Raw genomic sequence first — 221,184 nt, 5'->3', positions numbered from 1 at the left:
GCCTGCTCTCGGGTCGGCGGGCGACGACCACCTGGTGGCTGGCGCCGGTGTTCCGCCGGCTGCACCCGGATGTGGATCTGGTCGCCGACCAGATCGTGGTGGCCGACTGGCCGATCGCCACGGCGGGCGCGGCCATGGCGCAGATGGACCTGATGCTGGCGGTGATCGCCAAGTTCGCCAGTCCCGGCCTGTCGGAGGCCTGCGCGCGATACCTGCTGCTGGACCAGCGCCGCTCCCAGGCGCCGTACATGGCGGTGACCTTCCTGGCCGGGCAGGACCCGCAGATCGCCCGCGCCGAGGCCTGGGCCCGCGCGCACATCGCCCGCGACTTCAGCATGGACGAACTGGCCTCCGCGGCGGGCCTGGCGCCGCGCACCTTCGCCCGCCGCCTGGCCTCGGTCTGCGGCCTGTCGCCGGTGAAGTTCGCTCAGCGCATCCGGATGGAGGCCGCCGAGCGCCTGCTGGAGACCACCCGGCTGTCGGTGGACGAGGTGGCCCGGCGGGTCGGCTACGCCGAACCCTCGACCCTGCGCCGCCTGATCCGGCGCGAGGCGCGACGGTCACCGGCGGAACTGCGCCGGGCGGTTTAGGCCTCGCTGTCCTGGCCATACCAGCGGTAGCCGACGCCGGGCTCGGTGACGATCTGGGTGGGGCTGGCGGGATCGGTTTCGATCTTGGCGCGAAGCTGGGCGATGAAGACGCGCAGGTACTGGACGTCGGCCTCGTGGGCCGGGCCCCAGACGGCGGTGAGCAGCTGGCGATGGGTGATCACCTTGCCCCCGCCCTCCACCAGCTGGGCGAAGAGGTCATACTCCTTGGGCGACAGGCGGATGGCGACGCCGGCCCGGGTGACCATGCGCTTGATCAGGTCGATGGTCAGGTCGCCGGCCACGATGATGGGCTCGGCGCCCTTCTGGTGCAGGCGATGGCGCAGGGCGACCCGCAGACGGGCCAGCAACTCCCCGACCCCGAAGGGCTTTTCCACATAGTCATCGGCGCCCAGGTCCAGGGCGTCGATCTTCTCGGTCTCCTTGTCGCGGGCCGAGAGGATGATGATCGGGCCGTCGTAGAAGGCGCGCGCCTTGGCGAGCGCCTCCTTGCCGTCCATGTCGGGCAGGCCGAGGTCCAGGACCACGGCGTCCGGTGGCTTGCGGGCGATCTCGCGCAGGCCATCGGTGGCGGTGTCGGCGCGCACCGCCTCATAGCCCGCGGCCTCAAGGGCCGGCTGCAGGAATCGGTGAATCTGCGGCTCGTCGTCGATCACCAGGACGCGGGGGCGGGAGGCCGTCAAAGGAGATGCTCCGGCATCTTGTTGGCCTTGGGCAGGCTGATGAGGATGCGGGTGCCGCGGCCGTCGTGGATGGGGCTGGCCGCCGCGATGCGCCCGCCCATGGCCTCCACGAAGCCCTTGGAGATCGCCAGGCCCAGGCCCGCGCCCTTGCCGCGGTCGGTAGACTCCTCCATGCGGCGGAAGCGCTCGAAGACCCGCTCCAGCTCGCTGGTGGGGATGCCGCGGCCCTCGTCCTCGATGCTGATCACCACGTTGCTGCGGTCCTCATAGGCGGCCAGTTCGATGGAGGAGCCGTCGGGACTGTAGCTGATGGCGTTTTCCAGGATATTGACCAGGGCCTGTTCCAGCAGGGAGGGATCGGCCTTGACCATGGACAGCTCTGGCGGGAATTCGCGGACCAGCTTGCGGCCCTGCGCCCGGCGCTTCACCCGGTCGGCGGCGGCGCGCAGGACGTCGCGGATATCCACCCATTCCCGGCGCGTGACCAGGGCCCCACCCTCCAGTCGCGTCATGTCCAGCAGGTCGCCGACATAGCGGTTCAGGCGCTCGGCCTCCTCGCGGATGCTGATCAGAAGGTCGCGCTGCACCTTGGCGGTGAGCGACTTGCCGTAGTCCAGCAGGGTGGTGACCGAGCCCAGCACCGTCGACAGCGGCGTGCGCAGGTCGTGGCTGACGGAATTCAGCAGGGCGCCTCGCAGGCGGTCGGTGCGGCGCAGGGCTTCGGCGTCCACGGCCAGGGCCGCCAGTTCCGCCCGCTCCAGGGCCACGGCGCCCTGGTCCAGCATGGCGGTGACGAAGCGCTCGTCCTCCTCGACGCTCACCGTTCCCCCCTCGACGCCGGCCACGCCCGCGCGGGCCTTCACGCCCTGAAGAGGCCGGAAGGTCCAAGCCGCGTTGGGCAGGGTGCCGGTGCCGGCCCCGGCGGGTTCGCCCTTTTCCCAGGCCCAGCGGGCGGCGGCCATGTCGCCGGGCGCGAGGATCTCCAGGGGCGGGCAGGCCGCGGTGATGGCGATGTCGTCGGCCTTGGGGGTCAGGACCACGGCCCCGCCGCCGGTGGCCGCGGCCAGCTGTTCGGCCAGGGCCTGGGCGGCGTCCTCGAACCGTGCGGCCGACGACAGGCGTCGGCTGGCGGCCAGCAGGGTGGCGATGGCCGAGGCGCGGCGGGAGACGGCCCGGCTCTGGTCGCGGATACGCCCGGTCAGCCAGCCGGTGGTCATGGCCACCAGGAAGAACACCGCGAAGGTCAGGGTATCTGACGCCTGCCCGATCAGGATGGTCAGGCGGGGCTCCAGGAAGAAGAAGTTGTAGGCCAGGGCCGCGACGCCCGCCGCCGTCACCGCCGGCCAGAGACCGAAGGCGAGCCCCGAACCCAGGACGCTGAGCATGAAGATCATGGCCAGGTCCGCGCCGTCCGAGAACCGGTCGGTGACGGCGGCGACCCCGCCTGCAAGGGCCACCATCAGTAGGGCGCCGGCATGCCCGCGCCAGGCAGGAGCCTCCACGCCGCGCCGGGGTCGCGGCGGCGGCGGCGCGAGGGGCTGGCCGGACGCCTCAGTGATAACGTGCAGGGCCGCGCCGGCGGCCTCGTCCAGGAGGGCCGGGATCAGGGCGCGGTGGAAGGGATTGCGCGGACGGCGCGCGGGCTTGCCCACCACGATCTGGGTGACGTTGTTGCGCCGGGCATAGTCCAGGACGCTGGCCACCAGGTCATCGCCGGTCAGCACCACGGTGGCGCCGCCCAGCTGCTCGGCGAGCTTCAGGACCTCGTTGAGGCGGGCGGTCCCCATGACAGCTGGCGGCGGCGCGTTGGGGCGCTCGACGTGGGCCACGGTCCAGGGGGCGTCCATCATCATGTCCGACAGCCGCCGCCCGGCGCGGACCAGGGAGCTGGCGGCGGGGTCGGGCCCCACCAGCACCAGGATGCGTTCGCCAGCGGCCCAGGGTCCCTCGACCCCGGCCCGCTTCATCTCCCCCAGCAGCTGGTCGTCCACCGTCTGGGCGGCCCGGCGCAGGGTGAGTTCGCGCAGGGCGGTCAGGTTCTCGGCCTTGAAGAACCGGTCGCCGGCCAAGCGGGCGGTCTCGGGCAGGTAGATCTTCCCCTCGGCCATGCGGGCGCGCAGCTCGCTGGGGGTGATGTCGATGACCTCGATCTCGTCGGCGCCCGACAGGGTGGAGTCTGGCACCGTCTCCTGCTGGCGTACCCCGGTGATCTTCCAGACCACATCCACCAGGCTCTCCAGGTGCTGGACGTTCAGTGTCGTCCAGATGTCGATGCCGGCGGCCAGCAACTCCTCGACGTCCTGCCAGCGCTTGGGGTGGCGCGAGCCCGGAGCGTTGGAGTGGGCGTATTCGTCGATCAGCAGCAGCTCGGGCTTGCGGGCCAGCGCCGCATCGATATCGAACTCCAGCAGGGTGTGGTCGCGATAGGCGATGGGCTGGCGGGCCATGACGTCCAGGCCGCGCAGCAGAGCCTGGGTCTCGCGGCGGCCGTGGGTTTCGACGACGCCCACCACCACATCGCCGCCCTCGGCCTTTCGACGGCGGGCGGCGCGCAGCATCTCGTAGGTCTTGCCCACCCCCGGGGCCATGCCGAGGAACACCTTCAGCCGCCCCCGCCCGGGTTTGGCGGTGGCGGCCAGCAGGGCGTCCGGATCGGGACGGCGCGGTTCGTCGGGGCTCATGGGACGCGAGGGTGACGGACCGGATAGCGCGCGTCGAGGGCGAGGTTGGTCATCAGCACATTGACCCGCGGCTGGCCCAGGAAGCCCAGGGTCCGGCCGGCGGTGTGGGTGGTGATCAGGGCCTCCACCTCTGCGACGGTGGCGCCTCGGGCGGCGGCGATACGGGCGGCCTGGCGATGGGCGGTCTCCGGCGAGATGTCGGGATCGAGGCCCGAGGCCGACGTCGTCACCGCGTCGGCGGGGATTGGGCCGGGGGCTTCCTTGCGCAGGGCGTCGGCGTCGGTGGCGATGCGCTTGGCGAGGTCTTCGTTCATCGGGCCGAGGTTGGAGCCGGAGGAGGCCGAGGCGTCGTAGCCCGTGCCGGCCGCCGAAGGGCGGGGATGCAGGTACTCCGGCTTGGCGAAGCCTTGGCCGATCAGGGCCGAGCCGATCACCTGGCCCTTGGCGTCGTGGACCAGGCTGCCATTGGCGGCGGCGGGCAGGGCCACCTGGGCGATCCCGGTGATCGCCATCGGATAGACCAGGCCCAGCAGCACGGTGAAGAAGCCCGTGGAGACCAGGGCGGGGCGAAGTTGAGCGAGCATGGAAATCCTCACGCGAGACGCAGGCCTGAGACGACCAGGTCGATGACCTTGATGCCGACGAAGGGGGCGATCAGGCCGCCCAGGCCGTAGACCAGCAGGTTGCGGGACAGGAGCTTGGCCGCCCCGATCGCCCGGTACTTCACGCCGCGCAGGGCCAGCGGGATCAGCATGACGATGATGACGGCGTTGAAGATCACCGCCGACAGAATCGCGCTCTGCGGGCTGCCCAGGTGCATGATGTTAAGCGCGCCCAGCGCCGGCAGGGAGCCTGCGAACATCGCCGGGATGATGGCGAAGTACTTGGCCACATCGTTGGCGATGGAGAAGGTGGTGAGCGCGCCCCGGGTGATCAGCATCTGCTTGCCGACCTCGACGATCTCCAGGACCTTGGTGGGGTCGCTGTCGAGGTCGACCATGTTGCCGGCCTCGCGGGCGGCCTGGGCGCCGGTCTGCATGGCGACGCCGACATCGGCTTGGGCGAGGGCGGGCGCGTCGTTGGCGCCGTCGCCGCACATGGCCACCAGCCGGCCCTTGGCCTGCTCCTCGCGGATCATCCGCAGCTTGTCCTCCGGCGTGGCCTCGGCGAGGAAGTCGTCGACGCCCGCCTCGCTGGCGATGGCCGCGGCGGTCACCGGGTTGTCGCCGGTGATCATCACCGTGCGCAGGCCCATGCGGCGCAGGTCGGCGAAGCGCTCCTTCACGCCGGGCTTCACGACGTCCTTCAGGTGGATGACACCGACGAGCGCGCCGTTCTCGCTCACCGCCAGCGGCGTGCCGCCCGAGCGGGCGATGCGGTCGACGGCGGCGCTGAACTCCGGCGGGATCTGGTCGGGGGTGAGGTCGAGGCTGCGGATCACCGCGTCCACCGCGCCCTTGCGCCAGGCGTGGCCGTCGGCGTCCAGGCCCGACTGACGGGTGGTGGCCGAGAAGGCGATCAGGGTCGCGCCCTTGGGGACTTCGGCCGTGAGGCCCTGGTTGCGGGCCAGTTCGACGATGGAACGGCCCTCCGGGGTCTCGTCGCCCAGGGAGGCCATCAGGGTGGCGCGCAGGACGACCTCGGGGCGGACGCCGGGGGCGGGGATCACCTCGGTGGCCATGCGGTTGCCGAAGGTGATGGTGCCGGTCTTGTCCAGCAGCAGGGTGTCGACGTCGCCGGCGGCCTCCACGGCCCGGCCGGAGGTGGCGAGCACATTGACCTTCAGCAGCCGGTCCATGCCGGCGATGCCGACGGCCGAGAGCAGGCCGCCGATGGTGGTGGGGATCAGGGTGATGAACAGGGCGCCCAGGATCATCGGGGGAAGGGTGATCCCCGAATAGGCGCCCAGGCCCACCAGGCTGACCACGGCGATCAGGAAGATCAGGGTCAGTCCGGCCAGCAGCACGGCCAGGGCCAGCTCGTTGGGGGTCTTGCGGCGGTCGGCGCCCTCGACCATGGCGATCATGCGGTCGAGGAAGGTGTTGCCCGCCTCCGAGGTGATGCGGATCTTGAGCCAGTCGGAGACCACGGTGGTGCCGCCGGTGACGGCGGACCGGTCGCCGCCGGACTCGCGGATGACGGGGGCGCTCTCGCCGGTGATGGCGGCTTCGTTGACCGAGGCGACGCCCTCAATGATCTCGCCGTCGGCGGGGATCACGTCGCCGGCCTCCACCAGGACGATCTCTCCGACCCCCAGCAGGTGGGCCGGGGTGGGGACGATGGTCCCGGTCTTGGAGTCGACGATCAGCTTGGCTTTCGTCGTGACGCGGGTGGCGCGCAGGTTGTCGGCGGCGGCCTTGCCCCGGCCCTCGGCGATGCTCTCGGCGAAGTTGGCGAACAGCACGGTGGCCCAGAGCCAGGCGGCCATCTGGATCGCGAAGCCCGCGCCCGCGCCCTGGGCGATGGCAAGGCCCGCCGAGAGGGTGGCCAGGATGGCGACGATCTCGGTGGTGAGGATGACCGGATTGCCGGCCAGTTTGCGGGGATCGAGCTTGACGAAGGCCTGGCGCAGGGCGCGGCCCATCTGGGCGGCGGAGACCCCGCCGCCGAGCTTGGGGGCGCGGCGGGTCGGCTCGCCGGGGACGTAGGAGGTGGTCATGTCAGGACGCCTTGAACGCAGGGGTCAGAGGCGCGCCATCGTCTGCAGCACCTGGAAGTGCTCGACGATGGGGCCAAGGGCGAGAGCCGGGAAGAATTGCAGGCCGCCGAGGATCAGGATCACGCCCACCAGCAGGCCGACGAACTGGCCGGTGTCGGTGGGCATGGCGCCGGCGGTGGGGGCGAGCTTGGGCTTGGCGGCCATGGAGCCGGCGATGGCCAGGATGGCGATGGCCGGGGGGAAGCGGCCCAGCAGCATGGCGATGCCGAGGGTGGTGTTCCACCAGGGGCTGTTGGCGGTCAGCCCCGCGAAGGCCGAGCCGTTGTTGGCCGTGGCCGAGGCGTAGGCGTAGAGGATCTCCGACAGGCCGTGCGGGCCGTGGTTCAGCAGGCCTTTCAGCGCCACCGGCAGGACGGCGGCCACGGCGGCGAAGCCCAGCATGGAAAGCGGGATCACCAGCACGGCCAGCATGGCGAGCTTGATCTCCCGGGCCTCCACCTTCTTGCCCATGTACTCGGGCGTGCGGCCGACCATCAGGCCCGCCACGAACACCGCCAGCAGGGCCATGACCACCATGACGGCGAGGCCCGAGCCGATGCCGCCGGGCAGGATCTCGCCCAGCATCATCAGGAACATGGCCACCATCCCGCCCACCGGCATGAAGCTGGCGTGCATGGCGTTGACCGAGCCGTTGGAGGCGCCGGTGGTGGACGCAGCCCAGACGGCGGAGGACGGCGCGCCGAAGCGGACCTCCTTGCCCTCCATGTTCTGGGACGCCTCCACATGGGCGGCGACCAGGGAGGGGGCGGCTTGCGTCTCCGACCAGTAGATGGCGCTGGCGCCGGCCGACAGCAGGATGGCGGCGGCGGCCACCAGGGCGCGGATGTCCTTGCGCGCCAGGGCCGAGCGGCCGAAGGCGAAGAAGGCGCCCCAGCCCAGCACGTTGATCGAGACCGCGGTCAGGAAGTTGGTGATCGGGCTGGGGTTCTCAAAGGGGTGAGCCGAGTTGACGTTGAACACCCCGCCGCCGTTGATCCCCAGCATCTTGATGGACAGCTGGCTGGCGGTGGCGAACAGCGAGATCTGCTGCTCGCCACCGTCGAGGGTGTGGGCGGTGACCGAGGCGGCCAGGGTCTGCGGCACGCCCAGCGCCACCAGGACCAGGGCGAAGACGATGGCCAGCGGCAGCAGGACGTAGAGCGTTGTGCGCGTCAGGTCGGCCCAGAAGTTGCCGACGCCCTCGCCGCGATGGCTGATGAAGGCCCGCGCCAGGGCCGCGGCGATGGTGGCCCCGGTGGCGGCCGACAGGAAGTTCTGGGTGGTCAGTCCGATCATCTGGCTGAGCGCGCTCATGGTGGTCTCGCCACCGTAGGACTGCCAGTTGGTGTTGGTGACGAAGCTGACCGCGGTGTTGAATGCGAGGTCCGGCGAGAGGCCCGCAAAGCCTTGCGGATTAAGGGGTAGCACCCCCTGCAGGCGCAGGATGGCGTAGAGGATGACGAAGCCCGCGGCGTTGAAGGCCAGCAGGGCGGCAGCGTAGCCGAGCCAGGTCTGGCTCTTGGCCGGATCGACGCCGCAACCGGCATAGACCAGCCGCTCGACGGGCTTGAGCACGGGGTCGAGCCAGGTGCGCTCGCCGTTCCAGACGCGGGACATGTAGACCCCCAGGGGCCAGCCCAGGCCGATGGCGGCGGAGAGGGTGAGGGCGATTTCGGCCCAGCCTTGCCAGTTCATGGCGGGCGCTCCCTAGAAGCGGTCGGGGCGCAGCAGGGCCGCGACCATGTAGACGCCGATGACGACGGCGCCGGCGGCCCAGATCAGGGTCTCGGCCATGGCTAGAGGCGCCTCAGCGCGATGGCGAAGGCGGCGAACAGGGCGAAGGCCCCGAGGCCGGTGGCGAGGAAGAGAAGGTCCAACATGTCGGCGTCCTGGATGGAACAGGACGCGGTTGTGGACCCGGGGACCGTCAGGCTTCGAGACGGAAGGCCGAACCGGGGCGTAAGGGCGGAATAAGGGTCAGGGGCGCACCACGCAGCGGAAGCCGACATGGGAGGTGGAGCTGTCGAGGCTCTGCGCGTGGCGCGCGGCCGGCCGATAGCGCTGACAGTAGGAGGGCGCGCAGAGGTGGGAGCCGCCCTTCAAAACCTTGCGGGGTATGGTGGGAGCGTCGGGATCAAAGCTGTCGGCCGGGTCGGCGCAACAGGCCGACATTGGCCGACAAGTGACCGTCCAGGTGTCACGCGTCCATTCCCAGACATTGCCGATCATGTCGGCCAGGCCGTAGCCGTTGGCGGGGAAGCTGCCGACCTTAGAGGTCCGGAAGCGGGGTTTCAGGCTGTGGTGCGGGAACTGGCCCTGCCAGGTGTTGGCCATCAGCTTGCCGTTCGGCGACAGCTCGTCGCCCCAGGCGAACTCGGTGTCGGCGAGACCGCCGCGGGCCGCGAACTCCCACTCGGCCTCGGTGGGCAGATCAGCCTTGGCCCAGGCGGCATAGGCCTCGACGTCGGTCCAGGCGACGTGGACGACGGGGTGCTCCCACAGGCCGGCGAGACCGCTGTCGGGCCCGAGGGGATGGCGCCAGTCGGCGCCGGCCACGTAGCGCCACCAGCCGCCGGGATTGTCCAGGGGCACGGGGCCGGGGGGCGGGGTGAAGACCAGGGAGCCGGCCACCAGGGCATCCGGCGGCGCGCCGGGATAGTCGGCAGGATCGGGCGTCCGCTCGGCGAAGCTGGTCCAGCCGGTCTCGCGGACGAAGCGGGCGAACTGGCGGTTGGTGACGGGGGCGGTGTCGATCCAGAAGCCGGCCACGGCCGCCTCGCGGGCCGGCGCCTCCTCGGCATAGTGATGGTCCGATCCCATGCGGAATGCGCCGCCAGCAATCCAGGTCATGCCGGGGCGGCGCGCGCCCGGCGCGATGGAGATTTCGGGTTTGGTCTGTCGCATCACGCCTCCCTGTCGCGCATTGTCACCACCGGCGCCAAACCGTATCGCTCAAGGCGCGGGTCATGGCGACTCGGGGAGTTAGGCATGGCTGATCACGAGGCGTGGTTCGCGGCCGGCGGCGGCATGGAGAGCGTGGCGGGCTTCATCTCGCCCCGCTCGGCGCGCACCTTCTCGACCCTGCTGTCCTGGCAGCTGCAGGCGGGCCTGCGGGGCTCGCTGGCCGAGATCGGCACCTATTACGGCAAGACCTTCGTGGGCATGGCCCTGGCGGCCGGCGAGGACAAGCTGATCGGCGTCGATGTCTTCGAGGGCGACATCGCCGAGGTGCTGGTGGATCACCTGAACCGCGTGGTCAGCCCCGAGACGGTGGCCAATGTGCGGTTCGCCAAGGCCGACTCCCGCACCATCGATCCGGCCGGCTGGGCGGGGCTGCTGGAGGCGCCCGCGCGCTTCGTCCACATCGACGGCGACCACGCCTATGAAGCGGTGTTCAACGACATCCAGCTGGCCGCGAGCTTCCTGGTGGAGGGCGGCATTGTGGTGATCGACGACTATCTGCACGACTGGTTCCCGGACGTGACCGAGGGGATCATCGACGGCCTGCGCGCCGCGCCGAACCTGCACCCCGTGGCGGTGATCCCGCGTTCGGGCCCGCTGATGGGGGGCGGCACCAAGCTGGTCTGCACCACGCAACATGCCGTGGAGCCGTGTTTCCAGCTGATCCAGGCGACCCTGCCGGAGCTGACCTTCCGCGCCGCGCGGATCGCCGACCGGCAGGCGCGCGCCTTCATGAACTACGACTAGCGCCGTGTCTGAGCACTTCGATTACATCATCGTCGGCGGCGGCTCGGCCGGGTGCGTCCTGGCCAACCGGCTGTCGGCCGACCCTGCGACGCGGGTCCTGGTGCTGGAGGCCGGCGGCAAGGACGACTGGATCTGGTTCCACATCCCGGTGGGCTACCTGTTTTCCATCGGCAATCCGCGCGCCGACTGGATGTTCGAGACCCAGGCCATTCCGGGGCTGGCGGGGCGCAAGCTGGCCTATCCGCGTGGCAAGGTGATCGGCGGATCGTCGGCCATCAACGCGATGATCTACATGCGCGGCCAGGCGGCCGACTATGACGGCTGGCGGCAGATGGGACTGGCGGGCTGGGGCTGGGACGACGTCCTGCCGCTGTTCCTGGCCCAGGAGGACCACATCGCGCCACCGTCCGAACACCATCGCAGCGGCGGCGAGTGGCGGGTGGAGCATCCGCGCATGCGCTGGGATGTTCTCGACGCTTTCTCCGAAGCCGCCGAGATGGCGGGCATCCCGGCGGTCGGCGATTTCAACAGCGGCGACAATGCCGGCGTCGGCTATTTCCAGGTGAACCAGAAGGCCGGGCGGCGCTGGAGCGCGGCGCGGGGGTTCCTGAAGCCGGTGCTGACGCGGCCCAACCTGAAGCTGGTGACGGGCGCCCAGGTGAGCCGGGTGATTATCGAGGACGGGCGCGCCGTGGGCGTGGCCTGGACGCAAGGCGCCGAGGCCTTCGAGGCGTGGGCTGACGGCGAAGTGGTGCTGGCGGCGGGCGCGGTGGGCACGCCGCAGATCCTGGAGCTGTCGGGGATCGGCGACGGCGAACGGCTGTCGGCCCTGGGGATCGCGACCACGCGGCATCTGCCGGGCGTCGGCGAGAACCTACAGGATCACCTGCAGATCCGGCCCTATTACGGGGTCACCGGCGTGCCGACCATGAACGAGCTCTATGCCTCCTGGTGGCGCCGGCCGCTGATGGCGGCCGAGTACGCCCTGTTCCGGAAGGGGCCGATGTCGATGGCGCCGTCGCAGTTGGGGGCCTTCGCCAAGTCCTCGCCCGAGCAGGCGACGCCGAACCTGCAGTTCCACGTCCAGCCGCTGTCGCTGGACCGGTTCGGCGAGGCGCTGCACGTGGCGCCGGCGATCACGGTCAGCGTCTGCAATCTTCGCCCTGCCAGCCGGGGTTCGATCCACGCGGCCAGCGCCGATCCCCGCGACGCGCCGCTGATTCAGCCCAACTATCTTTCGGCCCGCGAGGACGAGCGGGTGGCGGTGGACGCCATGCGGCTGGTCCGGCAGATCGTCGCCCAACCGCCGCTGGCCAGGTTCTCGCCGGTGGAGCGCAGGCCGGGCGCGCAGGCCCAGAGCGACGACGATCTGCTAGCGGCGGCGCGCACGCTCGGCACCACGATCTTCCATCCGGTGGGGACGGCGAAGATGGCACCGCAGAGTGACCCCGGCGCGGTGGTGGACGCCCGGCTGCGGGTGCATGGCGTCTCCGGCCTGCGCATCGCCGACGCCTCGGTGATGCCCACCATCACCTCGGGCAACACCAACTCGCCGACCATGATGATCGCCGAGAAGGCCGCGCGGATGATGATCGAGGACGCCCGGGCATGAGGGACGTCCTGCGTCTGGCCGACATCGCGCGGATCGACGCCGAGCATGACACCGCGGCAGGCCCCGGGCATCCGGCCAGCGCGCTGAAACTGAACTCGACCTCGCCGGGCGGGGTCGCGGTGGCGGGGATCGAGGGCTACCTGTTCATCGGCGACGGGACCAACCGCTGGGAGCGGCAGTATCTGGGCGAGCTGACGGTGGTCGACGCCTGGAAGGACGCCTGGCGCGGCCTGCTGGACGCGCGCCAGGTCCAGGCCCGCGCGCACGGGGTCGCGCTGTGGAATTTCCTGGCGCCGGAAAAGCAGGTGGTCCTGCCGCACAAGCGCTGGCCCGGAGGCGAGACCCGCGGCGAAGGCCGGCCGCTGCGGCTGCTGCAGGCGATGCTGACTCCGGAGGCGCGGCTGCTCTATCCGGAGGAGGCTCTGCGCGCCGCCCAGGGACCCACCTATTTCCGGCATAACTCCCACTGGACGGCGACCGGCTGCTGCGTCGCCACCCAGGTGATCCTGGACGCCCTGGCGCCAGGGGTCCGGCTGGCGGACCTGGACCTGGCGGCCGAGCGCCAGCGCACCAACCACGACCTCACCGCCCACTTCTTCGATCCGCCGCCGGTGGAAGACCTGCTGCTGCTGGCGCCGCCGGGGGAGGTGACCTCTGACAACCGCCAGCTGGAACTGACCGGCAAGCATGTCGGCAGCCGGTATGTGCTGGAGAACCCCCATGCGCCCGACCGGCGGCGGTTGATGCTGTTTGGCGACAGCTACGCCTATGACGCGGGCCTGGCCTATGCGCTGTCGGCGGTGTTCGGCTATGTCGCCTTCGTCTGGTCGAAGGACGTGGTTTGGGCTGAGGTGACCCAGCATCGCGCCGACCTGGTGCTGTGCGAGAGCGCCGAGCGCTACATCGCCGTGCTGCCGAACGCCTGAGACGCAAGCTTGAGAATTTGCAGGTCGGGCTCGCAACAGGACCCTGCGCCCCTTAAGTGATGACGACACGCGCTCCAGGCGCCAAAAAGACCACAACACGGGATTGGAAACGCAGATGAGCAACGAAACTCAAGGCCTGGAGCTGCGCTCCCTCGTGAAGTCCAGCGGCGAGCTGGAACTGTCCCTGGCCACCGTCTCGCACCCCGAGCCCGGTCCTGACGAGATCCTGGTCCGCGTCCAGGCCTCGCCGATCAATCCCTCCGACCTCGGCCTGCTGCTGGGCCCCATCGACGTGGCGCAGGCCAAGATGTCGGGTCCGGCCGACCGTCCCGTGACCACCGCTCCCATCCAGCCGGCCTTCATGCGCGCCATGGCGGCGCGCGCCGATGAGTCCATGCCGGTGGGCAACGAGGGCGCGGGCGAGGTCATCAAGGCCGGCGCCAATGCGCAACACCTGCTGGGCAAGACCGTCGCCATGCTGGGCGGGGCCATGTACGCCCAGTACCGCCTGCTGAAGGCCGCCGACGTCCTGGTCCTGCCGGCCGGCGCCACCGCCGCCGACGGCGCCTCGTGCTTCGTCAATCCGCTGACCGCGCTTGGCATGGTGGAGACCATGAAGATGGAGGGCCACAAGGCCCTGGTGCACACCGCCGCAGCCTCCAACCTGGGGCAGATGCTCAACAAGGTCTGCATCAAGGACGGCGTGGACCTGGTGAACATCGTCCGCAGCCCCGAGCAGGCCAAGATCCTGACCGATATCGGCGCCAAGTACGTGGTGGACTCCACCGCGCCTGATTTCATGGAAGCGCTGATCAAGGCGCTCGCCGCCACCGGCGCGACGCTGGCCTTCGACGCCATCGGCGGCGGCAAGCTGGCCGGCCAGATCCTCAGCGGGATGGAGGTCGCCGCCAACATGACGGCCAAGACCTACAGCCGCTACGGCTCCACCACCTACAAGCAGGTCTATATCTATGGCGGCCTGAACACCGGCCCGACGGAGCTGAACCGCGCCTTCGGCATGTCCTGGGGCCTGGGGGGCTGGCTGCTGACGCCGTTCCTGATGAAGGTCGGCGCCGAGGCGGCCGGCAAGCTGCGCCAGCGGGTGCTGGACGAGCTGAAGACCACCTTCGCCAGCCACTATTCCCATGAAATCTCGCTGGCCGAGACCCTGAACCCGGAGATCATGGCCGGCTACAACCGCCGCGCCACCGGCGAGAAGTACCTGATCAATCCCAGCAAGGGCCTGTCCTAGCCATGGACGACGGACTGACCCGGCGCGGCGCGGCCGGCGCGCTTAGCGGCGCCCTGCTGCTGGGCGGGGGGCTGGCGCACGCCCAGACCCCGCCAGCGCCGGCGCCGGACATCAGCCCCGATGATGAGGCCACCGTCGAACCCACCCAGGTGGACAGTGGCAGGGATGCGTTTTCCCGCATTACGGTGCCGGTGACCATCAATGGCCAAGGGCCCTTCGACTTCATGGTCGACACCGGCGCCAACCGATCCTGCATCTCCACCCAGCTGGCCGCCAAGCTTGGTCTGCCGGCCGGGGGCAAGGTGGTGGTGAACACCATCACCGGCGGCCGAACCCGCCAGAGCGTGGTGGTCGATCGCCTGCAGGTCGGCACGCGGGCTCAACGGCGGGTACGGGTCCCGGTCCTGCCCTTCGTGGGCACCACGATCGAGGGCTTGCTGGCGGTGGACTGGCTGCGCGGTCAGCGCCTGGTCCTGGACATGGCCAACAAGCAGGTGTCGATCACCGCATCGCGGCGCGACGTCACCGCCGTCGGCAGCGTGGTTGTGGCGGCCCGCAAACGGGTGGGCCAGCTGACCATCGTCGACGCCGCCATGGGAGACAAGCCGATCAGCTGCATGATCGATTCCGGCGCGCAGATCTCCATCGGCAACCCGATCCTGCGGTCGCTGCTGCCACCGCAGGCGAGCAAGAAGCTGGAACAGGTCACCATGGTTTCGGTGACGGGGGAAACCTTCGTCGGCGACATGCTGTATGTGCCGTTCCTACGGCTGGGGGGCGTGCAGCTCGGCAACGTGCCCGTCGTGTTCGCCGACCTGCCGGTGTTCGCGCTCTGGGGGTTGGGGGATGATCCGGCCCTGGTCCTGGGCATGGACCTGCTGGCCGAGTTCACGAAGGTGTCCCTGGATTTCGGACGCTCCGCGGTGACCTTCGACTTCGTGTAGGGGGCAACCTCATCCCGGCGCAGGCCGGGACCCAGGTGAAGCCCATCCCTCTGTCAGGTGAATCCCAGCGCTACAGGAAGATCGCCTGCGGCCGCCGTGGATGAATCTGGGTCCCGGCCTGCGCCGGGATGAGCGGATATTGGTGGCCCTACAGCGCCTTCTCCAGCACCACGAAGGCCAGGTCGTCGCGCAGGGGATCGCCGAAGCGGTTGTCGCCATAGGGGAAGGGCCGGGTTTCGCCGGTGGAGTCGTAGCCGCGGCGGCCGTACCAGGCGATCAGGGTGTCGCGGATATTGACCACGGTCATGCGGATGCGGCGCGCCCCCTTGGCCTGCGCCACCGCCTCGGCGGCGTGCAGCAGGGTGCGGCCCAGGCGCCGCGCCTGCAGGTCGGGGCGGACGGTGAGCATGCCCAGATACCAGACGCCGGCTTCTGCAGGCTCCAGCCAGACGGTCCCCAGCAGGGGCGTGTCGGGATCGTCGCGCCACATGAACAGCGCGGCGCCCGGCGTCTCGGCGAGGTCGCGGGCCAGGGTGGCCAGGTCGGTGCGCTGGCCCTCCAGATAGTCGGCCTCGGTGGTCCAGCCCTGACGGGAGGTCTCGCCGCGATAGGCGGAATTCACCAGGTCGACGATGGCGGGCAGGTCGGCGGCGGTGGCGCGATAGAGCGGCATGGGTCCCTAAAGTCACGGGTCGAGCTTTGCCGCAAGACACTCCGGAGCGTGTGCTCGCAAACTGAAGTCCGGCGATGCAGCGGGCGCGGCGGCGACGGCCGATGAGCTGACCCTGGGAACGTCAGAGATGGGTGGGGTTCCGACGTTCCTGTCAGCGAAGCTTCAACCGCATGACGTGTCGGCGCGTACCAGCCACGGCGACATGATCAAAACCCGACGCTTCAAAGGTGGGCAAGTAACCCATGAAGCGGTAGCTCGGGGACCCTGGTTCGACCGGATAGGCTTCCACGACGCTCGCGCCTTTGGCGCGCGCGTGCGCGACTGCGGCGTCTATCAACTGCGAGGTGACCCCTTGTCCACGAAGCTTGCGGTGCGCGAAAAAGCACGCCAGCGACCAAACGCTGTCCGGCTTCTCACCGGCGATTTCCTGCCCTCCAAGGCGACGGTATGTCGGCCGAGGCGCGATGGAGCACCAAGCGACAGGTTCATCGTCCAAATAGCCTAGAATCCCGATCGGAGTTTTATTGCGAACCCTGGCTTCTATGGCGGCCTTGCGCTCCGCACCTTTTGTTTGCTTGGTCTCGAGACCGGTCGCTCGCCAGACCATGCACCAGCAGGATTTTGGGCCCCCGCGGCTCGCAAACAGGCGCTCGAAGTCGTCCCAACGGGTTTCGTCCACTTCGTGAAAAGTCAAATTCAGCATACGCGAGCTTGTAACGCCGCTCTCGCCTACTTCAATGTCCGATAAAGGTCGAAAGCCGGCATTGGCTTCGGCGCCGAAGGCGGACCCTAAGCCGCCGGGGGAAGCAGGTGAGGTGCGGCTCTCCGCCGACCTGCACAGCATCGCCGACCAGGTCCAGCCGTCCTCCAAGGCCCTGGCCGCCCACGTTCTCCGATAGCCGGAGTCGACCACCCGACATTTTTCGGTCGCCATAAACCCGATCTCAACGCTGACCGATCATGTTCGCCAAGGTTTGGGGATTTTCGGGGCCGATGAGCTCGCAACGACTGCTGCCAAGTTCGAACCTGACGCCCGACGATCTTTCGGGTCTTAAGATCCTCGTGGTCGACGACCATTCCAACACCCTGCGCCTGATCACCGACGTGCTGCGGGCCGGCGGGGTGGGGGAGGTCTATACGGCGGTCGACGGCCAGAGGGCGCGCGAGCTGCTGCGCCATCGCTGCCCGCACATCATTTTCACCGACAGCGCCATGCCGGTGATGGACGGCCTGGAACTGGTCCGCTCCATCCGTCGGGCCGCCATCTATCCCGACCCCCTGGTGCCCAACCCCGAGGTCCCGGTGGTGATGGTCACCGGCCAGCGCAGCGAGCGCGACGTGCAGATCGCCCGCCTGGCCGGGGTCAATGAGTTCGTGATCAAGCCCTTCACGCCCGCCGCCCTGCTGTCGAGGATTCAGCTGGTGCTGAGGAAGCCCCGGCACTTCATCATCAGCGAGGCCTATGTCGGCCCCGACCGCCGCCGAAAGGTGGAGCTGAACTATTCCGGCCCCCTGCGCCGCACCTGCGATCCCGAAGAGGTGGCCGACGAGGTCGAACGCGAAGTGGCCCGCGAAACCATCAGCGTCGAGCTGGAGGCCATGCGTCGCCTGATCGCCGCCCGCGGCGGGATGGATCGCGCCACCCTGCAGATGACCTACCGGGTCATGCAGCACACCACCTTCCGCGCCCGCCAGGTGCGCGACAAGACCGTGGAGCGGGCGTCGCAGTCGCTGATCGCCTATGTGGACGCCATGGGCGGGCCCGACGCCTGCGACCCGGCGGTGATCGAGATCCACTTCGACGCCATCCGCAATCTGCTGGGCCAGATCGAGATGGACCCGGTGGAGGCCGACCGCATCGCGCGCAACCTTGAAGCGGTGGTGACCCGCAAGAGCGCGCGGCGTCTGGTGGCGATCGGCTAGAAGACTGTATACGGCTCCCATGGCCGAAGCTTTCAACGACCTGACCCTGCCCGACGACAAGGCCGCCCGCTATGCGACGGTGGCGCAGGAGATCGCGTCTGTGCTCGACGGCGAGCCCAACCGCACGGCGCGGATGGCCACCATCGCCTCCATGCTGGCCGCCAGTTTCGAGCACTATTTCTGGACCGGCTTCTACGTGGTCGATCCCGACAGGGACCGGGAGCTCGTGGTGGGGCCGTATCAGGGGACGCTGGGCTGCCTGCGGATCGCCTATGGGCGCGGGGTCTGCGGCGCGGCGGCGGCGACCGGACAGACCCAGCTGGTGCCCGATGTGCACGCCTTCCCCGGCCACATCGCCTGCGACGGCCGGTCGGCCAGCGAGGTGGTGGTCCCGGTGTTCGATGCGGCGGGCGAGCTGATCGCGGTGTTCGACGTCGACGCCACGGAGCCCGCGGCCTTCGACGAGGTCGACGCCCGGTGGCTTGAGACGATTTTGAAGGCTGCTTTCAGCTAGCGCAGCCTGGCTCCAGATTTCTCGGGTGTTGGGTTTTCTGCGCCCTTCTCCCCTTGCGGGATCGCGGTCCGCTCCCAAAACAACAACACCCGTCATCCCGGGCGACCCGCAGGGGAGACCCGGGACCCAGGGGATTGATTGCGGCCCCTGGGTCCCGGCTCTCCGCTTCGCTCCGGCCGGGATGACGCAGGGGGTTGAGCTTGTCGACCCCGCAAGGGGAGCCAGGTCCCCGTCCACTCGCGCCTGACGCGAAACGGGACACGTCTCAAGGCATGTGGATTGCAGCGCTCTGATCCACCTTTCCCTAACCGGGACAAGCTAGGGTTTGAGACCATGCTGAGCGCCGAGACCTTTCATCCGAGCGATCTTTCGCAGGCCGACATCTCCACCTGGCGCAGGCTGTGCGCCAGCCGGCCGGAATTCGCCAATCCGCTGATGGGCCCCGACTTCGCTCAGGCGGTGGGGAAGGTGCGCGCCGACGCGCGGGTCACGGTCTGGCGCTGGCCGGGCCGGACGGCGGGGTTCCTGGCCTATCACCGGCGTCCGGGCAGCTATGCCCGGCCGATCGGCGCGCCGCTGTCGGACTATCATGGCCTGGTGGCCGAGCCGGGCCTGGACTCCGATGAGGCGCTGGCCGCCGCCGGCCTGTCGGTCTACCGCTTCACCGGCCTGACCGATCCGAACATGGCCTTCGCGGGCTTCGGCGCCGTGGAGCGCGAGAGCTTCGTCATCGCGCTGGAGACCACCGCCGAGGCCTATCTGGAGGCCCTGCGCGCCGCCAGCCCCAAGCGCTTCAAGAACTATCGCCGCCTGGACCACAAGCTGGACCGCGAGGTCGGCGCGCTGTCGATCCGCGCCGAGTTCGACCAGACCGCTTTCGACACCCTGCTACGCTGGAAGCGCGAGCAGCTGGCCCGCACCGGCGCCCACGGCTTCCTGAACGCCGACTGGACGCAAGGTCTGCTGCAGGACCTGTTCGAGCGCCAAGCGGGCGACTTCCAGGGCCTGATGGTCAACCTCTATGCCGGCGAGCGGCTGGTGGCGGGGCACTTCGGCATCCGCCAGGGCGGAATCTATCACCCGTGGATCGCCTCGACCGATCCGGAGCTGGGCGCCTGGTCGCCGGGTCAGGTGTTCCTGGGCCGCGCCATCGCCGCCATGCCCCAGATGGGCCTGACCACCTATGACCTCGGCCCCGGCCACGAGCACTACAAGCGGCCCTATGCCCTGACCACGCGGAGGATTGGCGAGGGCGTGGCCACCGCCGCCAACCTCGGCGGCCGCGCGGCCCAGATGTCAGAGCAGGCCTGGACTCTCGCCGGCGCGCACGGCCAGGGCGCGGTGGGCAAGCTACGCCGCCGCCTGGACATCATCGCCAGTTCCGAACTGTCCTTCACCGGCCGCGCCCTGGGCCTGGCCCAGGCCATCGGCGCCCGCGTGCGCCGGGCGCCCGCCGAGCTCGAGGCCGTCTGACCCCATGACCACGCCGCGCGTCAGCCTGATCATTCCCACCCAGCGGCGTCTGGACGGACTGGCCACGGCTGCGCGCTCCACCTTCCTCCAGACGGGCGTGGATCCCGCGACCCTGGAGCTGGTGGTGGTGGACAACGACCAGGTTCCGTCCGCGGAAGCGCTGACCAGGACCCTGGCCGCCGAGGCGCCGTTCCCGGTGGTCTATGTGCATGAGGCGCGGCCCGGCGTCGCCAATGCGCGCAACGCCGCGATGGCCAAGGCGCGGGGCGACTTCATCGCCTTCCTGGACGACGACGAGGAGGCGCCGGCCGGCTGGCTGGCGGCTTTGCTGGCTGTCCAGGCCAGGTACGACGCCGACGTGGTGTTCGGACCCGTGCGGGGCCGGGCGCCGGCCGGGGTGGTCAAGCACCGCGCCTATCTGGAATGGTTCTTCTCCCGGGTCGGCGATGGGCCGGCCGAGGGGCTGATCGATCACTATTACGGTTGCGGCGACAGCCTGCTGCGCCGCGCCAGCCTGCCCGACGCCAAGGCCCCGTTCTCGGCGATCCGCAACCACATCGGCGGCGAGGACGACCTGTTGTTCGGCGGGATGCAGGCGGCCGGCGCAAGGTTCGCCTGGGCGCCGGCCGCCTGGGTCTGGGAAGATCCCGTACCGAACCGCCTGACCCTGGACTACACGATCGCGCGCGCCTTCGCCTATGGCCAGGGCCCCACCAGCCACTGCGCCGCCCAGACGCCGCCCGACCGCGTGGGCATGGCGCGCTGGATGGTGATCGGCGTGCTGCAGGCCGGCGTGTTTGGCCTGCTGGCGGGCCTGCAAGGGCTGGTCAGCAGCCCGCGCTTCGCCTTCACCCTGGACCGCGCCGCGCGCGGCCTGGGCAAGACCCTGTGGTGGGGTCCCTTCAAGATTCACTTCTACGGTTTGAGGGCTCCGACATGAGCATCATCAAGGATTGGACGCCCGAGAAGGGCTGCGCCTTCACCAAGCAGAACCTGACCTTCCAGCACGGCCTGCACGAACGGCCGCTGTTCGGCGACGCGGGGCTGGAGGAGCTGCTGGACCGCTATCCGCGCGAGAAGCTGGGGGTCTTCACCATGGGCGAGGACCCGGAGGCCTGGACCACCTGGCGCCGGGGATCGGCCGGGACGCTCTCGGGCTCCAAGCTGCTGGAGGCCGCCCAGTCAGGGCGCATCTGGCTGAACCTGCGCGAGACCAACCTGCACCTGCCGGAATACGCCGCCCTGGGCGACGAGATCTTCGCCGAGAAGCAGGCCCACGCGCCGGGTCTGCGCACCTTCAAGCGCGACCTGGGGATGCTGATTTCCTCGGCCAACGCCCAGGTCTTCTACCATCTGGACGTGCCGCTGGTGTCGCTGTGGCAGCTGCGCGGGCAGAAGCGGGTCTGGGTCTATCCGGTGGCCGATCCCTATGTGGGCGACGAGGCCCTGGAGAAGATCGTCCTGAAGGAGACCGCCGAGCAGTTCGCCTTCAATCCGGCCTGGGACAAGGGCGCGGCGGTTTACGACCTGACGCCTGGCAAGATGGTCACCTGGGCCCAGAACGCGCCGCACCGGATCGAGAACGGGCCGATGCTGAACGTCTCGCTGTCCATCGAATTCATGACGCCCCAGGCCCTGATGCGCGCCAATGTGATCTATGCCAACGGCGTCCTGCGCCGCCGGCTGGGCGCGCAGCGGCCGCGCATCCAGAACGGGTTTTCGCCGGGCGCGCTCGGCAAGCTGGCGGTGGCGCGCGGCGCCAAGGCGCTGAAACTGCAGAAGCCGAACCCGCGGGTGCTGCCGACGAGCTTCAAGCTGGACACTGAGCGGCTGGGAAGCCTTCTGCCGGTCTAGTCCGCCACGAACAGGTAGTCCTCGACGCCGGCATAGCCGTCCACCGCCACGAAGTCGGGCGCCCGGAGCGCCCGGTAGCCGAGGGGGCGCAGGAGGTCCCAGATGTCGATGGGCTTGGCGCCGGCGCGGGCCAGCGAGGCGTCGGAGATTTCCAGGAAGAGGGCGGGCTTGTGCTTGGCCAGGGTCTTGAGGCCGCCCTTCAGGACATTGACCTCCCAGCCCTCCACGTCGGCCTTCAGGAAATCGAGGCGGGTGAGACCCTGCTGTTCCGCGAAGGCGTCCAGGGTGGTGAGCGGGACCACCTGGTCCATGGTGTCGCGGGTGTCCTGGCCATCCTCGCCGAAGTGGGCGATGCCGAAGCCAAGGCCGCCGCGGGCCTTGATCGGGGTGTGCAGGATCAGCTCGCCGGGGGCGTCGGAGAGGCCCATGGGGACCACCTGGACGTGGCTCAGCCGGTTGAAGGCCAGGGACCTGATGAGGATCGAGCGGGCATAGGCCGAGGGCTCGAAGGCGTAGACCCGGCCCTGGCTGGCCATGCGGGCGAAGAGCTTGGAGAACTGCCCGGCGTGGGCGCCGACATCGATCACCACGCCTTCGCGCGGGACATGCGGCGCGAACACCGGGATCAGTTCGCGGTGATGCTGCTGGGTCGCCGCCTTCAGCAGGTGAGCGAGGAAGTCGACGCGGCGCTTGAGGGTCATTCGTCGGGTTCCACGGCTTGGCCAGGATGCTTGTGGCCCAATTCGCCGCCGCTGTAATCTGGCGCCGTGCCGGGCCCCGTTGGCTTACCTGACGGCGCCCGCCTAGAGTGAATTTCGACGCGCGACAGACGCGCATTTCCAAAGGGAGCGGAACCATGGGCGAAGCCTATATCGTCGCGGCCTCACGCACGGCCGGCGGCCGCAAGGGTGGCAAACTGAAGGATTGGCATCCGGTCGATCTGGCCGCCAATGTCCTCAATGACCTCATCGACCGCACCAAGGCCGACCCGGCCCTGGTGGAGGACGTGATCATGGGCTGCGTCGGCCAGGTGGGCGAGCAGGGGATCAATGTCGGGCGCAACGCCGTGCTGGCCTCGCGCCTGCCCGAGAGCGTCCCCGGAACCAGCGTCGACCGCCAGTGCGGCTCCTCGCAGCAGGCCCTGCAGTTCGCGGCCCAGGCCGTGATGAGCGGCACCATGGACATCGTCATCGCCGCCGGTGTCGAGAGCATGACCCGCGTGCCGATGGGCCTGTCGGCCGCCCTGCCGGCTCAGAACGGCTTTGGCACCTATATGAGCCCCGGCATCCAGGAACAGTATCCCAACATCCAGTTCAGCCAGTTCGTCGGCGCCGAGATGGTCGCCAAGAAATACGGCCTGAACCGCGACCAGCTGGACGAGTACAGCTTCCAGTCCCACCAGCGCGCCATCGCCGCCACCCAGGCCGGCGCCTTCAAGAACGAGATCGTCGGCATCGAGGTGACCGACGCTGAGGGCAACAAGACCCTGCACACCGTCGATGAAGGGATCCGCTTCGAGGCCAGCCTCGAGGGCATCAAGGGCGTGAAGCTGCTGCGCGAGGACGGCAGCCTGACGGCGGCCTCTTCCAGCCAGATTTGCGACGGCGCCTCGGGCGTGATGATCGTCTCGGAAAAGGGCCTGAAGGAACTGGGCGTCAAGCCGCTGGCCCGCATCCATCACATGAGCCTGCTGGGCCATGACCCGGTGATCATGCTGGAAGCCCCGCTGCCGGCCACCGAACGCGCCCTGAAGCGCGCCGGCATGACCGTCGACGACATCGACCTGTTCGAGGTCAATGAGGCCTTCGCCTCCGTGCCCGTGGCCTTCATGCACTCGCTGGGCGTCTCGCGGGACAAGATCAACGTCAACGGCGGCGCCATCGCGCTGGGCCACCCGCTGGGCGCCTCGGGCACCAAGCTGATGGCCACCCTGCTGAACGCCCTGGAAGCCAGCGGCGGCAAGTACGGTCTGCAGACCATGTGCGAAGGCGGCGGCATGGCCAACGTGACCATCGTCGAACGCCTCTAATCTCCTATCGGCTTGGCTTCCTTCGCCCCGTGCGGGAGAAGGAAGCCTCGCTGACATGGGGTCTGACTTGAGCCAGCCACGCATCGTCGCCGTCACCGGCGCATTCGGCATCCTCGGCGCCGCCGTCGCCCGCGCCGCGGCCGGGCAGGGGGCCAAGGTCGCCCTCATCGACTTTTCCAAGACCGCGCCCGAGGGGCTGGTGGAGGCCTGTGGGCCGGACGCCGTGGCGCTGCCCGGCGTCGACCTCACCGATCCCGACACGGCCAAGGCGGCTGTCGATGAGGCCGCCGCGCGGTTGGGCGGACTGGATGTCCTGATCAATGTGGCCGGGGGCTTCGCCTGGCAGACCCACGCCGACGGCGACCCGGCGGTCTGGGACAGGCTCTACGCCATGAACGTCAAGACGACGGCCAATGCGAGCCGCGCGGCCATTCCGCACCTGAAGGCCAGCGCGGCGGGCCGGATCATCAACATCGGGGCCAATGGCGCGGTGAAGTCCGGCGCCGGCATGGGCGCCTACGCCGCCTCCAAGGCGGGCGTCCACCGCCTGACCGAAAGCCTGGCCGAGGAGCTGAAAGGGCAGGTGACGGTCAACGCCGTCCTGCCCTCGATCATCGACACCCCCACCAACCGCGCCGACATGCCCGACGCCGATTTCGCAAGCTGGGTGACGCCCGACGAGCTGGCCGCGGTGATCCTGTTCCTGGCGTCGCCCGCCGCCAGCGCGGTCACCGGCGCCCTGATCCCGGTCACCGGGCGGGTCTGAACCGCCGACCTTGTTACGCCAAAGCCGCACGGCGGGGCGAATCGTCCCATCGAGGTGAAGCTGGGTGGCGAGAGCTTACGAAGTAAGCCAGAACCGTCCCGGTTCCCGGGGAGGGCGCGTGATGGGTATGCTGATGATCGCGGCGGCAGTGGCCGCTCTAGCCGCGGCCGAGCCGTCGGCCGACGTGACGCCCGCGAAGGCCGCCACCTCCGAAACCGGCGTCATCGCCTATCCCGCCAGCTTCTTCGCCGAGGCCTCGCCCTCGACCGCCTATGACATGGTCATCCGGGTGCCGGGCTTCTCCTTCGACAAGGGGACGGTGGTCCGCGGCCTGGCCGGATCGGGCGGCAACGTCCTGATCGACGGTGAGCCGGCGGTGGCCAAGAACGACGCCCTGGACGAGATCCTCAAGCGCATCCCGGCCGGCGCCGTGGCTCATGTCGACCTGATCCGCGGCGGCGCGCCCGGCATCGACATGCAGGGCCGCACGGTGGTGGTCAACCTGGTGCGCAAGTCGACCGCGGGCTTCCGGGGGGCGACCACGACGGGCGCCTACTTCGTCTATGACGGCCGCACCCTGGGCAGTTTCCGCGCGGAGGGCCAGTGGCGCTGGGCCGGAGGCCGCGCGGCTGAGGCCTCGATCATCCTGGGCTACGGGCCCGACGACCAGCTGGGCGATGGGCGACGTATCCGCACGGCGGCGAACGGCTCGACCCTGATCCTCTCCGATGTCGACGCTGACGGGAAAGGCCTGAAGCAATGGACCACCGGCGCCTATGAGACCCCGCTGGCGGGCGGCAAGCTGCGTCTGAACGCTGCCTATATGATGACCCCCTATTCGGCGGAGGTCACCGATCGCCTGCGCTTCCCGGGCGGCAAGGAATACCAGTACGACACCATGGACCGGCTGCAGGCCGAGGTGGGGGGGCGATACACCCGCCACTTGACGCCGCGCCTGGACCTGGAGGCCGTGGCGTTCCAGCAGTGGAACAACAACGACACCAAGTCCCGCTTCGAAGGCGCAAACCTGATCCGTCAGTTCGAGGGCGATCGGAAGACCACCGAGAGCGTCGGGCGCGGCCATGTACGCTTCGCCCAATCGCCGACCCTGACCTGGGAGTTCGGGGCGGAGGGGGCCTACAACAAGCTCGACAACACGACGACCCTTTTCCAGAACGGAGCCAAGGTGCGCGTGCCGGCGGCCAGCGTCCTGGTGACCGAGAAGCGCGGCGAGGTCTTCGGGACAGCCACCTGGCGGCCAAGCGAGGCCATCACCGTCGAGGCCGGCCTGCGCCAGGAGCGCTCCACCATCTCCTCGGAGGGGGACGTGCTGCTGGAGAAGCAGCTGCAGTTCACCAAGCCCCGGGTGGCGGTGACCTGGTCGGCGACGCCGACGACCCAGGTGCGCCTGCGGGTCGAGCGTGAGGTCGGGCAGCTCAACTTCGACGACTTCGTGGCCCCGTCCTCGGTGGCCAGCACCGGCACGGTGATCGCGGGCAATCCCGACCTGTCGCCGCAGCAGGCCTGGGTGGTGGAGGCCGCCGTCGAGCAGCGGTTCTGGAAAAGCGGGGCGGCGATCCTGACCTTGCGCCACTACGAGCTCACCGACGTCATCGACCGCGCGCCGATCTTCGGAGCCGGTGGCAGCGTCGCCGACGCCCCGGGCAATATCGGGGAGGGGACCAAGGATGAGGTCCAGGCCAGCCTCAGCCTGCCGCTGGACCGCTTCCATATCCCGGCCGCCCAACTGAAGGCCCAGGCGGTGTGGCGGCGTTCGGAGGTGACTGATCCGCTGACCCTGCAGGCCCGCGAGATCTCCGGCCTGCGCCACATGGAGTGGGACCTGCACTTCACCCAGGACCTGGCCCGGTGGAAATCAAACTGGGGGATCGACGTCAACAAGGGCGGGTCCAACGCTAACGACTTCTATGGCTGGCGCGATAGGGCCTATCGGCTGTCGGAGATCGAGACCCGCAAGCTGGACACCTGGGTCACCCTGTTCGGCGAATACAAGCCCAAGCCTGACCTCAGCGTGCGCCTGGAGCTGCTGAATGTCACCGAGCGCAGCGCCGAACGTATCCGCGAGGTCTATGCGGGGCCGCGCGACCGCAGCGCCCTGCTCTATACTGACGTCCGCGACCTGCGCTGGGGCAGGGTCTGGAATCTCCGGATCCGCAAGAGCTTCTAGGGTTTCGACGGCGCGGCGACGGGCGCGGGCGGCGGGGTGGCGTTGGCCACGCGCCAGACGATGTCACCGCTGTCATCAGCCACCAGCAGGGCGCCGGTGTTATCCACCGCCACGCCGACCGGACGGCCCTGGGCCTGCTGTTTGGCGTTGAGGAAGCCTGATAGGAAGACCTGCGGCGGGCCGGCGGGCTTGCCGCCCGCGAAGGGCACGAAGACCACGCGATAGCCGTTCAGCGGCTTGCGGTTCCAGGAGCCGTGCTGGCCGATGAACACCCCGCCCTTGTAGGCGGCCGGGAAGGCGTCGGCCCGGTAGAAGGTCAGGCCCAGCGAGGCCGTGTGGGGACCCAGCGCGTAGTCGGGGACCAGGGCCTTGGCCACCAGGTCGGGCTGCTGCGGGCTGACGCGGATGTCGACGTGCTGGCCGTAGTAGCTATAGGGCCAGCCGTAGAAGCCGCCCGGGGTGACGCTGGTCATGTAGTCGGGGACCAGGTCGTCGCCGAGCTCGTCGCGTTCGTTGACCGCGGTCCACAGCTTGCCGGTGACAGGCTCCCAATCCATGCCGTTGGGATTGCGCAGGCCGGTCGCATAGGTGCGGCTGGGGCCTTCAGGCAGGGTGAACTCGACGATCTGGGCGCGGCCCGCCTCGGCCGGCAGGCCGTTCTCGCCGACGTTGGAGTTGGAGCCGACCGTGGCGTACAGCTTCTGGCCGTCGGGGCTGGCGACGATGTTCTTGGTCCAGTGGTGGTTGATCGGGCCGCCCGGCAGGTCGAAGACCTTGGTCCCGGTTCCCTGCACCTGGGTCTGGCCTTCCGCATAGGGGAAGGCGACGATGGAGTCGTCGTTGGCCACGTAGAGGGTGTCGCCCACCAGGGCCATGCCGAAGGGACGCTTCAGGCCCTGGGCGAAGACCGCCTTGGTGTCGGCCACGCCGTCGCCGTCGGAGTCCCGCAGCAGCATGATCTTGTTGGGGCTGACCTGCAGGGCGCCGGCGCGCTTCTGGATCAGCTGGGCGATGAAGTCCTTGAAACCCTGGGGCTTGCCGGCCTCGGATGAGGACTCGGCGGCCAGCACGTCGCCATTGGGGAGGACCAGCAGCCAGCGGGGGTGGTCCAGGCCGTCGGCGAACCGCGTCACAACGAATCCGGGCGGGGCCTTGGGCGCGCCATCCTTGGGCCAGCCCACGAACTTGGCGACGTTCACCGTCGGCAGGGCGCTCTTGGTGGGGGTCGGCAGGGCGGGCTTGGGGCCGAACCCCGCGAACGGATCGGAGACGCCCTGGCTACAGGCTGACAGACCGAGCGCCACCACGGACGCCGCCAACAAAACCGAACGCATGGACGTCTCCTGATACCCGACTTCGCTTCAATGCGCGGGGACGGGTCAGGTTCAGACTAGCATAGCGAAGCTAGGCGGCGACCTCGCGCAATGGCGCGGTGCGCTGTAGATCGCCGGGACGCAGCTCCACCAGGGAGGCCTGGGCCGCCAGGGCGCGGACCGCCAGGATCTCGCGGGCCCGCAGACAGGACAGCACCGGATAGACGCCGGCCATCAGGGCGATCAGGAAACCGAGTTCGCCCTCGCGATAGCCCTTGCGGGAGACGAAGCACTTGTAGAACCGGCGGAAGCCGCGGAACACGTTGTCGCCGACCCCACCCGGCTGGCCGATGTCGGCCAGGTCCTGGGCGCGCAGGGCGGTGTAGCGGTTCAAGCGATCGACCATGTCGCCGATGTCGTCGTCCACCGTGTGCTTGATCGGGGTGGTGAGCGAGCCCGCCAGGACGCCGGTGAAGGTCACGCCGGGATGCACGCGCTGGCTTTTCCAGTGCTTGACCCCGTTGCGATAGAGCCTCGCCACCGACGAGGTGCCGAAGGAGCCGCCCCAGCCCTGGCGCACCAGGCGGTGTCCGACATAGTTGTCCACGGGGATCTGGAAGTAGTCGCCCTGCGAGATGTTCTCCACCGTCCGGCGGATTTCCTGGGCGAGCTGGACGCTGACCCACTCATCGGCGTCGATCTCGATGACCCATTGGCCGGAGCAGGCGGCGATCCCGGCCTCCTTGCGGGGGCCTTCGAGAGGAAAGCTGCCGCTGACGACGCGCGCGCCGTATTCCAGGGCGATGGATTCAGACCGGTCGGTGCAGCGGTCGGCGACCACAACGATCTCGTCGCAGAAGGCCAGACGCGCGAGGCAGTCGGCAAGCCGCGCTTCTTCGTTGTGGACACACACCAACGCGGACAACCTGGTCATCACGAACCTTCCCTCGCCCCCCGGCGAACGATATGCGACGGTTTATTGACCGTCCTAGGCATGACGACGCCATGATCCTTACCCCTCAGGGGGTCGCGTCAAAATGTGCGCGAAAGGAGCAGGCTGAGGGTTCGGGGACGCTGCGGGGTGACCTGGCGGACCTGGCCGAAACTGAAGGGATTGCCGTAGGCGAAGGTGTCGCCCTGGGTGTTGTTCGGGTTGCTGACAAAGGCGGCGACCCGCCAGTCGGGGCCTTTCAGCTGCACCGACAGCTTGCTGGCGATGTAGCCGCCCATCTCCGGCGACAGGGCTGGATCGAAGGTCAGGCGGGACCGGCCGACATAGCCGCTTTCGGCGGTGAGGATCAGGGACAGGTTATCCCGCAAGGGTCGCTCATAGGTGGCCAGGGCGCCGACGGACGCGTCAGGCACGCCGGGCAGGCGGTCCTGGACGCGGGTGGCGAAGATCGGATTGACCTTCGTCACCTTGGAGGAATTCAGCAGGGCGTTGGCCTGGACGGTCAGAGTCGTGGTCGGCCGCCAGGTGGCTTCGATCTCCAGCCCGATATTGCGTCCGTCGCCGACATTGGCGGTGTAGGGCAGGCCGGACGGCAGGTACTGGTCGGTCTGGATGTTGTTCCACAGGTCGTAGAAGACCGCCGACTGGACGCTCAGCCGGCGGTCGAAGAGGCGCAATTTAGTCCCCACCTCGAAGTTGCGCAGGCGGTCGGGCTGAAAGGTCTTGCGCGACGGGGCCGGGGCCGAAATGCCACCCGAATTGAACCCGCCCGGTCGGCCGCCCTCGGAAGCGAGCAGGTAGAGCATGGCGCCGCTCTGGAAGTCGTGTTGCAGGGTGAGTTGAGGCGACCATCCCTTGAACTGGGCCTTGCGGGTGAAGGCGCGCGTCGCGCCGGTCAGGGGGGCCTGGACGGCGGAACTGGTGCGCAGGTCTGTCTCGAACACCCGGGCGCCCGCCGCCAGGGTCCAGCCGCGGGCCAGACGGTAGGAGGCCTGGCCGTAGACCGCTGAGGTGATCAGCCGGTCGCTGCGGTCGTCGACATAGACCGGTACGGGCGGCCCGGCGGTGGCGCGCACCCGCAGGACCGACGGGCTCTTCTCCAGGGTCCAGGCGCCGTAGAGCCCGGCGAGCCATTGCAGCCGGCTGTCGCCGGGGGAGGTCAGCACCGCGTCCTCCACCACCATGTCCACCTTGGTGTACTCCTCGAAGACTCCCAGATCCGCCGTGCTGGATCCGTAGAGGTTGAGGGCGGCCGAGGCGTCGTAGAGGCTGGAATAGGCGTGGCGAACATAGGCCGTGGAGGATTCCAGCCGTCCCCAGTCGCCAGATCCGATCACGGTGACGGCCGCCTCGCCAAAGTCGTTCTTATGCCTTTCGCGGATCCGGTTGGCGCGTCGCAGGCGGTTGGGGCCAGGCGTGACGTACTGGGTGTCGTTGGAATCCAGCTGCTGGACGGCGCCGCCGACCGTCACGCTCCAGGTGTCGTTGATCTGGACCGCCAGGGCCAGGCGGCCACCGATCCGCTTGGTCTGGTCCACGTCGGAGAGGCGCAGGTTCACATCGTCGAGATAGCCGCCCTCGACCTCGGTATAGGCCACCAGCCTCAGGGCGGCGCGGTCGTGGACCAGGGGCAGGTTGACCATGCCCTCGGCCTCGTAGCCGGGGGAGCCGGTCTCGGTCCAGGCGGCGCCGGCAGTGAGCGCCCCCTGCAGCAGATTGAATTCGGGCTTGCGCGTGATGATCCGGTAGACGCCGCTGAGCGAGCCGCCGCCATAGAGCGCGCCCTGGGGGCCGCGCAGGACCTCGATCGCCTGCACGTCGGCCAGCCGCAGGTCGGGGTCGGGGGCGTTGTAGGTGATGGGCACATAGTCGAGGAAGGTGCCGACCGTGGACCGGGTGCGGCCCGTGAAGGCGCCGTCGGAGAGGCCGCGCAGCAGGATCTTGTCCCGGCCCGGACCGAGATTGGTCATGGTGACCCCGGCCACCTGGCGCACGGCTCCGGCCGCATCGGTCGCGCCGGTGATCTGGAGCTGGCTGGCGGAGATCAGGCTGAGGGAGGCCGGCAGCCGGTCATAGGCCACCGGCCGTTTGGTGGCGGTGACCAGGATCTCCGCGACTGGGTCGGGGAGAGGCTGGGGGCCGGGTTTCGACGGCGTCGGCGCAGCGCCGGCCGCCTCCGGCGCCTCCGGGAGGATCCTCACCGTATGGATGTCGATGATCTCAAAGCGGCATCCCGCCCCGGCGGTGAGCCGCGTGAGCGCGGCCTTGAGAGTGAAGTCGCCCGACAGGCCCGAGGTTCGCCCGCCGCAGGCCGCGACGCCGCCGATGGAGATGCTGGACGACAGGGCGAGGTCGATCAGGGCCTCTGAGACCGGCTTGGGACCGATGGCGTACCGATGGCGTGCAGGCGCGGCCTCAGAAGCCCCTGCCGCCAGTGAGGCGGAGAGGACAAGGCCTGTCAGGGCGAAACGAATTTCGCGGCGCCGACCCGATATGACGATGCACCCCGCCGAAGTATCAGTGTTACTGGGCGCGAAGCAGTATGCTGTCTCGGGTGTTAACGGAAGTGATTGGGGCGAGCATCACGAGGCTCCGCACCACGGCCTGATGGTCGTCGAGCACCAGGACCCCGGAGAATCTGATCTGGCCGGTCCGGGCGTCGGCGAGCTTCAGCGGCGTCTCGGTATAGCGGTTGATGTCCGCCACCACCTCCTCCAGGGGGCGGTTGCGATAGACCAGGCGGCCGGTGCGCCAGTCGAACACCTCCTGCGGGGTGACCTTGCTGAGTTCGGAATGGGCCGCGCCCTCGACATGGTCGAGGCGCAGGCCGGGGGTCAGCCGGATGGCCTGTCCGGAGGCGCCGGCGGCGGGCCGCACCTCCACGATGCCGCGGGCCACGGTGACCGCGATGCGGCCGTCGCGGCGGCGGACGTCGAACTGAGTGCCCACGACCCGGACCGTGCGGTCGCCGCTGGCGATCACGAAGGGCCGCTTGGGGTCCTTGGTCACATCGAACACCGCCTCGGCGTCCTCCATGACGACGCGACGTTCACGGCTGCCCAGCTTGACGCTGATCTTGGAGCCGGCGTTTAGGTCGATGCGGGTGCCGTCGGCCAGGGTGACGGTGCGGCGCTCGCCCTTGCCTGTGGCGTAGACCGTGGTGGGGGCGGTGATGTCGCGCCAGGGGACGACGGCCACCACGAGGGCCGCAGCGGCCAGGCTCGCGGCCATGGTCCAGCGACGCGACGCGCCAAGCGGCGGCGGCGGACGTTGCCGACGGGCGCCGGGGCCGTGCGGATCCAAGGCGGCCTTGAGGACCGGGCCGGCGGCGTCCAGCTCTTCCCACAGGGCCATCGCGGCGTCATAGGCCGCAGCGTGGTCTGGGGAGGCTCCCAGCCAGGCCTCGAAGGCCAGCCAATCGGTTTCGTCGGCCTGTGGCGCGCGCATCTGCATCAACCAGTCGGCTGCGGCGTCGCGCGTGGCGTCGATCCCTTCCTGCAGCGACTCGTTCATCGGACCATGCAACCCCGGCGGGTGACTCCGCCTCCCTGACACCATGACGTCGCCAAGCTGGAGAACCCCCCACTCAACGGGTGAAAAAAGCCTGTGAGGCGAGTTTTCCGTTTCATCCCAGCCTCGCCAGCAGAGTTTTCAGGGCGCCGCTGATGTGTTTTTCCACCGCGCTGATCGAAATTCCCATCGCCCGCGCCGTCTCAGCGTGGCTGAGACCGTCCAGCTTGTGAAGCTGAAAGGCCCGCCTCATGCGCGGCGGCAGGTCTTCCAGGGCTGTGGTGAGTTGGGCGAGCCGCTGGCGCCCGGCCAGGGCCTCGTCGGCCGGAGGGTCATCGACCACGTCCTCACCGCCGATGGAGGTACGCTCGGTCTTTATCCAGGCGTCGTCACGGACCACCGTGCGCCGCTCCTTGCGCAGCCGGTCCAGCATCAGGTTCGAGCCCATGCGAAACAGCATGGCCGACGGACTCAGGATCGGTTCGGCCGGGTCCAGGGCTGCGACCTTGAGATACAGATCCTGGGCGAGGTCTTCCGCCAGCGCCACGGAGCCGAGCCGGGCGGCGAAGAAGCGCACGAGATTGGCCCGCTTCTCCAGGTACACGCTCAATAGATCGATGGGGGCGGCGGGGTCTTCCAGGGCTTTGACTCAAGAGACGTTGGGCGATCGCCTATATTTCCCTCAGATGCCCCGCTTCGGTCGGAGGCGACAAGCGCCCTTGCGGCAATTTGGTCGTGATCATGAGGGGTGGCGCCTCACGCGGCGTCATTCCTGTCAGCGGGCGTCGTCGGGCGGGGTCGGCAGTGGAGAGTGCATTCAGGCCCATGCGTTGGCTGCTGCTGCAACAGGAACTGGGCCGCTGGCGTAAAGCCGGCCGCAAGCCCGTGCTGTGGTGGCGCGACGACGACGCCCGCGCACCGTCGGCGGAGCTCGATCGGCTGCTGACCGCCGCGGCGGCCCACGACACGCCTCTCACCCTGGCGGTGATCCCCGACGGGGATCTGAAAGCCCTGTCGGCGCGGCTGGCGGGAGAGACTCTGGTCAGCGTCGCCCAGCACGGTGTGGACCACCAGAACCGCCGAGACGGCCCCGCGGCTGGGGAATTCCCCCACGCCTGGATGCGGATTCGGGTCGCCACCCAGATGCGGGCCGGCTGGGCTAAGGTCTCCGGACTCCCGGGGGCGGTCCAGGTGTTCGTGCCGCCCTGGAACGACATCCATCCCGAGCTGCCGGCGGTGCTGCAGGACTGCGGCTATATCGGTTGGTCAGCCTGGGCCGAGACCGCGCCGCTGGAGAAGGCGCCCCGGGTGGACACCCATGTCGACCTGCTGCGCTGGCGAGGGGGCGCGCGGTTCCGCGGCGAGGGCAGGATTCTGGAGCGCCTGCGCGAGCTGCTCGCCGAGCGGCGGCAGGCGGGACTCTGGGCCGCGCCGGTCGGCCTGCTGACCCACCATCTCGATCACGATGAGGCGGCCTGGCGGTTCCTGGACAGGTTCATCGCCTGGACGCAGGCCAGCGGCGACATCGCCTGGCGCGCCCTGCCGGACCTGCTGGCGGAGCTGCCGGTCGAGATTTCGCCCGTCGCCCGGAAAGGTTGACGTCGCCGCCCGGCGGGCTGAACCTCCCAAGGTGAAGCTTCAGCAGGAAGCGCATTCGGGGCGGAAATCATGAGTGTTGAACTGACGATGCTGACCTATTCGGTCGGCCTGCTTTTCGTGTTGGTCTTCGTCCAGGCCCTGGTGGGCATCAGGTCCCAGGGCGCGGTGCCGCTGGCCAATTCCCGCGACGACCTGCCGCCGCCGAGCGGCTTCCACGCGCGGATGAAGCGGGTGGTGGACAATCACCGCGAGGGGCTGACGATGTTCGCGCCCCTGGTGCTGGTGGCGGCTGTCGCCGGGGTGTCCAACGGCACGACGGTGCTGGGCGCGCAGCTGTTCTTCTATTCCCGGGTCGTCCACGCGGTTCTCTACATCTTCGGCGTACCGATGGTGCGGCCCCTGGCCTGGGCGGTCGGCGTGGTGGGTACCGTGATGGTGTTTGCCGCCCTGGTGGGCCTGGCCTAGACCCTTTCCGGGTCAGGTTGAAACAACCTGACCCGGACAAAAAGGGTCTATCTCCTTGACGTTAGAGCCTGTCCGGGCGGCGAACCGGTTCCCACCTGCGCCTGACATGCTCTAGAGCGTATCCTCGAGCGCCTCCCGTCCCGGGAGGCGCGACCGGGGACCCGCATGACCCGTCATCTCGGCTCCTGCCATTGCGGGGCGGTGACCTTCGCCATCGAGGCGGAGATTGATCACCTGACCGCCTGCGACTGTTCTCTGTGCGTGAAGAAGAACGCGCGGATGGTGCGGGTGCGCGCCGATCTCCTGACGGTGCTGTCGGGGGAGGACCAGCTCGGCGCCTATGAGTGGAACACTCACCGGGCGCGGCACCATTTCTGCCGGACCTGCGGCATCTACGTCTTCCACCGCAAGCGCGCGGCGCGCGACCTGTATGAGGTCAATGTCTTTTGCCTGGACGGCTTCGACCCCACCGGCCTGCCGGTTCGGGCCAGCGACGGTGTGGGCATGTCTGTGGCGGCGGAGGGGGCCAGAGAGGCTTGGCCGGGACCGCGCGAAGGCTGAGTCGGGGGTTGCGGCCTCGGCTTGGCGGGCGTATGGCGCGGCCATGCTCGATGACCTGAAGGCGAACAACAAGGCTTGGGCCGCGCGCAAGGTCGCGGCCGATCCCGGCTTCTTCGAGAGGCTCAAGGGCCAGCAGGCGCCGGACTATCTGTGGATCGGCTGTTCCGACAGCCGGGTGCCGGCCAACGAGATCGTCGATCTCGATCCGGGCGAGCTGTTCGTGCACCGCAACGTCGCCAACCTCGCCCCGCCGCAGGACGCCAACTATCTGTCGGTTCTGCAGTTCGCGGTCGATGTGCTGAAGGTGAAGCACATCATGGTGGTGGGTCACTACGGCTGCGGCGGCGTGGCCGCGGCGGTGGACGGCGAGCGGCGCGGCCTGGTGGATCACTGGCTGCACCCGATCCGCGAGGTGCACGAGGAGCACCGCTGCGAACTCGACAAGCTGGGCACCCGGGGCGAGCGCCTGGACCGCCTGTGCGAGCTGAACGTCATCCGCCAGGTTAAGAACGTGGCCACCGACGTTTTCGTGCAGGACGCCTGGACGCGCGGCCAGAACCTCTGCGTCCACGGCCTGGTCTATTCGCTGGAAAACGGCCTGCTGACCGATCTCAACGTCTCGGTGGGCAACCACTGCGAAGAGTAACCCCGGCGCGGCGCGATGGCCGCCCGACCGCCTGATCCCTTACCGACAAGCTATTTGCGGACTCTCTGACCCTGCAGATGCGGGCCTGCGCCTGCGCGGTCGGGCGTCTGTTTGTGTATATATGAAGTAACGTAAAATACAGATTTGATTAAAACCTTATTCACTGTGTTGATAAACCACAGTTTAAATCGATTGCCCCAAAAGCGTTCTCGACAAGTTCAATTACTCACCAACACGCAAAACACAGTCGGGAAGAACATCCATGAAGACCTTTGCTGCTTTCGCCGTCGCCGCCACCGTCGCCGCCTTCGCCGCCCCTTCGTTCGCCGCTGAGGCCGCGCCTTCGGTGAACGTCGAGAGCGTCCGCATCGCCCTGACTGGCAAGACCGTGGCCCAGGTCCGCGCTGAAATCCGCGACGCCGCCACGACGGTTTGTGGCGCTCCCGCCGGTGACTGCTGGTCGGCCTCGGTCCACAAGGCCAACAGCGACTTCTACGCCATCCACCGCGCCCGTGTGGCCGCCAACGCCGCGCCGGTCCGTTTCGCCAAGCTGGAAGACGGCCGCACCCAAGTGGCCAGCGTCCGCGTCGCCCTGGCGGGCCGCTCGAACGAGCAAATCTCGGCCGACATCGCCGCCGCCGCCGACACCGTCTGCAAGGCGACCAACGATTACGCCCCTGACTACCGCGCCTGCGTCACCGGCGCCGTGCGCTCGGCCAAGGTGCAACTGCGCCAGCTGGCCCGCACCGAGGGTTCGAGCCAAGTCGCCTCGATGTAAGAGCCCCCTACGCTGTAGGGTTTTGAAGCCGCCGGCGCTGGTCCCCCCAGCGCCGGCGGTTTTCGTTTGCGCGCTGCCGCAACGTCACACTTGGCGCGCCGTTTCAGAGGCTTAGACTAGGGCCAACGAACGATCCGCGGGAGAGAACGATATGGCCGATTTCGGAGGCGACCTCGACCTCGAGGAATTCCGTGGCGAAGCCAAGACCTGGCTGGAGGCCAACTTCCCGGCCTCGCTGAAGGGCAAGGGCTTCCTGGCCGCGACCGAGGTGACCACCACCAACGCCGAGCTCAAGGCCTGGCGCAAGGCCATCGGTCTGAAGGGCTGGGCCACCCCCACCTGGCCGGCGGAATATGGCGGCGGCGGTCTGTCGCCCCAACACGCCCGTGTCCTGGCCCAGGAGATGGCCAAGATCGGCGCCTTCAATCCGCTGATGTTCGGGATGGGCGTGACCATGATCGGCCCGACGATCATGGACTACGGCACCAATGAGCAGAAGCAGCAGCACATCCCGCCCATCGTGCGCGGCGATGTCCAGTGGTGCGTGGGCTATTCCGAGCCCGGCGCGGGTTCCGACCTGGCCTCCCTGCAGATGAAGTGCGAGGACGCCGGCGACCACTACGTGATCAACGGCCAGAAGACGTGGACGAGCGGGGCCCAGTACTCCGACTGGTGCGGCGCGCTGGTGCGCACCGACTTCTCCGCCAAGAAGCATGAGGGCATCAGCTTCATGCTGATCGACATGCACCAGAAGGCCATCGATCCGCGGCCGATCGCCCTGATCGCCGGGGCCTCGCCGTTCTGCGAGACCTTCTTCACGGAGGCGCGGGCCGAGAAGAATGGCCTGCTGGGTCCCCTGAACGGCGGCTGGACCGTGGGCAAGCGCCTGCTGCAGCATGAACGGGCCAGCCAGACGGGCACGAGCGGCGGTGGCCGCACCGTACCGCTGAACGAGATCGCCAAGCGCTATGTGGAGGTCGACGCCGACGGCCGCATCGCCGACCTGGACCTGCGCACCCGCCTGACCAAGCACCTGATGGACGCCCGCATCCACGGCCTGACCCTGGCCCGGGTGGTGGCGGAATCGAAGGAAGCGTCGGGCGCCACCAACGGCGCCTCGGTGCTGAAGAACTCCGCCACGGTGGTGTCCCAGGGACGCGCCGAGCTCACGCTGGAGATCATGGGCCACCAGGGCCTGGGCTGGCAGGGCGCGGAGTTCAATCAGGAAGAGATCGAGACCGTGCGCGGCTGGCTGTCGGGCAAGGCGATGTCGATCTATGGCGGCTCGGTGGAGATCCAGAACAACATCATCTCCAAGCGCATCCTGAACCTGCCCGACAACACGCAGTCCACCTGACGCGGAGGGGCGGCAGCCGAGGCAAGCCGGGCAGACGTCAAACCGACTCAATCGCGGTGGTATGTCGGGTGTCCAACCTTCGCGAGTCACCCCTTGCCGACCACCGAGACCCGCCCGTGGCGCCAGCGCCTGGCCGCCTATCAGCAGCCGCACACCGGACGCTCGATCCTGGAGATCGTGATCACCGCCGCGCCCCTGGCGGCGATCTGGGGCGGGGCCTGGGTGGCGTCGCACTTCGGGCTGTGGTGGCTGGCCCTGCTGCTGGCGGTTCCGGCGGCCCTGTTCCTGGTGCGGCTGTTCATGGTGCAGCATGACTGCAGCCACCGGGCCTTCTTCCGCAATCGTCACGCCAATGACTGGATCGGCCGCGTGATCGGGGTGCTGACCCTGACCCCCTACGATTGCTGGCGCCAGACCCACGCCATCCACCATGCCACCTCCGGCGATCTCGACCGCCGCGGGTTAGGGGACATCCTGACCCTGACGGTGGACGAATACCGCGCCCTGCCGCCATGGCGGCGGATCGGCTACCGGCTTTATCGGCACCCGGTGGTGCTGTTCGGCCTGGGTCCGGCCTATGTCTTCCTGCTGGAGCAGCGCCTGCCCAGCGGCCTGATGCGCGGCGGCTGGCGGCCGTGGCTGAGCGCCATGGGCACAAACCTGGCCATCGCGACATTCCTCACCATCGTCGCCCTGCTGGCCGGCTGGCAGGCCCTGCTGTTGGTGAACCTGCCGACCCTGGTGATCGCCGCCTCCATCGGCGTCTGGCTGTTCTACGTCCAGCACCAGTTCGAGGACACCTATTGGGCCCGCCGCGACGCCTGGGACCTGACCGACGCGGCGCTGAAGGGCGCCTCGCACTATCACCTGCCCCAGCCGCTGCGCTGGATGACCGCCAATATCGGCGTCCACCACGTGCACCACATCTCCAGCCGCATTCCGTTCTATCGGCTGCCCGCCGTCCTGAAGGATCATCCGGAGCTGCGCGACTCCAGCCGCCTGTCGGTGCCGCAGAGCCTTCGCGCCGTGCCGCTGTCCCTGTGGGACGAGGCCAGCGAGCGGCTGATCTCCTTCCGTCAGCTCGCCCGCCAGAGCCGGGCGGCGGCGGCCTAGAGGTTCAGCTTCACCACAGTCGCGCCGAAGGCGGCCCTGCTGCGCCGGGAATAGCCGCGGGCGGTGATGTCTGAGAGGGCCTCGTCGGAAAGGTCGCTGCGGATGCTCAGGTGGAAGTCACCCAGAGGTTTGGCCCTGGACGGAGCCTAGGCGTGTGGGGAGAGGGGGCAATGGTGCGGCGAGCGCCCGGAGAGGGAAGGGCGTAACTGCGCGTTTGTTGAGCTTTTCCTCCTCCACGTCGGGAAGAGAGGGAGATGCTTGACGTCGGGCGGCATCTAAATATAGATAATTAGCAATATAGCTGGATGACGATATATGCAGGCGGCGACGCAACAGATGGATCGGGTGTTCGGCGCCCTGGCCGATCCGACGCGGCGAGCAATCCTGGCGCGGCTGGCGGACGGGGAGGCGACGGTCAATGAACTGGTCGCGCCCTTCGCGCTGAGCCAGCCGACCATCTCCAAGCACCTGAAGGTGCTGGAAGGGGCGGGGCTGGTCTCGCGGGGCCGTAACGCCCAGTTTCGGCCCGTGCGGCTGAACGCCAAGCCCCTGGCTGAGGCGGCCCGCTGGATCGGCGACTATCGCCGGTTCTGGGACGAAAGCCTGGATCAACTCGAAGCCTATGTGAAGGAGCTCCAGGCCAAGGGAGAGGCGTCATGAACCGCGTGGATCGGCGGTTGGTTCTGGGGGCAGGGGCCCTGTTGGGCGCGGGGCTGGCGACGAAGGGATTCGCCGCGGAGACCGCGACCACCGGCTACGCCAAGGTCGATGGCCTGAAGGTCTATTACGAGGTCCACGGCGGGCCGCTGGCTGGCCTGCCGCCCTTCGTGCTGCTGCACGGCGGGATGATGACCATCGAGACGGCGTTCCCGGACGGCTTCCTGGCCCGGCTGGCGCGGGTCCGACCGCTGATCGCCATCGAGCAGCAGGGGCACGGCCATACGGCCGACCGAGAGAGCGCGCCCAGCCTGGACCGCATGTCCGCCGATACTGCCGGCGTGCTGGCGCATCTGGGCGTGAAACAGGCGCATTTCGTCGGTCATAGCCTCGGCGGCATGGTGGCCATGAACATGGCGGTGCGCCGGCCCGACCTGGCCCGGACCGTGTCGGCCATCAGCATCAGCTACACCCTGGACGGCTATCAGCCGGAGCTCGTGAAGTTGCAGCGGGGCGAGATCCAGCAGCCGTCGCCCGAACTGACGGCTCTCCTGCCCACCGAGGCGGACTTCGCGTCCTGGCAGGCCAGCTACCGGCGTACCGCGCCCGATCCCACGGCCTTTGATCGCGTACTGACCAAGACCAACGCCATGCTCAGCGCCTGGACCGGCTGGTCGCCGGAGCAACTGCGGGCGGTGAAGACGCCGACCCTGCTGGCTATCGGCGACAACGACTTCGTACGCATCGACCATGCCGCCGAGATGGCGCGGCTTATCCCCGGCGCCCAGCTCGCTGTCCTGCCAAACACCACCCACCTGAATATCCTGACCCGCGGCGCCTGGCTTGAGCCGATGATCGCCGCCCGTATCGGAGACGCCTGATGACCGACCCCGCCATCGACCGCGAACTGACCATCACCCGCGTCATGGACGCCCCGGCCTCCCTGCTGTTCGAGGCCTATTCGCGGCCCGAGCACATCATGAAGTGGTTTGGCCCCGTCGGCTGGCCGGTGACCTTCGCGGAGATCGATTTCCGCGTCGGCGGTGCGTTCAAGTTCGCCATGACCGGGCCGAGCGGGGCGCCGAACGAGCCCTTCGGCGGGACCTATCTGGAGATCGTGCAGGACCAGAAGATCGTCTACGACAACGGCTTCAACGGCGAGAAGATGATGGTCGTCACCGTCACCTTCGATGAGGTGGACGGGAAGACGAAGCTGACCCTGCACACGCTGTTCGCCAGCGACGAGATGGCGAAGATGCACCTGGGCGGCGGCTTCGAGGAGGGGACCAATTCGGGTCTGGATCAGCTGGAAGACCTGGTGGCCGACCTCGCCTCGCGGATCGGCGGCGGCTGACACGCCGCAGCCCATGGGACCGGGCCGATTTACGAATCTGATCATAGGCATGCGGCGAAATCATCGCGCGCCGTCTTGAGGTTCTTGCGGCCTGTCCCATATCGATAGGGCGGGCCGGGCCCCTCTGACGATCACCGTGATCGTGATGTCGGACCGCATCGGGTGCGCCCGATGCCGGGTCCATCTCCAGCCCCGGCGCTGGCCGCATCCTCCAACAGAGGAGGTACGCGACATGAATCTTTCCAATCGACGGCCCACCAACGCCAGCCTGAGAACCGAGGCCTGGACCCCCGGCGACAGCCTGCAGCTGGACGCCCTGGTGGGCGCCTGCGCCCTTGTGGCCTACGCCGACGGATGGGTGACCGCCGAGGAACGCCGCCGTCTCGTGGCGCGCGTCCAAGGCCTGCCAGCCTTCGGCGTCTTCGGCGTGGATGAGGCGATACAGGCTTTCGAGGCCCTGATCGAACGTTTCGACAAGGATCCAGACGATGGGGAGGCGGTGGCCGAGGCGGCGATCCTGCGACTGCGGGGGCGGTCCGGTCCGGCCCATCTGCTGGTGGCCGCGGCCTGCTCCATCGCCGCCGCCGACGGGGGCTTCGACGCTGAGGAGCGGGCGGCGATCCTGCGGATCTGCGACCTCCTGGACCTGGAGGCCGACGCCTTTGACCTGGTGGCCGCCGGAGGCCGGCGATGAGGGTCTCGGGGTTCCCGCCCCCGACGCCCTGGCCGCGCCTGGAGTCTCGGGTCCTGGCCCAGGCCACGACCCTGGCCGCGTCCCACGCAAGTTCCCCCACCGGGCGGCCCGTGGAGGGGCCTGCGCCACTAGCCTCCAACCTCGCGCCGCGCCGGGTGTCTGGCCACACCCTGGACATCCGCGTCTGAGGCCGGTGGGCTAAGGCCGGCTCGACCGGCACGATTTTCTACCGCCGCGCGCGGGCGACCCCGCGCCGGCGAGCCATCCATCCATGAGCGGACCGGGCCCCTCTGACGATCGTCACGATCGTGATGTCGGACCGCGCCGGCGCGCGACCCGCGCCCTCCTGCTGGGGAACAAGATCTTGGACATGCTTCTCTCGCCCCTGCTGGGCAAGCCGCTCTGGATGTGGCTGATCTTCGCCGCCGTCGTCGTGATCCTGCTGGTGCTGGACCTCGGGGTGCTGCACCGGAAACAGAGAACGATCGGGGTGGGCGAGAGCCTGGCCCTGTCGGCCGGCTATATCCTCATGGGCCTGGGCTTCGGAGCCTGGGTCTGGGGAGAGCTGGGGCCGCAGGCTGGTGTTGAGTACCTGACGGGTTTCCTGGTGGAGAAGAGCCTGGCCCTGGACAACGTCTTCGTCATCGCCAGCATCTTCGCGGCTTTCGCGGTTCCGACGGTCTACCAGCATCGGGTGCTGTTCTGGGGAATCCTGGGGGTGATCGTGCTGCGGGCCGTGATGATCGGCCTCGGCGCCGCCCTGGTGGCGCGGTTCGACTGGGCCCTGCTGGTGTTCGCGGGCTTCCTGATCCTGATGGGCGCCAAGATGTTCCTGGCCAATGGGGAGGCGAAGGACCCGCGCGACAACCTCGTCTATCGCTGGGCCGCCTCCCACCTGCGGCTGACCGAGGGTTTTCGCGGCTCACGCTTTCTCGTGCGTGAGCCAGGCCCGGGCGGCCGGCAGGTGCTGTTCGCCACCCCGCTGCTGATGGTGCTGGTGATCATCGAACTGGCGGACGTGATCTTCGCCGTCGACTCCGTGCCGGCGATCTTCGCCATCACCACCGACCCCTACCTTGTCTACACCTCCAACATCTTCGCCATCCTGGGCCTGCGGGCGCTCTACTTCGCCCTGGCCGCGGTGGTGGATCGGTTCGCCTATCTCAAGCAGGCCCTGGCGGCGCTGCTGGTCTTCATCGGCGGCAAGGTCTTGGTGGCCGAGGCCATCGGCTGGGAGAAGTTCCCCGCGCCCGTGTCCCTCGGGGTCACCGCTGCCCTGCTGCTGGGCGGGATCGGCTATTCCGTCTGGCGCACCCGGCGGCCGGCGGCCGGCGCCGCGTGAGGGGAGGGGACGCGGCGAAAGGTGCGCCGTCCTCTGGGCAGACGGCGCCGGCCCGCCTATGTGGGGGAACCGCCGATCCGCGCGCCAGCCCAAGGACCACCCATGCCCTCGCTCTTCGATCCGCTCGTCGTTGGTGACCTGACCCTGCCCAACCGGGTGATCATGGCGCCCCTGACGCGCAGCCGCGCGGGTGACAGTCGCATCCCCAACGCCCTGATGGCCAAGTACTACGAGCAGCGCGCCTCGGCCGGCCTGCTGATCTCCGAGGGCGTGCCGGTCGACCCCATGGGTGTGGGCTATGCCGGCGTCCCCGGCGTCTGGTCAGCCGAACAGACGCAGGGCTGGCGCCTGGTGACCTCCGCGGTGCACGCCGCTGGCGGCCGCATCTTTATGCAGATCTGGCACGTGGGCCGCATCTCCGACCCCAGCTTCCTGGACGGCCGCGCGCCGGTCGCGCCCAGCGCCATCGCCGCCAAGGGCCATGTCAGCCTGCTGCGTCCTGAGCGAGACTATCCCACCCCGCGCGCCCTGGAGACCAGCGAGATCCAGGACGTGGTGGAGGCCTTCCGCCTGGGCGCCCAGAACGCCCAGAAGGCCGGCTTCGACGGGGTGGAACTGCACGGCGCCAATGGCTACCTGCTCGACCAGTTCCTGCAGGACAGCTCCAACCATCGCACCGACCAGTACGGCGGCTCCATCGCCAACCGCGCCCGCCTGATGCTGGAATGCGCCGACGCCGCCGTCTCGGTCTGGGGCTCCGACCGCGTCGGCATGCACCTGGCCCCGCGCGGCGACGCCCACAGCGTCGGCGACAGCGACCTGGCGGCCACCTTTACCCACGTCGCCACCGAGCTGGGCAAGCGCAAGCTGGCCTTCCTCTGCGCCCGTGAGGCGCAGGGGCCCGACAGCCTGGGCCCGCAGCTGAAGAAGGCGTTCGGCGGGGTCTATATCGCCAATGAGAAGTTCACCGGCGAGAGCGCCCAGGCCGCCCTGGACGCCGGCTGGGCCGACGCCGTGGCCTTTGGCAAGGACTTCCTGGCCAATCCCGACCTGGTGGAGCGCCTGCGCACCGGCGCGCCGCTGAACCGGTGGAACCTGGCGACCTTCTATGCGCCGGGGGCGGAGGGCTACACCGACTATCCGGCCCTATCGGAGCTGCAGACGGCGGGCTGACGAAGGCCGCGCACCGGTTGCGTCGGATGTCCGACGCGGGAACCGGTGCGCCCCTTAGGCTTTGCGGTGAGCACACCTTTCAAAGGAGCTTTCCCGTGGCCGACAAATCCCTCGCCGACATCGCCAAAGACATGCGGCACATCGACATCGCCATCCTCTCGACCGTGACCTCGGGTGGCGCGATCGCCGGACGGCCGATGAGCAACAATAAGGACGTCGACTACGACGGCGACGCCTACTTCTTTACCGACGCGAGCACTGGGGTGGCCACCGAGATCGAGGCCAATCCGCAGGTGGGCCTGGGTTATCAGGGCAAGCATAACCTCTATATCGCCGTCACCGGCCAGGCCGAGTTGATCCGCGAGAAGGCCAGCTTCGCCGAGCACTGGAATTCCGATCTCGACAAGTGGTTCGAGGCCGGCATCGACACCCCTGGCCTGACCCTGATCCGTGTGAAGGCCAAGGCGCTGAAGTATTGGGACGGCAAGGACCACGGTGAGGTCCGGGTCTAGATCGCCGGCGAAGGGGCGTCGCAGGCCATCAGGCCTGAGCGTCCCTTCAGGAATCCCCGACGCACCATCCCCGCGAGGACGGCCGCCTTGAGCGCCGCCTCGCGGGACCGCGCGCCCGATACCCATCGCACCGCGCCCCGGAACGGAAGCCCGACGGCGCCCCCGATCAAATCCGCCGCCAGACCGCCGATGGATATGCCCTCCGCCTTGCCGCCCGGCGCGAGGTCTGGCCCCAGGGCGATGTCGAGGGCGTTCAGTTCCGCTCTGAGGGATGCGCAGTCCACGGCGTGGGCCAGGTCGTAGGGCGAGACGGCTGCGCGCTGCAGCACCTCCGGGGCCGTCTCTTGGATGAGGCTGAGATCGCGCAGCGGCTGGCTGACCGCTCGACCGACCCCGGCGCCGGTGTCGGGCCGGGGCATAGGTTGGCTGGCGCAGCCCTCCAGAAGGATCAGGGCCAGCAGCGAGGTGACCAGGGTTCTGCCCAGCAGGGGACCGGACGACGGCCTATGGCGCATTCGGCTCAACCCGCCGACGCGCGGTCGCTGTTAAAGGTCTCACGGACGGCCGTGCTGACCGCCGCCAACACCTCGGCCACCGCTTCCTCGGTGATGCCCGGAACGATGCCGCCTGTGTGTTTGTGATCCAGGACGTTCAACCCGGTGACGGCCGACAGGTGCAGGTCGAACAGGGTCATCAGCGCCGGGAGGGCGCCGCTGTCGCGAACCCATGACTCCGGCGCGCCGGAGAAGCTGAAGGTGATCAGCTTCCGGCCCTCCAGCAGCGGTTCGGTGCCCCGCGCCACGGGGCCGTAGCCAAAGCCCATGCTGAACACCCGTTCGACATAGCCCTTCAGCATTGCGGGCGGGGCGTTGAACCAGAGGGGATAGATGAAGGCGAAGACGTCCGCGTCGGCCAGGAGCCGGCGTTCCTCCTGCGCGTCGTCGCCGACGGCGTAACCGGGCGCGCCCGGAATCTCCGCGGCCTTCAGACAGGGGTCGAAGCCGAGTTGGTAGAGGTCCCGCACAATGGCCTGGTGGCCCAGAGCCCGAACCGCCTCGGCATAGGTCGCGCCGGCCGAGCAGGTCAGGCTGCGGGGATTGGGATGGGCGATGATGACCGCGTGCTTCATGACACGCCGTCGGTGGTGGCGGGCTCGTCGATCTGCACGAGGTCGGTGTGACCAAAGCCCTTGCCGTAGTCCAGGACCGAAACCACCTGCGGCCGCAGATGGAACATCTTCATCTCGCCGGCGGGAGTGGCGACGTACTGGGCGACTTCGGGAAACTTTTCCATGAAGAGCAGGCCTGCCCTGGCCAAGGCCTCGGGGTCGGTGATCTCGGTCGCCCGCCCGCCGAGGGACAGGCCGCGGATTTCCGCCCAGTCGCGGTAGGGCAGGTCGATGGTCGCCGAGACCCGGGGGTCGCGCGCCAGGTTGCGCGCCTTTTGCGACTGGCTCCCGCAGCCGAAATAGATGTCGAGGCCTTGGCTCGCATAGCTCACCGTGGTGGCTTGCGGCGACCCATCTGGCCTGAGGGTCGCCAAGGTCAGGTCCTTGCCCGCCTCAAGGACGGCGATGATGTCTGGTCGCAGGTCCGAGTTCATGACCATGGCTCCTGGGAAGATTGACCACAGGTTCGCCCGGGAACGACCCCACCGCGTTGCGCCAGATCAAGTCGCGGCGGGTCTTCGCATCTAATCTGCCCACGCCTTGGAGGGACCCTTTTCATGCCGACCCCTGCACCGGCGCCCAACGCGGCGCAGCTGATCTCGCCCGCCTATCGCTTGGCGGCCCTGGACCAGGACTTCCTGCTGAGCTCTCCCATGCGCGGGGTCCGCTTCATGCTGGAGTTCGCCAAGGTGGATGAGGCGCTCGCCGCGTGGGGAGTGCGATCCACCCTGGTGGTGTTCGGCAGCGCCCGGATCGCCGAGGACGGTCCGGGCCGGCAAGGCGACTGGTATGGGGCGGCGCGCGCCTTCGCCGCCCTGGCCTCGCGGCAGGGTGGCGCGATCCGGACGGCCGACAGGCTGCGTGACAACGTGATCGCCACCGGCGGCGGGCCCGGGATCATGGAGGCCGCCAACCTGGGGGCCGCCGACGTGGGCGCGCCGTCGATCGGGTTCAACATCAGCCTGCCGCACGAGCAGGAACCGAACGCCTATTCCACCCCCGAACTCACCTTCCGCTTCCACTACTTCGCCATGCGCAAGATGCACCTGGCCATGCGCGCCAACGCCCTTGTGGTGTTCCCGGGCGGCTTCGGGACCCTCGACGAACTGTTCGAGATCCTGACCCTGCGCCAGACTGACAAGTCGCCGCCGATCCCGGTGGTGCTGTTCGATGAGGCCTACTGGCGGTCAGTCATCAATTTCGACGCGCTATTGGCCGCTGGCATGGTGGATTCCGCGGACCTCAAGATCTTCCGGTTCGCCGAGACCCCTGAGCAGATCTGGGCGGAACTGCTGGATTGCGGCCTGCCGGTGGCGGCGGAGCGGACGGGAGCGGGGCCACCGAACCGTTAGAGCGCGGTCCTGCACGCCCTTCGCACGGGCCTGCGCAAGGCGGGGTCACCGGTGATAGATGGAGGAAAGTTCATCTTCCACCGGACGTTTTTCTGAGGACAGGCTGGCGGCCGCCCGCCATTCTCCGCGCACAAATTTCCAAGGGGGCGTCGATGCGCAGTCAATTCATGTGTGCGGCGGCGGTGGCCGTGCTTCTGGTCGCCGGCGCCGCGAGCGCGGCGGACAAGCCGGAGTTCGGCGAGATCGGCATCGACACCGCCGGGATGGATAAGACCGTCACCCCCGGCGACGACTTCTACGCCTATATGAACGGCGGCTGGATGAAGACCGCCACCATCCCGTCCGACCGTTCCAACTACGGCGACGTGGCCCGCCTGCGCGAGCAGAGTCTCGCCCGGGTGCGCGGGATCGTCGAGGCGGGCGGCGCGGCGGACGCCAGGAAGTTCGCCGACTTCTACGCCAGCTTCATGGACGAGGCGGCCATCGAGAAGGCCGGGATAACGCCGCTGAAGGCGGACCTGGCTGTGATCGCCGCGGTGAAGACGCCCAAGGACCTGGCGCGGACCATGGCGGCCCTGGAGCGCAAGCAGCGGCCCTTCGGCTACGGCTCGCCGCAGCCGAGCTTCCCGGTCTACCCCTATGTCGGGCAGGACGCCAAGGACCCCACCAAGGCCTCGTCGGAACTGGTGCAGGGGGGCCTCGGCTTGCCGGACCGCGACTATTACCTGACCGATGACCCGAAGTTCGCCGCCGCGCGAGCCGCCTACAAGACCTACCTCACGGACATCTTCACCCTGGCGGGGATGGAGGGCGGCGCGGCCCGGGCCGATAAGATCATCGCCTTCGAGACGGCCCTGGCCAAGGTGCACTGGACCCGGGTGGAGTCCCGCGACGCCGACAAGACCTACAACCCCATGACCCCAGCCCAGCTGGCCGCGGCGGCGCCCGGCTTCGACTGGAAAACCTATCTGGACGGGGCGGGCTTCGGCGCCCGGCCAGCGCTGATCGTCAACCAGCCCTCGGCCATCAGCGGATTTGCGAAGCTGGCCGCCGAGACACCGATGGAAGTGTGGCGCGACTACCTGGCCTCGCGCCTGATCAATGACGCCGCCCCCATCCTGCCCAAGGCCTTCGTCGAGGCCGACTTCGCCTTCCACGGCAAGGCGCTCACCGGCACGCCGGAGCTCAACGCCCGCTGGAAGCGCGGCGTGGGCGCCACCAACCTCGCCATGGGCGACGCGGTGGGCAAGGCCTATGCGGCCCAGTACTTCCCGCCGGAAGCCAAGGCCAAGATCGAGGACCTGGTGGGGGAGGTGAAGGCCGCCTTCGCCCGGCGCATCGACGGCCTGGACTGGATGGCGCCGCAGACCAAGGTGCGGGCCAAGGTCAAGCTCGCCAACCTGCGGGTCGAGGTGGGCTATCCGGAAACGTGGCGCGATTATTCAGCCCTGACGGTGGTGCGGGGCGACGCCTTCGGCAACAGCCAGCGGGCGGCGGAGTTCGAGTACGCGCGCAATCTGGCCGACCTGGGCAAGCCGGTGGACCGCGCCCAGTGGTGGCTGACCCTGACCCCGCAGACGGTGAACGCCTTCAATGCGGGCTCGCTGAACAAGCTGGCCTTCCCGGCGGGCTTCCTGGCCGCGCCCTGGTTCGATCCGGCCGCCGATCCGGCGGTGAACTACGGGGCCATCGGCTCAGTGATCGGCCACGAGATCAGCCACAGCTTCGATGACCAGGGCTCCAAGCTGGACGAACAGGGCCGGCTGATCGCCTGGTGGACGCCCGAGGACCTGAAGGCGTTCGAGGCCTCGACCGGCAAGCTGGCGGCCCAGTACGACGCCTATCAGGCCCTGCCGGACCTGAAGCTCAACGGCCGGCTGACCCTGGGGGAGAACGTCGGGGACCTCGGCGGCGTGGCCGCGGCGCTGGACGCCTATCACGCCAGCCTGGGGGGCAAGCCCGCCCCGGTGATCAACGGCCTGACCGGCGACCAGCGGTTCTTCATGGCCTTCGCCCAGAGCTACCGGACCCTGATGCGCGAGCCGTTCCTGCGCCAGATCATCGCCACCGACCCCCACGCGCCCGGACAGTTCCGCGCCTATGAGGTTCGGAATTTCGACGCCTGGTACACGGCCTTCGACGTCAAGCCGGGGCAGAAGCTCTATCTGGCGCCCGCCGATCGGGTTCGCATCTGGTAGGTCAGAAGCCCCGCTTCGCCAGCCAGGTTTCCACCGCGCCCACCGCTTGAGGCAGCAGGTCGCTGCGCTCGATGTAGTAGTGGTCGGCGTCCTTGATCTGGACGATCTCCTTGTCCGCCGAGCCGACGGCTTCGAACAGCCGGTCGGCGTGGCTGGGGGTGCAGGCCAGGTCGGCGGTGTTGTTGATCACCAGCACCGGGCAGGAGATGGCCTGGGCGTTGACGATCCCATTGGCGCGGCTCTCGTCATAGCTCCACTGCGACAGCCAGGAGCGCAGGGTGGTGAAGCGGCCCAGGCCCACCGGGCCGTCGTTGGCGATCTTCGGTTCCCCGAGATAGCAGGTCCCCGGCCGGCGGTCGGAGGGGTCCTGCGCCGGATCGGTCCACCGCACGTCGCACATGGTGCCGGCGACGATGAAGGGCCGTTCGGCGTCGGGATCGCCGCTGGCCTTAAGTTCGGCCAGGGTCGCCTTGACCCGTGCGGTGATGCGGCGATTGCGCGCCACCTGGGCCTCGCGAAAGCGGGCGACGAAGGCCTCGGAATAGGGGGGCTGATCGGGGCAGGCGGGGTCGTAGATGTTCAGGCCCACGTCGCGTTCGTAGGGTTTGTCTTCGTCCAGGATCGACGGGTCCAGCCACTCGGTCATGGTCACCGACCGGCTGATGTGGGCGGCCAGCAGCAGGATGGCGTCGGCGGGCTGCAGGCCGGCGCCCGCGATATCGATGGGGTCGCCGGAAGGCGTGTGGGTGATGGTCGGGTGCTCAGCCTGGTCCTGGTAGAACAGCGACAGCGATCCACCGCCGGACCACCCCCCCAGAACCACCTTCTCATAGCCGAAGCGGGTCTTGAGGTCGGCGATACAGGCGCCGAGGTCGAGGACGCACTTCTCCATGATCAGGGCTGTGTCGTTCCCCCGGTAGCGCGGGTTGCAATAGATGACATGACGCCCCGCGTGGGCCAGGGCGTTCACGAGCGGCAGAAACGAGCCGCCGCCGATCGGGTGGCTGAACAGGATGACGGTCTTGGAGTCGACCGCCGCCGGCCGGATGCGCATGCATTCGACGAAGACCTGGCCGGTCGGCCCGCCGTAGACCTCCTTCAGCCGGCTCGTATCTGCATGGACGAAACCGTAGGGCTCGCGAACCACCGCCATCATCTTCTCCCTGTGCGGCGCGCCTTGCCCGGCGATCCATTTCTGATTATCAAATCAGGAAAGCTGATCTGAAAGTCAAATTCTTATGGCGACGGCCGCCGTCATTCCGCTTCCCAGTCGCGAGGCTCCCGGCAAGGGTGAGCGCACGGCGGCGAGGATTCTCGATGTGGCGCTGGATCAGTTCTCCCGCCTGGGCTTCGAGCGCGCCTCGATGAGCGGCATCGCCCAGGCGGCGGGGGTCAGCCAGGCGGCGCTGCACTATCACTTCGACGACAAGGATCAGCTGTGGCGCGCAGCCATGCTGGAGCTGTCGGCGGCGATCGCCGAGGAGGAGAGGTTTCTGGCCGCGGCGCGGGACGCTGCGCCCCTCGAGCAACTGCGTATGGCCATGCGGTTCTTCATCGACATGTCCTGGCGCCATCCCGCGCTGGGCCGGATCGTGGCGCTGGAGGGCATGGCCGGCGGTGAGCGTCTGGCTTGGCTGAACGAGAACCTGATGGGCCGGCGCAACCGCCGGCTGGTGCGCCTGGCCGCCGACGCCATCGCGGCCGGGGCGCTCAAGCCCTTCCCGCCGGCGCAGATCGTCATCACCCTGCAATCGGCCGCCGCCGGAGTGATCAACCTCGCACCCTTGATGCGGGAGGCCTTCGGCGTCGATCCGGAGACCCCGGAGAACCAGGCGGCCCACGCCCACATGATCCTCGACGCCCTGTTGGGCGGCCTGATCCTCGACGACAGATAAGAGCCCCAAGGGAGGGACATATGAGCCAGCAACCCACCGGTATTCACCACCTGGCCTTCATGGCCGGCGACATCAAGAAACACATCGCCTTCTTCTCCGAGGTCATGGGCTGCCCGCTGGTGGCCCTGTTCGACATGCACGGGGTGCCGGGCGGCCTGCACGCTTTCCTGCGGATGAACGACCACGGCTACTTCTCGATCGTCCAACTCCCCAATGTCGACGACATCCCGATCGAACTGGGCAAGACCCATGCGGGCAACGGCGCCCTGCCTAGCGCGCCCGGAACGCTGCAGCACCTGGCCTTCCGCGTGGACACCGACGCCGACCTCGTCGCCATGCGCGACCGCATCCGCAGTCACGGGGTCAATGTCATCGGCCCCATCGACCACGGCATGTGCCGCTCGATCTATTTCGCCGGCCCCGACCAGATGACCCTGGAGGTCGCCACCAGCCACGAGCCGATCGACCCGGCGCGCTGGATCGACCCGACCGTGCTGGAGAAGGCCGGGATCTCCGCCGAGGAGGCCCAGCGGTTCAAGGCGCCGGCGGCCTATACCGGCCCGAGCCCGGTGAGCCAGCCGCCCTATGACCCGGCCAAGCCGCACATGGCCTATCCCCAGGAGACCTACCTGCAGATGATCTCCCTGCCCGACGAGGTGATCACCAAGGCGGGCTCCTATTCGGAACCGCCCGTGCTGGAAACCACCTGACCTTGCCGCCCGAGATGCAGGACCCGCCGGCCTGGGCCGACAGCCTGGCGGGCCGCCTGCCTTAGGCCGCTGGGCGCCCGCGCCGTCCAGCGTGAGGGGGTGTCGATCTGTCCTGTGCGATAGCGTAGAAGGGCGCGCTCTGATCCGTCGAGACCCCGAGACTCGTGCCTGACCTACGCGCCCACAGACTGTCCGTCGCCCCGATGATGGACTGGACGGACCGGCATTGCCGCGCCTTCCACCGGGTGCTGACGCGCGAAAGCCTGCTCTACACCGAGATGGTGACGACGGGCGCGGTGCTGCATGGCGACCGCGAGCGGCTGCTGGGGTTCGATGATGTCGAGCACCCCGTCGCCCTGCAGCTGGGGGGCTCGGAGCCGGCGGACCTGGCGGCGGCGGCGAAGATCGGCGCGGACCTCGGCTATGACGAGATCAACCTCAATGTCGGCTGTCCCTCCGACCGGGTGCAGAGCGGGCGGTTCGGGGCCTGCCTGATGCGCGAGCCGGCGCTGGTGGCCGAGGGGATGGCGGCGATCGGCGCGGCGGTGTCGATCCCGGCGACCGTGAAGTGCCGCATCGGGGTGGATGACCAGGACCCGGAGGAGAGCCTGTTCACCCTGGTGGACCTCTGCGCCCAGGCCGGGGTCACCACCTTCATCGTCCATGCCCGCAAGGCCTGGCTGAAGGGGTTGTCGCCCAAGGAAAACCGCGACGTGCCGCCGCTGGACTACGGTCTGGTCCACCGGCTGAAGCGCGAGCGCCCTGGCCTCAACATCGAGATCAATGGCGGCATCGGCTCCCTGGACGAGGCCGAGCACCAACTGACCCACACCGACGGGGTGATGCTGGGCCGGGCGGCCTATCACACGCCGGGCATCCTGGGTCAGGCGGATCGGCGCATCTTCGGGGCGGGCGCCGATGTCGATCCCTTCGAAGCGGTCAAGCTCTACAAGCCCTATATCGCCGGCCAGTTGGCGCGCGGCGTGCATCTGGCCGGGATCACGCGGCACATGCTGGGGCTGTTCCACGGCGCGCCGGGCGCGCGGACCTGGCGGCGGATCCTGACGGTGGAAAGCGTCAAGCCCGGCGCGGATCTCAGCGTCGTCGACCGGGCTTTGGCCGCGGTGTCAGGGCTGAAGGATCAGCGAAGTGCGGGTCGCCTGGAAGCTGGAGAGGCGGCCTAGATAGGTCATGCCCAGCAGGGAGGCGTCGAGCCCCTTGTCGAGAACCAGCGCATCGACATCGGCCAGCTTCGCGCCGGCCACGGAAACCGAGGCCAGCTTGACGGCGGCGGCGCGGGCCTCGCCGTTGGCGGTCATCACCTTGTATCCGTAGTTCAATCTCGCGGTGTCGAAGCCCAGGCGCTGGGCGTCGGCGGCGGTGAGGGCCACGGCGCTGGCGCCGGTGTCCACGAGGAAGCGGACGCTGGCGCCGTTCACGACACCCTGCGCCCAGTAGTGGCCGTCGCTGGCCTTGGCGATGGAGGCCGCGCCGCCCTCGGCGGGCGCCGGTTGCGGTTCGGGAACAAAGTGGGCCACGGCGGCGCGCAGGCCGTCCGACCGCGTGGTCGGATCCAGGCTGACGACGGCTTGCGCCGCCCCCACCGCCGAGACGGCTCCGATCAGGGCCATGGCGGCCAACTTGATCATACTCGACACCCTCGCCACCCTGGCGCTGCCCGGCCTTACGCGGCCGCGTTGAACGGACAGGTTAGGGCTGCGGGTGTTTGCAACCGGTGAACATGAAGCTTTTTGCTTGGTCGCGCTTTCGGACGGCGAACCGGCGGCCACTTCGCCTGAAAGCGCTCGGTTAGCGGAACATCGCCAGTTTTTCGGGGCGGATGCGCTCCCGGCGCGTGGGCAGTTCGGTCATGATCCGGACGCGGTCCTCGTCTGACAGTTTTTGCCAGGCGGCGACCTCGGTGAGCTGGCGGTAGCAGCCCATGCAAAGGCCGGTTTCGCCGTCGATGACGCAGACCTTGATGCAGGGAGTCGCGATCGGGGCGGGGCGGGGAGGCAGGTCGCTCATGAAGGGATAGCGTAGGTCACGGTCGCTTGGGCCGCCAGCCTGTCCTGGCTTTCCGTCCAGAGCTTGACGTCGCAGACGGCGATGCGGCGGCCGAGGCGCAGGAAGCTGGCGTCTGCATGCAGGTCGCCGGGGAGTGCGCCGCGCAGGAAGTTCATCACCAGGGAACTGGTCACCGCCATCAGCTGATCGCCGATATGGGCCAGGATCAGGGCGTAGGCGGCGGTGTCGGCCAGGCTCATCAGGTTGGGGCCGGAGATCACCCCGCCAGGACGCAGCATGCCGCCGCCATAGGCCCGCACGATATGGGCGCGGCCGGGGGCGAGGTCGGTGACCTGCGGCAGGGCCTCCACCGGCGCATCGGGGAAGGCGCGCGCCATCAGGGCGTTCACGCCGGCGACATCGAGCTTGAGATCGGGTTGGGCCATATCCGCGTTCTGCCGAATGCAGCGTAACATTACAAGATGTTTATGTATATAAGTAACGAGGTTCGATGATTAAAGATCGGTAAGATTCGAATACTCAATGTTGCTGCGAATTCATTTGAAGCGTCCGCGGCGCGAGAGCAGGTTCCGCCCATTGTCGTTCGAGGGAAAACCTACAATGCGTATCGCCACTATCATGCTCACCGCCGCCGCGACCCTGATGGTCGCCGGCTCCGCCCTGGCCGCCGCCGACGTCAGCGACGTGAGCTTCATCCAGGCCAGCCGCTGCCGCGGGATCGCCTCGGTCACCGCCGCCGACACCACCGATCTCGACGCCTGGCTGAAGGCCGCCAGCCGCAGCCGCGATAGCTCCGTCATCGCCAAGGCCGCCGACGCCCAGGACGCCGGCCGCCGCGAAGCCAAGACCACCAACGCCGAACGCAAGGCACGCCTGGCCGTCGAACTCAGCGGGCCCTGCCAAGCCTTCAAGGGCTAGTCTCTCGAACCGCCCTTGATGGAGCGCGTCGGCCCCCCCAGAGCCGGCGCGCTCTTTTCATTTGCCCCCACGCGTTCCGGAGTTGCGCGGACTCGACGGGAACCCGACCTGAGCGCAGGCTTTCTTGCAAGCGTGTCCAGCGGGGTTTCGGTCGGGTTATGAGCGTATTGAAACCTGGCGACACCGCCTGGCGCGTCGGGCGCGCCAACCGCGCCGCCTTCCTGATCGACACCGAGGCCTACTACACGGCGGTCTTCGCGGCGCTGCGCAAGGCCAAGCGCTCAGTCCTGCTGCTGGGCTGGGGCTTTGATCCCCGCACCCGGCTGTTCCCGGACGGGGTGGAGACCCCCGATGATCCCGATGAGGCCGGCCGTATCCTGGTGAATCTGTCGCGCGCCCGGCCCGACCTCGATATCCGGCTGCTGATCTGGAAGTCGGCCCTGCCGATCGCCGCCAGCCAAGAATTCTTCCCCCACAAGGCCCGCAAGTGGTTCGAGCACACCGGCGTGAAGTTCCGCCTGGACGACTCCGTGCCCATCGGCGGCTGCCATCACCAGAAGCTGCTGGTGGTGGACGACAGGCTGGCGATCTGCGCCAGCGGCGACATCTGCGTCGACCGCTGGGACACGCCGGGTCACCGCGACCACGAACCCCGCCGCATCATGCCTGACCAGGAGTGCCACGCGCCGCGGCACGAGGTGATGCTGATGGTGGACGGTCCGGTCGCCAAGGACCTGGGGGATCTGGCCCGCGAGCGCTGGCATAGGGCCACCAAGGAAACCGTCGAACCGCCGCCGGAGATGGACACCGATCCCTGGCCCGCTCACGTGCCGGCCCACCTGCTGGACATGGATGTCGGCATCGCGCGCACCATGCCGGCCTGGCGCCATGAGCCGCAGGTGGAGGAGATCCGGCGGCTGACCCACGCCTCGATCCACGCGGCCAAGGACATCATTTACCTGGAGAACCAGTACTTCACATCCCCGCTGATCGCCGAGGCCCTGGCCGCAAGGCTGGCCGAGCCGAACGGGCCCGAGATCGTGCTGATCTCCACCGGGGCCAGTCCCAGCTGGTTCGACCAACTGACCATGGACCGGGCGCGGTCCAACATGTTGTGGCGGCTGCGGACCGCCGATGTGTTCGGGCGCTTCAGGGCCTTCTACCCGATCACCCCGGCGGGCACGAAGATCATCGTCCACTCCAAGAGCACGGTCATCGACGACACCTTGGCCCGGGTCGGGTCGGCCAACCTGAACAATCGATCGGGGGGTTTCGATACCGAGCTGGAGCTGGCCATCGAGGCCACGACCGATCGGGCGCGCCTGAACATCGCCGCCTTCCGCGACCGCTCCATCGCGCACTTTCTGGGCTGCACCGGCGACTCGATCGCCAAGGCGCGGCAGGAACGCGGCAGCCTGATTTCGGCCATCGACGCCTTGAACCGGGAAGGGCGGCTGTCGCCGATCCTGCCGATGAAAATGACTGCGTTTGGAGAGTTCGTGGCGGCCTATCACCTGGGCGACCCTGTGAACGTCAGCGATTCCTGGCGGCCCGGCCGACGGCGCGAGCGGCTCTATGCCGAGGCAAGGGCGCTGGGGGAGAGCGGCGTCTTCCAGACCCGCGACTGAGCGCCGCTTACGAAACCTCGAAATCCATGACCAGGGGCAGGTGATCCGACGCCGCCCGGGTCAGGGGATTGAAGGGCGCGCTCAGGTCCGTCACCCGGATCTCGGGGCTGACAAACAGATGGTCGATCCGCACCACCGGCAGGGCCGAGGGGAAGGTCGAGGTGGGCTTCTTCTCCGGCGCCAGCCGGCGCGCGCCCTGCAGCCGGCCGATGAGGGTGCGATAGACCACCGAGGTCGGGCTGGCGTTGAAGTCCCCCAGCAGGATGGTCGGTCCCTCACACCTTGGATGGTTCAGCCAGGCTGGGCCGGCCAGGCAGGCGGCCTGCAGCTGCTGCTCCTTGGGAACCAGGCCCAGGTGGGTGTTGATGATCTGCACCTTCTTGCCGTCGATCTCCACGGCGATCCACAGAGCGCCGCGCGGCTCCAGCTGCGGGATGCGGCCATAGCCGGGCAGGGGGCCGACCTGGACCAGGTGCTCCGGATAGGTGGTGAGGATGGCGTCGCCGTAGAGTTCCTCCTCCACCTTCATGGCGGCGTGGAAGTGGACGGCCATCTTCAGGCGCTGGGCGATCTCGTGGGCCTGGTCCACCTTGCCGGTGCGCAGGCGGCCGACGTCCAGTTCCTGCAGGGCGACGATGTCGGGCTTGAGGCTGGCGATGACCTCGGCGATGCGGCCCACGTCCAGGCGACGGTCGGTGCCGACGCAGCGATGGACGTTGTAGGTGAGAATGCGCGGCATGGGGCCCGTGTGATGCGCGCCCTCTTGGCCGGGCGCAAGATCGGGAATGGCTGGCGTGCGGCGAAGGTTCGCTTCACACAGGGCGAAATTGGGAGATCCCACGGATGATCTGGATCGCCGCGGCGGCCGCGACAAGCGTAATGGCGGGCCAGGGACTGGCGACCGTGCAGTGCCGGGTGGCGGCGGGCCAGGTTCTGCGCGACTGCGTGGTGCTGTCGGAGACGCCGACCGGAGCCAATGTCGGCGCCTTCGCCCTGAAGCTGGCCAAGGGCTTTCATCCGCAGAAGGGCGACCGCCGCATCACGAACGGCAAGATCGTCATCCACATGAAGTTCAAGCTGCCTTGACGGGCGGCCCCGGCCGCCGGGAGATAGCGGCCATGCAAAACGACTTCATCCGAGGCCTGCCCAAGGCCGAGCTTCACCTGCACATCGAGGGCAGCCTCGAGCCCGAGCAGATGTTCGAGTTCGCCCGGCGCAACAGGATCGACCTGCCGTTCAAGTCGGTCGAAGAGGTCCGCGCCGCCTACGCCTTCTCCAACCTGCAGGACTTCCTGGACATCTATTACCAGGGCGCGGGCGTGCTGCAGACCGAGGAGGATTTCCGCGACCTGACCCTGGCCTACTTCCGGCGGGCGGCGGCGGACGGAACGGTCCACGCCGAGATCTTCTTCGACCCCCAGACCCACACTGAACGGGGCATCCCCTTCGCCGTGGCCGCCGACGGCCTGCTGGCCGGGATGGCGCAGGCCGAGACGGACCTGGGCGTCACCTCCAAGCTGATCCTCAGCTACCTGCGGCACCTGTCGGAGGAGGACGCCTTCAAGACCCTTCGCGAAGCCGAGCCCTTCCTTGATCGGATCGTGGGGGTGGGGCTGGATTCCTCGGAACTTGGCCACCCGCCCAGCAAGTTCGCCCGCGTCTACAAGGCCTCGCGCGAACGGGGCCTGAAGCTGTCGGCGCACGCTGGCGAAGAGGGGCCGCCGGAATATGTCTGGGAGGCGCTGGACGGCCTGGCCGTCGACCGCATCGACCACGGCAACCGCTCGCTGGAGGATCCGGCCCTGGTGAAGCGCCTGGTGGCTGACGGCATGACCCTGACGGTCTGCCCGCTGTCGAACCTGAAGCTCTGCGTGGTGGACGACCTTGCGAACCACCCCCTCAAGCGGATGCTGGACCTGGGGCTGAAGGCCACCATCAACTCCGACGATCCGGCCTATTTCGGCGGCTATATCGGCGAGAACTGGACGGCCACGACCGCCGCCCTGGGGCTGACCCGCGACGAGCTGGCGACGCTGGCCCGCAACAGCTTCACAGGGTCGTTCCTTGCGCAGGGCGAGATCGCGTCCAGGGTGGCGCAGGTGGACGCGTATCTGGCCAAGACCTGACATCTTCCAAGGGTTTTTCTTGACGCTGACGTCAACGTCATCTTCCCAAGGCGAAGGCGTTTGCCTATGTTCTGGCCTCACGCAATACGCTGTAAGCGGAAGCGCCAGGGAGCCTTGTGATGAACCTCGATTTCTCGCCCGAAGATAACGCCTTCCGTGAGGAGGCCCGGGCCTTCCTGGCCGACAGCTACCCCAAGGCCCTGCGCGAAAAGCAGGAACGCGGCGAGCCGCTGGGCAAGGAGGACTACCTCTCCTGGCACCGCATCCTGGCGGAAAAGGGCTGGTCTGCGCCTTCGTGGCCGAAGGAATGGGGCGGGACCGATTGGACTCCCACCCAGAAGTACATCTGGTCCGAGGAACAGGCCCGCGCCGACACCCTGGGCATCCTGCCCTTCGGCGTCGCGATGCTGGCGCCGGTGATCTACACCTTCGGCACCGAGGAGCAGAAGGCCAAGTTCCTGCCCGACATCCGCGACGGCAAGATCTGGTGGTGTCAGGGCTATTCCGAGCCCGGCGCCGGCTCCGACCTGGCCTCCCTGAAGACCCGCGCCGAGCGCGTGACCGGGGATGACGGCAAGGAATACTACATCGTCAACGGCCAGAAGACGTGGACGACGTTGGGCCAGCACGCCGACTGGGGCTTCTTCCTGGTCCGCACAGATCCCGACTCCAAGCCGCAGGCCGGCATCAGCTTCCTGCTGATCGACATGAAGACGCCCGGCGTCACCGTGCGTCCGATCATCACCCTGGAGGGCGGCCACGAGGTCAACGACGTCTTCCTGGATAATGTGAAGGTGCCGGTGGAGAACCGCGTCTTCCACGAGAACCAGGGCTGGACCTGCGCCAAGGCGCTGCTGGCCCACGAACGCTCGGGCATCGCCGGGGTGGCGCGGTCGAAGCGCGGCCTGGAGCGGGTGCGCGAGATGGCCTCGACCGAACTGGCCGACGCCGGCGGTTCGCTGCTGGCCGACGCCTTCTTCAAGCGCAAGGTGGCCGAGCTTGAGATCGACCTGACGGCGCTGGAGTTCACCGAACTGCGGACCCTGGCCGGCGAAAGCAGCGGCAAGGGCCCGGGCGCGGAAAGCTCGATCCTCAAGATCAAGGGCACCGAGATCCAGCAGCGCCTGCAGGAACTGGCCCTGGAAGCCGCCGGCCACTACGGCGCGCCGTTCCTGGGGGAGGGCGGCCACAACTCCGGCGTCGGCCCGCTGCATTCCATCGACACCGCCGGCGACTATTTCAACGGCCGCAAGACCTCGATCTACGGCGGCTCCAACGAGATCCAGCGCAACATCATCGCCAAGATGGTGCTGGGACTCTAGGGCGACCGCCGCGACAGAACACTGACCGGCCGCCAGGGAGGACACCGGCGGCCCACGACCCTTGGGGACGAACATGGATTTCAGCTTCACCGAAGAACAGTCGATGCTGCGCGACACGGTCGCCAGCTACTTGGCCGACAATTACAGCTTCGATCAGCGCCGCGCGGCGCTGAAGGCCGAGCCCGGCTGGCGGCCGCAGGTCTGGAAGGCCTTCGCCGACGAACTCGGCATTCTGGGCGCGGCCTTCTCGGAAGAGCAGGGCGGCCTGGGGGGCGGCGCCACCGACAATATGGTGATCATGGAAGAGCTGGGTAAGGCGCTCGTCGTCGAGCCCTACCTGCCCACCGTGGTGATCGGCGGCGGTTTCCTGAAGCACGGCAAGCCGGCCGGCGCCGATGAGCTGATCGGCAAGATCATCGCCGGCGAGGCCATCATCGCCTTTGCCTATGCCGAACCCCAGGGCCGCTACACCTGGAGCGATCTGAAGACCACGGCCAAGAAGGACGGGGCGGGCTACGTGCTCAACGGCCACAAGGCCGTCGTCATCGGCGCGCCCTACGCCACTCACCTGATCGTCACGGCGCGGACCGGCGGCGGCCAGCGCGAGGCGCAAGGGGTGTCGGTGTTCATCGTGCCCAAGGACGCCAAGGGCGTGACCACGCGGGACTATCCCACGGTCGACGGCTTCCGCGCCTCGGAGGTCTATTTCGAGAATGTCGCCGTGGGCGCCGAGGCCATGATCGGTCCCGAGGGCCAGGCCCTGCCGCTGGTGGAAAAGGTGATGGATGAAGCCATCGCCGCGACCTGCGCCGAGGCCTGCGGCGTCCTGCGCCAGCTGCACGAGGGTACGGTGGAGTACGCCCGCCAGCGCAAGCAGTTCGGCCAGCCGATCTCCAGCTTCCAGGTGCTGCAGCACCGGATGGTGGACATGTTCATCCAGCTCGAACAGTCGATCTCCATGACCTACATGGCCGACATCAAGCTCAATGACAGTGATGCCGAGCGGGCCAAGGGCGTGTCGGCGGCCAAGGTGCAGATCGGCAAGGCCTGCAAGTTCGTCGGCCAGAACGCCATCCAGATCCACGGCGGCATGGGCATGACCGACGAGATGGCCATCGGCCACTATTTCAAGCGCGCCACCATGATCGAGGCGGCCTTCGGCTCCACCGACCACCATCTGGCCCGCTACGAGACCCTGTCGCTCGGCAAGGCGGCCTAGCTCGCGAGCCCTCTCCCAGGCGGGAGAGGGCGTTCGCGCCGCAGCCAACCAATTAGCCGTATACGGATCAAAAATTTCAACCTCGACTGGCCCCGATTCCGCCTGGAATCAGGGGCTTTCGAGGTGTGGCCTGCCTGCGACACGCCGTCACGATTGAGCGCCTGAGCGCCAGTCGACATTCAATATAATCAAAGATTTAACGGATATTCCGTGGGCTGAAATAGTCCGTAAGCGGATGTTTTTCTTGCGTTTGACGAGGCTCGGCGCGACTCTCTGGTCCCGACGCGCTGACGACTAGGAGGGTGCAAGCCCCTGGAAGCCGCTTCGCGTCTCTTTCTGGCTCGACCAGCTGGTCAAGGAGACGCCAAATGACTGTCACCAAGATGGACCACGCCCTGTTGTCCTTCGCTTTCCTGGGCAATCTCTCGGCGCCTGCCCGGCGCAATCAGGGCAAGCCGCCGCCCATTCCGCGCGAAGCCAAGACCCCCAAGGGATAGGCTTGCGCCACCCCGTCCGCATGGCCAAGCTGACCGTGGACGGGGAGGAACGCCATGGGCAAGGACGCTCAGGTCCGCGCGACATTCGCCGAGGGTGAGGACGCGGGGCGGCTGCAATACGAGGCGCCGAAGCTGCTGTTCCGGGGCGCCGCCCGCCGGGTGTTCGAGGGTGAGGCGCTGAGGGGCGTTCGCGCTGAGGCCGGCGACCTGGTCCTGGCCGACGGCTCGCGGTTCGCGCTCGGCGACAAGGCCGCGGCCAGCTGGGCCGACGCCATTCTCAATCCGAAAAGCCGGCTCGACAAGCTGGGGGTGAAACCCGGCATGAGGGTCGCCGTGCTGAACGTCGCCGACGACGCCCTGGCCGGCGAACTGGCCGCGCGCGATGCGGCGCCGGTGGCTGACCTCACCGACCTGGACCTGCTGTTCTACGCCGCCGACAGCCTGGCGGAGCTGGACGCCATCCCCCGCCTGATCCCTGCGCTGGCCGGCAAGGGCGCGCTGTGGATCGTGTCGCGCAAGGGCAAGGCGGCCGCTCTGAAAGACGTCGAGGTGATGGCGGCGGCCAAGGCCCACGGCCTGGTGGACAGCAAGGTGATCGGCTTTTCCGACACGCTCACGGCGCTGCGCTTCACACGGCGGCGGAGCTAGTCCGTGACCGACCTTGTCCTCTATCGCGGCATCGCCACCCGGTCCTTCACGGCCCTTTGGATGCTGGAGGAGCTGGGGGTCGCCTACCGCACGGAATTGATCGATGCGCGGCCGGGCAAGCTGCGCTCGCAAGCCTATCTGCAACTCAATCCCACCGGCGCGGTTCCGACCCTTGTGGACGGTGAGGCGGTGGTCCGCGAAACGCCGGCCATCTGCCTGCATCTGGCCGATCGGTACGGCTATGGGACCTTGGCGCCGAAGATCGAGGACCCGCGCCGGGGCGCCTATCTGAGCTGGATGGTGTGGTCCAGCGCGGCCCTCGAGCCGGCCCGAGCGACCTGCGGCATGACCCTGCCGGAGAAGCCTGGCGGCTGGGGCGCAGGCTGGGCGCCGCTGGCCGAGACCACCCGCGTCCTGGCCGTGGCGCTGGAAGCTGGTCCCTACCTGCTGGGCGACACCTTCACCGCCGCCGATGTCATGGTGGGAGCGACCCTGGCCATGGGGCGGCACACCGACGAGATTCCCGCCGACCCGGTGTTGGACGCCTATGTCGTCCGAATGGAAGCTCGCCCCGCCAACCAGAGGGCGGGCGCGCTGAACTGGCCGCCGGAGCTGTTTCCACCCGCGTGACCCGACAACCAGTTTCCAGCGTCGCGAAACCCCTCTAAGCCCGGCCCATGTCGCTCCGGGACTTTCTCCTCCTCGCCTTCGTCTGCGTCGTCTGGGCGGCCAACAATATCGTGTCGAAGTTCGTGGTGGCCCATCTGGGGGTGCCGCCGATGTTCTATGCCGCCGTGCGCTTCGCCGTCGTGCTGATCGCGGTCTTCCCCTGGCTGCTGCCGATGCCGCGCCCGCGCTGGCGGATGGTGGTGGTGGGGCTGCTGATGGGGGCCGGCACCTTCGCCCTGGTGTTCATCGGCCTGAAGACCGCCAGCCCCTCGGCGGTGGCCATCGTCAGCCAGGTCGGCGTGCCGATCACCACCCTGTTGTCCTTCCTGATCCTGGGCGAGCGGCTGACCGGGCGGCGCATCGCCGGCATGCTGCTGACCCTCACCGGGGTGCTGGCGGTGATGTGGGACCCGCACGGGTTCAAGATTTCCGGCGGCCTGCTGTTCATCGTGGCGGCCTCGTTCCTGGGCGGGCTGGGGGCGGTGATGATGAAGCAGATGGACGGCGTGAAGCCCCTGCGCCTGCAGGCCTGGGTGGGCCTATCCTCCCTGGTGCCGATGGCGATCCTGTCGGGCTGGCTGGAGCCCGGGCAGATCCAGGCCGGCGTCGCGGCGGGCTGGCCCTTTGTGGCTGCGGCCCTGTTCTCAGGCCTGGTGGTCTCGGTGGTGGCCCACACCCTCTATTACAGCCTGATCCAGAAGTATGAGGCCAACCTGATCTCGCCGCTCACCCTGATGACGCCGCTGGCCACCATCGTCGGCGGCGTGATCTTCACCCATGACGACTTCGGCCCACGGATGGCGTTCGGGACGGCGGTGGCCCTGGCCGGCGTGCTGGTGATCGCCCTGCGGCCCAGCCAGGCGGTGGCTTTGCTGGTGGCCTTGCGCAACCGCTCGCAATAACCTTGGCCACATGACTCCGATCCCCGCGCCCTCGCCCAACTTTGACGTCCGCAAGAGCCCGCCGGACATGATCGTCCTGCACTATACCGGCATGCAGACCGGCGAGGCGGCCCTGGCGCGGCTGCGCGATCCCGAGGCCAAGGTCTCCTCCCACTATGTGGTGGAGGAGGATGGCCGGGTCTTCACCCTGGTGGCCGAGGAGCGGCGGGCCTGGCATGCCGGCGTCTCGTCCTGGAAGGGCGAGCGCGACATCAACGGCCGCTCGGTGGGGATCGAGATCGTCAATCCGGGCCACGAGTTCGGCTACCGGCCCTTCCCTGAGGCGCAGATCGCCGCGGTGATCGACCTGGTGGCGGAGATCCGCACCCGCTGGACCATCGAGGACGGCGCCATCGTCGGGCACTCCGACGTCGCGCCGGACCGCAAGCAGGACCCCGGCGAGCTGTTTCCCTGGAAGCGATTGGCGCAGGCGGGCCACGGCCTGTGGGTCGAGCCCGCCGCCGCCCCAGGCCAGCCGATCGGGGAGGGCGAGGAGGGCGCCGCGGTCTTCGCCTTGCAGGCGGGCTTCACGCGGCTGGGCTTCGACTGCGCGCCGTCCGGGACCTTTGACCCTCACACCACCGCCGTTGTCACCGCCTTCCAGCGCCACTGGCGGCCCGAGAAGGTGGATGGGATCGCCGACGGGGAGACCCGGGCGCGCTTGATCGGCCTGCTGCGGCTGGGGACCTGATGCAGGTCGCGGGATGAGCTTAGGGCTCGCCAACTGTGTCCTGAAGGTCGGCGAATATACGCTGTCGCCCCTGCAACGCGACGACGCCGAGGGGCTTTTTGAGTTGTTCCGTGACCCTTTGGTGGCGGAATACATGGACATAGCCCCGCTTGAGAGCGTGGCCGAGGCCCATGACATCATCGATTGGGGAACCGAACTGGCCGCCGGCGACGGCGGGGTGCGCTGGACCATCCGGCGGGCCGGGGCGCCCGACCTGATCGGCACGGTGGGCTTCAACAACCTGATCTTCGACCGCGCCCGTCGCGGGGAGGTCGCCTACGACCTGCGCCGCGCCGAGTGGGGCCGCGGCGTGATGCGCCAGATCCTGCCGTACGTGCTGTCCTTCGGCTTCAACGACCTGTCGCTGCGGCGGATCGAGGCCATGGTGACCCTGGGCAATGCGCGGTCGTGTGCTCTGCTGGAGCGCCACGGCTTTTCGCTGGAGGGCACGCTGCGCGACCACGCCCATTGGAAGGGGCGCTATTGGGACCAGCTGATCTATGGGCGACTGTCGGATTGACCCCAACGCCGTCCCGGCCCATCAAGCCCGCGGACCAGATGGCTGGGCGGTCGCGCCTGCGCAAGCAGGCGAGGAAAGTCCGGGCTCCACGACGACATGGCGGTGGGTAACGCCCACCGGGGGTGACCCTAGGGATAGCGCCACAGAGAGCAGACCTCCGGAGCTTCGGCGCCGGGAAGGGTGAAAGGGTGCGGTAAGAGCGCACCGCGGACCCAGCAATGGGGACGGCATGGCAAGCCCCGCCAGGAGCAAGACCGAATAGGGGTGTCGCGCCGGTTCGCCGGTAGGGCTGTCGTAGGCCCGAGACACCCGGGTAGGTCGCGAGAACCGTCCAGCGATGGGCGGTCCAGAGGAATGATCGCCAATGCCCGTTCGCGGGCGGCACAGAACCCGGCTTACAGGCCGTCTGGTCCATCATTCCCCAAATTGAGGCCGCGACAGCAAGGGCGATAGCTCAGCCGTTGCGGGTGACTCTAGTTATCCACAACCTCTGCGACATTCCGTCCCTATATTTAACAGGTTCTGTGTATGTTCTGTGGAGTGTTTATCTCCGTTAACCATAAGTGTCCGCGACATCTTTGAATCCACGCCAAATAGTCATTCAGAGGCATTGTCGCCCAGTTTAGCCCGTGTTAACCCAGTTCTTGTCTGCTGAAGGCTGCGCCCATGTGATTTGCGGCGCTGCCAGGTGGAACGAGGGCGGTCCGAGCGGGGGCCGGTTAACTGGGGCGCGGCGGGATGTTCGTCTCGACGTTCGAGAAGCAGCTGGACGCAAAGCGGCGCATCGTTGTGCCGCAGGAATTCCGCGCTCTCGCCTCTGGCCCCTTCGACGGAATCATCTGCTTTCCCTCCATCGAAGCCGACTGCATCGAGGGTGGCGGAAAGACGCTGCTGGACCGTTATCTGGGCGTCATCGACGAGATGGATTTCGGCGACCCTCTGCGCTCGGCCCTGGAAACTTCGATCCTGGGCGGCATGGCCAAGATGAGCTTCGACACCGCCGGCCGCGTGACCCTTCCCGAGGGGCTCTGCGACATGTTCGGCCTGAGCGACTGGGTTGTTGTGGTCGGCCTCGGCGACCGGTTCCAGATCTGGGAGCGCGAGGCGTTCCAGGCCCACCGCGCCGCCCAACGCGAGATGGCCCGCGACGGCCTGGCCCAACTGCGCGCGGCCCAGCGCGCCGCCCGCGCCGGGCTCGGCGCGTGACCGCCCCCCACACGCCTGTCCTGATGGCCGAAGTGATCGAGGCCCTGCAGCCCGGTCCCGGCCAGACGATCGTCGACGGTACGTTTGGGGCAGGCGGCTATTCCCGCGCCCTGCTGGCCACCGGCGCCCAGGTCATCGCCTTCGATCGCGACCCCACCGCCCGACGGTTCGCCGAGGGCCTGGGTGACCGGTTCCAGCTGATCGAGGCCTGCTTCTCCGAGATGGACGAGCGGCTGGGGGAGGGCTCCGTCGACGGCGTGGCCCTGGACCTCGGGGTCTCCTCCATGCAGCTGGACGAGGCCGACCGTGGCTTCTCCTTCATGCGCGACGGTCCCCTGGACATGCGCATGGGCGCCACGGGGCAGACCGCCGCCGAACTGATCAACACCGCCGAGCCGGCCGAACTGTCGCGGATCTTCTGGGTCTACGGCGAAGAGAAGAAGGCTCGCCGCATCGCCGGCGCCATCGCGCGCCGCCGCGAGGAGCAGCCCTTCGAACGCACCCTGGAGTTCGCCGACTTCGTCGAGCGGGTGCTGGGGGGCCGCCGCGGCGCCAAGGTCCATCCCGCCACCCGCACCTTCCAGGGCCTGCGGATCGCGGTGAACGATGAGCTTTCCGAGCTGGAGGCGGGGTTGGCGTCCGCCGAGCGCGTGCTGAAGCCGGGTGGTCGCCTGGCCGTGGTGACCTTCCACTCGCTGGAGGACCGGATCGTGAAGTCGTTCTTCACGCCTCGCGCCGGCCAGACGCCTGCCGGTTCACGGCACCTGCCGCCAGCCCAGGCCGGCGCGCCGCCGAGTTTCGACCTGATCTTCAAGGGCGCCCACCCGCCCTCCGACGCCGAGACCGCCGCCAATCCGCGCGCCCGCTCGGCCAAGCTTCGCGCCGCGGTCCGCACCGAGGCTCCGGTCTGGAGGGACGCCGCATGAGCCTGCTCGATCGTCGTGTCAGGGGCTTTCGCCTCGTCGACGTGGTGGCCCTGGCGCTGCTGATCGCGCTGGTGATGTCGGTCTATCTGGCCAAGACCATCGCCGGCCGCGAGCGGACCGAGATCGCCTCGGTGGAGCGCCAGATCGCCGCCGAACATGACCGCATCCGTCTGCTGAAGGCCGAGGTCAGCCACCTCGAACAGCCCAACCGGATCGAGCAGCTTTCCACCGGCTATCTGGGCTTGGCGCCCATCTCCGCCAAGCGTGAGATCGCGCCGGACGCCCTGGCGCAGATCGCCCGCAAGGAACCGAAGTCGTGAGCCTGGCCCACCCCAACTTCCAGGCGCCCGGCTGGGGCTGGGTGAAGGCGCGGCTCTGGGGCCTGGAGCACGCCTTCGAGCGCGCCAAGGCGGCCGGCAAGGCCGAGGACGACACCCGCATCCGTATCTTCTTCGTGGCCGCCATGTTCGCCGCGGGGTTCGTCACCCTGGGCATAGGCGCCGCGCGAATGGCCCTGTTCTCCGACGCCGGTAAGACGAACGGCCTGACCGCGCCGGTGGGCGCCGCCCGCGCCGACCTGACCGACCGCAACGGCGCCATGCTGGCGGCCGACCTGCTGCATTACGGCCTCTATGTCGATCCGCGGGAGATTTGGGACACCAGCGAAACCCGCGCGGCCCTGCGCCGCGCCCTGCCGGGCCTTTCGCCCGCGCGGCTGGAGCGCGCCGTGCGCGGCGAGCGGCGCAGCTTCCTGGTGGGCGGCCTGACGCCCGAGGTGCGGGGCCAGATCCATGAACTGGGTCTGCCCGGCGTGACCTTCGAGCCGGAACAGCATCGCCTCTATCCCCTGGGCGCCACCGCCGCCCACCTGATCGGTTTCGCCGACACCGGTGGCGAAGGCCTGTCGGGCGCCGAGCTGGCCCTGAACGACCAGATCCGCGGCGGCGCGGCCGGCCATCAGGCCACCGCGCTGTCCATCGACCTGCGGGTGCAGGCGGCGCTGGAGGACGAGGTCTACAAGACCGCCATGGCCCACCAGGCCAAGGACGCCGTGGGTATCGTCACCAATGTGCATACCGGCGAGATCCTGGGCATCGCGTCCTATCCGACCTTCGACCCCAACCTGGCCGGCAAGGCGACGCCAGAGCAGTTGCTCAACCACGCCGCGGCCTCGGTCTATGAGATGGGGTCGACCTTCAAGGTGTTCACCGTCGCCATGGGGCTGGACTCCGGCACCGCGACCCTGGCCTCCACCTTCGACGCCCGCCAGCCGGTGAAGATCGGCAATCAGGTGATCCACGACTACCACGCCGAGAATAAGATCATGTCGGTATCCGACATCTTCATCCACTCGTCGAACATCGGCACCACCAAGCTGGCCTTGCAGGCGGGTTCGGCCAATGTGCAGAAGTATTTCAAGGCCTTCGGCCTGACTCATGCCGCCCCGGTCGAACTGTCCGAAAGCGCCAAGCCGATCGTGCCGCGCCACTGGACCGAGAACGATGTGGCGTCGACCTCCTTTGGCCACGCCATATCCGTCTCGCCGCTCTCGGTGGCCGCCGGCATGGGCGCGATCCTCAATGGCGGCACCTATGTGCCCCTGACCATCCGGCCGATGAAGCCGGGCGCGCGTCCGGAGGGATACCGCGCGGTGTCGGAAGAAACCTCGCGGGCCATGCTGGACCTGATGCGGGTCAATGTGGTGCGTGGCACTGGCGGCAAGGCCAATGCGTCGGGCCTCCGGGTCGGCGGGAAGACCGGCTCGGCCAACAAGATCATCGGCGGCCGCTACTCCAACAACGTTTTGGTCTCATCCTTCGCCGCTGTGTTCCCCACCGACGGCCCGCTGGAGGCCGACCGCTACTTCGTGCTGATCCTCATGGACGAGCCCAAGGGCACGCCCGAGACCTTCGGTTTCGCCACCGGCGGCTGGACCGCGGCTCCCCCGGTCGGCCGGGTGATCGACCGCATCGCCCCGTTCCTGGGTGTCGCCCGTCGTCCTGATCTCGTCGCGCCCGCCCCCGACGCCGCCGTCGTGCCCATCGAGAGCGAGCACTGATGGGCGTTCGCCTCTCCCAACTGGTGGCGCGCGACCTGGCCGTCGATCCGATGATCGAGGGCGTGACCGCCGACAGCCGCAAGGTGAAGCCCGGTTTCCTGTTCGCCGCCCTGCCGGGGACCAAGGCCGACGGCCTGGCCTTCGTGCCGAGCGCGGTTTCGGCCGGCGCGGCCGCGGTGATCGCCACGGCGCAGGCGCCCGGCGTCGACGTGCCCTTCGTGGTCACCCCCGATCCGCGCCGCGCCTATGCCCTGGCCGCCGCCGCCTTCTGGAAGGACCAGCCCGCCACCGTGGTCGCGGTGACCGGCACCAACGGCAAGACCTCGGTCGCCGCCTTCTGCCGCCAAATCTTCAACGCCGGCGGCCACCGCGCCGCCAGCATGGGCACGCTGGGGGTCTACGCCACTGGCCCGGACGGCTTCGACGCGCAGCTGGAGCCGCCTGGCCTGACCACGCCCGACGCGGCCGACGTCACCGAGCTGATGAGCAAGCTGGTGGCGATGGGCGTGACCCACCTGGCCCTTGAGGCGTCCTCGCACGGCGTCGATCAGCGGCGGTTGGACGGCGCCCGTATCCAGGCGGCCGGCTTCCTGAACCTGACCCAGGACCACCTCGACTACCACCACACGATGGAGGCCTATCGCGACGCCAAGCTGCGGCTGTTCACCACCCTGCTGCCGCGCGGCGGGACCGCCGTGCTGAACGCCGATTCCGACGCCTATGACGCCTTCGCCGCCGCCGCCGTGACTCACGGCCAGACGATCGTGTCGGTGGGCGAAGCGGGGCAGGGGCTCAAGCTCGTGGCCCGCACGCCGACCCCGGAAGGCCAGCGCCTGACCATCCTGGCCGAGGGCCAGAGCTATCAGGTGAACCTGCCCCTGGTGGGGGGCTACCAGGCCTCCAACGCCCTGGTGGCGGCGGGTCTGTGCATCGCGGCGGGTGAGCCCGTGGCCGGTGTCATGAAGGCCCTGGAAACGCTGGAGGGCGCGCCGGGCCGGCTGCAGCTGATCGGGACCGGTCAGAAGGGCGGCGTCGCCTATGTGGACTACGCCCATACGCCCGATGGCCTGGAGACGGTGCTGAAGGCCCTGCGGCCGCACGTCGAGGGCAAGCTGATCGTGGTGTTCGGGGCCGGCGGCGACCGTGACCGCACCAAGCGTCCGCTGATGGGCGGCATCGCGGCCCAATATGCCGACATCGCCATCGTCACCGATGACAATCCCCGGAGCGAAGATCCGGCCGCCATCCGCGCCGAGGTCTCGGCCGGGACAACGGGCATGCAGAACATCGGTGACCGTCGCACGGCGATCCGCGCAGGTGTGGATCAGCTGGAGGCCGGCGACATCCTGGTGGTGGCCGGCAAGGGCCACGAGCAGACCCAAACCATCGCCGGGGTTGCGCATCACTTTGACGATGTGGTCGAGACCGGGCAGGCCCTGCGAGGCCAGCCATGAGCCTCTGGACCGCAGGCGAGATCGCCCAGGCGACCGGCGGCCAGGTGGTCGGCGACTTCGCCGTGGACGGCGTCTCCATCGACACGCGCTCCATCGAGCAGGGCGACCTCTTCGTGGCCCTGGCCGGCGTGCGGGATGGTCATGAGTTCGTGGCGCCCGCGCTGGCCAAGGGCGCGACGGGTTCGCTGGCCAGCCAGGCGGTGGAGGGTCCCCACGTCCTGGTGGAAGACACCTTTAAAGCTTTGGAAAAGCTGGGAGAAGCCGCCCGGGTTCGCGCGCCTCAGGTGCGCCGTGGGGCGGTGACCGGCTCGGTCGGCAAGACCAGCGTCACCCAGGCCGTGCGCGCCGGCCTGATGCTGGCGGGCAAGGCTCACTCCTCGGTGAAGAGCTACAACAACCACATCGGCGTGCCGCTCACCCTGGCCCGCATGCCCCGCGACACCGAGCGCGCGATCTTCGAGATCGGCATGAACCACGCCGACGAGATCACGCCGCTCTCGCGCTTCGTTCGACCCCATGCGGTGGCGATCACCACGGTGGGCGCGGTTCATGTGGAGAACTTCCCCGATGGCGAGATCGGGGTGGCTCGCGCCAAGGCTGAGATCTTCGACGGCATCGAGCCCGGCGGCGTCGCCATCCTCAACGCCGACAATGCCTGGTTCGACCTGCTGAGCGACGCGGCCCGCAAGGCCGGCGCCAAGGTGCTGAGCTTCGGGGCCGGTGAGACCTGCGACGCTCGCCTGATCGACTTCCAGCCCCAGGCTGACCACGCGGTGGTCCAGGCTCGCCTGCACGGCAAGGCGCTGGACTTCCCGATCCTGCAGAAGGGCTTCCACTGGGGCCCCAACAGCATGGCGGTCCTGCTGATGCTGGAGGCGCTCGACGTGTCGTTGGGCGACAGCCTGGCCGCCCTGGGCGCCTTCGAGCCTCTGGAGGGCCGCGGCGCCGAGAAGGCCATCTCTCTGCCGGACGGGGCCTTCACCCTGATCGACGAGAGCTACAACGCCAATCCGATCTCCATGACCGCGGCCTTCAAGAGCCTGGGCGCCCGCAAGACCTCGGGGCGGCGGATCGTCGCGCTGACCGACATGCTGGAACTGGGCGAGGGCGGGCCTGGATACCATGCCGGGCTTGCCCAACCGCTGGATGCAGCCGGCATCGACCTGGTGTTCTGCGCCGGACCTTTGATGAAATCCCTCTGGGACGCCCTTCCGTCGACTCGGCGGGGCGGGTACGCCGAGTCTGCGGCCGAGCTAGCGCCGCAGGTCACCCAGGCCGTAGAGCCTGGGGATCTGGTGATGGTCAAGGGTTCCAACGGCTCGAAGGCGGGCGCGGTCACAGCCGCGCTGCTCGCTCTCGACGGTCGTTCAGGGAAGGCGGGCTGATGCTCTATTGGCTGTATGAGCAGATGTCGGCGGGCGGCCACGTCCCGATCCTCAACCTGCTGAAATACCTGACCTTCCGAACCGGCATGGCGCTGTTCACGGCGCAGCTGGTGGTGGCCCTGATGGGCTCTCGTTTCATCCGCTGGATGCAGGCCAAGCAGGGCAAGGGCCAGCCGATCCGCGCCGACGGCATCGCCCGTCACGTGGTGGAGAAGGCCGGCACGCCGACCATGGGCGGGGTCATGATCCTGGCCGGCCTGCTGGTGGGCACCCTGCTGTGGTCGGACCTCTCCAACGTCTATGTCTGGGCCGTGATCCTGGTGACCGTCGGCTACGGAATCCTCGGCTTCACCGACGACTACGCCAAGGTGACCAAGCAGACGACGGACGGCGTTTCGGGCCGGGTCCGCCTGGTGCTGGAGACGCTTATCGCGCTCGCCGCCGTCGCGCTCATCGTCATCTATGGCGGCCGACCGCCGGAGTCGCCGGAACTGGCCACCTCCGTGGCCTTCCCGATCTTCAAGGGCCTGCTCTGGAACATGGGCTGGTTCTACCTGGCCTTCGGCGCCTTCATCATCGTGGGCGCGGCCAACGCCGTGAACTTCACCGATGGCCTGGATGGCCTGGCCACAGTGCCGGTGATGATCGCCGCCGCGGCCTTCGGCCTGATCACCTACCTCGTGGGCAACTACGTCTTCGCCAAGTACCTGCAGCTGCACTTCGTGCCCGGCGTGGGCGAGGTGGGCGTGTTCTGCGGGGCGATGATCGGCGCCGGCCTGGGTTTCCTCTGGTACAACGCGCCTCCGGCCAAGATCTTCATGGGCGACACCGGTTCGCTCGCCCTGGGCGGCGCCATCGGCACCGTGGCCGTGGCCACCAAGCACGAGATCGTGCTGGGGATCATCGGGGGGCTCTTCGTGCTGGAGACCCTGTCGGTGATGATCCAGGTCGCCTCGTTCAAGCTGACGGGCAAGCGGGTGTTCCGCATGGCCCCGATCCACCACCATTTCGAGAAGCTGGGCTGGTCGGAATCCACCGTGGTGATCCGCTTCTGGATCATCGCGGTGATGCTGGCCATCTTCGGCCTCGCCACCCTGAAGCTGCGGTAGGGGAGGGCTCGAGCAGGTCATGATCCCGGTCCGCGGATTCGAAGGCAAGACGGTCGCCGTGTTCGGCCTGGCCCGTACGGGTCTGGCCGCCGCGCGCGCGCTGCTGGCCGGCGGGGCTCAGGTGGCGCTGTGGGACGAGCGTCCCGAAGGCCGCGCCGCCGCGGAGGCGTTAGGCCTGCCCCTCGTCGACCTGACCACCGCTGACTGGACGCAGTTCGCCGCCCTGATGCTGTCGCCGGGCGTGCCGCTCACCCATCCCGAGCCGCACTGGACCGTCATCAAGGCCCACGAATTCGGCGTCGAGATCGTCGGCGACATGGAGCTGTTCGCCCGCGCCGTGAACGCCGCGCCCGAGCACAAGCGCCCGAAGATCGTCGCCATCACCGGCACCAACGGCAAGTCCACCACCACCGCCCTGATCGGCCACATCTGCGCCTCGGCCGGCCGCGACACCCGGGTCGGCGGCAATATCGGTGTGGGGGTCCTGGACCTCGACGACATGCACGGCGGGGCGGTCTACGTCCTGGAGCTGAGCTCCTACCAGCTCGACCTGACCAGCAGCCTGAAGCCCGACGTCGCCATCCTGCTGAACGTCTCGCCCGACCATCTGGAGCGCCACGGCGGCATGGAGGGCTATGTCGCCGCCAAGCGCCGCATTCTGCTGAACCAGGGCAAGGGCGACACCGCGGTCATCGGGGTGGACGATCCCTGGGGCCAGCGCATCTGCACCGAGATCACCGCCGCCAACCGCCGCACTATCGTGCCGATCTCCGCGTCCAAGGCCATGGGCCGGGGCGTCTACGCCCTGCAGGGTCTGCTCTACGACGCCACCGGCGAGCGCGCCGTCGAGGTCGCCGACCTGCTGCGGGCCCGCTCCCTGCCGGGTCGCCACAACTGGCAGAACGCGGCGGCCGCCTATTCCGCCGCCCGTGGCCTGGGCATCTCCGCCGAGGACGCCGCCGAGGGGCTGATGAGCTTCCCGGGTCTGGCGCACCGCATGGAAACCGTGGGCCAGCTGGGCCGCGTGCGCTTCGTCAACGACAGCAAGGCCACCAACACCGACGCCGCCCGCCAGGCCATGTCGAGCTATCCCAAGTTCTACTGGATCGCCGGCGGCCAGCCGAAGACCGGCGGCATCGACGCCCTGGCCGACCTCTTCCCCAAGATCGAGAAAGCCTACCTGATCGGCGAGGCCTCCGAGGCCTTCGAGGAAACCCTGAAGGGCAAGGCCCAGACGCTGGCCTGCGGGACCATGGAGGTCGCCGTGGCCAAGGCCTATGCCGACGCCGCCGCCAAGGGCCAGGACGCCGTGGTGCTGCTGTCGCCAGCCTGCGCCTCCTTCGACCAGTTCGCGGACTTCGAGGCCCGAGGCGAGGCGTTCCGCGTCGCCGTCCAGGGCCTCACCGCGCCCGCGGCCAAGGGCGCCCGCGCATGACCGCCCAGCCGCAGCAGGCCCACGCCTTCGCCCGCAGCGACCGCACCCCGGTGGGCGTCTGGTGGTGGACGATCGACCGCTGGATGCTGGGCGCCGTGGGGGTGCTGATCATCCTGGGCGTGCTGATGTCCTTCGCCGCCAGCCCGTCGGCGGCGGCGCGGATGAATATCGGCGACCCCTTCCACTTCGCCGTGCGCCAGTGCCTGTTCGCGGCCGCCGGCTCGGTGATCCTGATCTCCACCTCGATGCTGGACACCAAGGGCGTGCGGCGGGCGGCCTTCTTCATCTACATCGGCGCCATCGCGATCATGATGATCCTGCCGTTCATCGGTCACAACGCCAAGGGCGCGACCCGCTGGCTGGAGTTCGCGGGCTTCACCCTGCAGCCGTCGGAATTCATGAAGCCGGCCCTGATCATCCTGGTCTCCTGGATGTTCGCCGAGGGGCAGAAGGGCCAGGGGGTGCCCGGCGTCACCATCGCCTTTGGCCTCTATCTGCTGTCGGTGGGCCTGCTGCTGATCCAGCCAGACGTCGGCCAGACGGTGCTGATCACCGTGGCCTTCGGGGCCGCCTTCTGGATGGCCGGCGTGCCGCTCTCCTGGGTGATGCTGCTGGGCGGGACGGCGCTCGCGGGCCTGTCCTCGACCTATTTCCTGTTCCCCCACGTGGCCAGCCGCGTGGACCGCTTCCTCAGCCCCGACCGGGCCGACACCCACCAGGTGGACCGGGCGGCCGAGGCCATCGCGGCGGGCAAGATGTTCGGCCGGGGCCCGGGGGAGGGCGTCATGAAGCGCCACGTGCCCGACCTGCACACCGACTTCATCTATTCGGTGGCGGCCGAGGAGTACGGCCTGATCTTCTCCCTGCTGCTGATCTCGATCTTCGCCTTCGTGGTGATCCGCGGGCTCTACAAGGCCATGAAGCTCTCCGACCCGTTCCAGCAGGTGGCCGCGGCCGGCCTCTTCGTGCTGGTGGGCGAACAGGTCTTCATCAATGTGGCGGTGAACCTCAACATGATCCCCACCAAGGGCATGACCCTGCCGTTCATCTCCTATGGCGGCTCGTCCATGCTGGCCATCTGCCTGACCCTGGGACTGGCGTTGGCGCTGACTCGCAGGCGGCCGGGGGCCTATTCCCAGGGCGAGGGCCTCGCCAAGTCCGCGGCGTTCGCCTAAAGCGCACCCATGCGCAAGATCGCCGTCGTCGCCGCCGGAGGCACCGGGGGACACCTCTTCCCCGCCCAGGCCCTTTCAGAGGCTCTGATCGCGCGCGGCTGGCGCATCGTGCTGGCCAGCGACGAGCGGGTCGCCGCCTTCGCCGAGAGTTTCCCGGCCGAGGAGCGGATCGGCCTGTCGGCCCGCACCTACAAGCCCCGCGATCCCGTCGGCATGGCCCTGGCCGGCCTGTCCATCCTGCGCGGCGTGATGCAGGCCCGCGCCGCCTTCCGGCGCATCAAGCCCGACGTGGTGATCGGCTTTGGCGGCTATCCCTCCGTGCCGGGCCTGCTGGCCGGGATCACCCTGAACCTGCCCACCGTGATGCACGAGCAGAACTCGGTCATGGGCCGCGCCAACCGCCGGCTGGTGAGCCATGTGAAGGCCGTGGCCTGCGCCTTCCCCATGCTTCAGAAGGCGCCGCCCAAGGTGGCCGCCAGCGCCGTGGTGGTGGGCAACCCGGTGCGCCCGGAGATCCGCGCTCTTTATGAGGTCGCCTATACGCCGCCCACCGACGACGGTCCGATCCACGTTCTGATCACCGGCGGCAGCCAGGGCGCGCGCCTGCTGTCGGAGCTGATGCCGGAAGCCATCCGCACCCTGCCCGAGGCCCTGCGCCTGCGCCTGAAGGTGCAGCAACAGACCCGGGCCGAGAACATGGACCAGGCGCGGAAGGTCTATGCCGACGCCCTGGTGGACGCCGAGATCGCGCCGTTCTTCCGCGACATGGCCGGCCGCCTGAAGGCCGCCCACCTGGTGATCGGCCGGGCCGGGGCGGGCACGGTCTGTGAGTTCGCCATCGCCGGCAAACCCGCGATCCTGATCCCGCTGGCCATCGCGCTGGACGACGACCAGGGCCAGAACGCCCAGGTGATGGTGGACGCCCACGGCGCCCAGATGGCCCGCGAACACCAGCTGACCGTCGACTCCATGGCCAATGCCCTGGAAAAGCTGCTGACCAATCCCGAGCGCCTGGCCCGCATGGCCGCCGGCGCCCGCTCCATCGCCAAGCCCGACGCCGCCGAGCGCCTGGCCGACCTGGTCGAGAAGACCGCAGCCGGGAAGTGAACCGATGAACCGTCGTCCCGTCCCGTTCGCCGTCGGTCCCGTCCACTTTATCGGCATCGGCGGGATCGGCATGAGCGGCATCGCCGAGATCATGCTGCGCATCGGCTACAGCGTGCAGGGCTCCGACGCCAAGGCCAGCGCCAACACCGAGCGGCTCGAGAAGCTGGGGATCAAGGTCTTCATCGGCCAGGGCGCGGCCAATATCGAGGGCGCCTCGGCCATCGTCTATTCCACCGCCATCAAGGCCGACAATCCCGAGATGCTCGCCGCCCGCGAACGGCGCCTGCCGCTGGTGCATCGCGGCGAGATGCTGGCCGAGCTGACGCGTCTTCAGTTTTCCGTGGCCGTGGGCGGCACGCACGGCAAGACCACCACCACCTCGCTGGTGGCCGCCCTGCTGGACGCCGGCGGCATGGACCCCACGGTGGTCAATGGCGGGATCATCAATGCCTATGGCACCAACGCCAAGGTGGGCGAGGGCGAGTGGATCGTGGTGGAGGCCGACGAGAGCGACGGCACCTTCCTGAAGCTGAAGTCCACCTGCGCCATCGTCACCAATATCGACCCCGAACACCTGGACTATTACGGCGACTTCGACGCGGTGAAGAAGGCCTTCCAGGACTTCGTGGAGAACGTGCCCTTCTACGGTTTCGCCGCGGTCTGCACCGACCACCCCGACGTCCAGGCCATGGCCGCCAAGGTCGTCAACCGCCGCCTGATCGCCTACGGGACCAATCCCCAGGCCGAGGTCCGCGCCGAGAAGATCAGCATGGGCCCCGACGGCTCACGCTTCGACGCCGTCATCGCGCCGCACGACGCTGAGCCCATGCGCTGGGAAGACCTGCACCTGCCTATGGCCGGCCACCACAATGTCATGAACGCGCTGGGCGCCATCTCCATCGCCCGGGAGCTGGGGGTGTCGCAGGCTGATATCCGCCAGGGCCTGACCACCTTCGGCGGGGTGGGCCGGCGCTTCACCACGGTGGGGGTGGCGAACGGCATCCGCATCATCGACGACTACGGCCACCACCCCGTCGAGATCTCCTCGGTGCTGAAGGCCGCCCGCGCGGTTACCAGCGGCCGGGTGATCGCCGTGGTGCAGCCGCACCGCTATTCGCGCCTGCACGACCTGTTTTCCGAGTTCTGCGGCTGCTTCAACGACGCCGACGTGGTGATCGTGTCGGACGTCTATACCGCCGGCGAGAGCCCCATCGAGGGCGCCAGCCGCGACGGTCTGGTGGAGGGGCTGCGCCGGTTCGGCCATCGCCGTGCGATCGCCCTGGAGAGCCCGGCCACCCTGGCCCGGGTGATCGCCGACGAGGCCAAGGCCGGCGACCTGGTGGTCTGCCTGGGGGCCGGCGACATCACCAGTTGGGCCTACGCCCTGCCGGCCCAGCTTGAAGCCCTGGCGGCCAAGTGAGCTGGCGCGACAGCCTTCCGACGGTGCGCGGCAAGCTGCTGGCCGACGAGCCTCTGGCCCCCTTCACCTGGTTCCGGGTGGGCGGTCCTGCCGATCTGCTGTTCCTGCCACAGGATGAAGACGACCTGGCCGACTTCCTGCGCGGCCTGGACACCTCGGTCCCCGTCACGGTGCTCGGCGTCGGCTCCAACACCCTGGTGCGCGACGGCGGGGTCGAGGGCGTGGTGATCCGCCTGGCCGGGCGCGCCTTCGGGACGATCGAGCCGCGCGGGAACAATCGCATCTATGCCGGGGCCGCGGCCCTGGACGCCCAGGTGGCGCGGGAAGCCGGCAAGGCCGGGATCGCCGGGCTGGAGTTCTATCGCGGCGTTCCGGGCTCCATCGGCGGGGCGGCGATGATGAACGCCGGCTGCTACGGCGCCGAGACCAAGGACGTGCTCGTCGAGGCCTATGCGGTGACGCGGGCTGGCGAGCGGGTGACGGTCTCCAACGCGCAGATGGGCTTCTCCTACCGCAGGTCGGCCAAGGCCGCGCAGGGCGGGCTGATCTTCACCGGGGCGCTGTTCGAGGGAACCGCCGACGATCCCGCCGCTGTCGAGGCCCGCATGGCCGAGATCACCGCGCGCCGCGAGACCACCCAGCCGATCCGCGAGAAGACCGGCGGCTCCACCTTCAAGAACCCGCCCGGCCAGTCCTCCTGGAAACTGGTGGACGCGGCCGGCTGGCGCGGCAAACCCTTCGGCGGGGCGATGTTCTCGCCCCTGCACGCCAACTTCCTGATCAATACCGGTGAGGCGACCGCCGCCGACCTGGAGGGACTGGGGGAGGCGGTGCGCGCCGACGTGAAGGCCAAGACCGGGATCGAGCTGGAATGGGAAATCAAGCGCATCGGCCGGCCCTGATCTTGATCCGGCACGCCGCGCCGGCCCAGGACCCCAATGTGCCGCCGCCCCAGTGGCCGCTGTCCGACGAGGGCCGCGCCGCCGCGCGGGCCCTGGCGGCCAAGCTGAAGAATCTGGCGCCGGTTGCCGTCGTCTCCAGCCCCGAGATCAAGGCGCTTGAGACCGTGCGCATTCTCACCGAGGGCCTTGGCCTGACGGTGGAGACCGACCCGGCGTTCGCCGAACTGCACCGGCCCAAATGGCCCTTCAGCGATACGGCGACCTTCGAGGCCCGCGTCGCCCACCTGCTGGAGAATCCCCATCTCAGCATCGAGGGGGCGGAACCGGCGGGGGAGGCGGCCGCCCGGTTTTCCGAGGGGCTGTTCCGGCACGCCACACGACCCCTGATGGTGGGCACGCACGGCACGATCCTGGCGGCCTATCTGGGCCTGGAGACCGGACGTTGCGACGCCGACCTCTGGAAGAGCCTGCGCCTGCCCGAGGCCCTGGTGCTGGATGCTGACAGACGGCTGATCGAGCGGATCAGCGTCTAGAGCCAGATCGGTTGCGGTGGGATCGCTTGGCGATTCCGCCGATGCGGTGAATCAGACGCCAGATCTAGCCGCGCCGCCATCCGGCCGTCTCTTCCCAGATCCAGGCTCGCAGACGGTTCACCAGCACCTTCTTGGCTGAGCCTTCACGCCAGGCGAGATAGCATCGCGGCCAGGCGGGGATGCTCACGTCGAACAGGCGTACGAGGCGGCCAGCGTCCAAATCACCCTGAACGAAGACCTCGCGGGCGAGGGCGACGCCAAGGCCAGCCGCGGCGGCCTCCAGCATGACCCCGGACTCATCGAAGCGCGGTCCCTGGGTGGTGAAAGGTCCCGCCACCCCCGCGGCCTTGAACCACGCCAGCCAGGAATCAGCTTCGTCGCGCAGCAGGGGCGCGGCCAGCAGGTCCTGGGGCCGGGCCAAGCCTCGCGCCTGGGCCAGTTGCGGACTGCACACGGGAAACATGTCGTCTTCCAGGACCTGCTCAGCCTCGATGCCAAGCCAGCCGCCACCGCCAAGGCGAATGGCCAGGTCCACGTTGTCGCTTTCGAAATTGGCCAGGTCGCGGGTGGTCTGGACCTGGACCTGGATTTCCGGAAGGGCGGCGCGCAGGGCGCTGAGCCGGGGGGCGAGCCAGAGGCGCGCCATCGCGGGCTCAACACTGAGCACAACCGTGGTCTGCGATGCGCCCTGGGCCAGCCGCATCCAGGTCCGCTCGATGGTGTCGCGTGCGGCCACGTAGGCGGCGGCCAGTTCCTGGGCCTCAGCCGTGGGCGCCATGCTCAGGCCCTGACGCTGGAAGAGCCGGCGTCCGAGATCCTCCTCCAGCCTGCGGATTTGCTGTCCGACGGCGCTGTGGGAAAGGTTCAGCTCGGTGGCTGCATGCGAATAGCTGCGCCGCCGGACAGCGGTCTCCAGAAGTCGAAGGGCGCTCGTGGATGGAATTCGCGTCAAAACAGTCCCTGTTAGTTCAGGTTACAAATCCGAACCTAAATGTCGTTCGTGTCGAGACCTCACCGGAAATATTCTCGTATTCGGGAGGTTGCGCAAATCAGATGAATATACATAAACGTTACACTCAAAATGTAACACAAGGGCTGCTTTCTGATACATACACCTGCGTAACCGAGGTCTTCGTCGTGTGCTCTGTGACGGCGAAGATCCTCTCCCAACGCGGAGGGGCTGCGGCGGTGCGCCAATGGGCCCGGGCCGTGGAGCGGCACCTGGATCGCAGTCTCGCCTATCCGCCGGAAGCCGTGCGTGGTCTGGAGGTTGGGGTTGTCGAGCTGGAATTCGACCTGTTGAGCATGCGCCATGGCGCGCCGGGACAGGTGCGGCTGATTGGCGCCAGCGGCGGGCCCAATCTCGATGCCGCGGCCCTGGCTGCTGTGCAATCCCTGACGGATCTGCCAGATCCGCCGCTCCAGGCGCTCGGCGACTGCGCGCTGGTCCGCGCGCAGTTTGGGCGACCCGCCGCGATCTAGGGAGGCGGATCACGCCATGGCTCCAAACTCCTGCGCGACCCAGTCGCCGAAGGCCTTGATTTCGGCCGCCCGCGCATTCCCGTCCCGCCAGACGAGGTAGCATCCAACGCCGGTCCGCGCGGCCACCGGGAAAGGACTCACCAGTCGCCCCGCCGCCATGTCGTGGGCCGCCCAGTCACGGCGGACAAGGGCGGCGGCGAGGCCGTCGATCGCCGCCTGCAGCGCCAGCTCCGCATCGTCCACCAAGAAGGTGTGGGCCGGATCCACCGGGGCCAGGCCTGCGGCCTCGAACCAGATCGACCAGGGCGGGGTGTCGGGAATGACCAGCGGCGCGCGGGCGAGGTCGGCGGGCGACTCCAGGCCGTACTCACGCACGAACTGCTGACTGCACACCGCGAAGAACTCTTCCTCGAACAACATGCGCGCGTTCAACCGCGGCCAGCGTCCCGACCCGAAGCGGATGGCGATGTCGGCCTCGTCCATCTCCAGGTCGGCCAGGGCGCGGGAGGTGCGGATATCCAGCACCAGGTCGGGGAGGTCGTCGCGCAGCTTCACCAGCCGTGGGGCCAGCCATAGGCGGGCCATGGACGGCATGAGCGTCACGACCAGTTGGGCGCGGGGACGGCCTGAGGAAACGATGTCGGCCAGCGCCACCTCTATGACTCGGTTGGCTTCGTTATAGGCCGCCGCCAGCTTGAGCGCCGTGGGCGTGGGCACCATGTCGGGGACGCGGCGCACGAACAGGGTGGTGTCCAGCCCCTCTTCGAGCCGGTGGATGTGCTGGCTTACAGCGCTGTGGGTGACCCCCAACTCCTTGCCGGCCAGGGTGGCGCTCCTCAGTCGGCACACCGCCTCCAAGGTCCGGAGGCCGGAGAACGACGGCGAATAGCTCATCCAGTGTAACCCCAGGCGCGCACGGGGGGTTGACGATTACATGTCGCCAACGCGCGGGCAAGTTAACGAGTTGCAATGCAACGTCGGTTCGGCGTTTCGTGTAACTAAAACTACAAGCTTAGAAACACAAATACATCGACGGTATTGCGGATTAGGCTCAAGGTTTTCCTGAAATGTAATTGAGACATCTGAAATGTGACTTCTCACATTGACCGGGACTGTAACGCTCTCTCCAAGCTGAGACATCGAGCGGGGGCGCTGCATGGCGGAGGGCTGGGCGCGCCTCCAGGCTCACAGCTTGGAGGAGTACATCGTGAAGCTTTTATCCACTCGCCGGCGCCTGCTGGCCACAACGGTGCTGTGCGCCGTGGCGGCGTTCGCTTCCGGCGCGTCCGCGGCCGACACCGACACTGTCGAGGAACTGATCGTCACCGGCTCGCGCATCGCCCGGGTCGACACCGAGAGCGCCGTGCCGGTGCAGGTGATTGGCGAGGAGCGTATCGAGCAACAGGGTTATGAGAACGTCGTCGATGTCCTGACCACCCTGCCGCAATTCGCCGCGTCGTTCGGCGCTTCGCGCACCCAGTCCACCTTCTCGGGCGCCGCCAGTTCGGGCCTGAACCTGACCAACCTGCGTAACCTCGGCTCCAACCGTTCGGTCACCCTGATCAACGGCCGCCGCGCGCCGGCCGGCAACATCGTGGGCTCGGGCGTCGACTTCAACACCATCCCTTCGGCCAACATCTCGCGGGTCGAGGTGCTGACCGGCGGCGCCGCGGCGATCTACGGCGCCGACGCCGTGGCCGGCGTGGTCAACATCATCACCGACACCAAGTTCGACGGTCTGGAGATGGGCGCCAGCTACGGCCTGGCCCTGGCCGAAAAGGACAATATCAACCCCAGCGCCTTCATCCGGTTCGGCAAGGCCTTCGACAAGGGCCACCTGGGGGCCACCCTGCAGTACGACTATCAGGGCTTCGTCTCCTGCGCGGACCGCTATCTGTGCGAGCACGACTTCGTCTGGAACCCGCCGGCGGCTGTGAAGCGTGGGGCGGGAACCTCGCCCGCCGACAGCGCGCTTTCGGGCGTGCCGCCGCAAGGCCGTTTCCTGATCGGGGCCGGCAACGGCCTGGCCGCGGGCGACTTCACTCAGCGCAACGGGAGCTTCACCGACAGCGGTGGGGCGCTGATCCCCTTCACCCTCAATCTCGACGGCTATGACCGCAACCCCAAGCGGGCCTTGGCCATCCCGACCGAGCGGGTGATGTTCGCCACCGACGCCTCCTATGAGGTGCTGCCGTGGATGACAGCCTTCCTGGAGATGAATTACGGGTCGTCCAAGACCCAGGCGCCCTTCGAAGGCCACCCATTCCAGTCCACCACCGACCTGCTTGGCTCCCTGCCGGTGGCCCAGGGCGGGCTGGAGGCTTCGATCCCCACCACCAACCCCTTCATCCCGGCCGCCCTGCGCGCCCGGGCCGTGGCGGCGGGCGACAACGAGATCAGCTGGCTGGAACGCTTCGACCAGCTGGGCCTGCGCGGCGCCAACAACCAGCGCCAGACCATGCGCATCGCGGCCGGCGTCACCGGCCAGTTCGACACCCTGGCCGGCATCGGCTCGAACTGGAACTACGAGGCCTCTTACGTCTGGGGCCGCACCACCCTTGACAGCGTGACCAATGGCCTGGTGGCGCGCGACCGCCTCTATAACGGCCTGCGGGTCGAGCAGGTCCCCGGCGCGCCGGCCGGGACCTATCGTTGTACCGACCCGGTGGCGCGCGCCTCGGGCTGCGTTCCGCTCAATCCATTCGCAGCCTTCACGCCGGCCATGGCCAACTACATCAGCGTCAATGCCGGCCAACGCGGCGAAACCGAGCTGGAGAACGGCTTGGCCTTCCTGGGCGGCAGCCTCTTTGACCTGCCGGCTGGACCGCTGCAGGTGGGCGTGGGCCTGGAATCGCGGCGCACCACGGCCTTCCTCGACTATGACGACCCGATCAACCGCGGTCTGGTGACCGGCAACCGCACCTTCGATAACCCGGAGGCGACCTTCCGGACCAACGAGGCCTACATTGAGGCCCGCGCGCCCCTGCTGAAGGATCTACCGTTCATCGAGAGCCTGAACGTCGAGGGCGCCTTCCGCTGGTCCGACAGCTCCAACTTCGGCAAGTACGAGACCTGGAAGATCGGCGGCGACTGGTCGCCGGTTCCGGGCCTGCGCCTGCGGGTGATGAAGAACAAGGCCGTCCGCGCCCCGGTGCTGTCGGAGTACAACGGCGGCTCGCAGACGGCGGGGAACATCAACGACCCCTGCGCCACCGAACGCTACAGCGCCAACGCCACGCGGGCGGCGAACTGCCTGTCGGCTGGGATTCCTTCGAGCTACAACCCCGCCACCATCACCCGCCAGGGCGTGACCGGGTTCGTGCTGGGCAACTCCAACCTGGTGCCGGAAGAGGCCGAAACCCTGACCTATGGCCTGGTGTTCAACGGCCGCGACGCCGACTACCTGCCCTCGGTCCTGCAGCCCCTGGTGGTCACGGTCGACCGCTTCCAGATCGACATCCAGAAGGTGATCACCACCACCGGCCGGCAGACCATCGCCGACCTCTGCTATGACCTCAGCGGCGCGGCCAGGGCTCAGTACTGCGCCCTGGTCACCCGTGGCTTCAGCCAGATCGAAGGCGTCGGCTACGCCCTGCAAGGCGTGAACGACACCGTCGACAACCTGGGCGGCCTGGACGTGCGCGGCGTCGACCTGCAGGTGGACTATGGCTTCCAGCTGGGCGACCTGTTCGGCGACAAGGACATCGGCCGGGTCAACTTCAACGCGGTCATGACCTTCTACGACAAGGCCGACGAACTGGTTGCGGGTTCGACCATCGACCTGCTCGGTTCGGCGGGCGGGTCGACCTCCGATGCCGGCTTCCTGAAGAAGCAGGGCAACTTCACCACCAGCTACTCCAATGGCGGTCTGAAGGTGAACTGGGTGGCCCGCTGGATTCCGAAGACCAAGATGAGCCCGTTCGCCGCGGCGGCCGTGCCTGAGGTCCCGGCCTACTGGTACCACGACGTCCAGGCCCGCTATTCGTTCAACGACGCCGTGGAGGTCTATGGCGGTGTCTCCAACCTGCTGGACAAGGATCCCCCGTTCTTCGCGTCGGGTACGGCGGGCACCCAGGCCCTGGACACCATCCCGGCCTACTACGACATCTTCGGTCGCCAAGCCTATGTCGGCTTCAAGCTGAGGTTCTAGTCTTCACCAGCGGGCGGCGGGTCTCCAGGCCTGCCGCCCGCATTTTTTTGGGCGGGCTCGGCTCGCGCGGCCTGACCTGGAGCCGGCAGAGCCTTGACTGTGGGGATCAGACGCACCGTGGCGGATTAAAACATACTATTGCCTAGTGTCGCGGCGCCCGCGATGATCGCGGCATAAGGGGAGGGTCGGCCTGTCTTCACCTCGGCGGGTCGGCGAACAAGATGGGGTGGAGGCGTTTGCTATGAATAGGCCGGTTCAACCGCAAGCCTGGACCCATCGGTCGATGGACACCCCGGAGATCCTGGCGCTGCGGGCGCATCTGGAGGCCCACAACGGCCTCAAGGGCCTGGACATCCTGGAGCCGGGGGATGTCGAGCATGCGGTCAATCTGTTCCGCCGCGACGGCTTCGTGGTGATCGCCAATGTGCTGAACGACGAGCAGACGGGGTTCCTGGCCGACGGCTGCAACGCCGTGGCCCGGGAGATCCTCAGCCTGGACGGTGACCGGGCAGGCAACCGGGGTTCGCACCGCTATTCCTTCGGCGGCAGCAGCCTGACCCGCAGCCAGCTGCACCGCCCCGAATGGCAGATGCTGCTGGATATCCCGGCGGTCACCGACATCGTCACCGCCATCTTCGAGAGCCCCGACTATGTGCTGCGGGCGGCCAGCGGCGACTTCTGCCTGCCGGGCGCGGTGGAGTACCAGCCGTTGCATTCCGACGTGAACGACTGGCGGCCGGGGGGGCGCACCCCCTTCAGCGCCTATCACGACCCGCGCGGCCAGCTCACCATCCGCGACCTGCCATGCCCCTATGTCTGCGTGAACTTCCTGCCCCAGGACGTCACCAAGCTGAACGGCCCGACCCGGCAAATTCCCGGCACCCAGCATTCCCGCGTGCGCATCCCCGGCCTGGCCGACGAGCCGGAGTGGATGCGGCTCAGCACCGTCTGCCCGGCGCCGGCCGGCGCCATCATGATCCGCGACGTGCGCGCCTGGCACGGGGGCACGCCCAACGTTTCCGACCACATGCGGGCGATCCCGAATCTGGAGTTCTACGCGCCCTGGTTCCGGGAGCCGATCGTCCCGGGCATCAGCTATCAGGACTACAAAAAGCTGTCGGAACACGCCCAGAAGCTGGTCGGGCACTGCGTGGCCGACTCCAGCGAGACCCTGGTCACCGGCCCCACCCTGCGGGCCCCATGAAGTATCGCCAGCTTGGCCGCTCGGCGCTGAAGGTCAGCCAACTCTGCCTCGGCACCATGAACTTTGGCCCCCGCACCTCGGAGGCGGAGTCCTTCGCCGTCCTGGATGGCGCCACCGAGGCCGGGATCAACTTCATCGACACCGCCAACCAGTACGGCGGCCGGCTGGGCGTGGGGACCACCGAGACGATCCTCGGCAATTGGCTGGCGCAGGAGCCGGGACGGCGCGACCGCATCGTGCTGGCCACCAAGGTCCATGAGCCGATGTCCGACGACGTCAACGACCGGGGCCTCTCGGCGCGTCACATCCAGATGGCCTGCGACGCCAGCCTGAGGCGGCTGCAGGTGGATCACATCGACCTCTACCAGATGCACCATATCGACCGGCTGGCCCCGCCGGAGGAGATCTGGCAGGCGATGGACCGGCTGATCGCCCAGGGCAAGATCACCTATGTCGGCTCCAGCAACTTCCCCGGCTGGAAGATCGCACAGGTCAACGAGAAGGCCATCGCCCGAGGACGGCTCGGCCTGGTGTCGGAGCAGGGCCTCTACAATCTGATCGAACGCCGCGCCGAGATGGAGGTCCTGCCGGCCTGCCGCGCGTACGGGGTCGGCGTAATCGCCTGGAGCCCCCTGGCGGGCGGGCTGCTGGCCGGCAAGGCCCCGGCCGATACCGGCCGCCGGCAGAGCGATGACATGAAGCGCGCCGCCGCCGCCCGGGCCGATCAACTGTCCCAATTCGCGGGTCTGTGCGGCGAGCTGGGCGAGAGCCAGAGCGCCGTCGCCCTGGCCTGGCTGCTGCATCAGCCGGGAATGACCTGCGCCATCATCGGCCCCGGAAGCGTCGAGCAACTGACCTCGGTCCTGCACACGCCCGACCTCCAACTGGACGCCGACCTGCTGGCGAAGATCGACGCCATCTTCCCGGCCATCGGTCCGGCGCCCGAGGCCTACGCCTGGTGAGCGTCTGGTCCTCCGGGCGGGTCGAGGTGTCGGGCGGACATCTCGCCTATCACCGCACCGGTGGTGAGGGCCCAGCCTTGGTTCTGTCCCACGGCCTGACCGACAACGGCCTGTGCTGGCAAAGGCTCGCCGACGCCCTGGCGCCGAACTTCGACATCATCATGCTGGACGCCCGGGGCCACGGCGACAGTTCTCGGATGCCGGCCGGCGATCACGATCCGGCCCAGGATATCGACGAGGCCATCGAGGGGCTTGGCCTGGCCCGGCCCATCGTCATGGGTCATTCGGTCGGAGCGCGGGCCACGGCGAGCTACGCCAACGCCCATCCCGACCGGGTGGCGAAGGTGATCCTGGAGGACCCGCCCTTCCTGCCGCGGATCGACGCCGCCGCCGCCGAACGGCGCGCCGGGAAGTTCCGCCAGCAGGTGGAGGGCTTTGCTGCAATGTCGGAGACCGACCTGATCGCCATGGGCAGGGCGCAGTCGCCCCTGTGGCATGAGGACGACTTTCCGGCCTGGGCGGCGGCCAAGCTTCAGGTCGATCCGAACGCCATGCCGTTCTACGCCGCGCCCTGGCAGGACTCGCTCAGCCAGATCACCGCGCCGACCCTGCTGATCCATGGCGACAGCGCCCAAGGCGGCCTGGTCACCCCGGAGATCGCCGACGAGGCCAAGGCCCTCAATCCCCACATCGTCACGGTCCTGGTCGGCGGGGCGGGTCACAACACCCGGCGCGAGAACTTCCCCGACTATCTGTCAGCGGTTCAGGCGTTTCTCGGCCTGCCGGCCTAAGGCGGCCCGATCGCCCGCTGTCCGCATCGCGCGGGACGTGACCTCCGCTAACGTCATACCTGTGTTATTCCAAGTTGAAACCCTGGCGTTTGTGCGGCAGGGTCGCTGTGGGGTTTGGGGGGCGCGGCCATGAAGGTGGACGAAGTCAAGCTAGGCGCGATCGACGCCGCCGGCGCACAGATCGAGGCGGTGTTTTCCAGGCGTGTGCCGGATTACGCGGTCTATCGGACGAAGGACCGGGTCCTGGCCCACTGCGCGGACGATCCGGTCCGTGAAGCCAAGCAGCGCAGCATCCTGGCGACTCTTGGGCCGCTGCGGGGCGAGATCAACGGCCTGATCGACGGCTGGCGGACCGGTCGCAGCGACGCCGACAAGGCCAAGGCCCACGGCTTCGAACGGCGGGTGGCCGACGCCCTGGTGCTGGCGCTGGAAGATGACGAGGCCAGCGCCAAAGCGCTGCTGGAAAACGTCAAGCTGGACATCCACGAGGAGCGCGTCTCCCGCGCCCGGTTCCAGTACCTGCTGGTGGCGTCGATGGCCTTGGCCTTCGGGCTGGTGGTGATTTTCGTGATGACGTCGGACTGGTATCGGGCCTCGGTCCACGCCTTCGAACACAAGACCGATCCCCTGTGGCTGGCGGCGGGCGCCGGGGCCGTCGGGGCGTTCTTCTCCATCGCCACGGGCATCCGAAACCGCACGGTTCTGCCCGATCTGCGGGTGGTCGATAACTCTGCAGACGCGGTGCTGAGGATCGTCATCGGCCTGATCGCCGCCACGATCCTGATCTTCCTGCTGCAGTCGGGGGTGGTGGCGACGCCGACCTTCGGCAACCGCACCATCGACATCGAGGCGGCGGCGCCCGCGGTCTATTCCTGGGCCATGGTGGTGGTTGTGGCCTTTACGGCCGGCTTCCTGGAGCGGTTGGTGCCCGACCTGCTGGCCAATACCGCGGTCGCGACGCTTCGGCCCGCGACGCCGACCTCGGCGCCCGTCGTACCGGCGACGAAGATCGTCCCCGCCGCCCCGGCCGGCGAGACCGCCCCTGAGGCGCCGGACGAGGACGCCGACAACTGCTTCGACCGTCACCAGGCGGACGACGAGACGCCCGACGAAGACCTGCCGCCCGCGCGAGGCGGCGTGGCGACCGTCTAGCCCGTTCCGGAAACCGAGAGAGGAGAGCTGACCATGGCCTACGCCCTGACCTGGCTGCCTGACGTCCTGGAAGCCGCCGGCCTGAAGGTGGCCGAACAACCCGGCTGGATGGATCGCGGCGTGGGAAACGTCGGCCCCACGAAGGGTGTCATTTGCCACCACACCGCCGGCGGGCCGAAGGGCAACATGCCGAGCCTGGGGGTGATCACCAACGGACGGGCGGGTCTCCACGGCCCGCTGGCGCAGCTGGGGCTGGGGCGGGATGGCACCTACTATGTCATCGCCGCTGGGCGCGCCCAGCATGCCGGCAAGGGCGAGTGGGGCAAGGTCACCACCGGGAACACCAGCTTCATCGGGATCGAGGCCGAGAACACCGGCCTGCCGGATGACCCCTGGCCCGCTGTCCAGATGGACGCCTACCAGCGCGGTGTCGCCGCGATCCTGCGGAAGATCGGGGCCAATGAGAGCATGTGCTGTGGGCACAAGGAATATGCCCTGCCGAAGGGTCGCAAGCCCGATCCGCTGTTCGACATGGATGATTTCCGCGCCGGCGTCCGGGCTGTTCTGGACGGGACCGCGCCGCCGCCGACCCTGATCCCGGCGGTCGACGCGCAAAGTCGCGCGACCCTGCGTCGCGGCGCCAAGGGCGCGTCGGTTTCGGACCTGCAGCGAAAACTGGGCCTGGCGTCGGACGGCGTCTTTGGCCCCCACACCGAGGCCGCTGTGCGGGCGTTCCAGCGTTCGAAGGGCGCCGTGCAGGACGGCATCGTCGGGCCCAAGACCTGGGCCGCGCTGGACGCCGCCTGACGTCGGGGCGGAGGCCTCCGGCTTGACGTGCGGCGGGCGTCGCGCGCCTCATCGTGCGGCAGGGGGACAGGCTGATGGATGGCGCGGTGAGGTGGCTTTGGCGGACCGTTGCGGGGCTCGGCCTGGCGGTGGGGCTCGGATCAGCGGCCCTGGCGGCGAGCCCGGCGTTCCAGCCGCCGCCCCTTCAGGGCGCCAAGCCCTGGACCAGCACGCCCTTCGACGACGCCAAGGACAGTTTCGCCTTCGCCGTGGTCAGCGACCTGGAGTCCGGCTACCGGCCGGGCGTGTTCGAGGTGGCCGCCGCGCAGCTGGCCCTGCTGCGGCCGGCTTTCGTGATCACCGTCGGTGACCTGATCGAGGGCGGGACCGAGGATGAGGCCAGACTGAACACCGAGTGGGATGCGTTCGACGCGCGGCTGAAGCCTCTGCACGCGCCGTTCTTCCATGTCGGCGGCAATCACGACCTGACCAACCTGGCGCAGCGGCGGGTCTGGGCCCAGCGCTACGGGCCGCGCTACTACCATTTCAGCTACAAGGGCGTGCTGTTCCTGGTGTTGGACACCGAGGACTATGCCGAGCCGCGGATGGCGGAGATCTATCGGATGCGCGCCGACTTCCTGGAGGCCCAGAAGAGCGATCCGGAGAAGGCCCGGCGCCTGCCCTACGCCACCCTGATGGAGGCCAAGGTGGGGGAGGTGAGCCCGCAGCAGGGCGCCTATTTCGAGGGTGTGCTGGCCGATCATCCCAAGGCCCGCTGGACGGTGGTGCTGATGCACAAGCCCGTCTGGCGGCGGACCGACGGGCGCGGGCTGGAGCGGATCGAGGCGGCGCTGAAGGGGCGGCCCTACACCCTGCTGAACGGGCACCTGCACCGCTACGCCTACACCGAGCGCAACGGCCGCGACCACATCATGTTGGGGACCACCGGCGGGGAGCGGGAATTCGACGATTCGGAGGGCGCGATGGACCACATGATGTGGGTGACCATGACCGCCGACGGTCCCTCCATCGCCAACCTCCGCCTCGACGGCGTGCTGGACAAGACCGGGCACGTCCCGGCGGGCGGGGAGCGCCTGTGCCTTGATCACGGCGGGCCGAACTGTCCGCGCTGACCACGGGCGGGCGCTTGACTTAAGCCCGCGCCTGTCGCACCGCCGGAGGATGAAAAGCCTGCTGATCGCGGCCGCGTCCGTGACCCTCCTCACCGCCCTTCCGGCCCAGGCCGCCGACCTTGCCGCCACAGCCGCGGGCCTCCGCGACAAGGCGTTGTCCGACCCCACCGCCTGGGACGTGCTGGAGAGCCTGACCACCGAGGTCGGGGCCCGTCCGGTGGGCTCGCCGGCCATGGCCCGCGCCAAGGACTGGAGCGTCGAGACCTTCAAGCGGCTGGGGTTCGCCAATGTGAAGGTGGAGAGCTTCGAGACCGGCGCCTGGTCGCGGGGACCTGAGAGCGCCTCGGTGATCTCGCCCTATCCGCAGGCCCTGCACATCCTGGGTCTGGGCGGTTCCTCGCCGACGCCCAAGGGCGGGCTGGAAGCGGAGATCGTGGTCTTCTCCACCTATGCCGACCTGCTGGCCCAGCCGGTGGGGTCGCTGAAGGGCAAGATCGCCGTCGTCACCCAGAAGATGACCCGCACCCAGGACGGCTCGGGCTACGGCGCCATCAACGCCCAGCGCACCTCGGGGCCGCTTGAGGCCGCCAAGCGCGGGGCGGCGGCCTATCTGACCCGGTCGCTCTCCACCGACGACACGCGGCTGCCGCACACCGGCGGCGCGGCGCCCGCCGGCATTCCCGCCGCGGCGCTGTCGACCGTCGACGCCGAGCTGCTGGACCACATGGCCGCGCGCGGAAAGCCCATCAAGGTTCGCCTCGACATGCAGTCGAGCTTCAACCCCAAGGCCCAGGCCTGGAACATCTCCGGCGAGATCGTCGGGCGCGAGAAGCCTGACGAGGTGCTGGTGATCGGCGGCCACCTGGACAGCTGGGATCCCGGCACGGGCGCGGTGGACGACGGCGCGGGCGTCGCCATCATGACCGGCGCCGCCAAGGTGATCGCCAGCCTGCCGCAGGCCCCGCGCCGCACGATCCGGGTGGTCATGTTCGGCTCGGAAGAGCAGGGCGGCAGCGGCGGCGCCTACGCCACGGCCCACAAGGACGAGATCACCAATATCGTCTTCGTCGGCGAGAGCGACGAGGGTGCGGGCGTGATCTGGAAGGTCGACCTGCCCAAGGGCAGCCGGGCGGCGCCGGCGATGCAGACCTTCGCCAATGTGGTCGCGCCGCTGAAGGTGGCGGTCACCGGTGATCCCAGCCGGTTCGGCGGCTCCGACGTGGCTGGCATGGTGCGGCTCGGCGCGCCGGTCGCGGACCTGCACCAGGACGCCAGTCGCTATTTCGACCTGCACCATTCGGCGGACGACACCCTCGACAAGGTCGATCCGAAGGAACTGGCCCAGAACGTCGCGGTCTGGACCGCCTTGCTCTACACCGTCGCCGACAGCGACATCGATTTCCGCAAGTTCCTCGCCCCGGAGGCCAAGTGAGCCAACCTCTTTCCGGCCGTCATGTGGCCCTGCTGCTGGGCGGCCTGTCCTCCGAACGTGACGTCAGCCTGGTCTCGGGCCGTGAGTGCGGCGACGCCCTGGAGCGCCTCGGCGCCAAGGTGACCCGCGTGGACGCCGGCCGCGACCTGGCCCAGGTGTTGACCAAACTGAAGCCCGACGTCTGCTTCAACGCCCTGCACGGCGAGTGGGGCGAGGACGGCTGCGTCCAAGGCGTGCTGGAGACCCTGAACCTGCCCTACACCCACTCGGGTGTGCTGGCCTCGGCGCTGGCCATGGACAAGGCCAAGTCCAAGGCGGTGCTGGCCGCCGCCGGCGTGACCGTCCCAGGCGGGGGGTTGTTCAACCGCTTCGAGGCCGCCGCCGACCACGTCATGCCGCCACCCTATGTGGTGAAGCCCAACGCAGAGGGGTCCTCCGTCGGCGTCTTCATCGTCCTGGACGGCGCAAATCGCCCGCCGCAGGACATCGTCGCGCCCGAATGGACCTATGGCGAAGAGGTGATGATCGAGCCCTATATCCGCGGCAAGGAGCTCGCCGTCGCGGTGATGAACGGTAAGGCCCTGACCGTTACCGATATTGTCCCCAGGTCTGGCTTCTACGACTACGAGGCCAAGTATGGCGACGGGGGGTCCGAGCACATCCTGCCGGCCAAGATTCCATTGAAAACCTTGGCGAAAGCCATGGAGCTGGCCGAGCGCGCCCATGCTGCGCTTGGTTGTCGCGGAGTTACCCGATCTGACCTTCGTTATGACGACATTAACGACATTCTGGTCCTTCTAGAGGTCAACACACAGCCCGGCATGACGCCGACTTCGCTCGTCCCCGAGCAAGCGGCGCTGAAGGGCGTGGACTTTGACAACCTGGTGCTTTGGATCACGGAGGACGCTTATGCCCGCGGCGCTGCGGGGGGGATCGCGAGTTTCAGCGAAACCCCGGGCTAGAAAGCCCGCTGGCCCCAAGACGCGCTCGCAGGCCAAGGCGCCTGCGGGGTACGCCCCCGCGAAGCTGGGCGCCGCCCGCGGCGTTGGCCTCTCTCCCAAGCACGCCCTAATGGCCGCCGCCGGAGTGCTGGCGGTCGCCCTCATCGCGACGCTCTCCACCGGCGACCGCGCCCACAAGCTTTCCGAATCGATCAACACCGGCGTGGGCGGGCAGTTCGCCCACCTCGGCTTCCGGCTGAAGGCCGTCCACGTGCAGGGCGCCTCGCCCATGGCCACCGCCGATATCCTGGCCGCCGCCGGGGTCTACAAGGACCAGCCGCTGATGGGCCTGGACCTCGAGGCCCTGCGCCAACGCATCGAGGCCGTGGGCTGGGTGAAGGAGGCGCGGATCGTGCGCCTGCTGCCCGACACGCTGGTGCTGGCGGTGGTGGAACGCAAGCAGCTGGCCGTCTGGCAGCACGGCGGCCAGAGCCATGTGATCGATGATCACGGCCAGATCATTCCCGAGGCCCGCTCGGACAAGTTTCCCAGCTTGCCGCTGATCGTCGGCGAGGGGGCCAATGAATACGCCGCCCAGATCCTGCCGGAGGTGGCGGCCCGGCCGCGCCTGATGGAGCGGATCGAGGCCCTGGTGCGGGTGGACAACCGCCGTTGGGACCTGCGGCTGAAGGACGGATCGCTGGTGCAATTGCCGGCGGTGGACGAAGACGGCGCCCTGATAAAACTGGAGCAGCTGGATCAGAGCCAGCGCATCCTGGAACTGGGTTTCGAGCGGATCGATCTGCGTGATCCGAGCGTGGTGGCGGTGCGGCCGCGCGACGGGGCCCTTCCCGGGCAACTCGTCGCGAACGGCGTTTGAGGATGAAGAGGGCAGACCAGTTGGCGACCCGTGTTGAGGACCGCAAGGAAAGCCGCGAAGGGCTGAAGGCCGCGCTTGGCCGCCAGCCGGTGATCGCCGCGGTGGACCTTGGCGCGTCGAAGGTGAGCTGCTTCATCATGAAGCATGACGGCGTCCGCCGTTCAGACCGCACCCTGACGGCGGCCGGCGTCGGCTATGTCCAGTCGCGCGGCGTGCGCGGCGGGGCGATCGTCAACCTGGACGAAGCGTCGGACGCCATCGCCCAGGCCGTGGAGCGGGCCGAGAACGTGGCCGGCGTCCAGGTGCAGAGCGTCACGGTCGCCACCGGCGGCGGCGCCCTCACCAGCCATCGCATTTCCGGCCGCGTGTCCCTGGGCGCGCGCGCCATCTCCGACCACGACCTTGTCCGCGCCATCCAGCAGGCCCTCACCCAGATCAAGATCCCTGGCCGCCGCGCCGCCCACATCCTGCCCGTCGCCTGGGCCGTGGACAGCCAGGCGGGGATCCGCGATCCGCGCGCCATGTTCGGCCGGGTCCTGGCCGTGGAGCTGCTGGTGGTCTCGGTCTCCGAGGCCGTCTTCCAGACCCTGGGCGCCTGCGTGGAGCGGGCGCACCTGCAATTCGACGGCGTGGTCGCCGCCCCCTTCGTCTCGGCGCTGGCCGCCCTGGAAGAGGACGAGATGGACCTGGGCGCGGTCTGCATCGACATGGGCGGCGGCTCAACCTCGGCGGCCGTCTTCTCCGGCGGCAGCCTGGTCCACGTCGAGACCCTGCCGGTGGGCGGCAGCCACGTGACCGCCGACATCGCCCGCGGGCTTTCCACCTCCATCGCCGGCGCCGAGCGGATCAAGACCCTGCACGGTTCGGCCATCGCCTCGGCCAACGAGGACCGCGAGATGATCGAGGCGCCGCCGCGTGGCGACGATCCGGGCGCGGGTCCGGTGATCGCCCCGCGGTCGCTGCTGAAAGGCATCATCGCGCCGCGCGTGGAAGAGACCCTGGAACTGCTGCGCGACCGCCTGAAGGCCTCGGGCGCGCCAGTCGAGCCGGGCGCGGGCCTGGTGCTGACTGGCGGCGCGAGCCAGCTGGCCGGCGTCCGTGAGGTGGCCGTCCGCGTCTTTGACCGTCCGGTGCGCCTGGGCCGTCCGCGCCGGGTGCCGCACCTGGCCGACGCCGCCTCGGGTCCAGCCTTCTGCGCGGCGGCCGGCGTGCTGCATCGCCACGCCTTCGGCCCCCGTGAGGCGGTCTCGGCCAAGGCGCTGGCCTCGGCCAAGCTGCGCCGCGATCCGGTGGACCCGGGCGCCAACCCGGTGGCCAAGGCCGCCGCCTGGCTGCGCGAGAACCTCTAGCTCACCGCTCCAGGCGGTTCGTCCACAGGTTCATGCTGAAGCTGAGATAGGCTCAACTTGGGTTTTTGACCTCAGGCTGACACCGGATCGCCTGCCGACTCACATTCGACTCAGTTGAGTCGCGATCCTGTTCTTTGAATATGATCAGCGGCTTGACGAAATCTGTGAGTCAGGGTGTCGCAGTTCGGGCCGGGGAATCGCACCTAAGCCTTACGCGCCAACAAATTTGCTTGGTTAGCGGCTCGACGGACCTCCGACTCGCCTTATGCAGTTAACCGCCAATTAACGATGGTAGGCGTTTCCTTAACGCCATCCGTCGAGGGAGCCTGGCGGGCGGGTCGCCTTGTCTCCCAGCATGACTGACGGAGGACGTAGAGGTCCCTATGGCTATTGCACTTTCCGCGCCGCGCGCGACCGAGTTGAAGCCGCGCATCGTTGTTTTCGGCATCGGTGGGGCAGGCGGTAACGCCGTCAACAACATGATCGAAGCTGGGCTGGAGGGCGTCGAGTTTGTCGTCGCCAACACAGACGCCCAGCAGCTGTCGTTCTCCAAGACCGACCGGCGCATCCAGCTCGGGGTCCAGGTGACCCAGGGCCTGGGGGCCGGCGCCCACCCGGAAGTGGGGATGAGCGCGGCTGAGGAATCCATTCCCGAGATCGGTGAGCACCTCGACGGCGCCCACATGGTCTTCATCACCGCCGGCATGGGCGGCGGCACCGGCACCGGCGCCGCGCCGATCATCGCCAAATGCGCCCGCGAGCGGGGCATCCTGACGGTGGGCGTGGTCACCAAGCCCTTCCACTTCGAAGGCCGTCACCGCATGCGCCTGGCCGACGCCGGCATCGCCGAGCTGCAGCGCTATGTCGACACCCTCATCGTCATTCCGAACCAGAACCTGTTCCGGGTCGCCAACGAGCGGACCACCTTCGCCGAGGCCTTCGGCATGGCCGACCAGGTCCTGCACTCCGGCGTCCGCTCCATCACCGACCTGATGGTGCTGCCCGGCCTGATCAACCTCGACTTCGCCGACGTCCGCACGGTCATGACCGAGATGGGCAAGGCGATGATGGGCACCGGCGAGGCGTCGGGTGAAGACCGCGCCCTGATGGCCGCCCAGAACGCCATCCAGAACCCGCTGCTGGACGAGGTTTCCCTGAAGGGCGCCAAGGCCGTGCTGGTCAACGTCACCGGCGGTCTCGACATGACCCTGCTGGAAGTCGACGAGGCGGCCAACGCCATCTCCGAACAGGTCGATCCCGAGGGTAACATCATCTTCGGCGCCGCCTTCGACCCGACGCTGAACGGCATGATCCGGGTTTCCGTCGTCGCCACGGGCATGGATGGGGCGTCGATCGCCGCCATTGAGCCGAAGGTGGAGCGCCGTCCGCTGACTGCGCCACCGCTGCGGGCGACCGAACAGGCGCACCAACCCTATTCGCCGCCGCCAAGCCCCGCGCCCGAGCCTGTGCGTTCGATCTACGCCACCCCGGCCGCCCAGGCTCCGGTTCCTCGCTATGAGGCTCCGGCCTATCGCGCCCCGGTCGCCGCCGCCCCGTCTCCCGCGCCGGCCCCGAAGGCCAGCTTCGACCTGGAGGATGAGGCCCAAGGTGATCTCTATTCGGCCCCGGCCCCGGCTCCCGCGCCGGCTTGGGTCGAGCCCCAGATCACCCAGGCCGCCGTGCAGCCGCCGCAACCTGCCCCCGCGCCCATGACCCGGATCGTCGATCCCGCCGTGGCCGAGGACGAGGACGAGCCGCTGTTCACCGACGCGGCCTTCGAGGATCGCCGTCCGCAACGCGGCGGCGGCTTTCTGAGTCTGTTCGGCAGCCGTCCGCGCTACGACGCCCCGGCGCCCGCGCCGGCCGCCCGGACCGCCGCCCGCGGCGGCGCGCAGCCTGCCGAGGCTCCGGCCCCGCAGGAACAGGCCGAGGGCCAGGAAGACCTGGAAATCCCGTCCTTCCTGCGTCGCCTCGCCAACTAGGCGAAAACGCCGGACTGAACTTCGCGCAAGGCCGGGTGTCACGCCCGGCCTTGTTGCATTTTCGGGGCCCGTTTCGCGTGTTAGGCGAGGGGCTCTAAGCTTTGATTCTGCTAACAAATCCTGACGACCCAAATCGAAACATTCGGAAACAGGACGTGTCTTGCGGCGCCGCAACATAACCTTAAAAGGGCATCTGAGGCGTTCCGTGGCCACTCCCGGCCGGACCACTTCAAGAGGGTTCCGGTCTTGGCCGCATCTGCATTCCAACACACCCTGCAGGGCCCGGCGATCTTCGCCGGGGTCGGCGTGCACACCGGCGCCCGCACCCGCGTCTCGGTCCGACCGGCGGCCGCCAACACCGGCATCGTCTTCGTCCGCACCGACGTGACCGATCGCGATAACCGCGTGCCGGTCAGCGCCGAGGCGGTCTGCAAGACCCAGTTGGGCACCGTGATCACCAACGCCGCCGACGTGACCGTCGCCACCATTGAGCACCTGATGGCCGCCCTGGTCATGCTGGAGATCGACAACGCCGTCGTCGAGTTGGACGGCCCGGAAATGCCGATCATGGATGGCTCCTCGCAGCCGTTCGTCGAGATCCTCGACCGCGCCGGCCGTCGGGGGCAGGACGCTCCGCGGCGCTACATCGAAATCCTCCACACCATTGAGGTCGTTGACGGCGACAAGCGCGCCGCCCTCAGCCCCGCCGATCAGTTTGAGGTCGCCTTCGAGATCGCCTTCGACTCCAAGGCCATCGGCCGCCAGCGCGTCGACCTGCTGATGGACGAGCGCGCCTTCCGCACCGAATTGGCCGACTGCCGGACGTTCGGCTTCCTGCATGAGGTCGAGGCCCTGCGCGCCATGGGCCTGGCCCGTGGCGGCTCCATGGAGAACGCCGTCGTCATCGAGGGCGATCGCATCCTCAACCCGGAAGGCCTGCGCCGGCCGGACGAGTTCGTGCGCCACAAGGCCCTGGACGCCATCGGCGACCTGTTCGTCCTGGGCGCGCCGGTAATCGGTCGCTTTGAAGGCGTGCTGGCCGGCCATGGCATCAACAACGCCGTGGTCCGCGCCCTGGTCGCCCAGCCGCAGGCCTGGCGCTACCGCAGCCTGGTGGACAATCTGGCCCACGCCGTCTGATCGGGGCTTTGCCGGCCGCCTCTCTTTCGACAATCTCGCTCTATAGCCGATCCTGGTCGGTGTTCCGGGCGTCGTTCCCTCCCTTCCGTTTGCGCCTTGCCTAGCGTGGTGTAGAAGCGGGGACTCGCCGCGCGGGGGCGCGCATTTGGTCTGTTTGAGGTGACGGTGTCCTTGCTTCGCAATTCCTGGGGTCGCCCGGCGCTTGTCGCCTGCATGGTCGCCCTTGCCTTGGCCGGCTGCGCCGGCAAACCGAAGCGGCCCAAGCTGGCCTATGAAGAGCGCCCCGTGGAGCTGCTCTACGCCACCGGCGCCGACCGGCTGGACCGTGGCCTCTGGAACCAGGCCGTGGACTATTTCCAGGAGGTGGAGCGTCAACACCCCTATTCGGAATGGTCGCGCCGGGCGATCCTGATGACCGCCTACGCCCACTATCAGGCCAATAACTACGCTGAGGCGATCGGCGACGCCGACCGCTTCATCTCGCTGTATCCGGGCAACCCGGCGGCGACCTACGCCCACTATCTGAAGGCCATCTGCTATTTCGAGCAGATCGTCGATGTGGGCCGCGACCAGGCCGCCACAGGCCAGGCGTTGGATAACCTGCGCGAGGTGGTGCAGCGCTACCCCAAGACCGAATACGCCGCCGACGCCCGTCTGAAGATCGACATGGTCAACGACCAGCTGGCCGGCAAGGAAATGACCATCGGCCGCTGGTATCTGCGCCAGGGCGACACCATCGCCGCGCTGGGCCGCTTCCGTACGGTGATCGACCGCTATCAGACCACCAGCCACTCGCCGGAGGCCCTCTACCGCCTGGTCGAGGCCTATCTCACCCTGGGCCTGGCCGACGAGGCCAAGCGCAACGGCGCGGTGCTCGGCTTCAACTATCCGGGAGATCCCTGGTATGCCGACGCCTACGCGCTGCTGACCGACAAGGGCCTGCGTCCGTCGATCGAGCCAACGGGCAAGAAGGGCGGCCTGCTGCGCCACCTTCCGTTCCGCAAGGACAAGACCGCGACCATCAAGCCGCCGTCGACGCCGATTGCAGAACCTAAGGCGAACTGATCCCTTTCAGCGCGTCTGATTCCAGGCGATCTTGCCGGCCATGTTGATCGGGCTTTGGATCCGCGACGTCGTGCTCATCGAGGCCCTGGACCTGTCCATCGGCCCGGGCCTGACGGCGCTTACGGGTGAGACGGGCGCAGGCAAGTCGATCATCCTCGACGCCCTGGGCCTGGCTACCGGCGCGCGGGCGGATGCCGGGCTGGTGCGCCAGGGCGCAAGCCAGGCCATGGCCTCGGCCGTCTTCGCCCCGCCGTTGGACCATCCTGTGTGGGAGGTGCTGGAGGAGAAGGGCCTTGCCTATGCCCGCGACGAGGACCTTGTCCTGCGCCGCATGCTCTCCGTCGACGGCCGCAGCCGCGCCTTCGTCAACGACCAGGCCACCAGTGTCGGCGTCCTGAAGGAACTGGGCCAGCATCTGCTGGAGGTGCACGGCCAGCACGAGACCGTCGGCCTGCTGGACGCGCGCACCCACCGGCCGCTGCTGGACGCCTATGGCTCGCTGCGCCCCTTGGCCAAGGCCGTGGGTGACCGCTGGACCGCCTGGCGGGAGACCCGCGCCAGGGCCGACGCCCTGCGCGAGGCCGTGGATCGCGCCGCCGCCGACGCCGAGGAATTGACCCTGCGGCTTTCAGAGTTGGATCGCCTCGCCCCCCAGGCGGGGGAGGAAACGGCGCTGGCCGAGGAGCGCGCCATCCTGGGCGCGGCCGAAAAGGCCATCACCGACATCAATGACGCGCGCGGCGCCTTCGACGGGCTGAGCGCCAAGCTGGCCGCGGCGGTGCGTGCGGTCGAACACGCCCGCGCCCGCGCCTTACAGGCCGGCGCCGCCGAGGACGGTCCCGCCGTCAGCCGGCTGACCGCCGCCAGCGTCGCCATCGACCGGGTGTTCGGCGAGGCCCAGGAGGCCGAGGCCGCCGTGGACGCCGCCGCCGAGGCCTTCGACTTCCGCCCTGACCGTCTGGAGAAGGCCGAGGAGCGGCTTTTCGAACTGCGCGGCATGGCGCGCAAGCTGCAGGTCGCGGTCGAGGACCTGCCGACCTTGCGGGTGCGCTTCGCCGAGCGCCTGCGGGCCATGGAGTCCAGCGAGGACGACCTGAAGGCCGCCGACGCCGCCGTCGCCCAGGCCCGCGCCGCCTATATGGCCGACGCCGAGAAGCTGTCGGCGTCCCGCCGCGCCGCCGGCGACCGCCTGGCCGCCGCGGTGATGGCCGAACTGCCGCCGCTGAAACTGGACAAGGCCCGCTTCCGGGTCGCCGTCGAGACCCTGGCGGAGGATCGCGCCGGCCCCACGGGGACCGATCGCGTCGCCTTCGAGATCGCCACCAACCCCGGCGCGCCGTTCGGCGACCTGGGGGCCATCGCCTCGGGCGGGGAGCTTGCGCGCTTCGCCCTGGCGCTGAAGGCCGCCCTGGCCGGCCGCGCCGAGGGCGTGCAGCCGCTGATGATCTTCGACGAGGTGGACCAGGGGGTGGGCGGCGCCGTGGCCGACGCCGTGGGCCTGCGCCTGCGCCGCCTGGCCGCCGACGCCCAGGTGCTGGTGGTGACCCACTCTCCCCAGGTCGCCGCCCGCGCCGACGCCCACTGGCGGATCGCCAAGGCCGGGGACGGGGAACGCCTGCGCACCGCCGTGGAGACCCTGTCGCCCGCCGATCGTGAAGAAGAGATCGCCCGCATGCTGGCCGGCGCCCACATCACCGACGCCGCCCGCGCCGCCGCCCGGGCGCTGATGCATGCCTGAGCGCGCGAAACCGGTCGCAGACCTTGATGAATCCGAGGCCGTCGGGGAGTTGACCCGGCTCGCCGACGCGCTGACCGCCCATGACCTCGCCTATCACCAGCAGGACGCGCCGACGATTTCGGACGCCGACTACGATACGCTGAAGCGGCGCAACCTGGAGATCGAGGCGCGGTTCCCGGAGCTGGTCCGTGAGAACTCGCCCTCCCAGCGGGTGGGGGCCGCGCGGGCCGAACAGTTCTCGCCGGTGGAGCACGGGGTGCCGATGCTCAGCCTCGACAACGCCTTCTCCGACGAGGAGGCCGTGGAGTTCGACGCCCGGGTGCGGCGGTTTCTGCGGGCCGACGCAGAGCCCATCGCCTATACCGCCGAGCCCAAGATCGACGGCCTGTCAGCCTCCCTGCGTTACGAGAAGGGCGCCCTCGTCCAGGGCGCGACACGAGGCGACGGGCGGGTAGGGGAGGACGTCTCCCAGAACCTCAAGACCGTCGCCGACATTCCCCACCGACTGAAAGGCTCGGGCTGGCCCGATGTCATCGAGGTGCGGGGCGAAGTCTATCTGGGCCATGACGGCTTCGCCGCGCTGAACGCCAACGCCGAGGCCGCGGGTCAGAAAACCTATGCCAACCCGCGCAACGCCGCAGCGGGCTCGCTCCGCCAGATCGATCCCAAGATCACCGCGACGCGGCCGCTGCGGTTCTTCGCCTATGCCTGGGGCCTGTTGAGCGAACCCTTCGCCCAGACCCAGTGGGAGGCGCTCGCTAAGCTGAAGGCCTGGGGTTTCCAGACCACGCCGCAGTCGCAGCGGGTGGTGGGGCCGCAGGGGCTGCTGGCCGCCTACCGCGAAATGGAGGCTGCCCGCCCCAAGCTCGCCTTCGACATCGATGGCGTGGTCTACAAGGCCGACCGCCTGGACTGGCAGTCGCGGCTGGGCTTCGTGACCCGGACGCCGCGCTGGGCCATCGCGCGTAAGTTCCCGGCCGAGCGGGCGCGGACCGTGCTGGAAGCCATCGACCTGCAGGTCGGGCGCACAGGGGCGGTGACACCGGTCGCGCGCCTGCGCCCGGTGACGGTGGGCGGCGTGGTGGTGGTCAACGCCACCCTGCACAATGCCGACGAGATCGCCCGCAAGGACCTGCGGGTCGGCGACACCGTCGTCATCCAGCGCGCCGGAGACGTGATCCCGCAGGTGGTGGAGGTGGTGCTGGCCGAACGGCCGGCCGACGCCGTGCCCTTCGAATACCCGACCCACTGCCCTTGCCCGCTGCACACGCCTCTGGCGCGGGAAACCACCGCGTCCGGGGCCGAGACCGTGGTGCGGCGCTGCACCGGGGAGTTCGCCTGTCCGTTCCAGCGGATCGAGCACCTGCGCCACTTCGTCGGCCGCCGCGCCTTCGACATCGAGGGCCTGGGGGAGAAGCAGCTCACCGCCTTCTATGAGCGCGGCTGGATGCGCGAGCCGGCCGACATCTTCCGCCTGGCCCGCGACGAGGACCGCCTGACCGAACTGCGCGGCAGCGACGGCTATGGCGAGACCAGCATCACCAACCTGGTGGCTGGGATCGATGAGCGGCGGAAGATCCCGCTGGACCGCTTCATCTTCGGCCTGGGTATCCGGCACATCGGCGAGACCACCTCCCTGGCCCTGGCGCGGCACTACGAGACCGTCGAGACCTTCATCAAGGCCGGACAGGCGGCGGCGCAGCAGCGGCCGGGTGCGGACTATCTGGCGCTCTCCACCCTGGACGGCATCGGCCCCACGGCCCTGGAGGCGATCATCGCCTGGGCGCGGACCAAGCCGGACGTGCTGGTCCCGGCCCAGGCCTCGATGGACGAGCGGCTGCGGCTTTCGATCCCGAAGATCAACAGCCGGGCGCGGCAGGCGCTCGTCGACCTGTTCGGCGACTGGGCGACCTTCGAGGCCGCGGTGACGAAGGCCGCCGGCCAGGGCCCTGGTGACGACTTCCTGGAACTGGCGACCGTGGACGCCGTCGGGGTGGTGGCCGCGCGGATGATCGCCGAGTTCTTCGGCGAACCGCACAACCGCGACATGGTGACGAACCTAGCGGCCGAACTGCGCGAGGTGCAGGCCGTCGCCCGACCCAAGACCGACACCGCCGTGGCCGGCAAGACCATCGTCTTCACCGGCGCGCTGGAGAAGATGACCCGCGACGAGGCCAAGGCCCAGGCCGAGGGGCTAGGCGCCAAGGTCTCAGGCTCGGTCTCCAAGAAGACCGACCTGGTGGTCGCGGGCCCCGGCGCGGGCTCCAAGCTGAAGACCGCCACCGACCTCGGCATCGAGGTCATCACCGAGGACGAGTGGCTGGCCCTGGTGGCGGGCTGATGTCCGAGGGCGCATCCATCGATGAGCTGCTGACGACCGGCCAGACGCGCCTGCGCGCCCACATGCTCAACCTCGCTGAACTGATCTTCCAGAGGGTGCTGGCCAAGGAGCCTGAGAACCTCACCGCCCTGCGGCTGCTGGGGGTGACGCTGCACAAGATGGGGGAGAGCGACGCGGCCATCACCCACCTTCGCGCCGCCACCGAGCTGGCGCCCGAGATCCAGTTTCCCTGGTGGGACCTTGCCGTGGTGTTGCGGGACGCCGGTCAGACGGAGCAGGCGCAAGCGGCCCTGGTTCGAGCGCTGGCGCTGGTGGGGCGCGATCCGGCCGCGACGCCCCTGCCGCCCCTGACCAACCTGACGCTGTCGGACGATCGCGCCAGCCGCAAGGTCACGGTGGTGGACTACCCCTACAACGCTTCGATCCGGTACGGCGCGGGGCGGCCCTCGCACCCGGAGCTTACCGAGCTGATCGGCCAGGGGCGGACGCGTTACGCGGCCTTCCTCAACGGGCTTGGCGAGATTCAGCGGGATTTCGCCGAGGTGCCCATGGGCGGGAGCTACGAAGCCTCGACGCCGTTCTGGCTCAACAGCTGGTATCCGGCGCTGGACGGCATGGTGCTGACCGGGATGCTGCGCGCCCACGCGCCGAAGCGGTTCATCGAGATCGGCTCGGGCATGTCCACCAAGTTCGCCCGGCGCGCCGTGCAGACCTACGGGCTGGCCACCACGCTGATGTCCATCGATCCGGAGCCGCGCAACAGCGTCGACAAGCTGTGCGACGAGGTGATCCGCCGGCCGCTGGAAGCCTGTGACCTGAAGATCTTCCAGACCCTGGAGGCGGGCGACATCCTGTTCCTGGATTCCTCGCACCGGGCCTTCCAGAACTCGGACGTGACGGTGTTCTTCCTGGAGATCCTGCCACGCCTGAAGCCCGGCGTGATCCTCCACATCCACGATATCTACCTGCCCGACGACTACATCAGCGGCCACGTGTTCCGGATGTGGAACGAGCAGTACCTGCTGGCCACGGCCCTGCTGTTCGGCGGCGACCGTTTCGAGGTGCTGTTCCCCGCCTGGTTTGTCGGCCAGGACCCCGAGCTGTCGGCCCACGCCAAGGGACTGCTGCAGAAGGGGCCCTTGGACCGGCTCGATCTCTACGGCGCGTCCTTCTGGATGCGGAAGACCTAGAGCGGCGCGCAGGCCTCTTCCATCCAGGCGCGGACCTCGGCGGGGACGCGGGGGCCGACCACGGCCAGGACGCGGGCATGGTAGGCGTCCATCTGGGCGCGCTCGTCGGGGGTCAGCAGCGACACCTCGATCAGGCGGCGGTCGATAGGGGCCAGGGTCAGGGTGGTAAAGCCCAGCATCGGGCGCTCGCCGCCGGGGATGGGGGCGGCCTCGGCGACATACTGCAGGTTCTCGATTCGGATGCCGTAGGCGCCTTCCTTGTAGTAGCCGGGCTCGTTCGAAAGGATCATGCCGGGCTGCAGGGCCACGAAGTTGGGCAGTTTAGAAATCCGTTGTGGGCCCTCATGGACGCCGAGATAGGAGCCGACCCCGTGGCCGGTGCCGTGGTCGAAGTCGAGGCCCCGTGCCCACAGCGGGGCGCGGGCCAGGACGTCGAGGGCCGAGCCGGTGGTGCCGGCCGGGAAGCGGACGGCGGCCAGGGCCAGGTGGCCCTTGAGCACCAGGGTGAAGCGCTCGCGCATCTCGGCGCTCGGCTCGCCGATGGCGACGGTACGGGTGACGTCGGTGGTGCCGTCCAGGTACTGGGCGCCGGAATCCACCAGCAGCAGCGAGCCCGAGACCGTCTTTTTGTTCTGCCGGAAGGTGGGGTGGTAGTGAACGATGGCGCCGTTGGAGGCTGCGCCGGCGATGGTGTCGAAGGAGAGGTCCTTCATGGCGCCGGACTGTTCGCGGAAGCCCTCCAGCTTGGTGACCACCTCCACCTCGTCGGGCAGGCTGGTCTGGGCCTCGGTGGCCAGCCAGTGGAGGAAGCGGGCGAGCGCCACGCCGTCCCGGGCGTGGGCCTCGGTGGTCCCGGCGATCTCGACGCTGTTCTTGGCGGCGCGGGGTAGGGCGCAGGGGTCCTCGCCGCGCACCACCTCTGCGCCGGCCTGGGCCAGCGCCTCGAAGTACCAGGCCGAGGACAGGCCAGGGTCCACCAGGACCCGCTTGCCCTTCAGGTCGGCCAGGGCGGCGGGCAGGTCGTCGGGGGTCTCCAGGGCGACCTGGTTGCCGAGCCAGGCGGGCAGGGCCTCGGTGACCTTCGCCGGGTCGAGGAACAGGCGCGCCGTGCCGTCCTTATGGAGGATCGCCTGGGACAGCGGCAGGGGGGAGCGGATGACGTCGCCGCCGCGCACATTGAACAGCCAGGCGATGGAGGAGGGCGAGGTCAGCACCGTGGCGTCGGCGCCCCGGGCGGCCAGGGCCCGACCGATGCGGGCGCGCTTGTCGGCGGAGTCTTCGCCCGAATGCTCCAGCGGCTGGGCGACCACCGGGGCGGTGGGCTGGGCGGGACGCTCGGCGCCCCAGGCCTGGTCCAGCGGATTTGCGGCGACGGGCTTGAGCTGCGCGCCGGCCCGGGCGGCGGCGGCCTGCAGACGGTCAAGCGCGTCGGGGCTGTGCAGGCGCGGGTCATAGCCGACGACCTGGCCGCGAGCCGTGGCGGTCTCGAGGTAGGCCGGGACGCCGCCCTCCACCAGGTCGCGGATTTCGAAGGTGGCCTCGTCCACCTGGTCGCGGACCTGCAGGGTGTAGCGGCCATCCACGAAGACCGCGGCGCGGTCCTTGAGGATCACCGCCGCGCCCGCTGAGCCGGTGAAGCCAGTGGCCCAGGCCAGCCGGTCGTTGGCCTCGGGCAGATACTCGTTCTGGTGCTCGTCCTCGTGCGGCACGAGGAAGCCGTCCAGGCCCTGGGCGGCCATGGCCTTGCGGATCAGAGGGACGTGGCGGGGGCCGAAGGAGCGGTCGGTGGTTTCTTCGAAGGTCTGGCGCATGGGTGGCATGTAAGCCGTTCGGAGCGGCCTCGCAAAGGGCTGAGGCTTGCAGATTGGCGCGAAGCTCGGCTAGAAATCACCCATGGTTCGCGCCCACGCTCTCGGTTGCAGCAATTCCAACGGTCCCATCCGGGTCGTTCGAACGCGCATGCCTTGAGCTAGTGCGACTTCGAACCAGACCCCGCCAATATCGGCCGGGGTCTGGATAGACCGGGACCCGTCCGATGCTTTTGAAATCGGAGTGTTTCCTATGACCACCACCCCACCCTGGCTTCCTCTCGAGACCGAGCGACTATTGCTGCGCGATTTTCGCGAGAACGATTTCGACGCCATCCACGCCTATGCCATCGACCCTGAGGTCGTCCGTTACATGACCTGGGGCCCCAACACCCCGGAGGTGACGCGTGAGGTGCTGGACCGCAATCTGGACCGGCAGAAGACCTGGCCGCGCGAGGAGCTGAGCCTGGCCGTCGAGGTCAAGGCCACCGGCGAGATGATCGGCGTCATCTCCCTGCACGACGCCAACACCGACAACAGCGCCTTCGGCTACTGCTACAGCCGCGGGGCCTGGGGGCAGGGCTATGGGACCGAAGCGGCCCGCGCCCTGGCCCGGATCGCGTTCACGGATTTGGGCCATCACCGCATCTGGGCCACCTGCGACGCCCGCAACCACGGCTCCTACGGGATCATGGAGAAGGTGGGGATGCGCCGCGAAGGCCACCTGCTGAAGAACACCAAGGCCCACGACGGCTGGCGCGACAGCTATGTCTACGCCCTGCTGGCCGACGAGTGGCGTGCGGCGAATGACGAATAACATCCGGGTATAATTGACGGAGGCGGGACGACGCGCTACAAGGCTCGCCTCCAGTCGAGGACCAGACCGTGGACAAGCAACGCCGCCGCGACATCGCCCAGGCCTACAAGGAGCGGAAGGTCCCGATGGGGATCTTCAGCCTGCGCTGCGAGCCGACCGGGGAAATCTGGATTGGCATGAGCCGCAACCTGGACGGGGCGGCCAACTCAGCCATGTTTGGCCTGCGCATGGGCTCGCACCGCAACAAGGCGATGCAGGCGGCCTGGACCGCGCATGGTGCGGAGGCCTTCACCTATGTGGTGGTGGAGACCCTGGCGGAGGACCTCGGCCCGATCGGCAAGGACACTTGGCTTAAGGAACGCGACCGCCACTGGCGCGCGCGACTGGACGCGAGGCCCATCGTGGGGTGAAGCTCTACCTTAGTGGCGGCGATAGAGTCGCACGCCCCGGGGGAGACGCCGATGACCTGCTGTTCGATGGGATCCTGGCCCGCGCTGTCGCGGCGCGAGGCGATGACTGGGGCTGTAGCCCTGGGCGCAGGGTTGTCGCTGCTGGCGCGGCCCGGCATGGCGCGGGCGGCGGGGCACGCCGAGGCCTTGCTGCTGTCGTGCATGGACTATCGCCTGATGAACGATGTCGAGTCCTATATGGACGGGCGGGGCCTGACGGAGAACTACGACCACGTGGTCCTGGCCGGCGCCTCCCTGGGGGCGGTGAACACGACCTATCCTGCCTGGCGCGATGTCTTTTTCACCCACCTGGACCTGGCGGTGAAGCTTCACGACGTCCACCGGGTGATCGTGGTCGATCACCGCGATTGCGGCGCCTACAAGCTCTTGCTCGGTGAGGCGGCCGTGAAAGATCCCGAAACGGAGCTGAAGAGCCACGTCGCCCAACTCCACCTGCTGCGCGCGGCGGTGGTCGAAAAGCACGCGCACATGGCCGTCGAGCTGGGCCTGATGGGCCTGGACGGCAAGGTCACGCCCATAGCCTAGATCGTCATGGCCGGGCTTGTCCCGGCCACCCATGATCTCCGAGGTTCAGCCACAAGGCGGGGCGGGCGCCGCGCGAGCTATGGAAATACGGAGATCATGGGTCCCCAGGACAAGCCCCGGGATGACGTTTCTGGTTTCTTACTGTTGGGGCGGGGCGTCGGTGGCGTCCTGGGCGGCGTCCGCCGCGCTGGCGGCGGCGTCGCGGCTGGCCTGGGCCGAGCGGTCGGCGGCGTTACGGGCGCTATCGGCGGCGGCCTGGGTGGCGCCGGCCATGCTGGAGGCGGCGTTGGCCGAGGCTTCGCTGGCGGCCTGAGCCGCGGTTTGCGCCTGGCTGGCGGCGGTCTCCATCATCGCCTGGCTGCGGCCGGCGTCGGTGGCGGCCTGCAGGTCGGTCTGGCTGGTGTTGTTGTTGTTGAACAGGAAGACCAGGCCGACGATGGCGACAACGGCCACCAGGGCGGCGATCCACCAGCCTGCGTTACTGGAGCCACTGGCGGCCGGAGCGGCGCTGTATTCCGTGCGGACCGTGGCCGGCTGCTCGACGACGGTGCGTTCGACATAGGGGTCGTTGGGATTGCTCATGGGTGCGTCCTCAAAATCGGCGGTGAAGACCACCGTCGAGGCGAGAACGCCGGTCGCCCCAGGCAGTTCCTAGTTTCGCTTGATCACCAGGGTCGCCCAGGCGTCGCGGTGGATGCGGCGGACCAGGGTGAAGCCCTTGGAGCGGTAGGCGGCCAGGACCCTGCGCTCCTGGGTGCGTAGCAGGCCCGATAGGATGGCGATGCCGCCCGGCTTCAGGGCCAGCTTGATGTCGTGGGACAGGGCCACGAGCGGCGGGGCCAGGATGTTGGCGAACACCAGGTCGTAGGGCGCCTTCTCCCGCACTGAGGCGTGGCCCAGGCCCGAGGCATGCAGGAAGCGCACCTTGGCCTTGTTGAGCACCGCGTTCTCAGCCGCGATGCGGACCGAGGGCGCGTCGATGTCGGTGCCGACGGCGATGGGCGTGCCGGTGCGGGCCGCGGCGATGGCCAGGACCCCGGTGCCGGCGCCGACGTCCAGCACGCGCTCGTAGCGGTGGGCCTTCAGCAGGTCGTGGTAGGCCTGCAAACAGCCGACGGTGGTGCCATGGTGGCCGGTGCCAAAGGCGGCGCCCGCCTCGATGCGCAGGTTCACGGCGTTGACCGGGGCGCGGCCCTTGTCGTGGGCGCCATAGACGAAGAAGCGCCCGGCCCGCACCGGCGGCAGGCCCGACAGCGCCATGGCCAGCCAGTCGGCGTCGGCCAGCTTCTCCACCAGCACCTTCAGCGCAGGGTATGCGGCGAGCGCTGAGGCGAAGTCGCGGCTCTCATCCTCAGTGGTGGGGAAGGCGTCGATGCGCCAGACGTCACGGTCCTCGTCCTCCTCCAGGATGGAGTAGGTGACCCCCTCCAGCATGGGATCGGCGTCGATGGCCTCGGCGGCGGCTTCGGCCACGGCGCGGGGGCCACGGGCGATGATCTGAACGGCGTCTGTCGTCATGCGCATCCGTCTAGAGGCGGACGGGCGGAAAGGCGAGGGGGCTTAGGCGGGCGGCGGCGCGGCTTCGTCCGGCGACTCTTGCGGCGCGGGCGGCGCGTGAGCGGTCTCTAGGCCCGCCAGGATGTCGCCGCCCATGGAGGGATAGGAGGGCGGCGGGGCGGGTTCGGACTCGTATTTCGCCGGGGTCCAGCGAACGGGTGCGTCCTCGTGGACTGGGCGGGCGGGCGCGGGTTCAGGCTCGGCCTGGGCCATCTCCACGGGGGCGGGCTGGGTCCAGTCGGTGCCGATCACATAGTCGGGGACCTGGCCGTCATAGCTGGTCCAGCTGGCCGTCTGCCGGAAGCCGGGGCCGAGCCGCTCCCCGGACTTGCCCGACAGCAGCTGTGGGCCATCGAGATCGGTCATCTCGCGGATGTTGGGTTTCGAAGCGCCGCCAAGGATCAGGCCCGCCACGGTGGCGATGGCCATTCCGTAAAAGGCTTGCCGCAGATCGCGCATCTCTCGACTCCCTCGCTGCCGACTATAGCGCGCGAATGGGCATCTGGTTCAGCTCACGTGGCGCCTGTCCCAATTCGGCGCGTCAAAGCCGACGGCTTTTCAGGTCATGGGCTCCAACTCGCCCGACTGGATATGTCGCGTCGGCGAAGTTTCTCCCCTCAGGGAACGAAGGGACGCGCGAACTGGCCCCCCTCTTGCGCCGGACGGATGTGGACCTGCGCGCCGTCGCGGGGTCCGCTGATGGAGACCACCATGACCCTTGAAGCTCTCGAGGCCGAAACTCGAGACCCGTTCTTCGATCACTGGGCGCCGATGTTCGTGGTCTATGCCGCCAACGCGGTGGCCCTGGCCCTGCTGGTGCTGTTCTGGCCGGCCTTCGCTCTGCTGGACCGCCTGCCGGCCGCCAAGCCTAGACCCTTTCCGGGTCAGGTTGAATCAACCTGACCGGACAAAGAGGGTCTATCTCCTTGAAGTTAGAGCATGTCCGGGCGGCGAACCGGTTCCCACTTGCGCCTGACATGCTCTAAGGCCGCCTAGACCCCTTCACGCGCCCGCGCCGTGGCGCGTTCGATCAGGTCGGCGATGCGCGGGATCAGCTGTTGGGGCAGATCATGACCCATGCCGGGGATGGTGTGCAGCTCCGCATCAGGGATGACGGCGGCGGTGTCGCGGCCCCCTTCGACCGGGACCAGCGGATCGGCCTCGCCGTGGATCACCACGGTGGGTGCGACGATGGTGGCCAGGGCCTCGCGGCGGTCGCCGCTGGCGACGATGGCGGCCATCTGACGGGCGCGGCCCACCGGATAATAGGCGCGCTTGGCGTCCTGCTTGATGCGCTCGATCAGGATCTCGTCGGGGGTCGGATAGGCCGGGCTGCCGGTCACCTTCTGGCTCTCCAGCCCGCTCCAGATGTGCTTGTCCAGGTTTTCGGCCGGGTCGACCGCCGGCTTGGTCAGCGCGGCCATGGCCTCGGGATTGGCCGGGGGCAGGGCGGGATTGCCGGTGGTGGACATGATCGAGGTCAGGGACAGCACCTTCTCGCGGTGATTGGCCGCCACCATCTGGGCGATCATGCCGCCCATCGAAGCGCCCACGATGTGGGCCTTCTCGATCCCCAGGGCCTCAAGCAAGCCGGCGCTGTCGGCGGCCATGTCGTTCAGCAGATAGGGCACGTCCGGCGTCTGGCCGCTCATCAGGGCGGTGTAGACGGCGGTCATGTCCGGCTCGCCGTGCGCCTCCAGGCGGTGGGACAGGCCGACGTCGCGGTTGTCGTGGACGATGACGCGGTAGTTTCGCTCCGTGAGCTCGCGGATGAACTGCGGCGACCAGCGGGTCATCTGCGCCCCGAAGCCCATGATCAGCAGGATCGGCTCGCCGCTCTCCCGTCCATAGATCGCGTATTCGAGAGGTATGCCGTTGGCGATGATCTGAGGCATGGCGCCCTCCCGAGCGTCTGAGTGATTGGTGTTCACCTTGCTTGGGAAGACCCCGCTCCGCAAGGCCGCGGGAGCGTGCAACTCTTTGCCGCACGAGCCGGCAAAGAGTTTAGCTTTCCCGGCGACTCAAAGGAGAGTCAAAGAGCGTTGATCGGCCTCCTCAGGTTGAGGATTCCGTCTCGTCGTCGCCCCTGCCCTGGTGAAGAGCGACCCTGGAGAACACACCATGCGATCGCCCGCCGACATGGACATCGTCCAGATCGACATCAGCACCAAGTGCCACCTGAAGTGCTCAAACTGCACCCGGCTGATCCCGCACCAGACCCAGCGGGCCGACATGGAGCTGGAGACCTTCGAGCGGGCCGTGAAAAGCATGGAGGGCTGGAACGCCCCCAACAAGCTGATCGGCATCATCGCCGGCGAGCCGACCCTGCATGCCAATTTCGAACAGATTTCGCTGCGCTTCGCCGAGCTGTGGGGCGGGGACAACACCAACAACGGCAAGTTCCCGATCAAGGACTTCAACAATTTCGCCAATGAGCGCCTGTTCGACCGATCGAACGGCCGTGGCCTGTGGACGAGTCTCGGCGCGGGCTTCTACCGCAACTACGAGACCATCATGTCGGTCTACAGCCACTTCAACACCAACACTCACGAGTCCGCCGGCCAGCACCAGGCGCTGCTGATCACCCGGGCCGACTACATCGCGGCGACCGGCATCTCCGAACTGCAGTGGGAAGAGAACCGCGACAACTGCTGGGTGCAGAAGCTCTGGTCGGCGACCATCAACGACAAGGGCGCCTATTTCTGCGAGGTCGCCGGCGCGATCGACCGGCTGTATTTCAATGGCAAGCATGCCTGGCCCGTCGAGCACGGCTGGTGGCAGCGCCAGCCGGGTGACTTCGGAGACCAGATCGAGCTTTGCAACTACTGCGCGCTCGCCCAGCCCGGTCCGTCCCAGTTGGACATCCTCGAACGCGACATCATCAGCCCGCAGCACCGCGACATCCTGCGCAAGCTGGGCAGCCCGGCGATCAAGAAGCACAACTACGAGATCTTCGACCGCGAGCTGCACAAGCAGAAGCGCGAGGTCGAGAGCCGCGACAACTATGTCGGCAATGACGGCGCCGGCCGCCGGGTCGGCATCGGCCACAACTCCACCAAGCCCAAGAAGCTCTCCTGCGTCCTGGTCTCGGTGGGCTACGGCGACATGCTGGCCCAGACCCTGCCGCGCAACATCGACCAGTTCGACGAGGTGATCGTGGTCACCACCTCCACCGACCTGCGCACCCAGGAAGTGGCCGCCGAGTACGGCGCGACGGTGGTGATCTCCGACCGCTGCTTCGACGACGACCACGCCTTCAACAAGGGCCGCATGCTCAATGACGGCCTGGCGGTGATCAAGGAGCCCGACTGGATCGTCTTCACCGACGCCGACATCGCGGTGAACGACCAGCTGCGCGACGTGGTGTTCGGCCACTCCTGGAACCCGGGCTGCCTCTATTTCACCGCGCGTCGCGACAGCGCCCCGGTGGAGGGCCAGTTCGACAAGGTGAACCTGGAGCCCAACGGCTACTTCCAGATGTTCCACGCCAAGGCCAAGGCGATCCGCGCCAATTGGCCGGCGATCGTCAGCGAGGAATTCTGCTCGGCCGGCAGCGTCGACACCTGGTTCTTTCAGCAGTGGGACACCGCCAACCTGATCGGCATCACCGACATCGAGGTGGACCACATCGCCTCGACGTCGCTGGGCCTCAACTGGAACGGCGTCCAGCCGCAGGACGGCAAGTGGCGCCAGCTGGGCATCCTCACCACCAACGGCTTCTCGTCGTTCCTGGGCCTGGAGGTGATGCCGCCGGTGATCAAGCTGACCGACACCAAGTTCGGCCAGACCATCGTCATCGAACTGAAGGACCTGGAGCGCTACGCCCGCATCATCCCGACGGGCCTGGAATTCCTCGGCAAGGACCTGGGCAAGAGCCACATCCACGTGGCCTTCAAGGACGGTGGGGACGCGCCGAAGATCTCGACCCTCACGCCGACGGTGGTGCAGCAGGTGGCTGTGGCAGAGGCTGTTCCGGCTTAGACGGAGCAGGAAACGGGTCGGGCCCTATCCACCTGCAGACCGTCATCCTTGTCTGTTGATGGCCTGACGCTGTTAGGCTGATCGGCGGACGGCGCACCGTTGTCATCCTTGGTCTTGGAGACCGTGCCCGAGCAGGGTGCGCCGCCCGCCTTTCGTCAACCACCCCGAACAGTTGCCTGGGAGGCGTTGGAGCGCCGTCCCGTAGGACAAGGATGGGACCATGACCTTACCTCAAACGACGCTGGGGATCGACGTCTCCGGCAAGCGTCTGGACGCCTATGCGCACCCGGCCGGCCGGGTGCGGGATTTCTCCAACGACCCGGCTGGCATCGCCCGGCTGGTCGACTGGGCCCTCACGCTGGAAGCCTTCGTGGTGCTGGAGGCCACCGCCCCCTGGGACCAGGCCCTGCTTCGCGCCCTGGAGACCGCAGGGGTGAGCTTCCATCGCGCCAACCCTGGGCGGGCTCGGGACTTCGCCCGCTCCATGGGCCTGCTGGCCAAGACCGACGCCGTGGACGCCCGGATGCTGGCGCTCTACGGCGCGACCTTGCCGCTGGTCCCTACCCCGTCAGCCGATCCCGCCCGCCTGGCCCTGCAGGGCCTCACCGCCCGCCGCGACCAGCTGGTGGAGATGCGCAAGGCCGAGCGCATCCGGCTGAAGGGCCGGCCAGATCCAGACCTGATCGACAGCATCGGGGCTGTCCTGTCGGTGCTGGACGACCAGATCGCCCAGCTCGACAAGCGCATGCAGGCCCTGATCGCCTCCAGCCCGGACCTGGACCGCCAGCAGGCCATCCTGCGCTCGGCCCCCGGCATCGGCCCGGTCGCATGCTCGGTGCTGCTGAGCTGCCTGCCGGAACTGGGCCAGGTCGACCGCCGGGCCATCGCGGCCCTGGCGGGCCTAGCGCCCATCGCCCGCGACTCCGGCCTGATGCGGGGACGCCGGCATGTCCAGGGTGGTCGAAAGCGCGTCAGGGACGCCCTCTACATGGCCGCCTTGGCCGCCATCAGACGCGGGCCCTGGAAGGACATCTTCGAGGCCATGAAGGCTGCTGGAAAGGCCCCCAAGCTCGCCATCGTCGCCATCGCCAGAAAGCTCCTCGTCGCCCTCAACGCCGCCCTAAAGCATCAAAGGCCCTTCCAAAATCCACAGAACGCTTGACCAGACCCAACACAGTTGCTCGGGCTTGTCCCGAGGATCCATAAACACCGCGGCGCAGTGGGAACTCGGCGGCGACGTCCGCGCCCTCTTCGGAATCTCGGAGATCATGGATCCTCGGGACAAGCCCGAGGATGACGAGTCTCAGGTCTCACCCCTTCTCCACGAAGCTGTCGATCACCTTCTTGTCGCCGGCCTTTTCGAAGGCGACGGTGAGCTTGTTGCCGTCGACGCCCTTCACCTGGCCGTAGCCGAACTTCTGGTGGAAGACGCGGTCGCCGCGCTTGAAGTCGCTGGCCGCCGAGCTTTCGGCCACCAGCCGGCCCTCGCCCTGGATGACCTGCTGCCGGCCCGGATGGCTGCCCTGATAGCCGCGAGCCTGGGCGCGCTGCCAGCCGGGGGAGTCGTAGCCGGAGCCGAAGGCGGGCGTGGCGTCCCAGCTGCTGCCGTGCTGCTGTTGCATGCCGGGGCCGCCGCCGTAGTAGCCGGTCTCCGACGAGGCCTCGACATTGGCCAGGGGCAGTTCGTCGACGAAGCGGCTGGGGAGCTGACTTGTCCAGCGGCCATAGACCATGCGGTTGGCGACGAAGGAGATGCGCGCCTCTTCCCGGGCCCGGGTGATGCCGACGTAGCCCAGGCGGCGTTCCTCCTCGAGGCCCTTCTCGCCGCTCTCGTCCATGCTGCGCTGGGACGGGAAGACGCCTTCCTCCCAGCCCGGCAGGAAGACCAGGGGGAACTCCAGGCCCTTGGCGGCGTGCAGGGTCATGATCTGCACGGCGTCGGCCTGGGGCCCGCGATCCATGTCCATCACCAGGGAGACGTGCTCCAGATAGGCCTGGAGGGTGTCGAAATTGCCCATCGACTGGACGAGCTCCTTCAGGTTCTCCAGCCGGGTCTGAGCCGTCGGCGTCTTGTCCAGGCGGAGCGCATCGGTATAGCCGCTCTCCTCCAGCACCTGCTCGGTCAGCCGGGCGTGGTGCAGAGTCTCGGCCTGGCCGCGCCAACGGTCGAGGTCGCGGATGAAGTTGGCGAGCGCCGTGCGCGTGCGCGCCGCCAGTTCATCGGTCAGCACCACCTCGCGGGCCGCCGTCATCACCGGCACGCCGCTCAGCCGGGCGATCTGCAACAGCTTCTGGACCGTGGTGTCGCCGATCCCGCGCTTGGGGGTGTTGACGATACGCTCGAAGGCCAGGTCGTCGTCCGGCGACTGGATCAGCCGCAGATAGGCATGGGCGTCGCGGATCTCGGCGCGCTCGAAGAAGCGCGGCCCGCCCACCACCGTGTAGGGGATGGAGAGCAGGACGAACCGCTCCTCGAAGGCGCGCATCTGGAAGGAGGCCCGCACCAGGATGGCCATGTCGCGGTACTTGCGCGGGTCCTTATCCGTGGAGCCCTTCTTGGCGCGCTCGATCTCGTCGGCGATCAGCCGGCTCTCGGCCTCGCCGTCCCAGACCCCCCGCACGATGACCTTCTCGCCGCCGTTCTGCTCGGTCCACAGGGTCTTGCCCAGCCGGCCCTTGTTGGCGCTGATCAGGCCCGAGGCGGCGGCCAGGATATGGCTGGTGGAGCGGTAGTTGCGCTCCAGCCGCACCACGGTGGCGCCCGGGAAATCGCGCTCGAAGCGCAGGATGTTGTCCACCTCGGCGCCGCGCCAGCCATAGATCGACTGGTCGTCGTCGCCGACGCAGCAGACATTCTGGCTGGCCTGGCCCAGCAGGCGCAGCCACAGGTACTGGGCGACGTTGGTGTCCTGGTACTCGTCCACCAGGATGTAGCGGAACCGGCGGTGGAACTCGGCCAGCACCTCAGGTTGGCTCATGAAGATGGTCAGGTTGTGCAGAAGCAGGTCGCCGAAGTCGCAGGCGTTCAGCACCCGCAGACGCTCCTGGTAGAGGCGGTACAGGGCCTGGCCCTTGCCGGCGGCGAACTCGCGGCCCTCGTTGGCGGGCAGGCGGTCCGGCGTCCAGCCGCGGTTCTTCCAGTGGTCGATCAGCCCGGCCAGGGTCTTGGGCGTCCAGCGCTTGGCGTCGACGTTCTCCACCTCCAGCACCTGCTTGATCAGGCGTTCCTGGTCGTCGGTGTCGAGAATGGTGAAGTTGGACTTCAGCCCCACCAGCTCGGCGTGGCGGCGCAGCACCTGGGCGGCCACGGAGTGGAAGGTGCCCAGCCAGCGCAGGCCCTCGGCCTGAGGCCCGATGATGGCGGTGATCCGCTCGCGCATCTCCCGCGCCGCCTTGTTGGTGAAGGTCACCACCAGCAGTTCCCACGGTTTGGCCCGGCCGGTGGCCAGGATGTGGGCCAGCCGCGTGGTCAGCACCCGGGTCTTGCCGGTGCCCGCGCCGGCCAGCACCAGGACCGGGCCCTCGGTGGCCTCGACAGCGGCTCGCTGCTCGGTGTTCAGCCCCGCCAGATAGTCGGGGCCATGCACACGCGCGAGATCGCTGATCCGCGGAGCGGGGGCGGGGAAGTCTTCAAACGAGTCATAGGACGACATTGGAACATATGTAGCACATCGGGCGGCCGACTTAAGGGGCGAGGGATGGCGATCTCGCGCCAGGGAACCGCGCCGAGCTGGGTTCGTTGTCTTCCCGACTTTGAAACTGGGAGGCTGAAATGGCTGAGAACTCTGGAAATGGTGCGACCCCTGTCCTGGCCTTCATCGTCGGAGGCCTGCTGGTCGTCGTCGCGGTGATCGCCTTCATCATGTATTCGGGCGGCGGCTTCGGCCAGTCCAAGAGCCTGGACGTCAACATCAAGGCGCCTGACATCTCGGCTCCCAAGCCGGCCGGCTGACGTGGCCCAAGGCTCAAACGGCAGCGGTCCATGGCTGGCTTTCCTTGTAGGGGGGCTGATCGTGGCCGTCGCCGTGATCGCGTACTTTGTGTACGCAGGTCGCCAAGCCGCGCCGTCGCTCACCAAGGACGTCGACATCCACCTGACCATGCCCAAGGCGCCGCCAATGCCGGAGGGGCCAAAGCTCCCCAACGCGCCGATCCCGATGCCGAAATAGCCTCTGCTGTCATCCCGGTTTCGCGCAGCGAAGACCGGGACCCAGAGACACCGATCCGCCCTGCACGCCCCGCGCATATGGGGCCCGGACAAGCGCTGACGCGCTTTCCGGGATGACAGTTGTGGTTCTAGCTACGCGCGAAGGTCAGCGCCGCCACGCGGCAGGCCGAGGCCAGCGGCCGTTCGCCGCGGGTCTCGTCGAGGCGGGCGATCAGCCCGGCCAGGCTCAGCGCCTGCTGCTGGGCCATCTCCTCCAGAACCGCCCAGAACTCGGGTTCCAGCGCCATGGATGTGGCGTGGCCGGCGAGCAGGATCGAGCGTTTACGCAATCTGGGCATTTGCACCCTTAGTCTCAGGCCGAACGTCGACGATGCAACAGTCTTTGGCCTGGTGCACGCCGTCGAAAAAAGAGGGCTTGCCAAAAAATGACGCCAGCGTCATCTTTAATCCGAACATGGTTCGAAAGGTCCCTCCCATGACCACCGCCGTTGTCGATGTGCGTTACTCCACCCAGCCGATGCCCAAGCCCGCCCTGCAATGGCGCGCGGCGTTCAAGGCGCTGGGGCGCCTGCTGAACGACAAGGAGGCCACCGACCAGGTGTTCGAGATCATGCGGGCCCTGAACGGCACGTCGACCCGGGACTGTTATCTGAAGCTGCTGACCACGCCGCAGGGCGGGCGCATCGCCTATGAGCGGCCGGAACTGGCCGACAAGCTGATGGACGACGCCTGGCTGGACGCCTTCGCGCCGGGCACTGTCGGCGCCGCCTATCGCGACTTCATCCGCTCCGAGCAGCTGTCGGCCGAGGGCCTGGCCGAGATCAGCCGCGAGGGCGACAAGGGCGGCGTCGACCTGCAGCACCCCTATGCCTGGATGGGTCGCCGCACCCGCGACGTGCACGATATCTGGCATATCCTTTCGGGCTATCACCGCGACGGCCTGGGCGAGGCATGCCTGGTGGCCTTCTCCTTCGCTCAGACCGGCGGCCTCGGCTGGGCGCTCATCGGGCTGGGTGCGGCCGTCCGCACCCGTGGCGCCGGTCAGCCCTACGCCAAGGCGATCTGGCAGGGTTACAAGCGCGGCAAGGCCGCCGCCTTCCTGCTGGGCGAGGACTATGAGCGCCTGCTCAACGAGCCGCTCGAGTCCGCCCGCAAGCGTCTGAACATCACGTCCGCGACCCGCTACATCGCCATCCCGCAAGAGGCCCGCGACTGGAGCCCCGACCAGCTGGCCATCGCCGCCTAACCCAGCTCTTGCCGTAGCTGAGGGGCTGGCGCATCCTTTTCGAAAGACAGGGATGAAGGCCATGGAAGAGCCCAAGCGCGGACTTGGCGAGGCGATGGCGGCGCTGAAGCGCCTGCGCGAAACCGGCGACACCAAGCATGTGTTCGAGATCACCCGCGCCCTGGGCTCGGGCAAGCCGCCGCCTGGCTATGCCCGCCTGCTGACCACGCCCCAGGGCGGGCGCATGGCCTATGAGCGCGTGGAACTGTGCGAGCGGTTCGGCGACGACGCCTGGCTGCGGGGCTTCGCACCCGGCACGGTGGGCGCGGCCTATCGCGACTTCATCACCCGCAACAACATCTCCGCCGCGGGTCTGGCCGACGCCAGCGAGCGCGCCGCCTTGGGCCAGCCGCAGTACAAGCATCCCCACGCCTGGTACGGCCGCCGCAACCGTGACACCCATGACGTCTGGCATGTGCTGACTGGCTACGGGACCGACGGGCTGGGGGAGGGGTGCGTGGTGGCCTTCTCCTACGCCCAGACCGGCAGCCTGGGCCTGGCCTTCATCGCCCTCCATGTGGCGCGGTCGGGCAAGAAGACCCGCCCGGACCTGCCGTTCTTCGCCGCCGTGTGGCGCGCCTACCTGGCCGGCCGCCGCGCCGCCTGGCTGCCGGGCGAGGACTATGAGCGGCTGTTCGCCGAGCCGTTGGAGAGCGCCCGCCAGCGCCTGGGGATCAGCCCGCCCGACACCTACCGCCAGATCCTGCGCGCCTTCGCGCCGCAGATGGCCGCGGCCTAACCGAACCGTCGTCATCCCCGGGCTTGTCCCGGGGACCCATGATCTCCGACTCGCCGCAGGTCGCGCGGCGACTGCCGAAGATACTTGCTGGTCCACGGAGATCATGGGTGGCCGGGACAAGCCCGGCCATGACGATCAAGGGCAGAAGGGGGAGGCCGCGCTACACCTCGCGCTTCGCCCCATCCAACAGCCTCACGACCTTCGCCGCCTCGGCCTTCTCCACCGCCTTCTCGCCCTTGGTGCGCCCGAACTTGGCGCGGTTGGTGGCGGCCTGGGACTTGGCGTCCTGCTTGACGCGGGCCTTCTTGGCCTTGTTGAAGTTGACGATGTCGTTCATCGCGCCGCCGACTCCCGGGGCTGGATGACCACCGTAGATTCCAGGTGCAGAGGCCGCTCGATGGGGATGGCGTAGGGCGCGCGGCCCGGGAAGACGCAGTTCTGCATGGAGAGCTCGCGGCGCAGGATCCAGCGTGTGATCGGCTGACCCTGGGCCTTGCAGGCCAGACCGACGGCCCAGGCCGGATAGGCGTTGGCGACAGGCCAGGCAAAGCCCATCGCCGGGCCGGCGGCCACGGCCTCGACGGCCGGCGTTACGGCCTCGCCGCGCGAGGCGAAGCTCAGGCGGTCGGGCTGGACAAGGCGCATGGAAAAGCCGCCATAGCCCTTGGCGTCGTCGCTGCCGCCCAGCGAGAGGCCCGGCACGCGGGCGGTGATGGTGGTGTCGAACTCGATCCGCTGGCCGGTGGTCGCAGCCGGACGGATCGTGACCTTGGTCACCTCGCGGGCCACATAGATCAGCTCGGGCTTCGAATTGACGATCCAGTCGACGTCGAGGGTCAGCACGCCTGACCCGTCCGGCTGGCCCTGGAACTTCGTGCCGCGCACGAAGAAGGTCAGGCCCTTCATGAACCAGCCGTCGGCCACCACCTCTTCGCCGATCCGCACCTGGTGCCAGCTCCAGAACAGGCCGCGATTCGCTGGGTGGTCTGCAGGGCGGTCCTCGGTGAGCACCGTACCGTCCGGGGCATAGAGCGGATGGACGTAGTTCAGGCGGCCGGGCTCGGCGGGGTCGCTGGTGCGGGTCCGGTAGACCAGCACCGTTCGGCCATTGTCGGTGAGGGTCACGCTGTCGGGCGCCAGCCTGGCGTCGATGGCCGCCTGGGCGGTTCCGGCGGCGCCCAGCAGGAGCAGGGCGGAGAGGGCGGCGGCGAGTTTGATCATGGGGCCAGCCTAGCTTTCCTCGCGTCCGCGCGCACCTTCCCGGACATGAAACTTTGGACAGCCGGAGAAACTTGGCCGTGGCCTCGGGTGTTTGACCCTCACACCATCCACGAGGAGACGAACATGATCCAGACGTCAGACATTCGCGAACACATGGAAGTCGTCGGCTCCGACGGCGGCCACGTCGGCAAGGTCGATCACGTGCTGGGAACGGATATCGAGCTGTCCAAGATGGACCTCGGCTCGGGCCTCAAGCACCACCTGATACCGCTCACCTGGGTCGAGCAGATCGCCGACGACAAGGTCCAGCTCAACATGACCAAGGACGCCGCCAAGGCCGCCTGGCGCGAGAAGCACTGAGGCGCGCCTCCCTCCCCACCTCGGGGAGGGAGGTCTGCCGATCTATTTCAGCGAGGCGCAGAAGCGTTGGATGCGCCCGCAGGCGTCTTCCAGCACGTCGTTGCTGGTGGCGTAGCTGATGCGGAAGAAGGGCGAGAGGCCGAAGGCCGCGCCAAACACCACCGAGACGCCCTCCTGCTCCAGCAGTTCCACGGCGAAGTCACCGTCGCTGCTGATCACCTTGCCGCTCGCCGCGGTCTTGCCGATCAGCTTCTCCACCGACGGATAGACGTAGAAGGCGCCCTCCGGGGTGGGGCAGAGCAGGCCGGTGGCCTGGTTCAGCATGGAGACCACCAGGTCGCGGCGTTGTTCGAACAGCTTGGCGTTGGGCTTGATGAAGTCCTGCGGACCGTTCAGCGCCTCGACCGCCGCCCATTGCGAGATGGAGGAGGGGTTCGACGTCGTCTGGCTCATGACCTTGGCCATGGACTTGATCAGGGCTTCGGGGCCGGCGGCGTAGCCGATCCGCCAGCCGGTCATGGCGTAGGCCTTGGAGACCCCGTTCATGGTCAGGGTGCGGTCGTAGAGCGCCGGCTCCACCTGGGCGATGGTCCAGAACTGGAAGTCGCCGAACACCAGGTGCTCGTACATGTCGTCGGTGAGGATCCAGACGTGCGGGTGGCGCAGCAGGACGTCGGCGATCGCCCGCAGCTCGGCCTTGGTATAGGCCGCGCCCGACGGGTTGGACGGCGAGTTCAGGAACACCCACTTGGTGCGCGGCGTGATGGCGGCTTCCAGGTCGGCGGGCTGCAGCTTGAAGCCCTTGTCGGCCGTGGTCGGCACAGCCTTGGGCTCGCCACCGGCCAGCAGGACGATATCCCAGTAGCTCACCCAGTAGGGCGTGGGGATGATCACCTCGTCCCCGGGGTTCAGGGTCGAGATCATGGCGTTCCAGATCACCGGCTTGCCGCCCGGCGAAACGTTCACCTGGGAGGTCTTGTAGGTCAGGCCGTTCTCGCGCTGGAACTTGGCGACGATGGCTTCCTTCAGCTCAATAATGCCGTCGACATTGGTGTACTTGGTCTTGCCGTCGCGGATCGCCTTGATCGCGGCTTCCTTGATGTTGTCGGGCGTATCGAAGTCGGGCTCGCCCGCGGCCAGGGAAATCACATTCCGGCCCTGGGCTTTGAGTTCGCGGGCTTTCGCGTCCGCCGCCAGGGTGGCGGAGGGCTTAACGCGGGACAGCGCGGCGGATTCAAGCGACATGGCGGGGAAACTCCCGGTCGGAGGGTTTAAGAGGAACGGGGCGGGGTGTAGCCGAAGGGGGCGGCAAGGCAAAGCCGCGAACGCCGGGGAACGGCCATTCCTTGGACCCGTTTGCCCAAAGGTCACAGGAGCCGCCATGAAACCCGCCCTGATCGCCGTCCTTTCGGTGCTGTCGCTCGCCGCCTGCCAGCGCAAGGCCGAGGGGCCGCCGCCGCCGCCGCCCATCGGCGGGCCGCCGCCCGCGCCGCCCAAGCCCCTACCACCCCCGGCGTCCTATATCGGCCGCTGGGCCGCCACCGCCGAGCTCTGCGCCAAGGGCGCCTGGGTGTTCGAGACCGACAAGGTTTCGACCGCCGGGGAGGTGGGCTGCCAGTTCGGCTCGGTCTCGCCGACCCCGACTGGCTACCAGACCGCCGCGAGCTGCACGGCCGAGGGACCGCCGCAGCCCAAGACCTTCACGCTCACCATGCTCGGCGGAACCCCACCATCCATGACGGTGACGGGCGGGCCATGGGGCGCGCCCGTCACCCTGCACCTCTGCGCGGGCTGAAGCTGTCTTGACCGGCAGGCGGCGATAGGCGAGGGCAGGCCATGCGCCGCCTCTTCCGCTTCCTGACCGAGATGGACGCCCAGGCGTGGCGAACCATCGCCGTGTCGTTCGTCCTGTTCGGCGGGGTGGGCATCGTCTTCCTGTTCGGCGCCCAGGTGCTGGGCTTCAACGGCGAGGCCACGGTCGAGCAATGGCTCGGCGCGGCCAGCGGGCCCTGGGCCCTGCCGACGGCGGTGGCGGCCTTCGCGATCCTGGCCTTCATCGGCGTGCCGCAGTTCATGCTGATCGCCGCCGCCGTGGTGGCCTTCGGACCGTGGACCGGCTTTGCCTACAGCTGGATCGGGACGATGGTGTCGTCGCTGGTGGGCTTCTATCTGGGTCGTTTCGCGGGGGCCAAGGCGCTGGCCACCATCTCCGGCGAGAGCATGCAGCGGTTCATGGGCCTGGTGGGGCGCAACGGCTTCCTGGCCAGCCTGATCGTTCGGCTGGTGCCCTCGGCGCCGTTCATCGTCGTCAACATGGCCGCGGGGGTGACGCCAATGCGCGTGATCCAGTTCGCGGCGGGGACCGCCATCGGCATCGTCCCGAAGATCGCCCTGACCGCCTTCGCCGGCAATTCCATCGTCCAGGCGATGAAGGGCGGCAGCCTCAAGCACATCGGATGGCTGGTGGCCGTCGCCGCCCTCTGGATCGCCATCGGCTGGTTCGCCCGCCGCTGGCTAAAGTCGCGGGAGAATGCCGCGGAGGACCCGAAGCCATGATCAAGCTCTACTCCTTCCCCGGCACCATCAGCCTGGCGGTTCACATCGCCCTGGAAGAGGCCGGCGCCGACTATGAGCTGGTGAAGGTCGATTTCCTGACGAACGAGCAGCGGTCGCCGGACTACCTTGCCATCAATCCCAAGAGCCGGGTGCCGGCCCTGGTGACCGAGCGCGGCGTGCTGACCGAGGCGCCGGCCCTGATGACCTATGTGGCCCAGGCCTTTCCGCAGGCGAAGCTGGCGCCGCTGGACGATCCCTTCGCCATGGCCCAGGTCCAGGCCTTCAACACCTATCTCTGCAGCGCCGTCCACGTCTCGGCCGCTCACCGCCATCGCGGCTATCGCTGGGCCGATGACCCGGTCGCCATCGCCGACATGCGCCGCAAGGCGCCCTTGGCGGTGGCGGAGCACTTCGAGCTGATCGAGACGGAATACCTCGTCGGACCCTGGGTGATGGGGGGCGACTACACGATCTGCGACCCGTATCTCTTCACCCTGACCGGGTGGCTGCCCCGCGACGGCGTCGACATGGCGCAGTTTCCGAAGGTCGCCGATCACTTCGCGCGGATGGGCGAGCGGCCGGCCGTGAGGAAGGTTCTTGCGCAACTAGCCGCCTGAAGGTCTCCAGGCGCAAGACTCTTGCGGTGAAGCCGCAGATTCTATAGATCATCTCCCCATGCACTCGCATCTGCACAGCCAGCTTCTTCTTACGCTGGGGCTTAGCCGCCCCTGGGCGCCCCTGTAGGCTGCGCATCTTCGCGGCCGGGCGCTTCAGGGGATGACCCCGACGCCTGAGCCTTCTAAAACACCCCCGCGAAGAATGAAGTGATCCCATGACCGTATCCCCCGCCGATCAGGCCCCCTCCGCCAACGACACCGTTCGCAAGGAGAGCGACCGTGTCATCGTCTTCGACACCACCATGCGCGACGGCGAGCAGTCGCCCGGCGCGTCCATGTCGCTGGACGAGAAGCTGGAACTGGCCAAGATCCTCGAAGAGATGAAGGTCGACGTCATCGAGGCCGGCTTCCCCATCGCCTCGAACGGCGACTTCGAGGCGGTCCGCAAGATCTCCGAGATCGTCACCGAGAGCACCATCTGCGGCCTGGCCCGGGCCGGCATGGCCGACATCGAACGCGCCGCCGAGGCGATCCGTCCGGCCAAGCGCGGCCGCATCCACACCTTCCTGTCCACCAGCCCCAGCCACCGCGACCACATCCTGCGCGCCAGCCAGGAAGACATCCTGGAAATGATCACCAAGTCGGTGACCCACGCCCGCAACCTGTGCGACGACGTGGAATGGTCGGCCCAGGACGCCACCCGCACAGAGCAGGACTTCCTGCGCCGCTGCGTGGACGCCGCCATCAAGGCCGGCGCCGGCACGGTGAACCTGCCCGACACGGTGGGCTATTCGTATCCCAGCGAATATGCCGACATCTTCCGCGACATCCTGGAGCACGTGGACGGGGCCGACCGCATCATCCTGTCGACCCATTGCCACAACGACCTGGGCCTGGCCGTCGCCAACAGCCTGGCCGGGGTTCAGGGCGGGGCGCGCCAGATCGAAGTCGCCATGAACGGCATCGGCGAGCGCGCCGGCAACGCGGCCCTGGAAGAGGTCGTCATGGCCCTGAAGGTGCGCGGCGACCGGCTGCCCTACTTCACCAATATCGAGACCCAGCACATCACCCGGGCCAGCCGCTACACCTCGGCCATCACCGGTTTCCCGGTGCAGTTCAACAAGGCGATCGTCGGCAAGAACGCCTTCGCCCATGAGAGCGGCATCCACCAGGACGGGATGCTGAAGGACCGCGGCACCTACGAGATCATGTCGCCTGAGACCGTCGGCCAGGGCGCCTCGAACTTGGTGATGGGCAAGCATGCCGGCCGGGCGGGCTTCCGCGAGAAGCTGAAGGAACTGGGCTACGAGCTGGGCCAGAACGCCCTGAACGAGGCCTTCCAGCGCTTCAAGGATCTGGCCGACAAGAAGAAGCACGTCTTCGACGACGACATCATCGCCCTGGTGGACGACGCCCTGGCCAGCGGCGCCGACCGCATCCAGGTCAAGCACCTGCGGGTGATCGCCGGCACCGAGGGCCCGCAGCAGGCCGAGCTGACCGTGACCGTGGACGGGGTCGAGAAGTCGGGCGCCGCCACCGGCGACGGCCCGGTGGACGCGGTGTTCAACGCCATCCACCAGGTCGTGCCCCACACCGCCATCCTGCGCCTGTTCCAGGTGCACGCGGTGACCGAGGGGACCGACGCCCAGGCCCAGGTCTCGGTGCGTCTGGAGGAGGACGGCCGTATCGCCACCGGCCAGGCCGCCGACACCGACACCCTTACCGCCTCGGCCAAGGCCTATATCAACGCGCTCAACAACCTCTTCGTCCGCAAAGAAAAGAGCGCGCCGGACGCCATCGCCAGCGGCTTCTAGCGCGCGCTGTCATCCCGGCTTCCGCGTGGAGCGGAAGACCGGGACTTCCCTGATTTCTCCTGAAGGCCCTGCGCGTCTGGGTCCCGGACTGGCGCTGCGCGCCCTCCGGGATGACAGTCGGTGGCGGGGTGAGGACGTTCTATGCTCTGGATTATTCTGACCGCCGCGGCCGCGCCGCTGCAGGTGGCGCGCAACGCCTTGCAACGTGGCCTGGTGGGGGACGCCGGTCCCTGGGGTGCGACCCTCGTGCGCTTCCTGTTCGGCCTGCCGTTCTCGATGCTGATCTTCGCCGTGGTGGCGATGCTCACGCCGAGCGCTGAGCCACACGTGTCGGCGCGGTTCATCATCGCGGTCATCGCCGGCGCCATCGCCCAGGTCAGCGCCACCGCGGCCCTGCTGGTGGCCATGCGCCACTCCGGCTTCGCGGTGGCGACCTTCATGCAGCAGGCCTCATTGCCGATCGCGGCGATCATGGGCTTCGTGGTGTTCGGCGACCATATGAGCGCGGTGCAGTGGGCAGGCTTGGCGGCCACCACCGTGGGCCTGCTGGTGCTGTCCTGGCCAAGAGGCGATGAGGCCAAGGCGGGCGCCCTGAACGGCTCGCTGTTCGGTCTGGCCTCCGGCGTCGCCTTCGCCGTGGCGCTCAACGGCTACCGACAGGCCGGCATGGCCCTGGAGCCGCACCACCCGATCTATTCCGCGACGGCGGCCCTCTGCGTCGCTCAGGCCCTGCAGTCCATCGTGCTGGGCGCTATCCTGGCGGTCACCCGGCCCCAGGCCCTGCGCTCGGTGGCGGGATCGTGGAAGCAGTCCCTGGGGGCCGGCTTCTTTGGCACCGCGGCCTCGGCCTTCTGGTTCTCGGCCCTGGCGCTCGCGCCCGCCGGCCAGGTGCGCGCCATCGGGGTGATCGAGGGGCCGATCGCCGCGGCGGCGGGGCGCCGGCTGTTCAAGGAGAAGCTGACCCTGGTGCAGATCGCCGGAGGCACGGCGACGGCCATTGGCGTGGTGATGACAGCCCTGGGGTAGGTCGGGTTATGCTTCGGCATCCGCCGACAGAGCGGGGAGGGAAGAGACCATGGCCTTTGACGCCGACGCCCATACCGAGGCCCTGCACCGCGACGGCTATACGGTGATCGAGGGCTTCTGTGACGCTACCACTCTGGCGGCCATCCGCCGGGGCCTGGCGCCGCACATGGAGCAGCATCGCGGCCGCAACGACTTCGAGGGCTTCGCCACCGAGCGGGTCTACACCCTGGTGGCGCGGGGCAAGGTGTTCGAGCAGGTCACCGAGGACGCCCGTGTCCTGGCCCTGCTCGACCGCTTCCTGCTGCCCGGCTATCTGCTGTCGGCCAGCCAGGCGATCTGCATCTATCCCGGCGAGACGGCCCAACAGGTCCACACCGACGACGGCTTCTACCGCCTGAAGCGGCCCCGACCGCCGGCCTCCATGAGCCTGATCGCGGCGGTGGACGCCTTCACCGAAGAGAACGGCTGCACCGAGGTGATCCCCGGCAGCCACCTGTGGAGCGACGCGGAGGTGGCGGCCCTGAGCCCCGCCGACCTGCCGCGCCTGCTTAAGCCCATGGTCATGCCCGCCGGCGCCGCCATCGTCTTCCAGGCCACCCTGCTGCACCGGGGTGGGGCCAACCGCAGCAAGGCGCCGCGCCAGGCCTTCACCAACCAGTATTGCGAGCCCTGGGTCCGGACCCAGGAGAACTTCTTCCTCGGCGTGCCGCGCGAGCTGGTGAAGACCATGTCGCCGCGGCTCCAGCGGCTGCTGGGCTACGACATCTGGCCGCCGTTCATGGGCCACGTGACGGCCTCGCACCCGCTGAAGACCCTGGAGGACGGCTATCTGCCGCCGGTGCTGGTGGATCGCGTGGTCGAGGGCTAACCTCGGGTCAGGAGCCGCCGCAGAGCGGCCCAGCGAAGGGAACGAAACATGAGCCAGGCCGCCGCATCCGTTGAAATCTCCGGCGAATTTCGCCGCCCGCGCAATCTCGCCCAGGAGATCAAAGGCTCGATCCACGACGACGCCACCGCCTCCAAGCTGGGCTTCCGGGGCGGGACGGTGGCGGGGTCGGTCCATATGGACCAGTTCGTCCCGGCGCTGCTGGAGCTCTACGGCCCCGACTGGTTCCGGCGCGGGACCCTGTCCCTGACCTTCAAGCACGCCACCGTCGACAACGAGGCGGTGCGGGTGTTCGCCCAAGCCGGTGAGACCCGTGCCCGTCTGTGGATGGAGAACGAGGCGGGCGACATCGTGGGGGAGGGAACCGGCTCCTGTGGCGAACCCGACCCGCAGAGCGAGGTCCGCCAACGGCTGGAGGGGCAGGGCATCGTCGGGGCCGAGACCCTGCGCATCCTGGGCAGACTGAAACTGGCGCCGATGGGCGAGGACGTCATCGTCTCGGCGTCGGCCACCAAGCGCCTCGACACCCTCACCGAACCCTTGCCGGCCTATGAAGGCAAGGACGACCGGTTCGCGGGCAGCGTCCTGCCGCCCTCGGCCTGCGTGCAGCTGTTCTGCAGCGTGCAGCGCCAGCGGCTCGACCTGGACGGTCCGGCGGTGGGTCTCTACGGGGCCATCGAGGTCGAATACATCGACGGTCCGCTGCTGGCCGACACCGACTACAGCTCCCACGCCCGGATCCTGGCGCTCAGCGAGAGTCCCAAGACCGAGAACCTCTGGTGGGAGGTGGTGCTGAGTGATCCTGCGACCGGCAAGCCCGTCGCCCGGATGCTGCAGTACCTGCGCTTCCTGAAGGGCTCGTCGAAGCTCTACGCCTGAGGTCTGGCGTGGCCTTGAGCCTGACGTTATATCTCTTCATATATAGCGAGAGGTTCGCCACGGCCGCCCTCAACGCGCTCGCCTTTTCGGCGCGCTGCGATGACGCGGGGGATCGCGTCGCCTCAGCGCGGCCTCTCGCAAGGCCTAATATTCTTTGAGGAATTTCCCGTGAAGCTCACGCGCCGACTTGCGATGCTGGCCGCCGCCTGGACCCTGGCCGCCGCGCCCGCCCTGGCCGCGGACAAGCCGGTGACGGTGTTCGCCGCCGCCTCGCTGAAGAACGCCCTGGACGAGGTGGGCGCGGTCTACGCCGCCAAGACCGGCGGCGAGGCGAGGTTCTCCTATGCCGGCTCCGCAGCCATCGCCCGCCAGATCGAGCAGGGCGCGCCGGCTGATGTCTACATCTCCGCCGACAGCGACTGGATGGACTACTTGGCCGGCAAGAAGTTGATTGTCGCGGCCAGCCGCCGGGACCTGCTGACCAACCACTTGGCCCTGATCGCGCCGACGGACGCCAAGACCACCCTGAAGGTCGCCAAGGGCATGCCGCTGGCCAAGGCGCTGGGGGAGGGCCGCCTGGCCGTCGCCGGTCCCGACGTGCCGGCCGGCAAGTACGCCAAGGCCTCGCTCACCATGCTCGGCGTCTGGGACAGCGTCTCGGGCAAGCTCGCCCGGGCCGAGAACGTGCGGGCCGCCCTGCAGTTCGTGGCCCGCGGTGAGAGCCCCTACGGCATCGTCTACGACACCGACGCCAAGGTGGAGCCCAGGGTGAGGATCGTCGGCCTGCTCCCCGACACCAGCCATCCGCCGATCATCTATCCCGCGGCCCTGGTGGCCGGGGCCAAGAACCTGCAAGCCGCCGCCTTCCTGAGCTTCCTCAGCGGGCCGGAGGCAGGCGTGGTGTTCAAGAAGTACGGATTCACGGTCCTGCCGCGCCGCTAGGCTACTGCGCCTCGAAGAAGTCGTCGGGGCCCTCGACCTCGATCAGCCTGCCCTTGCGGATCTCCACGAACCGGGTGGCCGCCGCCCGTGTGAAGTAGCGGTCGTGGGAGACGAACAGGCAGGCGACGTCCGACGCCTCGAGCTGGGCCTCCAGGGCTTCCTGGCCCTCGATGTCCAGGTGGTTGGTGGGTTCGTCGAGCAGGTACAGGTTCGGCTTGGCCAGCTGCATCTTCAGGAAGGTCAGGCGCGCCCGTTCGCCGTGGCTGAGGTCGGCGATCGGCCCCTTGATGCGGTGATAGGGGAATCCGGCCTTGGCCAGCAGGGCGTTGGCGTCCTTGGTGGTCGCCCCGTCCACGGCGGTCAGGTAGTCCAGCAGGCTGGTCTTGAGCGGCAGCTCAGCCATCTTCTGATCGAAATAGACCAGCCGCGCCTGCGGGTTGAACCGCACCGGCGCCTGGCCGTCATAGTGCTCCTGATCGGGGTCATAGGCGCGGGCCAGGGCGTTGAGCAGCATCGACTTGCCGGCCCCGTTGACGCCCAGGATGGCGATGCGGTCGCCCGCAGCCACGTTCAGCCGGTCGATGGTGAACAGCTTGCGGCTGCCATCCGGCACTGTGACCGTATGGCCCTGGACCCGCAGGGCCACCTTGGCGTCGATCTCGCCGTCGTGCAGCTCCAGGCGCCGTTCGCGGGCGACATAGCTCTCCGTGCGCTCGGTCTCGATGCGGTCGATGCGCTTCTCGGTGGCCTTGGCGCGCTTGTGGAACTTGTCGTTCTTCACGCCCCAGATCCGATAGCGGGTGGCCATCTTTTCCAGCCGCTCGATCTCCTTGCCCTCCAGCTGCCGGCGCACGGCGTCGGCGGCGTCGCGGTGCAGCAGCTGCTCGCGGGCGCGGCTGAACGGGACACTGAAGGAATGGGCCCCATCCGAGCGCAGGAAGATGGTGCGCGTCGTGGTTCGCTCCAGGAACTCCCGATCGTGGCTGACGATCAGCATAGGCAGGCGGTCGTCGTCGGACAGCCAGCTCTCCAGGGTGTTGATGTTGGAGAGGTCCAGGTGGTTGGTGGGTTCGTCGAGGATCAGCAGGTCGGGCTCGGCCAGTTTGGCCGCCGCGGCGATCAGCATCAGCCGCTGCCAGCCGCCGCTAAGCGATCCGAAGGTCTGCTGGGCCGTCTCGTAGCTGACCCCGATCTCGTCCAGCAGGACGTCGACCTTCCAGTCCTCGCTGCCGTCGGTCAGCGGCAGGGCGCTTTCCAGCACCTCGCGCACGGTCCTGTCGCCGAGGCCCGGCGGCACGTCCTGCGGCACGTAGCCGATCTTCAGGCCCCGCGACTTGATGATCTGGCCCTCGTCCAGCTCCAGCTCCCCCAGCAGGCATTTCAGCAGAGTGGACTTGCCGGCGCCGTTCTCGCCCACCAGGGCGGTGCGCGCGGCGTCGAGCTGCAGGGAGACGCCTTCGAAGACCTTGCTGGTCCCGTAGAGGAAGAGTGCCTTCTCGACCCCGAGGACCGCCTGACCGGACATGTTGAGCGCCCTCCGGCCGCAAGCTTCAGTGGAGCAGGGTTCTAGTCCCCGCGAGCCTGCGAAGCTGTCACTCCGAAGCGACACAGGCCATCCTTCTTGGCCCGCGTGACCGGCGATCGGAGCCGTTCGCCGGATCGGTGTTCGCCGGTAACCACCGATTGGGCGGCTTCACCAGAACCTGTGCCGGTGGCGCGATGCCGCGGATTAGCTGCGACTGTCATTAAGCCTTGAAATCAACCCATTGGCAGGGCACACGCATGGGGTCCTGTAAGCGGAGGCCGAAGCGCCGGGTGTCTTGATTCTTCAAGGTGCTGGTGAGGCGGCTCAAGTCTTCGCAGACCAGCAGTCACCGTCTCCCACCCATCAGGGCTCTGCATGATCTCGTCCCTCTTCGGCGCTATCTCCAACGACATCGCCATCGACCTCGGCACCGCCAACACCCTCATCTACATGAAGGGCAAGGGCATCGTGCTGAACGAGCCCTCGGTGGTGGCGCTGCGCAATGTGGGCGGCCGCAAGATCGTCCACGCCGTGGGCATAGAGGCCAAGCAGATGCTGGGCCGCACGCCGGGTCACATGGAAGCCATCCGCCCCATGCGCGACGGGGTCATCGCCGACTTCGAAGTCGCCGAGGAGATGATCAAGTACTTCATCCGCAAGGTTCACAACCGCAAGGGCTTCGTGAACCCCAAGGTGATCGTCTGTGTGCCGTCCGGCGCCACCGCCGTGGAACGCCGCGCCATCAATGACAGCTGCCTGAACGCCGGCGGCCGCCGCGTGGGCCTGATCGACGAACCCATGGCCGCGGCCATCGGCGCGGGCCTGCCGATCCATGAGCCCACCGGCTCGATGGTGGTCGACATCGGCGGCGGCACCACCGAGGTGGCCGTGCTGTCCCTGTCGGGCATCGTCTATTCGCGTTCCGTCCGGGTCGGCGGCGACAAGATGGACGAGGCGATCATCAGCTACATGCGCCGCAACCATAATCTGCTGATCGGCGAGACCACCGCCGAGCGCATCAAGAAGGAAATCGGCACCGCCCGGGCTCCGGCCGACGGCGAGGGCCTGTCCATCGAGGTCAAGGGCCGCGACCTGATGCAGGGCGTGCCGCGCGAAGTGCGCATCAGCGAAAAGCAGGCGTCGGACTCGCTGGCCGAACCGGTGGGTCAGATCGTTGAGGCGGTGAAGATGGCGCTGGAAGCCACGCCGCCGGAACTGGCCTCCGACATCGCCGACAAGGGCATCATGCTGACCGGCGGCGGAGCTCTGCTGCGCGGCCTGGACGCCGAGATCCGTGACCACACCGGCCTGCCGGTGACGGTGGCCGACGACCCGCTCTCCTGCGTGGCGCTGGGCTGCGGCAAGGTGCTCGAACATCCCAAGTGGATGAAGGGCGTGCTCGAATCGACGCTGGCGTAATACTTGCAAAACAGCGTGGGGAAACGGGGCGTCCCGTTACCCTGAGGACGGGCGGCTAGGTGGCTTTTCGAGAAAGTCCGTTTGGCGAACTGAAGGTGCCGCTGGCCTGGACCGCCGCGGTGGCCCTGATCGTGGCCGTCGTCGTGGCCGTCGCCCTGCTGATGTCCGACCGCCGCGAAACCTTCCAGTCCGAAGCCTATGGCGTGACCCGCCAGGTGGGCGACGCCGTCGCCGCCCCGGTCAGTGGCGCGCTCGCCGCGCCCGGCCGCTGGACGGGCCTGGGGATGGAGAATATCCGCGACTACCTGTTCGCGGTCTCCGAAAACCGCAAACTGAAGGCCGAGCTCAAGGAAGCCCGCCAGTGGCGCGATGTGGCCATCGCCCTGCGCGACACCAATGATCGCTACAAATCCCTGCTGGGCCTGAAGACCGAGCCGCCGATCCCAATGGTCGCCGCCCGCACGGTGACCGACAGCCGCGGCCCCTTCGCCAACACCCGCCTGGCCAACGCCGGGATGGAGAAGAACATCCAGCCGGGCAATCCGGTGATGAGCGAGAGCGGCCTGGTGGGCCGCGTCATCGGGGTGACCCGAGGCGCCAGCCGCATCCTGCTGCTCACTGACATCGCCTCGCGCACCCCGGTGATGATCGACCGCACAAACGCCCGCGCCATCCTGACCGGCGACGGCGGTCCCAATCCCAAGCTCGACTACCTGCGCGGCAAGGCGCCGGTGAAGCAGGGCGACCGGGTGCTGACCTCCGGCGACGGCGGCGTCCTGCCGCGCGGCCTGCCGGTGGGCGTGGCGGTCAAGGGCCTGGACGGCCACTGGCGGGTGATCCTGGCCTCTGACGCCGCCCCCATCGACTTTGTCCGCATCCTGCTGTTCCAGGACTTCTCGCAGCTGGAGAAGGCGCAAAAGGACGAACTGGACAAGATGCCGGTGCCGCCGCCCTCCGGTCCCGTCGAGGGTGTGGGGATGGTCCCGACGCCGGGCGCCCCGGCTCCGAAGGCCAAGCCGCCCACAACCATCACCGCCACCACCGTTGTTCCGGCCAAGCCCGCCGCGCCGAAGCCCGCCGCGCTCAAGCCGGCGACCTCGAAGCCGGCCGCGCCGAAGCCCGCCGTCAAGCCGGCGGCGCCGACCCCAGCCCCAGTCACCCCGCCTGCGGCCGCCGCGGCGGAGGTGCCATTTTGAGCCTTTCAGCCGCCCGTCCTCTGGATCCGTGGCGCTGGCTTGGCTTTCCCATGCTCCAGTGCCTGGGCTGGACCCTGCTGTTCGGCATCCCCCTGCGGGTCTTCACGCTTCAGTTGCCTGAGCCGGTGTTCTGCATGGTCCCGGCCTTCGCCTGGGCGGTCATCCGGCCCTCGATCATGGCCCCCTTCGGCGTGCTGCTGATGGGGTTGATCCTCGACATCTTCTGGGGCTCGCCGATCGGCCTATGGGCGCTCTCGCTGCTCACCGCCTATGGCGTGGTCCTGCTCTGCCGCAACTGGATGGTGGGCCAGAGCCGACCGATGATGTGGGCCTGGTTCGCCGCGGCCTGCGCCATCGCCAGCCTGGCGGGCTTCCTGTTCACGCGGCTCGACGCCCGCAGCTCGCCCAGCCTGATCGCGGTGTTCTGGCAATTCCTCGCCACAATCCTGCTCTACCCCTTCGCCCATCGGCTCATCGACAGGTTCGAGGACGCTGATGTGCGGTTCCGTTAGGACGTCGGGCGCATGAGCGAGCCCTCCATCTTCTTCACCGAGGTCAATGAGCGGCAGGGGGTCTTCCATCGCCGCGCCTTCCTCATGGGCGGCCTGGCGGGCATGGGCCTGCTGGCGCTCACCGGCCGTCTGGCGCACCTCCAGCTCGTGGAGGCCCAGCGCTATGAGAAGATGTCGGCCTCCAACCAGTTCAACTTCCGCCTGGTGCCGCCGCCGCGTGGCCTGATCGTCGACCGCAACGGCGTGGTCCTGGCCTCCAACCGTCCCAACTTCCGCCTGCTGGTGGCCAAGGACGGCAAGATGGATCCCGAAGCCACGCTGAAGACCCTGGCCAACTTCGTGCCCCTTGACGCGGCCCGCCAGGAGCGCCTCACCAAGGACCTGATCCGCGCGCCCAAGCGCTCCCCGGTCTCGGTGATGGAGGACATGAGCTGGGAGCAGTTCTCGGCGATCAATGTCCGCGCCCCGGAAATGCCCGGTGTCACCGCCGACATGGGCGAGGTGCGGGTCTACCCCCACGGTGGGGCCTTCGCCCACGTGATCGGCTACGTGGCCAAAGTGAACAAGGAAGACCTGCAGCCCACCGGCCCCAATTCCGAGGCCATCATGCTGCACCCCGGCTTCCGCATCGGACGCCAGGGGGTGGAGAAGGCCTTCGACCTGCGCCTGCGCGGCCGGCCCGGCGCCCAGAAGGTTGAGGTCGACGCCAACGGCCGCGAGGTGCGCCAGGACTCCGGCGGCGACATCGCGGCCACCCCGGGCTCCGAAATCCAGCTTTCCCTCGACGCCGATATCCAGACCCGCGCGCTGGAGGTGATGGGTGACGAGAGCGGCGCTGTGGTCATGCTCGACTGCCGCACCGGCGACGTGCTCTGCATGGCCTCGGCCCCCAGCTTCGACGCCAACCGCTTCGTGCGCGGCATGACCGGCGGCGAGTACCGCGCCCTGGCCAACTACGAGCGCAAGCCGCTGCTGGACAAGGCGATGTCGGGCCTCTACCCGCCGGGCTCGACCTTCAAGCCCACCGTGGCGCTCGCCGCGCTCGAGGCCGGGGTCGATCCTGAGCAGCGGGTCAACTGCTCGGGCGGCTGGTACTATGGCGGCCGCACGTGGCGGTGCTGGAAGAAGGGGGGCCACGGCTCCCAGAACATGCACGACGCCATCAAGAACTCCTGCGACATCTATTTCTATCAGACCGCCCTGCGGGTCGGGCCCGACCCCATTGCGCGCGCCGCCCATGCGCTGGGCTTCGGCCAGGTCTTCGACCTCGGCATTCCGGGGCAGAAGAAGGGCATCGTCGGGTCGCGCGACTGGAAGCGGAAGGCCGTGAAGCGCGAGCCGGTCTGGCAGCCGGGGGACTCGGTCAGCTACGGGATCGGCCAGGGCTATATCAACGTCAACGCCCTGCAACTGGCGGTCATGACCGCGCGCCTGGCCAATGGCCGCAAGGCGCTGAACCCACGCCTGGTGCGCTCGATCGGCGGCAAGGAGCTGCCCAGCGGCGCGGCCGTGCCCGACCTGCCGTTCAAGCAGGAGCACATCGACTATGTGCGCGGCGGCATGATCGCCGTGGCCAACGACGTCACCGGCACCGCCTATCGCCAGAGCCAGCTCGGCCTCGGCGACGTGATGATGGCCGGCAAGACCGGCACCGCCCAGGTTCGCAGCTACGACAACGTCTCCAATCGGAACTCCAACAGCGTCCAGTGGAAGCTGAAGGACCACAACCTCTTCGTGGCCTTCGCCCCCTATGACGCGCCGCGTTACGCCATCTCGGTGATCGTCGAGCATGGCGGGCTGGGCGGCGCCACGGCCGGCGCGCCCCGCGCCCGCGAGGTGATGCGCGTGGCGCTGCTGAAGGATCCGGAGATCCGCGCCCGTATCGAAAAGCCGCTGCCGATGCCCGAGCTCACCCCTGACGGCCTGGCCGAGGGCGCGGCGCCCGAGGCGCCGATCGCCGGCGCGCCGCCGGTCTTGCCCCCGCCCGGAGGCCACATATGACAATGAGCGCGCTTACCCGGCCCGGGGAACGCGACCGGCTGGTGGTCAAGTTCAGCGAGATCGACTGGCTGTTCTCGCTCGCCCTCTGCCTGATCGCCGGGGCCGGCGCCCTGATGATGTTCTCCATTGCCGGCTCCTCCTGGGAGCCGTGGGCAGGCGCGCACCTGTTGCGCTTCGGCATCCTGTTCGTGGTCATGGTTGTCCTGGCCATGGTCGATCTGCGGGTCTGGTTCGCCATCGCCTACCCCCTCTATGGGGCGGGACTGGTGCTGCTGGTGCTGGTGGAGGCGATCGGCGACGTGCGCATGGGCGCGCAGCGCTGGCTGAACCTGGGGCCGCTGGGCAGCTTCCAGCCGTCGGAGGTGATGAAGCTGGGGATCGTGCTGGCCCTCGCGCGCTTCTACCACTCGATTTCGGCCGACGACGCCCGCTTCTCCTGGTGGCTGCTGATCCCCGTGCTGATGATCGCCGCGCCGGTTCTGCTGGTGGCCCACCAGCCTGACCTCGGCACCGCCATGCTGATCGCCATGACCGGCGTCGCGGTGGTGGTGCTGGCCGGTCTCGACTGGCGGGTGATCGCCGCGGGGATCGGAGCTGTCGCGGTCGCCGTCCCACCAGTGGTGATGTTCGTCCTGCACGACTACCAGCGCAAACGCATCTTCACCTTCCTGGACCCGGAGAGTGATCCGTCTGGCTCCGGCTACCACATCCTGCAGTCGAAGATCGCGTTGGGCTCAGGGGGCTTCCTGGGCAAGGGCTACGGCCTGGGTTCGCAGAGCCAGCTCAACTTCCTGCCGGAGAAGCAGACCGACTTCATCTTCGCGACGCTCGCCGAGGAGTTCGGCTTCGTGGGCTGCTTCTCGGTGCTGTTCCTCTACGCCGTGGTGATCTTCATGGCCCTGCGCACCTCGGCGCTCGCCCACTCCCACTTCGGTCGCCTGTCGGCGGCCGGCGTGACCGCCACCTTCGCCCTCTATGTGATGATCAATGGCGGCATGGTCATGGGCCTGGCGCCGGTGGTGGGCGTGCCGATGCCCATGCTCTCCTACGGTGGCACCGTCATGGCCACGGTGATGATCGGCTTTGGCCTTGTCCAGGCCGTCCGCGTCCACCGCTACTCGGAAGTGACGAGCGGCAAGGGGACCTTCCTGTAAGGACACGCCTTCCCCCTCGATAGGGGAAGACGTTGGGGGCTAGACCGAGAAGGCCTGGTCCGTCGCGCGCACCAGGCCGTCGACGATGCCAGGCTCGGTCGACGCGTGGCCGGCGTCCCAGACCACCTCGAAGCGGGCCTCGGGCCAGGCGGTCTTCAGGTTCCAGGCGCTTTCCATCGGGGTGACCACGTCGAAGCGGCCCTGGACGATCCAGCCGGGGATGCCGCGGATCTTGCCGATGTTCTTCAGGATCCAGCCGTCCTCGCTGAAGAAGCCCTTGTTGGCGAAGAAGTGGCATTCGATCCGCGCGAAGGCGATGGCGAAGTCGATCTCATTGAACTTCGAAGGCCGGGCCTCGGGGCCACGGATGGAGATGGTGTCGCCCTCCCACTGGCTCCAGGCCGCGGCGGCCTCGGCCTGGACGCGGCGGTCAGTGTGGGTGAGGCGGCGGTGATAGGCGGTCACCATGTCGGCGCGCTCGGCCTCCGGGATCGGGGCCAGGAACTTCTGCCAGGCGTCGGGGAACAGGAAGGATGCGCCGTCCTGGTAGAACCAGCGCAGCTCCCGCTGGGTCAGCAGGAAGACCCCGCGCAGGACCAGGGCCTCGACCCGCTGTGGATGGGTGATGGCGTAGGCGAGCGCCAGGGTCGAGCCCCAGGAGCCGCCAAAGACGGTCCACTTCTCGACGCCCAGATGGATGCGCAGGCGCTCGATGTCGTCGATCAGCGACCAGGTGGTGTTGTCGTCCAGGCTGGCGTTGGGCCGCGACTTGCCGCAGCCGCGCTGGTCGAACAGCACCATCTTCCACTTCGACGGATTGAAGAACCGCCGCATGGTCGGGTTGATCGCCCCGCCCGGACCGCCGTGCAGGATCACGCAGGGTTTGCCGTCCGGGTTTCCACAGACCTCGTAAAAGATCTCGTGCTCGCTCCCCGTCGGCATCCAGCCGTAGGTGAAGGGCTCGCTCTCCGGGAACAGGCCGCGCCGGTTCGTGGAGGAGGAGAGGGCGGGCTGCGGGGTGTTGCGTTCCATCACCCCTATCTAACGCGCGAAGCGGCGATCCATCCAGCCGAGGATGAGGTCATTGACCTCTTTAGGCTTTTCTTGCTGCGTCCAGTGGCCGGAATCCTTCACCAGCACCTTTTCGAGGTCACCGATCACCTCCTCCATGCCGTCGGCCATGGCGGGCGACAGCACCACGTCCTTCTCGGCCATGATCATCAGGCAGGGGATGCCGTCGACGCGGGTGGGCAGGTCGGCCGACCGCTCCCAGTTGCGGGTGAAGTTGCGATACCAGTTGATCCCCCCGGTGAAGCCCGTGGCCTCAAAGCTCTCCACGAAGGCGGCCAGTTCGTCGGGGGTCAGCAGCTGGTTGGCGGTGTCGGACTTGTCCCAGGCGGCCAGCAGATCGCCGAAGGCGAAGGTCGACTGACCCTCGGGCGCGGCCGAGGACATGTCGAGGCCCGCGCCGGCGTCCATGGGGGTCGAGTCAGGCTTGCGCATGAAGAAGCGCATGGTCTTGTCGACGTCGGCGCCCAGGACCGCGTCTGCGACGCCGAGCTTCTGGAACCAGACGATGTACATGTCCTCGCCGAACGCCATGCGCATAGCGGCGATGGGGTCGAAGGGCGAGCGGCGCATGAACGGGGTGTTGAGGCCGATCACCCCGGCGCAGCGGTCGGGATGCATCAGCGGCATCTGCCAGACGATGATGCCGCCCCAGTCGTGGCCGCAGAAGATCGCCTTGTCGATCTTCAGGTGATCCATCAGGCCGACGAGGTCGCCGGTCAGGTGCTCCATGTCGTAGTCGGTGACCGTCTCGGGCCGCGACGTCAGCCCGTAGCCGCGCTGGTCGGGCGCGATGGCCCAGCGCCCGGCGGCCTCGCAGGCGGCCAGCTGGTGACGCCAGGAAAAGGCCAGCTCCGGGAAGCCGTGGCAGAAGATGATGGGCGTGCCCTGGCCGCGCGGGCCCACCTCGTAATAGGCCATGTCGATGCCGTTAACGGCGGCGTGCTGCACGGGCGGCATCTGGGTGGCGAGGGCGGCGGACATCGGCGTTTCCTTGTGCGTTTGCCAATGATGCCGGCCCTCCAGTTGGGGAAGGCAAGCCTTGACGATTTCCACCCAGACGAACCGGGTTAGAACCGGGCCATGAGCGATCCCGGCGCGCGAAACGTCCCGGAGAAGACCCCGTGCGCCCTGGCCTCACCGGCGTCCTCCATGACGGCACGCCCAAGCCGATGGCTCTGCTTGTCGCCTTGATCGGATCAGCGCTCGCCTTGCGCCTGCTGGCCTTGCCTAGGCGACCTGCGGCCTAGGCCGGCTCCAGGCCAGCGCCGCCCAGCCGGCCATGAAGGCCAGGCCGCCGAGCGGGGTGATGGCGCCGAACCCGTGGGGCGCGCCCATGCCCATGGCCCACAGCGAGCCGGAGAACAGCACCAGCCCGGCCAGGAACAGCGGCGGCGCCAGGGCCGCGCCCCGGCCCGACCGCTGACCGGCCGCGAAGGCCGCCAGCATGTGGACAAAGCCGTAGATCGCGCCGGTCCTCAGCCACTCCTGGGCCTTGGGATCGGTGATCCCGTGGGCGGCGAAGGCGCCGAAGCCGACACAGAGGAACCCGCCGATGGCGGCCAGACGAAACCAGGGACCCATCAGCCCCAGACCTGCGGACGGCGGCCCTTCCAGGGGGCTTCCTTCTCGAGCTGCGCGGCCAGGCGGAATAGGGTGGCTTCGTCGGCGTAGCGAGAGCTGAACATCATGCCGATCGGCAGGCCGCCCGAGTCCACCTCCAGCGGCAGGGAGATCGACGGCTGGCCCGAGAAGTTCATCGGCGGGGTGAAGGGGAAGACCTTGCCCTGCCGGCGGTTGACCTCCTTGGGCTCCAGGTTGACTGGATCGATGAAGCCCACCTCCGGTACCGGAGTGCCCAGCACCGGGCAGAGATAGACGTCCCAGTCCTCGAAGAAGGCCAGGGTGAAGCGGTTCAGGGCGCGCAGGTCCTGCAGGGCGCGGAAGGCCTGGGCGCCGGTCACGCGGCGGCCGCCCTTCAGCGAGGCCCAGGTGAGGGGCTCCAGCTCGTCTTGCTCCGGCTCGCGACCCACCAGGTCGATCAGCCGCTCCATGCCGCCGGCGAAGTTGGCGCCGCTCACCGGCCCACGGGCGGCGTAGAGGGCGCGGTAGTCGATGCCGAGACCCTTCTCCACCACCTCGTGACCCAGGCCCTTCAGCAGGGTGGCGGTGCGTTCCAGCGCCGCCTGGATCTCCGGGTCGATGGGACGGCCATTGGCGGTCTCGCTGGACCAGGCGATGCGCAGCTTGCCGGGCGAGGTTTCGATCTCCTCGGCGTAGGGCCGGGCCTTGGCGGGCAGGGCGTAGGGGGAGCCCGGCTCAGGAATGCCGGTGGCGTCCAGCATGACCGCGCTGTCGCGGACGGTCCGTGTCACCACGTGGTCCACCACGAAGCCGGCGGCATAGTCGTAGGCGTCGGGCAGGTTGGGCACCCGGTCGCGGTTGACCTTCAGCCCCACCAGGCCGCAGCAGGCGGCCGGGATGCGGATCGAGCCCAGGCCGTCGCTAGCATGCGCCATGGGCACGATGCCCGCCGCCACCGCCGAGGCCGCCCCGCCCGACGAACCGCCGGAGATGTGGGCCGGGTTCCAGGGGTTGCGGCAGGGCCCCAGCAGGGCGCTCTCGGTGGTGCCGGTGATGCCGTATTCCGGGGTGTTGGTCTTGCCCAGCGGCACCACGCCGGACTCGCGGTAGCGCCGGGTCAGGCCGCCGTCCTCGCTGTCGACGATGTGGCGCGCGAACCTGCTGCCGGAGGTGCGCGGCCAGCCGGCCACCGGCATGCCGAGGTCCTTGATCAGGAACGGCACGCCCTTGAAGGGGCCGTCGGGCAAGGGGCCCTTGGCACGTTCGCGGGCCTCGTCATAGGCGGTGTGGACCACCGCATTCAGGGTCCCGTTGTGCCGCTCGATGCGGTCGATGGCGGCGTCCACGAGCTCCAGGGGGGTGACCTCGCCCTTGGCCACCATCTGGCCCAAGGCCACGCCATCGTGTTCGGAATAGTCGTGCATGGTCTTACCTGTGGCTCGCGGTGAGGAAGCTCATCTTGGCGACGGGTTCGAGGCTGGGGCCCTGCTGCTTCAGCACCGCGAAGGCGGCCTCGGCGGCGTTGAGAGCGGCGTCGATGTCGCCCTCGGTCATGGCCGCGCACATGAACATGTTGTGCCACGGGTGGACGTAGACGCCCCGGTTCAGCATCTCGCTGGACCAGCAGAAGCCCTTGCGCAGGTCCGGGTCGTCCTCGAACAGGAACAGCGGCATCTGCACCGGTCCCGAGACCCGGAAGCCGAAGCCCGCGGCGCTGGCGCGTTCCCGCAGCCCGTCGGCCAGCCGGTCGCCCAGGGTCTGCAGCCGCTCCAGATAGTCGGTGTCGCGCACCAGACGCAGGGTCTCCAGGGCCGCGGCCATCGGTGCGGCCTGGAACCAGAAGGAGCCGGTGACATAGATCTGCGAGGCGGCCTTCTTGGCCTTGTCCGCCCCCAGCATCATCGAGATCGGATGGCCGTTGGCCAGGCACTTGCCCCAGGTCGACAGGTCCGGCTGCACCCCGATCCGCGACCACGACAGGTCGCGCGACAGCCGCAGGCCCGCGCGGACCTCGTCGACGATCAGCAAGGCGCCGGTGCGGTCGCAGATCTCGCGCGCCTTGCGGGCATAGGCCAGGTCCGGATCGGCCTGATCGATGAAGGCGTCGTGCTTGAAGGGGGCGGCGAAGATGGCGGCCAGGTCGTCGCCGGCAAGGGCGGCGGCGGCCTCAAGGCTGGCCACGTCATTGTAGTCGCAGAAGATCTGGTGGGCCTGGTCGCTCGGAACAGTCCCCGCCGGGCGGTTGACGCACCAGGTGGCCGCGCCGTGATAGGCGCCCTTGGCCCGGATGATGGTCTTGCGCCGGGTGTGCTGGCGGGCGGTGGAGAGCGCCATCGAGGTGGCGTCCGTGCCGTTCTTGCAGAAGATCGCCCAGTCGGCGTGGGTCACCAGGGCGACCATCTCCTCGGCCAGCCGCACCATCAGCTCAGTGGGGCCGGTCAGGGTGTCGCCCAGGCCGAGTTGGCGGACATAGGCCGCGTCGATCTCCGGGTTGGCGTAGCCGAACAGGTTGGGGCCATAGGCGCACATGAAGTCTAGGTAGCGGTTCCCATCCACGTCCCACAGGTGCGCGCCCTCGGCGCGGGCGAAGAACTGCGGATAGTCGTCGGGCAGCAGGCCCACCGACTGGTGGCCGTACATGCCGCCGGGGATCACGGCGGCGGCGCGTTCGCGCAGGGCGCGGTCTCGGCTGTTGGGTCGGCTCATGGAATGTCCCTCAGTTCGCCATTTGCCATGGCTTGATCTGACCTTACGCTCCGCTTCGTCCTCGGCAACCGGGAGCGGACCATGAAGGCGATGATCGCAGCCCTGCTGGGCGTCTTGATGGCGACCAGCGCCCAGGCGGCCAGCAAGAGTTTCCAGGACTGGACGGTCGTCTGCGACAACACGCGCGAGTGTTCGGCCTTTGGCTTCGCCGAGGAGGGGGCCGATGACCGGCCGTTCCTGCATGTCCAGCGCCCGGCGGCCGCGGGGGCCGCGCCTGTGGCGCGGCTGGTGCTGGCAAGCGAGTCCGGCGCGCCGACGCGCTGGGCGGTGCGGGTGGACGGCAAGCCGGTCGCAGGCCTCGCGCCCAAGGCCGAGGGTGACGCCGACGTGGTGCTGACGCCCAGCCAGACGGCCGCCCTGCTGGGCGCCATCCGCAATGGAAAGCGGCTGACGCTGGCGCCCGGCCGCAGCGATATCCTGCTGACCGGCGCGGCTGCGGCCCTACGCTGGATGGACGATCAGCAGCAGAGGGCGGGCACGCTCACCGCCCTGGTGGCCAAGGGCCCTGGGCCCGCCTCGGCCGTCCCCGCTCCGCCGCCGGTCCCCCTGGTCCGCCCGGGGCCTGCGGTGTCCCAGTCCAACCTGCCGGAGAAACTCTGGCCCGGCATGCGGGCCAAGCTCGGCGAGGACTGCGACGCCTCGTTGAGCGCGGAGGACTACGACCCGATCATCGCGCGCCTATCGCCCGGCGTGATCCTCTATGGCGAACTCTGCTACCGGGGCGCCTATAACGAGATCTACGGCTTCCTGCTGGCCGACGAGAAGGGCGGCCACGTTCGGCTGGCCCAGATTCCCAATCTCGACGGCGCAACCACCCACCTGCTGATGAATGTCGGCTTCGATCCGGAGACTCAGACCCTCAGCAACTTCGAGAAGGGCCGAGGCATCGCCGACTGCGGCGGGGCCTATTCCTGGGTCTGGGACGGCAAGGCGTTCCGGATCAGCGACCAGCTTGAGATGCCGGCCTGCCGTGGCCTGGGCGCGGACGAGTGGCCGCAGCTCTTCCGCTCGCGGCCACGGTGAGCGGCTAGAACATCCCCATCAGGGTGCCGAAGAAGGCCATGATGGCGGCGATGATCGCCTTGGACAGTACGCCCAGCACCACGATGCTGACCGCCGCCATCACCCAGCCGATGATCGCCGCATAGCCGTCGCGTTCCGCCGTGCCGATGGCGAAGGCGGCGATGGCGAAGGAGGGCAGCATGTTGCCGAAGGGGATCGGCAGGAAGACGATGATGGCCAGCGAGAAGCAGATCGCCCCCATCAGCCGGTCGGCGAAGCGGTTGTACATGAAGGTCAGGCGCGGCTTCAGCCGCCGCTCCAGCCGCTCCAGGTGCGGCATCAGCTTTTCCGACAGGTTGCGGTAGTCCGACATGCTCATGGTCCGCGCCAGCAGGGCCTTGGGCAGCCAGAGCGTGCGGCGCCCCAGCATCCACTGGGCGGTGATGAAGGCGAGCGGCGCGCCGAGGATCGCCGAGACGCCGGGGGGCATGGGCAGGACCAAAGGGGCTGCGAACACGAACATCAGCGCCCCGAAGGCGCGATCACCGAACGTCTCCAGGATGTCGGCCACCGACACCTTGCGAGTCTTCCGCTGCCCGATCAGGACGAGCAGTTCGGAGACACTGGCGGCATGGGGTTTGTCGGTCATCGCAGCCCTGCGGCTACCATGCTTGCGCGGGCCAGCGGAAGGGCTCGTGCGATCACTTCGCACTACCAATTGCGCCATGACGAGTTCCGCCCCCGACTCACGCTAGGCGTGGCCGACCATGTCATCGACGCTGCGCCTTGGTCTGTTCTACGGAACCCTGTTCCTGGGGTCGGGGGCGGCCTCGCCCTATATCCCGGTCTGGTTCGACCACCGGGGTCTGAGCGGGGCGCAGATCGGGATTATCCTGTCTGCTCCGATGCTGGCGCGAGTGGTGACCGGGCCCTTGCTGGCGATGTGGGCCGACAGCTTCTCCCTTCGCCGCACACCCCTGATCCTGATGGGGCTGGCCATGGCCCTGGCCTACGGCCTGCTGGCGGCGCCCTTCGGATTCGCCTGGTGGTTTGGCCTCTGGTTCATCGGCTCCACCCTCTATGCGACCATCGTGCCCCTCACCGACGTCATCGTCCTGGCCCGGTCGCAAGCCGATGGTTTCAACTATGGCTGGCCCCGGGGCATCGGCTCTGCCGCCTTCGTGGTCGCCAATATCGGCATGGGTCTGCTGCTGGCCCGGGGCTCGCCGGAGTTGGTCCTGATCTGGATCACCGTGGCCGCCCTGATGACCGGCATCGGAGCCCAGTACCTGCTGCCGCCCGACCCCGTGCGGGAGGGGGGCGGGGTGGCGGCGATTTCGGAACGGATGGCGGGACTCGGCGACCTGTTGCGCGACAAGGACTTCATGCTCGTCGTGGTCTCGGCGGGCCTGATCCAGGCGGCCCACGCCTTCTACTATTCTTTCTCCACCCTGGCCTGGCGCAACCAGGGGATTCCGGAAGACATGACCGGTCTCCTGTGGGCCGTGGGCGTCGGGGTGGAGGTGGCCTTCCTGTGGTTCATGGAGCCTTGGCGGCGTCGGTTCGGCGCGCGCAATCTGCTGGTCTTGGGCGGGGTGGCGGCCGTGGTCCGCTGGGGCGCCCTGGCCCTGTCACCGCCGCTTTGGATCGTTTTCCCGATACAGATGCTGCACACCTTCACCTATGCGGCGACCTTCATAGGCGCCCTGCAACTGGTGGATCGGCTGTCCAAGCCCAGCAACGCCTCGGCGGCCCAGACCATCAACTCGGCCCTGTCGGGTGGGGTGCTGAGCGGGGTGGCGACCATCGTCTCCGGCGCGCTGTTCGACCGGATCGGCGCGCACGGGTATTTTGTGATGGCCGCCATGTCGGTGGCTGGCCTGGCCGGGGCGATCAGGCTGTACGGCGTTCGGCGACTGGACGGCTAAGAGCGTTCGCCATGGCGCGGACCGTGGCCCGCACGGCCTGGTCGATATCCTGCAGCGACCCGTTGGCGCTCTCGGAGAACTCCCGGACCTGGGGGACGTGCAGGAACCCGACCGACGGCGCGGCCTGCTCGGCCAGCAGGCGGTAGAGGGTGAAATTGCAGAGGTAGTCGCCGGCGTCGTCCGACAGCCGCGCGGCCAGGTGCGAGCCGATCAGGGCGTCAAGGATGTCGCCGGTGGGGGCGGTCGAGGCCAGGGCGCCCGGACCGTCGGGCTTGATCACCGACCCTTCCCAGACGTCGCCGGCGTGGTCGGGTTTGGCGCGGCCGGCATGGTTGCGGCCCATGGTCTCCACGCGGAAGGCGTCGGATTCGGTGGCCACGCCCACCACCAGCACCGCGTCGGCCGACCGTGCGGCCAGCACGTCCTGGATGGCTTCCACCGAGCCGGTCCAGGCCACGGGCAGGGTCAGGTACTCCACCTCGAAACCAGGTGGGGCCCAGGCTTCCTGCGCCAGGGCCTCGACGACAGCGCCGGAGGGATTGCGTGGGGCCGCGGGGAAGGAACCGAAGCCACAAACCAGAAGGCGGGACTGAGTCATGAAGCCGACCCTAGAGCGGGGATGTGGCGCTCGGAAGGCGAGCTTACGCAACGACAGTCTTGAAGCCTGCTCCGAGGGGGCGACTATGTCCGTAAAATCAGGACGGAGAGGAACCGCCGTGCGTGCGTTGGAAGTGACCGCCCCCTGGGGCGGCGACCAGATCAAGGTCGTCGAGAAACCCGACCCGACTCCGGGGCACGGCCAGGTGCTGGTGCGGATGAAGGCGGTGTCTCTGAACTACCGCGACATGCTGATGATCAACGGCATGTATGGCCGCGGCTCTGGCCAGGCGGCCACCATCACCCCCTTTTCCGATGGCTGTGGCGTGGTTGAGGCCATCGGGCCGGGTGTCACCCGCGTCGCGGTGGGCGACCGGATCGCCACCCTGTTCTTCCAGAACTGGCAGTCGGGCCGACCGATCGTGGAGAAGTTGTCCTCCTCCCTCGGCTTCCCGATCCCCGGCGCGGGGTCGGAACTGCAGCTGTTCAGTCAGGAAGGGGTCTCCAAGGTCCCGGCCTATCTCACCGACCAGCAGGTGGCGACCTTGCCCTGTGCCGCCCTGACGGCCTGGCGCGGCCTGTTCGAGGACGCGCGGCTGGAGCCCGGCGACACCGTGGTCCTGCAGGGCACCGGCGGGGTCTCGATCTTCGGCCTGCAGTTTGCCCGTGCGGCGGGCTACCGGACCTTCATCACCTCGTCCTCCGACGAGAAGCTGGCCCGGGCCAAGGACCTCGGGGCCGACCACCTGCATAATTACAAGACCGACCCCGAATGGGGGAAGGCTGTGCGCGCGGCCACCGGCGGGGTGGGGGCCGACTTCATCATGGAGGTCGGCGGTGGCGGCACCATCCAACAGAGCCTTCGGGCCATCCGTATCAACGGCCATATCGCGGTGATCGGCGTGGTCGCGGGGGCGGGCGAGGGGCTCAATCCCGGCGCCCTGATCGGCAATTCCGCCAGGCTTCAGGGCGTGTCGGTGGGGTCGCGGGAGATGTTCGAGGCCATGTGCCGGGCCCTGGAGCTCCACCGCATCCAACCCGTGGTCGACAAGGTGTTCCCGTTCACGCAGGTGGGCGCGGCCTTCGCCGCCATGGCAGCCGGCGAGCATTTCGGAAAGATCGTCCTGCAGTTCTGAGGGGTGATGGGCTGGTGTCTCGCCATCGAGATGGCTTTGCGAAGTATACGCGAAATGAGGATTCGTTCTGACGTGGTTGCTTAAGTGAATTTTGAGTCTTCGAGACGAATGTTGGCGTAGTTGATCTGTCACGTCATCGCCCGGAGCATCTCTTGGAGCCCCACCACGACCCGACCCAGGCGACCGCGTCCAAGGTCGTCGCCCTGGCGCCGCAGCTGGTGGAGCGCCTGATCTCCGGGCAGGGGGCCGCGCTGCGGCGCATCGAGCAGGGCCTTCGTCCCTATCATGTGCAGTTCTCGCCACGGCCCGACGCCATGGCGATGACCGGCGACGAGATCGCCGTGACCCTGGCCGCGGCGGTCCTGGAGAAGATCGTCGAGCTGCTGCACGCCGGGGGAAGCCATGAGGGGCTGGTGGAGGAGGCGATCGCCGCCTCGATCGCCCATGCCCTGAAGTTCGATCTGGCCTTCCGGCTCAAGGGCATCAGCCAAGCCGTGCGACCCATGTCGCTCAGCCAGGTGGGGTTCATGCACACCCTGCTGTATTCTGATCGCTCATTGATCTTTGGCGTCGGGCCCACCGGAACCGGCAAGACCCACCTGGCCATCGCCGCGGGGCTCAGCCTGCTGGCCGAGGGGCGGATCAAGAGCCTGGTGATGACCCGGCCGCGGGTGATGCTGGAGGGCGAGACCATGACGGCGGTGCTGCGGGCCGAGACCGCCTATGACGAACAACTCACCCCGATCGAGGACGAGCTGCGCCAGCTGATTGGCCACGACGAAATCCACCAGCTCACCGAGCGCGGGATGATCGAGGTCATGCCGCTCGGGCGGATGCGCGGACGGACTTTTAACGACAGCATGCTGTTGGTGGACGAGGCCCAGAACATGACGGTGGGCAAGATGCGGATGGCCGCCACCCGCATCGGCCGCAACAGCCGGCTGGTGGTGACCGGGGATCCGAGCCAGGTGGACCTGGCGGGCGGGGCCGAGGTGTCAGGCCTGGGTCACCTGTTGAATCTGGTGACGGGGACCGACCTGGCGGCCGTGCACCGCTTCGAGACCTACCAGATAATCCGCAACCCGGTGGTGGCGCGGCTGGAGGCGCTATACGCCCTGGCCGGCGGCGCCGCGGAGTTGCGGGCCGCCGCCTGATACGCCGCTAGATCGAGTAGTCGAGCTCGCCCTCGAGCCAGGCGGTGATCTGCTCAGCCGCCTCGGTGGGGGAGGTGAGGGTCGTGTCGATGCGGATCTCGGGTGTCTCGGGGACCTCATAGGGGCTGTCGATGCCGGTGAAGTTCTTCAACTCTCCGGCGCGGGCCTTTTTGTAGAGGCCCTTGACGTCGCGCTGCTCGGCGACGGCCAGGGGTGTGTCGATGAAGACCTCGACGAAGTCGCCCTTGGCCTGGAGATCGCGGGCCAGCCGGCGCTCTGCGCGGAAGGGCGAGATGAAGCTCACCAGCACGATCAGGCCGGCGTCCACCATCAGCTTGGCCACTTCGGCGACCCGGCGGATGTTCTCCACCCGGTCCTCGTCGGTGAAGCCCAGGTCCTTGTTGAGGCCGTGGCGGACATTGTCGCCGTCCAGCAGGCAGGTGTGACGGCCGTTGGCGTGGAGCTTCTTCTCCACCAGATTGGCGATGGTGGACTTGCCCGAGCCCGAGAGGCCGGTCAGCCAGACCACCCGGCCGCGTTGGCCTTTGAGCGCCGCGCGGGCGGCCTTGTCGACGTCGAGGGCCTGCCAGTGGACGTTCTGGCTGCGGCGCAGGGCGAAGTGGATCATGCCGGCGGCGACGGTGCGGTTGGAGATCCGGTCGATGAGGATGAAGCCGCCGAGGTCGCGGTTCTCGACATAGGGGTCGAAGGCGATGGGGGCGTCGAGGCTGAGGTTGCAGACCCCGATCTCGTTGAGCTCCAGCCGCTTGGCGGCCAGGTGCTCCATGGTGTTGACGTTGACCTTGTACTTGGGCTCGGTGATCGAGGCGCCGACCGTGCGCGTGCCGATCTTCAGCAGGTAGGGACGGCCGGGCAACATGGCCTCGTCGTCCATCCAGACCAGGGTGGCCTCGAACTGGTCGGCCACCGGCGGCGGGCTGCTCGCGATGGAGATGACGTCGCCGCGGCTGATGTCGATCTCGGTCTTCAGCGTCAGGGTCACCGACTGGCCGGCGACGGCCTGGTCCAGGTCGCCATTGAAGGTGACGATGTGGTCGATGGTGCTCTCACGGCCCGAGGGCAGGGCCTTGATCTTGTCGCCGGGCTTGATGACGCCGGTGGAGATCAGGCCGGAGAAACCCCGGAAGTCGAGGTTCGGACGGTTCACCCACTGCACCGGCATGCGGAACGGGCGGCTCTGCAGGTCGTCCTCGACCGGCAGGGTCTCCAGCAGGGCCATCAGCGGCGGGCCGTCGTACCAGGGGGCGGCGTCGCTTTGCTCGGTGATGTTGTCGCCCTTGAGCGCCGACATCGGGATGGCGGTGAAGTCGGTGATGCCGATCTGGGCGGCGAAGGCGCGGTACTCTGCCAGGATGGTGTCGTAGGTCTCCTGGCTCCAGCCCACCAGGTCCATCTTGTTGATGGCCAGGATCACATGGCGTATGCCGAGCAAGGACACGAGATAGGAGTGCCGCCGCGTCTGGGTCAGCACGCCCCGACGGGCGTCGATCAGGATCACCGCGGCGTCGGCGGTCGAGGCGCCGGTGACCATGTTGCGGGTGTACTGCTCGTGGCCGGGGGTGTCGGCGACGATGAACTTGCGCTTGTCGGTGGAAAAGAACCGGTAGGCGACGTCGATGGTGATGCCCTGTTCCCGCTCGGCGGCCAGGCCGTCCACCAGCAGGGCGAAGTCGATGTCGCCGCCCTGGGTGCCGACCCGCTTGGAGTCGGCCTCCAGGGCCGCCATCTGGTCGTCCAGGATCATCTTGGAATCATAGAGCAATCGCCCGATCAGGGTCGACTTTCCGTCGTCCACCGAGCCGCAGGTGATGAAGCGCAGCAGGCTCTTGTGCTCGTGGGCCTGCAGATAGGCGTCGATATCCTCGGCGATGAGATTGGACTGATGGGCGCCGGCGGCCTGGGTGGTCATCAGAAGTACCCTTCCTGCTTCTTCTTCTCCATCGAGGCGGCTTGGTCGTGGTCGATGGCCCGCCCCTGACGCTCAGAGGTGGTGGTGAGCAGCATCTCCTGGATGATCTCGGGCAAGGTGGCGGCCGTGCTCTCAACGGCCCCGGTCAGCGGGTAGCAGCCGAGCGTCCGGAATCGCACCGACTTCATCATCGGAACTTCGCCGGGCTTGAGGGGCATGCGGTCGTCATCGACCATGATCAGCATGCCGTCGCGCTCCACCACCGGGCGTTCCTCGGAGAAGTAGAGCGGCACGATGGGGATGTTCTCCAGGTGGATGTATTGCCAGATGTCCAGCTCGGTCCAGTTGGAGATCGGGAAGGCGCGGAAGTTCTCTCCGTTGGCCTTGCGCGTATTGTAGAGGCGCCAGAGCTCGGGGCGCTGGTTCTTGGGATCCCAGCGGTGCTGGGCCGAGCGGAAGGACAGCACGCGCTCCTTGGCCCGGCTCTTTTCCTCGTCGCGCCGCCCGCCGCCGAAGGCCGCGTCGAAGCCGTACTTGTCCAGCGCCTGCTTCAGCCCCTCGGTCTTCCAGATGTCGGTATGCAAGGACCCGTGGTCGAAGGGATTGATCCCCCGCTCGAGCGCTTCGGGGTTCCTGTGGACCAGCAGGTCGGCGCCCAGCTCGGCGGCCATCTTCGCCCGCATCTCGTACATGGCCTTGAACTTCCAGGTCGTGTCGACGTGCAGCAGCGGGAAGGGGAGCTTGCCCGGGAAGAACGCCTTCTGCGCCAGGCGCAGCATGACGGCGCTGTCCTTGCCCACCGAATAGAGCATGACCGGGTTCTCGCACTCGGCCACCACCTCCCGGAAGATGTGGATGCTCTCGGCCTCCAGACGCTGGAGGTGGGTGAGCGTGGCCGGACTGATCTCCGGTGAGGATGCGAGAGCGGGGACCGCCATCAGGAAACCTTGCAGTTCAACTTGGGCCAGACCTTGGCCAGGCGGCTGACTTACGAGAGGCCCGCCCGGGTTACGACAGAGAATAACTGACAGCGCGTCGAGGAAAGGGCCACCGCCTTCGGTGTCCGAAAACCGCCACCTATATGGGGGCGATGTCCGAAAACCGCGAGACTTCATCCCGTGAGCGGCAGACTATCAGCTCATGGATATGAACGACGACGCCTGTTACCGCGCCTTCTCGATGCGAGACGCCCGTTTCGACGGCCGCATCTTCGGGGCGGTGAGGACCACCGGCATCTACTGCCGCCCGGTCTGCCCCGCCCGCACGCCCAAGCGCGAGAACATCGCCTTCTACCCCTCGGCCGCCGCTGCGCAAGAGGCCGGGTTCCGGCCCTGCCTGCGCTGCCGACCGGAGACCTCACCGGACCTCGGCTCCTGGAAGGGGACCTCCAACACCGTCTCGCGGGCCCTGTCCCTGATCGAGCAGGGGGCGCTGGACGAGGGCGATGTGGACGGCCTGGCCGAACGGCTGGGGGTCGGCGAGCGCCAACTGCGCCGCCTGTTCCGCCAGCATCTGGGGGCCTCCCCCGTCGCCGTGGCGCAGACCCGCCGCGTCCTGCTGGCCAAGCAGCTGATCCACCAGACCCGCCTGCCGATGGCGGAGGTGGCGATGGCCTCGGGCTTCGGCAGCGTGCGGCGCTTCAACGAGACCTTCCAGCAGCTCTTCGACCGGCCGCCCGGGGCCCTGCGGCGCTCCGGGGGCGCCGATGTCGGCGCGGGAGACGGGGCCGGCGCCACGATCCAGCTGCCCTACCGCGCCCCCTATGACTGGGACGCCATGCTGGCCTTCTGGACCCTGCGGGCCATTCCCGGCGTCGAGACCGTGGTCGGCCGCCGCTACGCCCGCCTGCTGCAGGTGGGCGACGCCCTCGGCCTGGTGATCGTGGGGCAGGGGAGCGGCGACTGGCTGGACGTCACGCTGCGCTTCCCGAAGGTCCAGGCCTGGCCCGCCGTCATCGCCAAGCTGCGCCGGGTCTTCGACCTGGCCGCCGACCCGGCCTTGATCAACGGCCACCTTTCGGAGGATCCGGAACTGGCCGCCCTTGTGGCGCGGCGTCCGGGCCTGCGGGCGCCGGGCGCCTGGGACGGCTTCGAACTCGCCGTCCGCGCCGTGCTGGGTCAGCAGATCACCGTGGTGGCCGCCCGCAACCTGGCCGGCAAGATCACCGCGGCCTACGGCTCGCCGGTTCAGGACGAGGCGGCCAACACGCTGGGCCTCACCCATCTGTTCCCGACGCCGGAGCAACTCGCCGCCGCCGATGTCGAGACCCTCGGCATGCCCCGTGCCCGCGGTCGGGCGCTGGTGTCTCTGGCCCAGGCCGCCGCCGAGGATCCGGACCTGTTCGGCATGAAGCGCAGCCTGGAGGCCGCGGTCGCCCAGCTCCGCGCCCTGCCGGGCATCGGCGAGTGGACCGCGCAGTACATCGCGATGCGGGCCCTGCGGGAGCCCGACGCCTTCCCCCACGCCGACCTCGGCCTGCTGCGCGCGCTCGAGGACGAGGCCGGACAGCGGCCGACGCCGGCCGAACTGCTGACCCGCGCCGAACGCTGGCGCCCCTGGCGGGCCTATGCCGCCTCCCATCTCTGGGCGTCCGACGCGGCGCTCGATCCGAAGATCACCAAGGAGAGATCCCATGACCAAGTCGCTGCCTGACACCCTCATCCTCGACCGCGTGGAAACTCCGGTCGGCGTGGCCCTGGTGGTGGTGGACGAGAAGGGCGTGCTGCGCGCCTTCGACTTCGCCGACTACGAGCCGCGCATGCGAAAGCTGATGGGCCGCCACTATCCCGGGATGGAGCTGATCCCCGGCCGCGCGCCCGACCCCCTGCGCGTCGCCGTCGCCCGTTACTTCGAGGGTGACATGGGCGCCTTCGACGGCGTCGCCTGGGCCACCAACGGCACCGACTTCCAACGCAAGGTCTGGGACGCGCTCTGCACGATCCCGGCCGGCGAAACCCTGAGCTACAAGGGCCTGGCCGAGCGCATCGGCAAGCCCAGCGCCATGCGCGCCGTGGGCCTGGCCAACGGCTCCAATCCCGTGGCCATCGTGGTGCCCTGCCACCGGGTGATCGGCGCCAACCGCAGCCTGACCGGCTACGGCGGCGGCCTGCCCCGTAAGAAGTGGCTGCTCTCCCACGAGGGCGCGGCCTTCAAGGATTCGGTTGCGGCGTAAGGTGACCCACCACGTCATCCCGGCCGCAGCGAAGCGGAGAGCCGGGACCCAGGGGCCATAGCAATCTCCCCTGGGTCCCGGCTCGGCCTGTCGGCCGTCCGGGATGACGGAGCTCTTGTTCTGAATGGGCCGTGGCGCCGGCACGTCCATCACCTGAATCCCCGGGTTTCCGGGTCGATCCGCCCCGCCTTCCGGTTACATGACGAAAATTTCACGTTACATGGCGTCGCGCCACGGCGGCGCTTGCCGTATACCGACGGTAGACGGAATCGCATCGGGCTCGGGGAGGTGTTCCAGTGCAGACATTGACCGAAATCGTTGCGGCCGTGGTGGTTCACTCCTCCGCCGTCGCCTACTCGCACTTCGGGGTGGCCATCGAGTCCCCCAAGATCGAGCACCCGGCGCCGGCCGAGCGCACCATCGCCCGCACCGCCACGCCCAAACCGGCCGCTGTGAAGGTGCTGGACCACGTCCAGAAGGCGTCGGACTGCCCCACCCAGAAGGCCCAGGTCCTCAAAACCTGACGCGCCGTCTGGCGCCCCATTTCGGGACTCCGCGACAATCCGTCTCCACGGGACCTGATTCCGTCCAATGACGCTTTCCGCGCGCCCGGTTCGCCGGTAATCCTTTCCGTTGGGGCGAGAATTTTTGGGCCGCGCGGAGGTTCGCGCCGGCCCGGTCGCAGGGGCGCTTGAGACAGGCCGGAATGAAGATCAAGAAGCGGCATCCGCCGGTAGATTTCCAGAGCCTGACCGACGAGGACGCCACGCAGCGCCTGAGCGCCGTCGCGCCTGAGGCGGCCCCGGACCTGGACCTCGCCGCCGCCGTTCCTCCGATCGCCCCGCCCCTGGCCGAACCGCAAAGCTCCGCGCCGCTCTCGCCCATCCCGCCCGCCGCCGAACTCGCCCCGGCCAACGTGCAGATTCCGGCCCCGCGCCCCGAGCCCGCGCCGGCCAGGGCGGTCAGCGCCGACCTGCCGTCGGCCTGGCCGATCTATCTGGCCGCCCTGGTGGTCTCTGTGCTTTGGGCCCTGGCGCCCATCGCGTTCGCCTTCGGCTATCGTCGGGCCGTGTCGCCCTTCGACTTCGACCCCTTCGCGCTCACCGTGCTCGCGGCGATGGCCATCGGGCCGGCCGCCTTCGTCTGGATCGCGGCCTATATGATCCGCCAGGGCCAGAAGCTCGGCGTCGAGGCCAACCGCGCCAAGCAGCTGGCCGACGAGATGGTCACCCCTGCCATGGCCGCCGGCGCGCGGGCCAGCGATGTCGTTCAATCCGTTCGCGAGGAGATCGTCCGGGCCGGCGCCGCCGCCGATGAGGCCCGCGACACCCTGATGGCCCTGCGCCAGGCCCTGGCCCAGGAGAGCGAACGCCTGATCGACGCCACCGCCTCCAGTGCGCGCACCGCCACCGAACTGACCGGCACGCTTGGCAATGAGCGAATCCAGATGATGGGTCTCAGCCAGACCCTGGACGCCCAGGCGGGCGCGGTGGCCGACGCCATCACCAAACAGGCCCGCATGGTGGCCGAGGCCTCCGATCTCGCCGAGACCCAGCTGCGCGAGGCCGAGGCCGCCCTGGCCGCCCGCGCCGCCGACCTGGCCGCCGCCGCGGGGGAGGCCAGCGACGCCGCCCGTACCGCCGGCGAGGACCTCACCCGTCACATCTCCCGGCTGGAGACCGCCGGCGTCGGGGTCAGCGATCAGATCCGCGGCGTCGAGCAGGGCTTGACCGAGCAACGCGCTGGGCTGGTCACCGTCGCCCACGCCCTGCGCGCCGACCAGGAGGCCTTCGGGGCCCAGTCGGAGACCCACGCGGCCCAGCTGTCGGAGTTCATCACCCAGGCCAGGCTGTCGACCGCCGAGATGGGCGACCGCGCCGTCAAGGGCGGCGAGGCCCTGCGCGAGCTGATCGCCGAGGCCGCTGAGCAGTTCCGCGAACTGGCGGAATCGGCCAAGGCCGAGCGGGACGAGTTCGGCCAGTCGACCCTGCACTCCATGGAGGCCGTCTCCCAGGCCGCCGCCGAGGAGCGCCGCAAGCTGGAGGAACAGACCCGCGCCTCGATCCAGGGCCTGGGCCAGGCCGCCGAGGAGACCCGCAAGGCCGCCGAGGCCCATGCTGTCACCGCTCGCGAGCAGGTGGACCAGCTCTCCGAGGCCGCCTTCAGCGCCGGCCAGAAGGCCAACCAGGTGTTCGAGCAACGCCTGGCCGAGGCCCGCGACCTGATCGAGCGCTCCGCCCAGATGGTCGAACAGGCCGGCGCCGCCACCGCGCGCAAGCTGGAGGAGGGGGCGGTCGCCGCCCGCGCCACCCTGGACGAGCTGGCCGGCATGATGGCCGACATCGAAGCCCGCGCCACCCGACTGCCCGCCGCCGCCCGCGGCCAGGCCGAGGAAGTGCGTCAGGCCGTGGCCGACAGTATCGAGGACCTGCTGGAACAGGCCCGCCGGACCTCCGACGAGACCCAGGCCATCGACGCGGCCTTCCAGGACCGTGTCCGCCGCAACTACGAAATGCTCAGCGACGCCGTGCGCCTGATGGGCACGGTGGCCGGGGGCGCCGGCAGCGTGGCGCCGCCCCAGCCCGCCCAGATGCGCGAGCGCATCGCCGCCCCGGCGCGCGCCAGCCGCCGCCGCGAGCCGGAGCCCGAGCCGGAAACTCTCTTCGCCGATATCGAGGAAGACGAGGACGACGACGCCCTGGAGCTCACCCAGCCGGTCGAGCCCGAACCGCCCGCTCGGCGTTCGCGCGCGCCCGAACCCCTGCCGGAGCCCGAGCTACCGCCCCGCCGCCGCCTGCGCCTGACGCCGACCGCCACGGACGAGGAGTTTTCCAACGTCTTCGAACAGGCCGGTGGCCGTCCGCCCGCCGCGCGTGAGCCGGCCCCGGCCGCCGAGGACGCCTCAGACGAATGGACCTGGAAGGACCTGCTGTCCTCCATCGACGAGGGCGGCGCGCCCGGCAAGCCCGGCCTGGAACAGGTGCTGGCCGCCGAGGTCGCCGCCATGGGCATCGATCCCGTCGCCCTGCTGCCCAGGGGCCGCATCGACGAGATCAGCGCCGCCATCCAGGTGGAGGATGTCGACGGCGCCCGCGAGGTGGTCCGCAAGCTGGCGCCGGCCGCCACGCGCCGCCTGGCGCGCCGCCTGTTCACCGACGAGACCCTGCGCCGCCAGGTGGTGACCTATCTCAACGGCTTCCAGGACATGCTGGACGACGCCGCCGCCCGTGACCACCAGGGCTTCGAGGTCAGCCAGTTGCTCGCCAGCGACGCCGGCCGCACCTACCTGCTGTTCGACGCCGCAGCGGGGGATCTGGTTTAGGTTTCCTTCTCCCGCAAGGGGAGAAGGACGCTCTACAGAATAACCGCCGACCCGTTCACCGAGACCATCAGCATCGAGCCGTTGGGGCCCACGGTGTTGTAGTCGAGATCGACGCCGACGATGGCGTTGGCGCCGAGCGCGCGGGCCTCGGCCTCCAGACCCTTGAGGGCGTCGGACCTCGCCTGGGCGAGAACTCGCTCATAGCCCTTCGACCGGCCGCCGATGAAGTCGCGGATGGCGTTCACCAGGTCCAGCACCACATTGGCCCCCAGGATCGCCTGGGACGAGACCATGCCCAGGTGCTGACGCACGGGGCGGCCCTCGATGAAGTGGGTGGTGACGATCAGCAGAGGCGGGTCGGTCTTGGCCATGGTCCAAACATAGGGTGAATCCAGCGCCTTCGCGAGGCGCCCTCCCGCCATATGCGCTACGGACCGCCTGGGTTTCCCCTGAGGCGCGAAAATGAGGGGGCTGGGCTTTGAGCGGGGGCTCGCTTGCGGCAGAGTGCCCTTGGCCTGGGGCCTGGGAGCGGTGAATGCTAGTCGCGCAGTCGCATATCGACCTGCACAACATCCGCAGCAGTATCGAGCGGACGAAGAAGCTGTCCGACAACCTGGTGGGGATCGGACCGCTGGGCATAGGCCTGGATGGGCTGCTGACCTGGATTCCAGGAGCGGGGGAACTGTTCAGCGTCGGCGCGGGCTGCCTCCTGCTCTTCGACGGGCTGCGCGCGCGCGCGGCGCCCATGGTCCTCCTGCAGATGTTCGCCATCCTCGCCGTCGATACGCTGGCCGGCGCGGCGGGGAATCTCGGCAAGCTCGCCGATGTCCTGTTCACCGGTCAAAAATGGGCCGCCGACATGCTGCTCAAGCACATGGAGGACACCATCTATTTCGAGGGCACGCGAAAAGACGCTGCCAACAGCCCAGAATACAAGGATGTTCTCTCCCGCATCCGGGCCGGCAAGGAAAAGCGCCGGGTCGTGTTTCTCGGCTAAGCGGAGCCTTTGGTTAGGGAGCGCGTTGAGGCCGGATGGCGGTATCCAGAGATAGGGCGCACCAATCGTGGCGCACGGCCGAACGGGTCAAGCGCCTGTCGGACCGGCTCGTCGGCATCGGCCCCTTCGGCATCGGTCTGGACGGTGTCCTGGCCTGGGTGCCGGGCGCCAACCTGATCTACAGCGTCGCCGCCGGCGGCCTGCTGATGATCGAGGGGTTTGCGGCTCAGGCGTCGCTCGCCACGCTGCTGCGCATGGGGGTCTACCTCGCCGCCGACGCCGGCACGTCGGAGGTGCCGATCATCGGCTGGGCCATCGACACCGTCTTCCCCGCCCACCTGATGGCCGCCAAGGCCCTGCAGAAGGACATCGAGGCTCGCCACGGCCCCGCCGAGATGCCCCACGGCTGGGGCGGCAAGAAGAAGGGCAAGCTACGCAACGTCACGCCGAACTAGTTCTCCGACCCTACTCACGGGGCCGAAAGGGCGTGCGTCTGAGGCAAGCGCGTGATGCTTGATCTGGCGCAAGGCCTGTCGACGGCGTTGGGGACTATGATCCCATGGCGCGGCGTGGCCGTGCATGGAGCCTTGGCATGACCGACGTCGTAAGGCCCCGCTTCTCAGGTGCGTTCACCCCCAAGCTCGTGAGCATTTTCGCCGAGGGCTATGGCCTGAAGGACCTGCGCGCCGACGCGATCGCCGGCCTCACCGTCGCCATCGTCGCCCTGCCGCTGTCGATGGGCATCGCCATCGCCTCGGGGGTTTCACCCGACCGGGGGCTCTATAGCGCCATCGTCGGCGGGTTCCTGGTCTCTGCCCTGGGCGGCAGCCGGTTCCAGGTCGGCGGGCCGGCGGGCGCCTTCATCGTTCTGGTGGCCGCGACCGCCGCAAGCCATGGAGTCGACGGCCTGATTCTGGCGACCTTTCTCTCGGGCATGATGCTGACCCTTGGCGGGCTCGTTCGGCTGGGCAGCCTGATCCGCTATGTGCCGCACGCGGTGACCGTCGGCTTCACCACCGCCATCGCGGTGACCATCACGGCGAGCCAGCTCAAGGACCTGCTGGGCTTGCGGCTCGCCGGACCAGAGCCTGGAGAGTTGGCTCCGAAGCTCGCAGCCCTTGGCCAAGCCCTGCCGACCGCGAGCCTGCCGGCGTTCGCTGTGGGCGGCGCCTGCATCGCCGTGGTGTTCGTCATCCGCCGCTGGCGGCCGCGCTGGCCCGCCCTGCTGATCGGCGTGGTGCTGGCCACCCTGGCCGCGGCCTTCCTGCATCTGGGCGTGGAGACCATCGGCAGCCGGTTCGGCGGTATCCCGAGCGGCCTGCCCATGCCGCATCTGCCGGCCGTGACGATGGCGAAGGTCCTGGCGGTGCTGCCGGCCGCCGCGGCCTTCAGCTTGCTGGGGGGTATCGAGAGCCTGCTCTCGGCTACTGTGGCCGACGGCATGAGCGGGCGCCAGCACCGCTCCAACATCGAACTGGTGGCCCAGGGCGTCGCGAACATGGGCGCAGCCCTGTTCGGCGGCATCAGCGTCACCGGGACAATCGCGCGGACCGCGACCAACGTCCGGGCCGGCGCCAAGGGGCCGGTGGCGGGCATGCTGCACAGCCTGTTCCTGCTGGGCTTCATGATGCTGGCCGCGCCGCTGGCGGCCTATGTGCCGCTGGCCGCCCTGGCCGGGATGCTGGTGGTGGTGGGCTGGAACATGGCCGAGCGGGTGGAGTTCGCGCGGCTGGCGCGCCTGTCGTGGCGCACGGCGGTGGTGCTGCTGGCGACCTTTGGCCTGACCCTGGTGCGGGACCTGGTCACCGGAATTTCGGCAGGTTGCATCCTGGCGGCGCTGTTCGCCGCCGAGGCGCGGTTCAGGACGCGGCGAGCCTGATAGTCTTGGGATAGATCCGCTCGCCGGTGAGCGCCGTGTCCAGCAGCAACTGGGTGGGATTGCGCATCTCGCGGGGCGGAGGCGCGCCCACCGGCCACTTGATGTTGCGGGTGACGCCGGAGGCGTAGGTCTCGGTGTGCAGCTGAGCGGTCCCGCTGACGACGCCGATGGGCTGGCCGGCCGCGACGCGGTCGCCGACCTTCAGGCCCTTGGCGGCCAGGCTTGAGGCGCGGACCTCGCCGTACAGGGCCACGTAGTCCTTGTGCTGGATCAGGATGGCGTAGGTGTTCTCGCCGCCCACCGAGGCCGCGCGGGCCAGGAAGGGGTAGAAGTTGACGATCCTGCCGTCCTCCATCGCCACCACCGTGTCGCCCTCGGCGGCGGTGAGGTCGACGCCGACGTGGCGGCGGGTCTGGGGCTTGGAGGGGTCGGCCGGACGGCGGGTATCGAAGCTGCGCAGCGGCGCGCCCTGGACCTTGCCGTCGAACAGGTGAGCCGGCGCCACGGTGGCCTGAGCCAGGCTGGTGACCACCGGCCAATAGCGGTGGGCCACGGTGCTGGACGCCATCGGCACGGGAGCGACGAACGGAACCGGAGCGGCCAGAGTGCGTTCACGCACCGGAGCATTGGCGCTGGCCACCTGAGTCAGACTGAGCGCGCCCAGTCCGATCAGGGCGAGCGCGAACGTTTTCGTGCGAGCCAAGGCCGTTCCCTCCGACATTCGCGCCAACCATCACCGAAATGGGTTTGAGGCGCAACCCGCCTGCGGCGAGACGCCGCCGCCAGCTAGACCTTGGTGACCTCTACCTGGCCGGGGGCAATTCGCTGTTCAGACGGTTCGCCAGGCTGAGCCCCATCGTCACGTGGGCTTGGAAGGTCGGATGGAAGGCCCCGGACAAGGCATTCATCAGGGCCAACTGCCGCTGGGTCAGGACTTGGGACACGGCCGGGATCGGCCGCGCCAGCTCCTGCGCCTGGGTCAGGGCCGCGTCGTTGGGCGTTCGGAAGTAGCGCTGACGTCGCGCATAGGGATCCCAGGTCGCGGGATTCCAGGTCACCCACTGACGGTCCTTGGCCGACCAGTCTGGCAGGTCGCTGTTCTCCGCTCGCGAGTCGCCTGCGCACCAGCCACGAGTCCGCATCCCGGGCGCAAAATCCTCAACGAAAACCCAACCGTTCTCGAGGGCGAAGAGTTCGATCGAGTTGTTGAGGGAGGTGACGACGACCGGTTCCGTCAGCGCGCCTTCGCGTTGATCGATGCTCATCCCCCAACGGGCTTCGGGAGGAACATCCTGATCTGGCCAAATCCCGCTTGGTGCGACCAGCCGTCGGGCGGACGGGTGAGATCTCGCCCCGGGCAGGTTCTCGTCGAGAGGGCCGCAGAATCTCCCATCGCTGCCGCGGACCGGCGACGGGTAACTGGCCTGTAGGATCGGCGCCCTGCCGGAGACTTGTCGCATGCGGGCGGCCAATGCCGCCAGACTCCGTGGGAGGGTTTCCTCGATCCTGGCGTTGGCTTCCCGCGGGCTCACCGTCGCCGCGCGTACAAGGGTGAGGATGGCCGTCCCGAACGGATCTGCGGCCTTGCGAGGTAGGAGCGCGCCTTGGATGACGGGCGCGAACCCGACGTCGTTGCCGCCGACGCTCATGAGTACGGCGTCAATCCGACGTCCCGGCGGCCCTGCGCACCGGAAGGCGTTGGCCTCGACCTTCTCGCTCGCCGCGCTCCAGGGCGCCCAGTCCTTCACGAGGGGCTTCTGATAGGTTCTCGCCGCAGCCGGGGCGGCTGTGCTGGCGCCCCCGGCGTCAGGCGGACAAAGGTCCGCAACAAGGCGTTCCACCTGGGCGTCCTGCAAGGGCGCCATTCCGGGGTCGTCGCGATATCCGGGCGGCTGAGGCTGGCTGGTCAGCAGACCGTTGAACACCGCCGCGCCGGAGCACGCATAGCTGAGGAAGGTGACCGCCTCGTGCGGTCGGGCCACCGCGAACTTCAAGGCTGCGACCAGGTGCTGGTTGTAGAAGGATCGATGGCAAGCCGGGTCAAACCAGCTCGGATTGCGAATGCCGTTCAGGGCGGCGCGCCCCATCCACCGTTGCTTCCAATCGGCGTTCCATTCCGCACCGGGACCTGCCGAGAGAGCCGCCAGATTTGTGGGAACGTCGGGATTGCCCTCTCCCGACGCAAAGGAGTCGCCTAGTGAGACAATGAGCTGATCGCGAACCTCGACTGTGTCGGAGGTCGTGAGCTGACCCGGTTCACCGCCCGCCACGGTGACGATAGCCGTCACCGTGGCGGGCGGTGAACCGGCGAGACCGGCCCGGGCCGGGAGGGTCAGAAGAACACTGAACTCACAACCTGCCTGTGCGCGATCCAAGACGCCGACCGTGGTCGTCCATTGGCAGGTTCGGCCAGCCAACGGGGCTGGATCCTTCATGCCAATCCGAATGGTGTAGGTCGTCGGATAGATATAGCTGAGGTCGTAGCGGCGCGCCTGGACGTCCCAATGCGCCTTCCGATGCAGATTGGGTCTCCCCTTCAGGAAGCCGACCACGTCATCATGGAAGACATCAGCATCATTCGTCTCCGCCAAGACCGTGTACAGCCGTTCGGCCGCGTCCGCGTCCGCGGGGTTTGTCTTCACGCTATCCCAGAGACGGAAGCGCTGCTCAACCCGCCACGCCAGTGAAGGCGCGTACCCAAGTTCTGCCGGCGCAGGCGCGGCAGCCATCGGCAGAGGCGCAGGCGCCTCCGGAATCGCTGGATCCTGGCCGAAGGCGGCGGCGGAAACGGAAAGGGCGCAAAGCGTCCCGAGCCCGATCGGCTTCACGTTCATCCTGTTCCCCCCAGAACAAGTCAGCGTCCGCGACCGAAAGTCGCCGACCAGCCGATGCCGGAAGCAAATGCACTAACTTGTCGCGTGTCAAGATGATCTACACTCTTCAAAGTAGCAAATTACCTGCAACGGCCTATTGGACCTTGTCCAGCTGGGCGTAGCCCATCTGCTCGTTCAGCCGCTCCAGCACCTCGATGGCCGCTTCGGTGACCACTGTGCCGGGGGTGAAGATCGCCGCGACGCCGGCCTCGCGCAGGGCGTCGAAGTCCTCGGGCGGGATCACGCCCCCCACCACCACCAGGATGTCTGCACGGCCCAGCCGGGCCAGTTCGTCCTTCAGCTCCGGCACAAGCGTCAGGTGGCCGGCGGCGAGCGAGCTTGCCCCCACCACGTGGGCCCCGTCGGCCACGGCCTTGGCGGCGGCTTCGGCGGGGGTCTGGAAGAGGTTGCCGATGTCGACGTCGAAGCCCAGGTCGGAGAAGCCCGAGGCGATCACCTTCTGGCCGCGGTCGTGGCCGTCCTGGCCCATCTTGGCCACCAGGATGCGGGGCTTGCGGCCGTCGGCCTGGGTGAAGGCATCTGTCATCGCCTTGGCCTTGTCGCTGGCCGGCGTGGCGCCGGCTTCGCGCAGATAGACCCCGGTGACCGCGAAGGCCTCGGCGGAGTGGCGGCTGAAGGCGTGCTCCAGGGCCAGGCTGATCTCGCCCACCGTGGCCTTGGCGCGGGCGGCATTGACTGACAGTTCCAGCAGGTTGGCGGTTCCGCGCGCGCCCTCGGTCAGGGCGGTCAGGGCGGCCTCCACGGCGGCGGGGTCGCGCTCGGCCTTCAGGCGGGTGAGCTTCTCCAACTGCCGCTCGCGGACGGCGGAGTTGTCCACCTTCAGCATCGGGATGACTTCGGCGATGTCCGAGCGGTAGCGATTCACGCCGACCACACTCTGGCGGCCCGAGTCGATGCGGGCTTGGGTGCGGGCGCTGGCCTCCTCGATGCGGCGCTTGGGCAGGCCGTCCTCGATGGCCTTGGCCATGCCCCCCAGGGCCTCGACCTCGGCGATGTGCTCCAGGGCCCGGGCGGCGAGATCGGCGGTGAGCCGCTCGACATAGTAGCTGCCGCCCCAGGGGTCGACCACCCGGGTCTGGCCGCTCTCCAGCTGCAGGAAGAGCTGGGTGTTGCGGGCGATGCGGGCGGAGAAATCCGTCGGCAATGCCAGGGCTTCGTCCAGGGAGTTGGTGTGCAGGCTCTGGGTCTGGCCGCCGACCGCGGCCATGGCCTCGATGAGAGTGCGGGGCACGTTGTTGTAGACGTCCGACGCCGCCAGGCTCCAGCCGCTGGTCTGGGTGTGGGCGCGCAGGGACAGCGAGCGGCTGTCCTTGGGATCGAACTCGTCCTTCATCAGCTTGGCCCACAGCAGGCGCCCGGCGCGCTGCTTGGCGATCTCCATGAACGCGTTCATGCCGGCGTTCCAGAAGAACGACAGACGCGGCGCGAACTGGTCGACGGTCATGCCGGCGGCGACGCCCGCGCGAACATACTCGATGCCGTCGGCGAGGGTATAGGCCAGCTCCAGGTCCAGCGTCGCTCCAGCTTCCTGGATGTGATAGCCGCTGATCGAGATCGAGTTGAACTTCGGCATTTCGCGCGAAGTGTATGAAAAGATGTCCGAAATGATCCGCATCGAGGGCGACGGCGGATAGATGTAGGTGTTCCGAACCAGGAACTCCTTGAGGATGTCGTTCTGGATGGTGCCCGACAGCTTGTCGTGGCTGACCCCCTGTTCCTCAGCGGCGACGATATAGAGGGCCAGCACCGGCAGCACCGCGCCGTTCATGGTCATCGACACGCTCATCTTGTCGAGCGGGATGCCGTCGAACAGGGTCCGCATGTCGTAGATCGAGTCGATGGCGACGCCCGCCATGCCGACATCGCCCTTCACGCGGGGATGGTCACTGTCGTAGCCGCGGTGGGTCGCCAGGTCGAAGGCGATGGAGAGGCCCATCTGCCCGGCGGCCAGATTGCGACGGTAGAAGGCGTTGGAGTCCTCGGCCGTGGAGAACCCCGCATACTGACGGATGGTCCACGGGTTGGTCAGGTACATGGTCGGATAGGGACCGCGCACGAAGGGGGCCAGGCCCGGATAGCCGGCCAGGTCGTCCAGGCCGGCGATATCGGCGGCGCCATAGGCCGACTTCACCGCGATTCCCTCCGGCGTCTCCCAGGCGGGCGATGGCGGAACGGGGGCGACGGTGACCTGGTCGTCGAAGGCCAGGGTCGAGAAGTCGGGGAAGCTGCTCACGCTTTCACCTCATAGGCTTCGGCGAGCCGGATAGCCGTCAGGGGCGGGCAATGGCTGTCGGGGCCGGGCAGGCGGGGCGAGGGGGCCTCCACAGCCTTGGGGCGCGCGCGAACCACCTCGACCGGCGCCTGGTCGGCCTGCGGGAAGGCGGTGACGCCGACGATCTTCAGGGGGCCGGCTGCGATGCGAGCCTCGCGGACCTTGGCGGTTTCGGCGGCGATATGGCCGTCGGACAGGGCCGCGATCAGGCCACCCCGCGCCTCGATGGCCTGGAAGCCTGCCCAGGCGGCGCGGGCGATCTCGTCGGTGAGGGCCTCGACATAGCCGGAGCCCGCGCCCGGATCGGCGACGCGGCCCAGGTGGGCCTCTTCCATCAGCACCAGTTGGGCGTTGCGGCTCTGGCGGCGCGCGAAGGCGGTGGGCAGGCCGATGGCGTCGGTGAAGCTGCCCAGCACCACCGCGTCGGCGCCGCCGATGCTGGCCCCCACCGCCGAGGCGGTCAGCCGCAGCATGTTGGTCCAGGGATCGTGGGCGGCCAGCATGCGGTGCGAGGAGCGGGCCTCGATGCGCGGCGCGGCGGTGACCCCGCAGGCGGCCGTCACCCGCGACCAGACGGCGCGGGCGGCGCGCAGCTTGGCCAGGGTGGCGAAATAGTCAGCGTCGGCGGCCAGGCCGATCACGATCCGACCCCAGGCGTCCTCCATTGAGAGGCCCGCGCGCACCAGGGCCTTGGCGTAGGCGAGCGCCGCAGCGATGGCGAAGGCCAGTTCGCCGGCTTCGCCGCCGCCGGCCTCATGGACCACCTGGCCCGAGGCGAGGAACAGGCCGGCGTCCGGATAGGAATCGGCCATCCGGCGCGCGACAGTGGCGGCGGACACCAGGTGGCTCTCGATGGGGCCGGGGCTTTCGCCGCCGCGGGCGAAGGCGCTCAGTGGGTCGAGGTGGAAATAGAGCTTGGCGGTGGGGGCGCCCTTGGCGGCGGTCCCGAGCCAATCGGCGGCCTTGGGGCCGAGGAAGCCCGCATCGAGCGCCACCGGCGCCAGTTCCAGCATCACGCCGTCCAGCACGCGGGCCAGGCCCTGGGCCGAGCCCACCGCGACGCCGGTCTCGCCCGTCGGGTCGATGCGGATCAGGGCCGACGCAGCGCCGCCCTCCAGGTCGGTCATCAGGTCGGTATTGGCCTGGGCGGGGTCGGGATGGGTGACGCGGCCGCGGATATCCCAGGGCCGGTCGGCGTCAAAGGGGCGCAGGGTGAAGGCCGGCGCCTGGTCGGACCCCTCATAGAGCGGCGCGATGGGCAGGCCCTCGGCGGTCTGGCGCTGGAGGCTCTCGAAGGGCGCATCCTTCAGGGTCTTCTCCACCAGGGCGCGCCAGTCGGCGGCGCTCGCGGGGGGAAAGGCGGCGGCGAGGGTGTTCAGGTCGGTCATCGCGGCCCAGATGTGCCGCCCGCGCGGTCCTCGTCAAGTTCACGCGGGGGCAGGTGAGAGACCGGCTTGCGTGATCCCGCGCCTTGCGTATACGTTGTAAAAATAAGATCCAAACGCATTACCAGAGGAAACATCTCATGGCCCTGCCGCCCATTCTCTCCGAGCGCCTGCGTATTCCGGTGATCGCCTCGCCGCTGTTCATCATCTCGGGCCCGGAGCTGGTGATCGCCCAGTGCAAGGCCGGCGTCGTCGGCTCCTTCCCGGCGCTCAATGCGCGGCCGGTGAGCCAACTGGACGAATGGCTGGCCCAGATCACCGAGGAACTGGCCGACTGGGACCGCAAGAACCCTGACCACCTGTCGGCCCCCTTCGCCGTCAACCAGATCGTCCACAAGTCCAACAACCGGCTGGAGGAGGACGTGGAGCTGGCGGTGAAGTACCGCGTGCCGATCACCATCACCTCGCTGGGGGCGCAGCAGTCGGTCAACGACGCGATCCATTCCTATGGTGGCATCGTCCTGCACGACGTCATCAACGCCAAGTTCGCCCGCAAGGCCGTGGAGAAGGGCGCCGACGGCCTGATCCCGGTGGCGGCGGGCGCCGGCGGCCATGCCGGCGGCCTGTCACCCTTCGCCCTGGTCCAGGAACTGCGCGAGTGGTTCGACGGGCCGATCGCGCTGTCGGGCGCCATCGCCAACGGCCGCGCCATCCTGGGCGCCCAGGCAATGGGCGCGGACCTGGCCTATATCGGCTCGGCCTTCATCGCCACGCAAGAGGCCCGCGCCGTCCAGGGCTACAAGGACATGATCGTCGAGAGCAGCGGGGAGGACATCGTCTATTCCAGCCTGTTCACCGGGGTGCACGGCAACTACCTGCGTCCGTCCATCGCCCGCGCCGGTCTCGACCCTGACAACCTGCCCCACGGCGATCCGTCGAAGATGAACTTCGGCTCGGGCGGCAACACCGAGGCCAAGGCCTGGAAGGACATCTGGGGCTGCGGCCAGGGCATTGGCGCGGTGAAGGGCATCCCCACCGCCGGAGAGCTGGTGGACCGCCTGGCGGCCGAGTACGAGCAAGCCAAGGCCGAACTCGCCGCCAAGACGGCGCTCACCACCGGCAGGGTGCTGATGGCGGCCGAGTAGGCCTAAATCTGGAGGAGGGCCGCGATCTTGGCCCTGACGTCCGCCAGGACGGCCGGCGTGACAGCGCCGTGCCGCCTGGCGCGGCGGGCCCGCCAGTCCAGGCTTTTGACCTGATCGGATAGAATGGCGCTCGGCGGGTCTTGGGTCGCAATCACCTCAAAGGGATAGCCCTTGATACGCGACGTCATGGGACAGCAGATCATCATGCCGCGCATGCCGTTGTAGCGGGCTGGTGAGAGGACAAGGGCAGGGCGGTGGCCGGCTTGTTCGTGACCTGCCTGCGGATCGAACTCGAGCCAGACAACGTCACCGGCCTCCGGCACATAGCTCGCCACTACCAAGCCTCTCCGCCCACCGGTCCGCCGAAGTCGACATCTTCGGGGAAAGTGTCCTCAGCCATTCCGCTGAGAAGCTGGTCGAGATCGTACCTGGGCGCTTGAATGGGCTCGATGATCACCCGCCCATCCTCCTCGCGCACCTCGACCGCCTGATCCATGGATAGTGAGGCCGCAGCCATGATGGAGGCTGGGATTCTCACGGAAGCGCTGTTGCCCCACTTCTTGATCTGAACCCGCATGACATCCTCATGTGTCGACAATGTCGACACTCTGTCGGATCGGTCGAAGTGTCAACTTTGTATCGACATTCTCGTTAGCTCCCGGTCGAGGTGTACTTCGAGACGCCGAAGCGCCACGCCAGGAGCGACAGGCCGAGGAAGATGAACCCCGCCAGGGGCGCGACCGGCAGGAACCAGTCGGGCGCGCCCAGGGGATCGCTGCGCCCCAGGATCGCCAGGACGGGGTAGTAGGCGACGCAGGCCAGGGGCACGATGAAGATCAGGAAGGTCCTGAACCACCGGGCGTAGAGGGCGATGGGGAACTGCCCCGCATAGACGCCGCCATAGGTGAGCGCATTGACCGCCTCCAGGCTCTCCACGGTCCAGAAGGCCATGACCGCCTGCAGGACGAACAGCGCGCCGAAGAAGGCGATGCCGCCGGCGATCGTCCACAGGGCCAGCAGGACGGCCTGTGGCGTCCAGACGAAGTGTAGGCTGCTGGTGGCGATGGCCAGGATGATGGCGGCCTGGAAGAAGCGTCCGAAGCGGCTGATGCGGAAGTCGTGACCCACCAGTTGGAGGGCCGCCGACCGGGGCCTCAGCAGCAGGCGGTCGAAGGCGCCGGTGCGCACGAAGTCGCTGCCGAACACGTCGAAGCCCCGGGTCAGGAAGTCGGCGAAGGAAAAGCTGATGCCGATCAGGGCGTAGAAGAACATGATCTCGCCGAAGGACCAGCCCTTCACCGCGCCGAAGCGGTCGAAAAGCGCCCAGATCGAGACGATCTCGATGGCCGTCGAGGCGAGCTGCGCCAGCATCAGCATCATGGCCGAGGCGGGGTACTGCATCTGGCTGCGCATGGAGGCCGAGAAGTAGCAGCCGAGCAGGGCGATGGCGTTCACCGGTCTAGCCTCCCTGCACTTCAAGGCGGGCCATGACGCGGGCAAGCCAGAAGCGGCCCAGGACGATGAAGAGGGCGGTCCAGAACATCTGCAGCCCGATCCCCGCCCAGGCCATCTGGCCGGTGAGAGCAGCGAAATAGATGCGGTTTGGGATGTCGAGAACCCCAGCGAAGGGCTGGACGAGGAGGAAGGTGCGCAACGCGTCGGGATAGAGGGCCAGGGGCAGCAGGTTGCCGGTGAAGATGATCACGATCGGCTGCATCAGGAAGTTGATGCCGCGGGCGTTCATGGTGGCCACCACGATGATGTTGATCAGCATGATGATGGCGCAGGCCAGCGCGATGGCCAGGGTCTCCGACAGCAGGAACAGCAGGGCCGCCGACAAGCTGGCCGGCGGCTGCCAGGCCCACTGGCCCTGGCCCATCAACGGCAGGACGATGCCGGCGGCGAGGATCATCAGAGCGACGCGCGGCACGACCCGGGCGGTCATCCAGCCGGCGGCGCGGACGTACCAGAGGGCGTAGGCGTCCACGGGGCGAAGGCGGTCATAGCTGATGGAGCCGCTGCGGACGCCGTCGGCGATCTCGGGGTCTCCCACCCAGGGCATGACGGCCAGGAGCCCCTGGGCCAGCCAGGTGTAGGTGACGGCCTGGGTCAGGCTGATGGGGCTGGCGGCGGCGGCCTCAGGGGCGCCAAGGTAGAAGGCGGCAAGGACCATGACGTGGACCGCCCCGAACCAGCACTGGGTGAAGAATCCCGCGAGGGCGGCGGCCCGGTACTGCATCATCAGCAGGAAGCGCGAGCTGAACGCCGCGGCATAGGGGCGGAGAGCGTCCACGGATCACGCCTCGTTCGCGCCGTGCAGGTCGTAGAACTTGGCGATCACTTCCTCGATGGCCGGCTGCTCGACGTGGATGTCCTCCACCGCATGGCGGGCGGTGATGGCGGCGATCAGGACGGGGGCGCTGGTGATACTGGGGTTGAAGGCCAGTTCGAGCGACCGGCCGTCGCGCTTGCGGACTTCGACGCCCGGCAGGTCGAGGGTGGGCGCGTCGCCCGCGAAGTCCACGAACAGGCGGCGTTCGGCCAGGACGTCGGCGCGCAGGGCCTCGAAGGGGCTGTCGGCCAGCACCCGGCCGTGGCCGATGACGATCACCCGCTGCGCCAGGGCCTCGATGTCGTGCATGTCGTGGGTGGTGAGCAGAACGGTGACGCCGCGCTCCTGGTTCAGTTTCTTGACGAACTCGCGCACCGCCAGCTTCGACGGCGCGTCCAGGCCGATGGTGGGTTCGTCGAGGAACAGGATGGAGGGCTCGTGCAGCAGGGCCGCGGCGATCTCGGCGCGCATGCGCTGGCCGAGCGACAGCTGGCGCACAGGCTGGTCCAGCAGCTTCTCCAACCGCAGCATGGCCACCAGTTCGTCGCGGGTGGCTTTGTAGCGCGCCGGATCGACCCGATAGATGTCGCGGAGCAGATCAAAGCCGTCGATCACCGGCAGGTCCCACCACAGCTGGGTGCGCTGGCCGAACACCACGCCGATGCGGCCCACATGCCTGATGCGGTCGGCATAAGGGACCAGGCCCTCGATCTCCACGCGGCCGGAGTCGGGGCGCAGGATGCCTGAGAGGATCTTGATGGTGGTGGACTTGCCGGCGCCATTGGGCCCGATGAAGCCCAGCAGTTCGCCGCGCTCCAGGGCGAAGCTGACGTCCTTCAGGGCCTCGACCGTGCGCCAGCGGCGGCGCACGAGTCCGCGCACGGCCCCGAACATGCCGGGGTCGCGTTCCGCCACGCGATAGGTCTTCGCCAGGTCCTGAACCAGGATCTGGGGCATTGGGGGCCGCCTTCGATTTCAAAGAAGAGGCGGGACGCTATGGGCGCGCCTTGGCCTCGTCAATGGCGCCGCTTCCGGTTTTTCGACGCTGGCGTCAGGATGCCGGACGCCCCAAGGAGGCTTGGCCATGGTCTTCACCAAGAAGCTGCGCGACCCAATCATGCGAGGCGAAATCACCTGCAGCGTGCGCATCTGGCAGAGCCCCCGGGTGAAGGTCGGCGGGCGCTACCGGCTGGGGGAGGGGGCGGTGGAGGTGACCTCCCTGCGTCAGATCGAACTGACTGATATCACGCCACAATTGGCAAGAGACTCCGGCTTCGAGGGCGTGGTCGACCTCCTGAAAACCGCCAGGCATGGCCGTGGCGAGAAGGTCTATCTGGTGAGCTTCGAATACCGCCCGGACACCACTTTTTGAACGATGAAACCGCAGATTCCGTGGGGGCTTCGAATTTTGCACGCTTGCGTCTTTGACCGTCCTCTGCCACTGCGGATTCACTCACTTTGATAGGGACGACAATGGCGACTGGTACTGTGAAGTGGTTCAACGGAACCAAGGGTTATGGCTTCATCGCTCCTGAGGGCGGTGGCGGCGACGTTTTCGTCCACATCTCGGCGGTTGAACGCGCGGGCCTCGGCGGACTGAACGAAGGTGACAAGGTCAGCTTCGAAGTCGAGCGCGACCGCAAGAGCGGCAAGGATTCTGCCGCTCAGCTGCAAATCCTCTAGTTCTTGAAGGCGGGGCCGCCGGTCTCCGGCGCGCCCCGCCGTCTTGATCTCTACCGACCTGCCAGACAGGGCCGTCCGGCCCTGGCGGTCTCTGACGCTCTGGCGTCTATCTATTGCGGCTTGGCGCCCTTGGCGGTGTCGATGCGCGCCTTCTCAAGCTCCGCGCCCTCCGGCCCGTCAAGAGCGTCCCCGGCTTCCTTTGCTTTCTGCTCGACCTGGCCGGTCCGGACGAATTTCTCCTCGGCCTCGCGGAAACGGCGGGCGTCGTCGTCGTCGCCCTCGCCTTGAATCTTGCCCATGGGCGTTCTCCTCCGATCCTGACCAGAGGAACCCGGCGCGCGCGGGGCGGGTTCCGGCGCGCCGTTCCCCAGGGGGCTAAAGAAGGTCGCCGCCGGCCGCCGAGGCGGTGGTGCCGAACTGTTCGTAGGCCTTGATCACATTGCGGCCCACCGTCCAGCGGTGCACCTCGTCAGGCCCATCCACCAGCCGCTGGGAGCGGATGTGGGTGTACCAGGCCGCCAGCGGGGTGTCGGTGGAGTAGCCCAGCGCGCCGTGCAGCTGGATGGCGGTGTCCACCACCTTGTGGACCATGTGGGCCAGGAACACCTTGGCGATGGAATTTTCCTGCCGCAGGTCCATGCCGCGCTCGGCCTTATAGGCGATGTGCAGCAGCATCAGGCGGGCCATATAGAGCTCGCTGGCGCAGTCGGCGAGCATCCACTGCACGCCCTGGCGCTCCGACAGCTTCTTGCCGAAGGTCTCGCGCTGGGTGACGTGGGCGGCGGCCATGTCCAGCGCGCGCTGGGCCATGGCGACGTTGTGCATGCCGTGCCGCAGGCGGCCGTAGGCGAGGCGATGCTGGCCCATGTTGAAGCCCTGGCCTTCGCCGCCCAGCAGGTTCTCGGCCGGGATCACCAGGTCCTTGATCTCGATCTCGGAGTGGCCGCCGCCCATGATATGGCTGAGCGGGCCTTCCTTGGCCATGGTGCCGATGTCGCGCTTGATGATGTAGCCGGGGTTCGGCAGCTCCACGATGAAGGTGGAATAGCGCTGGTGGCGCGGGGCGTCGGGGTCGGTCATGGCCATGACGACGGCCATGTCGGCGGCGCTGGCCGCCGAGGAGAACCACTTCTCGCCATTGAGGATGTAGTTCTCGTTGCCGTCCTTCACCGCCCGGGTCTGCATACCGGTGGCGTCGGCGCCGGCCGCCTTCTCGGTCATCGAGTAACAGACGCGCTTCTCGCCGTTCAGCAGCGGCTTGAGGTACTTCTCCTTCTGGAACTCGGTGCCGTGGGCCAGCAGGGTCAGCATGGTGGCGTCGTCAGGGCCCTGGCTGTTCATCGAGAGCGCGCCGAGGTGGCTCTCGCCCAACTCCATCTGCACCAGGGCGTTGGCGAGCGGGCCCAGGCCCATGCCGCCGTATTCCTTGGGGATGAAGGGGAGCCAGAGGCCGGCGGCGCGGGCCTTGGTGCGCAGCTCGGCCAGGACGGTCTTAAAGGACTCCTTGTCCACCAGCCGCTTTTCGGCGGGGATGCACTCGTCGTGCACCCACTGGCGCACCTTGGCGCGGATGGCCTTGGCGTCTGCTGGAATCTCGAAGTCGATGGACATGGTCGCTCTCCGCCCTGTGGTTTTCTGGTTGGGCGAGAAGGTCGGCCGATCACGGCTAAGGCGCAAGCCTGCCCTGGCGTCAGAGGCGGGCGGCGAGATCGTCGAGGCTGTCCACGAACCACAGATGCCGGCCGCGGTTGGACTCGTAGACGAAGTCGCGTAGGGCGCTGCTGGCCGCGATGTGGGCCGAGATGTCGCCGACGATGGCCAGGGCCGCGCCGTAGTTGACGAACTTCTGCACGAACTCCCCGGCCAGCCGGGTGCTGAGGTCGAAGAACTCATCGGTCAGGCGGGACGCGGGCAGGGCGACGACCGCGACCTCCGCCCCATAGGCGTCGCCGATAATGTCGGTGGCGTCGCGGCCGGAAGACAGGCGCGGGCCGTCGGCGGCGCAGAGCCAGATGCGGGCGGCGTTGAGAATCTGAAGGCTCATGATTGGGTCACCGTCTCATGGTCGCGCTTTGAATGCTCATACCCCATATGAGCCGCGAGGGCCCGAGGTGGGCCCGTTTCTTTCCAAGGACGCCCGCATGTCGATCTCCCTCCACCAAGCCTCGATCCCGCTCTTCGTGCGCGGCCTGAAGAACCTCGCTCATCTGCTGGAGAAGGGCGCGGCCTACGCGACCGAGAAGGGGATCGCGCCGTCGGAGCTGATCGAGGCGCGGCTGGCGCCCGACATGCTGACCCTGGCCGCCCAGGTGCAGCGCACCAGCGACACCGCCAAGCTGTCGGGCGAGCGCCTGAGCGGCGTGGAGTCGCCCAAGATGCCGGACGAGGAAACCACCTTCCCGCAACTCCAGGAGCGGATCGCCAAGACCATCGCCTATCTGGAGAGCCTGTCTGTGGCCGATGTGGACGCCGGCGAGGGGCGGACCATCACTCTGAACTTCGGCCCCATGAAGCCGACCTTCAGCGGCCCCGACTACCTGTTCGGCTTCGCCCTGCCGAACTTCTATTTCCACGTCGTCACCGCCCACGACATCCTGCGCCACAAGGGCGTCGAGGTTGGCAAGCGCGACTATCTGGGCGCCGTCGCCTAGGGCCTTTCGGGCGGTCGGCTTGTGGGCGGGCCGCCCAGTCCCTACAGCACAGGTCCTCGTAAGGAACCCGGCATGAATGTTCGCGACGCCAATGGCGCCCTCCTGGTCGAGGGCGACTCCGTGACCCTGATCAAGGACCTCAAGGTCAAGGGCACCACCGTCACCCTGAAGCGCGGGACCCTGATGAAGAACATCCGCCTCACCGACGACGAGACCCAGATCGAGTGCCGCGCCGAGAAGGTCAAGGACCTCGTGCTGAAGACCGAGTTCGTCAAGAAGGCCTGATCCCGGCTGAACTTAAGACTCCCGCAGCAGCCTTTCGGCGGGCTGTTCTCGGCCTTGACCTCCATTCCAAGGCGCGCGCCGCCCCGAGTATTGCTGAGCGGGCCTTGGAAAGGTCAGATCGCGCACGCGGCTCGACCCTATAGCTGTTGTATGCGGAACACAGTTGGCGGGCGTGACAAAAGCGTCATCAACCCTTCGCGAATTGTGAGAAAGGCGCCCCTAGGTGTCTCCACCAAGCAAGGTTGGGGATAATCAATGTTTGGATTCAAAGTGGCGCTGTTCGGCGCCGTGTCTGCGCTCAGTCTGTCATCGGCCGCCTTCGCCGCCGATGCCGAGGCGCCAAGTGTCGATGAACTGGTGGTCACCGGGCGCCGCCCGATCGCGGAAAGCGTCGCGGCGGCCCTGGAGGCCCAGCGCAGTTCGGACTCCCTGGTTAGCGTCCTCTCGGCGGACGCGGCCGGCAACCTGCCTGACCAGAACATCGCCTACGCCATCGGCCGTCTGCCGGGCGTCGCCGTCCAACGCGATCAGGGCCAGGCCCGCTACATCAATCTGCGTGGCGCGCCGGTCTATTGGACGACCCTGTCGTTCGACGGCCTCAGCGTCGTCAGCCCTCAGGGTCGCGACTCGCGCTTCGACAACATCCCCACCGCCATCGCCAGCCAGATAACGGTTGAAAAGGCGATCACGCCCAATCTCGCCGGCGCCTCGGTGGCGGGCAATATCGATATCCGCACCCGTCGAGCCTTCGACTACCCGGGCCAGACGTTCACCGGCAAGCTTGGTTACGGCAAGGTTGAGCTGGGAGGTGGCAAGGAATTTGACTCCTCGCTGGTCTATTCGAACATCTTCGCGGACGGGAAGCTCGGCATTGTCGCGCAGGGCTCGTACTATATGCGCGAGATGGCAACGGACAACTGGGAGACCGATCCCTATCTCAGCAATACTGTTGATCCGAGCAAGCACTTCGCGCGAGAGCATGAAAACAAGCACTATCGACTGACCAGGGAGAACATCTCCGGGTCTCTGCGCGCCGACTACAGGATCGACGAGAACAATAGCGTTTTCGCCAGCACGATCTACACGCAGTATCACGACGATGAACTGCGCGACAATTTCATCTTCCGTCTCGACCAAGGCACGAACGCGGCGGGGGCGGGGTACGCAAGCGCCGCCAATATCACCGCCTCGGACCCGACCTTTGGCGTGTCCTACGGCGCCCGGATCAACGCCCGCATCGACTATCGCGACTCCGTCGAAGAGATGTCGACGACCACGCTCGGCGGCGAACATAGCTGGAGCGGATGGGACGTTTCCTGGCGGGCCAACTACACGGACACTTCGGACGGCCGCGACGCGCCGTTGACGGCGGCGTTGCAGAGCCCGTCCAGCTTCCTTCTGCGCCCGACCGTGCAATATGACTTCCGCGACGGCGACGTGAACACGGTGAAACTGTTCCAGACCCTGGGCACGACCACGGCCCGCGTCATGGGGGCCCAGGTCACCGACATCGAAGCCTTCCAGTTCCCTCTGACGAGCATCGGCAACCTGGTGGGCGCCGACATCACCCAGGCGTGGACCGGCAAGTTGGACATCAGCCGCGAGACCGAGCTGTTCGGGCGCGAGACCAAGGTGCAGTTCGGCGTCCTTTACACAGACCGCCAGAAGAAGTCGCGGGAGGCCGGTTACACCAAGTCCTTCACCACCGGGACCATCCCGACCTGGTCCACCTTCGCCACCGACATTGGCTATCTCGGCACCCAGAACCTCAACTACACCTTCCGATACACGGACAAGGGGTTCACCACCGCCTTTGTGAACAACCTGATCGCCACCGGCCAAGCGACGCGGACCGATACCCGCGGCAACTACTATCTGGTCGGAGAGGAGCTTGCGGCGCTCTACGCCATGGCCACCACCCAGTTCGATTGGGGCAACATCGTGTATGGCGCCCGGGTCGAGCAGGTGAAGAACACTGGCCAGGCCTATGTGACCTTCCCTGCGGCGGGGACGACGCCTGCCAACACCCGCCTAGTGCAAACCTCCAGCGAAGACACGATGGTCTACCCCAGCGTGCACCTGAACTGGAACGTCAATGACGAGGTGAAGGCCCGCCTGAGCTTCACCACCTCGGCCTCGCGCCCCGACTTCGATGATCTGCGACCGAATTTCACCATCAACGACGCCACCCAGTCGATCTCTGGCGGCAACCCGGAAGCCAAGCCGGAAAAGCAGATCGGCCTCGACGCCTACGTCGAGTGGTACATGACGCCTTCCGGCTTCCTCTCGGCGGGCATATTCTACAAGGACATCGCCGACGTCCTTGTGAAGCGCTCGAGCGTTTATGGGGCCACGACCCTGAACGTCCCGGGCATCGACCGATCGGGCTATGCGTATAACGCCATCGGCAACGGCGGAGACGGCCACCTTCAGGGCCTGGAACTCGCCTACACCGGCACAATCGAGACCTTCGCCCAGGCCAACAACCTGCCAGAGTGGATGGAAGGCTTCGGTACGAGCGTATCGGCGACCTTCACCTCATCGGAGGTCAGCCTGCCGGCCAACAATGGCGTCGCCTCCCGCAAGATCAGCCTGCTGGGCAGCTCGGACGCAGTCTACAACGTCCAGGCGACCTACGAAAAGTATGGGCTGTCGGTTCGCCTCGCCTACCAATATCGCACCCCCTGGGGCGAGTCGGTTGGCGACTACCAGACTATCGCCGGGGGGGTCTATCCCGTCGATAACGGAGACATCTTCTGGGACGCCGATGAGGAACTGGATTTCTCGGCGCGCTATCAGGTCAATGACATCCTCGAAATCTACGTCGACGGCGCGAACCTGACCAACCAGGGCTCCCGCCGGTACGGCGACCAGAGCCGCTACCCGATCGAGTTCGAGAAGTTCGGTCGCCGCTATACTGGCGGTGTCCGCTTCAAGTTCTGACCCCCGGCAGCATACTGCACGCCATCCGCCGGCCGTAGGCCGGCGGATGGCTCCCCCTATTCGAATCCAGGCTCTCCAATGCTACTCCGCGCCGCCGTCGTCGCCGCCCTGTCCCTGACCTGCGTCGCCTGCGCGGCGGTCTCCCCCGAGGCGCAGTCCGATTCTCCCAAGATGCTGGTTGGCCTTGGCGCCCCCGTTCCGGCCGCCGCTGAGACCCAGAACGTCGCCACCGAGCGCGGCGACGCCGCCGATGATCCCGAGATTTGGGTCGATCCCAAGAATTCTGACCGCGTGGTGATCTTCGGCACCGACAAGCAGGCGGGCCTCTACACCTATGACCTGGCGGGCAAGGCGACCGCCTTTATCCCCGACGGAAAGCTCAACAACGTCGATCTGCGTGACGGCTTTGCGACTCCCCAGGGCGAGCGCGTGCTCGTTGGCGCCTCCGATCGCGGCCGCATGGGCGTGGCCTTGTATCTCATGAATCCGGCGACCCTGACGGTCTCGCCGTGGGGGCTGGCCAAGCTCGACCTCACCGAGCCCTACGGCTTCTGTATGGGCCGACGCGGCGATGACTTCATCACCGTCACCAACGGCACCGATGGCCAGGTGCGCCAGGTCAAGATCGCCGTTGGCGCTGATGGCGCAATGGTGGCGACCGAAGAGCGCCGTTTTTCTGTCGGCAGCCAGACTGAGGGCTGCGTGGTCGATGACGCCAAGGGCGTGCTGTACATCGGCGAGGAGAACGTTGGCGTCTGGCGGTACGATCTGGATCCCGCCTCGACCGCCCCGCGCGTGCGGATCGCCGAGGCCCCGTCCCAGATGCTCAAGCCCGACGTCGAGGGGATGAGCCTGCTCCGTGAGGGAGAGAAGACCTGGCTGATCGTTTCCAGCCAGGGCGACAGCGCCTTCGCCGTGTGGCGAGTGGATGGCGACGCGCCCATCTACCGCGGACGTTTCTCGGTGGTCTCGGCTGCCGGGGTCGACGGCGTGACCGGCACCGATGGTGTCGCCGCCCACGCAGGTCCTGTCGGCCCCTACACCGCGGGGCTGGTGGTCATGCAGGACGATGTCGATGACCTGGGCGAGGCGGTGACGACCAACCGTGTGCGGCAGAACTTCAAGCTGGTTGACTGGCGCGACGTAAAATCGACGTTGAACCTCGACTAGGTTCCGGCTTCCCGCCGCGCTGCGGCGGGCAGAATGAACACCGAACTAGCTGCGATCCAGCTCCAGGCCGGGAAGGGTCCCCTCGGCGCGCCAGTCTTCCAGCACCTTGATGAAGGCGGCCGGTCCGGCGCCGTAGGAGCCGTTGCGGACAGCCAAGGCCGAGGGCTGGCCCTCGTTGTTGTAGTAGCCCGGGGTGCATTCCTCCTGGAACTTCTGGCGCATGATCGCCAGCGACAGGATCTTCTCCACCCAGGCGCTCTCGGCCTCCTGAGAGGCTTCGACGGTGCGCACCTGGTGGTCCAGGGCATGCTGGACGATGTAGGCGAAGTGCTTGGACTGCTCGTTCATCATGTGCGGGAAGTTGGCGGTGAAGCCGGACTGCGCATTGGAAAAGATGAAGCAGTTGGGGAAGCCGCGGGTGTGCATTCCGTGCAGGGTGGCCAGGCCATCCTTCCACTTCGCCGTCAGGGTCAGGCCGTCCTTGCCGTGCACCTCGTAGCCGGCGCGCCGCGTGTAGTCGGTGCCGACCTCGAAGCCGGTCGCATAGATCAGGCAGTCGAGCTCATAGTGCTGGCCGTTGGCCCAGACACCCGTCTCGTCGATGCGTTCGACGCCCTTCCCGTTGGTGTCGATCAGGTGGACGTTGGGGCGGTTGAAGGTGGCCAGGTAGTCGTCGTGGAAGCAGGGACGCTTGCAGAACTGGTTGTAGTAGGGCTTCAGCGCCTCGGCCGTTGAGGCGTCGCCGACCACGGAATCCACCCGGGCGCGGATCTGCTCCATCTTCTTGAAGTCCGCCAGCTGCATCAGCTCGGCCGGATTGACCGGACCGCCGGACGTCTCGGCGCGCTGGCGGGCGACGAGGCCGAGATTGCGGATGATGTCGGTCCAGCCGTCGTTGACCAGGTCCTCTTCCTGGTAGCCGCCCGACAGCAGGATGTTGAAGTTGTCCATTCGCCGCTGTTGCCAACCGGGCTCCAGGCTGCCCGCCCACTCCGGATCGGTGGGGGTGTTGTTGCGGACGTCGATGGAGGACGGGGTGCGCTGGAAGACGAACAGCTCGCCCGCGCCTTCGCCCAGGTGGGGCACGCACTGCACCGCTGTCGCCCCGGTGCCGATGATGCCGACGCGCTTGCCGGCCAGGCCGGTGAGGCCCCCGAAGCTGTCGCCGCCGGTGTAGGCGTAGTCCCAGCGGCTGGTGTGGAAGGTGTGGCCCTTGAAGGTGTCGACGCCGGGGATGCCCGGCAGCTTCGGACGGTGGAGCGGGCCGTTGGCCATGGCCACGAAGCGGGCCTTCATGCGGTCGCCGCGGTTGGTCTCGATGATCCAGCGGGCCGAGGATTCGTCCCAGGTCATGTTGGTGACTTCGGTCTGGAAGCAGGCGTTGTCGTAGAGGCCGAACTTCTCGCCGATGGCGCGGCTGTGGGCGAGAATTTCCGGGGCGCGGGTGTACTTCTCCCGCGGCATGAAGCCGACTTCTTCCAACAGCGGCAGGTAGATGTAGCTCTCGATATCGCAGGCCGCGCCAGGGTAGCGGTTCCAGTACCAGGTGCCGCCGAAGTCGCCGCCCTTCTCGATGACCCGGATGTCCTGGACCCCGGCCTCGCGCAGGCGGGCGCCGGCCAGCAGGCCGCCGAAGCCACCGCCGATCACCACCACCTCGACCTCGTCGGTGAGGGGCGCGCGGGTGAAGCCCGGGGCGACGTAGGGGTCTTCGAGGTAGTGGGCGTAGTCGCCTGCGATCTCGACATACTGCTCGTTGGCGTCGGCCCGCAGGCGCTTGTCGCGCTCGGCGCGGTACTTGTCGCTCAGGGCGACGGGATCGAAGCCGAGGTCCCCGGACGAGGGGGCGAGGGTGGTGTCCGACATGAGCTTTCTCCCTGGGCTCTTTGGCCTATTGGGAGGATTGGGCAACAGCTTGCCCGACGTAAGGCAAGCCGTGATCGCGCCCTCCCGTTCTAGGTGTTGGGCTCCGGACTGACCCTCACCAGCAGCTTGCCGTCGTGGGCGCCGGAGAACAGCAGCTTCACGGCCTCGGCGGCGTTTTCCAGGCCGTCCACTGCGTGGGTCTTCCACTTGATCTGGCCAGACGCCACCAGGGGGATCAGCTCGGCCATCGCCTCGGCGGCGCGGGGCAGGTAGTCGATGACGATGAAGCCCTTGATCAGGATGCGGCGCATCAGGACGCGGGCGAAGTCCTTGGGCCCCGGGATCTGGCCGTCGATGTTGTAGGTGGAGATCATCCCGCACAGCGGCATGCGGCTGAAGTTGTTCATGCGGGCGATGACGGCGTCCATGATCTCGCCGCCGACGTTCTCGAAGTTGATATCGACGCCGTTGGGCGCATGGCGGTCGAGCGCCGCGCCCACGTCCTCGTTGCGATAGTCGATGGCCGCGTCGAAGCCGAGCTCCTCGGTAAGCCAGCGGCACTTGTCTGGACTGCCGGCGATGCCGATCACCCGGCAGCCCTTCAGCTTGGCCAACTGTCCGACGATGGAGCCCACCGCGCCGGCGGCGGCGGAAACCACGACGGTCTCACCGGGTTGCGGCTTGCCGATGTCCATCAGACCGAACCATGCCGTCAGGCCCGTGGCGCCGAGCGCGCTCATATAGGCGGTCATCGGGACACCGGGGATCTGCAGGCTGGGGCGGGCCATGGCCGCGGGGAGGACGGTGTAGTCCTGCCAACCGCCGAGGCCGGGATTGACGATCTGCCCGACATGGAGATCGGGGCTGTTGGACTGTTCCACCACGCCGATGACTCCGCCGCGCATGACGTCGCCGATCTCGACGGGCGGCAGGTACTGGTCCTGGTCGCTCATCCAGATGCGGTTGGTGGGGTCCAGCGACAGGTAGGTGGTGCGGACCAGGACCTCGCCGTCCTTGAGTTCCGGAGTCTGGGTTTCGACCAGTTCGAGGTCTTCAGGGCCGATCTCGCCGGTCGGGCGGCGGCGCAGGATCCACTGGCGGTTGGTCGGCATGGAAGATCTCCCTTGTTCGTTGGGGAGACGATGCCGACCGCACGCCGGGGAAGTCGAGAGGCTTAAGGCTTGCTGGCCCGCCCATTCATCTCGTCGCCGGCGTCCTTCGGCAGGGGGATGAAGAACAGGATCGAGATGAAGGTGATGGCGCCGATGATCACGAAGGCCGGCGCGATGGTGGCCGCCGTCATGTGGGTCTGGCCCTTGGACACCATCAGCATGTGCAGCAGCAGGGCGGCCAGGCCGATGCCGATGGACTGCACCAGTTGCTGGGCCATGGAGGACGTGGTCGAGGCCCGGCTCATCTGGTGCTGCTCGATCTCCGCATAGGCCATGCCGTTGAGGCTTGTGAACTGCAGGGAGCGGAAGAAGCCGCCGATGGCGAGCACCATCAGCATGATCCAGTGCGGGGTGGAGGGCTTGAACAGGCCATAGGCCATGAAGCTGACGCCGACGATCACCGCGTTGACGATCAGCACGGTGCGGAAGCCGTAGCGGCGCAGGATGGGTGGGGCGGTGGTCTTCATCACCAGGGCGCCGGCGGCGCTGATGAAGGTCATCAGGCCCGCCTGGAAGGCCGAGAGGCCAAAGCCGATCTGCAGCAGCATGGCCAGCAGGAAGGGCGTCGCCCCCATGGCCACCCGCATGAAGGCGCCGCCGACCACCGAGGCGCGGAAGGTGGCCAGTTTGAAGATCGACAGGTCGATGATCGCGTGGGGATTGCTCTTGGCGTAGAACCAATAGGCGGTCAGCGCTCCGAAACTGCCCAGGAACAGGCCCGCCACGACGCCGGGGGGGAGGGAGCCGCGGCCGACGTTTTCGAAGCCGAAGATCAGGCCGGCGAGGCCCAGGCCGGTGAGCAGGATGCCGATCCAGTCGATGGGGGAGACGTCCTGTTCCTTCACGTTGGGGACATAGGCGCGGACCAGCAGGACGCCGGCGACGGCGATCGGCAGGTTCATGAAGAAGATCCAGCGCCAGTCGAAGAAGGTGACGATTGCGCCGCCGACGACCGGGCCGATCACGGGGCCCAGCAGGGCCGGCATGGTGAGGACCGACATCGCGCCCACCAGCTCGCTCTTGGGGGTGGTGCGCAGCAGGACCAGGCGGCCGACCGGGCCCATCATGGCGCCGGCCATGCCCTGGAAGATGCGGGCGATGACCAGCTGGTTGAGGTCTTGCGCAAAGCCGCAGGCCGCCGAGGACAGGGCGAACAGCACCATGGCGATCATGAAGATGCGCTTGGCCCCGAACTTGTCGGCGACCCAACCGCTGATGGGCAGGAAGACCGCCGAGGCCAGCAGGAACATGGTGATGGCCAGGTTCAGCCGCAGCGGATCCTCGTGCAGCGACCGGGCCATCGTGGGCAGGGCGTTGGAGATCACCGTGGCGTTGAGGGTCTGCATCAGCAGGGCCGAGCCGATGATGGCCGGGACGATCCAGCCGCGGACGGTGGCTGAGGTCGTGGGCGCGGCCTGGGCTTCGACGGGGACTTCGATCTCACTCATGCGTCGAGGCTCAACAATTGGAGGAGAGGGCCGGCGGCGGCGTCGAGCTGGCGGCGCGCGTCCTCGGGAAGTTTCGCGAGGCGGGCGGCCAGCCAGTCGTTGCGGTGCTGGCGGATGGCCTCGAGCTGGGCCTGGCCCGCCGGGGTGACGGCGAGGCCCGAGCGGCGGCCGTCGGTGGCGCTGTCGGCGCGGGCGATCCAGCCGGCGGCCTCCAGGCGCTTGATGTGGCCGCTCATCGTGGGGCGCGACAGCTGTTCGCGGTCGGCCAGGTCGCAGACGCCGACGCCGGGATTGCGGCCGATCTGGTTGAGCAGCAGGGCGTCGAGGGCCGAGACTCCGGCCTTCTGGGCCTCCTGGCGCAGGCGGCGCGAGACCCGCAGCAGAGCTGGCCGGAGGGTCTCGGCCAGGGCGACCGGGTCGTGGGTCGTGGTGGGCATCGAGTCCCGCAGATATAGTTAGGTTGGCGAACTACCTATAATCCGAGGGCGGAGGGGTCAAGGCGCTCGCGTCGCGCACGGCCCGCTGCGCGGCGCGGACGCCGGCGATCAGGGCGAGGGTCTGGCGGCGCAGATCGCGGACGAGGGCCTCGCAGGTCTCAAGCTCTTCGTGCAGGTCACGAGTGGCGGCTTCACGGGCGCGTTCGCCGTTGGCGTGGAGGCCGCGAGCCGCGCCCTGGACCTGGGACACCGCACTGACGAACCGGCCCTGGGCGGTGTCCCGCCACCGCCGCCGCGCGGCGAGCTTGGCGTGCGCCTCAGCCAGCAGGGCCTCTTCCGCACGCGGCTCGGCCGGGGCCGGCGCCATGCCCGACCAGGCGACCCCGCTCGCGCGCCGCGCCTCCCGTGCGCGCCAGGTGAGCCGGGCGCGATCGAGGGCGCGTTCGGCGATCAGGATCTCGATCAGCTCAGGGTCGTGCCGGTCCATCCCAAAAATGTATAAAAAATACAAGATTTCGCAAAGTCGGATCTCGGATTTCTTGCCCCCGCGAACCACCGGAGGGCGAGCTAGCCGCGGATGATGATCCGGCGCGCCTGATAGGGCGGGATGATCGCGGTGATGTGGGCGGCCCAGCGCAGGCGGGCGTCGTGGCGGGTGGGGCCGGCCAGGCTCTCCAGGTCGAACCGGCCGGGCTCGCTGCCGCGCAGCAGGCGCTTGACCAGGACCTCGTCGGTGTCGGTCTCGACGACGACGACATGGCCCAGCATGTCCGGGGTGGGGGGGAAGTGTTGGTTCTCGAAATAAATGAGCGCGCCGTCGTCGGCCAGCCCGCGCATGGAGTGGCCGGAGACCTGGACGGCGACAGCGTTTTCCGTGCCCCCAGGAGGGATTGGGGCGAGATCGTCAGCCTCCTGGCCGGTAGCGTAGAGGATGACGCCCTCGGGGTTGGCGCCCACCATGCCGATCACCTTGACCAATCCCGGCCCCGCACCCGGCCGCATGGCGCCCGAGGCGTCATAGAGCCATTCCGGGCGGACCCCGAAGGCCGCGGCGTACTCCTTGGCCTTGCGGTAGGAGAAGGGGGCGTTGCCGTTCTCGTTGGAGGCGTAGGTGTTGCGGTTCCAACCAAAGGCCTCGGCGGCCGCGGCGGCGGTGTCGAAGCCCTTTTCGGTGCGCGCGACGCGGAGGCGTTGGAAGCGTTCGTCCATGACCTAAAACCTAAGGTGGAAATTCTGTACGGAAAATACAGATTCATGTTGCCTGTTTCCTGTATGTTCTATACAGTTTCTGAATGCAACGGGAAAACACCAAACCAAGGCCCGCCGACGCGCAAGATTACGCCGCCCTACGTCAAAGTGGGACGTCACCCCTCCGCGCCAGGACTCAACTGAGCCTCGAAGATTGGCAGGCGCGGCGGTTCGAGAAACTGTTTCGGGCGCGCAGCGCACGGGGGGCGGGGGACAGCCAACTGCCGAAGTTCGCGCGGCATGACGCCCATGTGGCCGCGGTGCTGGCGGCGGGCGGATTCTGGGCGTTCTCGGAGCGCCGGCTGGGCCGCGACGGCGTGGCGGTCTGCCTGCCGATGATCGCCCCGCCCAGGGGCTGAGGCCCAGACTGCGGTTTCAACACCAATAGGGGAGTTCAGCGCATGAGCCGCACGGCCCATCTGGCGCGCCTGGAGCGCGAGCGTCTTCTGGTTCTTGAGCGGCGGGGCAAGGCCCGGGCCGAGGCCCTGGCGGTTCACACGGGCATCGCCGAAACCGTCGCCCTGTCGCAGGCGCGCGGGGCGGCCATCGAGGCGCCGGCCAATCCGCGTAAGCCGCATCGGCGGCAGGCCGGCCTGGAATGGCTGGTCGGGCAGGGGCGGCTGAACGACCGGCAGAAGAGCGCCGGGGAGCGCTACGGGACCTATTACCGCCGCGTCCAGGCCGGGACCGCGATCGGGTCGAGCCTGGACATCAAGCATGGCGACAATCCGCAGGGGACCAGCATCAGCGAGGTGCTGGTCCAGGCCGAGGCGCGGATGGCGGCGGCGGCGAAGCTCGCCCTCTATCGCCGCAAGCTGCACCAGCATCCGGTTCTGCTGGCCGCCTGCGACCTGGTCTGCGGCGAGGAACTGACGCCGCGGGAGGCCGCGCGCACCGACCGCGAGGCGGGTCGGCTGGAGGCGGTGCTGGAGGTGGCTCTCGATCTGCTGGCGGAGGACGGAGCGGCTGCGGGCGCGTGTCCCGCGCACGGCTTCCCAGAGCCCGATATTCTCGGTGACTTCCGTTAGGACTCCCGTGCCTGATCCCTCAAAGGCCTGGGACCCCTCGGGCGGAACAAGGTCAGGGAGGCCGGCATGGCGGATCAAGATGTGCTGTTGGTGGAACGTCGGGGCGAAACCGACTTCGTGACGCTGAACCGGCCCGAGCGGCTGAACGCCCTGAACCAGCCGCTGTCGGACGCCCTGTTGGCCTATTTCGAGGCGCGGCGGCGCGACACCGAGTGCCGCGTGATCGTGCTGGCCGGAGCGGGGCGGGCGTTCTCCTCCGGCGCGGACCTGAAGGCCGGCGGCCAGCCGGACCGGCTGCGGGATGGGCCCAACGGCGACTGGATGCTGCGCGATACGCTGAAGGCCATGCGCGCCTGCCCGCAGCCGATCATCGCCCTGGTGCATGGGGCGGCGGCCGGCGGCGGCCTGGCCATTGCTCTGGGCGCCGATGTCATCGTGGCCGGCGCCAGTGCGGCCTTCCACCCAGCCTTCATCAAGATCGGGCTGTCGGGGTCTGAGCTGGCGGTGAGCTGGCGGCTGCAGCGGACCATGGGGATTTCGCGGACCCGCGAGATGCTGCTGACCGGCGAGCCGATGAACGCCGAGGAGGCGCATCGCGTGGGCCTGGTTTCCAAGGTGATCGCCGACGAGGGGCTGGCCGCCGAGGGCGACCGCCTGGCGACGGCCATGCTGAAGGCCGGCCCCGACGCCCTGCGGATTTCCAAGCGCACCTTCGACGCGACCCTGGAGGGGATGAGCTTCGAGAGCGCCCTGGAACTGGAGGAACGCGGGCAGATCCAGATGATCCGCGGGCGGGTGGCGGCGGTGGCGATGCCGAGTGCATAGTTGTTCCTCATCCTTCTCCCCTTGCGGGAGAAGGTGGCCCTGCGGAGCAGGGTCGGATGAGGGGTCGATCGGCCTATCGGGTTAGGGCGATCGGGTGACGCGGCGAGGGGAGTGTGACCCCTCATCCGACCGGTCTCCGACCGGCCACCTTCTCCCGCAGGGGGAGAAGGACTTGACCGTGCTTCCCCCTACTTCCCCATCACCTTGGCCCGCAGGCGGCGCATGCCGCCGAGCCAGCGGTCGTAGTCGCCGGCCTTGCGCTGCATGTAGGTGAGCACCTCGGGGTGGGGGAGGATCAGGAAGCGTTCGGCGGCTAGGCCCTCGACGACGTGGCCGGCGACCTCCTCGGGGGTGAGCACGCCGTCCAGGCTCTGGGGGGAGCCGGAGCCGCCGGCGCGCAGCATGGCGGTGTCGACGCCTTGCGGGCAGAGGATGGAGACCTTGATGCCCTGGTCGCCGTGGGTAATGGCGAGGCTTTCAGCCAGGCCGACGGCGGCGTGTTTCGTCGTGGAATAGACCGCCCCGCCGATCTGCGAGAGCAGGCCCGCCGCCGAGACGGTGTTGAGCAGGTAGCCTTCGCCGCGGGCGATCATGCCGGGCAGGACGGCGCGGGCGGCGTGGACGTGGGCCATCACATTGACCCCCCAGGCGCGGGCCCAGACGGCGTCGGGGGAGGAGACCGCGTTCTCCCGGTCCGGGTCACCGTCGCCGACCCCGGCATTGGCGCAAAAGAGGTCGATGCGGCCGTGGGCGGCCTCGACGGCGGCGACCATGGTGGCCACCTGGGCGCCGTCGGAGACGTCGACGGTGTAGGCGGTTCCGCCGATCTCGGCGGCGACGGCCTGGGCGCCCTCGGCATTGCGGTCGACGACGGCGACGTGGGCCGCGCCCTCGGCGGCGAAGCGGCGGGCGAGCGCCGCGCCGATGCCCTCGGCGGCGCCGGTCACCACAACGATCTTGCCCTTCACGTCCATGTCTCGTCTCCGTCCCGTGTGTCTCGTTGCGCCTGGGGTAGGGCGGCGAGGTCGCCAAGGCAATGGTCTCGGCGGGTCCGTGAGCTCAGCTCACAAGCAAGGGCGCGAGATGTCGTTTGATCGGGCGGGCCCGATCCCGGATCGTCGGGGCCATGAGCGACATTCCCCTGCACCTGGCCCAGTCCTTCGACGAGGTGGCCGATCTCTATGACGCGAACCGGCCGGGCTATCCGGAGGCGGTGTTCGTCGACCTGATGGCCGAAGCGCGGCTGGGTCCGGAGGATGCGATCCTGGAGCTGGGCTGCGGGACCGGGCAGGCGACGCGGGGACTGGCGCCCTTTGGCCGCCGCGTGCTGGCCATCGATCCCGGGCCCGAGCTGGTGGGGGTGGCGAGGCGGTGGCTGGAGGGTTTTCCCCATGTGCATTTCGCGGTCTCGACCTTCGAGGATTGGGCGCCTCGGCTTTCGGCATATCGGTTGATCGTCTCGGCCCAGGCCTTCCACTGGATCGATCCCGGCGTGGCCCTGCCCAAGGCCGCCGCCGTTCTGGCGCCGGGCGGGGTTCTGGCCTGCTTCGCCCATGTGCCCGAGCCGCCGCCGGCGGCGTTCCTCGGCGCGTTCGAGCCGATCTATGGGCGGCTGGCGCCGGAGCTGTGGGTCGATCCGCCGGAGCGCTGGTACTGGCCCGACGGCGCCTTCGCGAAGAGCCTGGCGGCGAGTGGGCTGTTCGGAGCCGCTGAGCATCGGGTTTACCCGGCGACGCGGAGCTACACGGCGAAGGGCTTCGTGGACTACCTGCGCACGCGGTCGGACTATCGGGCGCTGGGGCTCGAGCGGCTGGACGCCCTGCTGGCGGCGGTGGGCCACGCGGTGAGGGACGGGGGCGGGGTGATCGAGATGGAAATGCCCGCGCACCTGCATATGGCGCGGCGACTCTAACTCCCGCTCGTCCCGGCGAAGGCCGGGATCCAGGTCATAGGTCACGATACTCAATCAGGATTCCCGGACGCCGATGATGAATCTGGGTCCCGGCCTTGACTGCTTCGCGCCGCCCTGCGGGTCGCCGGGATGAGCGGTTGGGGGCGCCTTGGCCGATCCAAATGTTCTTCGTTTGTTCTTGACGGGCTCGCGCGGTTTCGGGCGGCGTCTCGGCGACCAGGAGCCGCGCCAGGACCTCGTCGGCCGATCCTCGGAAATCAAGTTCCACCGTCCGACCCGTGGCGTCGTCGAAGACCAGAATGGGCTCGCGGCCGTCGTCGTGGGCGGTCTTGGCGGCCAGGGCGACCTTCTGGAGGTCACCAGCGGCCAGGCCCTGGTGTCCGGCGAAGGCGGTGTAGGTGGCGGCTTCGTCCATCGGGCGCCTCGGTGAGCTCCGCGCCGCTGAGGCGCTCGGAATATTACCCGGATATATAGACGAGCGATGATCGCTCGCAACCTCAGGCGTGATCCATGAAGACGATTCTCTCGCTGCTGGCCGCTCTGACCCTTTCGGGGTGCGCCAGCCTGACGCCAGAGCAGGGCGTGAAACTCGGCGTCGATCTCTACTGCGCCACCCTTACCGACGCCGGAAAGCAGGTGATCCGAGACCGGGTGACGGCCGGGACGCGCGTCCTAGCCTGCCCGACGGGCGCAGAGCCCGCCCGCCCGTAGGCCGTGCCATGCGCCGAAACGACAAAGGGACGGAGCGCTGATGCGTTCCGTCCCCCTGAAGCCCTTGCACCGCAAGGATTTGTAGTGGTGCCGTTGCAGGGATTCGAACCCTGGACCTCAGCCTTACCAAGGATGCGCTCTACCTCTGAGCTACAACGGCGAAAAGGCGAGGGCGGGCTATAGCCAACGTCGAGGGCCGCGTGAAGCCTAAAAGCGCGGGAAGAGAACTTGACGGGTTGGACCGGTCGCCGCACCCCTTGCGATATGGACAAATACGACAATCCAAAGTCGGCCGAACGTGAGGCGCAACTGGCCAAGGCCCTGCGCGCCAACCTGCGCCGCCGCAAGGTGGCCGATCGCCCGCCCAGGCCCGCGAAGACCGACGAGGATAAGTAGCGTCGCGCCTTCCGTCAGGTCGGCTCGCCCGCTACAGAACCCCCTCTGCTCTGAGGCGCGCCGAACCAAGGATTTGAGATGAGCGACCTGCTTCACCTGCTGGCGGAAGATGCGGAGGACCTCGCGGTCATCTCCGCGGCTCTGCAGGACGCGGTCGCCAAGATCGGCGACATCGCGGTGGAGCAACGGGGGCGCCGGGTCACCGTGGCCTTCAACCGCTATCGCTGGGAAGGCAAGGGGGGCGAGCGGGTGCGCTCAGCCCTGCAGATCGGCTCGGTGATTGGGGTTCAGCAACGCAACCTGCGACGCGGCGCCAAGTCGGCGGTGATCGAACTTCTGAGCGTGGACTTCGAGCCAGGCGAGCCGCCGGGCGGGGTCATCACGCTCAGTTTCGCGGGGGGCGGTGACCTTCGGATGACGGTGGAATGCGTCGATGCGGTGCTGGCCGACATCTCCGCGCCCTGGGCGACGCCGCGGACTCCCGTCCACGAGGTCTGACAAGTCGTAGCGCGGACGGCCTTGCGCCGCTAAAGAGCGCCCATGCGCCGTTTCCGTTTTTCCGATCCCGGCTTCGAGGCCGCCTTCGCCGCCTTTGTCGATGAGCGTCGTGAGACCCCCGAAGAGGTCGACAATCTCGTTCGCGACATCCTGTCTGCCGTCCGCGCCGAGGGCCTGGAGGCCGTCCTGCGGTTTGGCCGTCAGTTCGAGCGGACCCATGTGGATGCCGACAATATCCGGGTGACGGCCGCCGAGATCGAGGCGGGCGCGGCCCAGTGCGCCCCTGAGGTGCGCGAGGCCATCGCCTTTGCAGCGGCCCGCATTCGTAGTTATCACGCGCGCCAGCGCCCCGCCGACCAGTGGTTCAAGGATGAGGCCGGGGTCGAGCTGGGCTGGCGCTGGACGCCGCTGGAGGCCGTGGGCGTCTATGTGCCCGGCGGACGCGCCGCCTATCCCTCCACCGTGCTGATGAACGCCGTACCGGCCGCCGTGGCCGGTGTTGAGCGGATCGCCATGGTGACGCCGCCCGGCAAGCTGCAGCCGGCGGTGCTGGCGGCCGCCAAGGAAGCCGGGATCACCGAGATCTGGCGGGTGGGCGGGGCGCAGGCCGTCGCCGCCCTGGCCTATGGGGCGGGCCCTATCCTGCCGGTGGACAAGATCGTCGGCCCGGGCAACGCCTTCGTCACGGCGGCAAAGCGGCGGGTCTACGGCACGGTGGGTATCGACGCCCTGGCCGGTCCGTCCGAGATCGTGGTGGTGTCGGACGCTGCGAGCCGGCCAGACTGGATCGCCGCCGACCTGTTGTCCCAGGCCGAGCATGACCCGGCGGCGCAGTCGATCCTGATCACCGACGACGAAGCCTTCGCCGACGCGGTCCTGGCGCAGATCGTGCTCCAGCTGAAGAGCCTGGAGACGAGCGAGGACGCGGCGACATCGCTGAAGAACCACGGTGCGGTGATCATCGCGCCGCTGGAGGAGGCCCCGCGCCTGGTGAACCTGATCGCGCCCGAGCACGTCGAGTTCGCGCTGGATGAGCCGGAGCGCCTGGCCGACCGGGTGCGGCACGCAGGCGCCATCTTCCTGGGACGGCATGCGCCCGAGGCGATCGGCGACTATGTGGCGGGCTCCAATCACGTCCTGCCCACCAGCCGGGCGGCGCGGTTCTCGTCGGGCCTGTCGCTGTACGACTTCATCAAGCGCACCTCGATCGTGAAGTGCGACGAGGCGGCGTTCGCGATCCTGGGCCCGCCGACTGTGGCCCTGGCCGACGCCGAAGGGCTGCCGGCACACGCCCGTTCCGCGGCGATCCGGTTGGGCCAGAGTTAGGGTCTGACCGCCGCCGGAAAGCTGAATGGTATCTGACAATGCCGTCCAGGCGCCCGTTCAGGGTCGGCCCTCTAGGGTGTGGTCATCGGAGCCGACGAGGCTTCGGACACATTCATAGACGGAGACCACACGATGCAAACCTCTTCCAAGCTGATCCGTAGCGCGGCCGTTGCGACGATGGCCGCCGCTCTCACCGTTGGCGCCGCCTCGGGCGCTTCTGCCCAGACCAACCTGCGTCCCGTGGTCGGCTGCGACGCGCCTGGCAACAAGCAGGTCGGCGGTGCGCTGATCGGCGCCTTGCTGGGTGCGGCGGCCGGTTCCAACCTGGCCAAGAACGACCGCGGCACGGGCACCGCCATCGGTGCGGTGGTCGGTGCGGCCACCGGGTCCTATGTCGGCTGCAAGATGCAGCGGACGGACCAGACCCAGAACGCCTACGGCTACGACCAGCAATACCAGCCCGCGTACCAGCAGCCCTCGACCTATAGCCATTCTGGCTACCGCCTGTCGGGCGACATCTCTCCGGCCAGGTACGTCCGGGATGGCGGGGCGTTCGCGGCCAGCAGCAATCTGAACCTGCGCGGCGCGCCGTCGACATCGGCTCGCAAGGTGGGCTCGCTGCGCGCTGGTGAGCGCTTCCAGGCCCTGGCCCGGGTGCGCGGGACCGACTGGATCCTGGTGGGCCAGAACGGCGTCGGGGTCGGCTATGTCAGTGGCCGCTACGCCCAGCCTGTCGGCTATCAGTACGCCTCGTACGGCTACTAAAGCCCTCGCAAGGTTCCTCCCCGAACCGACTTCGCCCGGCGCTCCCCAGCGCCGGGCGTTTTTTTGTGCCTGCATCGGGAGGATGACGTTAGGGGTTGGTTTGCAATAAACCTCACTCACAGTTCCTCCCATTCGACCGCCATGGCCGACGAAGACCGCACCAAGCACCACCTGCAGACCGTGGAGATCGACGAGGAATCCCTCGCCGCGGTCTCGCGCGACCAGGAACAGGAGCGGCAGATTGCAATCTTCGATCTGCTGGAGGAGAACTACTTCCATCCCGAAGGCGCCGATGGCGGCCCCTATGACCTGAAGATGGGTCTGGTGGAGAACCGGCTGGTCCTGGATGTGCGAGGACCCAACTATGAGCGGCGCCACATCCTGTCGCTGTCGCCGTTCCGGCCGCTGATCAAGGACTACTTCCTGATCTGCGAGAGCTACTATCAGGCGATCCGCAACTCGACGCCCTCGCAGATCGAGGCCTTGGACATGGGCCGGCGCGGCCTGCACAATGAAGCCTCGACCCTGTTGCGCACCCGGCTGACAGGCAAGATCGAGACCGATCTGGACACCGCGCGGCGGCTGTTCACCCTGATGTGCGCCCTGCACTGGCGGGGCTAGGGTTCGATGGCCACTGACCCGCTCGCCCCGCCGTTGCCCGGCGCGGTGCTCTTCGCCTGCAATTTCAACCGCGTGCGCTCGCCCATGGCCGAGGCGCTGATGAAGCGCGCCCTGGGCGACCGGGTCTATGTGGACAGCTGCGGGCTGAAGCGGGACGCGGCCGACGGGGTCGATCCCTTCGTCGAGGCGGTGATGTCCGAGCTCAGCGTCGATCTGGCTGATCATCGGCCCAAGACCTTCGATGACCTGGAGGACGCCTCCTTCGACCTGGTGGTCTCCCTGACGCCGGAGTCGCAACACCGGGCCGTGGAGATGACCCGGGGCCGGGCGGCCGAGATCGAGTACTGGCCGACTTTCGATCCCACCCTGGTGGATGGGTCGCGGGAGGCGCGGCTGGCGGCCTATCGCGAGGTGCGCGACGCGCTGGCCGCCCACATCGCCCAGCGGTTTCCGCGTTAGCCGCGCATCCAGACAAGATCCTCGCCCCAGCCATCAATGACGGCTGCGTGCCCTGACGCGCGGAACAGGCGTTCCGTTTCCTTGAGGACGCCGATCAGAGTTCTGGGGCGCGGCTCCAACAGGGAAGGCGCCCTGAGAGCCAAGGCGTGGCCTGCCGAAAGCGGATGGTCCGCCAATTCCCACGCCAGATACTTGTAGAACGGCCGCAGCCGGCCACCATTCAGCGCGAAGATCGCGTCGAGCAGGGGGGCTACCCCCTCTGACGATTCGAGTTGTGCGGCCGAGGGCAGTCCTTGGCCCATGCATTTCAACGCCCGATAGGTCTGGTTTATGTAGTGGTCCAGGCTGCGGTCGATGAAGCCCGCCACCTCAGCTGGCGGCACACACGACTTCTCGTTGATGATCTGTTGGCAAAACCCGTCAGTGCGATCGACCAGCACGCGGACATGGGCGTAGCTGTAACGATCCCAGGCGTCGGGTCCGCCCCAGGCCGCGTGGGCGCGAAGGTGATCCAGAGTCATCACCGAACTGTCGGTTCGCCCAACGCCGCGCCCCGCATGACGCGCGCGCCAAGCGTCGAAAGCCTCATCGCGCACCACCAGCACGCAGTCATAGTCCGATCCAGCCGTCTCCCGACCCTTGCCGCGCGAGCCGGTCAGCCAGAAGGCCAGGACATCGGAACTCGTCTCCGCCAGCTCCAGAAGATCGAAGTATCGCGGGCGTTCGGTCGCGTGATCGCTCAATTCTCTCCCTTTCCAGCCGTGGCATTCGACCGTGCGGCGGGCTCCGCGTTATGATAGATGCCTCTCCCACGGCTCGCGCCCCTCGATTCAGGCGTGGGCCGTTCGACTTTTATCGGCGTCTATTTGGAGCCTGCATGGCTAAAGAAGAACTTTTGGAGTTTCCGGGCACGGTCAGTGAAGTCCTGCCCAACGCGACGTTCCGCGTGAAGCTCGAGAACGATCACGAGATCATCGCCCACACCGCCGGCAAGATGCGCAAGAACCGCATCCGGGTTTCGGCCGGCGACAAGGTTCTGGTGGAGATGACCCCCTACGACCTGTCCAAGGGCCGCATCACCTTCCGCGTCCGCTAGCGGGCGCACGGCCCCCTGATGACGACGCCGCGCCTGGTGCTGGCCTCCGCGAGCCCCAGGCGGCTCGATCTCCTGGCCCAGATCGATCTCAAGCCGGACGCCGTGGTGGCCGCTGAGATCGACGAAACCCCACTTCCCAACGAGACGCCGCGCCTGCTGGCGCTGCGGCTGGCCGTGGCAAAGGCGGCCAAGGTCTCAGCCGAGCAGCCGGACGCCTATGTCCTGGCCGCTGACACGGTGGTGGCCGTTGGCCGCCGGGTCCTGCCCAAGGTGGAGACCGAAGCCGAGGGCCGCGCCTGTCTGGAGCTGTTGTCGGGCCGCGCCCACAAGGTGCTAACCGCCGTTGCCGTTCAGGCTCCCGACGGCCGCGCCGTTAGCCGGCTGGTGGAGAGCCGCCTGCACGTCAAGCGTCTGACTCCCGCCGAGATATCAGCCTACCTCGCCTCGGGCGAGGGGATCGGCAAGGCCGGCGGCTATGCGATCCAAGGACGGGCCGGCGCCTTCGTCATGTCCCTGCAGGGTTCCTATCCCGCGGTCGTGGGCCTGCCGCTCTATGAGACGCTCAACCTGCTGACCGGCCTGGGTTATGTGACGCCATGAGCGCGCGGAAACTCTATCTGGACCGGGCTATCGGTGAGACGCGCGGCGTCGTCACCTTGGACGGTGCGCCGGAACGTCTGCTGATCGTGCGCGACGGCGACGGCCCCCTGACCCAGCTCGGCGCGCGGCTGGTGGGCCGGGTGCGCAAGGTGGAGCCGGCCTTCGCCTCGGCCTTCATCGATCTCGGCGGCGTCGAGGCCCTGATGGCCTTCAAGCCCGACGCGCGACCCGTCGAGGGCCAGGCCATCGAGGTGGAGATCCGCAGCGAGCCCCGTGACGGCAAGCTGGCCACCGTGCGGTTGATCGGCCCGGCCGAGGGCAAACCGCGCCTGCTGACCGCCGCCCCGGACATCGCCGAACAGCTCAGCTTCCTCGCCCGCGACACCCCGATCATCGAGGGCCGCCAGGCCCGCGCCATGGCCGACGCGGCCGAGGCCGAGGCCTTGGAGACGATCCATCCGCTGCCCGGCGGCGGGGATCTGGCCATCGAGCCGACCCGCGCCCTGGTGGCCATCGATGTCGATGTCGGTGAGCGCAAGGGCCAGGACGTCAAGCGCGTCACCCGTCAAGCCAACCACACGGCGCTCGCCGAATCCGCCCGCCTGCTGCGGCTGAAGGGCCTGGGCGGCATCGTTGTGATCGACCTGGTGGGGCGGGGCCATGACGGCAACGCCTTGCTGACGGCGGCCCGCACCGCCTTTTCCCCCGACAATCCCGGCGTCGCCATCGGTCCCGTGGGCCGTTTCGGCACCATGGAGATGACCGTGCCCCGGCGGGGCCGCGCGCTCCGCGACATCCTCGGCGACGGGGCAGGGGGCTTGTCGGACCTGACCCTGGCCCTGCGCCTCATCCGCCGCCTGGAAGCGGCCGCCGCCAGCGACCCCGGCGGGCGCCTGATCGCCACCTGCGCGCCCTCGGTGGCCCAGGCCGCCAAGCCTTACGGCGAAACCCTTGCGGCGCGGATCGGCGCGCGGTTCGTTATCGAGACCAACCCCGACTGGCCCCGAGATCGCCTGGACGTCCGATGACCACCGCCCCCTGTCCCATCTGCAAGAAGCCCGGCTCCACGGAATATCGCCCCTTCTGCTCGCGCCGCTGTTCCGACGTCGACCTGCAGCGCTGGCTGGTGGGGAGCTATGCGATTCCGGTGGAAGCGGACGAGGCCGACAGCCTCCACGACGAGGATGACGGGAATTGATGCTCCTCGCTGGACACCGCCCCGACCCTCTTTTATAGACGCGGCTCCCGCGACGCGGGGCACGGAGCGTGACAGCCTGAAGTGGATACCGGTTCAGGCGACCGTCGCGCTCCAACTAAGAATTCCGAGCCTTTTTCTTCGGAAAAGGCTCCGGGCCTGGGTAGCTCAGTTGGTAGAGCAGTGGATTGAAAATCCACGTGTCGGTGGTTCGAATCCGCCCCCAGGCACCACCTCCCTCAGAACATCATTCCGCAGCCTTCAACGCCTTGTAGGCCTTGAAGATGACGCCGCATCGTCGCAGAGGTCCCTTCAGGAGACCTGACGACCATGGACGACGACTTCCGCAAGGCCGCGCTGGACTATCACCGCCTTCCCCGACCGGGAAAGCTGTCGGTGGAGCCCACCAAGCGCATGGACACTCAGCGCGACCTGGCGCTGGCCTATTCCCCCGGCGTGGCGGCGGCCTGCGAGGCGATCGTCGCCGATCCCGCGGCGGCCGACGAGCTGACCGCGCGGGCCAACCTGGTGGCGGTGATCTCCAACGGCACCGCGGTGCTCGGCCTCGGCAATATCGGGCCGCTGGCCAGCAAGCCGGTGATGGAGGGCAAGGCCGTGCTCTTCAAGAAGTTCGCCGGCATCGACGTCTTCGACCTGGAGATCGACGCCCTGGATCCCGACCGCTTCGTCGACATCGTCGCCTCCCTGGAGCCGACCTTCGGCGGCATCAACCTGGAAGACATCAAGGCGCCGGAGTGCTTCGCCATCGAGCGGGCCCTGCGCGCGCGAATGAACATCCCGGTCTTCCATGACGACCAGCACGGCACCGCCATCGTCTGCGCCGCCGCGGTGCGCAACGCCCTGGTGCTGCAGGGCAAGGTGCTCGCCGACATCAAGCTGGTGACCTCCGGCGCCGGCGCCGCGGCCCTAGCCTGTGTCGACCTGCTGGTCCTGATGGGGTTGAAGCCGGAGAACGTCACCCTGACCGACATCAAGGGCGTGGTTTATGAGGGCCGTGAGCCCGACATGCCCCCCAACATGGCCGCCTACGCGCGCGCGACCGACGCCCGCACGCTGCCGGAGGTGCTGGCCGGCGCCGACGTCTTCCTAGGGCTCTCGGCGCCTCGGGTGCTCAGGGCGGAATGGCTGCCGCTGCTGGCCGAGAACCCCTTGATCCTGGCCATGGCCAATCCCGAGCCCGAGATCCTGCCCGAGCTGGTGGCCGCGGCCCGCCCCGACGCCATTGTGGCCACCGGACGCAGCGACTACCCCAACCAGGTCAACAACCTGCTCTGCTTCCCCTTCGTCTTCCGCGGCGCCCTGGACGTCGGCGCCAGCGTGATCAACGAGGCCATGAAGCTGGCCGCCGTCGAGGCTATCGCCTCGCTGGCCCGCGCCGAAGCCTCCGAGGTGGTGGCCGCCGCCTATGGCGGATCGGCGCCGCTGTTCGGGCGCGACTACATCATCCCCAAGCCTTTCGACCCGCGCCTGATCCTGCAGATCGCGCCGGCCGTGGCCAAGGCGGCCATGGAGACCGGGGTCGCCCGGCGACCCATCGCCGACTTCGCCGCCTACCGCACCGAGCTGGAGCGCTTCGTCTATCGATCCGGCCAGCTGATGCGGCCGATCTTCGACGCCGCCCGCAAGGCCATGAAGAAGGTCGCCTATGCCGAGGGCGAGGACGACCGCGTCCTGCGCGCCGTGCAGACGGTGGTGGACGAGGGGCTGGCCCGGCCGGTCCTGGTAGGCCGTCGCGAGGTGATCCTGGCCCGCATCGCGGCGCTAGGGCTGCGCATGAAGCTGGATGCGCACATCGAGATCCTCGATCCCAACCAGGATCATGAAATCCTCGCGCCCCTGATCGCCCGCTATCAGGGCCTGGTCAGCCGTCGGGGCGCGCCGCCGGCCGCCGCCGCGCGCCGGGTGGAGCGTCGCCCCACCGTCACCGCCGCCATGCTGCTGGAGAGCGGCTATGTCGATGCCGCCCTCTGCGGCGGCTCCGGCGACTGGTGGCAGCACATGACCTATGTCATGCCGATCATCGAGCGCCGGCCCGGCATCGACCGCATCCATGCGCTGTCGGCCCTGATCACCCGCGAGGGCGTGCTGTTCATCTGCGACACGCACATGAACCCCGATCCCAACGCCGAGCAGATCGCCGAGATGACCCGGCTGGCCGCCGACACGGTGCGCGGCTTCGGCATCGAGCCCAAGGCGGCGTTGCTCTCCCATTCCAGCTTCGGGGCCTCCAACTCCCCCAGCGCGCGGAAGATGCGCCAGGCGCTGGCCCTGCTGCGCGTCCAGGCGCCGGAGCTGGAGGTGGACGGCGAGATGCACGCCGACGCCGCCCTGCTGGAATATCAGCGCACCCGGCTGGTCAGCGACTCGCGGCTGAAGGGCGCCGCCAACCTGCTGGTCATGCCCAACCTGGACGCCGCCAATATCAGCCTGACCCTGCTCCAGGCCTCAACCAACGCGCTGCTGGTTGGTCCCATGCTGCTAGGGATGTCCAAGCCGGTCCACGTCCTGACCCCCAGCGTCACCGCCCGCGGGATCGTCAACCTGACCGCGCTCGCCGCTGTGGAGGCCAGCACCGGCCGTATGCCCTGACCGAACAATTCGATTGCCTCGCAGAACGCGGTGATCTGTACTGAGAGACGAGGCAGCCGCCCCAAGGAGAGACCCATGCGCCGACCCTTCATGACCATCGAGACGGGAATGACCCTTCAAGAGGACATGGGGCGGAATGCGTACGTTGAACTTGGGAATCCTGGCGCATGTCGACGCCGGTAAGACGAGCCTGACGGAACGGCTGCTCTACGCAGCCGGCGTCATCGACGAGATCGGCAGCGTCGACGGCGGAAACACCCAGACCGACTTCCTCGATCAGGAGCGGCGGCGCGGCATCACCATCAAGGCCGCGGTGGCGTCCTTCGTCGTGGGCGATGTGGCGGTCAATCTGATCGACACGCCTGGCCACCCGGACTTCATCGCCGAGGTGGAGCGCGTGCTGAGCGTGCTGGACGGCGCGGTGCTGGTGGTCTCGGCGGTGGAGGGCGTCCAGGCCCAGACCCGGGTCCTGATGCGCACCCTGCAGAGGCTGGCCATCCCCACTCTGATCTTCATCAACAAGATCGACCGACGCGGCGCCGATCCCGACCGGGTGCTGGCCGCCATCTCCGAGCGTCTGACGCCGGCCATCGCGCCGATGGGCGGGGCAAGCAATGCCGGTGAGAGCCGGGCAGCCTTCATGCCCTTCGGATCCGAGGGTGCTGAACGCCTTTCCGAACGTCTGGCCGAGCAGGACGACACCCTGCTGGCGGCCTATGTCGGCGGCGACGCTGTCTCCTACGGCCGCCTTCGCAAGGCCCTGAAGCGCCAGACGCGGCAGGGGCGGGTGCATCCGGTGTTCCTGGGCTCGGCCATCACCGGCGCGGGGACCGACGAGCTGATGGCCGGGATCACCACCCTGCTGCCGGCCGCGCAGGCCGACGCCGAGGCGCCGGTCTCTGGCACGGTGTTCAAGGTGGAGCGCGGCCCCACGGGTGAGAAGATCGCCTACGCGCGCCTTTTCACCGGCGGCTTGCACGTTCGCGACCGGCTGGACTTCGGCCAGAACAAGAGCGCCAAGCTCACCGCCCTGCAGGTCTTCGATCGCGGACCGGCGGTTCCGAGGGACAGCGCCGCCGCCGGACAGATCGTCAAGCTCTGGGGCCTGGCCGACATCCAGATCGGCGACACCCTCGGAGTCCCGCGAGCCGCTGGTCCGGGCCACCACTTCGCCCCGCCCACCCTGGAGACGGTGATCTATCCCCGCCGCCCCGGGGACGCCCGCGCACTCCACACCGCGCTCACCCAACTCGCCGAACAGGACCCCCTGATCAACCTGCGCCAGGATGACGTGCGCCAGGAACTCTTCGTCTCCCTCTATGGCGAGGTGCAGAAGGAGGTGATCGCCGAGACCCTGGCCCACGACTACGGCGTCGAGGCGGAGTTCCGCGAGACCCGGATGATCTGTGTCGAACGGCCGGTGGGCGTCGGTACGGCCTTCGAGCGCGCGCCCTATCCCTTCATCGCCACCGTCGGCCTGCGGGTGGAGCCGGGGCCGGTGGAGTCTGGCGTCCACTTCCAGCTGGAGGTGGAGTTCGGCTCCCTGCCGCTGTCCTTCCACAAGGCGGTGGAGGAGAGCGTGCGCGAAACCCTGGCCCAGGGCCTGTACGGATGGCGGGTCACCGACTGCAAGGTCACCATGACCCACGGCATCCGCTACCGCGACTGGGCCACCAGCACGCCGTCGGAGCACCGCAATCTAACTCCGCTGGTGCTGATGGCGGCCCTCAAGCAGGCGGGCGTCCAGGTGTGTGAACCGGTCCACCGGTTCGAGCTGGAGATCCCAGCCGATGCGCTTGGCCCCATGCTCCCGGTCCTGGCCCGGCTTGGCGCCGTGCCCGGCGTCCCGGAGATGCGAGGCCCTGCGTGCGGGCTGGAGGGCGAGATCGCCGCCGCCCGCGTCCACGACCTGCAACAGCAGCTGCCGGGCCTGACCCACGGGGAGGGGGTGCTGACGGCGGCCTTCGATCACTACCGCCCGGCCCGCGGCGACATCCCCGCCCGACCGCGCACCGACAACAATCCGCTCAATCGGAAGGACTACCTGACGCGCGTGGCGCGGCGGGGCTGATTTTCTTGACCGTCATGGCCGGGCTTGTCCCGGCCACCCATGATCTCCGAGGGCCAGCAAGTTGCTGTGGCGCGGGCCGCGCGGCCTGCGGCGAGACGGAGATCATGGGTCCCCGGGACAAGCCAGGGGATGACGATGACTGAGGCGCGCATTGCTCAAAACGACATCTCAGGCGCCGCGTTCGCGCCTCCAATCGGAAAGCACTTGAGTGATGTTATGATATAACATAGTGGACTCCGAACTTGCTTCCATGGGTTCCCGCATGCGCGCCAAAACGCTTCTCCTCGCCGCCGTCGCCATGTCCGCTCTCTGCGCCGGCCAGGCCTTCGCCGAGGACGCCGCCAGCCCCACGGTCTCGGAGCTGATCGTTACCGGCGCGCCCTATGCGGTGTCCCTCGACAGCGCCACCACCAGCGTCAACGTCATCACCCAGGCGCAGCTGGCCACCGCCCCGCCGGTGGGCATCGGCGACCTGCTGAACGGCATGCCGGGTCTGCGCTCCACCTCCTACAGCCCCGGCGCCAGCCGCCCGATTATTCGCGGCCTGTCGGGTCCTCGGGTGATGATCCTGCAGAACGGCGTCGGCCTGGTGGACGCCAGTTCGCTATCTCCCGATCATGCCGTGGCGTCCGATCCCGGCGAGGCCTCGCGCATCGAGGTGCTGCGCGGGCCCTCGACCCTGGCCTATGGCGGCTCGGCCATCGGCGGGGTGGTCAATATCCTCGACGAGCGCGTGCCCTCCACACCGGCCACTGGCGGCGCCGACGGCCATATCGCCGCCTCCTACGGTTCGGCGGACGACAGCTACTCTGTTTCGGCGGGACTCAAGGCGGGGACGGGACCCTGGGTCGTGGCCCTGGACGCCGTGCGGCGCGAGAGCGGCGACTACGACAGCCCGGTCAATCCGGTCTCCACGAAGTATGAAGCGGCCAATGGCGTCACCGCCTCGCCCGACCGCGTGGTCCGCAACACTGCCGTCGACCTCACCGCCTATGGGATCGGCGCCTCCTATATCGGTGACACCGGTTTCATCGGCGCCTCAGTCAAGCGCACCGAGACCAGCTATGGCGTGCCCTTCCCTCAGATCGTCAAGGTTGCGGCCTCTCCCGCCGATGCGGTCTACATTGATCTGAAGCAAACCCGTTACGACCTGCGAGGCGAAACTCGCCTCGATCTCGGTCCCTTCGACAAGGCCCGTTTCTCCGTGGGCTATGCCGACTACCAGCACTCGGAGATCGACGTCGCCAGCGGCGCGGTGGGGACCACCTTCCTGTCCAAGGGCGCAGAGGGCCGGGTCGAACTGGTCCAGGCTGAGCGTGACGGCTGGAAGGGCGCGGTGGGCTTCCAGATCCTGAGCCGCGACTTGCAGGCCATCGGCGACGAGGTGTTCATCCCGCCCGTGAACGTCCAGGAGGTCGGCGCCTTCATCCTCCAGCGCCTGGACCGCGACAGCTGGGGCGTGGAGGGTGGCCTGCGGGTCGACACCCGCACCCTGGACGCCGACCTGGCCGGCCGTCCCGCCAGCGCTGCGGCCGCTTCCTACGGGATCAACTGGGCCACGGCCTCCGGTAAGCAGGACTTCACCAACGCCTCGGCCTCGGTGGCCGTCTTCTGGCGCCCGGTGAGCGACTGGTTCCTGGGCCTGAGCCTGGCCCACAACACGCGCGCGCCCACCGAGTTCGAACTGTTCGCCGATGGCCCGCACGGCGGGACCGGCTCCTACGAGATCGGCGACCCCCACCTGAACGCCGAGAAGGTCACCTCGCTGGAGGCCACGCTCCGCTGGACGGGAGCGGGCGGCAAGCTTGAGGCGCACATCTATAGCGCCGACTACAAGGGCTTCATCGACGAGGTCCGCAACGGCGATGTCGTTGCCAACACCGGGGCTTTCGATCCCGCCGGCGAACTGCCGGTGGTCCGCTTCGTCCAGTCGGACGCCAGGTTCTACGGCGGCGAACTGGAAGGGACCTATGACGTGTGGCGGGCCGGCGAGGGCGTTCTGGCCTTGCAGGGGTCCTACGACTACGTCCACGCTCAGACGGACGCCGGGCCGCCCGCGCGTATCCCGCCCTATTCTGTCACCGGACGCGTCGTGTGGACCGCCCCGCGCCTGGAGGGCCAGGTGGAGGTCCGCTATGTCGGCGAGCAGGACCGTATCAGCCCCTTCGAGCTGCCCACCGACGCCTACACCCTGCTCAGCGCCCGGGTCTCCTACCGGCCGCTGGCCGACCAGGACTTCAAGGTCTTCCTGGACGGCCGCAACCTGACCAATGAGGCGGCGCGTGAGCACACCTCCTTCCTGAAGGACATCGCCCCCTTGCCCGGCCGCACCCTTCGCGCGGGTGTCACCTACAGCTTCTAGTCTTGGGGCCACTGTCCCGGTGGTGCAGGGGGCTTTGGCCCGTTTCCAGGAATGCCACCGGAGGCGCCGTCCCCGACTGTGGCCGCTGAGCCATGCCTGGACCCTTCGAACCGCGAGTCGGGCGGACAGCTCTTGACGGTTTGGTTCCAGACTCCCATTTGCCGTCTTGCACGCAGACCTGACCGAAAATCAGGCGTGAGGCCCTCTGGGCTGTTCGGCTACCGTGTTATTTCAAGACCGGTGTTCCGTCGAAAATGCTGCGGTGCAGCATATAAATTCCCTCGCCAGTAGAAAAACGAGCGGGATTACTTGTGGATCACGTTGTGCGGTGCAGCAATACCGTATCTTCCGATGCACCCGTATGGTTGTGCTTGTCGGTAAGCCCCCTTGACGCTTGGAAAAGGGGTTGCCAAAGCACCCCTGCCGCACGTCTAACATAGCGGTAAGACTTCAACTTCCCCTCGGGGCAGGCGAGGTCGCACCCGCCTCCGGAACACGACCGTCGCCAGCTGGCGACACGGGTTACGGGTCGGGCGCAGCGATAGCGGCTCCGTCGTTCTTCTCGTGGTTACGAGCGGGACTGCGGGCAATTTCAATTGGGGTGGAGACGCTCTCGCGCGACGACCCTCGGTCCAAACGTGCTAGACCAATCAGGAACTGGCGACAGATGCTCGACAACAAACGAACGACTCCTTTCATCGCTCTCTTCGGCGCCTTGGTGCTGATGACGAGCGCGCCGGCGTTCGCGCAGGACGCCGCCGCTCCGGCTGCGCCTGCCGCTGACGCCGCCGCCGCGGCTCCCGCCGCTGATGCCGCCGCTGCTCCGGCTGACGCCGCCGCCGCTCCCGCTCCCGCCGCCGATGCTCCGGCCGACCCGCCCCAAATGAAGAACGCTGGCAAGCTCAGCGTCATTCAGATGGCCCTCGACGCCCAAGCGGTCGTTAAGGTCGTCATGATCGGCCTGGTGCTTTGCTCCATCTTCTCGTGGACCCTGCTGGTCACCAAGCTGCTGGAATACGGCGCCCTCAACCGCGCTTCGGACCGCTTCCTTGAAGCGTTCCGCACGGCCAAGTCGATCAACGACATGGGTCGCATCGGCATGTCCGATGAATTCGAAGGCAACCCGCTGGCCGACATGGCCGCCGCGGCTGCTCAAGAAGTCGAACTCTCGCGTCAAGCCGGCCTGGCTGTGACGGGCGCTCACCGCGACTCGGTCATTCACCGTGCGGAAAACGCCGTGGCCGCCGTGCAATCCTCGCTCGGCCGTCGCCTCTCCAGCGGCATGCAGTTCCTGGCCTCCGTCGGTTCGTCCGGTCCGTTCATCGGTCTGTTCGGCACCGTTTACGGGATCATGACCTCCTTCATCGGGATCGCGAACACCAACACGACCAACCTGGCCGTCGTTGCTCCCGGTATCGCCGAAGCCCTGCTGGCCACCGGTATCGGCCTCTTCGCCGCTATCCCGTCGGTTATCTTCTACAACTACTTCCAGACCCGCATCTCCGCTTACGGCGCGCGTACGGAAGGGTTTGTGGCTGAGCTGATGAACGCCATCTCCCGGCAGCTCGACAAAGGGGCGTAAACACCATGGGCGCCAAACTCTCAGGTTCTGGGGGTGGCAGGTACGCCGTGGAAGCGAACAGTGAAATCAATGTGACGCCCTTCGTGGACGTCATGTTGGTCCTCCTGATCATCTTCATGGTGGCGGCTCCCATGGCCGCTGTGACGGTGAAGGTCGCACTTCCCGACGCGGTGGCTAAGCCGTCTACCAACCCTCCTAAGCCGGTCTACATTTCGATCCAGGACTCGGGCCGAATCTTCATTGGGGACTATCCCTCTGAGATCGCCACCCTGGGCGACGACCTGCGGAAGAATATCGGCAACAAGCGTAACCCGGAGAAAGAGCGGATCTTCATCCGCGCCGACAAGAATGTCCTCTATGGGGACTTCATGGGCGTGATGAACCAGCTCCAGGACAACGGGTTTTACAGCGTGGCGCTGATCGGCGAAGACAAGAACTAGGGGTGGAGCATGGCTGAAGACATCACCCACCCCGGGCACAACCCGTTCGATGCGCCGGTCAAAAAGCGCAGCACGGGTGTGACGGTCGCCATCATCGGCTCCGTCATCGTGCACGGCGTGGTCGGCTTTTATCTGTGGAAATCCAAATTCCACTCGGAGTTCAAGGAATACTCGGACGACGTGACGGACGTGGCGATTATCAAGCCCGCGCCGCCCCCGCCGCCGCCGCCTCCGCCTCCGCCGCCGAACACGCCGCCTCCGCCGCCGCCGAAGTTGCAACCGCGTCCTCCGGTCAACGTCCCGGATAACATGCCGACGATCCCCCCTCTGCCGGTTCCGCCGGTCGAGAAGCGGATCGAGGAACCGAAGCCCCCGGCTCCGGCTCCCGTGACGCCTCCGCGTCCCTCGGTCATCAGCAACCCTGACTGGTCGCGTCGCCCCAACGCCGAAGATCTGGCCCGGTACTTCCCGGACCGGGCTCAACGGATGAACGTTGAAGGCCGCGCCACCATCAGCTGCACGGTCACCGCCAAGGGCACGCTCGAGAACTGCTCGGTCGTTTCGGAAGATCCGCCGGACTACGGCTTTGGCGACTCCACCTTGAAGGCTTCCAAGCTCTTCAAGATGAAGCCGAAGACCCTGGACGGCGCCCCGATCGAAGGCGGTACGGTTCGTATCCCCCTTCGTTGGGTTCTGCCGAAGGGCTGAGCCTCCGGGCTCCCCTGCAAAAACGAATTGGCCCCGGAGGTTCGCCTCCGGGGCTTTTTCTTTGCGCTATGCTGGCGCCATGACGACGCGAGATCGGATCGGCGAGGGGGACGAGGACCGGCGGGGCGACCTGCTGTTCATCGGCCTGTTTGCGCTGTTCGCTGGCGGCGTGATCGTCGTCGACATCTTCAGCACGCTGCACGACCGCGCTCGGTTCGGACAGCCGGTGTCCTGGTGGGAGCCGACCGTCTGGGAGGTATCCAGCGGCGTGGTGTTCACCGCCCTGCTGCCGGGGATGCTGTGGCTGGTCCGGCGCTGGCCGCCGCGCCTGGAGCGGCCCTTCACCTGGGTCGCAGTCTACATCGCCGGCGGCCTGGTCTTCTCGCTGTTCCATGTCATCGGCATGGGTCTGCTGCGCAGCGCCGCCTACAGCCTCATCGGCGGCGTCTACCACGCCCTGGGGCCGCTCGGGGACTGGCCCTACGAGCTGCGCAAGGACCTGTTGATCTATGCCGGGACCCTGGCCGGCTATCCCCTCTGGCGGCAGTTCCGCGCCCGCGGCATCCCGATCCACGACACGCCCGATGTCCTGGAGGTGCGCGACGGCGCGCGCCGGGTCTTCGTGCCGGTGGCCGACCTCCTCTGGGTGGAGGCGGCCGGCAACTATGTGGAACTGCACACCCGGGGTGGGGCCGTCCTGCACCGCGCCTCCCTGGCGCAGATGGAGCGACGCCTGGCGGGCTTCGTCCGCATCCACCGCTCGCGCCTGGTCAGCCGCGCCGCCGTCGCCCAGGTGGAGACCAAATCCAGCGGCGATTTCAACCTCCGCCTCACCTCAGGCGAAACCCTGGCCGGGAGCCGGCGATTTAGGGCCGCGCTGCGGTCGTCCGCCGCTTGATCCGGGCGCCGCGCCCGACTAGAACACGCCTTCGCGATGCGCCGCCTTAGCTCAGTTGGTTAGAGCGCCGGTTTGTGGAACCGGAGGTCCTCAGTTCAAGCCTGAGAGGCGGTACCATCGCTGACCCCGCCGATCCGGCGGCGAAACCCCCACAGATTTGTCAATGTTCGTGGTCTGTTCGCCACTCGCGACGCCAGCACGCTCGGCCTGCGGGTCATCATGGTGGCCGACGGGAACGCCGCGCGCCGTGATCAGGACCACAACGCCGCCCTCTACAACGTCTACCGCAGCTTCGGCGACGTGCGGCCCACGGACGAGGTCCTCGACCTGATCAAGGTCGGAGCAACCGTTCCGGCCTGAAGCACAGGACCGCTGCACGGGGCGGCGCGGGTTCTCCTTGTGCGCCTCGACGCCCGCGCTGCGGCCACCACCTCCCGGGGCTGGGGCATGGGAAGGGTGAAAGCGCTTTCATCCGCGCGCAACAAAAAGGGAGGCCCCGTGAGGAGCCTCCCTTCCTGTACGCATACTGGAGGTCTGGTCGGGGCTTAGCGGAAGAGGCTGAGCAGGCCCGACGAAGAGCTGTTGGCGATCGACAGCGCCTGCACGCCAAGCTGTTGCTTGGTCTGCAGCGAGGTCAGTCGCGCGCTTTCCTTGGCCAGGTCGGCGTCGACGAGGTTACCCACACCGGCGTCGATGGAGTCTTGCAGCTTGCTGACGAAGGTCATGTGGGCGCCGAGCGACTTGGAGCCCGTACCCATCTTCGACAGAGCGGTCGAGACGTTGCCGATGGCGGTGCTGACGTCGGTGATCATCTGCGACGCGGCGGTCTGGGTGCCGATCGACGAGGTGGTCGACAGGCCGATGCCCGACAGCGACAGGTCTTGCGCCTGGACGGTGATCTTGGACGTGCCGTCGTCGTTGGCCAGGGCCGCGATGGTGGTGCCGCCGCTCTTGATCATGTTCACCCCGTTGAAGGTGGCGTTCGCGACCGACTTCGTCACTTGGTCACGCAGAGCCTTGAAGTCTTCGTTCAGCGCGCCGCGCGAGGCGGTGTCGAGGCTGGAGTCGGAGGCCGCCAGGGCCTTTTCCTTCATTTGCAGAAGCAGGTCGGACACGGCTTCGCCGCCGGCCATGGCGACGTCCACGGTCGATTGCGAGCGTTGCAGGGAGTCCTTCACGGCGTTCAGCGAGCCGGAGGTCGCACGCTGGTTCTGAGCGATGGCCCAGATGGCGCCGTTGTCCTTGGCGGAAGCGATCTTCTTGCCGGTGTTGATGCGGTTCTGGACCGTCATCAGCTCAGAGCTGGTCTGGTTCAGGTTCTGCAGGGCAACCATGGCCCCGACGTTAGTATTGACGCTATTCGGCATCGTAGATAACCCCACTTTTAGGTTTCGTTCACCGTTTTGGTGACCGCAAGCATTTTTGCTCTGTGACCTTTGTAGTCGGGCAGGGTTCGTGAATCGTTACGCAGAGATTTCCGAGTCATGAATCATGGGAATACTCTCGCTGTTCCTTAATGTTGATTCACCAAGAGTCATAACGAACGGCGACAAGAGTCTCGGGGGCCGGGGGGCTGCGGCCCATGACTCTTGGGCGATTCAGCGTGACTCTGCCTCGCCGGCGAGGGTGCGGCTGTTAAGAACGTCGGTCGGCGGACACGGTCCATTTTGTCGCACCCGCCCGCGAAAATTCTTATCTGAAGCGGGCTAGAGGCCGGAAAAGTCCGCCGGACGCTTCTCGCGGAAAGCCGCCAAGGCCTCCAGATTGGCGGGTCCGCCCTCCAAGCCGTCGAAAACGGCGCTCTCTCTTAGTCTTGCGGCGCGCACGGTTTCGAACCGGGCCGTGATCAGCAGCTGCTTTGTGGCCACCAGCGAGGCGATGGGATTGGGGGCGATCAGGGCCGCGGCCTCCAAGGCGCGGTCCAGCACCTTGCCCGGCGCGCTGACCTCGCGGGCCAGGCCATAGGCGACCGCGGTCGGGGCGTCCACCCAGCGGCCGGTATAGAGGACCTCGGCAGCGTTGGCCCAGCCGATCAGGGCCGGCAGCAGGACGGTGCTTCCGGCCTCGGCGGTCACGCCCAGGGTCACGAAGGGCGCGCGCAGGCGCCCTGTGGGATCGATGAACACCAGGTCGCAATAGGGCAGCATCGTCAGGCCGATGCCGACGCCGAGCCCATTCACCGCGGCGATCAGCGGCTTGGGGAAGCTTTCCAGCGCCTCCATGAACGGGACGAAGCCGTGGCGCTCGCCCTTCGGATAGACCGGGCGGTCGGCCATCTCCGCCAGGTCCTGGCCGGCGCAGAAGGCGCGGCCCTCACCGGTGAGGATCACCACCGCCACGCCTGGATCGTCGGCGGCGTCCATCAGGGCCACCGCGCAGGCGTCATATAGCGCGTCGTTCATGGAGTTGAGCTGGGCTGGGCGGTTCAGGGTCAGGACGCGGATTCGGCCCTCATCGGCGACCTTCAGGACGGGGTCGTTCATGCGTCGATCCTTTCCACCCGCTCGGGATGCCCCGACCAGTTCCAGGCCATGGTCGGCCGCGAGACCCCCAGCATCATGCCGCCGAGGCTGGGGGGGTGCAGCCAGAGCTGGTCGGAGTTCAGGGCCGGGGGCCGAGCCTCGGGCCGGTCGATGGTGATGCCCGCGCCGTGGGCCGCGCAGGCCCGCTCGATGGCGCCCATGTCGGAGGCCTCGCAGAAGCCCATATAGAAGCCGGCGCCCTCGCGGGCCTGATAGCGGCCCAGGGTCTTGTCGGGGGCCGTGGCGGTGATCACCTCGAACCGGTGCAGCTTGCCGGCCTCGAACAGGGTCAGCACCCCTGTATAGCCGAAGGCCTCGGAGGTGATGGTGGTGAAGGTCGCGGGATCCAGGCCGAAGGCGTCGGAGATCTGCTTCACCGCGCCCGCCTGATCAGCGGCCAGCACGGTGGCCTCATAGAGGAAGTCCACCAGACCGGCGGGTTTGCGCTCGGCGGGCTCGGAGATCACGAAGGCGATCGGGGCGTTCTCGATGGTCAGGGTCAGATAGTGCCGCCCATCTTCGGCCCGGTGCGCCGCCCCATGGGCGCGCGCCGTTTCCGCCACCTGGCCCGGATCGGGCGACGCCGCGCCGGCGGCGAACAGGTGCGCGCGGCCGCGCCGCTTCAAGGCGGTCTCCACCGCGCCGGTCCCGTCGGGCTCCAGCAGTTCGATATCCGAGGTCCCCAGCCGCAGGGTCAGCCGTTTGGCCGCCAGGCCGGGCAGGGCGTCGCGCGACACCTCCTGGGCGCCCAGCAAGGCCTTCCACTTGGCGGCGGTGGCTTCGGTGTCGGGGGTGGCCAGCAGGACGCGGTCGATTTCGGTAAGCATGGGGCGAGCTTCCGCCCTCCCAAGCCCGCATGCAAGTTGCCCCAACGGCGCCCTCGCGCGCGCGCCTAGCCGGGGTTAGGGTGCGATCAGGCCTCGTCTCAGAAGGGCCGCCAACCGAGGACACGTAATTCCATGAAGGTCGAACGGCTTGCCCCCGTCGTCACGTCGCTGCTGCCCAGCAACCACCCCTATCTCAACGGGGCCTGGACGCCGCTGCACGAGGAGGTCAACGCCACCGAGCTGGAGGTGATCTCCGGCGCCATCCCCACCGACCTCGACGGCGTCTACCTGCGCAACACCGAGAACCAGGTGCAGCAACCGCTCGGCCGCTTCCATCCCTTCGACGGCGACGGGATGATCCACCAGATCGATTTCAAGAACGGCCAGGCCAGCTACCGCAACCGCTTCGTCCGCACCCGCGGCTTCCAGGCCGAGCAGGAGGCGGCGGGTTCGCTGTGGGGCGGTCTTGCCGATCCCGTCCAGCTGGCCAAACGGCCGGGCTGGGGCGCGCATGGCTCCCTGAAGGACTCGTCCTCCACCGACGTCGTGGTCCACGCCGGCAAGGCGCTCTCGACCTTCTACCAGTGCGGGGAGGGCTACCGCCTCGATCCGCTCACCCTGGAGCAGGAGGGCCTGGAGAGCTGGGTGCCCATCGACGGAATCAGCGCCCACCCCAAGGTGGACGAGGCCACCGGCGAGCTGATGTTCTTCAACTACTCCAAACATGCCCCCTACATGCACTATGGCGTGGTGGGCCCCGACAACCGGCTGAAGACCTATATCCCCATCCCGCTGCCGGGCCCCCGCCTGCCGCACGACATGGCCTTCACCACCAACTACTCGATCCTCAATGACCTGCCGGTGTTCTGGGACGCCAAGCTGCTGGAGCGGAACATCCATGCGGTGCGGCTGCACGAGGGCATCCCCTCGCGCTTTGCCATCGTCCCGCGCCACGGCGGCGAGATCCGCTGGTTCGAGGCCGCGCCGACCTACGTCCTGCACTGGCTGAACGCCTATGAGGAGGGCGACGAGATCATCCTCGACGGCTACTTCCAGGAAGACCCGACCCCGCAGCCCCACAAGGAAGCTCCCCCCGGCTTCGAGCACATGATGGCCTATCTCGACGAGCACAGCTTCAAGCCCAAGCTTCACCGCTGGCGCTTCAACCTGAAGACCGGCGAGACCACCGAGGGCCACCTCGACGACCGCATCCTGGAATTCGGCATGATCAACGCCCGCTATGCCGGGCGGAAGTACCGCTACGCCTATTCCACCGTGGCTGAGGTGGGCTGGTTCCTGTTCCGCGGCTTCGTGAAGCACGACCTGGAGACCGGCGAGAGCAGCCAGTTCATCCTGCCCGAGGGCGTCTATGCCAGCGAGGCGCCCTTCTGCCCGCGCATCGGCGCGGTGGACGAGGATGACGGCTATCTGGTGAGCTTCCTCACCGATGAAAACGCCGGGACCTCGGAGTGCATCCTGCTGGACGCCAAGGACATCGCCGCCGGCCCAGTCTGCCGCATCCGCCTGCCGCACAAGCTGTGCAGCGGCACCCACGCGGTCTGGGCCCCGAGGGATATGTTGGCGGGGGCCTAACCCCCTCCGTCTCCTCGCTCTGCTCGGATCCACCTCCCCCGAAACGCGCTGCGCGCTGGGGGAGGAATAAGGCGCTCTCAATTCCTCCCCCAGGCCGCAGGCCGTATCGGGGGAGGTGGCGCGCGTGTCAGCGCGTGACGGAGGGGGCTAGGCCCTCTCCGCGACAACCTTCTTCGGCGGCATCGGCACGAAGCCCGAGGTGCGGGCCACATAGGCCTCGTAGTCCGGCCGCTTGCGGCGCATGCGCCCCTCGACGGTGGGCACGCCGCTCCACTTGGTGAGCAGGAAGGTGATCAGGATCGGGCCGACGATGGAGAGCGCGCCCACCAGGCCGGTGTCGGCGGCGATCAGATAGAGGCCCCACCAGGTGCAGGCGTCGCCAAAATAGTTGGGATGGCGGGTGTAGCGCCACAGGCCGGTGTCCAGCACCTTGCCGTTGTTGGCCGGGTTGGCCTTGAACGTCATCAGCTGCCAGTCGCCGAGGCTCTCGAAGGCGATGCCGACGACGGCCAGCGCCACGCCAGCCCAGGCGATGGGCCCCAGATCGGTGGTGGCGTGGACCTGGCCCAACTGCACCGGCAGGCAGACCACGAACTGCAGCGGCATCTGCAGAGCGAAGACCAGCAGCAGCGAGGCCTTGGCGTAGCCCCAGCCGCGTTCCAGCTTGGCCTTGCCCATCATGGTGGCGTAGCGGCGGTCGGCGCCGTGCTTGCGCCAGCGCCACAGCAGGTAGATGCCCAGCCGCAGGCCCCAGATGGCGCACAGTCCGGTGAGCAGGGCCGCGTGCGGTCCCCGTCCGCCAGTGATGGCGTAGCTGGTCCAGGCCATGACGACCATGCCCAGCGGCCACCAGCTGTCGATGAAGCTCGGGTCCTGGATGCGGATCGAATAGAGCCACAGCCCGATGAAGAGGGCGATGGAGACCCCGGCGTTCAGCAGCAGCAGTTGGGCGATGTCCATGGGTGTCAGCGTCCGGTGGTGACTTGGGTGGCGGTCAGCATCTTGGCCATGCTGCGTTCCAGGGCTTTGGGGTCGCGGGCCAGGGAGGCGCGCACCTCGATGGCCATGCGGTCGGTGTCCAGTTCGTCGATGCCCCGGCGGATGGCGTTAAGCCCCGCCTTGGCGATGTCGGCGGGGTCTTCCTTGGCCCCGGCCACGTGGGCGGCCATGCGGGTGTCCACCGAGCCGACGATCAGAGCGGTGACGGTGGTCCCCTGGCCGGCCAGTTCAGCGCGGATGCAGGTGGCCGCCGCGCGGCCGGCGAACTTCGACGGGCTGTAGCCGCCCATGGCCGGTACGGCGACCATTCCGCCCGACGACAGTACGTTGCAGATCGCCCCGCCGCCGTTCCTGGCCAGGATGGGCGCGAAGGCGCGGGCGAGCGTCAGGGGCCCGAAATAGTTGACCTCCATCTCGTCGCGGGCGGCGGTCAGATCGGGGGCGGTCATCAGGGTCTGGTTGTGGAAGGCCCCGGCGTTGTTGATCAGGAGCTGGACGTCGCCGCACTGGGCGGCCGCCGCGGCGATCTGGTCGGGCTTGGTGACGTCCAGCTCCAAGGGCACGGCCCGCCCCGGCGCCTCGGCCGCCAGGTGCGCCGCGCTGGCCGCGTCACGGGCGCCGACATAGACCTTGGCCGCTCCGGCGGCGAGCAGGGCGCGCACGAAGGCCTCGCCGATGCCGCGATTGCCGCCGGTGACCAGGGCGACGCTGTCCTTTAGCTCCATGATCCTAGCCGTAGATCAGGTCATCAGGGGTCTTGCGACCCCGCACCAGAACCGTGGCGTCCGGGGCGATGATCCCGCGGCCCCAAGTCTCGGCCATGGGCATCTCGTGGTTCCATTCCCAGACCATGCGCCGCGCGGCGATGCGCCAGGTCCAGTCGCGCTTTTTGAAGTGATCGACGGCGCGGGCCAGGGTCAGGGTGTCGAACTTCTCGCCGTCCTTCTTCAGCCGGGCGAAGGCCAGGATGTGGCTCTCGACATAGGCGTTGTCCCCGTCGAGGGCGATCATGATGTTGGTCGTGGTATGGGTCATGATCCCGCCGCGCGGCAGGATCGGCGCGATGCTGGCGATGTAGTCCGCCGCCGAGCCGCTGAAGGTGCCGCCGTGATCCTCGGTGGCGTCGTCGTGATAGCAGGAGGTCAGCAGGGCGATGTCGGCGCGGTCCACGGCGCGGCAGTAGTTGAACAGCACCTCGGTGATCGCCTGCTTGTCGATCAGGGCCTGGACCTGCGGGTCATGGCTCACAGGGCCACCCGGTCGATCAGGGCGTCCACCCAGGCCGAACGCGGATTGCCGGCCTTCTGGCTCTCCATCACCCCCATGTCGACATAGTCGCGCCAGCCGATGATCAGGTCGCCTTTGAACTCGATCACGCCGGCATAGGGCGCGGCCACCAGGCCGCCGTCCTTGGAGAGGTATTCGTCGACCCCCTCCACGAACAGCCGGTCACCGTTCTCCGCATAGTCGAAGATCCGCCAGCGAACCTCGCTGATCTGGCTCTTGAAGTTCTCCAGGAACTTGCGCGCCTTGATCTTGCCCTTCAGCGGCGGGGCGACGCTGGCGGCGTAGTGCCAGACGATCTCCTCGTGCATGTGGGCCAAAGCCCCATCCACGTCGCCCTTGGACCAAGCGGCGATCAGGGCCTTCATGACCTCCAGCTTGGTGCTCACAGGCCCACCACCAGGCTGACGGTGGTGGTGGTGGAGCCGCCGATGTTCAGGGTCTGGACGGTCTTGGCGCCCTCCACCTGATAGTCGCCCGCCTTGCCGGTCACCTGCTTGTAGGCGTCCAGCGTCATGCGAACCCCGGTGGCGCCCACCGGGTGGCCGCCGCCGATCAGGCCGCCGGAGGGATTGATGGGCAGGCGTCCGCCGATCTCGATGGAGCCGTCCTCCACCGCCTTCCAGGCCTCGCCCGGCGCGGTCAGGCCCAGGTGCTCGATGGCCATGTATTCGGTGGTGGTGAAGCAGTCGTGAGTCTCGACGGCATGGACCTGGCTGAGGTCGTCGATCCCGGCGCGGGCACGGGCCTCGTCGATGGCCCGCTTCACCTGCGGGAAGACATAGGGGCCGCCGGCGCTGGCGCGCACCTTGCGGTCATAGCTGATGGGGGCGGAACGGTGCCCCCAGCCCTTGATCTGCGGCAGGCTTTCCAGGGGCAGGCCACGCTTGTCGGCGTAGTCTTTCGCGGCCTTCTCCGACGCCAGGAACACCACGGCGGACCCGTCGGTCACCTGGCCGCAGTCGTTCTTGCGGATCATCCCCTCGACGACCGGATTGGCCTCGTCGTCGTTGGTGAAGCTCTTGTCGTTGAAGGCCCATTGGCGGGTCTGGGCATTGGGGTTCTTGCGGCCGTTGGCGAAGTTGATCTCCGCGATGCGCATCAGGTGCTCGTACTTCAGGCCCCAGCGTCGATCGTATTCCTCGCCCAGGTCGGAGAAGGCCTTGGGCCACAGATAGGTGGCGTCCTGGAACTCGTGCCCGGCCCAGGCCGCGGCGCCCAGGTTCTGGGCGGCCTGCTGGCCCGAGACATTGCGCATCATCTCCAGGCCGACCACGCAGGCGGTGTCGTAGCGCCCGGCCTCGATCTCGGCGGTGGCCGCCAGGATCGCCACGCTGCCCGAGGCGCAGGCCGCCTCATGGCGCGAGGTGGGCATGCCGTCGAAGTCGGGGTGCACCAGGCCGAAGAACCCGCCCAGCAGACCTTGGCCCGCGAACAGGTCGCCGACGAAGTTGCCGACGTGGCCGGTGTCGATGTCCTTGGGCTCAAGGTCCACGGCGGCGAGACCCTCGCCCACCACCTCGGCGAAGGCGTCGGCGAAGTCCATCTGCTGGCGCGCCCAGTTCTTCGAGAAGTCGCTCTGCCAACCACCCAGAATATAGACCATGTCGTTCTTCCCTTATGGCGCTCTTGTTCGTCGCCGTGCAGCGACAAGAGGCGTCCTCTCGTTTGCTGTCAACGCGTAGGCGGCAGGCTCTTCAGATAGGCGGCGATCAAGGCCACGCCCTCGTCATCCACCACCGAGCGGCCCAGCTCCGGCATCATCACCCCCGGCTCCCTGGACTTCATGCGGTGGAGCAGGATGGAGCTCTCCGGGTGGCCCGGATCGATGTCGAATTCCAGCCCGCCGGCCCCACGCCCGGCCGCCACGGGGCGACGGTGGAAACCCTGCTTGGCGGGATCGTCTTCCTCCAAGTTCAGGAACAGGCCCGAATTGCTCGCCATGCCCTGGGGGTTGTGGCAGTGGCCGCAGTTGCCGTCGAGATAGGCCCGCGCCCGGTCGGCCAGCGGCTCCTTCGCATCGCTCCACACCGCCGTGCGCGGCGCGGCGCGGGGCGCGGGGGCCCCGGTCAGCAGGCCGATCTTCGTCCAGTGGGCCAGCTGGTTCTCAGGCTTGCCCCCATAGGCCAGGTCGCCGTTCAGGTTGCGCGCCTTGGGCCCGATGGGCGCCAGCACACCCGACAGCGAATGGCATTCCTTGCACTGGTTGAAGTTGGGGACCGCATAGTCGATGGCCAGCGGCTGGCCCGCCTTGTCGATCACCGAGACCTCGATCCGTGCGCCCGCACGTTTCAGCACCGCCTTCGTCTGCTCGTCGTTCCAGACATAGGTCAGGGCCACCCAGCCGCTGGCCTTGTGGATCAGCAGCCGGGTCTCGATGAACCGCACATGGTCCACAGGCTTCCGCAGGTCGGCGGGATAGGCGAAGGTCTTCACCAGCGTCGCCCCCACCGGAAAGTCGAAGACGCCGGTTGGCTTGTAGGCCGCCTTGGCGCCCGGCGGCAGGAACAGGAAGCGCGACTTCTCCGCATGGTCGCTGAACAGCGGGGTGTTCAGGGCATAGGGCGTCAGGCCGGCGTTGGCGCTCCGCGCGCCCGGATCGGTGAACAGCCGATAGGCGTCCAGGCTCGGGGCGGGCGTCTCGGCCAGCAGGACGTCCAGCGCCACGGGCGCCGGCCTAGGCGCCGCGCCCAGCATCAGCACCGCCGCCAGCAGCGCGGCGAGCCGCCTCATGAGGCGGGTTTGTCCTGGCCCGCGGGCAGCACCACCGCGGCCCGTTCGGGCAGGCCCGGCGTACCCAGGCTCGGGGTGACCGACGGCTTGGCGGTTTCCACCGCGCCGGGCTTGGCCAGGTTCAGGTTCAGAACCGGACCGTCCTTCAGGTAGAGCCGCGGCGCGGGGCCCTCGATGCCGGGATAGCTGGTGATCCCGTCCCACAGGACCGGCGGCACGGAGCCGCCCATGGCCTGGGCCAGCATCTTGCCGCCGGGCAGGCTGGGCAGCCAGCCGTTGCGGCCCAGCCTGTTGTCGCGGACCACGATGTCCCGGGGCAGAGGATTGTAGGCCTTGTCGTCGAAGCTGCGGCTGAAGGCGATCAGCATGACCGCGCTGGTCTGGTTGCCGGAGATGTCGTTGTCGAACACGTGGACGTCGCGGTTGGCCATCAGCATGACTCCCACCCCCATCGGCACGGCCGCCACGATATTGCCCTTGGGCGCGAAGTTGGCGGTGTCGTTGTCCACCACCTGGTTGCCGTAGATCCGCGTCGAGTGACCGCCCATCACCGGCAGGCCGGGCAGGTCGAACACCAGGATGCCGCCGGTGTTGTGGGTGGCGACATTGTCGTGGACGTCGGCGTCGGTGGAGTTCTCGATCTCGATCCCGGCCACGTTGAACTCGGCGCGGCTGTTGCGAACGATGATGTTCTTGGACTGGCCCACATAGATGCCGGCGTCCGACGCCCCTCGCACCGTCACCTTGTCGATCAGCACGTTCGTGGAGGCCACCGGATAGACGCCGTAGGCGCCGTTGGTCTCCTTGGGTCCGCCGGTCCATTCGACGGTCAGGGCTACGAAGCTGATGCGGTCGGCGCCCTTGGACTTCACCCCGTCGCCCTTGGTGTCTTGCATCGTCAGGTCGCGGATGGTGACCCCGTCGGAGGTGACCAGCAGGCCCTCGCCCGCGCTCTTCTGGCCCGCGAAGGACAAGATGGTCTTGCCCTGACCGGCGCCGGCCACCGTGACGTTGTCGACGTCGAGGGAGAGGCCGTCGGTGAAGTCGAACTTCCCGGCGCCGAGGCTCACCACGTCGCCCGGCTTGGCGTCCAGCAGGGCGGTCTGCAGACGCTCCTGGGCGTCAGGGCCCGCGGCGACGTCGAGCGTCTTGGCCTGGGCGGTGGAGGCCAGCAGGACGGCGGCCAGGGCAGCCCCCCAGATCGTCGCGTTCGAATAGGCCATGCCTTGCTCCTCCACCCGGCAGCGCTCTCAGGGGCGCCGCTCCGTTGGGTACGGACAATGGGGCAAGTTGGATGAGTTGTCAGGCGTGACGCTGGGGAACTCGGGGCCGGCCCGTTGGGGCCGCAACGGCGCTCATCGGCCGGCTGAACAAGATGAACTTGCGGGGACGACACGCCCCATGTGTAGTTTTCGGAGCAGGCGTCCGATCAGCGGCGCGGGGAGTGGATCGTTGTGCCTGACGCCGAGATGAATTTCTTCGCTAAGCCGCAACGGCTGGTGAAGATCAACAGCCGGCGGCGCATGAACATCTGGCGCTCCGGAAAAGGCTCGCCGACCGTGGTCCTCGCCCCAGGATTCATGGCTTTGACCTCTGACTGGTCTCGGGTGCAGCCGACGCTGGCGCGCGCCACACAGGTCGTTTCCTATGATCATGCGGGCCAAGGATTCAGCGATCCGGCGCCGCTGCCCCGCAGCCCGGCGCGGAAAGCCGCCGATCTCAAGGCCATGCTGGCGGCAAGCGGCGTCGAACCCCCTTACGTGCTGGTCGGCCTGTCCATGGGCAGCTTTGAAGTCCGCCACTTCGCGCACCTGTATCCCGAAGAGGTCGTCGGAATGGTGCTCGTAGACCCGTCCTTCGACGACATGGCGGAGCGGCTTCTCAAGGTGACGCCCAGCGATCAGGCTTGGGTCGAAAGCCCGGTCGACCATTTCAAGCGCTGCGAAGGCGCCGCGAAGGCCGGAGACTTGCGGCCGGGCACGGAGGCCTACTCCGCCTGCGTGTTTCCACCGCAGCCCGACCTCTCCGATGCGCTCAACGCCGTGTACCATGACATGTCGAAACGGGCTTCCTACTGGCGCGCGCTGGTCTCGGAGTTCTCCACCGCGGCCCGTGACAGAGCTGACGGGTCCTTAGGCGACAGGCCGCTGATCGTCCTCTCCGCCGGAGCCCGGGAACCGCCGTCTCTTCCGCCGGAGGAAATCGAAGCCGTCGGGCGCCTCTATGCGCAGGCGCACGAGCAGTTAGCCGCGCTGTCGACGCGTGGCGTGCGTCGTGTCGTTGCCGACAGCAAACATGCCATCCAGTGGGATCGGCCGCAGGCTGTCATAGACGCCGTGATGGAGGTCATCGCCATTGCCCAAGGCGGTCTCGCTTAGTCGAAACTCAGCACCAGTCGCCGCTGACCTTCCAGGGGACCATCCTGCTCGATCCGCGCGCCCTCCAGAGTGACCGCGCGGGTCTCGTGGGCGGGGAGCAACAGGGTCAGGTTCGCCTGGCTCGGAGGCGTGGGGCCGGCGCGGGCCACCCGCACGCTGATCGCGGTCGCGGTGGTTTCCACCGCCAGACGCCAGAACCCGTGCGCGCCACTCGCCGTCTCGCCGTCGTCCTCGAAGCACTCGGCCTCGAACCGGCCGTCGCCCG

The 221,184-nt window shown here is 68.2% G+C and carries 221 protein-coding genes, 3 tRNA genes, 1 other RNA gene and 2 pseudogenes (2 of these 227 only partly in view); 148 read left to right on the top strand and 79 right to left on the bottom strand.

Annotation, left to right across the window (positions count from 1 at the left end):
• Positions 1-590, top strand: partial view of a GlxA family transcriptional regulator gene (locus JKL49_RS14575; RefSeq protein WP_215341346.1) — the 3' portion only. It extends 340 nt beyond the left edge of the window; only the last 590 of its 930 coding nucleotides appear in the window; the start codon falls outside the window, past its left edge; it ends in the stop codon at positions 588-590.
• Here JKL49_RS14575 and JKL49_RS14570 read toward each other — a convergent pair.
• The 6 genes from JKL49_RS14570 to JKL49_RS14545 form a co-directional block, all read right to left on the bottom strand.
• Complete coding sequence (locus JKL49_RS14570) at positions 587-1,291, bottom strand: response regulator (protein WP_215341345.1); 705 nt, start codon at positions 1,289-1,291, stop codon at positions 587-589. The genes JKL49_RS14575 and JKL49_RS14570 overlap by 4 nt on opposite strands.
• On the bottom strand, positions 1,288-3,972 hold the full coding sequence (locus JKL49_RS14565; protein WP_215341344.1) for a sensor histidine kinase: 2,685 nt from the start codon (positions 3,970-3,972) through the stop codon (positions 1,288-1,290). The genes JKL49_RS14570 and JKL49_RS14565 overlap by 4 nt, the downstream gene beginning before the upstream one ends.
• Entirely contained in the window at positions 3,969-4,556 is a 588-nt protein-coding gene (kdpC, locus tag JKL49_RS14560) for a potassium-transporting ATPase subunit KdpC (protein WP_215341343.1), read from the bottom strand. The genes JKL49_RS14565 and kdpC overlap by 4 nt, the downstream gene beginning before the upstream one ends.
• 8 nt (positions 4,557-4,564) lie before the next feature.
• Positions 4,565-6,631: a potassium-transporting ATPase subunit KdpB gene (gene kdpB / locus JKL49_RS14555; protein WP_215341342.1), complete on the bottom strand. Its 2,067-nt coding sequence runs from the start codon at positions 6,629-6,631 to the stop codon at positions 4,565-4,567.
• A 24-nt stretch (positions 6,632-6,655) separates the two neighbouring features.
• Positions 6,656-8,365 carry a potassium-transporting ATPase subunit KdpA gene (gene kdpA, locus JKL49_RS14550; RefSeq protein WP_215341341.1) on the bottom strand — a complete coding sequence of 570 codons (1,710 nt, stop codon included), beginning with the start codon at positions 8,363-8,365 and terminating at the stop codon, positions 6,656-6,658.
• A 282-nt stretch (positions 8,366-8,647) separates the two neighbouring features.
• Positions 8,648-9,574: a formylglycine-generating enzyme family protein gene (locus JKL49_RS14545; protein ID WP_215341340.1), complete on the bottom strand. Its 927-nt coding sequence runs from the start codon at positions 9,572-9,574 to the stop codon at positions 8,648-8,650.
• A gap of 84 nt (positions 9,575-9,658) precedes the next feature.
• Here JKL49_RS14545 and JKL49_RS14540 point away from each other — a divergent pair, with 84 nt between their 5' ends.
• The 5 genes from JKL49_RS14540 (at position 9,659) to JKL49_RS14520 (ending at position 15,112) form a co-directional block, all read left to right on the top strand.
• Positions 9,659-10,378: a class I SAM-dependent methyltransferase gene (locus JKL49_RS14540; protein ID WP_215341339.1), complete on the top strand. Its 720-nt coding sequence runs from the start codon at positions 9,659-9,661 to the stop codon at positions 10,376-10,378.
• 4 nt (positions 10,379-10,382) lie between these two features.
• Positions 10,383-11,990 carry a GMC family oxidoreductase gene (locus JKL49_RS21320; RefSeq protein ID WP_215341338.1) on the top strand — a complete coding sequence of 536 codons (1,608 nt, stop codon included), beginning with the start codon at positions 10,383-10,385 and terminating at the stop codon, positions 11,988-11,990.
• Positions 11,987-12,916 carry an alginate O-acetyltransferase AlgX-related protein gene (locus JKL49_RS14530; protein ID WP_215341337.1) on the top strand — a complete coding sequence of 310 codons (930 nt, stop codon included), beginning with the start codon at positions 11,987-11,989 and terminating at the stop codon, positions 12,914-12,916. The genes JKL49_RS21320 and JKL49_RS14530 overlap by 4 nt, the downstream gene beginning before the upstream one ends.
• Positions 12,917-13,031: 115 nt before the next feature.
• Positions 13,032-14,168: a zinc-binding dehydrogenase gene (locus JKL49_RS14525; RefSeq protein WP_215341336.1), complete on the top strand. Its 1,137-nt coding sequence runs from the start codon at positions 13,032-13,034 to the stop codon at positions 14,166-14,168.
• A 2-nt stretch (positions 14,169-14,170) separates the two neighbouring features.
• Positions 14,171-15,112: a retroviral-like aspartic protease family protein gene (locus JKL49_RS14520; RefSeq protein WP_215341335.1), complete on the top strand. Its 942-nt coding sequence runs from the start codon at positions 14,171-14,173 to the stop codon at positions 15,110-15,112.
• A 148-nt stretch (positions 15,113-15,260) separates the two neighbouring features.
• Here JKL49_RS14520 and JKL49_RS14515 read toward each other — a convergent pair whose 3' ends face one another.
• Positions 15,261-15,785, bottom strand: coding sequence for a GNAT family N-acetyltransferase (locus tag JKL49_RS14515; protein WP_215341334.1), 525 nt, complete (start codon positions 15,783-15,785; stop codon positions 15,261-15,263).
• 151 nt (positions 15,786-15,936) lie between these two features.
• Positions 15,937-16,719, bottom strand: coding sequence for a GNAT family N-acetyltransferase (locus JKL49_RS14510; RefSeq protein WP_215341333.1), 783 nt, complete (start codon positions 16,717-16,719; stop codon positions 15,937-15,939).
• Between the two features lie 59 nt (positions 16,720-16,778).
• Here JKL49_RS14510 and JKL49_RS14505 point away from each other — a divergent pair, with 59 nt between their 5' ends.
• Together JKL49_RS14505 and JKL49_RS14500 are read left to right on the top strand one after the other, a co-directional pair.
• Entirely contained in the window at positions 16,779-17,708 is a 930-nt protein-coding gene (locus JKL49_RS14505; protein ID WP_215341332.1) for a response regulator, read from the top strand.
• A gap of 19 nt (positions 17,709-17,727) precedes the next feature.
• Entirely contained in the window at positions 17,728-18,222 is a 495-nt protein-coding gene (locus JKL49_RS14500) for a GAF domain-containing protein (RefSeq protein WP_215341331.1), read from the top strand.
• A gap of 91 nt (positions 18,223-18,313) precedes the next feature.
• Here JKL49_RS14500 and JKL49_RS21040 read toward each other — a convergent pair.
• A pseudogene (locus JKL49_RS21040) lies at positions 18,314-18,406 on the bottom strand (hypothetical protein); the annotation flags it as partial.
• 149 nt (positions 18,407-18,555) lie between these two features.
• Here JKL49_RS21040 and JKL49_RS14495 point away from each other — a divergent pair.
• The 3 genes from JKL49_RS14495 to JKL49_RS14485 are packed head-to-tail and all read left to right on the top strand — an operon-like array spanning position 18,556 to position 21,549.
• Positions 18,556-19,695: a GNAT family N-acetyltransferase gene (locus JKL49_RS14495; RefSeq protein WP_215341330.1), complete on the top strand. Its 1,140-nt coding sequence runs from the start codon at positions 18,556-18,558 to the stop codon at positions 19,693-19,695.
• Between the two features lie 4 nt (positions 19,696-19,699).
• On the top strand, positions 19,700-20,635 hold the full coding sequence (locus JKL49_RS14490; protein ID WP_215341329.1) for a glycosyltransferase family 2 protein: 936 nt from the start codon (positions 19,700-19,702) through the stop codon (positions 20,633-20,635).
• Entirely contained in the window at positions 20,632-21,549 is a 918-nt protein-coding gene (locus JKL49_RS14485) for a hypothetical protein (protein WP_215341328.1), read from the top strand. The genes JKL49_RS14490 and JKL49_RS14485 overlap by 4 nt, the downstream gene beginning before the upstream one ends.
• On the opposite strand, the gene JKL49_RS14480 is transcribed toward JKL49_RS14485, so the two are convergent.
• Positions 21,546-22,250: an FkbM family methyltransferase gene (locus tag JKL49_RS14480; protein ID WP_215341327.1), complete on the bottom strand. Its 705-nt coding sequence runs from the start codon at positions 22,248-22,250 to the stop codon at positions 21,546-21,548. The two genes, JKL49_RS14485 and JKL49_RS14480, sit on opposite strands and share 4 nt — an antisense overlap.
• Before the next feature lie 155 nt (positions 22,251-22,405).
• Here JKL49_RS14480 and JKL49_RS14475 point away from each other — a divergent pair, with 155 nt between their 5' ends.
• The 3 genes from JKL49_RS14475 to JKL49_RS14465 all read left to right on the top strand — a co-directional run bounded on the left by JKL49_RS14475 (position 22,406) and on the right by JKL49_RS14465 (position 26,532).
• On the top strand, positions 22,406-23,578 hold the full coding sequence (locus JKL49_RS14475; protein WP_215341326.1) for an acetyl-CoA C-acetyltransferase: 1,173 nt from the start codon (positions 22,406-22,408) through the stop codon (positions 23,576-23,578).
• 67 nt (positions 23,579-23,645) lie between these two features.
• Positions 23,646-24,344, top strand: a complete 699-nt coding sequence (locus JKL49_RS14470) for an SDR family NAD(P)-dependent oxidoreductase (protein WP_430700819.1) — start codon at positions 23,646-23,648, stop codon at positions 24,342-24,344.
• Positions 24,345-24,465: 121 nt separating this feature from the next.
• The gene (locus tag JKL49_RS14465) at positions 24,466-26,532 is read left to right on the top strand and encodes a TonB-dependent receptor plug domain-containing protein (protein ID WP_215341324.1); all 2,067 of its coding nucleotides are present in this window, start codon (positions 24,466-24,468) and stop codon (positions 26,530-26,532) included.
• On the opposite strand, the gene JKL49_RS14460 is transcribed toward JKL49_RS14465, so the two are convergent.
• The 5 genes from JKL49_RS14460 to JKL49_RS14440 all read right to left on the bottom strand — a co-directional run bounded on the left by JKL49_RS14460 (position 26,529) and on the right by JKL49_RS14440 (position 32,884).
• Positions 26,529-27,866: a PQQ-dependent sugar dehydrogenase gene (locus tag JKL49_RS14460; protein WP_215341323.1), complete on the bottom strand. Its 1,338-nt coding sequence runs from the start codon at positions 27,864-27,866 to the stop codon at positions 26,529-26,531. The genes JKL49_RS14465 and JKL49_RS14460 overlap by 4 nt on opposite strands.
• A gap of 70 nt (positions 27,867-27,936) precedes the next feature.
• Positions 27,937-28,779: a glycosyltransferase family 2 protein gene (locus JKL49_RS14455; protein ID WP_215341322.1), complete on the bottom strand. Its 843-nt coding sequence runs from the start codon at positions 28,777-28,779 to the stop codon at positions 27,937-27,939.
• Between the two features lie 98 nt (positions 28,780-28,877).
• A complete protein-coding gene (locus JKL49_RS14450; protein ID WP_347340389.1) occupies positions 28,878-30,998 on the bottom strand; it encodes a TonB-dependent receptor in 2,121 nt (706 codons plus the stop codon).
• Between the two features lie 322 nt (positions 30,999-31,320).
• The gene (locus JKL49_RS14445; protein WP_215341321.1) at positions 31,321-32,310 is read right to left on the bottom strand and encodes a FecR family protein; all 990 of its coding nucleotides are present in this window, start codon (positions 32,308-32,310) and stop codon (positions 31,321-31,323) included.
• Between the two features lie 112 nt (positions 32,311-32,422).
• The gene (locus JKL49_RS14440) at positions 32,423-32,884 is read right to left on the bottom strand and encodes an RNA polymerase sigma factor (RefSeq protein ID WP_347340388.1); all 462 of its coding nucleotides are present in this window, start codon (positions 32,882-32,884) and stop codon (positions 32,423-32,425) included.
• A gap of 248 nt (positions 32,885-33,132) precedes the next feature.
• Between JKL49_RS14440 and JKL49_RS14435 the strand changes: the two genes are divergently transcribed.
• The 15 genes from JKL49_RS14435 (at position 33,133) to JKL49_RS14365 (ending at position 44,558) form a co-directional block, all read left to right on the top strand.
• Positions 33,133-33,906, top strand: coding sequence for a polysaccharide deacetylase family protein (locus JKL49_RS14435; protein ID WP_215341320.1), 774 nt, complete (start codon positions 33,133-33,135; stop codon positions 33,904-33,906).
• A 69-nt stretch (positions 33,907-33,975) separates the two neighbouring features.
• Positions 33,976-34,371: an MAPEG family protein gene (locus JKL49_RS14430; protein ID WP_215341319.1), complete on the top strand. Its 396-nt coding sequence runs from the start codon at positions 33,976-33,978 to the stop codon at positions 34,369-34,371.
• 165 nt (positions 34,372-34,536) lie between these two features.
• Complete coding sequence (locus JKL49_RS14425; RefSeq protein ID WP_215341318.1) at positions 34,537-34,932, top strand: GFA family protein; 396 nt, start codon at positions 34,537-34,539, stop codon at positions 34,930-34,932.
• 43 nt (positions 34,933-34,975) lie between these two features.
• Positions 34,976-35,578: a carbonic anhydrase gene (locus tag JKL49_RS14420; protein WP_215341317.1), complete on the top strand. Its 603-nt coding sequence runs from the start codon at positions 34,976-34,978 to the stop codon at positions 35,576-35,578.
• Positions 35,579-35,840: 262 nt separating this feature from the next.
• Complete coding sequence (locus JKL49_RS14415) at positions 35,841-36,356, top strand: hypothetical protein (RefSeq protein WP_215341316.1); 516 nt, start codon at positions 35,841-35,843, stop codon at positions 36,354-36,356.
• A 151-nt stretch (positions 36,357-36,507) separates the two neighbouring features.
• A complete protein-coding gene (locus JKL49_RS14410; RefSeq protein ID WP_215341315.1) occupies positions 36,508-37,713 on the top strand; it encodes an acyl-CoA dehydrogenase family protein in 1,206 nt (401 codons plus the stop codon).
• A gap of 93 nt (positions 37,714-37,806) precedes the next feature.
• Complete coding sequence (locus JKL49_RS14405) at positions 37,807-38,826, top strand: fatty acid desaturase (RefSeq protein ID WP_215341314.1); 1,020 nt, start codon at positions 37,807-37,809, stop codon at positions 38,824-38,826.
• Between the two features lie 315 nt (positions 38,827-39,141).
• Entirely contained in the window at positions 39,142-39,486 is a 345-nt protein-coding gene (locus tag JKL49_RS14400; protein ID WP_215341313.1) for an ArsR/SmtB family transcription factor, read from the top strand.
• Positions 39,483-40,364 carry an alpha/beta fold hydrolase gene (locus JKL49_RS14395; protein ID WP_215341312.1) on the top strand — a complete coding sequence of 294 codons (882 nt, stop codon included), beginning with the start codon at positions 39,483-39,485 and terminating at the stop codon, positions 40,362-40,364. The genes JKL49_RS14400 and JKL49_RS14395 overlap by 4 nt, the downstream gene beginning before the upstream one ends.
• Positions 40,364-40,837, top strand: coding sequence for an SRPBCC family protein (locus tag JKL49_RS14390; RefSeq protein ID WP_215341311.1), 474 nt, complete (start codon positions 40,364-40,366; stop codon positions 40,835-40,837). The genes JKL49_RS14395 and JKL49_RS14390 overlap by 1 nt, the downstream gene beginning before the upstream one ends.
• A 232-nt stretch (positions 40,838-41,069) precedes the next feature.
• Complete coding sequence (locus JKL49_RS14385) at positions 41,070-41,531, top strand: tellurite resistance TerB family protein (protein WP_215341310.1); 462 nt, start codon at positions 41,070-41,072, stop codon at positions 41,529-41,531.
• On the top strand, positions 41,528-41,719 hold the full coding sequence (locus JKL49_RS14380) for a hypothetical protein (RefSeq protein ID WP_215341309.1): 192 nt from the start codon (positions 41,528-41,530) through the stop codon (positions 41,717-41,719). Before JKL49_RS14385 ends, JKL49_RS14380 begins: the two co-directional genes overlap by 4 nt.
• 182 nt (positions 41,720-41,901) lie before the next feature.
• Positions 41,902-42,873 (top strand): TerC family protein, encoded by a 972-nt coding sequence (locus JKL49_RS14375; RefSeq protein ID WP_215341308.1) that lies wholly within the window; start codon positions 41,902-41,904, stop codon positions 42,871-42,873.
• A 102-nt stretch (positions 42,874-42,975) separates the two neighbouring features.
• Complete coding sequence (locus JKL49_RS14370; RefSeq protein ID WP_215341307.1) at positions 42,976-44,046, top strand: alkene reductase; 1,071 nt, start codon at positions 42,976-42,978, stop codon at positions 44,044-44,046.
• 95 nt (positions 44,047-44,141) lie between these two features.
• On the top strand, positions 44,142-44,558 hold the full coding sequence (locus tag JKL49_RS14365; RefSeq protein ID WP_347340387.1) for a pyridoxamine 5'-phosphate oxidase family protein: 417 nt from the start codon (positions 44,142-44,144) through the stop codon (positions 44,556-44,558).
• Here JKL49_RS14365 and JKL49_RS14360 read toward each other — a convergent pair.
• From JKL49_RS14360 to JKL49_RS14350, 3 genes are read right to left on the bottom strand one after another with little or no spacing between them, the layout of a single operon-like run.
• Complete coding sequence (locus JKL49_RS14360) at positions 44,555-45,073, bottom strand: hypothetical protein (RefSeq protein ID WP_215341305.1); 519 nt, start codon at positions 45,071-45,073, stop codon at positions 44,555-44,557. The genes JKL49_RS14365 and JKL49_RS14360 overlap by 4 nt on opposite strands.
• 5 nt (positions 45,074-45,078) lie before the next feature.
• Positions 45,079-45,687, bottom strand: coding sequence for an NAD(P)H-dependent oxidoreductase (locus JKL49_RS14355; RefSeq protein ID WP_215341304.1), 609 nt, complete (start codon positions 45,685-45,687; stop codon positions 45,079-45,081).
• The gene (locus tag JKL49_RS14350) at positions 45,684-46,160 is read right to left on the bottom strand and encodes a pyridoxamine 5'-phosphate oxidase family protein (protein WP_215341303.1); all 477 of its coding nucleotides are present in this window, start codon (positions 46,158-46,160) and stop codon (positions 45,684-45,686) included. The genes JKL49_RS14355 and JKL49_RS14350 overlap by 4 nt, the downstream gene beginning before the upstream one ends.
• 123 nt (positions 46,161-46,283) lie before the next feature.
• Between JKL49_RS14350 and JKL49_RS14345 the strand changes: the two genes are divergently transcribed.
• Together JKL49_RS14345 and JKL49_RS14340 are read left to right on the top strand one after the other, a co-directional pair.
• Positions 46,284-47,078, top strand: a complete 795-nt coding sequence (locus tag JKL49_RS14345) for an LOG family protein (protein WP_249778090.1) — start codon at positions 46,284-46,286, stop codon at positions 47,076-47,078.
• A 152-nt stretch (positions 47,079-47,230) separates the two neighbouring features.
• The gene (locus JKL49_RS14340) at positions 47,231-49,276 is read left to right on the top strand and encodes a M13 family metallopeptidase (protein WP_215341302.1); all 2,046 of its coding nucleotides are present in this window, start codon (positions 47,231-47,233) and stop codon (positions 49,274-49,276) included.
• 1 nt (position 49,277) lies between these two features.
• Here the strand turns inward: JKL49_RS14340 and JKL49_RS14335 are convergent, their stop codons facing one another.
• Complete coding sequence (locus tag JKL49_RS14335) at positions 49,278-50,429, bottom strand: alpha/beta hydrolase family protein (protein ID WP_215341301.1); 1,152 nt, start codon at positions 50,427-50,429, stop codon at positions 49,278-49,280.
• 85 nt (positions 50,430-50,514) lie between these two features.
• Between JKL49_RS14335 and JKL49_RS14330 the strand changes: the two genes are divergently transcribed.
• The 3 genes from JKL49_RS14330 (at position 50,515) to dusA (ending at position 53,065) form a co-directional block, all read left to right on the top strand.
• The gene (locus JKL49_RS14330; RefSeq protein ID WP_215341300.1) at positions 50,515-51,171 is read left to right on the top strand and encodes a TetR/AcrR family transcriptional regulator; all 657 of its coding nucleotides are present in this window, start codon (positions 50,515-50,517) and stop codon (positions 51,169-51,171) included.
• 20 nt (positions 51,172-51,191) lie between these two features.
• Complete coding sequence (locus JKL49_RS14325; protein ID WP_215341299.1) at positions 51,192-51,881, top strand: VOC family protein; 690 nt, start codon at positions 51,192-51,194, stop codon at positions 51,879-51,881.
• Positions 51,882-52,045: 164 nt separating this feature from the next.
• Entirely contained in the window at positions 52,046-53,065 is a 1,020-nt protein-coding gene (dusA, locus tag JKL49_RS14320) for a tRNA dihydrouridine(20/20a) synthase DusA (RefSeq protein ID WP_215341298.1), read from the top strand.
• Here the strand turns inward: dusA and JKL49_RS14315 are convergent.
• The 3 genes from JKL49_RS14315 to JKL49_RS14305 form a co-directional block, all read right to left on the bottom strand.
• Positions 53,009-53,530, bottom strand: coding sequence for a TIGR02281 family clan AA aspartic protease (locus JKL49_RS14315; RefSeq protein WP_215341297.1), 522 nt, complete (start codon positions 53,528-53,530; stop codon positions 53,009-53,011). The genes dusA and JKL49_RS14315 overlap by 57 nt on opposite strands.
• A gap of 160 nt (positions 53,531-53,690) precedes the next feature.
• Entirely contained in the window at positions 53,691-53,909 is a 219-nt protein-coding gene (locus JKL49_RS14310) for a DUF1289 domain-containing protein (RefSeq protein ID WP_215341296.1), read from the bottom strand.
• Positions 53,906-54,334, bottom strand: a complete 429-nt coding sequence (locus tag JKL49_RS14305; RefSeq protein ID WP_215341295.1) for a PaaI family thioesterase — start codon at positions 54,332-54,334, stop codon at positions 53,906-53,908. Before JKL49_RS14305 ends, JKL49_RS14310 begins: the two co-directional genes overlap by 4 nt.
• Positions 54,335-54,509: 175 nt before the next feature.
• Between JKL49_RS14305 and JKL49_RS14300 the strand changes: the two genes are divergently transcribed.
• Both JKL49_RS14300 and JKL49_RS14295 read left to right on the top strand, forming a co-directional pair.
• Positions 54,510-54,827: a hypothetical protein gene (locus tag JKL49_RS14300; RefSeq protein ID WP_215341294.1), complete on the top strand. Its 318-nt coding sequence runs from the start codon at positions 54,510-54,512 to the stop codon at positions 54,825-54,827.
• Between the two features lie 158 nt (positions 54,828-54,985).
• Entirely contained in the window at positions 54,986-56,455 is a 1,470-nt protein-coding gene (locus JKL49_RS14295; protein ID WP_215341293.1) for a phospholipase D-like domain-containing protein, read from the top strand.
• Between the two features lie 7 nt (positions 56,456-56,462).
• Here JKL49_RS14295 and JKL49_RS14290 read toward each other — a convergent pair whose 3' ends face one another.
• Positions 56,463-57,194 carry an endonuclease/exonuclease/phosphatase family protein gene (locus JKL49_RS14290; protein WP_215341292.1) on the bottom strand — a complete coding sequence of 244 codons (732 nt, stop codon included), beginning with the start codon at positions 57,192-57,194 and terminating at the stop codon, positions 56,463-56,465.
• A 104-nt stretch (positions 57,195-57,298) separates the two neighbouring features.
• Between JKL49_RS14290 and JKL49_RS14285 the strand changes: the two genes are divergently transcribed.
• The 24 genes from JKL49_RS14285 to JKL49_RS14175 all read left to right on the top strand — a co-directional run bounded on the left by JKL49_RS14285 (position 57,299) and on the right by JKL49_RS14175 (position 79,838).
• Positions 57,299-57,541 carry a hypothetical protein gene (locus JKL49_RS14285; RefSeq protein ID WP_215341291.1) on the top strand — a complete coding sequence of 81 codons (243 nt, stop codon included), beginning with the start codon at positions 57,299-57,301 and terminating at the stop codon, positions 57,539-57,541.
• Between the two features lie 32 nt (positions 57,542-57,573).
• On the top strand, positions 57,574-58,581 hold the full coding sequence (locus JKL49_RS14280) for an adenosine deaminase (protein ID WP_215341290.1): 1,008 nt from the start codon (positions 57,574-57,576) through the stop codon (positions 58,579-58,581).
• A 119-nt stretch (positions 58,582-58,700) separates the two neighbouring features.
• Positions 58,701-59,903, top strand: a complete 1,203-nt coding sequence (locus JKL49_RS14275; protein WP_215341289.1) for an acyl-CoA dehydrogenase family protein — start codon at positions 58,701-58,703, stop codon at positions 59,901-59,903.
• Between the two features lie 73 nt (positions 59,904-59,976).
• Complete coding sequence (locus JKL49_RS14270; protein ID WP_215341288.1) at positions 59,977-61,122, top strand: acyl-CoA dehydrogenase family protein; 1,146 nt, start codon at positions 59,977-59,979, stop codon at positions 61,120-61,122.
• A gap of 368 nt (positions 61,123-61,490) precedes the next feature.
• Complete coding sequence (locus JKL49_RS21210; protein WP_283816639.1) at positions 61,491-61,619, top strand: hypothetical protein; 129 nt, start codon at positions 61,491-61,493, stop codon at positions 61,617-61,619.
• Positions 61,620-61,673: 54 nt separating this feature from the next.
• Positions 61,674-62,267, top strand: coding sequence for a DUF3052 family protein (locus JKL49_RS14265; RefSeq protein WP_215341287.1), 594 nt, complete (start codon positions 61,674-61,676; stop codon positions 62,265-62,267).
• A gap of 3 nt (positions 62,268-62,270) precedes the next feature.
• Positions 62,271-62,897 (top strand): glutathione S-transferase family protein, encoded by a 627-nt coding sequence (locus JKL49_RS14260; protein WP_215341286.1) that lies wholly within the window; start codon positions 62,271-62,273, stop codon positions 62,895-62,897.
• A gap of 47 nt (positions 62,898-62,944) precedes the next feature.
• A complete protein-coding gene (locus tag JKL49_RS14255; RefSeq protein WP_215341285.1) occupies positions 62,945-63,838 on the top strand; it encodes a DMT family transporter in 894 nt (297 codons plus the stop codon).
• Between the two features lie 10 nt (positions 63,839-63,848).
• Positions 63,849-64,568: an N-acetylmuramoyl-L-alanine amidase gene (locus tag JKL49_RS14250; protein WP_215341284.1), complete on the top strand. Its 720-nt coding sequence runs from the start codon at positions 63,849-63,851 to the stop codon at positions 64,566-64,568.
• Between the two features lie 13 nt (positions 64,569-64,581).
• Entirely contained in the window at positions 64,582-65,127 is a 546-nt protein-coding gene (locus JKL49_RS14245) for a GNAT family N-acetyltransferase (RefSeq protein WP_215341283.1), read from the top strand.
• A gap of 34 nt (positions 65,128-65,161) precedes the next feature.
• Positions 65,162-65,541, top strand: an RNA gene (gene rnpB / locus JKL49_RS14240) — RNase P RNA component class A.
• 324 nt (positions 65,542-65,865) lie between these two features.
• The gene (locus JKL49_RS14235; protein ID WP_215341282.1) at positions 65,866-66,333 is read left to right on the top strand and encodes a division/cell wall cluster transcriptional repressor MraZ; all 468 of its coding nucleotides are present in this window, start codon (positions 65,866-65,868) and stop codon (positions 66,331-66,333) included.
• On the top strand, positions 66,330-67,259 hold the full coding sequence (rsmH, locus tag JKL49_RS14230; RefSeq protein ID WP_215341281.1) for a 16S rRNA (cytosine(1402)-N(4))-methyltransferase RsmH: 930 nt from the start codon (positions 66,330-66,332) through the stop codon (positions 67,257-67,259). Before JKL49_RS14235 ends, rsmH begins: the two co-directional genes overlap by 4 nt.
• Positions 67,256-67,579 carry a cell division protein FtsL gene (gene ftsL, locus JKL49_RS14225; RefSeq protein ID WP_215341280.1) on the top strand — a complete coding sequence of 108 codons (324 nt, stop codon included), beginning with the start codon at positions 67,256-67,258 and terminating at the stop codon, positions 67,577-67,579. Before rsmH ends, ftsL begins: the two co-directional genes overlap by 4 nt.
• Entirely contained in the window at positions 67,576-69,318 is a 1,743-nt protein-coding gene (locus JKL49_RS14220) for a peptidoglycan D,D-transpeptidase FtsI family protein (protein ID WP_215341279.1), read from the top strand. The genes ftsL and JKL49_RS14220 overlap by 4 nt, the downstream gene beginning before the upstream one ends.
• Positions 69,318-70,772, top strand: a complete 1,455-nt coding sequence (locus JKL49_RS14215; RefSeq protein ID WP_215341278.1) for a UDP-N-acetylmuramoyl-L-alanyl-D-glutamate--2,6-diaminopimelate ligase — start codon at positions 69,318-69,320, stop codon at positions 70,770-70,772. The genes JKL49_RS14220 and JKL49_RS14215 overlap by 1 nt, the downstream gene beginning before the upstream one ends.
• Positions 70,769-72,157 carry a UDP-N-acetylmuramoyl-tripeptide--D-alanyl-D-alanine ligase gene (locus JKL49_RS14210; RefSeq protein ID WP_215341277.1) on the top strand — a complete coding sequence of 463 codons (1,389 nt, stop codon included), beginning with the start codon at positions 70,769-70,771 and terminating at the stop codon, positions 72,155-72,157. The genes JKL49_RS14215 and JKL49_RS14210 overlap by 4 nt, the downstream gene beginning before the upstream one ends.
• Complete coding sequence (gene mraY / locus JKL49_RS14205) at positions 72,157-73,266, top strand: phospho-N-acetylmuramoyl-pentapeptide-transferase (RefSeq protein ID WP_215341276.1); 1,110 nt, start codon at positions 72,157-72,159, stop codon at positions 73,264-73,266. Before JKL49_RS14210 ends, mraY begins: the two co-directional genes overlap by 1 nt.
• Positions 73,267-73,285: 19 nt before the next feature.
• The gene (gene murD / locus JKL49_RS14200) at positions 73,286-74,701 is read left to right on the top strand and encodes a UDP-N-acetylmuramoyl-L-alanine--D-glutamate ligase (RefSeq protein WP_215341275.1); all 1,416 of its coding nucleotides are present in this window, start codon (positions 73,286-73,288) and stop codon (positions 74,699-74,701) included.
• Positions 74,698-75,876: a putative lipid II flippase FtsW gene (ftsW, locus tag JKL49_RS14195; RefSeq protein WP_215341274.1), complete on the top strand. Its 1,179-nt coding sequence runs from the start codon at positions 74,698-74,700 to the stop codon at positions 75,874-75,876. Before murD ends, ftsW begins: the two co-directional genes overlap by 4 nt.
• Before the next feature lie 9 nt (positions 75,877-75,885).
• Complete coding sequence (gene murG, locus JKL49_RS14190) at positions 75,886-76,983, top strand: undecaprenyldiphospho-muramoylpentapeptide beta-N-acetylglucosaminyltransferase (RefSeq protein ID WP_215341273.1); 1,098 nt, start codon at positions 75,886-75,888, stop codon at positions 76,981-76,983.
• 4 nt (positions 76,984-76,987) lie between these two features.
• Entirely contained in the window at positions 76,988-78,403 is a 1,416-nt protein-coding gene (gene murC / locus JKL49_RS14185) for a UDP-N-acetylmuramate--L-alanine ligase (protein WP_215341272.1), read from the top strand.
• Positions 78,400-79,305, top strand: a complete 906-nt coding sequence (gene murB, locus JKL49_RS14180) for a UDP-N-acetylmuramate dehydrogenase (RefSeq protein WP_215341271.1) — start codon at positions 78,400-78,402, stop codon at positions 79,303-79,305. Before murC ends, murB begins: the two co-directional genes overlap by 4 nt.
• Positions 79,275-79,838, top strand: coding sequence for a histidine phosphatase family protein (locus tag JKL49_RS14175; RefSeq protein ID WP_215341270.1), 564 nt, complete (start codon positions 79,275-79,277; stop codon positions 79,836-79,838). The genes murB and JKL49_RS14175 overlap by 31 nt, the downstream gene beginning before the upstream one ends.
• Before the next feature lie 64 nt (positions 79,839-79,902).
• Here JKL49_RS14175 and JKL49_RS14170 read toward each other — a convergent pair whose 3' ends face one another.
• A complete protein-coding gene (locus JKL49_RS14170) occupies positions 79,903-80,790 on the bottom strand; it encodes a LysR substrate-binding domain-containing protein (RefSeq protein ID WP_215341269.1) in 888 nt (295 codons plus the stop codon).
• On the opposite strand from JKL49_RS14170, the gene JKL49_RS14165 reads away from it, so the two are divergent.
• Entirely contained in the window at positions 80,775-81,320 is a 546-nt protein-coding gene (locus tag JKL49_RS14165; RefSeq protein WP_215341268.1) for an energy transducer TonB, read from the top strand. The genes JKL49_RS14170 and JKL49_RS14165 overlap by 16 nt on opposite strands.
• Before the next feature lie 9 nt (positions 81,321-81,329).
• Here the strand turns inward: JKL49_RS14165 and JKL49_RS14160 are convergent, their stop codons facing one another.
• Positions 81,330-82,214: a LysR substrate-binding domain-containing protein gene (locus JKL49_RS14160; RefSeq protein WP_215341267.1), complete on the bottom strand. Its 885-nt coding sequence runs from the start codon at positions 82,212-82,214 to the stop codon at positions 81,330-81,332.
• A 313-nt stretch (positions 82,215-82,527) separates the two neighbouring features.
• Between JKL49_RS14160 and JKL49_RS14155 the strand changes: the two genes are divergently transcribed.
• The 17 genes from JKL49_RS14155 (at position 82,528) to JKL49_RS14075 (ending at position 105,556) form a co-directional block, all read left to right on the top strand.
• Positions 82,528-85,470: a TonB-dependent receptor domain-containing protein gene (locus tag JKL49_RS14155; protein ID WP_215341266.1), complete on the top strand. Its 2,943-nt coding sequence runs from the start codon at positions 82,528-82,530 to the stop codon at positions 85,468-85,470.
• 283 nt (positions 85,471-85,753) lie between these two features.
• Positions 85,754-86,674, top strand: a complete 921-nt coding sequence (locus JKL49_RS14150) for a phytanoyl-CoA dioxygenase family protein (protein ID WP_215341265.1) — start codon at positions 85,754-85,756, stop codon at positions 86,672-86,674.
• Positions 86,671-87,636: an aldo/keto reductase gene (locus JKL49_RS14145; RefSeq protein ID WP_215341264.1), complete on the top strand. Its 966-nt coding sequence runs from the start codon at positions 86,671-86,673 to the stop codon at positions 87,634-87,636. The genes JKL49_RS14150 and JKL49_RS14145 overlap by 4 nt, the downstream gene beginning before the upstream one ends.
• Entirely contained in the window at positions 87,633-88,427 is a 795-nt protein-coding gene (locus JKL49_RS14140) for an alpha/beta fold hydrolase (protein WP_215341263.1), read from the top strand. The genes JKL49_RS14145 and JKL49_RS14140 overlap by 4 nt, the downstream gene beginning before the upstream one ends.
• 129 nt (positions 88,428-88,556) lie before the next feature.
• Complete coding sequence (locus JKL49_RS14135) at positions 88,557-89,579, top strand: hypothetical protein (RefSeq protein WP_215341262.1); 1,023 nt, start codon at positions 88,557-88,559, stop codon at positions 89,577-89,579.
• Between the two features lie 33 nt (positions 89,580-89,612).
• Complete coding sequence (locus tag JKL49_RS14130) at positions 89,613-90,386, top strand: peptidoglycan recognition protein family protein (RefSeq protein WP_215341261.1); 774 nt, start codon at positions 89,613-89,615, stop codon at positions 90,384-90,386.
• 86 nt (positions 90,387-90,472) lie between these two features.
• On the top strand, positions 90,473-91,498 hold the full coding sequence (locus tag JKL49_RS14125) for a metallophosphoesterase family protein (protein ID WP_215341260.1): 1,026 nt from the start codon (positions 90,473-90,475) through the stop codon (positions 91,496-91,498).
• Positions 91,499-91,547: 49 nt separating this feature from the next.
• A complete protein-coding gene (locus JKL49_RS14120; protein ID WP_215341259.1) occupies positions 91,548-92,930 on the top strand; it encodes a M20/M25/M40 family metallo-hydrolase in 1,383 nt (460 codons plus the stop codon).
• Positions 92,927-93,892 (top strand): D-alanine--D-alanine ligase, encoded by a 966-nt coding sequence (locus JKL49_RS14115; RefSeq protein ID WP_215341258.1) that lies wholly within the window; start codon positions 92,927-92,929, stop codon positions 93,890-93,892. Before JKL49_RS14120 ends, JKL49_RS14115 begins: the two co-directional genes overlap by 4 nt.
• Entirely contained in the window at positions 93,840-94,751 is a 912-nt protein-coding gene (locus JKL49_RS14110; protein ID WP_215341257.1) for a cell division protein FtsQ/DivIB, read from the top strand. The genes JKL49_RS14115 and JKL49_RS14110 overlap by 53 nt, the downstream gene beginning before the upstream one ends.
• A gap of 2 nt (positions 94,752-94,753) precedes the next feature.
• Complete coding sequence (ftsA, locus tag JKL49_RS14105; RefSeq protein WP_215341256.1) at positions 94,754-96,100, top strand: cell division protein FtsA; 1,347 nt, start codon at positions 94,754-94,756, stop codon at positions 96,098-96,100.
• A gap of 383 nt (positions 96,101-96,483) precedes the next feature.
• Positions 96,484-98,082 (top strand): cell division protein FtsZ, encoded by a 1,599-nt coding sequence (gene ftsZ, locus JKL49_RS14100; protein ID WP_215341255.1) that lies wholly within the window; start codon positions 96,484-96,486, stop codon positions 98,080-98,082.
• Positions 98,083-98,328: 246 nt separating this feature from the next.
• The gene (gene lpxC, locus JKL49_RS14095; protein WP_215341254.1) at positions 98,329-99,222 is read left to right on the top strand and encodes a UDP-3-O-acyl-N-acetylglucosamine deacetylase; all 894 of its coding nucleotides are present in this window, start codon (positions 98,329-98,331) and stop codon (positions 99,220-99,222) included.
• Positions 99,223-99,435: 213 nt separating this feature from the next.
• Complete coding sequence (locus JKL49_RS14090) at positions 99,436-100,287, top strand: outer membrane protein assembly factor BamD (RefSeq protein ID WP_215906472.1); 852 nt, start codon at positions 99,436-99,438, stop codon at positions 100,285-100,287.
• A gap of 40 nt (positions 100,288-100,327) precedes the next feature.
• A complete protein-coding gene (gene recN, locus JKL49_RS14085; protein ID WP_215341252.1) occupies positions 100,328-102,025 on the top strand; it encodes a DNA repair protein RecN in 1,698 nt (565 codons plus the stop codon).
• The gene (ligA, locus tag JKL49_RS14080) at positions 102,018-104,366 is read left to right on the top strand and encodes an NAD-dependent DNA ligase LigA (protein WP_215341251.1); all 2,349 of its coding nucleotides are present in this window, start codon (positions 102,018-102,020) and stop codon (positions 104,364-104,366) included. The genes recN and ligA overlap by 8 nt, the downstream gene beginning before the upstream one ends.
• Positions 104,366-105,556 (top strand): class I SAM-dependent methyltransferase, encoded by a 1,191-nt coding sequence (locus JKL49_RS14075; RefSeq protein ID WP_215341250.1) that lies wholly within the window; start codon positions 104,366-104,368, stop codon positions 105,554-105,556. The genes ligA and JKL49_RS14075 overlap by 1 nt, the downstream gene beginning before the upstream one ends.
• Here JKL49_RS14075 and JKL49_RS14070 read toward each other — a convergent pair.
• Positions 105,553-107,367 carry an aminopeptidase P family protein gene (locus JKL49_RS14070; RefSeq protein ID WP_215341249.1) on the bottom strand — a complete coding sequence of 605 codons (1,815 nt, stop codon included), beginning with the start codon at positions 107,365-107,367 and terminating at the stop codon, positions 105,553-105,555. The genes JKL49_RS14075 and JKL49_RS14070 overlap by 4 nt on opposite strands.
• A 250-nt stretch (positions 107,368-107,617) precedes the next feature.
• On the opposite strand from JKL49_RS14070, the gene JKL49_RS14065 reads away from it, so the two are divergent.
• The 3 genes from JKL49_RS14065 (at position 107,618) to JKL49_RS14055 (ending at position 109,176) form a co-directional block, all read left to right on the top strand.
• Complete coding sequence (locus JKL49_RS14065; protein ID WP_215341248.1) at positions 107,618-108,181, top strand: GNAT family N-acetyltransferase; 564 nt, start codon at positions 107,618-107,620, stop codon at positions 108,179-108,181.
• A gap of 68 nt (positions 108,182-108,249) precedes the next feature.
• On the top strand, positions 108,250-108,591 hold the full coding sequence (locus tag JKL49_RS14060; RefSeq protein ID WP_215341247.1) for a GIY-YIG nuclease family protein: 342 nt from the start codon (positions 108,250-108,252) through the stop codon (positions 108,589-108,591).
• A 102-nt stretch (positions 108,592-108,693) separates the two neighbouring features.
• Entirely contained in the window at positions 108,694-109,176 is a 483-nt protein-coding gene (locus JKL49_RS14055) for a carbonic anhydrase (protein ID WP_249778086.1), read from the top strand.
• A 138-nt stretch (positions 109,177-109,314) separates the two neighbouring features.
• Here JKL49_RS14055 and JKL49_RS14050 read toward each other — a convergent pair whose 3' ends face one another.
• The 3 genes from JKL49_RS14050 to JKL49_RS14040 all read right to left on the bottom strand — a co-directional run bounded on the left by JKL49_RS14050 (position 109,315) and on the right by JKL49_RS14040 (position 111,192).
• Positions 109,315-109,758 carry a hypothetical protein gene (locus tag JKL49_RS14050; protein ID WP_215341245.1) on the bottom strand — a complete coding sequence of 148 codons (444 nt, stop codon included), beginning with the start codon at positions 109,756-109,758 and terminating at the stop codon, positions 109,315-109,317.
• Positions 109,759-109,827: 69 nt separating this feature from the next.
• Positions 109,828-110,694 carry a 50S ribosomal protein L11 methyltransferase gene (locus JKL49_RS14045; protein ID WP_215341244.1) on the bottom strand — a complete coding sequence of 289 codons (867 nt, stop codon included), beginning with the start codon at positions 110,692-110,694 and terminating at the stop codon, positions 109,828-109,830.
• Between the two features lie 42 nt (positions 110,695-110,736).
• Positions 110,737-111,192: a hypothetical protein gene (locus JKL49_RS14040; protein ID WP_215341243.1), complete on the bottom strand. Its 456-nt coding sequence runs from the start codon at positions 111,190-111,192 to the stop codon at positions 110,737-110,739.
• A 252-nt stretch (positions 111,193-111,444) separates the two neighbouring features.
• Here JKL49_RS14040 and JKL49_RS14035 point away from each other — a divergent pair, with 252 nt between their 5' ends.
• Complete coding sequence (locus JKL49_RS14035) at positions 111,445-111,636, top strand: hypothetical protein (protein ID WP_215341242.1); 192 nt, start codon at positions 111,445-111,447, stop codon at positions 111,634-111,636.
• A gap of 89 nt (positions 111,637-111,725) precedes the next feature.
• Here JKL49_RS14035 and JKL49_RS14030 read toward each other — a convergent pair whose 3' ends face one another.
• Positions 111,726-112,628, bottom strand: coding sequence for an alpha/beta fold hydrolase (locus JKL49_RS14030; RefSeq protein WP_215341241.1), 903 nt, complete (start codon positions 112,626-112,628; stop codon positions 111,726-111,728).
• Between the two features lie 226 nt (positions 112,629-112,854).
• Here JKL49_RS14030 and JKL49_RS14025 point away from each other — a divergent pair, with 226 nt between their 5' ends.
• Both JKL49_RS14025 and JKL49_RS14020 read left to right on the top strand, forming a co-directional pair.
• Positions 112,855-114,714 carry a glycosyltransferase family protein gene (locus JKL49_RS14025; RefSeq protein WP_215341240.1) on the top strand — a complete coding sequence of 620 codons (1,860 nt, stop codon included), beginning with the start codon at positions 112,855-112,857 and terminating at the stop codon, positions 114,712-114,714.
• Positions 114,715-114,934: 220 nt separating this feature from the next.
• The gene (locus tag JKL49_RS14020; protein WP_215338017.1) at positions 114,935-115,876 is read left to right on the top strand and encodes an IS110 family RNA-guided transposase; all 942 of its coding nucleotides are present in this window, start codon (positions 114,935-114,937) and stop codon (positions 115,874-115,876) included.
• A 148-nt stretch (positions 115,877-116,024) separates the two neighbouring features.
• Here the strand turns inward: JKL49_RS14020 and JKL49_RS14015 are convergent, their stop codons facing one another.
• On the bottom strand, positions 116,025-118,367 hold the full coding sequence (locus JKL49_RS14015) for a DUF3553 domain-containing protein (RefSeq protein ID WP_215341239.1): 2,343 nt from the start codon (positions 118,365-118,367) through the stop codon (positions 116,025-116,027).
• A gap of 119 nt (positions 118,368-118,486) precedes the next feature.
• Here JKL49_RS14015 and JKL49_RS14010 point away from each other — a divergent pair, with 119 nt between their 5' ends.
• Both JKL49_RS14010 and JKL49_RS14005 read left to right on the top strand, forming a co-directional pair.
• Positions 118,487-118,666 carry a hypothetical protein gene (locus JKL49_RS14010; protein ID WP_215341238.1) on the top strand — a complete coding sequence of 60 codons (180 nt, stop codon included), beginning with the start codon at positions 118,487-118,489 and terminating at the stop codon, positions 118,664-118,666.
• Between the two features lie 61 nt (positions 118,667-118,727).
• Complete coding sequence (locus tag JKL49_RS14005; protein WP_249778085.1) at positions 118,728-118,883, top strand: hypothetical protein; 156 nt, start codon at positions 118,728-118,730, stop codon at positions 118,881-118,883.
• Between the two features lie 127 nt (positions 118,884-119,010).
• Here JKL49_RS14005 and JKL49_RS14000 read toward each other — a convergent pair whose 3' ends face one another.
• Positions 119,011-119,220 carry a ribbon-helix-helix domain-containing protein gene (locus JKL49_RS14000; RefSeq protein ID WP_215341236.1) on the bottom strand — a complete coding sequence of 70 codons (210 nt, stop codon included), beginning with the start codon at positions 119,218-119,220 and terminating at the stop codon, positions 119,011-119,013.
• A 137-nt stretch (positions 119,221-119,357) separates the two neighbouring features.
• Between JKL49_RS14000 and JKL49_RS13995 the strand changes: the two genes are divergently transcribed.
• Both JKL49_RS13995 and JKL49_RS13990 read left to right on the top strand, forming a co-directional pair.
• A complete protein-coding gene (locus JKL49_RS13995) occupies positions 119,358-120,128 on the top strand; it encodes a Coq4 family protein (RefSeq protein ID WP_215341235.1) in 771 nt (256 codons plus the stop codon).
• Between the two features lie 61 nt (positions 120,129-120,189).
• Positions 120,190-120,906, top strand: a complete 717-nt coding sequence (locus JKL49_RS13990; RefSeq protein ID WP_249778084.1) for a Coq4 family protein — start codon at positions 120,190-120,192, stop codon at positions 120,904-120,906.
• Between the two features lie 160 nt (positions 120,907-121,066).
• Here the strand turns inward: JKL49_RS13990 and JKL49_RS13985 are convergent, their stop codons facing one another.
• Both JKL49_RS13985 and JKL49_RS13980 read right to left on the bottom strand, forming a co-directional pair.
• The gene (locus JKL49_RS13985; protein ID WP_215341234.1) at positions 121,067-121,243 is read right to left on the bottom strand and encodes a DUF4169 family protein; all 177 of its coding nucleotides are present in this window, start codon (positions 121,241-121,243) and stop codon (positions 121,067-121,069) included.
• On the bottom strand, positions 121,240-122,127 hold the full coding sequence (locus JKL49_RS13980) for a DUF6807 family protein (protein WP_215341233.1): 888 nt from the start codon (positions 122,125-122,127) through the stop codon (positions 121,240-121,242). Before JKL49_RS13980 ends, JKL49_RS13985 begins: the two co-directional genes overlap by 4 nt.
• A 123-nt stretch (positions 122,128-122,250) precedes the next feature.
• Between JKL49_RS13980 and JKL49_RS13975 the strand changes: the two genes are divergently transcribed.
• Entirely contained in the window at positions 122,251-122,487 is a 237-nt protein-coding gene (locus JKL49_RS13975; RefSeq protein ID WP_215341232.1) for a DUF2171 domain-containing protein, read from the top strand.
• 42 nt (positions 122,488-122,529) lie between these two features.
• Here JKL49_RS13975 and JKL49_RS13970 read toward each other — a convergent pair whose 3' ends face one another.
• Positions 122,530-123,732: a pyridoxal phosphate-dependent aminotransferase gene (locus JKL49_RS13970; RefSeq protein ID WP_215341231.1), complete on the bottom strand. Its 1,203-nt coding sequence runs from the start codon at positions 123,730-123,732 to the stop codon at positions 122,530-122,532.
• 136 nt (positions 123,733-123,868) lie between these two features.
• Here JKL49_RS13970 and JKL49_RS13965 point away from each other — a divergent pair, with 136 nt between their 5' ends.
• The 8 genes from JKL49_RS13965 to modA all read left to right on the top strand — a co-directional run bounded on the left by JKL49_RS13965 (position 123,869) and on the right by modA (position 131,207).
• Positions 123,869-124,282: a hypothetical protein gene (locus JKL49_RS13965; protein ID WP_215341230.1), complete on the top strand. Its 414-nt coding sequence runs from the start codon at positions 123,869-123,871 to the stop codon at positions 124,280-124,282.
• A 41-nt stretch (positions 124,283-124,323) separates the two neighbouring features.
• Complete coding sequence (locus JKL49_RS13960; RefSeq protein WP_215341229.1) at positions 124,324-125,043, top strand: TVP38/TMEM64 family protein; 720 nt, start codon at positions 124,324-124,326, stop codon at positions 125,041-125,043.
• A complete protein-coding gene (locus JKL49_RS13955) occupies positions 125,040-125,660 on the top strand; it encodes a glutathione S-transferase family protein (RefSeq protein ID WP_215341228.1) in 621 nt (206 codons plus the stop codon). Before JKL49_RS13960 ends, JKL49_RS13955 begins: the two co-directional genes overlap by 4 nt.
• A 215-nt stretch (positions 125,661-125,875) precedes the next feature.
• Positions 125,876-127,474, top strand: coding sequence for a 2-isopropylmalate synthase (locus tag JKL49_RS13950; RefSeq protein ID WP_215341227.1), 1,599 nt, complete (start codon positions 125,876-125,878; stop codon positions 127,472-127,474).
• Between the two features lie 141 nt (positions 127,475-127,615).
• Entirely contained in the window at positions 127,616-128,500 is an 885-nt protein-coding gene (locus tag JKL49_RS13945; RefSeq protein ID WP_215341226.1) for a DMT family transporter, read from the top strand.
• A 49-nt stretch (positions 128,501-128,549) separates the two neighbouring features.
• Positions 128,550-129,368: a phytanoyl-CoA dioxygenase family protein gene (locus JKL49_RS13940; RefSeq protein ID WP_215341225.1), complete on the top strand. Its 819-nt coding sequence runs from the start codon at positions 128,550-128,552 to the stop codon at positions 129,366-129,368.
• Between the two features lie 48 nt (positions 129,369-129,416).
• Positions 129,417-130,265, top strand: a complete 849-nt coding sequence (locus tag JKL49_RS13935; protein ID WP_215341224.1) for a hypothetical protein — start codon at positions 129,417-129,419, stop codon at positions 130,263-130,265.
• 168 nt (positions 130,266-130,433) lie between these two features.
• Positions 130,434-131,207: a molybdate ABC transporter substrate-binding protein gene (modA, locus tag JKL49_RS13930; protein ID WP_215341223.1), complete on the top strand. Its 774-nt coding sequence runs from the start codon at positions 130,434-130,436 to the stop codon at positions 131,205-131,207.
• A 1-nt stretch (position 131,208) separates the two neighbouring features.
• Here the strand turns inward: modA and JKL49_RS13925 are convergent, their stop codons facing one another.
• Positions 131,209-132,732, bottom strand: a complete 1,524-nt coding sequence (locus tag JKL49_RS13925) for an ABC-F family ATP-binding cassette domain-containing protein (protein WP_215341222.1) — start codon at positions 132,730-132,732, stop codon at positions 131,209-131,211.
• A gap of 375 nt (positions 132,733-133,107) precedes the next feature.
• Here JKL49_RS13925 and JKL49_RS13920 point away from each other — a divergent pair, with 375 nt between their 5' ends.
• From JKL49_RS13920 to rodA, 5 genes are read left to right on the top strand one after another with little or no spacing between them, the layout of a single operon-like run.
• Positions 133,108-134,151 (top strand): rod shape-determining protein, encoded by a 1,044-nt coding sequence (locus JKL49_RS13920; RefSeq protein ID WP_215341221.1) that lies wholly within the window; start codon positions 133,108-133,110, stop codon positions 134,149-134,151.
• A gap of 59 nt (positions 134,152-134,210) precedes the next feature.
• Positions 134,211-135,347: a rod shape-determining protein MreC gene (mreC, locus tag JKL49_RS13915; protein ID WP_215341220.1), complete on the top strand. Its 1,137-nt coding sequence runs from the start codon at positions 134,211-134,213 to the stop codon at positions 135,345-135,347.
• A complete protein-coding gene (locus tag JKL49_RS13910) occupies positions 135,344-135,859 on the top strand; it encodes a hypothetical protein (RefSeq protein ID WP_215341219.1) in 516 nt (171 codons plus the stop codon). The genes mreC and JKL49_RS13910 overlap by 4 nt, the downstream gene beginning before the upstream one ends.
• A 12-nt stretch (positions 135,860-135,871) precedes the next feature.
• Positions 135,872-137,860 carry a penicillin-binding protein 2 gene (gene mrdA / locus JKL49_RS13905; RefSeq protein ID WP_215341218.1) on the top strand — a complete coding sequence of 663 codons (1,989 nt, stop codon included), beginning with the start codon at positions 135,872-135,874 and terminating at the stop codon, positions 137,858-137,860.
• Entirely contained in the window at positions 137,857-139,014 is a 1,158-nt protein-coding gene (gene rodA, locus JKL49_RS13900) for a rod shape-determining protein RodA (RefSeq protein ID WP_215341217.1), read from the top strand. The genes mrdA and rodA overlap by 4 nt, the downstream gene beginning before the upstream one ends.
• A 39-nt stretch (positions 139,015-139,053) precedes the next feature.
• Here the strand turns inward: rodA and pip are convergent, their stop codons facing one another.
• The 5 genes from pip to JKL49_RS13875 form a co-directional block, all read right to left on the bottom strand.
• Complete coding sequence (gene pip / locus JKL49_RS13895) at positions 139,054-140,046, bottom strand: prolyl aminopeptidase (protein WP_215341216.1); 993 nt, start codon at positions 140,044-140,046, stop codon at positions 139,054-139,056.
• Positions 140,047-140,055: 9 nt separating this feature from the next.
• Positions 140,056-141,066: an alpha/beta fold hydrolase gene (locus tag JKL49_RS13890; RefSeq protein WP_215341215.1), complete on the bottom strand. Its 1,011-nt coding sequence runs from the start codon at positions 141,064-141,066 to the stop codon at positions 140,056-140,058.
• Between the two features lie 246 nt (positions 141,067-141,312).
• Positions 141,313-141,666, bottom strand: a complete 354-nt coding sequence (locus JKL49_RS13885; RefSeq protein WP_215341214.1) for a DUF423 domain-containing protein — start codon at positions 141,664-141,666, stop codon at positions 141,313-141,315.
• Entirely contained in the window at positions 141,666-143,090 is a 1,425-nt protein-coding gene (locus JKL49_RS13880; protein ID WP_215341213.1) for an amidase, read from the bottom strand. Before JKL49_RS13880 ends, JKL49_RS13885 begins: the two co-directional genes overlap by 1 nt.
• A gap of 4 nt (positions 143,091-143,094) precedes the next feature.
• Positions 143,095-144,372 (bottom strand): aminotransferase class III-fold pyridoxal phosphate-dependent enzyme, encoded by a 1,278-nt coding sequence (locus JKL49_RS13875; protein ID WP_215341212.1) that lies wholly within the window; start codon positions 144,370-144,372, stop codon positions 143,095-143,097.
• Positions 144,373-144,453: 81 nt separating this feature from the next.
• Between JKL49_RS13875 and JKL49_RS13870 the strand changes: the two genes are divergently transcribed.
• The gene (locus tag JKL49_RS13870; protein WP_215341211.1) at positions 144,454-145,455 is read left to right on the top strand and encodes a DUF1176 domain-containing protein; all 1,002 of its coding nucleotides are present in this window, start codon (positions 144,454-144,456) and stop codon (positions 145,453-145,455) included.
• 4 nt (positions 145,456-145,459) lie between these two features.
• Here JKL49_RS13870 and JKL49_RS13865 read toward each other — a convergent pair whose 3' ends face one another.
• Positions 145,460-146,083 carry an exopolysaccharide biosynthesis protein gene (locus JKL49_RS13865; protein ID WP_215341210.1) on the bottom strand — a complete coding sequence of 208 codons (624 nt, stop codon included), beginning with the start codon at positions 146,081-146,083 and terminating at the stop codon, positions 145,460-145,462.
• A gap of 118 nt (positions 146,084-146,201) precedes the next feature.
• Between JKL49_RS13865 and JKL49_RS13860 the strand changes: the two genes are divergently transcribed.
• The gene (locus tag JKL49_RS13860) at positions 146,202-147,362 is read left to right on the top strand and encodes an MFS transporter (protein WP_215341209.1); all 1,161 of its coding nucleotides are present in this window, start codon (positions 146,202-146,204) and stop codon (positions 147,360-147,362) included.
• Here JKL49_RS13860 and JKL49_RS13855 read toward each other — a convergent pair.
• The gene (locus JKL49_RS13855) at positions 147,328-147,960 is read right to left on the bottom strand and encodes a pyroglutamyl-peptidase I (protein ID WP_215341208.1); all 633 of its coding nucleotides are present in this window, start codon (positions 147,958-147,960) and stop codon (positions 147,328-147,330) included. The genes JKL49_RS13860 and JKL49_RS13855 overlap by 35 nt on opposite strands.
• A 118-nt stretch (positions 147,961-148,078) precedes the next feature.
• Between JKL49_RS13855 and JKL49_RS13850 the strand changes: the two genes are divergently transcribed.
• Together JKL49_RS13850 and JKL49_RS13845 are read left to right on the top strand one after the other, a co-directional pair.
• Positions 148,079-149,095, top strand: coding sequence for a zinc-dependent alcohol dehydrogenase family protein (locus JKL49_RS13850; RefSeq protein WP_215341207.1), 1,017 nt, complete (start codon positions 148,079-148,081; stop codon positions 149,093-149,095).
• A 152-nt stretch (positions 149,096-149,247) separates the two neighbouring features.
• Positions 149,248-150,249 (top strand): PhoH family protein, encoded by a 1,002-nt coding sequence (locus JKL49_RS13845; RefSeq protein WP_215341206.1) that lies wholly within the window; start codon positions 149,248-149,250, stop codon positions 150,247-150,249.
• A gap of 7 nt (positions 150,250-150,256) precedes the next feature.
• Here JKL49_RS13845 and cysN read toward each other — a convergent pair whose 3' ends face one another.
• The gene (cysN, locus tag JKL49_RS13840; RefSeq protein WP_215341205.1) at positions 150,257-152,179 is read right to left on the bottom strand and encodes a sulfate adenylyltransferase subunit CysN; all 1,923 of its coding nucleotides are present in this window, start codon (positions 152,177-152,179) and stop codon (positions 150,257-150,259) included.
• A complete protein-coding gene (gene cysD, locus JKL49_RS13835; protein ID WP_215341204.1) occupies positions 152,179-153,117 on the bottom strand; it encodes a sulfate adenylyltransferase subunit CysD in 939 nt (312 codons plus the stop codon). The genes cysN and cysD overlap by 1 nt, the downstream gene beginning before the upstream one ends.
• A gap of 202 nt (positions 153,118-153,319) precedes the next feature.
• On the opposite strand from cysD, the gene JKL49_RS13830 reads away from it, so the two are divergent.
• The 5 genes and pseudogenes from JKL49_RS13830 to JKL49_RS13815 all read left to right on the top strand — a co-directional run bounded on the left by JKL49_RS13830 (position 153,320) and on the right by JKL49_RS13815 (position 158,673).
• Positions 153,320-154,831 (top strand): AlkA N-terminal domain-containing protein, encoded by a 1,512-nt coding sequence (locus JKL49_RS13830; RefSeq protein ID WP_215341203.1) that lies wholly within the window; start codon positions 153,320-153,322, stop codon positions 154,829-154,831.
• Positions 154,812-155,351, top strand: a complete 540-nt coding sequence (locus JKL49_RS13825) for a methylated-DNA--[protein]-cysteine S-methyltransferase (protein ID WP_215341202.1) — start codon at positions 154,812-154,814, stop codon at positions 155,349-155,351. Before JKL49_RS13830 ends, JKL49_RS13825 begins: the two co-directional genes overlap by 20 nt.
• Before the next feature lie 15 nt (positions 155,352-155,366).
• Positions 155,367-155,459: pseudogene (locus JKL49_RS21035) on the top strand (hypothetical protein); the annotation flags it as partial.
• A 188-nt stretch (positions 155,460-155,647) separates the two neighbouring features.
• Complete coding sequence (locus JKL49_RS13820) at positions 155,648-155,875, top strand: hypothetical protein (protein WP_215341201.1); 228 nt, start codon at positions 155,648-155,650, stop codon at positions 155,873-155,875.
• Between the two features lie 182 nt (positions 155,876-156,057).
• Positions 156,058-158,673, top strand: a complete 2,616-nt coding sequence (locus JKL49_RS13815; protein WP_215341200.1) for a coiled-coil domain-containing protein — start codon at positions 156,058-156,060, stop codon at positions 158,671-158,673.
• A gap of 32 nt (positions 158,674-158,705) precedes the next feature.
• Here the strand turns inward: JKL49_RS13815 and JKL49_RS13810 are convergent, their stop codons facing one another.
• Positions 158,706-159,023 carry a heavy metal-binding domain-containing protein gene (locus JKL49_RS13810; RefSeq protein ID WP_215342822.1) on the bottom strand — a complete coding sequence of 106 codons (318 nt, stop codon included), beginning with the start codon at positions 159,021-159,023 and terminating at the stop codon, positions 158,706-158,708.
• A 185-nt stretch (positions 159,024-159,208) separates the two neighbouring features.
• On the opposite strand from JKL49_RS13810, the gene JKL49_RS13805 reads away from it, so the two are divergent.
• From JKL49_RS13805 to JKL49_RS13795, 3 genes are all read left to right on the top strand, one after another.
• Positions 159,209-159,670, top strand: a complete 462-nt coding sequence (locus JKL49_RS13805) for a DUF4112 domain-containing protein (protein ID WP_215341199.1) — start codon at positions 159,209-159,211, stop codon at positions 159,668-159,670.
• 35 nt (positions 159,671-159,705) lie between these two features.
• Positions 159,706-160,125, top strand: a complete 420-nt coding sequence (locus JKL49_RS13800; RefSeq protein WP_215341198.1) for a DUF4112 domain-containing protein — start codon at positions 159,706-159,708, stop codon at positions 160,123-160,125.
• A 137-nt stretch (positions 160,126-160,262) separates the two neighbouring features.
• Entirely contained in the window at positions 160,263-161,549 is a 1,287-nt protein-coding gene (locus JKL49_RS13795) for a SulP family inorganic anion transporter (protein WP_215341197.1), read from the top strand.
• On the opposite strand, the gene JKL49_RS13790 is transcribed toward JKL49_RS13795, so the two are convergent.
• The 4 genes from JKL49_RS13790 to JKL49_RS13775 form a co-directional block, all read right to left on the bottom strand.
• Positions 161,530-162,252: a M23 family metallopeptidase gene (locus JKL49_RS13790; RefSeq protein WP_215341196.1), complete on the bottom strand. Its 723-nt coding sequence runs from the start codon at positions 162,250-162,252 to the stop codon at positions 161,530-161,532. The genes JKL49_RS13795 and JKL49_RS13790 overlap by 20 nt on opposite strands.
• A gap of 100 nt (positions 162,253-162,352) precedes the next feature.
• The gene (locus JKL49_RS13785; RefSeq protein WP_215341195.1) at positions 162,353-164,383 is read right to left on the bottom strand and encodes an SGNH/GDSL hydrolase family protein; all 2,031 of its coding nucleotides are present in this window, start codon (positions 164,381-164,383) and stop codon (positions 162,353-162,355) included.
• Between the two features lie 133 nt (positions 164,384-164,516).
• Positions 164,517-166,676, bottom strand: a complete 2,160-nt coding sequence (gene scpA, locus JKL49_RS13780; protein WP_215341194.1) for a methylmalonyl-CoA mutase — start codon at positions 166,674-166,676, stop codon at positions 164,517-164,519.
• Positions 166,673-168,103, bottom strand: a complete 1,431-nt coding sequence (locus JKL49_RS13775) for a methylmalonyl-CoA mutase family protein (RefSeq protein ID WP_215341193.1) — start codon at positions 168,101-168,103, stop codon at positions 166,673-166,675. The genes scpA and JKL49_RS13775 overlap by 4 nt, the downstream gene beginning before the upstream one ends.
• A 137-nt stretch (positions 168,104-168,240) precedes the next feature.
• On the opposite strand from JKL49_RS13775, the gene JKL49_RS13770 reads away from it, so the two are divergent.
• Positions 168,241-169,245 carry an NAD(P)H-dependent flavin oxidoreductase gene (locus JKL49_RS13770; RefSeq protein WP_215341192.1) on the top strand — a complete coding sequence of 335 codons (1,005 nt, stop codon included), beginning with the start codon at positions 168,241-168,243 and terminating at the stop codon, positions 169,243-169,245.
• Positions 169,246-169,247: 2 nt separating this feature from the next.
• Here JKL49_RS13770 and mazF read toward each other — a convergent pair whose 3' ends face one another.
• The 5 genes from mazF to JKL49_RS13745 all read right to left on the bottom strand — a co-directional run bounded on the left by mazF (position 169,248) and on the right by JKL49_RS13745 (position 172,534).
• Positions 169,248-169,580, bottom strand: coding sequence for an endoribonuclease MazF (mazF, locus tag JKL49_RS13765; RefSeq protein WP_215341191.1), 333 nt, complete (start codon positions 169,578-169,580; stop codon positions 169,248-169,250).
• Positions 169,580-169,822, bottom strand: a complete 243-nt coding sequence (locus JKL49_RS13760) for an AbrB/MazE/SpoVT family DNA-binding domain-containing protein (protein ID WP_215341190.1) — start codon at positions 169,820-169,822, stop codon at positions 169,580-169,582. Before JKL49_RS13760 ends, mazF begins: the two co-directional genes overlap by 1 nt.
• A gap of 74 nt (positions 169,823-169,896) precedes the next feature.
• Entirely contained in the window at positions 169,897-170,700 is an 804-nt protein-coding gene (locus tag JKL49_RS13755) for an ABC transporter permease (RefSeq protein ID WP_215341189.1), read from the bottom strand.
• 4 nt (positions 170,701-170,704) lie between these two features.
• A complete protein-coding gene (locus JKL49_RS13750) occupies positions 170,705-171,538 on the bottom strand; it encodes an ABC transporter permease (RefSeq protein ID WP_215341188.1) in 834 nt (277 codons plus the stop codon).
• Between the two features lie 3 nt (positions 171,539-171,541).
• The gene (locus JKL49_RS13745) at positions 171,542-172,534 is read right to left on the bottom strand and encodes an ABC transporter ATP-binding protein (RefSeq protein WP_215341187.1); all 993 of its coding nucleotides are present in this window, start codon (positions 172,532-172,534) and stop codon (positions 171,542-171,544) included.
• Between the two features lie 127 nt (positions 172,535-172,661).
• Here JKL49_RS13745 and JKL49_RS13740 point away from each other — a divergent pair, with 127 nt between their 5' ends.
• Together JKL49_RS13740 and JKL49_RS13735 are read left to right on the top strand one after the other, a co-directional pair.
• Positions 172,662-172,949, top strand: coding sequence for an ASCH domain-containing protein (locus JKL49_RS13740; RefSeq protein WP_215341186.1), 288 nt, complete (start codon positions 172,662-172,664; stop codon positions 172,947-172,949).
• 101 nt (positions 172,950-173,050) lie between these two features.
• Positions 173,051-173,260 (top strand): cold-shock protein, encoded by a 210-nt coding sequence (locus JKL49_RS13735; protein WP_215341185.1) that lies wholly within the window; start codon positions 173,051-173,053, stop codon positions 173,258-173,260.
• A gap of 110 nt (positions 173,261-173,370) precedes the next feature.
• Here the strand turns inward: JKL49_RS13735 and JKL49_RS13730 are convergent, their stop codons facing one another.
• The 3 genes from JKL49_RS13730 to JKL49_RS13720 form a co-directional block, all read right to left on the bottom strand.
• Complete coding sequence (locus JKL49_RS13730; RefSeq protein ID WP_215341184.1) at positions 173,371-173,559, bottom strand: hypothetical protein; 189 nt, start codon at positions 173,557-173,559, stop codon at positions 173,371-173,373.
• A 76-nt stretch (positions 173,560-173,635) separates the two neighbouring features.
• Positions 173,636-174,871 carry an acyl-CoA dehydrogenase family protein gene (locus JKL49_RS13725; RefSeq protein ID WP_215341183.1) on the bottom strand — a complete coding sequence of 412 codons (1,236 nt, stop codon included), beginning with the start codon at positions 174,869-174,871 and terminating at the stop codon, positions 173,636-173,638.
• 79 nt (positions 174,872-174,950) lie between these two features.
• Positions 174,951-175,304, bottom strand: coding sequence for a DUF4180 domain-containing protein (locus JKL49_RS13720; protein ID WP_215341182.1), 354 nt, complete (start codon positions 175,302-175,304; stop codon positions 174,951-174,953).
• A 97-nt stretch (positions 175,305-175,401) separates the two neighbouring features.
• Here JKL49_RS13720 and JKL49_RS13715 point away from each other — a divergent pair, with 97 nt between their 5' ends.
• The 4 genes from JKL49_RS13715 to JKL49_RS13700 all read left to right on the top strand — a co-directional run bounded on the left by JKL49_RS13715 (position 175,402) and on the right by JKL49_RS13700 (position 180,309).
• Positions 175,402-175,911, top strand: coding sequence for a DUF1993 domain-containing protein (locus JKL49_RS13715; protein WP_215341181.1), 510 nt, complete (start codon positions 175,402-175,404; stop codon positions 175,909-175,911).
• 72 nt (positions 175,912-175,983) lie between these two features.
• Complete coding sequence (locus JKL49_RS13710) at positions 175,984-176,196, top strand: alkylphosphonate utilization protein (RefSeq protein ID WP_215341180.1); 213 nt, start codon at positions 175,984-175,986, stop codon at positions 176,194-176,196.
• Positions 176,197-176,451: 255 nt separating this feature from the next.
• Entirely contained in the window at positions 176,452-179,139 is a 2,688-nt protein-coding gene (locus JKL49_RS13705) for a TonB-dependent receptor (protein WP_215341179.1), read from the top strand.
• 78 nt (positions 179,140-179,217) lie between these two features.
• On the top strand, positions 179,218-180,309 hold the full coding sequence (locus JKL49_RS13700; protein ID WP_215341178.1) for a phytase: 1,092 nt from the start codon (positions 179,218-179,220) through the stop codon (positions 180,307-180,309).
• A 45-nt stretch (positions 180,310-180,354) separates the two neighbouring features.
• On the opposite strand, the gene JKL49_RS13695 is transcribed toward JKL49_RS13700, so the two are convergent.
• The 6 genes from JKL49_RS13695 to JKL49_RS13670 form a co-directional block, all read right to left on the bottom strand.
• Entirely contained in the window at positions 180,355-182,175 is a 1,821-nt protein-coding gene (locus JKL49_RS13695; RefSeq protein ID WP_215341177.1) for a flavin-containing monooxygenase, read from the bottom strand.
• Between the two features lie 89 nt (positions 182,176-182,264).
• Complete coding sequence (locus JKL49_RS13690) at positions 182,265-183,287, bottom strand: NADP-dependent oxidoreductase (protein WP_215341176.1); 1,023 nt, start codon at positions 183,285-183,287, stop codon at positions 182,265-182,267.
• 62 nt (positions 183,288-183,349) lie between these two features.
• The gene (locus JKL49_RS13685) at positions 183,350-184,795 is read right to left on the bottom strand and encodes an MFS transporter (RefSeq protein WP_215341175.1); all 1,446 of its coding nucleotides are present in this window, start codon (positions 184,793-184,795) and stop codon (positions 183,350-183,352) included.
• On the bottom strand, positions 184,792-185,232 hold the full coding sequence (locus JKL49_RS13680) for a MarR family winged helix-turn-helix transcriptional regulator (RefSeq protein ID WP_215341174.1): 441 nt from the start codon (positions 185,230-185,232) through the stop codon (positions 184,792-184,794). Before JKL49_RS13680 ends, JKL49_RS13685 begins: the two co-directional genes overlap by 4 nt.
• A gap of 31 nt (positions 185,233-185,263) precedes the next feature.
• Positions 185,264-185,719: a hypothetical protein gene (locus JKL49_RS13675; protein WP_215341173.1), complete on the bottom strand. Its 456-nt coding sequence runs from the start codon at positions 185,717-185,719 to the stop codon at positions 185,264-185,266.
• A gap of 80 nt (positions 185,720-185,799) precedes the next feature.
• Complete coding sequence (locus JKL49_RS13670; RefSeq protein ID WP_215341172.1) at positions 185,800-186,441, bottom strand: S24 family peptidase; 642 nt, start codon at positions 186,439-186,441, stop codon at positions 185,800-185,802.
• Between the two features lie 83 nt (positions 186,442-186,524).
• Here JKL49_RS13670 and JKL49_RS13665 point away from each other — a divergent pair, with 83 nt between their 5' ends.
• The 3 genes from JKL49_RS13665 to JKL49_RS13655 all read left to right on the top strand — a co-directional run bounded on the left by JKL49_RS13665 (position 186,525) and on the right by JKL49_RS13655 (position 188,333).
• Positions 186,525-186,839, top strand: a complete 315-nt coding sequence (locus JKL49_RS13665; protein WP_215341171.1) for a hypothetical protein — start codon at positions 186,525-186,527, stop codon at positions 186,837-186,839.
• Between the two features lie 42 nt (positions 186,840-186,881).
• The gene (locus JKL49_RS13660; RefSeq protein WP_215341170.1) at positions 186,882-187,508 is read left to right on the top strand and encodes a hypothetical protein; all 627 of its coding nucleotides are present in this window, start codon (positions 186,882-186,884) and stop codon (positions 187,506-187,508) included.
• Positions 187,509-187,574: 66 nt separating this feature from the next.
• Entirely contained in the window at positions 187,575-188,333 is a 759-nt protein-coding gene (locus JKL49_RS13655; protein WP_215341169.1) for an enoyl-CoA hydratase/isomerase family protein, read from the top strand.
• Positions 188,334-188,521: 188 nt separating this feature from the next.
• On the opposite strand, the gene JKL49_RS13650 is transcribed toward JKL49_RS13655, so the two are convergent.
• Positions 188,522-189,307: an SDR family oxidoreductase gene (locus JKL49_RS13650; protein WP_215341168.1), complete on the bottom strand. Its 786-nt coding sequence runs from the start codon at positions 189,305-189,307 to the stop codon at positions 188,522-188,524.
• 152 nt (positions 189,308-189,459) lie between these two features.
• On the opposite strand from JKL49_RS13650, the gene JKL49_RS13645 reads away from it, so the two are divergent.
• Positions 189,460-190,245: a class I SAM-dependent methyltransferase gene (locus JKL49_RS13645; protein WP_215341167.1), complete on the top strand. Its 786-nt coding sequence runs from the start codon at positions 189,460-189,462 to the stop codon at positions 190,243-190,245.
• Positions 190,246-190,279: 34 nt separating this feature from the next.
• Here JKL49_RS13645 and JKL49_RS13640 read toward each other — a convergent pair whose 3' ends face one another.
• Positions 190,280-190,660, bottom strand: a complete 381-nt coding sequence (locus tag JKL49_RS13640; protein ID WP_215341166.1) for a DUF2239 family protein — start codon at positions 190,658-190,660, stop codon at positions 190,280-190,282.
• Between the two features lie 95 nt (positions 190,661-190,755).
• Between JKL49_RS13640 and JKL49_RS13635 the strand changes: the two genes are divergently transcribed.
• Positions 190,756-190,956, top strand: a complete 201-nt coding sequence (locus JKL49_RS13635) for a hypothetical protein (RefSeq protein ID WP_215341165.1) — start codon at positions 190,756-190,758, stop codon at positions 190,954-190,956.
• A gap of 85 nt (positions 190,957-191,041) precedes the next feature.
• Here JKL49_RS13635 and JKL49_RS13630 read toward each other — a convergent pair.
• Positions 191,042-191,116: transfer RNA gene (locus JKL49_RS13630), tRNA-Thr, on the bottom strand.
• Positions 191,117-191,184: 68 nt separating this feature from the next.
• On the opposite strand from JKL49_RS13630, the gene JKL49_RS13625 reads away from it, so the two are divergent.
• The 6 genes from JKL49_RS13625 (at position 191,185) to JKL49_RS13600 (ending at position 195,021) form a co-directional block, all read left to right on the top strand.
• Entirely contained in the window at positions 191,185-191,352 is a 168-nt protein-coding gene (locus JKL49_RS13625; protein WP_215342891.1) for a hypothetical protein, read from the top strand.
• Between the two features lie 78 nt (positions 191,353-191,430).
• Positions 191,431-191,850, top strand: a complete 420-nt coding sequence (locus JKL49_RS13620) for a DUF2948 family protein (protein ID WP_215341164.1) — start codon at positions 191,431-191,433, stop codon at positions 191,848-191,850.
• A gap of 42 nt (positions 191,851-191,892) precedes the next feature.
• Complete coding sequence (gene hisD, locus JKL49_RS13615) at positions 191,893-193,176, top strand: histidinol dehydrogenase (RefSeq protein ID WP_215341163.1); 1,284 nt, start codon at positions 191,893-191,895, stop codon at positions 193,174-193,176.
• Between the two features lie 132 nt (positions 193,177-193,308).
• Entirely contained in the window at positions 193,309-193,941 is a 633-nt protein-coding gene (locus JKL49_RS13610; protein WP_215341162.1) for an SH3 domain-containing protein, read from the top strand.
• 141 nt (positions 193,942-194,082) lie between these two features.
• A complete protein-coding gene (locus JKL49_RS13605; protein ID WP_215341161.1) occupies positions 194,083-194,562 on the top strand; it encodes a UPF0262 family protein in 480 nt (159 codons plus the stop codon).
• Between the two features lie 6 nt (positions 194,563-194,568).
• Positions 194,569-195,021 carry an arsenate-mycothiol transferase ArsC gene (locus JKL49_RS13600; RefSeq protein WP_215341160.1) on the top strand — a complete coding sequence of 151 codons (453 nt, stop codon included), beginning with the start codon at positions 194,569-194,571 and terminating at the stop codon, positions 195,019-195,021.
• On the opposite strand, the gene JKL49_RS13595 is transcribed toward JKL49_RS13600, so the two are convergent.
• A complete protein-coding gene (locus JKL49_RS13595; RefSeq protein WP_215341159.1) occupies positions 195,018-195,764 on the bottom strand; it encodes a nucleotidyltransferase domain-containing protein in 747 nt (248 codons plus the stop codon). The two genes, JKL49_RS13600 and JKL49_RS13595, sit on opposite strands and share 4 nt — an antisense overlap.
• A gap of 134 nt (positions 195,765-195,898) precedes the next feature.
• Between JKL49_RS13595 and infA the strand changes: the two genes are divergently transcribed.
• The 14 genes from infA to JKL49_RS13525 all read left to right on the top strand — a co-directional run bounded on the left by infA (position 195,899) and on the right by JKL49_RS13525 (position 208,943).
• On the top strand, positions 195,899-196,117 hold the full coding sequence (infA, locus tag JKL49_RS13590) for a translation initiation factor IF-1 (protein ID WP_215341158.1): 219 nt from the start codon (positions 195,899-195,901) through the stop codon (positions 196,115-196,117).
• 18 nt (positions 196,118-196,135) lie between these two features.
• A complete protein-coding gene (locus JKL49_RS13585; RefSeq protein WP_215341157.1) occupies positions 196,136-196,717 on the top strand; it encodes a Maf family protein in 582 nt (193 codons plus the stop codon).
• Positions 196,714-197,745 (top strand): ribonuclease E/G, encoded by a 1,032-nt coding sequence (locus tag JKL49_RS13580; protein WP_215341156.1) that lies wholly within the window; start codon positions 196,714-196,716, stop codon positions 197,743-197,745. The genes JKL49_RS13585 and JKL49_RS13580 overlap by 4 nt, the downstream gene beginning before the upstream one ends.
• Positions 197,742-197,915, top strand: coding sequence for a DNA gyrase inhibitor YacG (gene yacG, locus JKL49_RS13575; protein WP_215341155.1), 174 nt, complete (start codon positions 197,742-197,744; stop codon positions 197,913-197,915). The genes JKL49_RS13580 and yacG overlap by 4 nt, the downstream gene beginning before the upstream one ends.
• Positions 197,916-198,069: 154 nt before the next feature.
• A tRNA-Phe gene (locus JKL49_RS13570) sits at positions 198,070-198,145 on the top strand.
• Positions 198,146-198,242: 97 nt separating this feature from the next.
• Entirely contained in the window at positions 198,243-200,522 is a 2,280-nt protein-coding gene (locus JKL49_RS13565; RefSeq protein WP_215341154.1) for an NADP-dependent malic enzyme, read from the top strand.
• Between the two features lie 136 nt (positions 200,523-200,658).
• On the top strand, positions 200,659-202,593 hold the full coding sequence (locus tag JKL49_RS13560; RefSeq protein WP_215341153.1) for an elongation factor G: 1,935 nt from the start codon (positions 200,659-200,661) through the stop codon (positions 202,591-202,593).
• A gap of 262 nt (positions 202,594-202,855) precedes the next feature.
• Positions 202,856-204,955 (top strand): TonB-dependent receptor, encoded by a 2,100-nt coding sequence (locus JKL49_RS13555; protein ID WP_215341152.1) that lies wholly within the window; start codon positions 202,856-202,858, stop codon positions 204,953-204,955.
• Between the two features lie 667 nt (positions 204,956-205,622).
• Positions 205,623-206,537 carry a MotA/TolQ/ExbB proton channel family protein gene (locus JKL49_RS13550; RefSeq protein ID WP_215341151.1) on the top strand — a complete coding sequence of 305 codons (915 nt, stop codon included), beginning with the start codon at positions 205,623-205,625 and terminating at the stop codon, positions 206,535-206,537.
• 5 nt (positions 206,538-206,542) lie between these two features.
• Positions 206,543-206,977 carry a biopolymer transporter ExbD gene (locus JKL49_RS13545; protein ID WP_215341150.1) on the top strand — a complete coding sequence of 145 codons (435 nt, stop codon included), beginning with the start codon at positions 206,543-206,545 and terminating at the stop codon, positions 206,975-206,977.
• Positions 206,978-206,986: 9 nt separating this feature from the next.
• Positions 206,987-207,685: an energy transducer TonB gene (locus JKL49_RS13540; protein WP_215341149.1), complete on the top strand. Its 699-nt coding sequence runs from the start codon at positions 206,987-206,989 to the stop codon at positions 207,683-207,685.
• A gap of 79 nt (positions 207,686-207,764) precedes the next feature.
• Positions 207,765-208,583: a LytTR family DNA-binding domain-containing protein gene (locus tag JKL49_RS13535; protein ID WP_215341148.1), complete on the top strand. Its 819-nt coding sequence runs from the start codon at positions 207,765-207,767 to the stop codon at positions 208,581-208,583.
• A gap of 40 nt (positions 208,584-208,623) precedes the next feature.
• Positions 208,624-208,700, top strand: a tRNA-His gene (locus JKL49_RS13530).
• A gap of 102 nt (positions 208,701-208,802) precedes the next feature.
• Positions 208,803-208,943, top strand: coding sequence for a hypothetical protein (locus JKL49_RS13525; protein ID WP_215341147.1), 141 nt, complete (start codon positions 208,803-208,805; stop codon positions 208,941-208,943).
• A 185-nt stretch (positions 208,944-209,128) separates the two neighbouring features.
• Here JKL49_RS13525 and JKL49_RS13520 read toward each other — a convergent pair whose 3' ends face one another.
• From JKL49_RS13520 to JKL49_RS13510, 3 genes are all read right to left on the bottom strand, one after another.
• The gene (locus JKL49_RS13520) at positions 209,129-209,950 is read right to left on the bottom strand and encodes a flagellin (protein WP_215341146.1); all 822 of its coding nucleotides are present in this window, start codon (positions 209,948-209,950) and stop codon (positions 209,129-209,131) included.
• A gap of 339 nt (positions 209,951-210,289) precedes the next feature.
• The gene (locus JKL49_RS13515) at positions 210,290-211,066 is read right to left on the bottom strand and encodes an enoyl-CoA hydratase/isomerase family protein (RefSeq protein ID WP_215341145.1); all 777 of its coding nucleotides are present in this window, start codon (positions 211,064-211,066) and stop codon (positions 210,290-210,292) included.
• Complete coding sequence (locus JKL49_RS13510; RefSeq protein WP_215341144.1) at positions 211,063-211,932, bottom strand: VOC family protein; 870 nt, start codon at positions 211,930-211,932, stop codon at positions 211,063-211,065. The genes JKL49_RS13515 and JKL49_RS13510 overlap by 4 nt, the downstream gene beginning before the upstream one ends.
• A 132-nt stretch (positions 211,933-212,064) precedes the next feature.
• Between JKL49_RS13510 and JKL49_RS13505 the strand changes: the two genes are divergently transcribed.
• The gene (locus tag JKL49_RS13505; protein ID WP_215341143.1) at positions 212,065-213,525 is read left to right on the top strand and encodes a carotenoid oxygenase family protein; all 1,461 of its coding nucleotides are present in this window, start codon (positions 212,065-212,067) and stop codon (positions 213,523-213,525) included.
• Between the two features lie 147 nt (positions 213,526-213,672).
• Here the strand turns inward: JKL49_RS13505 and JKL49_RS13500 are convergent, their stop codons facing one another.
• The 7 genes from JKL49_RS13500 to JKL49_RS13470 form a co-directional block, all read right to left on the bottom strand.
• Complete coding sequence (locus JKL49_RS13500; RefSeq protein WP_215341142.1) at positions 213,673-214,485, bottom strand: DUF1295 domain-containing protein; 813 nt, start codon at positions 214,483-214,485, stop codon at positions 213,673-213,675.
• Positions 214,486-214,490: 5 nt separating this feature from the next.
• Entirely contained in the window at positions 214,491-215,249 is a 759-nt protein-coding gene (locus tag JKL49_RS13495) for an SDR family oxidoreductase (protein WP_215341141.1), read from the bottom strand.
• Positions 215,250-215,253: 4 nt separating this feature from the next.
• Positions 215,254-215,772 (bottom strand): nuclear transport factor 2 family protein, encoded by a 519-nt coding sequence (locus tag JKL49_RS13490; RefSeq protein WP_215341140.1) that lies wholly within the window; start codon positions 215,770-215,772, stop codon positions 215,254-215,256.
• Positions 215,769-216,197, bottom strand: coding sequence for a nuclear transport factor 2 family protein (locus JKL49_RS13485; RefSeq protein WP_347340385.1), 429 nt, complete (start codon positions 216,195-216,197; stop codon positions 215,769-215,771). Before JKL49_RS13485 ends, JKL49_RS13490 begins: the two co-directional genes overlap by 4 nt.
• Positions 216,194-217,414: an acetyl-CoA acetyltransferase gene (locus JKL49_RS13480; RefSeq protein ID WP_215341139.1), complete on the bottom strand. Its 1,221-nt coding sequence runs from the start codon at positions 217,412-217,414 to the stop codon at positions 216,194-216,196. The genes JKL49_RS13485 and JKL49_RS13480 overlap by 4 nt, the downstream gene beginning before the upstream one ends.
• A gap of 68 nt (positions 217,415-217,482) precedes the next feature.
• Positions 217,483-218,541, bottom strand: coding sequence for an SO2930 family diheme c-type cytochrome (locus tag JKL49_RS13475; RefSeq protein ID WP_215341138.1), 1,059 nt, complete (start codon positions 218,539-218,541; stop codon positions 217,483-217,485).
• Positions 218,538-219,764 carry a parallel beta-helix domain-containing protein gene (locus JKL49_RS13470; protein ID WP_215341137.1) on the bottom strand — a complete coding sequence of 409 codons (1,227 nt, stop codon included), beginning with the start codon at positions 219,762-219,764 and terminating at the stop codon, positions 218,538-218,540. The genes JKL49_RS13475 and JKL49_RS13470 overlap by 4 nt, the downstream gene beginning before the upstream one ends.
• A 231-nt stretch (positions 219,765-219,995) precedes the next feature.
• Here JKL49_RS13470 and JKL49_RS13465 point away from each other — a divergent pair, with 231 nt between their 5' ends.
• Complete coding sequence (locus tag JKL49_RS13465) at positions 219,996-220,919, top strand: alpha/beta hydrolase (protein ID WP_215341136.1); 924 nt, start codon at positions 219,996-219,998, stop codon at positions 220,917-220,919.
• On the opposite strand, the gene JKL49_RS13460 is transcribed toward JKL49_RS13465, so the two are convergent.
• A protein-coding gene (locus JKL49_RS13460; RefSeq protein ID WP_215341135.1) for a glycoside hydrolase family 31 protein crosses the window boundary here: on the bottom strand, positions 220,916-221,184 show its 3' portion. The gene runs 2,137 nt beyond the window's last position; the window shows 269 of its 2,406 coding nt (coding positions 2,138-2,406); its start codon lies beyond the right edge, outside the window; the stop codon is at positions 220,916-220,918. The two genes, JKL49_RS13465 and JKL49_RS13460, sit on opposite strands and share 4 nt — an antisense overlap.

The sequence above is a fragment of the Phenylobacterium glaciei genome (genome assembly GCF_016772415.1).
Taxonomy (GTDB): domain Bacteria; phylum Pseudomonadota; class Alphaproteobacteria; order Caulobacterales; family Caulobacteraceae; genus Phenylobacterium; species Phenylobacterium glaciei.
The sequence above is the reverse complement of the archived record's forward strand: the minus strand, read 5'-3'. Positions and strand labels throughout refer to the sequence as shown.

Excerpts from the sequence above, each read along its gene's own strand:
- JKL49_RS14130 (WP_215341261.1), top strand. The coding sequence starts at position 89,613 with ATGGCCTACGCCCTGACCTGGCTGCCTGACGTCCTGGAAGCCGCCGGC.
- JKL49_RS13600 (WP_215341160.1), top strand. The coding sequence starts at position 194,569 with ATGGCCACTGACCCGCTCGCCCCGCCGTTGCCCGGCGCGGTGCTCTTC.
- infA (WP_215341158.1), top strand. The coding sequence starts at position 195,899 with ATGGCTAAAGAAGAACTTTTGGAGTTTCCGGGCACGGTCAGTGAAGTC.
- pip (WP_215341216.1), bottom strand. The coding sequence starts at position 140,046 with ATGGAACGCAACACCCCGCAGCCCGCCCTCTCCTCCTCCACGAACCGG.
- JKL49_RS14540 (WP_215341339.1), top strand. The coding sequence starts at position 9,659 with ATGGCTGATCACGAGGCGTGGTTCGCGGCCGGCGGCGGCATGGAGAGC.
- JKL49_RS14445 (WP_215341321.1), bottom strand. The coding sequence starts at position 32,310 with ATGAACGAGTCGCTGCAGGAAGGGATCGACGCCACGCGCGACGCCGCA.
- JKL49_RS14385 (WP_215341310.1), top strand. The coding sequence starts at position 41,070 with ATGAATCTTTCCAATCGACGGCCCACCAACGCCAGCCTGAGAACCGAG.
- JKL49_RS13540 (WP_215341149.1), top strand. The coding sequence starts at position 206,987 with ATGGCTGAAGACATCACCCACCCCGGGCACAACCCGTTCGATGCGCCG.
- JKL49_RS14375 (WP_215341308.1), top strand. The coding sequence starts at position 41,902 with ATGCTTCTCTCGCCCCTGCTGGGCAAGCCGCTCTGGATGTGGCTGATC.
- JKL49_RS14050 (WP_215341245.1), bottom strand. The coding sequence starts at position 109,758 with ATGAGCAATCCCAACGACCCCTATGTCGAACGCACCGTCGTCGAGCAG.
- JKL49_RS14045 (WP_215341244.1), bottom strand. The coding sequence starts at position 110,694 with ATGACGACAGACGCCGTTCAGATCATCGCCCGTGGCCCCCGCGCCGTG.
- JKL49_RS14425 (WP_215341318.1), top strand. The coding sequence starts at position 34,537 with ATGACCCGTCATCTCGGCTCCTGCCATTGCGGGGCGGTGACCTTCGCC.
- JKL49_RS14020 (WP_215338017.1), top strand. The coding sequence starts at position 114,935 with ATGACCTTACCTCAAACGACGCTGGGGATCGACGTCTCCGGCAAGCGT.
- JKL49_RS14265 (WP_215341287.1), top strand. The coding sequence starts at position 61,674 with ATGGGCAAGGACGCTCAGGTCCGCGCGACATTCGCCGAGGGTGAGGAC.
- JKL49_RS13775 (WP_215341193.1), bottom strand. The coding sequence starts at position 168,103 with ATGACCGACCTGAACACCCTCGCCGCCGCCTTTCCCCCCGCGAGCGCC.
- ligA (WP_215341251.1), top strand. The coding sequence starts at position 102,018 with ATGCCTGAGCGCGCGAAACCGGTCGCAGACCTTGATGAATCCGAGGCC.
- JKL49_RS14235 (WP_215341282.1), top strand. The coding sequence starts at position 65,866 with ATGTTCGTCTCGACGTTCGAGAAGCAGCTGGACGCAAAGCGGCGCATC.
- JKL49_RS13640 (WP_215341166.1), bottom strand. The coding sequence starts at position 190,660 with ATGGACGAAGCCGCCACCTACACCGCCTTCGCCGGACACCAGGGCCTG.
- JKL49_RS13825 (WP_215341202.1), top strand. The coding sequence starts at position 154,812 with ATGACCAAGTCGCTGCCTGACACCCTCATCCTCGACCGCGTGGAAACT.
- JKL49_RS13700 (WP_215341178.1), top strand. The coding sequence starts at position 179,218 with ATGCTACTCCGCGCCGCCGTCGTCGCCGCCCTGTCCCTGACCTGCGTC.
- JKL49_RS14145 (WP_215341264.1), top strand. The coding sequence starts at position 86,671 with ATGAAGTATCGCCAGCTTGGCCGCTCGGCGCTGAAGGTCAGCCAACTC.
- JKL49_RS13635 (WP_215341165.1), top strand. The coding sequence starts at position 190,756 with ATGAAGACGATTCTCTCGCTGCTGGCCGCTCTGACCCTTTCGGGGTGC.
- JKL49_RS14420 (WP_215341317.1), top strand. The coding sequence starts at position 34,976 with ATGCTCGATGACCTGAAGGCGAACAACAAGGCTTGGGCCGCGCGCAAG.
- JKL49_RS13875 (WP_215341212.1), bottom strand. The coding sequence starts at position 144,372 with ATGAGCCGACCCAACAGCCGAGACCGCGCCCTGCGCGAACGCGCCGCC.
- JKL49_RS13815 (WP_215341200.1), top strand. The coding sequence starts at position 156,058 with ATGAAGATCAAGAAGCGGCATCCGCCGGTAGATTTCCAGAGCCTGACC.
- JKL49_RS14025 (WP_215341240.1), top strand. The coding sequence starts at position 112,855 with ATGCGATCGCCCGCCGACATGGACATCGTCCAGATCGACATCAGCACC.
- JKL49_RS14455 (WP_215341322.1), bottom strand. The coding sequence starts at position 28,779 with ATGACCAGGTTGTCCGCGTTGGTGTGTGTCCACAACGAAGAAGCGCGG.
- JKL49_RS13685 (WP_215341175.1), bottom strand. The coding sequence starts at position 184,795 with ATGAGTGAGATCGAAGTCCCCGTCGAAGCCCAGGCCGCGCCCACGACC.
- JKL49_RS13695 (WP_215341177.1), bottom strand. The coding sequence starts at position 182,175 with ATGTCGGACACCACCCTCGCCCCCTCGTCCGGGGACCTCGGCTTCGAT.
- JKL49_RS14530 (WP_215341337.1), top strand. The coding sequence starts at position 11,987 with ATGAGGGACGTCCTGCGTCTGGCCGACATCGCGCGGATCGACGCCGAG.
- JKL49_RS13580 (WP_215341156.1), top strand. The coding sequence starts at position 196,714 with ATGAGCGCGCGGAAACTCTATCTGGACCGGGCTATCGGTGAGACGCGC.
- JKL49_RS13520 (WP_215341146.1), bottom strand. The coding sequence starts at position 209,950 with ATGCCGAATAGCGTCAATACTAACGTCGGGGCCATGGTTGCCCTGCAG.
- JKL49_RS13560 (WP_215341153.1), top strand. The coding sequence starts at position 200,659 with ATGCGTACGTTGAACTTGGGAATCCTGGCGCATGTCGACGCCGGTAAG.
- murG (WP_215341273.1), top strand. The coding sequence starts at position 75,886 with ATGCGCAAGATCGCCGTCGTCGCCGCCGGAGGCACCGGGGGACACCTC.
- JKL49_RS13880 (WP_215341213.1), bottom strand. The coding sequence starts at position 143,090 with ATGCACGACTATTCCGAACACGATGGCGTGGCCTTGGGCCAGATGGTG.
- JKL49_RS14340 (WP_215341302.1), top strand. The coding sequence starts at position 47,231 with ATGCGCAGTCAATTCATGTGTGCGGCGGCGGTGGCCGTGCTTCTGGTC.
- JKL49_RS13745 (WP_215341187.1), bottom strand. The coding sequence starts at position 172,534 with ATGCCCCAGATCCTGGTTCAGGACCTGGCGAAGACCTATCGCGTGGCG.
- JKL49_RS14465 (WP_215341324.1), top strand. The coding sequence starts at position 24,466 with ATGGGTATGCTGATGATCGCGGCGGCAGTGGCCGCTCTAGCCGCGGCC.
- JKL49_RS14460 (WP_215341323.1), bottom strand. The coding sequence starts at position 27,866 with ATGCGTTCGGTTTTGTTGGCGGCGTCCGTGGTGGCGCTCGGTCTGTCA.
- JKL49_RS14545 (WP_215341340.1), bottom strand. The coding sequence starts at position 9,574 with ATGCGACAGACCAAACCCGAAATCTCCATCGCGCCGGGCGCGCGCCGC.
- JKL49_RS14255 (WP_215341285.1), top strand. The coding sequence starts at position 62,945 with ATGTCGCTCCGGGACTTTCTCCTCCTCGCCTTCGTCTGCGTCGTCTGG.
- JKL49_RS14480 (WP_215341327.1), bottom strand. The coding sequence starts at position 22,250 with ATGACCCTCAAGCGCCGCGTCGACTTCCTCGCTCACCTGCTGAAGGCG.
- JKL49_RS13855 (WP_215341208.1), bottom strand. The coding sequence starts at position 147,960 with ATGACTCAGTCCCGCCTTCTGGTTTGTGGCTTCGGTTCCTTCCCCGCG.
- JKL49_RS13670 (WP_215341172.1), bottom strand. The coding sequence starts at position 186,441 with ATGGACGAACGCTTCCAACGCCTCCGCGTCGCGCGCACCGAAAAGGGC.
- JKL49_RS14160 (WP_215341267.1), bottom strand. The coding sequence starts at position 82,214 with ATGAGCTATTCGCCGTCGTTCTCCGGCCTCCGGACCTTGGAGGCGGTG.
- JKL49_RS14500 (WP_215341331.1), top strand. The coding sequence starts at position 17,728 with ATGGCCGAAGCTTTCAACGACCTGACCCTGCCCGACGACAAGGCCGCC.
- JKL49_RS13925 (WP_215341222.1), bottom strand. The coding sequence starts at position 132,732 with ATGTCCGGTCAGGCGGTCCTCGGGGTCGAGAAGGCACTCTTCCTCTAC.
- JKL49_RS14075 (WP_215341250.1), top strand. The coding sequence starts at position 104,366 with ATGTCCGAGGGCGCATCCATCGATGAGCTGCTGACGACCGGCCAGACG.
- JKL49_RS13735 (WP_215341185.1), top strand. The coding sequence starts at position 173,051 with ATGGCGACTGGTACTGTGAAGTGGTTCAACGGAACCAAGGGTTATGGC.
- JKL49_RS14270 (WP_215341288.1), top strand. The coding sequence starts at position 59,977 with ATGGATTTCAGCTTCACCGAAGAACAGTCGATGCTGCGCGACACGGTC.
- JKL49_RS14400 (WP_215341313.1), top strand. The coding sequence starts at position 39,142 with ATGCAGGCGGCGACGCAACAGATGGATCGGGTGTTCGGCGCCCTGGCC.
- yacG (WP_215341155.1), top strand. The coding sequence starts at position 197,742 with ATGACCACCGCCCCCTGTCCCATCTGCAAGAAGCCCGGCTCCACGGAA.
- JKL49_RS13475 (WP_215341138.1), bottom strand. The coding sequence starts at position 218,541 with ATGAGGCGGCTCGCCGCGCTGCTGGCGGCGGTGCTGATGCTGGGCGCG.
- JKL49_RS14295 (WP_215341293.1), top strand. The coding sequence starts at position 54,986 with ATGAGCGTATTGAAACCTGGCGACACCGCCTGGCGCGTCGGGCGCGCC.
- JKL49_RS14395 (WP_215341312.1), top strand. The coding sequence starts at position 39,483 with ATGAACCGCGTGGATCGGCGGTTGGTTCTGGGGGCAGGGGCCCTGTTG.
- JKL49_RS13805 (WP_215341199.1), top strand. The coding sequence starts at position 159,209 with ATGCTAGTCGCGCAGTCGCATATCGACCTGCACAACATCCGCAGCAGT.
- JKL49_RS13495 (WP_215341141.1), bottom strand. The coding sequence starts at position 215,249 with ATGGAGCTAAAGGACAGCGTCGCCCTGGTCACCGGCGGCAATCGCGGC.
- JKL49_RS14040 (WP_215341243.1), bottom strand. The coding sequence starts at position 111,192 with ATGCGCGATCTGCGGCAAGCCTTTTACGGAATGGCCATCGCCACCGTG.
- JKL49_RS13655 (WP_215341169.1), top strand. The coding sequence starts at position 187,575 with ATGGCGGATCAAGATGTGCTGTTGGTGGAACGTCGGGGCGAAACCGAC.
- ftsL (WP_215341280.1), top strand. The coding sequence starts at position 67,256 with ATGAGCCTGCTCGATCGTCGTGTCAGGGGCTTTCGCCTCGTCGACGTG.
- JKL49_RS13565 (WP_215341154.1), top strand. The coding sequence starts at position 198,243 with ATGGACGACGACTTCCGCAAGGCCGCGCTGGACTATCACCGCCTTCCC.
- JKL49_RS14285 (WP_215341291.1), top strand. The coding sequence starts at position 57,299 with ATGATCTGGATCGCCGCGGCGGCCGCGACAAGCGTAATGGCGGGCCAG.
- JKL49_RS13785 (WP_215341195.1), bottom strand. The coding sequence starts at position 164,383 with ATGAACGTGAAGCCGATCGGGCTCGGGACGCTTTGCGCCCTTTCCGTT.
- JKL49_RS13940 (WP_215341225.1), top strand. The coding sequence starts at position 128,550 with ATGGCCTTTGACGCCGACGCCCATACCGAGGCCCTGCACCGCGACGGC.
- JKL49_RS13890 (WP_215341215.1), bottom strand. The coding sequence starts at position 141,066 with ATGTCCGCCGCCCTCGCCACCCAGATGCCGCCCGTGCAGCACGCCGCC.
- JKL49_RS14015 (WP_215341239.1), bottom strand. The coding sequence starts at position 118,367 with ATGTCGTCCTATGACTCGTTTGAAGACTTCCCCGCCCCCGCTCCGCGG.
- cysN (WP_215341205.1), bottom strand. The coding sequence starts at position 152,179 with ATGACCACCCAGGCCGCCGGCGCCCATCAGTCCAATCTCATCGCCGAG.
- JKL49_RS14165 (WP_215341268.1), top strand. The coding sequence starts at position 80,775 with ATGGAATTCGCGTCAAAACAGTCCCTGTTAGTTCAGGTTACAAATCCG.
- JKL49_RS14110 (WP_215341257.1), top strand. The coding sequence starts at position 93,840 with ATGCCCGCGGCGCTGCGGGGGGGATCGCGAGTTTCAGCGAAACCCCGG.
- JKL49_RS14520 (WP_215341335.1), top strand. The coding sequence starts at position 14,171 with ATGGACGACGGACTGACCCGGCGCGGCGCGGCCGGCGCGCTTAGCGGC.
- JKL49_RS14250 (WP_215341284.1), top strand. The coding sequence starts at position 63,849 with ATGACTCCGATCCCCGCGCCCTCGCCCAACTTTGACGTCCGCAAGAGC.
- JKL49_RS13830 (WP_215341203.1), top strand. The coding sequence starts at position 153,320 with ATGGATATGAACGACGACGCCTGTTACCGCGCCTTCTCGATGCGAGAC.
- JKL49_RS14510 (WP_215341333.1), bottom strand. The coding sequence starts at position 16,719 with ATGGCGACCGAAAAATGTCGGGTGGTCGACTCCGGCTATCGGAGAACG.
- JKL49_RS13715 (WP_215341181.1), top strand. The coding sequence starts at position 175,402 with ATGTCGATCTCCCTCCACCAAGCCTCGATCCCGCTCTTCGTGCGCGGC.
- JKL49_RS13585 (WP_215341157.1), top strand. The coding sequence starts at position 196,136 with ATGACGACGCCGCGCCTGGTGCTGGCCTCCGCGAGCCCCAGGCGGCTC.
- JKL49_RS13480 (WP_215341139.1), bottom strand. The coding sequence starts at position 217,414 with ATGGTCTATATTCTGGGTGGTTGGCAGAGCGACTTCTCGAAGAACTGG.
- JKL49_RS13545 (WP_215341150.1), top strand. The coding sequence starts at position 206,543 with ATGGGCGCCAAACTCTCAGGTTCTGGGGGTGGCAGGTACGCCGTGGAA.
- JKL49_RS13970 (WP_215341231.1), bottom strand. The coding sequence starts at position 123,732 with ATGTCGCTTGAATCCGCCGCGCTGTCCCGCGTTAAGCCCTCCGCCACC.
- JKL49_RS14410 (WP_215341315.1), top strand. The coding sequence starts at position 36,508 with ATGGCCGATTTCGGAGGCGACCTCGACCTCGAGGAATTCCGTGGCGAA.
- JKL49_RS14335 (WP_215341301.1), bottom strand. The coding sequence starts at position 50,429 with ATGGCGGTGGTTCGCGAGCCCTACGGTTTCGTCCATGCAGATACGAGC.
- JKL49_RS13800 (WP_215341198.1), top strand. The coding sequence starts at position 159,706 with ATGGCGGTATCCAGAGATAGGGCGCACCAATCGTGGCGCACGGCCGAA.
- JKL49_RS13620 (WP_215341164.1), top strand. The coding sequence starts at position 191,431 with ATGAGCGACCTGCTTCACCTGCTGGCGGAAGATGCGGAGGACCTCGCG.
- JKL49_RS14210 (WP_215341277.1), top strand. The coding sequence starts at position 70,769 with ATGAGCCTCTGGACCGCAGGCGAGATCGCCCAGGCGACCGGCGGCCAG.
- JKL49_RS13865 (WP_215341210.1), bottom strand. The coding sequence starts at position 146,083 with ATGACCGACAAACCCCATGCCGCCAGTGTCTCCGAACTGCTCGTCCTG.
- JKL49_RS14360 (WP_215341305.1), bottom strand. The coding sequence starts at position 45,073 with ATGCGCCATAGGCCGTCGTCCGGTCCCCTGCTGGGCAGAACCCTGGTC.
- JKL49_RS14120 (WP_215341259.1), top strand. The coding sequence starts at position 91,548 with ATGAAAAGCCTGCTGATCGCGGCCGCGTCCGTGACCCTCCTCACCGCC.
- JKL49_RS14525 (WP_215341336.1), top strand. The coding sequence starts at position 13,032 with ATGAGCAACGAAACTCAAGGCCTGGAGCTGCGCTCCCTCGTGAAGTCC.
- JKL49_RS14355 (WP_215341304.1), bottom strand. The coding sequence starts at position 45,687 with ATGAAGCACGCGGTCATCATCGCCCATCCCAATCCCCGCAGCCTGACC.
- JKL49_RS14515 (WP_215341334.1), bottom strand. The coding sequence starts at position 15,785 with ATGCCGCTCTATCGCGCCACCGCCGCCGACCTGCCCGCCATCGTCGAC.
- JKL49_RS14490 (WP_215341329.1), top strand. The coding sequence starts at position 19,700 with ATGACCACGCCGCGCGTCAGCCTGATCATTCCCACCCAGCGGCGTCTG.
- JKL49_RS13610 (WP_215341162.1), top strand. The coding sequence starts at position 193,309 with ATGCAAACCTCTTCCAAGCTGATCCGTAGCGCGGCCGTTGCGACGATG.
- mraY (WP_215341276.1), top strand. The coding sequence starts at position 72,157 with ATGCTCTATTGGCTGTATGAGCAGATGTCGGCGGGCGGCCACGTCCCG.
- JKL49_RS13645 (WP_215341167.1), top strand. The coding sequence starts at position 189,460 with ATGAGCGACATTCCCCTGCACCTGGCCCAGTCCTTCGACGAGGTGGCC.
- JKL49_RS14215 (WP_215341278.1), top strand. The coding sequence starts at position 69,318 with ATGGGCGTTCGCCTCTCCCAACTGGTGGCGCGCGACCTGGCCGTCGAT.
- JKL49_RS13960 (WP_215341229.1), top strand. The coding sequence starts at position 124,324 with ATGCGCCGCCTCTTCCGCTTCCTGACCGAGATGGACGCCCAGGCGTGG.
- JKL49_RS14315 (WP_215341297.1), bottom strand. The coding sequence starts at position 53,530 with ATGATCAAGTTGGCCGCCATGGCCCTGATCGGAGCCGTCTCGGCGGTG.
- recN (WP_215341252.1), top strand. The coding sequence starts at position 100,328 with ATGTTGATCGGGCTTTGGATCCGCGACGTCGTGCTCATCGAGGCCCTG.
- JKL49_RS14390 (WP_215341311.1), top strand. The coding sequence starts at position 40,364 with ATGACCGACCCCGCCATCGACCGCGAACTGACCATCACCCGCGTCATG.
- JKL49_RS13470 (WP_215341137.1), bottom strand. The coding sequence starts at position 219,764 with ATGGCCTATTCGAACGCGACGATCTGGGGGGCTGCCCTGGCCGCCGTC.
- JKL49_RS14485 (WP_215341328.1), top strand. The coding sequence starts at position 20,632 with ATGAGCATCATCAAGGATTGGACGCCCGAGAAGGGCTGCGCCTTCACC.
- JKL49_RS14505 (WP_215341332.1), top strand. The coding sequence starts at position 16,779 with ATGAGCTCGCAACGACTGCTGCCAAGTTCGAACCTGACGCCCGACGAT.
- murD (WP_215341275.1), top strand. The coding sequence starts at position 73,286 with ATGATCCCGGTCCGCGGATTCGAAGGCAAGACGGTCGCCGTGTTCGGC.
- JKL49_RS14310 (WP_215341296.1), bottom strand. The coding sequence starts at position 53,909 with ATGAGCGACCTGCCTCCCCGCCCCGCCCCGATCGCGACTCCCTGCATC.
- JKL49_RS14495 (WP_215341330.1), top strand. The coding sequence starts at position 18,556 with ATGCTGAGCGCCGAGACCTTTCATCCGAGCGATCTTTCGCAGGCCGAC.
- JKL49_RS13920 (WP_215341221.1), top strand. The coding sequence starts at position 133,108 with ATGATCTCGTCCCTCTTCGGCGCTATCTCCAACGACATCGCCATCGAC.
- JKL49_RS14010 (WP_215341238.1), top strand. The coding sequence starts at position 118,487 with ATGGCTGAGAACTCTGGAAATGGTGCGACCCCTGTCCTGGCCTTCATC.
- JKL49_RS13510 (WP_215341144.1), bottom strand. The coding sequence starts at position 211,932 with ATGCTTACCGAAATCGACCGCGTCCTGCTGGCCACCCCCGACACCGAA.
- kdpA (WP_215341341.1), bottom strand. The coding sequence starts at position 8,365 with ATGAACTGGCAAGGCTGGGCCGAAATCGCCCTCACCCTCTCCGCCGCC.
- JKL49_RS13740 (WP_215341186.1), top strand. The coding sequence starts at position 172,662 with ATGGTCTTCACCAAGAAGCTGCGCGACCCAATCATGCGAGGCGAAATC.
- JKL49_RS13720 (WP_215341182.1), bottom strand. The coding sequence starts at position 175,304 with ATGAGCCTTCAGATTCTCAACGCCGCCCGCATCTGGCTCTGCGCCGCC.
- JKL49_RS13555 (WP_215341152.1), top strand. The coding sequence starts at position 202,856 with ATGCGCGCCAAAACGCTTCTCCTCGCCGCCGTCGCCATGTCCGCTCTC.
- JKL49_RS14275 (WP_215341289.1), top strand. The coding sequence starts at position 58,701 with ATGAACCTCGATTTCTCGCCCGAAGATAACGCCTTCCGTGAGGAGGCC.
- JKL49_RS13505 (WP_215341143.1), top strand. The coding sequence starts at position 212,065 with ATGAAGGTCGAACGGCTTGCCCCCGTCGTCACGTCGCTGCTGCCCAGC.
- JKL49_RS14055 (WP_249778086.1), top strand. The coding sequence starts at position 108,694 with ATGACTGGGGCTGTAGCCCTGGGCGCAGGGTTGTCGCTGCTGGCGCGG.
- JKL49_RS14380 (WP_215341309.1), top strand. The coding sequence starts at position 41,528 with ATGAGGGTCTCGGGGTTCCCGCCCCCGACGCCCTGGCCGCGCCTGGAG.
- JKL49_RS14000 (WP_215341236.1), bottom strand. The coding sequence starts at position 119,220 with ATGCCCAGATTGCGTAAACGCTCGATCCTGCTCGCCGGCCACGCCACA.
- JKL49_RS13860 (WP_215341209.1), top strand. The coding sequence starts at position 146,202 with ATGTCATCGACGCTGCGCCTTGGTCTGTTCTACGGAACCCTGTTCCTG.
- JKL49_RS13760 (WP_215341190.1), bottom strand. The coding sequence starts at position 169,822 with ATGCGGGTTCAGATCAAGAAGTGGGGCAACAGCGCTTCCGTGAGAATC.
- JKL49_RS14345 (WP_249778090.1), top strand. The coding sequence starts at position 46,284 with ATGCCGACCCCTGCACCGGCGCCCAACGCGGCGCAGCTGATCTCGCCC.
- JKL49_RS13680 (WP_215341174.1), bottom strand. The coding sequence starts at position 185,232 with ATGCCCACCACGACCCACGACCCGGTCGCCCTGGCCGAGACCCTCCGG.
- JKL49_RS14330 (WP_215341300.1), top strand. The coding sequence starts at position 50,515 with ATGGCGACGGCCGCCGTCATTCCGCTTCCCAGTCGCGAGGCTCCCGGC.
- kdpB (WP_215341342.1), bottom strand. The coding sequence starts at position 6,631 with ATGACCACCTCCTACGTCCCCGGCGAGCCGACCCGCCGCGCCCCCAAG.
- JKL49_RS13980 (WP_215341233.1), bottom strand. The coding sequence starts at position 122,127 with ATGATCAAACTCGCCGCCGCCCTCTCCGCCCTGCTCCTGCTGGGCGCC.
- rodA (WP_215341217.1), top strand. The coding sequence starts at position 137,857 with ATGACAATGAGCGCGCTTACCCGGCCCGGGGAACGCGACCGGCTGGTG.
- JKL49_RS14435 (WP_215341320.1), top strand. The coding sequence starts at position 33,133 with ATGCGTTGGCTGCTGCTGCAACAGGAACTGGGCCGCTGGCGTAAAGCC.
- JKL49_RS13725 (WP_215341183.1), bottom strand. The coding sequence starts at position 174,871 with ATGTCCATCGACTTCGAGATTCCAGCAGACGCCAAGGCCATCCGCGCC.
- JKL49_RS14065 (WP_215341248.1), top strand. The coding sequence starts at position 107,618 with ATGACCACCACCCCACCCTGGCTTCCTCTCGAGACCGAGCGACTATTG.
- ftsA (WP_215341256.1), top strand. The coding sequence starts at position 94,754 with ATGAAGAGGGCAGACCAGTTGGCGACCCGTGTTGAGGACCGCAAGGAA.
- JKL49_RS13995 (WP_215341235.1), top strand. The coding sequence starts at position 119,358 with ATGACCACCGCCGTTGTCGATGTGCGTTACTCCACCCAGCCGATGCCC.
- ftsW (WP_215341274.1), top strand. The coding sequence starts at position 74,698 with ATGACCGCCCAGCCGCAGCAGGCCCACGCCTTCGCCCGCAGCGACCGC.
- JKL49_RS14035 (WP_215341242.1), top strand. The coding sequence starts at position 111,445 with ATGACCCTTGAAGCTCTCGAGGCCGAAACTCGAGACCCGTTCTTCGAT.
- JKL49_RS13770 (WP_215341192.1), top strand. The coding sequence starts at position 168,241 with ATGGCCCTGCCGCCCATTCTCTCCGAGCGCCTGCGTATTCCGGTGATC.
- JKL49_RS21210 (WP_283816639.1), top strand. The coding sequence starts at position 61,491 with ATGACTGTCACCAAGATGGACCACGCCCTGTTGTCCTTCGCTTTCCTG.
- JKL49_RS13975 (WP_215341232.1), top strand. The coding sequence starts at position 122,251 with ATGATCCAGACGTCAGACATTCGCGAACACATGGAAGTCGTCGGCTCC.
- JKL49_RS14565 (WP_215341344.1), bottom strand. The coding sequence starts at position 3,972 with ATGAGCCCCGACGAACCGCGCCGTCCCGATCCGGACGCCCTGCTGGCC.
- JKL49_RS14090 (WP_215906472.1), top strand. The coding sequence starts at position 99,436 with ATGGTCGCCCTTGCCTTGGCCGGCTGCGCCGGCAAACCGAAGCGGCCC.
- JKL49_RS13990 (WP_249778084.1), top strand. The coding sequence starts at position 120,190 with ATGGAAGAGCCCAAGCGCGGACTTGGCGAGGCGATGGCGGCGCTGAAG.
- JKL49_RS14325 (WP_215341299.1), top strand. The coding sequence starts at position 51,192 with ATGAGCCAGCAACCCACCGGTATTCACCACCTGGCCTTCATGGCCGGC.
- JKL49_RS14280 (WP_215341290.1), top strand. The coding sequence starts at position 57,574 with ATGCAAAACGACTTCATCCGAGGCCTGCCCAAGGCCGAGCTTCACCTG.
- JKL49_RS13965 (WP_215341230.1), top strand. The coding sequence starts at position 123,869 with ATGAAACCCGCCCTGATCGCCGTCCTTTCGGTGCTGTCGCTCGCCGCC.
- JKL49_RS13690 (WP_215341176.1), bottom strand. The coding sequence starts at position 183,287 with ATGCCGACCAACCGCCAGTGGATCCTGCGCCGCCGCCCGACCGGCGAG.
- JKL49_RS14175 (WP_215341270.1), top strand. The coding sequence starts at position 79,275 with ATGGGAAATCAAGCGCATCGGCCGGCCCTGATCTTGATCCGGCACGCC.
- JKL49_RS13605 (WP_215341161.1), top strand. The coding sequence starts at position 194,083 with ATGGCCGACGAAGACCGCACCAAGCACCACCTGCAGACCGTGGAGATC.
- JKL49_RS14475 (WP_215341326.1), top strand. The coding sequence starts at position 22,406 with ATGGGCGAAGCCTATATCGTCGCGGCCTCACGCACGGCCGGCGGCCGC.
- JKL49_RS14430 (WP_215341319.1), top strand. The coding sequence starts at position 33,976 with ATGAGTGTTGAACTGACGATGCTGACCTATTCGGTCGGCCTGCTTTTC.
- JKL49_RS13525 (WP_215341147.1), top strand. The coding sequence starts at position 208,803 with ATGGTGGCCGACGGGAACGCCGCGCGCCGTGATCAGGACCACAACGCC.
- JKL49_RS14290 (WP_215341292.1), bottom strand. The coding sequence starts at position 57,194 with ATGCCGCGCATTCTCACCTACAACGTCCATCGCTGCGTCGGCACCGAC.
- JKL49_RS13515 (WP_215341145.1), bottom strand. The coding sequence starts at position 211,066 with ATGAACGACCCCGTCCTGAAGGTCGCCGATGAGGGCCGAATCCGCGTC.
- JKL49_RS14370 (WP_215341307.1), top strand. The coding sequence starts at position 42,976 with ATGCCCTCGCTCTTCGATCCGCTCGTCGTTGGTGACCTGACCCTGCCC.
- JKL49_RS13535 (WP_215341148.1), top strand. The coding sequence starts at position 207,765 with ATGACGACGCGAGATCGGATCGGCGAGGGGGACGAGGACCGGCGGGGC.
- JKL49_RS14415 (WP_215341316.1), top strand. The coding sequence starts at position 35,841 with ATGAAGACCTTTGCTGCTTTCGCCGTCGCCGCCACCGTCGCCGCCTTC.
- JKL49_RS13885 (WP_215341214.1), bottom strand. The coding sequence starts at position 141,666 with ATGGGTCCCTGGTTTCGTCTGGCCGCCATCGGCGGGTTCCTCTGTGTC.
- JKL49_RS14305 (WP_215341295.1), bottom strand. The coding sequence starts at position 54,334 with ATGGCCCAACCCGATCTCAAGCTCGATGTCGCCGGCGTGAACGCCCTG.
- JKL49_RS14300 (WP_215341294.1), top strand. The coding sequence starts at position 54,510 with ATGCGTATCGCCACTATCATGCTCACCGCCGCCGCGACCCTGATGGTC.
- JKL49_RS13665 (WP_215341171.1), top strand. The coding sequence starts at position 186,525 with ATGCAACGGGAAAACACCAAACCAAGGCCCGCCGACGCGCAAGATTAC.
- cysD (WP_215341204.1), bottom strand. The coding sequence starts at position 153,117 with ATGGCGGTCCCCGCTCTCGCATCCTCACCGGAGATCAGTCCGGCCACG.
- mrdA (WP_215341218.1), top strand. The coding sequence starts at position 135,872 with ATGAGCGAGCCCTCCATCTTCTTCACCGAGGTCAATGAGCGGCAGGGG.
- JKL49_RS14070 (WP_215341249.1), bottom strand. The coding sequence starts at position 107,367 with ATGCGCCAGACCTTCGAAGAAACCACCGACCGCTCCTTCGGCCCCCGC.
- JKL49_RS13500 (WP_215341142.1), bottom strand. The coding sequence starts at position 214,485 with ATGGACATCGCCCAACTGCTGCTGCTGAACGCCGGGGTCTCCATCGCC.
- JKL49_RS14030 (WP_215341241.1), bottom strand. The coding sequence starts at position 112,628 with ATGCCTCAGATCATCGCCAACGGCATACCTCTCGAATACGCGATCTAT.
- JKL49_RS13705 (WP_215341179.1), top strand. The coding sequence starts at position 176,452 with ATGTTTGGATTCAAAGTGGCGCTGTTCGGCGCCGTGTCTGCGCTCAGT.
- JKL49_RS13870 (WP_215341211.1), top strand. The coding sequence starts at position 144,454 with ATGAAGGCGATGATCGCAGCCCTGCTGGGCGTCTTGATGGCGACCAGC.
- JKL49_RS13660 (WP_215341170.1), top strand. The coding sequence starts at position 186,882 with ATGAGCCGCACGGCCCATCTGGCGCGCCTGGAGCGCGAGCGTCTTCTG.
- JKL49_RS13985 (WP_215341234.1), bottom strand. The coding sequence starts at position 121,243 with ATGAACGACATCGTCAACTTCAACAAGGCCAAGAAGGCCCGCGTCAAG.
- ftsZ (WP_215341255.1), top strand. The coding sequence starts at position 96,484 with ATGGCTATTGCACTTTCCGCGCCGCGCGCGACCGAGTTGAAGCCGCGC.
- JKL49_RS13675 (WP_215341173.1), bottom strand. The coding sequence starts at position 185,719 with ATGGACCGGCACGACCCTGAGCTGATCGAGATCCTGATCGCCGAACGC.
- JKL49_RS14150 (WP_215341265.1), top strand. The coding sequence starts at position 85,754 with ATGGACACCCCGGAGATCCTGGCGCTGCGGGCGCATCTGGAGGCCCAC.
- JKL49_RS13550 (WP_215341151.1), top strand. The coding sequence starts at position 205,623 with ATGCTCGACAACAAACGAACGACTCCTTTCATCGCTCTCTTCGGCGCC.
- JKL49_RS13950 (WP_215341227.1), top strand. The coding sequence starts at position 125,876 with ATGACCGTATCCCCCGCCGATCAGGCCCCCTCCGCCAACGACACCGTT.
- JKL49_RS14350 (WP_215341303.1), bottom strand. The coding sequence starts at position 46,160 with ATGAACTCGGACCTGCGACCAGACATCATCGCCGTCCTTGAGGCGGGC.
- JKL49_RS13945 (WP_215341226.1), top strand. The coding sequence starts at position 127,616 with ATGCTCTGGATTATTCTGACCGCCGCGGCCGCGCCGCTGCAGGTGGCG.
- murC (WP_215341272.1), top strand. The coding sequence starts at position 76,988 with ATGAACCGTCGTCCCGTCCCGTTCGCCGTCGGTCCCGTCCACTTTATC.
- JKL49_RS13710 (WP_215341180.1), top strand. The coding sequence starts at position 175,984 with ATGAATGTTCGCGACGCCAATGGCGCCCTCCTGGTCGAGGGCGACTCC.
- JKL49_RS14245 (WP_215341283.1), top strand. The coding sequence starts at position 64,582 with ATGAGCTTAGGGCTCGCCAACTGTGTCCTGAAGGTCGGCGAATATACG.
- JKL49_RS13935 (WP_215341224.1), top strand. The coding sequence starts at position 129,417 with ATGAGCCAGGCCGCCGCATCCGTTGAAATCTCCGGCGAATTTCGCCGC.
- JKL49_RS13795 (WP_215341197.1), top strand. The coding sequence starts at position 160,263 with ATGACCGACGTCGTAAGGCCCCGCTTCTCAGGTGCGTTCACCCCCAAG.
- JKL49_RS14135 (WP_215341262.1), top strand. The coding sequence starts at position 88,557 with ATGAAGGTGGACGAAGTCAAGCTAGGCGCGATCGACGCCGCCGGCGCA.
- kdpC (WP_215341343.1), bottom strand. The coding sequence starts at position 4,556 with ATGCTCGCTCAACTTCGCCCCGCCCTGGTCTCCACGGGCTTCTTCACC.
- JKL49_RS13650 (WP_215341168.1), bottom strand. The coding sequence starts at position 189,307 with ATGGACGTGAAGGGCAAGATCGTTGTGGTGACCGGCGCCGCCGAGGGC.
- hisD (WP_215341163.1), top strand. The coding sequence starts at position 191,893 with ATGCGCCGTTTCCGTTTTTCCGATCCCGGCTTCGAGGCCGCCTTCGCC.
- JKL49_RS13730 (WP_215341184.1), bottom strand. The coding sequence starts at position 173,559 with ATGGGCAAGATTCAAGGCGAGGGCGACGACGACGACGCCCGCCGTTTC.
- JKL49_RS13955 (WP_215341228.1), top strand. The coding sequence starts at position 125,040 with ATGATCAAGCTCTACTCCTTCCCCGGCACCATCAGCCTGGCGGTTCAC.